At 31.9% G+C, this 185,051-nt stretch carries 182 protein-coding genes, 2 tRNA genes and 1 pseudogene; 145 read left to right on the top strand and 40 right to left on the bottom strand.

Translation table 11 applies throughout. From position 1 onward, the window contains the following. Positions 1 to 177: 177 nt before the first annotated feature. Positions 178 to 3,027 carry an aminomethyl-transferring glycine dehydrogenase gene (gcvP, locus tag KHA90_RS13460; protein WP_213300914.1) on the bottom strand — a complete coding sequence of 950 codons (2,850 nt, stop codon included), beginning with the start codon at positions 3,025 to 3,027 and terminating at the stop codon, positions 178 to 180. A 221-nt stretch (positions 3,028 to 3,248) separates the two neighbouring features. Between gcvP and KHA90_RS13455 the strand changes: the two genes are divergently transcribed. Next, positions 3,249 to 4,055 carry a UbiA prenyltransferase family protein gene (locus tag KHA90_RS13455; RefSeq protein ID WP_213300911.1) on the top strand — a complete coding sequence of 269 codons (807 nt, stop codon included), beginning with the start codon at positions 3,249 to 3,251 and terminating at the stop codon, positions 4,053 to 4,055. Between the two features lie 505 nt (positions 4,056 to 4,560). Here the strand turns inward: KHA90_RS13455 and KHA90_RS13450 are convergent. The 7 genes from KHA90_RS13450 to KHA90_RS13420 form a co-directional block, all read right to left on the bottom strand. Beyond that, a complete protein-coding gene (locus tag KHA90_RS13450; RefSeq protein ID WP_213300909.1) occupies positions 4,561 to 4,959 on the bottom strand; it encodes a DUF1090 family protein in 399 nt (132 codons plus the stop codon). 68 nt (positions 4,960 to 5,027) lie between these two features. Next, positions 5,028 to 5,483 (bottom strand): SRPBCC family protein, encoded by a 456-nt coding sequence (locus KHA90_RS13445; RefSeq protein WP_213300906.1) that lies wholly within the window; start codon positions 5,481 to 5,483, stop codon positions 5,028 to 5,030. A 198-nt stretch (positions 5,484 to 5,681) separates the two neighbouring features. Next, the gene (locus KHA90_RS13440) at positions 5,682 to 6,593 is read right to left on the bottom strand and encodes a TIGR01777 family oxidoreductase (RefSeq protein ID WP_213300903.1); all 912 of its coding nucleotides are present in this window, start codon (positions 6,591 to 6,593) and stop codon (positions 5,682 to 5,684) included. A gap of 66 nt (positions 6,594 to 6,659) precedes the next feature. Then, positions 6,660 to 7,478, bottom strand: coding sequence for a thiol-disulfide oxidoreductase DCC family protein (locus tag KHA90_RS13435; protein WP_213300900.1), 819 nt, complete (start codon positions 7,476 to 7,478; stop codon positions 6,660 to 6,662). A gap of 38 nt (positions 7,479 to 7,516) precedes the next feature. Beyond that, positions 7,517 to 8,257 carry a YqjF family protein gene (locus KHA90_RS13430; RefSeq protein ID WP_213300897.1) on the bottom strand — a complete coding sequence of 247 codons (741 nt, stop codon included), beginning with the start codon at positions 8,255 to 8,257 and terminating at the stop codon, positions 7,517 to 7,519. Further along, the gene (locus tag KHA90_RS13425) at positions 8,254 to 8,592 is read right to left on the bottom strand and encodes a hypothetical protein (RefSeq protein WP_213300894.1); all 339 of its coding nucleotides are present in this window, start codon (positions 8,590 to 8,592) and stop codon (positions 8,254 to 8,256) included. Before KHA90_RS13425 ends, KHA90_RS13430 begins: the two co-directional genes overlap by 4 nt. Before the next feature lie 55 nt (positions 8,593 to 8,647). Continuing rightward, entirely contained in the window at positions 8,648 to 9,151 is a 504-nt protein-coding gene (locus KHA90_RS13420; RefSeq protein WP_213300891.1) for a GbsR/MarR family transcriptional regulator, read from the bottom strand. A 358-nt stretch (positions 9,152 to 9,509) separates the two neighbouring features. On the opposite strand from KHA90_RS13420, the gene KHA90_RS13415 reads away from it, so the two are divergent. Continuing rightward, a complete protein-coding gene (locus tag KHA90_RS13415) occupies positions 9,510 to 9,923 on the top strand; it encodes a DUF1842 domain-containing protein (protein WP_213300888.1) in 414 nt (137 codons plus the stop codon). An 84-nt stretch (positions 9,924 to 10,007) separates the two neighbouring features. Here the strand turns inward: KHA90_RS13415 and KHA90_RS13410 are convergent. Continuing rightward, a pseudogene (locus KHA90_RS13410) lies at positions 10,008 to 10,136 on the bottom strand (IS3 family transposase); the annotation flags it as partial. Between the two features lie 71 nt (positions 10,137 to 10,207). Between KHA90_RS13410 and KHA90_RS13405 the strand changes: the two are divergent. Then, complete coding sequence (locus KHA90_RS13405) at positions 10,208 to 11,470, top strand: cation:proton antiporter (protein WP_213300885.1); 1,263 nt, start codon at positions 10,208 to 10,210, stop codon at positions 11,468 to 11,470. Positions 11,471 to 11,581: 111 nt separating this feature from the next. Here KHA90_RS13405 and KHA90_RS13400 read toward each other — a convergent pair whose 3' ends face one another. Further along, positions 11,582 to 12,130: a SanA/YdcF family protein gene (locus tag KHA90_RS13400; RefSeq protein WP_244860331.1), complete on the bottom strand. Its 549-nt coding sequence runs from the start codon at positions 12,128 to 12,130 to the stop codon at positions 11,582 to 11,584. Between the two features lie 249 nt (positions 12,131 to 12,379). Then, positions 12,380 to 14,407 carry a M3 family metallopeptidase gene (locus KHA90_RS13395; protein WP_213300879.1) on the bottom strand — a complete coding sequence of 676 codons (2,028 nt, stop codon included), beginning with the start codon at positions 14,405 to 14,407 and terminating at the stop codon, positions 12,380 to 12,382. Positions 14,408 to 14,634: 227 nt separating this feature from the next. Between KHA90_RS13395 and KHA90_RS13390 the strand changes: the two genes are divergently transcribed. Beyond that, complete coding sequence (locus KHA90_RS13390) at positions 14,635 to 15,306, top strand: hypothetical protein (RefSeq protein ID WP_244860329.1); 672 nt, start codon at positions 14,635 to 14,637, stop codon at positions 15,304 to 15,306. 66 nt (positions 15,307 to 15,372) lie between these two features. Here the strand turns inward: KHA90_RS13390 and purE are convergent, their stop codons facing one another. Then, complete coding sequence (gene purE, locus KHA90_RS13385; protein ID WP_132036326.1) at positions 15,373 to 15,855, bottom strand: 5-(carboxyamino)imidazole ribonucleotide mutase; 483 nt, start codon at positions 15,853 to 15,855, stop codon at positions 15,373 to 15,375. Positions 15,856 to 15,986: 131 nt separating this feature from the next. Then, the gene (locus tag KHA90_RS13380; RefSeq protein ID WP_213300877.1) at positions 15,987 to 17,141 is read right to left on the bottom strand and encodes a 5-(carboxyamino)imidazole ribonucleotide synthase; all 1,155 of its coding nucleotides are present in this window, start codon (positions 17,139 to 17,141) and stop codon (positions 15,987 to 15,989) included. Between the two features lie 210 nt (positions 17,142 to 17,351). On the opposite strand from KHA90_RS13380, the gene KHA90_RS13375 reads away from it, so the two are divergent. The 5 genes from KHA90_RS13375 to KHA90_RS13355 all read left to right on the top strand — a co-directional run bounded on the left by KHA90_RS13375 (position 17,352) and on the right by KHA90_RS13355 (position 24,705). After that, positions 17,352 to 18,410, top strand: a complete 1,059-nt coding sequence (locus KHA90_RS13375) for a helix-turn-helix domain-containing protein (RefSeq protein WP_213300874.1) — start codon at positions 17,352 to 17,354, stop codon at positions 18,408 to 18,410. A gap of 17 nt (positions 18,411 to 18,427) precedes the next feature. Continuing rightward, complete coding sequence (locus KHA90_RS13370) at positions 18,428 to 19,489, top strand: helix-turn-helix domain-containing protein (protein WP_213300872.1); 1,062 nt, start codon at positions 18,428 to 18,430, stop codon at positions 19,487 to 19,489. A gap of 509 nt (positions 19,490 to 19,998) precedes the next feature. Beyond that, positions 19,999 to 22,314, top strand: coding sequence for a hypothetical protein (locus tag KHA90_RS13365; protein WP_213300869.1), 2,316 nt, complete (start codon positions 19,999 to 20,001; stop codon positions 22,312 to 22,314). 49 nt (positions 22,315 to 22,363) lie between these two features. Continuing rightward, a complete protein-coding gene (locus KHA90_RS13360) occupies positions 22,364 to 23,794 on the top strand; it encodes a gliding motility-associated C-terminal domain-containing protein (protein WP_213300866.1) in 1,431 nt (476 codons plus the stop codon). Positions 23,795 to 23,817: 23 nt separating this feature from the next. Next, positions 23,818 to 24,705, top strand: coding sequence for a PorP/SprF family type IX secretion system membrane protein (locus KHA90_RS13355; protein WP_213300863.1), 888 nt, complete (start codon positions 23,818 to 23,820; stop codon positions 24,703 to 24,705). A gap of 112 nt (positions 24,706 to 24,817) precedes the next feature. Here KHA90_RS13355 and KHA90_RS13350 read toward each other — a convergent pair whose 3' ends face one another. From KHA90_RS13350 to KHA90_RS13340, 3 genes are all read right to left on the bottom strand, one after another. Continuing rightward, positions 24,818 to 25,372: a hypothetical protein gene (locus KHA90_RS13350; protein ID WP_213300860.1), complete on the bottom strand. Its 555-nt coding sequence runs from the start codon at positions 25,370 to 25,372 to the stop codon at positions 24,818 to 24,820. Between the two features lie 22 nt (positions 25,373 to 25,394). After that, positions 25,395 to 27,491 carry a TonB-dependent receptor gene (locus KHA90_RS13345; protein WP_213300857.1) on the bottom strand — a complete coding sequence of 699 codons (2,097 nt, stop codon included), beginning with the start codon at positions 27,489 to 27,491 and terminating at the stop codon, positions 25,395 to 25,397. 216 nt (positions 27,492 to 27,707) lie between these two features. After that, entirely contained in the window at positions 27,708 to 28,979 is a 1,272-nt protein-coding gene (locus tag KHA90_RS13340) for a PQQ-dependent sugar dehydrogenase (RefSeq protein WP_213300855.1), read from the bottom strand. Between the two features lie 183 nt (positions 28,980 to 29,162). Between KHA90_RS13340 and hpt the strand changes: the two genes are divergently transcribed. The 4 genes from hpt to obgE all read left to right on the top strand — a co-directional run bounded on the left by hpt (position 29,163) and on the right by obgE (position 32,976). Then, complete coding sequence (gene hpt, locus KHA90_RS13335) at positions 29,163 to 29,693, top strand: hypoxanthine phosphoribosyltransferase (RefSeq protein WP_213300853.1); 531 nt, start codon at positions 29,163 to 29,165, stop codon at positions 29,691 to 29,693. Between the two features lie 74 nt (positions 29,694 to 29,767). Then, entirely contained in the window at positions 29,768 to 30,340 is a 573-nt protein-coding gene (locus KHA90_RS13330) for an adenylate kinase (protein WP_213300850.1), read from the top strand. Between the two features lie 227 nt (positions 30,341 to 30,567). Continuing rightward, the gene (locus KHA90_RS13325) at positions 30,568 to 31,842 is read left to right on the top strand and encodes a hemolysin family protein (RefSeq protein ID WP_213300847.1); all 1,275 of its coding nucleotides are present in this window, start codon (positions 30,568 to 30,570) and stop codon (positions 31,840 to 31,842) included. Between the two features lie 132 nt (positions 31,843 to 31,974). Further along, positions 31,975 to 32,976: a GTPase ObgE gene (gene obgE, locus KHA90_RS13320; RefSeq protein ID WP_213300844.1), complete on the top strand. Its 1,002-nt coding sequence runs from the start codon at positions 31,975 to 31,977 to the stop codon at positions 32,974 to 32,976. 116 nt (positions 32,977 to 33,092) lie between these two features. On the opposite strand, the gene KHA90_RS13315 is transcribed toward obgE, so the two are convergent. Next, positions 33,093 to 33,623 carry an outer membrane beta-barrel protein gene (locus KHA90_RS13315; RefSeq protein WP_213300842.1) on the bottom strand — a complete coding sequence of 177 codons (531 nt, stop codon included), beginning with the start codon at positions 33,621 to 33,623 and terminating at the stop codon, positions 33,093 to 33,095. A 311-nt stretch (positions 33,624 to 33,934) separates the two neighbouring features. Between KHA90_RS13315 and KHA90_RS13310 the strand changes: the two genes are divergently transcribed. The 3 genes from KHA90_RS13310 to KHA90_RS13300 all read left to right on the top strand — a co-directional run bounded on the left by KHA90_RS13310 (position 33,935) and on the right by KHA90_RS13300 (position 38,267). Then, the gene (locus KHA90_RS13310; RefSeq protein WP_213300839.1) at positions 33,935 to 36,079 is read left to right on the top strand and encodes a S46 family peptidase; all 2,145 of its coding nucleotides are present in this window, start codon (positions 33,935 to 33,937) and stop codon (positions 36,077 to 36,079) included. A gap of 80 nt (positions 36,080 to 36,159) precedes the next feature. Continuing rightward, positions 36,160 to 36,846 (top strand): tetratricopeptide repeat protein, encoded by a 687-nt coding sequence (locus tag KHA90_RS13305; protein WP_213300837.1) that lies wholly within the window; start codon positions 36,160 to 36,162, stop codon positions 36,844 to 36,846. Between the two features lie 65 nt (positions 36,847 to 36,911). Beyond that, positions 36,912 to 38,267 carry a UDP-N-acetylmuramate--L-alanine ligase gene (locus KHA90_RS13300; RefSeq protein ID WP_213300834.1) on the top strand — a complete coding sequence of 452 codons (1,356 nt, stop codon included), beginning with the start codon at positions 36,912 to 36,914 and terminating at the stop codon, positions 38,265 to 38,267. Positions 38,268 to 38,368: 101 nt separating this feature from the next. Here the strand turns inward: KHA90_RS13300 and KHA90_RS13295 are convergent, their stop codons facing one another. Continuing rightward, positions 38,369 to 39,052, bottom strand: a complete 684-nt coding sequence (locus KHA90_RS13295) for a DUF1287 domain-containing protein (protein WP_244860324.1) — start codon at positions 39,050 to 39,052, stop codon at positions 38,369 to 38,371. A gap of 94 nt (positions 39,053 to 39,146) precedes the next feature. Here KHA90_RS13295 and KHA90_RS13290 point away from each other — a divergent pair, with 94 nt between their 5' ends. The 4 genes from KHA90_RS13290 to KHA90_RS13275 are packed head-to-tail and all read left to right on the top strand — an operon-like array spanning position 39,147 to position 41,745. Next, complete coding sequence (locus KHA90_RS13290) at positions 39,147 to 39,614, top strand: GNAT family N-acetyltransferase (protein ID WP_213300831.1); 468 nt, start codon at positions 39,147 to 39,149, stop codon at positions 39,612 to 39,614. 2 nt (positions 39,615 to 39,616) lie between these two features. After that, a complete protein-coding gene (gene radC / locus KHA90_RS13285) occupies positions 39,617 to 40,306 on the top strand; it encodes a RadC family protein (protein ID WP_213300828.1) in 690 nt (229 codons plus the stop codon). A 3-nt stretch (positions 40,307 to 40,309) separates the two neighbouring features. Continuing rightward, on the top strand, positions 40,310 to 40,996 hold the full coding sequence (locus KHA90_RS13280) for a YjjG family noncanonical pyrimidine nucleotidase (protein WP_213300825.1): 687 nt from the start codon (positions 40,310 to 40,312) through the stop codon (positions 40,994 to 40,996). Positions 40,997 to 40,998: 2 nt separating this feature from the next. Beyond that, a complete protein-coding gene (locus tag KHA90_RS13275; protein WP_213300822.1) occupies positions 40,999 to 41,745 on the top strand; it encodes a hypothetical protein in 747 nt (248 codons plus the stop codon). Positions 41,746 to 41,759: 14 nt separating this feature from the next. On the opposite strand, the gene KHA90_RS13270 is transcribed toward KHA90_RS13275, so the two are convergent. Then, the gene (locus KHA90_RS13270) at positions 41,760 to 43,037 is read right to left on the bottom strand and encodes a replication-associated recombination protein A (protein ID WP_213300819.1); all 1,278 of its coding nucleotides are present in this window, start codon (positions 43,035 to 43,037) and stop codon (positions 41,760 to 41,762) included. A gap of 218 nt (positions 43,038 to 43,255) precedes the next feature. Between KHA90_RS13270 and KHA90_RS13265 the strand changes: the two genes are divergently transcribed. Both KHA90_RS13265 and KHA90_RS13260 read left to right on the top strand, forming a co-directional pair. Further along, positions 43,256 to 44,020: a rhomboid family intramembrane serine protease gene (locus KHA90_RS13265; RefSeq protein WP_213300817.1), complete on the top strand. Its 765-nt coding sequence runs from the start codon at positions 43,256 to 43,258 to the stop codon at positions 44,018 to 44,020. A gap of 65 nt (positions 44,021 to 44,085) precedes the next feature. After that, positions 44,086 to 44,592, top strand: coding sequence for a hypothetical protein (locus tag KHA90_RS13260; RefSeq protein ID WP_213300814.1), 507 nt, complete (start codon positions 44,086 to 44,088; stop codon positions 44,590 to 44,592). A 2-nt stretch (positions 44,593 to 44,594) separates the two neighbouring features. On the opposite strand, the gene KHA90_RS13255 is transcribed toward KHA90_RS13260, so the two are convergent. The 7 genes from KHA90_RS13255 to KHA90_RS13225 all read right to left on the bottom strand — a co-directional run bounded on the left by KHA90_RS13255 (position 44,595) and on the right by KHA90_RS13225 (position 57,570). After that, on the bottom strand, positions 44,595 to 45,398 hold the full coding sequence (locus KHA90_RS13255) for a DUF2490 domain-containing protein (protein WP_213300811.1): 804 nt from the start codon (positions 45,396 to 45,398) through the stop codon (positions 44,595 to 44,597). Between the two features lie 46 nt (positions 45,399 to 45,444). Further along, the gene (gene rlmB, locus KHA90_RS13250) at positions 45,445 to 46,179 is read right to left on the bottom strand and encodes a 23S rRNA (guanosine(2251)-2'-O)-methyltransferase RlmB (RefSeq protein WP_213300808.1); all 735 of its coding nucleotides are present in this window, start codon (positions 46,177 to 46,179) and stop codon (positions 45,445 to 45,447) included. A gap of 85 nt (positions 46,180 to 46,264) precedes the next feature. Next, the gene (locus KHA90_RS13245) at positions 46,265 to 47,671 is read right to left on the bottom strand and encodes a SusD/RagB family nutrient-binding outer membrane lipoprotein (RefSeq protein WP_213300805.1); all 1,407 of its coding nucleotides are present in this window, start codon (positions 47,669 to 47,671) and stop codon (positions 46,265 to 46,267) included. A gap of 16 nt (positions 47,672 to 47,687) precedes the next feature. After that, entirely contained in the window at positions 47,688 to 50,750 is a 3,063-nt protein-coding gene (locus KHA90_RS13240; RefSeq protein WP_213300802.1) for a SusC/RagA family TonB-linked outer membrane protein, read from the bottom strand. A gap of 306 nt (positions 50,751 to 51,056) precedes the next feature. Next, a complete protein-coding gene (locus KHA90_RS13235) occupies positions 51,057 to 52,559 on the bottom strand; it encodes a SusD/RagB family nutrient-binding outer membrane lipoprotein (protein WP_213300789.1) in 1,503 nt (500 codons plus the stop codon). 10 nt (positions 52,560 to 52,569) lie between these two features. Continuing rightward, positions 52,570 to 55,785, bottom strand: a complete 3,216-nt coding sequence (locus tag KHA90_RS13230) for a SusC/RagA family TonB-linked outer membrane protein (RefSeq protein WP_213300787.1) — start codon at positions 55,783 to 55,785, stop codon at positions 52,570 to 52,572. An 87-nt stretch (positions 55,786 to 55,872) separates the two neighbouring features. Beyond that, entirely contained in the window at positions 55,873 to 57,570 is a 1,698-nt protein-coding gene (locus tag KHA90_RS13225; protein ID WP_244860322.1) for a BamA/TamA family outer membrane protein, read from the bottom strand. Between the two features lie 182 nt (positions 57,571 to 57,752). On the opposite strand from KHA90_RS13225, the gene rpsL reads away from it, so the two are divergent. The 37 genes from rpsL to ctlX all read left to right on the top strand — a co-directional run bounded on the left by rpsL (position 57,753) and on the right by ctlX (position 81,425). Further along, a complete protein-coding gene (gene rpsL / locus KHA90_RS13220) occupies positions 57,753 to 58,136 on the top strand; it encodes a 30S ribosomal protein S12 (protein WP_007136570.1) in 384 nt (127 codons plus the stop codon). 119 nt (positions 58,137 to 58,255) lie between these two features. After that, positions 58,256 to 58,732, top strand: a complete 477-nt coding sequence (gene rpsG / locus KHA90_RS13215; protein ID WP_007803600.1) for a 30S ribosomal protein S7 — start codon at positions 58,256 to 58,258, stop codon at positions 58,730 to 58,732. Between the two features lie 10 nt (positions 58,733 to 58,742). Further along, positions 58,743 to 60,899 carry an elongation factor G gene (fusA, locus tag KHA90_RS13210; protein ID WP_213300771.1) on the top strand — a complete coding sequence of 719 codons (2,157 nt, stop codon included), beginning with the start codon at positions 58,743 to 58,745 and terminating at the stop codon, positions 60,897 to 60,899. A gap of 11 nt (positions 60,900 to 60,910) precedes the next feature. Then, positions 60,911 to 61,216: a 30S ribosomal protein S10 gene (rpsJ, locus tag KHA90_RS13205; RefSeq protein ID WP_007803605.1), complete on the top strand. Its 306-nt coding sequence runs from the start codon at positions 60,911 to 60,913 to the stop codon at positions 61,214 to 61,216. 394 nt (positions 61,217 to 61,610) lie between these two features. Then, the gene (gene rplC, locus KHA90_RS13200; RefSeq protein WP_213300757.1) at positions 61,611 to 62,228 is read left to right on the top strand and encodes a 50S ribosomal protein L3; all 618 of its coding nucleotides are present in this window, start codon (positions 61,611 to 61,613) and stop codon (positions 62,226 to 62,228) included. Continuing rightward, positions 62,228 to 62,857: a 50S ribosomal protein L4 gene (gene rplD / locus KHA90_RS13195; RefSeq protein WP_213300754.1), complete on the top strand. Its 630-nt coding sequence runs from the start codon at positions 62,228 to 62,230 to the stop codon at positions 62,855 to 62,857. Before rplC ends, rplD begins: the two co-directional genes overlap by 1 nt. A 7-nt stretch (positions 62,858 to 62,864) precedes the next feature. After that, positions 62,865 to 63,155 carry a 50S ribosomal protein L23 gene (rplW, locus tag KHA90_RS13190; RefSeq protein WP_213300751.1) on the top strand — a complete coding sequence of 97 codons (291 nt, stop codon included), beginning with the start codon at positions 62,865 to 62,867 and terminating at the stop codon, positions 63,153 to 63,155. A 9-nt stretch (positions 63,156 to 63,164) separates the two neighbouring features. Next, the gene (gene rplB / locus KHA90_RS13185) at positions 63,165 to 63,989 is read left to right on the top strand and encodes a 50S ribosomal protein L2 (RefSeq protein WP_059114053.1); all 825 of its coding nucleotides are present in this window, start codon (positions 63,165 to 63,167) and stop codon (positions 63,987 to 63,989) included. Between the two features lie 6 nt (positions 63,990 to 63,995). Beyond that, complete coding sequence (gene rpsS, locus KHA90_RS13180; RefSeq protein ID WP_007803626.1) at positions 63,996 to 64,274, top strand: 30S ribosomal protein S19; 279 nt, start codon at positions 63,996 to 63,998, stop codon at positions 64,272 to 64,274. Between the two features lie 6 nt (positions 64,275 to 64,280). After that, entirely contained in the window at positions 64,281 to 64,694 is a 414-nt protein-coding gene (rplV, locus tag KHA90_RS13175; protein WP_007803631.1) for a 50S ribosomal protein L22, read from the top strand. Positions 64,695 to 64,699: 5 nt separating this feature from the next. Beyond that, a complete protein-coding gene (gene rpsC / locus KHA90_RS13170) occupies positions 64,700 to 65,461 on the top strand; it encodes a 30S ribosomal protein S3 (RefSeq protein ID WP_007803635.1) in 762 nt (253 codons plus the stop codon). A gap of 19 nt (positions 65,462 to 65,480) precedes the next feature. Further along, positions 65,481 to 65,906 carry a 50S ribosomal protein L16 gene (rplP, locus tag KHA90_RS13165; RefSeq protein ID WP_007803637.1) on the top strand — a complete coding sequence of 142 codons (426 nt, stop codon included), beginning with the start codon at positions 65,481 to 65,483 and terminating at the stop codon, positions 65,904 to 65,906. A 13-nt stretch (positions 65,907 to 65,919) separates the two neighbouring features. Next, positions 65,920 to 66,111: a 50S ribosomal protein L29 gene (gene rpmC / locus KHA90_RS13160; RefSeq protein ID WP_007803639.1), complete on the top strand. Its 192-nt coding sequence runs from the start codon at positions 65,920 to 65,922 to the stop codon at positions 66,109 to 66,111. Between the two features lie 17 nt (positions 66,112 to 66,128). Beyond that, positions 66,129 to 66,389, top strand: coding sequence for a 30S ribosomal protein S17 (gene rpsQ, locus KHA90_RS13155; RefSeq protein ID WP_007803646.1), 261 nt, complete (start codon positions 66,129 to 66,131; stop codon positions 66,387 to 66,389). 2 nt (positions 66,390 to 66,391) lie between these two features. Further along, complete coding sequence (rplN, locus tag KHA90_RS13150) at positions 66,392 to 66,760, top strand: 50S ribosomal protein L14 (RefSeq protein WP_007803649.1); 369 nt, start codon at positions 66,392 to 66,394, stop codon at positions 66,758 to 66,760. A gap of 11 nt (positions 66,761 to 66,771) precedes the next feature. Then, the gene (gene rplX / locus KHA90_RS13145; RefSeq protein ID WP_007803650.1) at positions 66,772 to 67,086 is read left to right on the top strand and encodes a 50S ribosomal protein L24; all 315 of its coding nucleotides are present in this window, start codon (positions 66,772 to 66,774) and stop codon (positions 67,084 to 67,086) included. A gap of 2 nt (positions 67,087 to 67,088) precedes the next feature. Continuing rightward, positions 67,089 to 67,640: a 50S ribosomal protein L5 gene (gene rplE, locus KHA90_RS13140; RefSeq protein WP_083694052.1), complete on the top strand. Its 552-nt coding sequence runs from the start codon at positions 67,089 to 67,091 to the stop codon at positions 67,638 to 67,640. A gap of 3 nt (positions 67,641 to 67,643) precedes the next feature. Further along, positions 67,644 to 67,913 (top strand): 30S ribosomal protein S14, encoded by a 270-nt coding sequence (gene rpsN / locus KHA90_RS13135; RefSeq protein ID WP_007803655.1) that lies wholly within the window; start codon positions 67,644 to 67,646, stop codon positions 67,911 to 67,913. A gap of 104 nt (positions 67,914 to 68,017) precedes the next feature. Further along, positions 68,018 to 68,416, top strand: a complete 399-nt coding sequence (rpsH, locus tag KHA90_RS13130; protein ID WP_213300748.1) for a 30S ribosomal protein S8 — start codon at positions 68,018 to 68,020, stop codon at positions 68,414 to 68,416. An 18-nt stretch (positions 68,417 to 68,434) separates the two neighbouring features. Then, complete coding sequence (gene rplF, locus KHA90_RS13125) at positions 68,435 to 68,977, top strand: 50S ribosomal protein L6 (RefSeq protein ID WP_213300745.1); 543 nt, start codon at positions 68,435 to 68,437, stop codon at positions 68,975 to 68,977. A gap of 11 nt (positions 68,978 to 68,988) precedes the next feature. Beyond that, positions 68,989 to 69,339, top strand: a complete 351-nt coding sequence (gene rplR, locus KHA90_RS13120; RefSeq protein WP_213300742.1) for a 50S ribosomal protein L18 — start codon at positions 68,989 to 68,991, stop codon at positions 69,337 to 69,339. A gap of 3 nt (positions 69,340 to 69,342) precedes the next feature. Continuing rightward, positions 69,343 to 69,867 carry a 30S ribosomal protein S5 gene (gene rpsE, locus KHA90_RS13115; protein ID WP_140507259.1) on the top strand — a complete coding sequence of 175 codons (525 nt, stop codon included), beginning with the start codon at positions 69,343 to 69,345 and terminating at the stop codon, positions 69,865 to 69,867. Positions 69,868 to 69,879: 12 nt separating this feature from the next. Continuing rightward, positions 69,880 to 70,062, top strand: a complete 183-nt coding sequence (rpmD, locus tag KHA90_RS13110) for a 50S ribosomal protein L30 (protein WP_017495010.1) — start codon at positions 69,880 to 69,882, stop codon at positions 70,060 to 70,062. An 11-nt stretch (positions 70,063 to 70,073) separates the two neighbouring features. Beyond that, positions 70,074 to 70,526 (top strand): 50S ribosomal protein L15, encoded by a 453-nt coding sequence (gene rplO, locus KHA90_RS13105; RefSeq protein WP_110305595.1) that lies wholly within the window; start codon positions 70,074 to 70,076, stop codon positions 70,524 to 70,526. Between the two features lie 13 nt (positions 70,527 to 70,539). Then, positions 70,540 to 71,886, top strand: coding sequence for a preprotein translocase subunit SecY (secY, locus tag KHA90_RS13100; RefSeq protein ID WP_065450858.1), 1,347 nt, complete (start codon positions 70,540 to 70,542; stop codon positions 71,884 to 71,886). A 7-nt stretch (positions 71,887 to 71,893) separates the two neighbouring features. After that, complete coding sequence (gene infA / locus KHA90_RS13095; protein WP_007136545.1) at positions 71,894 to 72,109, top strand: translation initiation factor IF-1; 216 nt, start codon at positions 71,894 to 71,896, stop codon at positions 72,107 to 72,109. Positions 72,110 to 72,121: 12 nt separating this feature from the next. After that, positions 72,122 to 72,238: a type B 50S ribosomal protein L36 gene (gene ykgO, locus KHA90_RS13090; RefSeq protein ID WP_072945378.1), complete on the top strand. Its 117-nt coding sequence runs from the start codon at positions 72,122 to 72,124 to the stop codon at positions 72,236 to 72,238. Positions 72,239 to 72,240: 2 nt separating this feature from the next. Continuing rightward, positions 72,241 to 72,615 carry a 30S ribosomal protein S13 gene (rpsM, locus tag KHA90_RS13085; protein ID WP_056245953.1) on the top strand — a complete coding sequence of 125 codons (375 nt, stop codon included), beginning with the start codon at positions 72,241 to 72,243 and terminating at the stop codon, positions 72,613 to 72,615. A gap of 8 nt (positions 72,616 to 72,623) precedes the next feature. After that, positions 72,624 to 73,007: a 30S ribosomal protein S11 gene (rpsK, locus tag KHA90_RS13080; RefSeq protein WP_007803677.1), complete on the top strand. Its 384-nt coding sequence runs from the start codon at positions 72,624 to 72,626 to the stop codon at positions 73,005 to 73,007. A gap of 95 nt (positions 73,008 to 73,102) precedes the next feature. Beyond that, positions 73,103 to 73,708 (top strand): 30S ribosomal protein S4, encoded by a 606-nt coding sequence (rpsD, locus tag KHA90_RS13075; protein ID WP_026982953.1) that lies wholly within the window; start codon positions 73,103 to 73,105, stop codon positions 73,706 to 73,708. 21 nt (positions 73,709 to 73,729) lie between these two features. Beyond that, positions 73,730 to 74,722 (top strand): DNA-directed RNA polymerase subunit alpha, encoded by a 993-nt coding sequence (locus KHA90_RS13070; protein ID WP_026109818.1) that lies wholly within the window; start codon positions 73,730 to 73,732, stop codon positions 74,720 to 74,722. A gap of 36 nt (positions 74,723 to 74,758) precedes the next feature. Further along, positions 74,759 to 75,247 carry a 50S ribosomal protein L17 gene (rplQ, locus tag KHA90_RS13065; RefSeq protein WP_213300739.1) on the top strand — a complete coding sequence of 163 codons (489 nt, stop codon included), beginning with the start codon at positions 74,759 to 74,761 and terminating at the stop codon, positions 75,245 to 75,247. Between the two features lie 246 nt (positions 75,248 to 75,493). Next, positions 75,494 to 76,612 carry a glutamine-hydrolyzing carbamoyl-phosphate synthase small subunit gene (gene carA / locus KHA90_RS13060; RefSeq protein WP_213300736.1) on the top strand — a complete coding sequence of 373 codons (1,119 nt, stop codon included), beginning with the start codon at positions 75,494 to 75,496 and terminating at the stop codon, positions 76,610 to 76,612. A 102-nt stretch (positions 76,613 to 76,714) separates the two neighbouring features. Next, positions 76,715 to 78,007 (top strand): phosphopyruvate hydratase, encoded by a 1,293-nt coding sequence (gene eno, locus KHA90_RS13055; RefSeq protein ID WP_213300723.1) that lies wholly within the window; start codon positions 76,715 to 76,717, stop codon positions 78,005 to 78,007. Between the two features lie 155 nt (positions 78,008 to 78,162). After that, positions 78,163 to 79,440, top strand: a complete 1,278-nt coding sequence (locus KHA90_RS13050; protein ID WP_213300721.1) for a citrate synthase — start codon at positions 78,163 to 78,165, stop codon at positions 79,438 to 79,440. Positions 79,441 to 79,504: 64 nt separating this feature from the next. Beyond that, on the top strand, positions 79,505 to 80,419 hold the full coding sequence (locus KHA90_RS13045; RefSeq protein ID WP_213300711.1) for a dimethylarginine dimethylaminohydrolase family protein: 915 nt from the start codon (positions 79,505 to 79,507) through the stop codon (positions 80,417 to 80,419). Positions 80,420 to 80,489: 70 nt separating this feature from the next. After that, positions 80,490 to 81,425, top strand: coding sequence for a citrulline utilization hydrolase CtlX (ctlX, locus tag KHA90_RS13040; protein ID WP_213300709.1), 936 nt, complete (start codon positions 80,490 to 80,492; stop codon positions 81,423 to 81,425). Between the two features lie 81 nt (positions 81,426 to 81,506). Here ctlX and KHA90_RS13035 read toward each other — a convergent pair whose 3' ends face one another. Further along, entirely contained in the window at positions 81,507 to 81,911 is a 405-nt protein-coding gene (locus KHA90_RS13035; RefSeq protein ID WP_213300707.1) for a helix-turn-helix domain-containing protein, read from the bottom strand. A gap of 168 nt (positions 81,912 to 82,079) precedes the next feature. Then, positions 82,080 to 82,709 carry a MarC family NAAT transporter gene (locus KHA90_RS13030; protein WP_213300705.1) on the bottom strand — a complete coding sequence of 210 codons (630 nt, stop codon included), beginning with the start codon at positions 82,707 to 82,709 and terminating at the stop codon, positions 82,080 to 82,082. A 152-nt stretch (positions 82,710 to 82,861) separates the two neighbouring features. Between KHA90_RS13030 and KHA90_RS13025 the strand changes: the two genes are divergently transcribed. The 74 genes from KHA90_RS13025 to KHA90_RS12660 all read left to right on the top strand — a co-directional run bounded on the left by KHA90_RS13025 (position 82,862) and on the right by KHA90_RS12660 (position 163,651). Continuing rightward, a complete protein-coding gene (locus tag KHA90_RS13025) occupies positions 82,862 to 83,227 on the top strand; it encodes a CoA-binding protein (RefSeq protein WP_213300691.1) in 366 nt (121 codons plus the stop codon). A 181-nt stretch (positions 83,228 to 83,408) separates the two neighbouring features. Continuing rightward, positions 83,409 to 84,029: a recombination mediator RecR gene (gene recR, locus KHA90_RS13020; protein WP_213300688.1), complete on the top strand. Its 621-nt coding sequence runs from the start codon at positions 83,409 to 83,411 to the stop codon at positions 84,027 to 84,029. A gap of 70 nt (positions 84,030 to 84,099) precedes the next feature. After that, positions 84,100 to 84,888: a polysaccharide biosynthesis/export family protein gene (locus KHA90_RS13015; RefSeq protein ID WP_213300670.1), complete on the top strand. Its 789-nt coding sequence runs from the start codon at positions 84,100 to 84,102 to the stop codon at positions 84,886 to 84,888. 15 nt (positions 84,889 to 84,903) lie between these two features. Next, positions 84,904 to 87,354, top strand: a complete 2,451-nt coding sequence (locus tag KHA90_RS13010) for an exopolysaccharide transport family protein (protein ID WP_213300667.1) — start codon at positions 84,904 to 84,906, stop codon at positions 87,352 to 87,354. Between the two features lie 9 nt (positions 87,355 to 87,363). Next, positions 87,364 to 88,347 carry an SDR family oxidoreductase gene (locus KHA90_RS13005; RefSeq protein ID WP_213300653.1) on the top strand — a complete coding sequence of 328 codons (984 nt, stop codon included), beginning with the start codon at positions 87,364 to 87,366 and terminating at the stop codon, positions 88,345 to 88,347. Positions 88,348 to 88,374: 27 nt separating this feature from the next. Beyond that, positions 88,375 to 89,766 carry a UDP-glucose 6-dehydrogenase gene (locus KHA90_RS13000; RefSeq protein ID WP_213300649.1) on the top strand — a complete coding sequence of 464 codons (1,392 nt, stop codon included), beginning with the start codon at positions 88,375 to 88,377 and terminating at the stop codon, positions 89,764 to 89,766. Between the two features lie 82 nt (positions 89,767 to 89,848). After that, positions 89,849 to 90,316: a UpxY family transcription antiterminator gene (locus tag KHA90_RS12995; protein WP_213300646.1), complete on the top strand. Its 468-nt coding sequence runs from the start codon at positions 89,849 to 89,851 to the stop codon at positions 90,314 to 90,316. A 270-nt stretch (positions 90,317 to 90,586) separates the two neighbouring features. Beyond that, positions 90,587 to 91,900: a nucleotide sugar dehydrogenase gene (locus tag KHA90_RS12990; RefSeq protein ID WP_213300643.1), complete on the top strand. Its 1,314-nt coding sequence runs from the start codon at positions 90,587 to 90,589 to the stop codon at positions 91,898 to 91,900. Positions 91,901 to 91,932: 32 nt separating this feature from the next. Continuing rightward, positions 91,933 to 92,940, top strand: a complete 1,008-nt coding sequence (locus KHA90_RS12985) for a mannose-1-phosphate guanylyltransferase (protein ID WP_213300629.1) — start codon at positions 91,933 to 91,935, stop codon at positions 92,938 to 92,940. Positions 92,941 to 92,948: 8 nt separating this feature from the next. Then, positions 92,949 to 93,995 (top strand): dTDP-glucose 4,6-dehydratase, encoded by a 1,047-nt coding sequence (rfbB, locus tag KHA90_RS12980; RefSeq protein WP_213300626.1) that lies wholly within the window; start codon positions 92,949 to 92,951, stop codon positions 93,993 to 93,995. Positions 93,996 to 94,042: 47 nt separating this feature from the next. Beyond that, positions 94,043 to 96,544, top strand: a complete 2,502-nt coding sequence (locus KHA90_RS12975; protein WP_213300623.1) for an SLBB domain-containing protein — start codon at positions 94,043 to 94,045, stop codon at positions 96,542 to 96,544. A 9-nt stretch (positions 96,545 to 96,553) separates the two neighbouring features. Next, positions 96,554 to 97,630: a Wzz/FepE/Etk N-terminal domain-containing protein gene (locus KHA90_RS12970; protein ID WP_213300606.1), complete on the top strand. Its 1,077-nt coding sequence runs from the start codon at positions 96,554 to 96,556 to the stop codon at positions 97,628 to 97,630. A 28-nt stretch (positions 97,631 to 97,658) separates the two neighbouring features. Next, entirely contained in the window at positions 97,659 to 98,687 is a 1,029-nt protein-coding gene (locus KHA90_RS12965; protein ID WP_213300604.1) for a ferredoxin--NADP reductase, read from the top strand. Between the two features lie 23 nt (positions 98,688 to 98,710). Next, positions 98,711 to 99,487 carry a glucose-1-phosphate cytidylyltransferase gene (gene rfbF / locus KHA90_RS12960; protein WP_213300601.1) on the top strand — a complete coding sequence of 259 codons (777 nt, stop codon included), beginning with the start codon at positions 98,711 to 98,713 and terminating at the stop codon, positions 99,485 to 99,487. Beyond that, the gene (gene rfbG, locus KHA90_RS12955) at positions 99,481 to 100,572 is read left to right on the top strand and encodes a CDP-glucose 4,6-dehydratase (protein ID WP_244860317.1); all 1,092 of its coding nucleotides are present in this window, start codon (positions 99,481 to 99,483) and stop codon (positions 100,570 to 100,572) included. The genes rfbF and rfbG overlap by 7 nt, the downstream gene beginning before the upstream one ends. Further along, positions 100,565 to 101,476: an NAD-dependent epimerase/dehydratase family protein gene (locus KHA90_RS12950; protein ID WP_213300583.1), complete on the top strand. Its 912-nt coding sequence runs from the start codon at positions 100,565 to 100,567 to the stop codon at positions 101,474 to 101,476. The genes rfbG and KHA90_RS12950 overlap by 8 nt, the downstream gene beginning before the upstream one ends. Before the next feature lie 6 nt (positions 101,477 to 101,482). Continuing rightward, the gene (locus tag KHA90_RS12945; RefSeq protein ID WP_213300581.1) at positions 101,483 to 103,201 is read left to right on the top strand and encodes a thiamine pyrophosphate-binding protein; all 1,719 of its coding nucleotides are present in this window, start codon (positions 101,483 to 101,485) and stop codon (positions 103,199 to 103,201) included. A 33-nt stretch (positions 103,202 to 103,234) separates the two neighbouring features. Further along, positions 103,235 to 104,539 carry a lipopolysaccharide biosynthesis protein RfbH gene (rfbH, locus tag KHA90_RS12940; protein ID WP_213300579.1) on the top strand — a complete coding sequence of 435 codons (1,305 nt, stop codon included), beginning with the start codon at positions 103,235 to 103,237 and terminating at the stop codon, positions 104,537 to 104,539. Between the two features lie 19 nt (positions 104,540 to 104,558). After that, a complete protein-coding gene (locus tag KHA90_RS12935; RefSeq protein WP_213300577.1) occupies positions 104,559 to 105,437 on the top strand; it encodes an NAD-dependent epimerase/dehydratase family protein in 879 nt (292 codons plus the stop codon). Continuing rightward, a complete protein-coding gene (locus tag KHA90_RS12930) occupies positions 105,437 to 106,468 on the top strand; it encodes a GDP-mannose 4,6-dehydratase (RefSeq protein ID WP_213300575.1) in 1,032 nt (343 codons plus the stop codon). Before KHA90_RS12935 ends, KHA90_RS12930 begins: the two co-directional genes overlap by 1 nt. A 41-nt stretch (positions 106,469 to 106,509) precedes the next feature. Continuing rightward, positions 106,510 to 108,267, top strand: coding sequence for an ABC transporter ATP-binding protein (locus tag KHA90_RS12925; protein ID WP_213300574.1), 1,758 nt, complete (start codon positions 106,510 to 106,512; stop codon positions 108,265 to 108,267). Between the two features lie 9 nt (positions 108,268 to 108,276). Further along, positions 108,277 to 109,311: a glycosyltransferase family 2 protein gene (locus tag KHA90_RS12920; RefSeq protein ID WP_213300572.1), complete on the top strand. Its 1,035-nt coding sequence runs from the start codon at positions 108,277 to 108,279 to the stop codon at positions 109,309 to 109,311. 27 nt (positions 109,312 to 109,338) lie between these two features. Then, positions 109,339 to 110,229, top strand: a complete 891-nt coding sequence (locus tag KHA90_RS12915) for a glycosyltransferase family 2 protein (protein ID WP_213300570.1) — start codon at positions 109,339 to 109,341, stop codon at positions 110,227 to 110,229. Further along, positions 110,226 to 110,858, top strand: a complete 633-nt coding sequence (locus KHA90_RS12910) for an acyltransferase (RefSeq protein ID WP_213300568.1) — start codon at positions 110,226 to 110,228, stop codon at positions 110,856 to 110,858. Before KHA90_RS12915 ends, KHA90_RS12910 begins: the two co-directional genes overlap by 4 nt. Then, positions 110,858 to 111,940 carry a glycosyltransferase WbsX family protein gene (locus KHA90_RS12905; protein WP_213300566.1) on the top strand — a complete coding sequence of 361 codons (1,083 nt, stop codon included), beginning with the start codon at positions 110,858 to 110,860 and terminating at the stop codon, positions 111,938 to 111,940. Before KHA90_RS12910 ends, KHA90_RS12905 begins: the two co-directional genes overlap by 1 nt. A 43-nt stretch (positions 111,941 to 111,983) precedes the next feature. After that, a complete protein-coding gene (locus KHA90_RS12900; RefSeq protein WP_262899362.1) occupies positions 111,984 to 113,108 on the top strand; it encodes an EpsG family protein in 1,125 nt (374 codons plus the stop codon). Beyond that, on the top strand, positions 113,108 to 114,286 hold the full coding sequence (locus tag KHA90_RS12895) for a hypothetical protein (protein ID WP_213300562.1): 1,179 nt from the start codon (positions 113,108 to 113,110) through the stop codon (positions 114,284 to 114,286). Before KHA90_RS12900 ends, KHA90_RS12895 begins: the two co-directional genes overlap by 1 nt. Next, positions 114,283 to 115,074, top strand: a complete 792-nt coding sequence (locus KHA90_RS12890) for a glycosyltransferase family 2 protein (RefSeq protein WP_213300560.1) — start codon at positions 114,283 to 114,285, stop codon at positions 115,072 to 115,074. Before KHA90_RS12895 ends, KHA90_RS12890 begins: the two co-directional genes overlap by 4 nt. Further along, positions 115,074 to 116,441 carry a hypothetical protein gene (locus KHA90_RS12885; protein WP_213300550.1) on the top strand — a complete coding sequence of 456 codons (1,368 nt, stop codon included), beginning with the start codon at positions 115,074 to 115,076 and terminating at the stop codon, positions 116,439 to 116,441. The genes KHA90_RS12890 and KHA90_RS12885 overlap by 1 nt, the downstream gene beginning before the upstream one ends. A gap of 85 nt (positions 116,442 to 116,526) precedes the next feature. Further along, positions 116,527 to 117,675: a glycosyltransferase family 4 protein gene (locus KHA90_RS12880; protein ID WP_213300547.1), complete on the top strand. Its 1,149-nt coding sequence runs from the start codon at positions 116,527 to 116,529 to the stop codon at positions 117,673 to 117,675. After that, a complete protein-coding gene (locus KHA90_RS12875) occupies positions 117,672 to 118,559 on the top strand; it encodes an NAD-dependent epimerase/dehydratase family protein (protein ID WP_213300544.1) in 888 nt (295 codons plus the stop codon). The genes KHA90_RS12880 and KHA90_RS12875 overlap by 4 nt, the downstream gene beginning before the upstream one ends. A 179-nt stretch (positions 118,560 to 118,738) precedes the next feature. Then, complete coding sequence (locus KHA90_RS12870; RefSeq protein ID WP_213300541.1) at positions 118,739 to 119,812, top strand: EpsG family protein; 1,074 nt, start codon at positions 118,739 to 118,741, stop codon at positions 119,810 to 119,812. Between the two features lie 131 nt (positions 119,813 to 119,943). Continuing rightward, complete coding sequence (locus KHA90_RS12865) at positions 119,944 to 120,909, top strand: MraY family glycosyltransferase (RefSeq protein ID WP_213300538.1); 966 nt, start codon at positions 119,944 to 119,946, stop codon at positions 120,907 to 120,909. Next, entirely contained in the window at positions 120,906 to 121,331 is a 426-nt protein-coding gene (locus KHA90_RS12860) for a WxcM-like domain-containing protein (RefSeq protein ID WP_213300537.1), read from the top strand. The genes KHA90_RS12865 and KHA90_RS12860 overlap by 4 nt, the downstream gene beginning before the upstream one ends. After that, positions 121,324 to 122,463, top strand: a complete 1,140-nt coding sequence (locus KHA90_RS12855; RefSeq protein WP_213300923.1) for a DegT/DnrJ/EryC1/StrS family aminotransferase — start codon at positions 121,324 to 121,326, stop codon at positions 122,461 to 122,463. Before KHA90_RS12860 ends, KHA90_RS12855 begins: the two co-directional genes overlap by 8 nt. Before the next feature lie 30 nt (positions 122,464 to 122,493). Further along, positions 122,494 to 123,042, top strand: coding sequence for a dTDP-4-dehydrorhamnose 3,5-epimerase (rfbC, locus tag KHA90_RS12850; protein ID WP_213300520.1), 549 nt, complete (start codon positions 122,494 to 122,496; stop codon positions 123,040 to 123,042). After that, entirely contained in the window at positions 123,042 to 123,887 is an 846-nt protein-coding gene (gene rfbD, locus KHA90_RS12845; RefSeq protein ID WP_213300517.1) for a dTDP-4-dehydrorhamnose reductase, read from the top strand. Before rfbC ends, rfbD begins: the two co-directional genes overlap by 1 nt. A 69-nt stretch (positions 123,888 to 123,956) precedes the next feature. Then, a complete protein-coding gene (gene rfbA, locus KHA90_RS12840) occupies positions 123,957 to 124,841 on the top strand; it encodes a glucose-1-phosphate thymidylyltransferase RfbA (RefSeq protein ID WP_213300514.1) in 885 nt (294 codons plus the stop codon). An 84-nt stretch (positions 124,842 to 124,925) separates the two neighbouring features. Next, the gene (locus KHA90_RS12835; RefSeq protein WP_213300498.1) at positions 124,926 to 126,893 is read left to right on the top strand and encodes a polysaccharide biosynthesis protein; all 1,968 of its coding nucleotides are present in this window, start codon (positions 124,926 to 124,928) and stop codon (positions 126,891 to 126,893) included. Positions 126,894 to 127,084: 191 nt separating this feature from the next. Next, positions 127,085 to 127,951 carry an ABC transporter permease gene (locus KHA90_RS12830; protein ID WP_213300494.1) on the top strand — a complete coding sequence of 289 codons (867 nt, stop codon included), beginning with the start codon at positions 127,085 to 127,087 and terminating at the stop codon, positions 127,949 to 127,951. 42 nt (positions 127,952 to 127,993) lie between these two features. After that, positions 127,994 to 129,283, top strand: a complete 1,290-nt coding sequence (locus KHA90_RS12825; protein ID WP_244860316.1) for an ABC transporter ATP-binding protein — start codon at positions 127,994 to 127,996, stop codon at positions 129,281 to 129,283. Further along, on the top strand, positions 129,262 to 130,014 hold the full coding sequence (locus KHA90_RS12820) for an FkbM family methyltransferase (RefSeq protein WP_213300491.1): 753 nt from the start codon (positions 129,262 to 129,264) through the stop codon (positions 130,012 to 130,014). Before KHA90_RS12825 ends, KHA90_RS12820 begins: the two co-directional genes overlap by 22 nt. Beyond that, positions 129,990 to 130,937 carry a GDP-L-fucose synthase family protein gene (locus tag KHA90_RS12815; RefSeq protein WP_213300488.1) on the top strand — a complete coding sequence of 316 codons (948 nt, stop codon included), beginning with the start codon at positions 129,990 to 129,992 and terminating at the stop codon, positions 130,935 to 130,937. The genes KHA90_RS12820 and KHA90_RS12815 overlap by 25 nt, the downstream gene beginning before the upstream one ends. After that, positions 130,937 to 132,112: a DegT/DnrJ/EryC1/StrS family aminotransferase gene (locus KHA90_RS12810; protein WP_244860315.1), complete on the top strand. Its 1,176-nt coding sequence runs from the start codon at positions 130,937 to 130,939 to the stop codon at positions 132,110 to 132,112. The genes KHA90_RS12815 and KHA90_RS12810 overlap by 1 nt, the downstream gene beginning before the upstream one ends. Then, positions 132,113 to 132,931: an alpha-1,2-fucosyltransferase gene (locus KHA90_RS12805; protein WP_213300485.1), complete on the top strand. Its 819-nt coding sequence runs from the start codon at positions 132,113 to 132,115 to the stop codon at positions 132,929 to 132,931. A gap of 3 nt (positions 132,932 to 132,934) precedes the next feature. Next, positions 132,935 to 134,008: a GDP-mannose 4,6-dehydratase gene (gene gmd / locus KHA90_RS12800; RefSeq protein ID WP_213300482.1), complete on the top strand. Its 1,074-nt coding sequence runs from the start codon at positions 132,935 to 132,937 to the stop codon at positions 134,006 to 134,008. Continuing rightward, on the top strand, positions 134,008 to 135,039 hold the full coding sequence (locus tag KHA90_RS12795) for a glycosyltransferase family 2 protein (protein ID WP_213300468.1): 1,032 nt from the start codon (positions 134,008 to 134,010) through the stop codon (positions 135,037 to 135,039). The genes gmd and KHA90_RS12795 overlap by 1 nt, the downstream gene beginning before the upstream one ends. A gap of 1 nt (position 135,040) precedes the next feature. Then, the gene (locus KHA90_RS12790) at positions 135,041 to 135,880 is read left to right on the top strand and encodes a glycosyltransferase family protein (protein ID WP_213300465.1); all 840 of its coding nucleotides are present in this window, start codon (positions 135,041 to 135,043) and stop codon (positions 135,878 to 135,880) included. A gap of 92 nt (positions 135,881 to 135,972) precedes the next feature. Beyond that, on the top strand, positions 135,973 to 136,740 hold the full coding sequence (locus KHA90_RS12785) for a hypothetical protein (RefSeq protein ID WP_213300462.1): 768 nt from the start codon (positions 135,973 to 135,975) through the stop codon (positions 136,738 to 136,740). Continuing rightward, the gene (locus tag KHA90_RS12780) at positions 136,737 to 137,603 is read left to right on the top strand and encodes a hypothetical protein (protein ID WP_213300459.1); all 867 of its coding nucleotides are present in this window, start codon (positions 136,737 to 136,739) and stop codon (positions 137,601 to 137,603) included. Before KHA90_RS12785 ends, KHA90_RS12780 begins: the two co-directional genes overlap by 4 nt. A gap of 4 nt (positions 137,604 to 137,607) precedes the next feature. After that, on the top strand, positions 137,608 to 138,534 hold the full coding sequence (locus KHA90_RS12775) for a glycosyltransferase family 2 protein (RefSeq protein ID WP_213300456.1): 927 nt from the start codon (positions 137,608 to 137,610) through the stop codon (positions 138,532 to 138,534). Continuing rightward, positions 138,531 to 139,493 (top strand): glycosyltransferase family 2 protein, encoded by a 963-nt coding sequence (locus tag KHA90_RS12770; RefSeq protein WP_213300454.1) that lies wholly within the window; start codon positions 138,531 to 138,533, stop codon positions 139,491 to 139,493. The genes KHA90_RS12775 and KHA90_RS12770 overlap by 4 nt, the downstream gene beginning before the upstream one ends. Further along, positions 139,490 to 140,335, top strand: a complete 846-nt coding sequence (locus KHA90_RS12765; RefSeq protein ID WP_213300450.1) for a glycosyltransferase family 2 protein — start codon at positions 139,490 to 139,492, stop codon at positions 140,333 to 140,335. Before KHA90_RS12770 ends, KHA90_RS12765 begins: the two co-directional genes overlap by 4 nt. A 22-nt stretch (positions 140,336 to 140,357) precedes the next feature. Beyond that, positions 140,358 to 141,059 carry a Rossmann-fold NAD(P)-binding domain-containing protein gene (locus tag KHA90_RS12760; RefSeq protein ID WP_213300447.1) on the top strand — a complete coding sequence of 234 codons (702 nt, stop codon included), beginning with the start codon at positions 140,358 to 140,360 and terminating at the stop codon, positions 141,057 to 141,059. Then, positions 141,056 to 141,982, top strand: coding sequence for a polysaccharide biosynthesis protein (locus tag KHA90_RS12755; RefSeq protein WP_213300445.1), 927 nt, complete (start codon positions 141,056 to 141,058; stop codon positions 141,980 to 141,982). Before KHA90_RS12760 ends, KHA90_RS12755 begins: the two co-directional genes overlap by 4 nt. Positions 141,983 to 142,017: 35 nt before the next feature. After that, entirely contained in the window at positions 142,018 to 143,028 is a 1,011-nt protein-coding gene (locus KHA90_RS12750; RefSeq protein ID WP_213300442.1) for a glycosyltransferase family A protein, read from the top strand. Continuing rightward, positions 143,029 to 143,955: a glycosyltransferase family 2 protein gene (locus tag KHA90_RS12745; RefSeq protein WP_213300439.1), complete on the top strand. Its 927-nt coding sequence runs from the start codon at positions 143,029 to 143,031 to the stop codon at positions 143,953 to 143,955. It begins immediately after the preceding gene. A 10-nt stretch (positions 143,956 to 143,965) separates the two neighbouring features. Beyond that, on the top strand, positions 143,966 to 144,637 hold the full coding sequence (locus KHA90_RS12740) for an acylneuraminate cytidylyltransferase family protein (RefSeq protein ID WP_213300436.1): 672 nt from the start codon (positions 143,966 to 143,968) through the stop codon (positions 144,635 to 144,637). A 15-nt stretch (positions 144,638 to 144,652) separates the two neighbouring features. After that, a complete protein-coding gene (locus tag KHA90_RS12735; RefSeq protein WP_213300432.1) occupies positions 144,653 to 145,693 on the top strand; it encodes an N-acetylneuraminate synthase family protein in 1,041 nt (346 codons plus the stop codon). A 10-nt stretch (positions 145,694 to 145,703) separates the two neighbouring features. Next, positions 145,704 to 146,825: a UDP-N-acetylglucosamine 2-epimerase gene (gene neuC, locus KHA90_RS12730; protein WP_213300429.1), complete on the top strand. Its 1,122-nt coding sequence runs from the start codon at positions 145,704 to 145,706 to the stop codon at positions 146,823 to 146,825. Then, positions 146,825 to 148,219 carry a UDP-glycosyltransferase gene (locus KHA90_RS12725; protein WP_213300413.1) on the top strand — a complete coding sequence of 465 codons (1,395 nt, stop codon included), beginning with the start codon at positions 146,825 to 146,827 and terminating at the stop codon, positions 148,217 to 148,219. The genes neuC and KHA90_RS12725 overlap by 1 nt, the downstream gene beginning before the upstream one ends. 49 nt (positions 148,220 to 148,268) lie before the next feature. After that, on the top strand, positions 148,269 to 149,702 hold the full coding sequence (locus tag KHA90_RS12720; RefSeq protein ID WP_213300410.1) for an MBOAT family O-acyltransferase: 1,434 nt from the start codon (positions 148,269 to 148,271) through the stop codon (positions 149,700 to 149,702). Further along, entirely contained in the window at positions 149,702 to 150,583 is an 882-nt protein-coding gene (locus tag KHA90_RS12715; protein ID WP_213300407.1) for a hypothetical protein, read from the top strand. Before KHA90_RS12720 ends, KHA90_RS12715 begins: the two co-directional genes overlap by 1 nt. A 462-nt stretch (positions 150,584 to 151,045) precedes the next feature. Further along, positions 151,046 to 151,513 (top strand): hypothetical protein, encoded by a 468-nt coding sequence (locus KHA90_RS25395; protein ID WP_244860314.1) that lies wholly within the window; start codon positions 151,046 to 151,048, stop codon positions 151,511 to 151,513. Position 151,514: 1 nt separating this feature from the next. Then, positions 151,515 to 152,675, top strand: a complete 1,161-nt coding sequence (locus KHA90_RS12705; protein ID WP_213300405.1) for a glycosyltransferase family 4 protein — start codon at positions 151,515 to 151,517, stop codon at positions 152,673 to 152,675. After that, positions 152,675 to 154,216: a glycosyltransferase family 2 protein gene (locus KHA90_RS12700; RefSeq protein ID WP_213300402.1), complete on the top strand. Its 1,542-nt coding sequence runs from the start codon at positions 152,675 to 152,677 to the stop codon at positions 154,214 to 154,216. Before KHA90_RS12705 ends, KHA90_RS12700 begins: the two co-directional genes overlap by 1 nt. A 3-nt stretch (positions 154,217 to 154,219) precedes the next feature. Next, a complete protein-coding gene (locus tag KHA90_RS12695) occupies positions 154,220 to 155,839 on the top strand; it encodes a hypothetical protein (protein ID WP_213300399.1) in 1,620 nt (539 codons plus the stop codon). After that, positions 155,839 to 156,909, top strand: coding sequence for a lipid II:glycine glycyltransferase FemX (locus KHA90_RS12690; RefSeq protein WP_213300396.1), 1,071 nt, complete (start codon positions 155,839 to 155,841; stop codon positions 156,907 to 156,909). The genes KHA90_RS12695 and KHA90_RS12690 overlap by 1 nt, the downstream gene beginning before the upstream one ends. A 7-nt stretch (positions 156,910 to 156,916) precedes the next feature. Further along, the gene (locus KHA90_RS12685; RefSeq protein ID WP_213300382.1) at positions 156,917 to 157,657 is read left to right on the top strand and encodes a class I SAM-dependent methyltransferase; all 741 of its coding nucleotides are present in this window, start codon (positions 156,917 to 156,919) and stop codon (positions 157,655 to 157,657) included. Between the two features lie 3 nt (positions 157,658 to 157,660). After that, on the top strand, positions 157,661 to 158,659 hold the full coding sequence (locus tag KHA90_RS12680) for a glycosyltransferase family 2 protein (RefSeq protein WP_213300379.1): 999 nt from the start codon (positions 157,661 to 157,663) through the stop codon (positions 158,657 to 158,659). Beyond that, complete coding sequence (locus tag KHA90_RS12675; protein ID WP_213300376.1) at positions 158,659 to 159,777, top strand: glycosyltransferase; 1,119 nt, start codon at positions 158,659 to 158,661, stop codon at positions 159,775 to 159,777. Before KHA90_RS12680 ends, KHA90_RS12675 begins: the two co-directional genes overlap by 1 nt. Continuing rightward, entirely contained in the window at positions 159,774 to 160,844 is a 1,071-nt protein-coding gene (locus KHA90_RS12670; RefSeq protein ID WP_213300372.1) for a glycosyltransferase, read from the top strand. Before KHA90_RS12675 ends, KHA90_RS12670 begins: the two co-directional genes overlap by 4 nt. 3 nt (positions 160,845 to 160,847) lie before the next feature. Beyond that, the gene (locus tag KHA90_RS12665; protein WP_213300369.1) at positions 160,848 to 162,197 is read left to right on the top strand and encodes an O-antigen ligase family protein; all 1,350 of its coding nucleotides are present in this window, start codon (positions 160,848 to 160,850) and stop codon (positions 162,195 to 162,197) included. Positions 162,198 to 162,256: 59 nt separating this feature from the next. Continuing rightward, positions 162,257 to 163,651, top strand: coding sequence for a sugar transferase (locus tag KHA90_RS12660; RefSeq protein ID WP_213300352.1), 1,395 nt, complete (start codon positions 162,257 to 162,259; stop codon positions 163,649 to 163,651). 1 nt (position 163,652) lies between these two features. Here the strand turns inward: KHA90_RS12660 and KHA90_RS12655 are convergent, their stop codons facing one another. Both KHA90_RS12655 and KHA90_RS12650 read right to left on the bottom strand, forming a co-directional pair. Further along, on the bottom strand, positions 163,653 to 164,789 hold the full coding sequence (locus tag KHA90_RS12655; RefSeq protein WP_213300349.1) for a lipoprotein N-acyltransferase Lnb domain-containing protein: 1,137 nt from the start codon (positions 164,787 to 164,789) through the stop codon (positions 163,653 to 163,655). Positions 164,790 to 164,825: 36 nt separating this feature from the next. After that, a complete protein-coding gene (locus KHA90_RS12650; protein ID WP_449536186.1) occupies positions 164,826 to 165,893 on the bottom strand; it encodes a putative type IX sorting system protein PorV2 in 1,068 nt (355 codons plus the stop codon). 256 nt (positions 165,894 to 166,149) lie between these two features. Between KHA90_RS12650 and KHA90_RS12645 the strand changes: the two genes are divergently transcribed. Then, positions 166,150 to 166,881 carry a CDP-alcohol phosphatidyltransferase family protein gene (locus KHA90_RS12645; RefSeq protein WP_213300346.1) on the top strand — a complete coding sequence of 244 codons (732 nt, stop codon included), beginning with the start codon at positions 166,150 to 166,152 and terminating at the stop codon, positions 166,879 to 166,881. A gap of 10 nt (positions 166,882 to 166,891) precedes the next feature. Beyond that, on the top strand, positions 166,892 to 167,749 hold the full coding sequence (locus tag KHA90_RS12640; RefSeq protein WP_213300327.1) for a glycoside hydrolase family 25 protein: 858 nt from the start codon (positions 166,892 to 166,894) through the stop codon (positions 167,747 to 167,749). Positions 167,750 to 167,822: 73 nt separating this feature from the next. On the opposite strand, the gene lptB is transcribed toward KHA90_RS12640, so the two are convergent. From lptB to KHA90_RS12620, 4 genes are all read right to left on the bottom strand, one after another. Continuing rightward, positions 167,823 to 168,563, bottom strand: coding sequence for an LPS export ABC transporter ATP-binding protein (gene lptB / locus KHA90_RS12635; protein ID WP_029272155.1), 741 nt, complete (start codon positions 168,561 to 168,563; stop codon positions 167,823 to 167,825). Positions 168,564 to 168,782: 219 nt separating this feature from the next. Further along, positions 168,783 to 169,136, bottom strand: a complete 354-nt coding sequence (locus KHA90_RS12630; RefSeq protein ID WP_213300324.1) for a carboxymuconolactone decarboxylase family protein — start codon at positions 169,134 to 169,136, stop codon at positions 168,783 to 168,785. Beyond that, positions 169,129 to 169,944 carry a twin-arginine translocase subunit TatC gene (gene tatC / locus KHA90_RS12625; protein WP_213300321.1) on the bottom strand — a complete coding sequence of 272 codons (816 nt, stop codon included), beginning with the start codon at positions 169,942 to 169,944 and terminating at the stop codon, positions 169,129 to 169,131. The genes KHA90_RS12630 and tatC overlap by 8 nt, the downstream gene beginning before the upstream one ends. Then, positions 169,944 to 170,909 carry a KpsF/GutQ family sugar-phosphate isomerase gene (locus KHA90_RS12620; protein WP_213300306.1) on the bottom strand — a complete coding sequence of 322 codons (966 nt, stop codon included), beginning with the start codon at positions 170,907 to 170,909 and terminating at the stop codon, positions 169,944 to 169,946. The genes tatC and KHA90_RS12620 overlap by 1 nt, the downstream gene beginning before the upstream one ends. An 87-nt stretch (positions 170,910 to 170,996) precedes the next feature. Here KHA90_RS12620 and recQ point away from each other — a divergent pair, with 87 nt between their 5' ends. Beyond that, positions 170,997 to 173,192 carry a DNA helicase RecQ gene (recQ, locus tag KHA90_RS12615; RefSeq protein ID WP_213300303.1) on the top strand — a complete coding sequence of 732 codons (2,196 nt, stop codon included), beginning with the start codon at positions 170,997 to 170,999 and terminating at the stop codon, positions 173,190 to 173,192. Positions 173,193 to 173,291: 99 nt separating this feature from the next. Here recQ and KHA90_RS12610 read toward each other — a convergent pair whose 3' ends face one another. Continuing rightward, entirely contained in the window at positions 173,292 to 173,528 is a 237-nt protein-coding gene (locus KHA90_RS12610) for a hypothetical protein (protein ID WP_213300300.1), read from the bottom strand. A 306-nt stretch (positions 173,529 to 173,834) separates the two neighbouring features. On the opposite strand from KHA90_RS12610, the gene KHA90_RS12605 reads away from it, so the two are divergent. Together KHA90_RS12605 and KHA90_RS12600 are read left to right on the top strand one after the other, a co-directional pair. Further along, positions 173,835 to 175,394 (top strand): NAD(P)/FAD-dependent oxidoreductase, encoded by a 1,560-nt coding sequence (locus KHA90_RS12605; protein ID WP_213300297.1) that lies wholly within the window; start codon positions 173,835 to 173,837, stop codon positions 175,392 to 175,394. Positions 175,395 to 175,401: 7 nt separating this feature from the next. Beyond that, on the top strand, positions 175,402 to 176,493 hold the full coding sequence (locus tag KHA90_RS12600; RefSeq protein ID WP_213300294.1) for a DUF6630 family protein: 1,092 nt from the start codon (positions 175,402 to 175,404) through the stop codon (positions 176,491 to 176,493). 282 nt (positions 176,494 to 176,775) lie between these two features. Here KHA90_RS12600 and KHA90_RS12595 read toward each other — a convergent pair whose 3' ends face one another. From KHA90_RS12595 to msrB, 5 genes are all read right to left on the bottom strand, one after another. Next, entirely contained in the window at positions 176,776 to 177,735 is a 960-nt protein-coding gene (locus tag KHA90_RS12595; protein ID WP_213300291.1) for a quinone oxidoreductase family protein, read from the bottom strand. Between the two features lie 282 nt (positions 177,736 to 178,017). Next, positions 178,018 to 178,527 (bottom strand): hypothetical protein, encoded by a 510-nt coding sequence (locus tag KHA90_RS12590; RefSeq protein WP_213300288.1) that lies wholly within the window; start codon positions 178,525 to 178,527, stop codon positions 178,018 to 178,020. Between the two features lie 69 nt (positions 178,528 to 178,596). Beyond that, on the bottom strand, positions 178,597 to 180,000 hold the full coding sequence (locus KHA90_RS12585) for an aminopeptidase P N-terminal domain-containing protein (RefSeq protein ID WP_213300285.1): 1,404 nt from the start codon (positions 179,998 to 180,000) through the stop codon (positions 178,597 to 178,599). A 220-nt stretch (positions 180,001 to 180,220) separates the two neighbouring features. Beyond that, positions 180,221 to 180,838: a peptide-methionine (S)-S-oxide reductase MsrA gene (gene msrA, locus KHA90_RS12580; RefSeq protein ID WP_213300268.1), complete on the bottom strand. Its 618-nt coding sequence runs from the start codon at positions 180,836 to 180,838 to the stop codon at positions 180,221 to 180,223. A gap of 16 nt (positions 180,839 to 180,854) precedes the next feature. Beyond that, positions 180,855 to 181,409 carry a peptide-methionine (R)-S-oxide reductase MsrB gene (gene msrB, locus KHA90_RS12575; protein ID WP_213300252.1) on the bottom strand — a complete coding sequence of 185 codons (555 nt, stop codon included), beginning with the start codon at positions 181,407 to 181,409 and terminating at the stop codon, positions 180,855 to 180,857. Positions 181,410 to 181,705: 296 nt separating this feature from the next. Here msrB and idi point away from each other — a divergent pair, with 296 nt between their 5' ends. The 7 genes from idi to KHA90_RS12540 all read left to right on the top strand — a co-directional run bounded on the left by idi (position 181,706) and on the right by KHA90_RS12540 (position 184,811). Then, positions 181,706 to 182,233 (top strand): isopentenyl-diphosphate Delta-isomerase, encoded by a 528-nt coding sequence (gene idi / locus KHA90_RS12570; RefSeq protein WP_213300234.1) that lies wholly within the window; start codon positions 181,706 to 181,708, stop codon positions 182,231 to 182,233. Between the two features lie 23 nt (positions 182,234 to 182,256). After that, positions 182,257 to 182,667 carry a 6-carboxytetrahydropterin synthase gene (locus KHA90_RS12565; protein WP_213300231.1) on the top strand — a complete coding sequence of 137 codons (411 nt, stop codon included), beginning with the start codon at positions 182,257 to 182,259 and terminating at the stop codon, positions 182,665 to 182,667. Between the two features lie 3 nt (positions 182,668 to 182,670). Then, positions 182,671 to 183,129 (top strand): peroxiredoxin, encoded by a 459-nt coding sequence (locus KHA90_RS12560; protein ID WP_213300215.1) that lies wholly within the window; start codon positions 182,671 to 182,673, stop codon positions 183,127 to 183,129. Positions 183,130 to 183,187: 58 nt separating this feature from the next. Continuing rightward, on the top strand, positions 183,188 to 184,156 hold the full coding sequence (locus KHA90_RS12555) for a type I phosphomannose isomerase catalytic subunit (RefSeq protein WP_213300212.1): 969 nt from the start codon (positions 183,188 to 183,190) through the stop codon (positions 184,154 to 184,156). Positions 184,157 to 184,213: 57 nt separating this feature from the next. Beyond that, the gene (locus KHA90_RS12550) at positions 184,214 to 184,480 is read left to right on the top strand and encodes a hypothetical protein (RefSeq protein ID WP_213300209.1); all 267 of its coding nucleotides are present in this window, start codon (positions 184,214 to 184,216) and stop codon (positions 184,478 to 184,480) included. A 78-nt stretch (positions 184,481 to 184,558) separates the two neighbouring features. Beyond that, positions 184,559 to 184,632, top strand: a tRNA-Thr gene (locus tag KHA90_RS12545). A 105-nt stretch (positions 184,633 to 184,737) separates the two neighbouring features. Then, a tRNA-Thr gene (locus KHA90_RS12540) sits at positions 184,738 to 184,811 on the top strand. The last annotated feature ends 240 nt before the right edge of the window (positions 184,812 to 185,051 follow it).

The raw sequence follows: 185,051 nt of genomic DNA, 5'->3' as shown, positions 1-185,051 counted from the left end.
TGAATAAACTGGAATGTTGTTTTTTAAAACTTTATTTATACAGCCAAGCTTAAACTCATAATCATATTTTACTCTTTTTTCCATAAAAATGCCCCCAAATAGTGTCTAACTTTTTGGGGGCAGTTCAAGTTTTAAAATCTGTCGGGTTTGGATATTTTATAAAGAAAATTTTATTTCTTAGTTTTCCATATAAGCTTCAATAGGAGCACAGCTACAAATTAGGTTTCTATCTCCAAAAGCATCATCTGCTCTTCGAACTGAAGGCCAAAATTTGTTATCAGCGATATATTCTAATGGGAAAGCAGCTTGTTCTCTTGTATATGGAAATTCCCAGGTCTCAGCAGTTAACATTGCTAAAGTATGAGGAGAATTTTTCAATACGTTGTTGCTGTCTTCGATTGTTGCAGCTTCAATTTCTTTTCTGATAGAAATCATCGCCTCACAAAAACGATCTAATTCTTCTAAGTTTTCACTTTCAGTTGGTTCGATCATTAAAGTTCCTGCAACCGGAAAAGAAACTGTTGGCGCGTGGAAACCGTAATCCATTAAACGTTTTGCGATATCCGTTACTTCGATTCCTTTTTGTTTGAAAGGGCGACATTCTAAGATCATTTCGTGAGCTGCACGACCCATTTCTCCAGAATATAGAGTATCGTAATGTCCGTTTAATTTTTCTTTGATGTAGTTAGCATTTAAAATCGCGTGTTCAGTAGCACTTTTTAAACCATCGGCACCTAACATACAGATGTATCCGTAAGAAATCAAACAGACTAAAGCAGATCCCCAAGGAGCAGCAGAAATTGCTGTGATTGCCGTTTCTCCTCCTGTTGGAATTACCGGATTTCCTGGTAAAAATGGAACCAATTGTGGCGCCACACAAATTGGGCCAACACCAGGACCTCCACCACCGTGAGGGATTGCGAATGTTTTGTGTAAGTTCAAGTGACAAACGTCAGCGCCAATTGTAGCAGGATTTGTTAACCCAACTTGCGCGTTCATATTTGCACCGTCCATATATACTTGTCCACCATTATCGTGGATTAATTTTGTGATTTCCTGAATTGCACTTTCAAAAACTCCGTGAGTCGATGGATAGGTTACCATCAAACAAGATAAATTGTCTTTGTGAAGAATTGCTTTTTCGCGTAAATCTTCAACGTCGATATTTCCGTTTTCTAAAGTTTTTGTAACCACAACTTTCATTCCTGCCATTGCAGCAGAAGCAGGATTTGTACCGTGAGCCGATGAAGGAATTAAAGCAATGTTTCTGTGATCGTCTCCACGAGATTGATGGTACGCACGAATTACCATAAGTCCTGCATATTCTCCTTGCGCGCCAGAATTTGGCTGCAAAGTAGTTCCGGCAAAACCTGTAATTACGTTTAATTGCTGTTCTAATTTTTTCAACATTTCCTGATATCCCTGAGCTTGGTCAAGCGGAGCAAAAGGGTGAATGTTGTTCCAGTTAGGGTTACTTAATGGTAACATTTCTGCAGCAGCATTCAATTTCATCGTACAAGAACCTAACGAAATCATTGAGTGATTCAATGCTAAATCTTTACGTTCTAACATTTTGATGTAACGCATCAATGCCGTCTCAGAATGGTATTTGTTGAAAACATCATGCGTTAAGAAAGCAGAAGTTCTGTTTACTGAATCAGGATAATGATTTGTTTCTGTAAAATCAGAAATTGTAGTAGGCTGTAACGAAAGAGCTTCAGCAAAAATAGTGATGATATCATTTACATCAGAAATACTTGTAGTTTCGTTTAACGAAATTGAGATCGTATTTTCGTCAACATAATAAAAGTTTACTTCGTTTGCTTCTGCAACCGCTTTTACTTTTTTAGCATCAGCTTTTACTAAAATAGTATCAAAGAAAGCCGAGTTCAATTGTTCTACACCTAAAGTTTTCAATTCGTTTGCTAAAGTTGCAGCAGCAGCGTGTACTTTATTAGCAATATATTGTAAACCTTTTGGTCCGTGATACACCGCATACATTCCAGCCATTACAGATAATAAAACCTGAGCCGTACAAATGTTTGAAGTTGCTTTATCACGCTTGATATGTTGTTCACGAGTTTGCAAAGCCATACGTAAAGCGCGGTTTCCGTTTGTGTCAACAGTTACCCCAATAATACGTCCCGGCATGCTTCGTTTGTATTCGTCTTTTGTAGCAAAATAAGCAGCGTGTGGGCCACCGTAACCTAACGGAATTCCGAAACGTTGAGTTGTTCCTACAACAACTGCAGCTCCCATTTCTCCCGGAGGAGTTAATTTAGCTAAGCTTAAAATATCAGCAGCAACGGCTACTTTAATTTCGCTTGCAGCCGCTTTTTCGATAAAAGCAGTGTAATCGTAAACTTGTCCGTATTTTCCAGGGTATTGTAAAATAGCTCCGAAGAATTCAGTAGAGAAATCAAAAGTTTCATGGTTTCCAATCACTAATTCAACTCCAATAGGTGTTGCACGAGTTTGTAAAACCGAAAGTGTTTGAGGAAGAATTTCTTCTGAAACGAAAAATTTATTTACCTTGTTTTTCTTTTGATCACGAGAACGAACGTCAAGCAACAAAGCCATAGCTTCGGCAGCAGCCGTTCCTTCATCAAGTAAAGAAGCATTTGCAATTTCCATTCCTGTTAACTCGATAACAGTTGTTTGGAAATTCAAAATCGCTTCAAGACGACCTTGAGCAATTTCAGCCTGATAAGGCGTGTAAGCCGTGTACCATCCCGGGTTTTCAAAAACATTACGTTGAATTACAGCAGGAACAATTGCCTGATTGTAACCTAAACCAATATACGTTTTGAAGATTTTATTTTTATTACCCAATTGCTGAATATGGTTCGAAAACTCATATTCTGTCATAGCTGGATCTAAGTTTAAAGGTGCTTTTAAACGAATATCATCCGGAAGCGTTTCGTAAACAAGTTGTTCGATCGATTCAACTCCAATAGTTTGTAACATGTGTTGAAGATCTGTTTCTCTTGGGCCAATGTGTCTTAAAGCAAAAGCATCTGTTTTCATTTGTAGCTATCTAATTTTTTAGGGCAATGTAATTTACAAAGTGTATTTTTTGATCTAATCAAAGTGTTGCACAACGTTAATTACATTTTATAGTAAATGTGTTGTTTTTTTGTGGCGCAAAATTAAGTATTATTAATAATTTAATAGGTATTTTTAACTTCAATTTTTATGAAATTTATAACTAAAGAGTTGATTTGTTAATAATTGATTAGATTTAAGAAATGAAACTATTAAAACATATATTCGATTTTTACCTCAATAGCAGTATTCATGTGGCTTTATCCTGTTATGCTTTGGTTCGGGTTACGTTTCATGTGTTTCATATTCAGTACGATGAACCAATGGCTTTGTTCGTTTTTTTCGGAACAATTGTGGGGTATAATTTTGTTAAATATGACGCATTGGTTCGGGTGAAGAAAAAACCAATAGGAAATCAATTGAAAATTATTGCTGTTTTGAGCTTCGTTTCACTCGTTTTAGTTGGCTATTATTTTTTTCAGCTAAAGCAAATTACGCAAATTGTTTCTTTCGGAATTTTTGCCATAACAGCACTTTATACTTTACCCTTTTTTCCCAACAGAAAAAATGCCCGAAATTGGGCAGGCGTAAAAATATATATCGTAGCCCTTTGTTGGGTAGGAGCGACGTTGGTTTTACCTTATATCAATGCCGAAATTCCGTTTATACCGGACTTTTTTATCAAATGTATTCAGCGATTTGTGTTGGTTTTTGTGCTGATTCTAGTTTTTGAAATTTTAGATTTGGCGAATGACGATCCGCATTTAAAAACCGTTCCGCAAACAATTGGTGTAAAACGCACTAAAATTTTAGGATTTTCACTATTGGTTCCGTTTTGGATTGTTGGTATTTTGACATTCACATTTCATGAACTTTTCATAAATCTTATTATGGTCGTCATGTTAATGTTGTTTATTGCTTTTGCCAATCCCAATCGCTCTAAATATTACACTTCTTTTTGGGTCGAAAGCGTACCAATTTTCTGGTGGCTAATGATTGTCTTTCTATAAATAAAATTCCGATGCCTTTCAACATCGGAATTTTTAAAATTATGTGAAGTTTATGTTTCATGTTTTGGGCGTGTCCCTCCGGGTCGGGCTTCCCGATAATTATCGGGACGCTGCAAGTCCTTGCACTTCTTCCTTCAGGCTGTGGGCTTTTCGCTGCTATCTCCTCTCTTAATCAATAAAAATCTGCTCAATCTGCCACCCGAGCGATCAATGTCATTAAGAAGGGGAAATCTATAAAATTACTTAACAGTTTAATCAAGAAAGTAATTAGAAAAAAATCCGTTTTTATCCGCGTTTTCGCGTTAGCGAATCAGTAAAATCAGCGTTTAATTTTTGACGCGGATAAAACAGATTTACTTCGTAAAAACGCGGATAAAAACGGATTTGATTTGCAACGATTTTATTTTTTAAAAGCTTAACTTATTGACATTGCCCGAGCGATAGCGAACAGGCGAAGCAAATTTGCGGGAGAAAAAGAACTTATTTCTTCAAAAATCTAAAACAATTATTTCGATTTCTGTTCTGCCAATGCTTTTTTCAAATCAGCTTTAGCTTCATCTAATTTCTTTTTTTTCTTGTCGATTTTTTCTTTGCTTTCGTTGTCTTTGATCGCTTTGTTTAGATCAGCAGATTTTTCATTTACTTTTTGCTGTTTTTCTTTTACCTTTTTGTCAAGATCATTATTAACTGTTTTCGTTGTACAGTTTTTCTTAGTTTTAGAAATAGCATCTTCAACACCCTTTATCTGGTTTTGATTACCGGCTTTTTTAGCAGCAGTTAATTTTGTGTTTAATTCACATAATTTTCGTTCACAGCCTTTTAGAGTTGCACAATTAGTTTGTGCAAATCCAATAAAAGAAATGGCGAAAAATGTTATCGATAAAATTTTACTTTTAAAAGTCATAAGTTTAATTTTAAATTATTTACTAACTATCTTTTGAAGATCTGACTTATAAAAGTAAGAAAATTATTTTAATTCTGTTTTTCTGATACTTGTTTCAGGATCCTATTTCTTTCTAAAAGAAATTTCGTTAAATGCTTTTCTAAAAATAAAATATCAAAAAGCTCACCGAATATTCCAAATGGAGTTTCGTATTGCATTTTATCTTTCATAATCGTAACTCCATTTTCTTCTTCAAAAAAATGTTCGTGTTTAAAGAATTTGAATTTTCCTTCTTCCATTTCATCCACAAAATAATTATTGAAGTTCATTGCTGTAATTCTGCTTTTATGAGTGAGATAAAACCCGAAATGTTTTCCTCGCCATGTTACCGTTTCATTTAAATTTATTAATCCAGATGTTACTCCGGCAATTGCAACTTCATTTGATTTACTTGTAGATTGTTGATGAACATCGATATTTCTGGATGCGTCAAAAACGATTTGTTTTGGAGCTTTTATTTTTGTTGTGAGGTTTATTGTTGTCATGAATAAGTAGCATATTTGAAATCCCGAAGGGATGTCATATTTATAGAAATTTTAGTAGTTAAATAGGAAAAAAATATGACGCTCCTCTGGAGCTTAGTGAAAGAGAGAATTATATGTTTTTCTATAAATATTATGCTCCGCTGGAGCTTTATGAAAGAATCAAATTTATCATTAACTATATTTACTTCAAGCTTTAAATCATTTATTTAATAAATTTTTAAAAGCTTCGTCAATATCTCCAAACTTAAATTTGAAACCATTCTCCAAAAGTCGTTTCGGAATCACATTTCTGCTTTTCAAGACTAATTCGGTTTCTGTTCGAATAAAAAAAGATCCAATTTCAAGAAGAAAAGCACTCATCGGAATCCCGAAAGGAGAACCAACCGCTTTTCTAAGTTTTTTCATAAAGTCGAAATTGCGAACTGGTTTTGGAGAAACAATATTAATAACTCCGGTTATTTCCTTTTGAACAATAAAATCTATTGCATTTGCGAAATCTTCTTCATGAATCCAACTGATAAATTGATTTCCTTTTCCTTGTTTTCCTCCAAAACCTATTTTTGCCAAAGTCTTTAACGGAATAAATGCACCGCCATTTTTGCCTAAAACTATAGAAGTTCGTAAAGCAGTTTTTAAAGTATTTGGAGTTTCGGTTTTAAAGAATGCTTTTTCCCAAGATAACGCGACGTTTATAGAAAAATCATTTCCAATTTCACCGTTGATTTCATCCATTTCTTTATCTAATGAAAAGCGATAGATTGTTGAGGTTGATGAATTAAGCCAGTGTTTTGGTGGATTTTCACAATTTAAAACAGCTTTATTTAAAATCTTCGTACTTTCGATTCGGGATAAAAGAATCTCTTTTTTATTTTCTTTAGTATAACGGCAATCAACAGATTTACCTGCGAGATTAATTAAAACCGTTGCGTTTTCCAACTCATTTTCCCAGCCTGAAAAAGTCTTTGCGTTCCAGTTTACATATTTGATTCCTTCAATTATATGAGATTTTCCTCTGGTCAGAATTACAATTTCTTCAAATTTATCTTTGAAATGATTTACTAATACTTGTCCTAAAAATCCTGTTCCGGCTGCGATAATGAGTTTTTTCATGTTTTGATTTTTTAGCCACATTTAAAAATTTGTGGGAATTTGTGTAATCATGGCAAACTTTTTTAATTAGTTTAAAATAAAAAGTAAAGCAAGAATTCGATAGAGGACACAAGTGTAAGATAGATAAAAAGGAAGTTTTAAAATTTTAATTCTTCTAAAATGCTCTTTAAACATTATTAAAACTGTTATGGCAAACCAACCTAAAACTAATGTTTCCGGAACACTAACGAATTGATTCAGAATCAGCATTGGAACTAAAATTAAAGACCCCATTAAAGATACGGTCATTAAATTTCCGGCATAATTCATAATGGCTTTTTTGTCCAATTTCAAAAGAAACAAACTTTGAAAAACTATTTGACCAAAAGCCAAAGCCGCTTCTCTCAGAAAACTAGATTTGGGTAAACCTGGAATTAGATTAGAATATCCAAATAAAACAAAAGTTGTTATCGTTAAAGCAAATCCAATAAAAATAAAACGGTATTTATAATTAAAATCCGGAGTACATTGTAGTTTGTTTTCTTCTTTGATTTCTCCGGGAATAATTACTTTTCGATTATAAGAAACAAAAGAATATAATTTTCTTAAAATTAAATGGACGGGTTTTGTTGTTCCCAATTTCTCTATCAAAGGAAATGAAAACCCGACCACTTTCAATAAACTATCAATGCCGTAGATTACGGTTTTTGTTTTATTATCAATCAAAGCGATTTCGTTTGGCGCACGTTTTAAATCTACAAAATTTTGCTCCTCTTCAGATAATTGACAATATGATTTTCGACCATTTTCGTCTAACATTCCGCTTTTTACAAAGCCAGTTGTATATAAACTGCAAAGCGGACAATCTTCATCATAAAGCAAGGTTTGGTTTTCTAGAGTTTTCATGATTTTTGGTTTTATAGATTCTTAACTGATGCGAAATATTAATTGTATTCTTCTTCTAAAACAAATTCTGATTCCAGTTTTCGTTTGTTTCTAACGCTGATTTTTGAGCCTTTCGTTAAGAAAACCGAAACAGGATTTGCGTTTTGTAAAAACTCAAAATCATTACCGTAAGTTTTTTTGAAATCGATGTCGATATTATACTTTAAAACTTCATATTGCTCCCATCTTGGATGTCTGACTTCATATTCAAAAGTGATGTTTTGATCAATTTTAGTATAACCAAAATAATGTTCGGTAATGAATTCAGCTTCAGAATCGACTAGGATTTCAACAGAATCTTTTTTAGTTTCTACCTGAATCGTATTCCAGTTTTCCTCGTTTTTCCATTGATAAATGAAAGAGTTTGATTTTTTGCTTTCAATGATTTCATGTCGCATTTTTTGAGTTTCATAATGTTCCTGATACAAATTGTTGGCAATAAAAGTGATGGCTTTTTTTGGAACAATTTCTTTGATGAAAACTACACCGCGTTTCCATTCACCATTCTCGAAACGTTTCACATAAAATCTGAGATTTACTTCTTCAAAATCAATATGAAAAGGAACTTTAATGCCTAAAACTTTCGTGTTTTTGAACATAAAACCAACAAGACTCACATAACATTTGTTGTTCCATATATCTATTTCAGTACCAACCGGAACATATTTTTCTAAGATTTCAGCATCAACTTCATAATTGAAAAGTGCTAAATTTTTCCATTCTGCTTTTAAGAAGTTCATAGTTTTGCTTTTTTGTAGAGTATTATTGAAAGATAAATGGCCAAAATGAGAGGCAAACTGAGTAATGTAATTCTCAAACTTTCACTACTGTAAATTTCGATTTGAATAAAACACAAAAGAAAAAACATAATTACCCCTGCAATATAAATTTGAATGTATCTATTATTTGGGTCTTCAAATATTAGCTTGATTCCTAATAGAACTTGAATAAAGCCTGTTATTGCAGTTGAAAGCATGGCGTAAAAAAATGCGCCTTCTTTTACAATTGGATAAGTGAGCAGTATTAAGAGCGGAAGCCCGACGGCAAAAGTATTAAGTTGTAATGTTGTTTTCATAGTTCTTATTTATTTTAAACTTTCAGAAATAAATGAAAGTTTTTATTAAATTTTTTTACTTCATTATTTTTAGAACTAAACGTCCTAACCAGTTTTCATTGAATTCCGTCATTTTGTCTAACATATTATCTGCTTTTAAAACAAAGTCATATAATTTAGAAGTTTGATCTACAAAGTGTTTTTCTTCAGCCGAATTACTAACATCAATTGTTGAAACTTCTTTTAAAATTTTAAGAGCAGGTTTGATTTCTCTTTTGCTTCTTTCTCTGGCAATTTTTACTGCTAATTCGTCTAAATCTTTTTCGGCGGTAAAAAATTCTCTTCTTTCTCCGGCTTTATACTCTTTGTAAACAATTCCCCAATCCATTAAAGCTTTTAGATTCATGCTGGTATTTCCGCGGGAAATTTGCAATTCTTCCATAATGTCTTCCATAGAAACAGGTTCGTTTGAGATCATTAATAAAGCATGGATTTGCGCCATAGTTTTATTAATTCCCCATTGAGAACCTAATGCTCCCCAGGTTTGTACGAACTTATTTTTTGCTTCTTTGAATTCCATGAAACAAATGTAAGTAAAAGTTTTTAAACTTTCAAAAATAAATGAAAGTTTATTTAGGAACTTTTTATTTGCTTCTTTAAAATTATCAAAACAGGTGTTTTTACGTATAAAATTATTTTATGGCGTTCTTTATCTCATTCATGGCCAATAAATTCTGTTCCGTATCATTTTATATAAAACAGTTGTCTATTTGATATAGTTTTGAAATAGAAATAAACCCAATACTATAATTATTTAAGATGTTTTTGGAAAACTTAAATAGTTCATTACAAATTAAATAGGTGGAGCAGAACCCACTAGAAAAAACGAGGCGGTGCCGAAAAGCCTTATGAGTAGGAAAACCCAAAATCAAAAAGTTATGTCAGATTTATTAGCAGGTGCTTATTTAGCACAAGGCACAATTGGAAATGTTGGAACACCAGGCGCTCCAATTGCAAAATTTAGTTTAGTAGTAGTACCGTCTCAACATTCTGTTACAGGTACAGTTGTAATCACTCAGGCAATACAAGGTCCGGATAGTCATATTGTTGTTCAGGTAACAGGAAAAATCTATTCGGCTGGATTAGGTAAAGTTACACAGTTAGTTAGTCTTCAGGGAGAATATGTTCATAGTGTTCCTCCACCGGCAATTGGTTCTTTCTTGGCAAAATTTGATGCTCATTTGGCAATCGATAATGCATGGAACGGAACAGGAGGTTTTTCATATTATCAACATAATATCGAAAACGTACCAGTTGCATCGGCAAAAAGCTTAAAAGAAGAATTGGTATAAAAACAAAATCCTATCTAAAAACAATTTTGATTAAAAAAGCCTGGTCTGTTTGGACTGTACCCAAAAGTTTAGACAAATTTATAATTAAGTTTGATAATAGTGAGCTCGATATTGTATCGGGCTCATTCCTTTTAATTTAAGTTTAATTCTGTCATTATTGTAATAGTCTATATATTCGATAATCTCTTGTTTTAATTGATTACTGGAATTGTAAAGTTATGTTAATTTAGGAAATGAAGTTTTGTATTAGATAATGGAAATTTATTTTTGTAAAAATCACTTTTATGGAATTATATTACACCTTTTCAATACTTATTGTATTAGCCTCTTTCTTCGCCTATTTAAATTTAAGATTTTTAAAACTTCCCGGAACTATTGGAATAATGATTATTGCAATGTTGGTTTCTGTAGGTATTCGTCTATTGGGAGATTCTTATTTTCCGGCTACAACCAGACATTTTTTTGACTTGATAAAAGAATTTGATTTCAACGAAATCCTGATGGGAGCGATGTTGAATTTTCTCTTGTTCGCTGGTGCATTGCATGTAAATATGTCTGATCTTAAAGAACAAAAAGTTCCCATTATAATTTATTCTACTGTTAATGTTGTATTGTCAGCATTAATCATTTCTATGCTGCTATATTATGTAGCGCCCATTTTGGGAATAAAAATTCCTTATATATTTTGTTTGGTTTTTGGAACATTAATTTCTCCAACCGATCCAATTGTGGTATTGGGTGTTTTAAAACAAGCTAAAGTTCCTAAAAGAATAGAAACCAAAATTGTTGGTGAATCTTTGTTTAATGACGGAGTAGCGGTAGTAATGTTTGCTGTTGTCTTAAAAATGGCAACTGATCCCACATTTGATATGAGTTTTGGTTCTATCGCCTGGCTGTTTGCAAAAGAAGGAATTGGCGGACTTTTATTAGGAGCTGTGTTAGGATACACGGCATCGAGGGTTATGAAGAAAATCGACGACTATAAAGTGTCAGTTTTAATAACGCTTTCTATCGTGATGGGAGGATTTTTGATTGCTCAAAGTTTACATGTTTCAAGCCCTTTAGCAATGGTAGTGGCAGGATTGATTATCGGGAATTACGGTAAAAAAGTTGCAATGAGCGAAGAAACCAAAGATTATTTAGGAAAGTTTTGGGAGCTTATAGATGAAATATTAAATGCTATTTTATTCTTGTTTATTGGCTTTGAGTTATTATTGTTACCAGATTTAAACAAACAATTGGTAACAGGTTTTGTAGCAATTTTTATAGTGTTATTCGCCAGGATTGCTTCTATAGTTTTACCATGGAAATTCTTTGATATATTTAAGTTCTTCGGTATTAAATCGGCTTATAATAAGGGGTCTTTAATGGTTCTGGTTTGGGGAGGTATCCGCGGAGGAGTTTCTATTGCATTAGTGCTTTCTATGCCTGAAGGAGAATATAAAAACCTTTTGCTGGAAGTAACGTATATTGTAGTTTTATTTTCGATTGTGGTACAAGGACTGACTGTTGGAAAATTAGCAAAAAAGGTTTTGGAGAAAGATTAAATGACTTAGAAGATAGAATAAAAAAATAGAATAAAGAAAATAGTGAAGAATAAAGACTTTTACTTTTAATTTAATGAAAAAGCCTGCAAAAATATTTTTGCAGGCTTTTTTTTATCGTTTGTCTTCTTTTGAATAATTTGAAGGACCATTTGTATCAATTTGATTTCCTAAAAATTGCGGTTCTCTATTTCTTAAAACATCAAAAAATGATTTAAAAATAGAAAGATATTCCCTCATGGTAACATATGTATATCCCGGATATTCTCCTTTGTTAGCCGAATATCCAACTGATTTTATACCGAGTTTTTGTCCGATATATATCGCTCGGTTCAAATGATATTCCTGAGTGATTAAAGTCGCTCTTTTGATTTTAAAGATATATTTCGCGCGATACATAGTTGAATAAGTATCGAAACCTGCATAATCAATGAATATTTTTGTTGTATCAACCCCGTGATTAAAACAGTAATTTTTCATGACAGTTAGTTCATCATATCCTTGATGACCATTATCACCAGATAGTAAAATTTTATTTATTCGGTTTGCTTTGTACAATAAAATTCCCGCGTCTAATCTGTCTTTTAAAAATTTACCGGGTTGATTTCCAGTAATTCCAGCGCCAAAAATAATTCCGATATCATTTTTCGGAAACTTCTTCATTGAATAATAAATATGTTTTTTTGTTGTAGATTTTACATATGTATGCACAGAGATTATGGCGATCAATCCGATAATAAAGAGATAAAGGATAATTTTAAAATATTTTTTCAAGATGTTTTTGTAAGATTAAGATTTAAAAAGCGAAGATACTTAAAATTCCCGTTAGTCAAATCAAATTAAAAAACCGAAGCATTTCCACTTCGGTTTTTAAAATATCTAATAATCTAAGAAGTCCAAGAATCTAAAGATCTATAAAAGTCCCGCTCTTTTTAATAAAGCTTCCGGTTTTGGTTCCTGACCTCTAAAACGTTTGTACAAAATCATCGGATGTTCTGTTCCTCCTTTTGAAAGTACATTTTCTTTAAATTTTGTGGCTACTTCATGATCAAAAATTCCTTTGTCCTGAAAATATTCAAAAGCATCTGCATCCAGAACCTCAGCCCATTTATAACTGTAATATCCAGAAGAATATCCACCCTGAAAAATATGAGAAAATGCAGTACTCATTGCATTTTCTTTTACATCAGGATACAATTGCGTGTTGGCAAATTGTTCTGTTTCAAAAGTTTTTAAATCGTGAATATTAGTTGGATCTTGTCCGTGCCAAGCCATGTCCAATAATCCAAAACTCAACTGACGCAAAGTGGCCAAACCTTCTTGGAAACTGGCACTTTCCTTAATTTTCTGAACATATTCAATCGGGATAATTTCTCCGGTTTCATAATGATTCGCGAACAAAGCCAAAGCTTCCGGTTCGTAACACCAGTTTTCCATAATCTGACTTGGTAATTCTACGAAATCCCAAAAAACAGAAGTTCCTGATAAACTTGGGTAAACCGTATTCGCCAACATTCCGTGTAAACCGTGACCAAATTCATGGAACAAAGTCGTTACTTCATTAAAAGTCAATAACGATGGTTTTGTTTCTGTTGGTTTCGTAAAATTACAAACGTTCGAAATATGTGGTCTTTCGTTTACGCCGTCTTTTTTATATTGATGTTTGAATGAAGTCATCCAGGCACCGTTTCTTTTTCCTTTTCTTGGGAAGAAATCAGCATAGAAAATTGAAACCAGATTATTTTCAGCGTCTGTTACTTCATAAGTTGTAACTTCTTCGTGGTATTTATCGATATCAAAAACTTCGGTAAATGTTAAGCCGTATAATTTTTTGGCAACTGTAAAAGCACCATTTAGTACTTTTTCTAATTGAAAGTAAGGTTTCAGTTTTTCATCGTCTAAATTAAAAAGCTGTTGTTTTAATTTTTCAGAATAATAAGCGCCGTCCCATTTTTCAAGTTGTTCGATTCCGTCCAGTTCTTTGGCGAAAGCCGTCAATTCTGCAAATTCTTTTTGAGCTGCAGGTTTTGCTTTTGCTAATAAATCATTCAAAAAAGAGAAAACTTTTTCTGGATTTTGAGCCATTCTTTCTTCCAGAACAAAATGAGCGTGCGTTTTATAGCCTAATAAATTGGCTCTTTCAAAACGTAATTTGGCAATCTTTAAAACATTTTCCTGATTGTCAAATTCGTTATTCTGAAAAGATCTTGCTCCAAAAGCAATCGCCATTTTTTTACGCAATTCTCGATTATCTGCATAAGTCAAAAACGGAATATAACTTGGATGATCTAAAGTGAAAATCCATCCTTCTTTTTCTTTGCCTTTTGCTAATAATCTTGCTGCTTCGATAGTTCCTTCAGGTAATCCGGCTAAATGGTTGTAATCTGTCAAATGCAATTCGAAAGCATTGGTTTCTGCCAAAACATTTTCTTCAAAATGTAATTTAAGTTTTGATAATTCCTTATCTATTTCGCGTAATTTGTCTTTTTTATCTTCGGCTAAATTTGCTCCGTTTCTCGAGAAGCTTTTATATTTTTTATCTAAAAGTGTCGTTTGTTCCGGATTTAGATTTAATGTTTCTTTTTGATCGTAAACCGTTTTTATTTTAGCAAATAAAGCAGCGTTTAACGTAATGTCATTTCCAAATTCAGATAATAAAGGCGAAACTTCCTGAGCGATTTTTTGCATTTCGTCATTCGTTTCTGCCGAATTCAAATTGAAGAAAACACTTGAAAGACGATCTAAAATATCACCCGAAAAATCCATAGCGACAACTGTATTTTCAAAAGTTGGTGCTTCGGGATTGTTTACGATTGCATCAATTTCGGCTTTAGCCAAAGTAATTCCCTCCTGAAAAGCAGGTAAATAATCTTCGATTTTGATTTGCGAAAAAGGAGCTGTATTGTGTTTGGTTATGAATTTTGAAAGTAAAACGTTCATTATGATGTAATTTATTTTTATTAATTGAAGTCGATATTTTCGAATTCCAAAGATAGCAATTTATAAAAAATTAGCCACCTAAACAAGATTGATTGTCAGTATAAAAGCCTTACTAAATTGTGTTATATATATGTTATTTATTTCTTTACCGGTTTTAAAAATGGTAAATTGTGAAAAATAGGATTAGAGGTATAAAATGCTAATCATACTAATTGTAAAAAAATAAAATGATGAATTATCAAATTGTAATAAAGAATATCGATACGGTTAATGAAGTTGAAGGATATTGGACTGATGAAGATCTTGTTCAGTTGTTAGAAAAATTCAATTATCCGGATGGAGCAACAGCAGATAAAGCAAGTTTACCGGAATTATTAGAAATGGCCATTTCTGATTACGAACCAAACGAAGCTGCCGAAATAGTCTTGCAATATAAATTGGGTGATCAATTAAACGAAGGGCAAATTGAGCAAATATCGCACAACATGCTAATTGATAAAGTTTGCGAGGAATATCCCGAAATACACATGCAAGGCACTTTATTTCATACAAATCAATTATTATTTAAAGCTTACAACGGAAAATTCCCAAATGCAAAAGCTTCTGTTGTTCATTTTTCAATGACACCAACGGATGGCGAAGCGCAAAAGCTGACGGCTGAAAACGTACTGAAATTATTGAATAGTGGATTGTCTGACAGAAACCTTATCAAAAGATTGTTCGAAACCCAAATTTCCGGAAATACTCCGTTTCCTGAAGCGGAAAGTATTGTTTGGGAATTAACCACAGAAGATAATGTAAATTATGATCTGATTACTTCAGAGAACTGGATAAATAAAGAAGATATAACGGATTCTGAATTTGAAGCTGTTCTGGAGGATATTGAAGAGGAAGCATAATTTTTAGTTTTCAGTCGCAGTTTTCAGTCACAGTTTATACTGAAAACTGCGACTGAAAACTGAAAACTATTTCAAGCCTTCAGCCGCTTTGTTAACAGCTGCTTTCAATTCTTCTTTATAAGAAATAATGGTGTCAAGAACTTTTTTGTCATGACTCCCTATTATTTGTGCAGCTAAAATTCCGGCATTTTTTGCTCCGTTTAGCGCTACAGTTGCAACCGGAACTCCGCCCGGCATTTGCAAAATCGATAAAACCGAATCCCAACCATCAATTGAATTACTTGATTTTACAGGAACTCCAATTACAGGAAGCGGCGACATCGAAGCGACCATTCCGGGTAAATGTGCAGCTCCACCAGCTCCGGCAATAATTACCGAAATTCCGCGAGTATGTGCATTTTTACTAAAATCAAATAATTTTTCCGGCGTTCTGTGTGCCGAAACGATATCAACTTCGGTTTCGATATTAAATTGTTTTAGTATGTCGATGGCATCTTGCATGACTGGCATGTCTGAGATGCTTCCCATTATAATGGCTACTTTGCTCATAGATTTTTTGTTTGAAAACTGTTTGTTTTGTTTCAAGTTTCAGGTTTTTAACTGAGACTGAAAATTGAGACTTATACTAATTTTTTTATTGTTTTTGTTCGGATGCTGAGACTGTAAACCGCGACTGAAAATTATTCACTAATTACCTTAATCGTATTTTTAACTTGTTCGGCAATTTTTCTTGCCTCGCTCATGTCTTCATTTACGATGGTTACGTGACCCATTTTTCTGAACGGGCGAGTTTGTTTCTTTCCGTAAATATGTGGAGTAACGCCATCCCAACCTAAAATGGTTTCGATATTTTCATAAACTACGTCTCCGGAAAAACCTTCGGCACCAACTAAATTTACCATTACTCCGGCAACTTTACTATCCGTATTTCCTAACGGAAGATCTAAAATAGCACGTAAATGATTTTCAAATTGTGATGTGTAACTGGCTTCTATTGAGTAATGACCGGAATTGTGTGGGCGAGGAGCGACTTCGTTTACCAGAATTTCATCTTCATTGGTTTGAAACATTTCAACGGCTAGAAGTCCAACATGATTGAATTTTTCGGAAACATTCAAAGCAATTGCTCTGGCTTTTTCAGCAATTTTTTTATCGATTCTCGCAGGACAAATTACATATTCTACCTGATTTGCTTCGGGATGAAACTCCATTTCAACAACCGGATAGGTTTTAATTTCGCCTGACGGATTTCTGCAGACAATAACTGCCAATTCATTTTTGAACGGCACCATAGTTTCTGCAATACATTCTACATTTGGTAAATCATCCAGATCAGAAATCTGGCGAATCACTTTTACGCCATTTCCGTCGTAACCAAACTCAGTACATTTCCAGACAAACGGAATTGTAATTTCACTATTTCCAACAGATTTTTGCAAATGATCAGGATTGTCAAATCTTAAATAAGCTGCTGTTGGGATATTGTTTTTAATGTAAAAATCTTTTTGAATTCCTTTATTCTGAATTCCCTTTAAGGTTTTTGGAGACGGATATACTTTTACGCCTTCATTTTCAAGTTGCGTTAAAGCTTCAAGATTTACAAGTTCGATTTCGAAAGTCAAAACATCAACCTGTTTTCCAAAATTGTAAACGGTTTCATAATCCATCAAATCACCTTTGAAGAATTTATTGCAGGCAATTTTACTTGGTGCTTCGTCGCTTGGATCTAAAACATAAGTTTGTATGTCAAATTTTCGAGTGTCAGACAAAAGCATTTTACCTAATTGTCCGCCACCTAATATTCCTAATTTAAAATCAGAAGAAAAATAATTCATTGTAGTTGTGTTTCTGCAAAGATAATTGATAAAATAGAAATGCCAATTTATTGTGGGTTGAATTGCTGTTTTTTCATATTAATAGTATTTAAAAAAAGGATCGTTGAAAATGTTAAAATTTTTTAGAATATCTGGTTTCAAAATTTTGTTTTGTGCATATGAATTCCGTACGTTTGACCTGTTTTAACCGCCATAGATTAAGTAAATTACATGACCACAAACGATTGGGCAAAGCATATTCATAAATTTCTTTTTCTTTTAAAAGATGACTTTTTCGAATTACCATACTTGTCTAATTCCCCTCAGGTGATGTTAGACAGTCTTATAAAACTGCCCATAATCAAGCATAATCCTTTAAAGCAATTAATTACCACAAATAATGCTTTCTGGAAAGGTAAAATGCGTTATCAAAAGATGGAAGAAGGTTTCTGGATTCTAGAAACAAATATTGTACTTAAAGAAAATATACTTGCGAAAGCCATATATACAAAGGATCATCTAAAAGATTATTACATTTTGTCGTTTTCTGTTTTCGAATATAAATTTCCTTTTAAAGATTCTGAAGACATAATATTACTGAGTACCTGCTGGACTTTTTACAAACCGGAAACCGAAATTGCAACTTATTTCTATAAAGGAACCGAGGGCAAATTTTTTAATATTGCCATGAATAAAGAATGGGTCGATGAGAATATTAATTCGGGTAAATTTTGCGGAAAAGGTGTTTTGGAAAACTTCTTTAATAATCAAAAAGGCTTTTATACCTGGTTAGATATTGCTCCAAAAGCACACATTTTATCTAAAAAAATATCGAAAATTTTAGAAGCCGAGGACAAAATAAATTTAAATGCACAGGAATTACGTAAGTCTTGTATGAAGTTGATTACAGAGTTTTTTAAAAATTCTTTTGAAGATAGCCGCATCCCGGATAATATTTCACTTAGCAATTTAGATTATTATAATGTGGCTAAAGCCGAGAAAATGATTTTGCACAATTTGCAATCTAATTTTTTGGGAATTGATAAAATAGCATCGGAAGTAAATACATCTCCAACAAAATTAAAAGCTGATTTTAAAATTGTATTCGGATTTTCAATGCTTCAATATCATAAAGAAAAAAATATGCTGCTTGCAAAACAGCTGCTTCAAAATTCTCCGGTCGAAATTCAAATGATTTCTGCCATTACAGGTTATGAAAGTGCCAGTAAATTTACGTCGGCATTCAAGAAAAGATTTGGGATATTACCTTCAGTTTTTAGAGAAAATTAAAATTTGAGCATTATTGTATGAATGTAGGAAAGTGGATTAAATTTATAAAAGACAATATCAACTTTTACAGAGATGGCTTTTTTGAATTGCCCTATTTGTCTAATTCTCCTCAGGTCATTGTACAAAGTATTGTCAATTCTCCATCGGTTAGGCATGATCTCGAAGAACAAGCAGTTTACAGAAACAATCCTTTCTCTCACGGAGTAATGCGTTATCGCGAAATCGAAGAAGGTTTCTGGATTATTGCGACAAGTATTACTTTTAAGAAAAACGTGATGCTGAAAGCGATTTATGATGAAGATTTTCCCATCGATTATTACACGCTGACATTTTCGGTTTTTGAAAGCGAAGTAAAACTCCAGAATACATTTGCAGATAAAACTCCTTTTTCGAGCAAATATTGGGGATTTAAAAAGCCTGGACCTCCGGTTGGGGCTTATTTTTATAAAGGTTCTGAATGCGAATTTTATTTGTATGCTTTTAATAAAGAATGGGCAGAAAGTAATTTTAGTTTTGCAACACTTCCCGAAGACAATCATATTAAGAAATTCCTTAATTCAGATAATGGATTTATTACTTACCAAAATATTGTGCCGAATGCAGCAGAATTATCCAAGGAAATCTTGACTAATTTGGAAAACAACAAACGTGATTTATTTAGTAAATCAATTTTAAAAACACAGGCATTTCAGCTCGTTTCAACTTTTTTTAAAAATGCATTTTTAGATCAGCGGGAAGGAAATTATTTGCCAATTGATACTCCTGATTACAGGAAAATTGCAAAAGCCGAAAAACTAATTGTAGATACCATAACAAATCGCTTTTTAGGAGTAGAATATATTGCCGAAAAAGTGGGGATGTCTCCAACAAAACTTAAATTAACTTTCAAATCTGTACATGGTGTTTCGATGATGCAATATCATAAAGATAAGAAATTACTTCTAGCCATGCAGATGATCCGGAATACTGATATGCAGATCAAAAATATTGCTTTGGCAACAGGATATAAAAGTTCCAGCAAGTTTACGGCAAATTTCAAAAAACGTTTTGGAAAAATGCCTTCCGAAATTCGGATTTAATCGCTGTAAAATTCTTTCTTTTCAGCGCTTTTGCATTCCTTTTTTATATTTTTTTTATGATTTCATTAACATTGTAAAATCACCTATTTGAATATTATCTGATTGTTTGTCAATGTTTTGAATTTGTAAAATTGAGTTTTTATTTCTGCTTATTTTTTTAGAAAAAAGAGTTGGTCGTTTCGGGCTATTGATGTGTCCGAATGGGCTATTCGGCGATTTTATTTCAATATATTTTTGTTTGATAATTTTAAACCAGCCAATATGATGATAAAACTACTTTGCTTCGCGAATGTATTTCGCAGCTTTCAAAAAACTCCTTATTTTAGATTTTCATATTAAATAATGTAAAAGATTATTTCTAGCAGTTTTTAATTTTCCTTCCACTTAAAAAATTGTTTAAAGACGACTAAAATTCCATTGTTACTTACAAATGGAACAGGATATCTATTGATGTTTACAAAATAAATTCGGAGACAATAAAAACCAACTCAAACAAAACATATTTAAGTATGAAAAAAAAGATTTTATTAATAATTATAGTCACAATTCTACAGACTTTTACTTCGTTTGCACAAACGAACGTTTATAACGTACGTCTGTCAGATATTATAAATACAACAACTCCTTGTGGTCCTACAGTAAGATATCAATTTGTAGGGGCTGGGGATTGGGGGTTCCGTTGGACTTCTAGCGAAACAAGTATGGCGAAAAGCATTACAGTACAACTGAATTATGCTATAAATTGCAACAGTAATCCATCTAATAACTCCGTAAAATTAAATGGGGTAAATCAAGCGGTTCAGCCCACTCCGGGACCTTATAATTGTCAATGTGTTCCTCCTGGAGCGTCTCCTACCGTTTGGACTTTAAATCCGTCCGACTATAACAGTGGCGGATTAAATACTGTTCTTTTGAAATCGATTGGTAATTCAGAAGGACTTAATCTTCTTACCGGCTCTACTGATGTTTATGCAAGAGTCACTGTTAAATATAGTGACACCACTATTAAAGGTCTTGCTACTTCTATCCGAAATGGTGATACTACACCAGCGGTGGCTGACGATACTGAATTTGGATCTGTAGCAGAATCAGCTCCACTAAATCATACATTTACTATTGGAAATGCTAGTACAAATAATTTAACTTTAACAGGAACCCCTAGTGTGGCGATAAGTGGCAGTAATGCATTCTCAATTGTGACACAACCCGCGTCAACTACAATTGCAGGAGGAAGTTCTAATACATTTGTGGTTCGTTTTGCGCCAACCTGCGCTACTCTAGGAGTTCAGACAGCCATTGTAAGTGTTGCAACTGATGATCCGGATGCTAGTATTTATAAATTCACTGTTCAAGGAACGGGTATAGATAATGTGAAACCCACAATAGTTACTAATGGGGATAAAAACGTAAATGTAAATCCAGGCGGTTGTGAAGCAACCGTAACTGTGTCCGCAACAGCCACAGATAATTGTAGTGTTGGAACTCCAACGGGAGTACGAAGTGATGCAAAATTACTTTCAGATGTTTATCCTGTTGGAACTACAACAATCACTTGGAATGTAATGGACGTAAATGGAAATCATGGGGCTACTGCGATCCAAAATGTGATAGTAAATGATAATATCTTACCGACTGCAATTTCAAAAAACATCACAGTTCAATTGAACGCAAGTGGAAGCGTAACCGTAAATGCTACTCAACTAAATGATGGAAGTACAGATAATTGCGGTATTAACAATTATAAGTTTGCATATGGAAGTGTAGGTACAGTTTGCAATGTTGTGGGTGAAGGAGCTTTTTTATCACTTACGGCGCCTACAGCAAGTGTTTTTAAAAATATCTTGTATGCGAGTTATGGCAATTCTACAGGAACTTGTGGCAATTTTGTCACTGGTAGTTGTAATGCATCAAACAGTTTAAGTGTAGTATCATCTGCTTTAATTAATAAAAATAGTGGAAGTATTTATTCTAGCAACGATATTTTTGGGGATCCCTGTAACGGAACACAGAAGAGATTAGCAGTACAAGCCCGTTATGCACCTTCAACTACTGAAACTGCCTCGTTGACATTTTCATGTGCTGATGTTGGTACGCATAATGTTGTTTTGTTTGTTACAGATAGTAATGGCAACGTGTCAACAGCAAATGCAACAATTACAGTCAATGATGATACAGTTCCTTTAATTACTTCAAACGGTGATCAAAATCTAAATGCTGATGCAGCTCTTTGCACCACAAATGTATCCGTGTCCGCATCTGCAACTGATAATTGTAGTGTTGGAACTCCAACAGGAGTAAGAAGTGATGCGAAATTACTTTCAGATGTTTACCCTGTAGGAATAACAACAATTGCTTGGAATGTAAAAGATAGTAATGGAAATGATGCAGTTGAAGTTATCCAAACGGTAACAGTGACAGAAAATCAAATTCCAGTTATTAATTCAAACGGTGATCAAAATGTTAATGCTGATGCAGGTCTTTGCGGAGCAATTCTAGTGGTTTCTGCATCTGCAACAGACAATTGCTCAGTTGGAACTCCAACAGGAGTGAGAAATGATGGAAAATTACTTTCAGATGTTTATCCGGTTGGAAGTACAAAAATCAAATGGAATGTAAAAGATAGTAATGGAAATAATGCTGTAGAAGTAATCCAAACAGTAATTGTTACAGATAATATTTTACCAACAGTAATAACTAAAAATATTACTGTTCAACTTGATGCTACAGGAAATGCAACAATTGTTGCTTCTGATGTTGACGATTCTTCATCTGATAATTGTGGTATTGATATTTTAGAATTAGATAACGGCATTTACTTGTGCTAATATCGGACCAAATACTGTTAAGTTAAAAGTTACTGATAAAAGCGGAAATGTGGATATTAAAGATGCAATTGTAACTGTTGAAGATAAAATTGCTTCAACTGTTTTAACAAAAAATATCATAGCTCAACTTGATGCTTCGGGTGTTGTAACAATTCAGGCTGCAGATGTAGATAATGGATCTACAGATATTTGTGGAGCTCTAACTTTGAAAGTTTCTCCAGATACATTTACATGTGCTAATATCGGAAACAATTTAGTTAGACTTACTGCTACAGATGCAAGCGGAAATATTTCTTATCAAACTGCTACAGTAAAAGTTGAAAACAATATTGTACCGAATGTCTTAACTAAAAACATTACAGTTCAGCTTAATGCAACAGGAAATGTTTCTATTGTTCCTGCTGATATTGATAACGGATCAACTTATGCATGCGGAAACCCAACTTTAACGGTTTCACCAAATACATTTACATGTGCTAATGTAGGAGCAAATGTTGTGACACTTACTGCAACAGATGCTTACGGAATTGTTTCAACTAAAACAGCAACGGTAACTATTCAGGATAAAATTGCGGCAACGGCTCTTGCTAAAGATTTAACAGTTCAGCTTGATGCAACTGGAAACGCTACTATTACAGCAGCTCAAATCGATAACGGAAGTACAGATCTTTGCGGAATAGCTTCGGTTACGGTAAGCCCAAATACTTTTAGTTGTAATAATGTTGGACCAAATTTAGTAACTCTTACGGTGACAGATGTAAACGGAAATAAATCTACAGCTACAGCAACTGTAACGGTTCAGGATAATATTCTTCCAATAGCAAAAACTAAAGATTTAACGGTTGAACTTGACGATGCAGGAAATGTATCAATAACCGCAAATCAAATCAATAATGCAAGTTCAGACAATTGTAGTATTGTTACAGTAACTCTTGATAAGCTTACATTTAATTGTACAAATGTGGGTGTAAATACAGTTGTTTTAACTGTAAAAGACAAAGCAGGAAATACTGCTACAGCTACAGCAAAAGTTACAGTTGTGAATAAAGCCGGTGATAATGATAATGACGGAATTCTGGATAATTGTGATAATGATGATGACAATGACGGAGTTTTAGATACATCTGATAATTGCCCAATTACTGCAAATCCACATCAGGAAGATCGCAACAATAATGGTATTGGTGATGCTTGCGATAAAGATCAATTGAACATTTCTCAGGCTTTTACTCCAAACGGAGATGGTATAAATGATACATGGGTAATTTCGAATATCGAAAATCATCCTAATTCAGTTGTGCGTGTTTTCAATCGTTGGGGAGCAGAGGTATTTACTGCAAGAAATTACCAAAATGATTGGGATGGACATTATAAAGGAAATTCCAGCTCTTTACCGGATTCAAGTTCATATTACTATCAAATTGATTTAGATGGTGATGGTTCTATTGACAAAGAAGGTTGGATCTACATTAACAGGTAATTGTAAAAAATAAAATTTTAGAAATGAAAATAATTAAAAATATAATGGCGGGAGCATTACTACTTTTCAGTAGTATGCTTTTTGCCCAACAAGAAAGTCTTTTTACCACATATCGTTACCACATGAATGTTGTGAATCCGGCGTATGCAGGAGTTGATGGAGAAACCGTTTTGATGAGTACAATTCGTCAGCAATGGACAGGAATTAAAGATGCTCCGCAAACACAAGCTGTTTCTTTTGGAACATCTGTAGGAAGTAATCTTGGATTAGGTGTTTCTATGGTTTATGATAAAACATTTATCGAAAAACAAACCCAATTAGGAATTGATTTCTCGTATAAACTTCAGGTGGGAGCACTCACAGATTTGTATTTAGGAATAAAAGCCGGAGGTAATTTCTATAATGTAAATACTTCAGGACTTGAAACCTATTCACAACAATCAGATCCTGCTTTGGCTACCATAAATCAGTTTAATCCAAACGTAGGTATCGGAGCTTTATTAAAGAATGATAAATTTTTTGTATCACTTTCTGTCCCAAGAATGTTAAATACGGAGCGTGCAAAAAATAAAGATGGTTACACGGCTGTTGCTACAGACAAACCTCACGTTTATTTAAGCGGAGGTTATGATTATGATTTTGAAACTGCAACGGCTTTAGTTTTAAAACCTTCATTTATGATGCGTTATGTTAATGGCGCGCCACTTTCGGTTGATATTAATGTGATGCTTCAAATTGAGAAGTTTCTGGAAATTGGCGGAAGCTACAGAGTTGATAAAGCTTATGCAGCAATTGCCGGTTTAAATATTAGCGATCACATGACATTAGGTTATGCATACGAAACCAATATTGGCAGTATAGTTGCAAGTGCGAAAAACTCTAATGAATTTTTTCTTCGCTTTAAATTTTAATAAATCCCCAATTATATAAAATTTAAGCGAAGTTGGTTTTATTTTTTGACTAGTAAAAAAGAGGACATCTGTACAGATGTCCTCTTTTGATTTTATAGGTTTCGGTAATGACCTAGATATTGATCTTTTTCAAAACTTCTTTGGCAACAGCCTTATAAGCTGCCGAATGATGTGCGTAATCTTTTGTCAGGATAATTTGCAATTCAGGATGAATCCAGTTGTAATGATTTCCTAAAACATACAATGTTCGTATCGAGTAGGCTTTTGTTGCCACTTTTACATCATTAATCAGCCAGTCAAAAGAAGCTTCAATACAATCCTGCAGATTTTCTTCAGAAAGTAATATGCAATTTTCGTTTTTCCTATAATGTGATTTTATTAAAAGCTGAATCACTTTTGCAATGGGTCGAATGGAACTTTCATCTTTTAAAACTTTTAAATTCGAACAGAAAAAATCTAGATGAGGTTGTAACCAAATCAATTCTTCATAAGATACAAACTCTAAAATCCAACACGCTTTATGATTGTTTTTATCTGATGGAGAAAAGCAAATCGAAACCAATTCATCAAATAAAGACTGATTTTCCAGAACATCTTGCGCAGCCATGAGTCGGTTTTCTCTGTAGGCATTAACGTAGTTGAGTTTTGTTTGTAAATCAGACACCATTTTCTTCGGTTTTAAGACACATCTAAAATAAATAATTTAAAGAAACTGTTCCGTAATAATTCACGGGAAGTCCCGGATAATAATATCTTGGAGATGAGGTTCCAACTGGCAACGCATTAGGTAAAATCAACGAAGCATATTTTTCATCAGTAACATTATTTATACCAAACGCAAAATTGGTATTTAAATTTTGAAGAATCTCAAAACGATAACCTGTTTTAAAATTGATGATTTTATAAGAATCCGAATAAGCAGAATTAGCATCGTTCAACGGAATTTTATCTGTAAATTGAAAATCGGCAGAAAAATAAAGTCCCAAACTCGTGTTTAAAATTATTCCGGCATTTACTTTATTAGCCGCAACTCCGGTTAATTTATTTCCCGAATAATCGTTTCCGCTATCTACAAAATCTTTGAATTCATATTTTCCTAAAGAAGCACCAATAAAAGAATTCAAGGTGAAAAATTGATTAATGAGCCAATTGTGTTTTGCCAAAATTTCAATTCCTTCATGAAATGTTTTCCCCGCATTAACACCTTCATATTGATCGTCGCCAATTCGTTTTGCAACTAATAAATCTTTTATTTCCATTCGGTAAATCGCAAATTCCGTATACAGATTTTTATTGAAGAAATAGAATTTTCCTCCAACTTCAAAATTATAACCACTTTCAGGTTTTATGTTAGGATTGATATTTCCTGTACTTGTAAGCATTTCTTCTGTTGCCGGTAATGAAAACCCCCGACTTGCCGAAAAGTATAAAGTTCGTTCCTCATTCGGTTTAAACAAAAAAGACAATTGTGGCGAAAATATTCCGTCATAACTATATTTTTCCGTTGAGGTTTTATTCAGAAGAAAGTTCGTTAGCTCAAAATGAGTTTCGTTATAATTTAGTCCGGCTTGTATTTCGAATTCATCAGAAAGTAAAGATCGAATTTGCGTGAAAATATTATAAAAATGCCTTTTCTGATCCGTTTCAGTAATTTGATTTCCTTGTAAACTTCCTTGTCCGTTATTGTTTTTGTATAGATTTTCAAAAGTATTTCCGTTATAATTATCCGTGAAATATTCGATCCCGGCAATAAATTGATTTTCTGTTTTTGCAATTTTAAAATTCCCTGAAAACTGAGTTCTTCCTCCGGTTCCAAAAGTATATTGGCGTAAAACATCAAAAGGGCGTGGTTCATTACTATCCTTGTAATTAACAAAAACCGAAGTAGAATTATTCAGATGATCATTAATTTTAAAATCATAAGCCAATCCTGTTAAAGTCGATTTGTATTCCTTAAATCCTTTTGAAGCCACCCACGTTGGAGCGCCAAGTTTCGGATTATTCTCAAAAACTTCTTTACTAATAGAACTCGGAATAAAAGCTTTTAAATAAGTGTAATTAGAAAAATAAGTAAGCTTATTGTTTTTCTTCCTGAACAATTCTCCGGCAAGCGTGATTCCTTCTCTATTGTACGCACTATTTTCTCGCCATCCATTGGTTTTGAGATTATGATAACTTATATTCAGGCTTGAACTTTTTTCGTTTAAAGAATAATTCAGACTATTTTTTAGTAATCCAAACGAACCAAAAACGCTGCTTACACTAGCATTTTGTCCATTTGCTTTAGAAAGTTGAGGTGAAATCAAAATCGCACCACCTAAACCTGCGCCGTAAATACTCGAAAGCGGACCTTTGATAACTTCGATCTGACCAATATTTTCCAGATCAATATCGTCGATTACCGTTTCGCTGTTTCCCGAAGTCAACGGAATACTGCCATAAAAAGCCCTGATTTTATTAGTTCCATAAGGTGTTCTTGCACCAATACCACGAATCGAAATTCTGGTTGTTGTAAAATTTGAAGATTGCATAAAAACTCCCGGAATCGTATTAATTACCGTTGTAATATCTGTAGCATTATTTTGCAGAAGGTCTTTTTTAGATAAAATTCCTATAGAAGCCGGTGTGTTTTGCAATCTATTATTAATATGAAACGGACTAATAACAACTTCATCCAGTTTCTGGGTTTTTACAGAATCAATACTTTTGCTTTCTCTTTTTTGTGCCTCGATGTTATGGAAACATAAAAACACAAAAAGAAGAAAACAATATTTTTTTAAGATCATAAAAGAGTTTTGATGGGTTTTGTACACAATTAAACACATAGAAACATAGCTTTTGGTGACGTAAAAAAGGCGTTTCACTTAGTGTTAATTCACATAGCTATGTGAAAGAAATGTGTTTCTTTTTAATCGCCTTTTCGCAAAATAAAGCCTATGTTTCTATGTGTTAAAATTATTCACATTGTGTTTTGGAATTTGGAATTTAAAAGAATTGGAATTTTATTTTGCAGTAACCTTCCAAACCGTATTCCCACTATCGTCATTTACAAGCAGCGATCCATCTTTCATAACCGTTACAGCAACCGGACGACCATAAACTTCGGCTTTATCAGCATTTGAAATAAAGCCGGTTAAAAAGTCTTCCGGTTTTCCTGAAGGTTTTCCGTTTGCGAAAGGAACAAAAACTACTTTATAACCTGATATTTTAGCGCGATTCCAGGAACCGTGTTGTCCTACGAAAATTCCGTTTTTGTACTTTGCCGGGAAAGCTTCTTTGTTATAGAAAGCCAACCCTAAAGAAGCAGTGTGAGCACCAACCGGAACATCAGGAACAATAGACTTGGCAGCAAGATCTTTGCGTTCGCCTTTCATTCTTGGGTCAAGATTATTTCCATAATAAGAATATGGCCAGCCGTAAAATCCATCTCTTTTTACACTTGTAACATAATCAGGCACTAATTCATCGCCTAATTCATCACGCTCGTTAACAGCAGTCCAAAGTTCCTTGTTTACAGGATTCCAATCCATTCCAACAGGATTTCTAAGTCCCGCAGCATAAATTTTTTCGCCCGTTCCATCAGGATTAATTTCTAAAATATCCGCACGGCGCACTTCTTTGTCCATTCCATTTTCGCCAACATTACTTCCGGAACCTACAGAAACATATATTTTAGATCCGTCCTGATTCGCGATAATATTTCTCGTCCAGTGATTGTTATATCCGCCAGCGGGAAGTTCAAGGATTTTAGTTCCCTGCGTTTCTAATTTCAAAGGATTGTTTTTATAAGGATATCGGTATAAACCATCCGTATTTGCCACATAAAAAAAGTCTTTTAGAATTAACATTCCAAAAGGTTTATTAAGGTCTTTTAGGAAAACTTCACGAGTTTCAAATTTCCCGTCTTTATCATTATCACGAAAAACAGTAATTTGGTTTTTACTCGTTCTTGTTCCACTTTCAACGACAAAAATATCATTGTTTGGAGCAATATAAGTCCAGCGTGGATTTTCAAGACCGTCAGCAAATTTTGTAACTGTAAATCCTTCTGGTGCTGTAGGCGTTTTTCCTTCCGGCCATTTAATAACCTTACTATTATTTGTTTTAGATTCTGATGCATAAGGTGGAGGCAAAGTCAGATCGCCAATTGCTGTTTTTACAGTAATATTAGGTTGTTTTGCCAGCGCTTCTTTTTCTTCTTTTTTAACCTGTCCGTTACAGGATGTGATTATAGCTAATAAGGATAGTGAAAATATTTGTGCGGTAGTTTTCATTTATGTTTAAGTTAAATATTTATAGAACAACAATTTAGTAAATTCTAAAAACTTATTTAGAAAAAATTTGTAAATATTAAGTGATATTTAACATTCTTAAAAAAATACGTGTCATGGTTATTTTCATACTTACAGTTTGGTTGTAATTCTGTATCTTTGCCCATTATTTTAAACATAAAAATAATGATACAACTTCACGATAAACAATTTGTTCCGTTTATTTCGGCTAAAGAAATTGATTTCGCTTTAACTAAAATGGTTGCACAAGTAGAGGATGATTTTGGAGATGATACTCCAATTTTTATTGGCGTTTTGAATGGGGCATTTATGGTCGTTGCTGATTTTTTGAAAAAATACAAAAGCCCTTGTGAGGTTTCATTTATTAAAATGGCATCTTATGAAGGAACTGAATCAACAAATACTGTAAAAGAATTAATAGGCATTAATCAGGATTTGACAGGCAGAACAGTAGTTATAATTGAAGATATTATTGATACCGGAAATACGCTTGAAGAATTAAAACAAATGTTTAAAGAACAAAATGTAAAACATTTCAAAGTCGCTACTTTGTTTTTTAAACCGGATGCATACAAAAAAGACATTAAAATAGATTATATCGGAATCAGAATTCCAAATAAATTCATTGTTGGTTACGGATTAGACTACGATGGTTTAGGACGAAATTTGCCTGAAGTTTATAAATTAGCAGAATAATACAAACACACACACAACTTATATTCATTTAAAACTTCTTATGAAAAACAGAAGTAACAACACTCACTCATATTATGATTAATATTGTTTTATTTGGAAAGCCGGGAGCAGGAAAAGGAACTCAGGCAGAATTTTTAAAAGAAAAATACAAATTAACTCATCTTTCAACAGGAGATATTTTTCGTTTCAATTTAAAAAATGATACAGATTTAGGTAAAAAAGCAAGGGTTTTTATGGACAATGGAGAGTTGGTTCCTTGCGAAGTTACAACAGCAATGTTAATTGACGAGGTAAACAAACATCCTGATACAAATGGTTTTTTGTTCGATGGTTATCCAAGAACTTTAGATCAGGCAAAAGCTCTGGATAAATTTTTACCAACAATTGGGTCAAGTGTTACAGCAACAATCGCATTAGAAGCTGATGATGAAATTTTAGTAGCGCGTTTGTTAGAAAGAGGAAAAACAAGTGGGAGAGTTGATGATCAGGACGAAGAAAAAATTCGTGTGAGATATCAGGAATACAATGAAAAAACGGCTCCATTAATTGGATATTATAAAGAACAAAATAAGTTTCATGCCGTAAACGGTATCGGAACTATCGAAGAAATTACAGAGCGATTAACGTCAGTTATTGATAATTTGTAGAAGCTTTTTCCAGCTGTACGTGAAATCCCGATAGCTATCGGGACTCGATTAAAAAAACTATTTTTCTATCCATAAAACGAGCTTCCTCCGGTCGCTGTTTTCTGGCAGGAAAAATTAGTTTTTTTAGCTCCGGGCTTTTTTCTTCTCCCGATAGTTATCGGGAGGCTTTAATAAATTGGAATCGCAAATTATATTAACGAACTATTAAATAACGAATAACCCTCAAATTGGAAATACTAATAATATTTTTTCTAATACTATTAAACGGAGTTTTCTCCATGTCTGAAATTGCCCTTATTTCAGCAAGAAAAAACAGACTAGAAACTGCCGCAAAAAAAGGAAATAAAAGTGCGAAAATTGCACTGGACTTAGCTAATTCACCAAACAAGTTTTTATCAACCGTACAAATCGGAATTACTTTAATTGGAATTTTGACAGGTATTTACAGTGGTGATAAAATCACAGTAGATGTAGAAATTTTTGTTAGCGGATTTGCAGTTTTAAAACCATACGCACATTCAGTTGCAGTTGGGATTGTAGTTGTAATTCTAACATTTTTCTCCTTAGTATTAGGAGAATTATTGCCAAAAAGAATTGGTTTAAATTATCCGGAAGCCATTGCAAAAGCGGTTGCATTACCAATGAAAGTTGTTTCGATTATCACCGCACCATTTATTTGGCTGCTTACAACATCAACAGATTTTTTATTGAATGTTTTGCAAATAAAACCTTCGGCAGATGGTAAAGTTACCGAAGAAGAAATTAAGGCGATCATTAAAGAAGGAACCGAAGGCGGAGAAGTTCAGGAAATTGAACAAGACATCGTGGAGCGCGTTTTCCATATTGGCGACAGAAAAGTAAATTCGTTAATGACACACCGTAAATCTGTAGACATGTTGCCTTTTAATGCCGATAAAGCTAAAATAAAAGAACTTGTTTTAATGGATTTGCATACCGTTTATCCGGTTTACAGAGACAATTACGATGATATAGTTGGAATCGTAACCCTGAAAAATATATTTGCAAACATCGAAAGCGATCATTTTGATTTGGGCGCTATAATGATAGAAGCTCCTTATTTAATGGAGCAGACAACAGCTTACAAAGCACTTGAAAATTTCAAGAAAACAGGCATTCATTATGCATTAGTATCTGATGAATATGGCGTTTTTCAGGGAATTATTACATTAAATGATATTCTGGAAGCACTAGTTGGCGATGCATCTGATTTTTATAAAGATGAATTTAAATTAGTAGAAAGAGAAGATGGTTCGTGGCTGGTTGACGGACATTATTCATTACACGATTTCCTAACTTATTTTGAGTTAGACGAACTAACAAATGATTACGAAGTAAACACCGTAAGCGGAATGATTATGACTGAGCTTTCTCATATCCCGAAAGAAGGTGAAAAATTAATCTGGCAAAAATTTGTGTTAGAAGTTATCGATATGGATGGTGTAAAGATTGACAAAGTGCTTGTAAAAGCGCTAAAAGAGTAAAAATAAAATAGTTTTCAGTCTCAGTTTGCACTTAAAAACTGAGATTGAGACAGAATACTAAAAACAATAGAATTTAGTAATACGATTTAGAGCAATCTAAAATCTAAAATCTGAAATCTGAAATTCAAAACAATGACAGAAGGAAATTTTGTAGATTATGTTAAGATATATGTTTCTTCCGGAAAGGGAGGAAAAGGATCTACACATTTACATAGAGAGAAATTTATTGAAAAAGGAGGCCCGGACGGAGGTGATGGTGGTCGCGGTGGACACGTATATTTAGTTGGAAATAAAGGACTTTGGACACTATTTCATTTAAAGTTTGCACGACATATTAAAGCAGGTCACGGTGGTGACGGAGGTGGAGATCGTAGTACAGGTGCTGATGGAGATGATAAATTTATCGAAGTGCCTTTAGGAACTGTTGTAAAAGATAAAGAAACCGGAGAAACTTTATTCGAAATTACTGAAGACGGTGAAAAACAAATTCTTTCAAGAGGAGGAAAAGGTGGATTAGGAAACTGGCACTTTAGAAGTTCAACCAATCAAACACCAAGATACGCACAACCAGGTTTACCGGGAGTAGAGATGGATGTTATTTTGGAATTAAAAGTTTTGGCAGATGTTGGTTTAGTAGGTTTTCCTAATGCTGGAAAATCAACTTTATTATCTGTATTGACTTCGGCAAAACCAAAAATTGCTGATTATCCTTTTACAACCTTAAAACCAAACTTAGGAATTGTTGCTTACAGAGATTTTCAATCTTTTGTAATTGCAGATATTCCGGGTATTATTGAAGGTGCTGCTGAAGGAAAAGGTCTTGGACATTATTTCCTGCGTCATATTGAACGTAACTCAACATTGTTGTTTTTAGTTCCTGTTGATACACCTGACATTAAAGGTGAATATGATATTTTAGTTAACGAGTTAACAAAATACAATCCTGAAATGCTGGATAAAGAACGTTTATTAGTAATCTCAAAATGTGATATGCTGGACGACGAACTTAAAGCCGAATTAAAAGTAGAACTTGATGTTGCTTTCAAGGGTATTCCATATATGTTTATTTCATCAGTTGCCCAACAAGGATTAACTGATCTAAAAGATAAACTTTGGAAAATGCTGAACGATTAGTAAAACAATATTTTCAAAATAGAAAACCCGACAGATTTTAAAATTGTCGGGTTTTTTGTTTTTGTACGCGAAAAAACAAAAAATATTTCAGATTAATCTTCAGTTAAAACTAATTATTATAGTCCGAAATTTTTAGAAACTCCTATGTTCAATGTCTTTCCAAAATCAAATCCTATACGTTCTTGTCTTGGATCATTTTTACCATCAAGATTATCGTAGTTGATTCCTCCTATAGAAAAGTTTAAACCAAATCCTCTTTTCATATTAATGAATAATGCCGGAGTAAGATTTATATACATTCCTTTTGCATGGTTTAGCGAAGTGTTTTGATAACCAGCCCCTAAATCTGTATAAAAGGCAAATGTTTCAGAAAGTGGAGTGGAGTAACGTACAAAACCTCCAATTTTATAATTTTCAGTTTTTTCAAATCCCTTAACGTCTATAGTTCCAATAGCTCCTTCAATTCCAGCCGTCCAGTTGTCTGTGAATTGGTAACCTACTTTTGGAGAAAATTCAAAACTAGTTGATTTCGAATCTCCAATTTTTTCTGAAGCAAATCCAACATTTCCACCTAATAATATCGACCCTTTTTGAGCATTTGTAATAGTTGCAACCAGCAATATTACACCTAGTAATAATTTTTTCATTTCTTTAAATTAAATAATTAAGGCAAACATATATAAAATATTTTGTAAGAAATAATTTATTTTAAAATTTAAATAATGAAAGTTTATTTTTACAATTTAATTGAAATATTAGTAAATATATTGGGTTTTACTTTGAATTTTAAGAGTTCCATAAAGTAAGAAATTGTATATAGTACATATTTTCTTTCTTTTTAAAATTATGAATTTCGCAAAATTGTACTAAAATACGCATCTTGAATTTCGGTATTGCTGTTCTAAGTTGTTTTTTATTGTGAAAATGAATTATATTCGCATCACTTAAACAAAATAACATGAAAAAAGTAGTTTTATTCTTGACCATGTGCCTAATGGCTTTTCCTGTAAAAGCTGATGAAGGAATGTGGTTCTTGATGTTTATCGAAAGATTAAACCATAGAGATATGGAAAAAATGGGCTTGCAATTAACAGCCGAAGAAATTTACAGTATCAACCATCATAGTTTAAAAGATGCAATCGTACAATTTAACGGAGGTTGTACTGCTGAAATCGTTTCAAAAGATGGATTGGTTTTAACAAATCATCATTGTGGATATAATGCAATTGCAGAACTTTCTACAGCAGAAAAAAATTATTTAAAAGATGGTTTTTGGGCAAAAGAAAGAACTGCCGAAATGAAACCAAAATCATTATATGTACGTTTCTTTGTTCGTATGGACGATGTTTCTAAAAGAATTTTATCAAAAGTAAATGATACAATGACTGAAACGGAAAGAAATGCAGTTATTCAGCAAGAAATCAATTTGATTGAAAAAGAAAATAATGAAGGTGGAAAATACACCGTTTCTGTTCGTCCTTTCTTTCAGGGAAATGAATATTACTATTTCGTATATCAGGATTACACAGACGTTCGTTTAGTGGGAACGCCACCTGAAAGTGTTGGTAAATTTGGTGGAGATACAGATAACTGGGAATGGCCTCGTCAAACTGGAGATTTCTCGATGTTTAGAGTTTACGCTGATAAGGCGGGAAATCCTGCAACATATTCTAAAGATAATGTGCCTTTGCAGCCTAAACATTACTTACCTGTAAGTATTAAAGGTGTAAAAGAAAATGATTTTGCGATGATTTTAGGATATCCGGGAAGAACAAACCGTTGGATGCCAGCTGGTGGAATCGAACAAAATATTAAATATGCTTATCCTGCTTGGGTTGAAGGTGCTAAAACCGGAATGGATGTAATGAAAAAGTATATGGATAAAGATGCAACAGTTCGTTTGCAATATGCATCTAAATATGCTTCGACAGCAAATTACTGGAAAAACCGTCAGGGAATGATCGATGCTTTAACAAAAGCAGGAACCGTAGATGTTAAATCTGAACAGGAAGATAAATTCTACGAATGGGCAAATAAACCGGCTAATAAGGAGAAGTATGAAAATGTAATTCCTACTATTAATGATTATTACAGATCGACAAATTTAAAAGCGACTCACGATAATTATCTAAGCCAACTTTTGCGTACTTCGGCATATGCATCCGGAACAGCAAATTTAGGAAATGCATTAATTGCTTATTATAAAGAAAATGATGCTAAAAAAGCAGAAATGTTACCTAAGATCAATGCATTAATTGATAATATTTACGGTGAATTTTATGCTCCGCTTGAAAAAGATGTTTTAACGGCACAATTGAATTTATACGCTGCAAAAGGAGCTGAATATGGTTTAGCTACACAAATTGCTAAAATGAAATCAGCAAATAATGGTGATTTTACTGCAGATGTAACAAAAGCAACAGAAACAAGTTATTTTACGACCAAAGAAAAAGTGTTGGCATTTATGGCTGACCCTAAACCGTTGGCAATTGTTCACGATCCTTTGTATATTATCTCTAATGATTTGACAACAAAATTTCGTTTTAAAACAGATGATCAATTAAAATCTGATGATGGTTTTGCAACTGCTTACCGTGAATTAGTGGAAGGTTTAAGAGAATCAAAATTAAATACTATCAAATATCCGGATGCAAACTCAACGTTGAGATTGACTTACGGAAAAGTTCGTGCTTTGCCTGCTGACACGCGCAATGATGCTAAAATAAACAATTATACAACCATGGAAAGTATGGTGAAAAAGTATAAAGCAGGAGATCAGGAATTTGATTTGCCGGCTCGTTTATTAGAGTTGAACAAAGCGAAAGATTATGGTCAATATGCAGATAAGGATGGTTATATGCCAATCAATTTCTTAACTGACAATGATATTACAGGAGGGAATTCCGGTTCACCCGTTCTTAACGGAAAAGGGGAATTAATAGGAATTGCTTTTGATGGAAATATTGAAGCTATGGCTGGAGATGTTATTTTTGATCCTAAATTACAAAGAACAATTAACGTAGATATTCGTTACGTACTTTGGATTATAGACAAATATGCAGGCGCTAAAAATATTATTGATGAATTGACTATTGTAAAATAATTCAATTTGTATTTATAGTTTAACCCGACAGGTTTTTAAAATCTGTCGGGTTTCTTGTTTTTAATTCTTATTTTTGAGATATGAAAAAGCTGCTGTTTCTGTTTTTATTTGTTCCAATTTGTATTTGGTCACAATCGAATTTTGAAAAAGGCGAAAAATTATTTCATGCAAAAAAGTATGATGAAGCTAAAGTTGTTTTTGAAAATGTTTTAAAAACAAAGCCTTCTGATATAAAAACAATTGAATACTTGGGAGAAATTGCCGCCATACATAAATCATGGGTAAAAGGAGCTGAATATTTCAAAAAGTTAAAAGAATTAAAACCTACCGAAGCTGAATATTTTTATAAATATGGCGGTTGTTTGGGAATGAGAGCCATGGAGGTTAATAAGTTTAAAGCTTTTGGAATGGTTGATGATATGAAACAAGCATTTGAAAAAACGATTGCTTTAAATCCAAAACACATCCAGGCGAGATGGGCTTTGATAGAATTGTATTTATTATTACCCGGAATTTTAGGCGGGAGTGAGTCCAAAGCACTTTCATATTCAAATGAATTAGCACAATTTTCACCCGTTGATGGTTATTTGTCGAAAGGGAGAATTGATGAATATTTTAAAAGATATGCATTGGCAGAAAAAAATTATTTGAAAGCAAACGAAATTGGCAAATCAAAAATCACATTTCAAAAATTATATAATTTATATTTGAACAAATTAAAAGAGCCAAAAAAGGCACAAGAATTGAAAAGAAAGTTTGAAGCTTAATAAATGGCTTCAAAATTGAATTCCTGCAAAAATTGGAATTTGGAACTTAAAAATTGGAATTTTAAATGAAAACACATTTCATCGCCATAGGCGGAAGTGCGATGCACAATTTAGCATTAGCATTACATAACAAAGGATGTCAGGTAACGGGTAGTGATGATGCTATTTTTGAACCATCAAAATCAAGATTAGAAAAAAAAGGAATTTTACCGGCTGAATTAGGTTGGTTTCCTGAAAAGATCACTGCTGATATTGATGCCATAATTTTAGGAATGCATGCAAAAGCTGATAATCCTGAATTGCTGAAAGCGCAGGAATTAGGACTTACCATTTATTCGTATCCGGAATTTTTATACGAACAATCTAAAAACAAAACGCGAGTTGTAATTGGAGGTTCTCACGGAAAAACAACCATCACTTCGATGATTTTGCACGTTATGCATTATCATAATATTGAAGTTGATTATATGGTTGGCGCGCAATTAGAAGGTTTTGATACAATGGTGCATCTTACCGAAGAGAATGATTTTATGGTTCTTGAAGGTGATGAATATTTATCTTCCCCGATAGACAGACGACCGAAATTTCATTTATATCAGCCTAATATTGCTTTAATTTCAGGAATTGCCTGGGATCATATCAATGTGTTTCCAACATATGAAAATTATGTTGAGCAATTTGAAATTTTCATTGCTAAAATTACAAATGGCGGAATCCTGGTTTATAACGAAGATGATGCAGAAGTAAAACGTGTTGCTGAAGCCGCTACAAACCCAATTCGTAAACTGGCATATTCTACTCCTAAATATAGCGTAAGCGATGGAGTAACTTTATTAGAAACTCCGGAAGGTGATATGCCAATCGAAGTTTTTGGTGCACACAATTTAAATAATTTGGCGGGAGCAAAATGGATTTGCCAAAACATGGGCGTTGATGAAGCTGATTTCTACGAAGCAATCGCAAGTTTTAAAGGCGCATCTAAACGATTAGAAAAAATTGCTGAAGGAAAAGGTAAAGTTGCCTACAAAGATTTTGCACATTCGCCAAGTAAAGTTGCTGCAACTACAAAAGCGGTCAAAGAGCAATACCCGAACAGAACTTTAGTGGCTTGTTTAGAATTACACACTTATAGCAGTTTAAATGCCGAATTCCTGAAAGAATACGAAGGAGCGCTCGAATATGCAGATGTTGCCGTAGTATTTTATTCGCCGGATGCTGTAAAAATCAAACAATTGGAAGAAGTTACTTACGAGCAAATAGCTACGGCTTTTAATCGTAAAGACTTAATCATTTACACCAATCCAACGGAATTTAAAGAATATTTATTCAATTTGAATCTTGATAATTCTGCTTTGTTATTGATGAGTTCAGGGAATTACGGAGGCTTAAACTTTGATGAAGTAAAAGGTTTGATTAATTAGTCAATTAGATAATTTGATGATGAGATAATGTGCCAATTGCAGTTTTGTAATTGGCATTTTTTTTAATTTAAATCTTAAAGTTTCAATTGGAATTTGAGTTTTTAAAATTTGGAATTTATTTTGTTGTTATTCCAATATCTATAATGTCCGGTAATTTTATATTCGAATAAACAATCTTGTAAAACTTGTCCGTTGCCAACGTTGTGTACAATTACATTTCGTTTTCCGTCAGAGGATTTTTTGTTTGTAACAATCCCAATGTGTGGAAGTTTATTGTTAATCATCCATGTCACGATTTCTCCTGTTTTGTAATCATTCGGGTTTTGGGTTACTTTTAATTTTTCTCCTTTTCTTTCAAGAAAAACCTCAAGATTTGGCACTCTTCTATGATCGATATTTGTATCAGTTTTTGTCATTCCCCACTTTTCAAAATTTGGATATTGTGAAAAATTTGCAATCATATCTTCATGAACTTCCTTTTGTAAATCAATGCCTAATTTTCGATAAGATCGGATAATTACATCTGTGCAAACACCTTTATTTTTTGGAACATCTCCGTTTGGATATTCGATAGAAAAATAAGCCGGATCATAATCTATAGAAGGATCAATTATAGAAATGGCAGCATTTGAAAGCTTTTCTGCAAAACTGTTTGTTTTTAAAGCAGTGTTTTCAGTAAAAATCTTGTCTTTATCTTTTTGATTGCAAGAAATAAGTAAAAAGAAGATTGCTATTTTATGGATACATTTCATTCTGATAAAGGTATAAGTTTGGTTAATAGTCATTTCGCTTTTTAAAATTAATTAATTATAAAATAGTAACAACTAAATGAGTGATTTTTCTTATTTTTAAATATATTAGCCTTTTAGATAGAGCAAAATGAATTCAAAAATAAAGGTTGTAAAAACGACGAGTGAAAATCCGGATTTTATATCGTTAATAAAAATATTCGATACTTTTTTATGGGAACGTTATCCGGAACTTAAAAAAGAGTATTGGGGGAATAATTTAATAGAATTTAATCCTAATGTTATTCTGATATATTTAGATGAAAAGCCAGTTGCAAGTGGTTGTTTTAAAAAACATAATGAAAGTACGGTCGAATTAAAACGAATGTTTGTTTTGCCGAAAGCACGAGGTCTTGGATTGGCTCAATTAGTAATAAACGAACTTGAAATAGAAGCACAAAATCTAGGTTTTCAATCTATGATTTTAGAAACATTGTACAAACAAACTGAAGCAATAAGTTTATATCAAAAAGTGGGATTTGAAATTATTGACAATTATGAACCTTATGTAGGATTGATAAATAGTATTTGCATGAGCAAAACAATTAATGCTGTATAACAATGGATGCTACATATTTTCCAATTTCTGAGTGGTCAAAAGAAGATCGTCCTCGCGAAAAATTAATGCTAAAAGGCAAGGAGGCTTTGAGTAATGCTGAATTAATTGCTATTTTAATTGGTTCCGGAAGCCGAAATGAGACATCTGTAGCCCTTAGCAGCAGAATTTTGCTTCATGCAAAAAATTTGAATGCTTTAGGAAAAATGTCTATTGTACAATTGACCAAATTTAAAGGAATAGGAGAGGCTAAAGCGATCGCAATTGTAGCAGCTTTAGAATTAGGACGCCGCAGAAGATCAGAAGATGCAGCTAAAATGGAAATGATTACCTCTAGCAAAATAGTTTTTGATATTATGCAGCCCATTATTGGTGAATTGTTGCATGAAGAATTTTGGGTGCTTTTTCTGAATAATTCTAACAAGGTAATTTCAAAATCTCAACTAAGCAAAGGAGGAATTACGGGTACAATTGTCGATGTCCGTCTTGTTTTTAAATTAGCTTTTGAATGTGGCGCTACAAGCTTGATTTTGTGCCATAATCATCCATCAGGAAATTTAGATCCAAGTGATGCTGATAAACAAATTACAAAGAAATTAAAAGTGGCAGGAGATAGTTTAGATGTTAAAGTTTTAGACCATTTGATTATAACTGAAACAAAATATTATAGTTTTGTAGATGAAGGAATTTTTTAACTTATGAATACCACAATAACTGACGTTTTTTTTGATTTAGATCACACGCTTTGGGATTTTGATAAAAACTCAGAAATGGCTTTTGACCGAATTTTTAAAAACAGATTTCCTGAAATTAAAATACAGGATTTTATAACTCATTATGCTCCTATAAATCAGGAATGCTGGAAGTTATATCAACATGATAAAATCACACATGTAGAGTTGCGTTATAACAGATTAAAATTTTCATTTGATGCATTGAATTTTGCAATTTCTGATAAAAATATAAATGAAATTGCAAACGATTATATCGAATACTTAACCGATAATAATTATCTTTTTGATGGAGCAATTGAAGTTTTGGAATATTTAAAACCAAAATACAAATTGCATATCATTACTAATGGTTTTGCAAACGTTCAGGACAAGAAAATAAATAACGCATTATTGTCCGGTTATTTTGATACCATAACAAATTCTGAACTCGCTGGCGTAAAAAAGCCAAATAGTATTATCTTTGATTATGCCGTAAATGTTGCCAAAGCTCAAAAGCACAATAGTATCATGATTGGCGATTGTCTTGATGCAGATGTCAACGGTGCTTTGAATGCCGGTTTAGATGCTATTTTTTTTAATGATAAAAAAGTAGTTGCTCCGGAAAATATAAAACAGATAAACCATTTATTAGAACTTAAAAAATATTTATAATTATGAGAATTAAATTTTTGTTGGTTGCGCTTCTTATTTCAGTTATTGGATTTTCACAAACCGTTAATGATTACAAAGGTGTTATTGTGCCATTAAAATATGATTTCCTGAAATCAGAAAATCAGTATAGAATGTCTACAATGACAAAAGCGAATTTAAACAAAGCCGGATTTCAGGCTTTTTATGGTAATGAGGAACTTCCTGCTGGTTTTGGAGACCGTTGTGATCTTTTATATGTTGACGTAAAAAAAGACAATGGTTTTCTAATCACTAAACTTTTTATAGAATTTAAAGATTGCTACGGTAAAGTAATCTACACATCGGATATTGGGAAAAGCAAAGAAAAAGATTATGAAATTGCTTATAGAGAATCTCTGGATTTAGCATTTGTTTCAGTAAGTGCGTTGCATTATAAATATAATGGTAAAGCCTTAGGAACTGCAAAAGCGTCAACTGCAGCCCAATTATCTCCTCAGGCTCAAGTCGTAACAACTACAGCAATTGCTCCTCCGGTTGCAGACATGAAAGATCCTAATTTATTGTACGCTCAGCCTACAGAAAACGGATATCAGTTAATTGACAAAACGCCAAAAGTTGTCATGAAGTTATTGAAAACATCACGTCCTGATTCTTTTATTGCAATAAAAGATGGTGTTCAGGGATCATTAAATGCAAAAGACAATCAATGGTTTTTTGAATATTATAAAAATGATCAATTAGTTTCTGAGAAAGTTTCAGTAAAATTCTAAAATAAAATAAGGTTTTAATAACCATATTTATCTTTCCAACGGTTCTTTAAAAATTCGCGGTTGCTGTTCTCTCTTGAATTGCTTCCCGGATTATAAAGAACCGTTTCTTTTATGGCATCAGGCAAGAATTCCTGCTCTGCAAAGTTATTCGCATAATCGTGCGAATATTTATACTCGTCGCCATAACCTAATTCTTTCATCAGTTTTGTTGGAGCATTTCTTAAATGAATAGGAACAGGCAAATCGCCGGTTTGTTTTACCAATTGTTGCGCGTTTCCAATTGCCATATATGATGCATTACTTTTTGGCGAAGTTGCCAGATAAATGGCGCATTGGCTCAATATTATTCGGCTCTCAGGATAACCAATAGTGGTTACCGCCTGAAACGTATTATTTGCCATTATAAATGCCGTAGGATTTGCATTTCCTATATCTTCACTGGATAAAATAAGCATTCTTCGTGCGATAAATTTCACATCTTCGCCGCCTTCAATCATTCTTGCCAGCCAATAAACAGCACCATTAGGATCACTGCCACGAATTGATTTTATAAATGCCGAAACAATATCATAATGCTGTTCACCACTTTTGTCATACAAAACAGTATTTTGCTGCACTAATTCAAAAACACGATCATTTGTAATTATTACTTCATCACCCGCCGAAGCGTTTACAACAAGTTCAAAAATATTCAATAGTTTTCTCCCATCTCCGCCCGAAAGTCTCAATAAAGCTTCCGTTTCCTTTAGTGTAATGTTTTTTGATGCTAAAAAGCTGTCTTTTTTCATTGCACGATGAAGCAAAGCTTCAAGATCTGCTTTTGTAAAAGCATTTAGAATATAAACCTGGCAACGTGACAATAATGCAGGAATAACTTCAAAACTTGGATTCTCTGTAGTTGCTCCAATAAGTGTAATCCAGCCTTTTTCAACAGCAGCAAGAAGTGAATCCTGTTGCGATTTGCTAAACCTGTGGATCTCATCAATAAATAAAATAGGATTTTTAGCCGTAAACAATCCGCCGCTTTGTTTGGCTTTGTCAATTACATCACGAATATCTTTGACACCTGAATTAATTGCGCTCAAAATATAAAACGGACGTTTAGATTCCTGAGCAATAATCTGGGCTAAAGTTGTTTTTCCAGTTCCCGGAGGTCCCCAAAATATTAGTGAAGGAATAAGTCCTTTTGAAATTTGTTGCGTCAACGAACCGTTTGGTCCAACCAAATGACTTTGACTAATGTAGTCTTCTAATTGCTGTGGGCGAATACGCTCGGCTAAAGGTGCTTCCATTTTGTAAAATTACTATTTTTCAATTTATATATCCATTATTAGGAGCTATTTCCTGCTATCCGCTATATCTTTTTCTGTCTGAAAAAGCCAGAAAAAGGATACCGCTTCTATCAGGGCTATAATTGTGTACATGAATATTCAGGTTAGCTGACAAATTATCAGTAAATTGTAATTGGATAGTTTTTTGATATTGTCTTTTTAACTTTATTTCAAAAACAATGAATGATAACCACTTTAAATTTTCGAATGCCGTTATTGGTCTTCCCGTTTTTTTTGTTCTTTTTTTGTGGATTATTTATTGGGTTCAAATTCGCTTTGACTTTGATTTCTATCAAAACGGTATTTATCCGCGAGACTTTTCAGGTTTGCAAGGCGTTTTATTCAGTCCTTTTATTCATGAAAATTTAGACCATCTATATAATAACTCCATTCCGCTTTTAGTATTATTGGCAGCAATGCAATTTTTTTATCCAAAACAAACTTTTGCTGTAATTGCTTTCGGTATTTTGTTTTCGGGGTTAATAACCTGGATCATTGGGCGTGAAAATTATCATATTGGCGCCAGCGGATTAATATATGTTTTAGTGAGTTTTATCTTTTTTAAAGGAATTCAAACCAGATATTATCGTTTAGTAGCGCTCTCATTATCTGTAATTTTATTATATGGTGGAATGATTTGGTATGTTTTTCCAGACGTAGATAAAACCATTTCCTGGGAAGGGCATTTAGCTGGTTTCATCACAGGATTTGGAATGTCATTATTTTACAAAACTCCGGAATATGCAAAACCAATTGTTTACGAATGGCAAAAACCAGATTTCAATCCGGATCAGGATGCGTTTATGAAACATTTTGATGAAAGTGGAAACTTTGTAAATACAGAAGTCGAGGAAGAGGAATTGGAAGTTTTATCAAGTTATTACAATTCAAATTTCTCAGTTAATTATACTGTAACAAAAAGAGAATCAGATGATGAAATTTAACTCAGGAATATTGATTGATTTAAAAACACTACTTTTGTTTGTGTTGTAATTTCAATCAATGTGTTATGAGAAAAATAAACTTACTTATTGTTGTTTTATCATTCGCTTTCATTTCAAAAATAGAAGCTCAATGCGAGATTAAAAATAGGGTACAGGCAGATGGTACAATGATGTACTATTTTGAACCAGCCGATTTTTATATCACAAAATCAAAATCACTAAAAATTAATATTGTAACAGACAAAGAGCATTATTTTGTGGCTTTGCAGCCTTCACCATTTCCTTCTAAAAAAGAAGGTAAAAAAATCAACGATGATTTAATTATCCACTTATCGAATAAGCAAGAATATAAGCTGACACACTACGATACACAATACAGGAATAATGATTCGATAATGCAGGTGCTTTATTTAATGGATCAAAAAGATATTGATGCTTTTTCTAAGTTTGAAGCGGTAGTTGCCGAAATTAATATGAAAGGAACAGAATTTGTTCGCGATTATAATTTCAAATTACATAAGGATGCTATAATGGAACAGCTGGAATGTTTTCTAAAAAAGGAGGAAAATTAATTTTAATCCTCAGCTTTTGGATTATTATGAAGATGTGATAATTTTTTTTCAATATTCTTAAAAAGATTATTAAAAGTAATAGTGAGAGACGCGGCATTCACAATCTGATTTTGTTCGTCTCTTGGCAAATATTCGTTTGCATAAGTTAACTCCACCTGAATATCATCTGTAAATAAATAACCTGCACCAACGTTAAGTTTATTGCGGTCAAAAAAACTAAGACCTGTTACTTTGGTTCCCGATTTAAAATATAATTCATCTGATGCAATCGCATAAACCACGCCTTCCCGAAGTATTTTACTATTGATAGGTTTTATATACTTTATTTGCTGACGATAACGAAGAACATTTTCATAATCATCTTCTCCGTTTCTCATATGTCGCAATTCCATTCTCATTCTTGTGCTTAAAGTATAGCCAGTTTTATGAAAATAGTATATTCCCTGTAAAGCAAATCTCCATTCCGGAGATTTAAACTGACCAATTTCCGGCACATCTTTATTGTCATAGTAAGCAACAAAAGTCGAAAGTTTCCATCGGGGAGATAAATAATAATGTCCCCAGCCTCTAAACGATTTTTGAATATTGGACTGAAAAATATCCGAAGAAGTTGCAGTACTGCTGTAAGATGAGCCGAGATCTAATTCAGCAGACCATTTTTCATTTAATGTTCTGCTAAATTGAATTTCATTCCAGAATTGCCCGTAGGTTGTGGCTTGTCCATAGCTTAAATTTGTAATTAATAAAATTACAATTAAACAAAAAGTTTTATATAAGAATATATTATGAGTTAACTTTAAAGACATTCATGATAGATTTATTTGTCATGCGTAATCTCATTCTCAATACTATTTAACTTCTTTGGCGAACAGCTTCATATAGAAAAGCTCCACAAGCTACAGAAACGTTTAAAGATCCTATTGTTCCAAACATTGGTAATTTTGCTTTTTCGTCAACAATTTTAAGTACTGAAGGGTTTATTCCTCTGTCCTCAGATCCCATAATTATAGCTACAGGTTCGTTTAATGCTACGTCATAAATATTCTGTTCAGTTTTTTCAGTTGCAGCAACTGTTTTAATTCCTGATCCCTGAAGATAAAAAATAGCATCCTTAATATGCTCAACTTTACAAATAGGCACATTAAATACTGCTCCCGCAGAAGTTTTAACTGTATCGCCATTTACTGGCGCTGATCCTGCCTTTTGAACAATGATTCCGTTTACACCGGTACATTCTGCTGTTCTTATGATCGCTCCAAAATTTCGCGCATCAGAAATCTGATCTAGTATTAAAAATAATGGTTTTGTACCAGATGCAAGAGTCGATTCAACTAAATGTTCTAAATCTATAAATCCAATAGGAGAGATGGATGCAACTGCTCCCTGGTGATTATTTGGTGTTAACCGATTTAATTTTTCAACAGGTACATAAGAGAAATTAATGTTAGCGCGTTTCATCACTTTCATTAAATCTTTCATTAATTCTCCAGAAATTTCCTTTTGTATAAATACTTTATCAACTTCTTTACCTGCTTGAATTGCTTCTATAATGGCTCTAATTCCAAAAATTTGATGTTCTTTTTCCATGTGACAAATATAGGTATAATGTTTATATAAAAAAAAACCACTCTGAATGAACAGAGTGGTTTAATATATTTATTCTAGAATAAAATTAGTCTTTATCCCACCAAACTTTAGTTGTTACATTACTAACCACAGTTGCGTTAGTGTTGTATTGTCTTTCGTCCGATGGAGTTGGTAGTCTTACCGGAATAAGTTTCGTGTTTGAATTTTTATTAGGAGTTAAAGCTGGAAATCCAGTTCTTCTGTAATCATTATACGGCTCCATAGTTAAGAAAAGAGCAAGATATTTTTGTTGGATAATATTTGCAACATCAAAAGTTGCTGTAGCAGTTCCTAGGAAGGTAGCTGAGGGTGCTGAACCAGTAATTTTTGTTACAGAAGCTGTTACAGCTTCTTGTAATGCTACTTGAGCACTTGGTTGACCTAATCTAGCTTTTGCTTCAGCTTCAATGAATTTAGCTTCGGCAAAAGTTACTATTCCAATTGAAGAGTTTGCACTTGCATATTTTGGTCCTATGTAAGAAGTTCCAGTAGATGCTTGATCTTCCGCACTATTTCCAATATAAATAGCTGGTGCAGTAGAACCTTTAGGTGGTATGTTTTTAGCGATCATAAAACTTAATCTAGGATCGTTATTGTTTTGTAGATAATCTACGAAATATTTACCAACTTTTAGATAATTTGCACGACTCACATTAAATGCGTACCATTGGTTAAAGCTGTTAGCTGTACCAGGGAAATATGTGTTTGCATCATCTGAATTAGCAGTCATGTCAGCTTTAGTAATATAATCTAATGCTTTTTGTGCTGCTACAGTACTACCTTCAACATTTGTTAATCTTAAAGCAAATCTTGCTTTTAAAACATAAGCAACTTTTGTCCATTTTTCTGTGTCTCCATTAAAAATGAAATCAGCATCTTCAGGAATCTCTTCGTTGCTATCTTCTGGTTGAGATAAGTTTACAATAGCTTTATCTAGAAGAGTTTGAATTCTTTCATAGATTTCTTGTTGTGTATTGTATTTAGGATTTTTATTTCCTTCAGCTGCAAGAAAAGCTTCATCGTAAGGAATATCTCCCCACATATCTGTAGCATAGCCTAAGTTTAATGCAGTTAATACTTGTCCGATTCCATTGTACCAAGGGTAGTCTTTAGCGAAATCTCTGTTTAAAATATGACCATTCATCAAAGTAGTTTGATAAAGAGTATTCCATTCGTTGTTTACATCTTGCTCAGTTACAATGTAACGTGCAATTTCTCCCATTTGACCAACATTCGTACCAGCTAAATGTTGAGTGAAAATACCTGCATTTCTTGTTAGTCCACTAGTGTGAGTTTGAAAAGTAGATACTTCCATAGCAGCCACTAATAAGGATGGATTGCTTGTTGAAGGGTTATTTGGATTGTCATTAAAGTCGTCTAATTCTGTCTGACAGCCAGTTAGTAAACTAATACTAAACGCCGCAAGAATTATGCTTTTTATATATTTTTTCATTTTTATTTGTTTTAAATTAGAAGCTTACACGTAGACTCATTATGAATGATTTGCTACCTGGATTGTTGAAATAATCTAATCCATTAATTCTAGAACCTGCTCCTGTTAAACTTGTTTCAGGATCTACACCTTTATAGTTAGTATTTAACCATAAGTTTCTACCTGTAAGTGAAAGCTGTGCAGCTGAGAAGAAAGGAAATTGTTTTACATTAAAATCATAGCTTATAGTTGCATCACGAAGTCTAACCCAGTTTACAGTTTCTACTGCTTCTTCTGCAGCCCCACCACCATCGCCGACAACTTGTCTGTAGTATTGTTGTGCAGTTATAGGTGTTGTATTTGGTGTACCGTCAGCTTTAACTCCTTCTACAATATATGTTTTCTCTCTGTCAGCAGAAGCTTCAGAGATACCGATGCTGTTTAATCTTGCTAAAGTACCATTATAAACTTCTCCTCCGTATCTAATATCTAACAACGCTGATAAAGTTACTCTTTTGTAAGAGAATGTGTTTCTGATTCCTCCAGTCCATTTAGGAGCTGAATTACCAAGGTTTCCTGTTTCTCCATCAAGTAATGGAATTCCATTAGCTCCAATAATTTTTTGACCGTTAGCATCACGTTGCCATTTAGTTCCGTAAAAACTTCCTAATGGTTGTCCTTTAACTGCATAATATCCAATTGAAGCAAAAGCACTTTCGATAGAAATTTCACTTAAACCACCAGAAATGTCAGTAACTTCATTTTCGTTTTTAGCCCAGTTTGCGTTGATGTTCCATTGAAATGGGTTACTTTTTTTGAAAATGTCATATCCAACTTCAAGTTCAATACCTTTATTTACTAATTCAGCAGCATTTTTGTACTGTGAAGAATAGCCTGATGATTGAGCTAAAGGAACGTCAATTAATAAATCTTTTGATGTCTTGTAGTAAAGACTTAAATCAATAGATAAACGATTATCAAAAAATTTAGTGCTTAAACCTAAATCGTGACCTAATACTCTTTCTGGTTTTAAGTCTGGGTTTCCTAAACGTCCACCAAGTGCCATACCATTAACTCCATCGTAAGGGAAGGTTAATCCATCAGTATAACCATCAGTCATGCTAGGTTGTCCAAATATACTAACTGTACGATATGGAGCAGGAGCAATACCTACTTCTCCGTATCCGTAGTTTACCTTTACGAAATTTTGCCATCCAAAAGTGTTTGAAAGGATCCAAGAAGCAGTTCCTGAAGGGAATATTGCGCTTTGTACATTGTCACCATATGTAGATGACCATTCTTTTCTAATTGTTCCTGCTAAGAAAACCTGATCTTTAATGTCAAAATCTAATTGAGCAAATATAGCTCTTGATATAGTGTTTTCTTCGTAGTTAGAAGCGTACAATTCTGTAGTGTTTCCTAAATTATAAAGTCCTCTAACAGATAATCCTTTACCTCTTGAGAATATATCTAAATATTGTGTAGAACGTAAGTTAAGACCTGCAGTATAGTTGATTTTTAACCATTCAGATTTTAAAGGAAGTAAACCAGTTGCAATAAAATCTCCGTAGTAATCTTTATTAGTGATGCTGTTAAAAGCTACTTCACCAATTCCTCCCAATCCATCTCCATTTGAAGAAACAGCATAGATCTGTTTACGAGCATCAGAATATGTATCAATACCTGCTTTAGCAGTTAATGATAGCCATTCTGCATGACTATAAGTTAAAAAGATATTTCCTAGCGCGCGATTAACATCACTGGTTGCAGGATTTTCGTTTACAGTAAAATATGGATTGTCATATGAAGCGAAATAGTTTGTATTGTTTCCAAACTCGTCTTTATAATTTCTCAAATCATAATTGATAGGGGAACGCATTAAACTTAACATAACTCCAGAAGTATTACTTCCATTTTGAGCTAAAGTATTAGTTGTATGTGTGTATTGCATACTAGCTCCAGCTTTCCATTTTTCGCTTAGTTTTAAGTCTCCGGCAAGTCTGATTGTATTTCTTTTTAGACCTGTTTCTGGAATCATACCAGTTTGAGTAACATTACCATACGAAGCTCTGAAAGTTGCTTTTTCGTCTCCTCCGTAGAATGAAATGTTGTTTGTGTTTGTGATTCCTTCTTGGAAAAAGTTGCCTGGTTGATCAAATGTTTTCATCCCTAAAGAAGCTGCAGATGGTCCCCAGCTTTGAGGAGTGTTTACTGCGTACGTTGGTACACCAGTTAAATTGTAATCACCTTGAACATATTTTCCTTGTCTTGCAGGTAATTGGCTTACTTTGTCAATAGATAATGATGTACTGAAATCGATACCTAAACCTTTACCATTTTTACCTTTTTTAGTTGTGTAGATAATAACCCCATTACCAGCTCTCGCTCCATATAAAGCTGCTGCCGCAGGTCCTTTAAGAATGGTAACGCTTTCAATATCATTAGGGTTGATGTCTAATGCTCTGTTTGAATTGTTGATTCCTGATAAGTTAGCATTAAAAGGATTGTCTCCAGCAGCAGTTTGAGTTGTGCTGTTGTCAATCGGAATACCGTCAACTACGATCAAAGGGTCTGTAGATCCTGTAATAGTATTTGCACCTCTAATAATAATTTTACTTGATGCACCAGGAGTACCTCCAGAACCAATAATTTGTACACCTGCAGCTTTTCCTGCTAATGCCTGAAGAACGTTTTGTTCTCCAGATTTAGTAATTTCATCTGAAGTTACTTTAGATACTGCGTAACCAAGTTTTTTCTCGTCTTTTTTAATACCCAATGCAGTTACAACTACACCTTCCAATTCAACTGAATCGTCTTTTAATTTAATATTAAGTGAAGTTGAACTTGCAGCTACTTCTTGAGTTTTCATCCCAATGTAGCTAAATACCAAAACTTGACTTGAAGATGCTTTGATAGAAAATTTACCATCAAAGTCTGTTTGCGTTCCTGTTTTAGTTCCTTTAACTAATACACCAACACCTGGTAGAGGCATTCCTGTATTGTCAGAAACTGTTCCAGTAACAGCTCTTTCTTGCGCGAAAGTAAGTTGCGCAACTAGTACTAATAAAAGTACTAAGAATCCATTGAACTTTAGTTTCATTTTTAAATATTTTGAATTAGTTTGACAAAATTCTTAATAATTTGTTAATCTACCTAATATAAGGCGCTTTTTTTTTAGTTAAATTATGATTTTACCGCTGTATATTGTTTTTTTATAGTTAAAAAGCCGATGTAAATAATAATTTCTCATTTTTTTGATTAAAATTTAATAATAATTAAATTTTTGATGTTGCTAGAGTTGTTAAATTTTGACAAATTTGAATTACTTTTTCTTTTTTTATAACTTTTATACAAAAAAGCCACTCTATACTAGAGTGGCTTTATGTTAAATTATGTTAGTGATTTTTTATTTATCCCAAAATATTTTTGTGCTTAATTTGTCTCCTCCAATTGAGGTAGCGGCAGCATTATAATTTGTAGCATTTAATGTTTGCTCTCTAATAGGGTAAGCCATTCTTGACGGAACTTGACCTCCTGCAGCTGCATCAGCATTTGCCGGCGGTGTAAGAACAGGAAAGTTTAATCTTCTTGTAGATGTCCACCCTTCAAATCCTCTATTGAATAAAGCGTACCATGCTTGCTCTCCAACTTTTTGTTGCCATGTTCCTGTAGCTGTAGCATAAGCAACAGTAGGTTGAAGTAAATATGCTTCAGCATCTGCTGGGGCTATACCCCAATCTTGCATCGATGCTCTAATTGCTGCTTCATAATGTGTGGCGATATCACCGCTTACTGCAACTCCTCTTCCGGCAGCTTCGGCAAGTAAAAATTCTACTTCAGCATAATCTAATAAAGTTCCGCTAAAGTCTGGTGCTTTTATCTTGTCGCTCGCATGTGTAAATCTAGATTGGCTATTTTTAGATCCAACTATTCCTCCTTTGTAACCTGTAATTGTAACTAAATCACCATCTGAATTAGTATCCTTATAAGTTGGTCTGAAATAGGCAGTTTTTCTTGGGTCATTTAGAGTAACTAAAGCGTCAACAAATGGTTTTGCAACAACAAAATCATTTCTTCCTGAAAATACCATATCCACGTAAAGCGGATTTGTATTAGGAAGATTTACCATGTATGGTAATTTAGCATTATCTGCATTAGATGTAAATGCACCTGTAGAACCAGATATAATTGCAGCATCAGCAATTGCAGATTCTAAACCAGATGCTTTCAGGTTTACTCCTAATTTTAATTTGATACTGTTTGCAAATTTAACCCAGGCGTCTAAATCATCTTGGTAAATAACATCGGCAGCGCCAAATGCAGGTTTTGAAACATCTATATTAGCAATGCTGGCATTTAAACGAACAATAAGGTCTTTGTATATATCAACTGCTTTGTCATATTTAGGAAGGTAATTTCCTGATCCTTTCAAGGCTTCTGAATATGGTACATCGCCATATGTATCAACTAATATTTGATATGTGTAAACCGATAAGATATCAATAAGTATCAATTGGTTTTTTTTGATAATGGTTTTTTGTGCAAATTCAGGATCTGTAGATATGATTACCTCTTTATCAATAAAATCTTTTGCTTGAGAAAGTTCGGCTAAACTTCCAGCATACAATCTGTCCCAGTGATTGTCAGAAATTTTACGAGTTACCCAGTTGTAAGTAGATTCGTCCAGATATGTAGTCTCTGTCCATTGCTGGTTTACTAATCTAAATATGTTTTTATTTACATTGGTATTAACAAGTTGTTCTGTTAATCCTTTTTCTGCATTAGTGAATAATGTGCTTGCTGGTACTACAGAAGGGTTTTTTACATCTACATTTAAGTCTGTTAGGCTATTATCATCACATGAAATTGTGAGGATCATAATTCCTAAAGCATATATTAATTTTTTCATTTTTTCTGTATTAAAATTTGAATGTTAAGTTAAATCCAATATCTCTAGTTGTTGGTAATGAACCAACTGAATAACCTCTAGAGCTATTTCCTGAAGATAATCCGCTTTCTGGATCTGCGTAAGGTAGATTTTTACTGATTATCCATAAGTTCGATCCTACAAGGCTTGCAGAGGCAGAGCTTAAGAATGTATTGTCGAACATCTTTTTAGGGAAGTTGTAAGTAATAGATACCTCTCTTAATTTTACAAAAGAAGCGTCGTAAATGAAAGTTTTGTTTGGTGCAGCTTGATATCCTAAACTATTTGCTATTGAGCCTCCTTTTGTTTTAACAGTGTTTGGACTTCCGTCTGGTGCTACTCCTGCATTTAATGTTCCATTTTCTCTAATGTCGCCTACAGCAGTTTCTTTGTATAATCCTGATGCAAGACCATAATACATATCTAATGAGTAAATATCTCCACCTTTTTGAGTGTCAATTAAAAATCCAAAAGTTAAATTTTTATAGCTAAATTTATTTCTAACACCACCAATCCAATCTGGAGTTATGTTTCCAATTGTATTGCTTGAGTTTGTTGATATTAGATATTTTCCTGTAGCTTGATCTACAGTTGGCTGTCCATTTGTGTACACGTAATCGGTTCCTTTTAATGCTCCATAAGCTTCTCCAGGAGCTGCGTTAACTGTAACACCTCCTTGGAAAGATCCTAATTGAAGATTGTCTAAACCGTTCGGTAAAGAGATAACTTTACTTTTGTTATTAGACCAGTTTACAATAATTTCCCAGCTAAAATCTTTCGTTTTAATTGGAGTTCCGCTTAATTGTAGCTCTAAACCTGTGTTTTCGATATTTCCACCGTTAACTAATCCTGCAGTGTATCCAGATGCAGATGAAACTGCTGCTGAAACGATTTGATCAACTGAATTTGTTTTGTAGTAAGTAATGTCAAATCCTAATCTTCTGTCTAGTAAACTTGTTTCTAAACCAACTTCGAAAGATTTTGTTCTCTCAGGTTTTAGGTTTGGATCTTTGTTGATACTACGAAATGGAAGTAGTAATGAGTTTGTATAAAGAGGTTGTCCTTGAAAGTTTGAAACTCTTGTATATGTATTATTCAATTGTAAAGCATCTGCGTCATTTCCAACTTCAGCATAATTCACTCTGAATTTTCCAAGGTTCAACCAGTTTGCTTTTACAAGGTTTGAGAATAAGAAAGATCCTGAAACTGCAGGATAAACATATGAATTGTTGTCGTCTGGTAATGTAGATGAAACGTCTCTTCTTACAGATGCGTCCAAGAAGTAAGTGTCTAAGAATCCGATAGAACCTTGAGCATAAATACCATTAACACCTGAAGATATTTTTGCTTCTTTTGGGAATGGTAAGTCTAAACGGGAATTTGACAGAGCATATATTCCAGGTACTACCAATCCACCAACAGTTGAAGCTAATACGCTTTCTCTGTCATTTCTTCTGATGTTTGTTCCAATAACTCCATTTACGCTAATGTCGTCGCCAAATTTTTTATTGAAATTTAACATGAAATCATAATTAATCTCTTGAAAGTTGATATCATTTCTTTGGTAACCTGATGATTCATCAACAGGAGAAAGACCAAATCCTGAAGCAATAGATCCTATAGCTCTTCTTTCTTCTTGAAGTTGTTTGTAGGTATCTAGGGAAACTCTTCCTAATGCGCTTAACCAAGGAGTGATGTCATAGTTAAGAGATGCATAGCTAAATAAACGTGTTCTGTCATCTGAAGAGTAATTTTGATAACGAGTAAAGTAAGGGTTGTCCCAATATGCAGGTACTAAACCTGATGGATCAGTTGGATCAGCCCAGTTCCAAGTTACGTTTTGTCCTCCTGATGCAAAGTAAACGTCTTTTAAAGCTCGAACGTCAGTATTTGTTTGCCACCATTGTCTAAAGTTACTCATGATATTGTCATTGTATCCAGTTGAGTTTCTACCCACTGTACTTTGCAATGTAACCGCAGCATATGCGTTAGCGGTAAGCTTGTCGGTAACTTTTTGACTAAATCTTGCGCTTATCTGGTTTTTCTTCAGTTCGCTATTTGGTAAAATACCTGTTTGGTTTGTATTTACATAACTCATCGATAAGCTAGATCTGTCTGTAGATTTTTCTAACGATATGCTATTAACAAATGTATGAGCATCATTGAAGAATTTTGACGGACCATTTTTTGCAGCTGCCCATGGCGTAGCCTTACCGTAATTTGGTGAAAATGGTGTAAAAGCATCCCATTGGTAAACTGGCTGATTGTCGAATGCGTCTCCATCAGAGGCATCATTTGATGTGTCTACTGTGTCAGGCGTTCCGGTTCCTAAAAATGAAGATCCAAAACCGTAACCAGATCCATATTTGTTTTGATATTCAGGAAATGTCTTTTTGTCGATACTTCCATTTGTAAATCCGCTTGAAAATGAAAAACCAATTTTGTTATCATTTGATTTTCCTTTTTTTGTTGTTACCATTACAACACCATTTGCGGCTCTTGAGCCATAAAGTGCTGTTGCGGCTGCTCCTTTAAGGATGTTGATGCTTTCAATGTCTTCTTGGTTGATATCTGATGCATTATTTCCATAATCGTAACCTCCACCACCAACTTGTTGAGAAGATGCGTTTGAATTCGAGTTGTCAATTGGTACCCCGTCAATTACCCAAAGTGCTTGGTTGTTTCCTGTAAGTGACTTATTTCCTCTAATTACAACATTTGTAGATCCTCCAAAGTTATTATTTCTTTGAACTTCAACACCGGCAGCTTTACCAGATAAAAGGTTGGCAACGTTAGCATTTCCTGCTCCGCCATTAATATCTTTTCCTGCAATTTGTTGAGAGGCATACCCTAAAGATTTTTTTTCTCTTTTAATCCCCATCGCAGTAGTTACTACTACTCCTTCAAGTTGTTGGGCATCTCCGGATAATTTAGTGTTCACTTGTGATGAGCTCGCTGTAATTTCTTGCGATTTCATTCCAATGTAGCTAAATACTAAAACTTGACTTGTTGTTGCTTTAATGGAGTATTTACCATCAAAATCAGTTTGTGTGCCAGTTTTTGTTCCCTTAATTAATACACTTACGCCAGGTAAAGGCATTCCTGCATCATCGGTTACAGTCCCCGAGACAGCTCTTTCTTGCGCAAAGGTTAATTGCGCGAATAGCACTAATAATAGTACTAAAAATCCATTGAACTTTGGTTTCATTTTCTCAATTATTTTGAATTAGTGATGCAATATTCATAATAATTTGTTAATAATCCTAACGTTGTCTTAATGAATTTTTGATGAAAGTTAAAATTTAACATTATAACATATGTTAACGATAGTGTTAAATAACTGAATTTCTTGAAGCTTTCCCGCGCCATTGGTAAGATTAATTCTTAGAAGACCGTTTGCGGTTTGGATAGTTGTGCCGATTCCAATGCCGGTTAAATTCTCTATTTTATTTCGATTTTGAGTATTAGTTAAATCCTGATAAATGGCATAATCCAGAATTGAATTGATGTAGAGATTTTTTGAAACAACAAATCTGTACTCGGTAAGGAGCATCGCTGTAAAGTTGGCCTGAAGGCTATTTTCTAAAAAACCTCTTATTGAATTCGTGCCTCCAAATCTAAATAGTTCATTGGTGATATAATCTTTGCTTTTCAGGTAAAAATTTTGGGAATTTATATTGATGTAGTTTTTTGCGTTTAGTTCAAAATTGTATGAAAAGTTTGTATTTATGTAAAATTGTCGGGTTGATTGTGCTGTTTGAGGATCATTGTTAGTGTCTCTTTTTCCGTACCCGGCAATGAAATTTATGTATACCTTTTTTGGAAACAGATTATGGATGTAATCTGTTTTTTTATAATCAAAAGTTGATGTTATGTAGGAGTTTTTATAATCGCTGATAATTGAGTTGTTAGTGTTTTGAATATCACTGGATTCAGTTGATTGGTACCCTAAGTAAATTTTAGAATTATAGTTTAAATAATACCCTAAATCAATGGAAGTTTTTGTGTTTTGGAAAGTGCTGTCTTGTTTAAAAATATTCAATTGTGCTTTTAATCCTAGCGCTGATTGAAATATATATGGTATTTCTATTTTTGTATTAAATGTTTTTTGTTGGTTGCCGTCACTTTTCCAATACAATGAAAATTGTTCGCCTGAATGAAGGGTATTGAGTAAGGTTATATCTAGATATCCGTTTAGTGTTGTTTTTTTGTTTTCATCATTTGAAAATCCTATGTATCCATCAAAAGTATTTGCTTTTCTTTTTTCTATGTATGTGTAGATTTTGGTTGAGTCACTTGTGAATAATATTTGAGGATATTTTGTTTGAGTTGCAAATTCAAAGCTGTTAATGTCATCGTAAAGTTCTTTTATTATTTCCTGGTTAAAGGTTTTATTGATGTATTTTTTATTAAGCTGTTTTAAATGTCCTTTAGGGAAATAATTGTTTTTATTGATGTTTTCTTGAGTAAGAATAATGGAATTTATGTTGCGTTTTTTTTCGGATTTAAAAGTTAAATCAGCATAAATTATTAAATCCTTTCTACGGATGTTTTCAAGTTTGATTTTGCTAAGTGCAAAACCAAGTTTTTCTGCACTAATAATTTTTTGATTCAGAAAATTTTCTATCTCATTATACTTTAAAATTAAAGTATCGTTTTTTGTTTCAAAAGACGTAGAAAAAGCATTATTTCTACCTATATATATATGTATTGTTTTTGTTTGTTTTTTTAAGTTAAATATAGAGAGATAAGTGCTATCATTTACTTTGGTAATTACTGTAGTGTTGTCTAAAAAACCTTTTTCAGATAATTTTTTTGTTGTGTTTTTTATTTCGTCAAAAATAGATTTTACATTTTTGTGGTTTGTTGAGTAGTTTAGAGAATCAATTATTTTATTTTCGACTTCATTTGACCCATTTATTTTTAAATAAAAATTTTGCCCATAACTGGAGATTCCGAAAAAGAAGATGAATATGTAAATAAGGTTTTTCAAAACTAATTATTTGGTTTCTAAAAGTATTGCAAATATCAATTGTTTGTTTGTAAAAACATAAGCTTAAATAATGTTATTGAAAATTAATGGATTAACGTTTGTAAACTTAAAAATATTTTATACATTTGCAACCCCGTAAAAAGCGGGAATTTAATATACATAATAAATTTTTAGTATTAATTATGCCAACAATTCAACAATTAGTAAGAACAGGAAGAACTCAGATCACTAAGAAGAGTAAATCGGTTGCTTTAGATTCTTGTCCTCAAAGAAGAGGGGTTTGTACGCGTGTTTACACTACTACACCAAAAAAACCAAACTCTGCAATGCGTAAAGTTGCGCGTGTACGTTTGACAAATGGTAATGAAGTGAATGCTTACATCCCTGGAGAAGGACACAATCTACAAGAGCACTCGATAGTATTAGTGCGAGGTGGAAGGGTAAAAGATTTACCAGGTGTTAGATATCATATCGTTCGTGGAGCGCTTGACACGTCAGGAGTTGCAGGAAGAACGCAAAGAAGATCTAAGTACGGTGCTAAACGCCCAAAAGAAGCAAAAAAGTAATTTAAAACGTTAAGAGTTGGAGGTTAGGAGTTGAGAGTTGGAGATTGAAAATGAAAGTTTTAAATTTTTGACACATAACGTTTAACGGATAACCTATAACTTTTTATTAAAAAAAAGACATGAGAAAAAGAGCGGCAAAGAAAAGACCACTTTTACCAGATCCAAGGTTTAACGACCAATTGGTAACACGTTTTGTGAACAACTTAATGTGGGATGGTAAGAAATCTACAGCTTTCAAGGTATTTTATGATGCAATTGACATCATTGAGTCTAAAAAGCAAGATTCAGAAAAATCTTCATTAGAAATTTGGAAAGATGCTTTAACAAACGTTATGCCTCACGTAGAAGTACGTAGTCGTAGAGTAGGTGGAGCTACATTTCAAATTCCAATGCAAATTAGACCAGACAGAAAAATTTCTATGGCAATGAAGTGGTTAATACTTTATTCTAGAAGAAGAAATGAAAAATCTATGGCACAACGTTTAGCATCAGAATGTTTAGCTGCTGCTAAAGAAGAAGGTGCTGCGGTTAAGAAAAGAATGGATACTCACAAGATGGCAGAAGCTAATAAAGCTTTCTCTCACTTTAGATTTTAATTCGTAAGAAATGGCTAGAGATTTAAAATATACAAGAAATATTGGGATTGCTGCTCACATTGATGCTGGTAAAACAACAACAACTGAGCGTATTCTTTTTTATACTGGAAAGTCACATAAAATTGGTGAAGTACACGATGGTGCTGCGACAATGGACTGGATGGCTCAAGAGCAAGAAAGAGGTATTACAATTACTTCAGCTGCAACAACTTGTGAGTGGAATTTTCCAACTGAGCAAGGTAAAATTTTGCCTGAATCTTTGCCGTATCACTTTAATATTATTGATACTCCCGGACACGTTGATTTTACTGTAGAGGTGAATCGTTCTTTACGTGTGCTTGATGGTTTAGTTTTCTTGTTTAGTGCTGTTGATGGTGTTGAGCCACAATCAGAAACTAACTGGAGACTTGCAGATCAATATAGAGTTCCACGTATGGGATTTGTAAATAAAATGGACCGTCAAGGATCTAACTTTTTGGCTGTTTGTCAACAAGTTCGTGATATGTTAAAGTCAAATGCTGTTGCGATTACTTTGCCAATTGGTGAAGAAAATGATTTCAGAGGTGTTGTGGATTTAGTAAAAAACCAAGCTATCATCTGGCATGATGCTACTCAAGGGGCAACTTTTGATATTGTGCCTATTCCAGAGGATATGTTAGCTGAAGTTAAAGAATATAGATCTATTCTTATTGAAGCGGTTGCTGATTATGATGAAAATCTATTGGAAAAATTCATGGAAGACGAAAACTCTATTACAGAGGAAGAAATCAACGTAGCTCTTAGAGCTGCAACTATGGATATGGCTATCATTCCTATGATTGCTGGTTCTTCTTTCAAAAACAAAGGAGTTCAATTCATGTTAGATGCGGTATGTAAATACTTGCCATCTCCAATGGATAAAGAAGGTATCTGGGGAATTGATCCTGATGATGCTGAATTATTAGAAGAAGATCAAACTAAAATCTTGCGTAAGCCAGATGTAAAAGAGCCGTTCGCTGCTTTAGCATTTAAAATTGCTACTGACCCATTCGTTGGTCGTTTAGCTTTCTTCCGTGCTTATTCAGGACGTCTAGATGCTGGGTCTTATGTTTTGAATACTCGTTCAGGTAATAAAGAAAGAATTTCTCGTATCTACCAAATGCATGCTAACAAACAAAATCCAATCGATTATATCGAGGCTGGAGATATTGGAGCTGCTGTTGGATTTAAAGATATTAAAACTGGAGATACCTTGTGTGATGAAAAACACCCAATCATTCTTGAGTCTATGAAATTCCCTGCGCCGGTAATTGGTATTGCAATTGAGCCTAAAACTAAAGCTGACGTTGATAAAATGGGTATGGCTTTGGCTAAATTAGCTGAAGAAGATCCAACATTTACTGTTAGAACAGATGAAGCTTCAGGGCAAACTATTATCTCAGGTATGGGTGAGCTTCACTTAGATATCTTGGTTGATCGTATGAAACGTGAATTTAAAGTTGAAGTAAACCAAGGTGAGCCTCAAGTTGAATATAAAGAAGCGTTTACAAAAACTGCAACACACAGAGAAACTTACAAGAAACAATCTGGAGGTCGTGGTAAATTCGGTGATATCGTATTTACACTTGAACCTGCTGATGAAGTTGATGGTAAAGTTCCGAAAGGATTACAGTTTATTAATGCAGTAAAAGGTGGTAACGTTCCTAAGGAATATATCCCTTCTGTAGAAAAAGGTTTCCGTGAAGCTATGAAAACTGGTCCTTTGGCTGGTTATCAAGTGGATAGTTTGAAAGTAACTTTGACAGATGGATCTTTCCACCCTGTCGATTCTGATGCTCTTTCTTTTGAGTTAGCAGCTAGAATGGGTTATAGAGAAGTAGCGAAAGCTGCTGGAGCAATTGTTCTTGAGCCAATCATGAAAATGGAAGTTATTACTCCTGAAGAAAACATGGGGGATATCGTAGGTGATATCAACCGTCGTAGAGGTCAGGTTAATGACATGGGTGATAGAAACGGTGCTAAAACTATTAAAGCTGATGTGCCTTTGTCAGAAATGTTTGGATATGTAACAACATTAAGAACATTGTCTTCTGGTAGAGCTACTTCAACAATGGAGTTTTCTCACTATGCAGAAACACCTTCTAATATTTCAGAAGCTGTAATTAAAAAAGCAAAAGGTAACGCTTAATTCTTAAGAAAATGAGTCAAAAAATCAGAATAAAACTAAAATCTTACGATCACATGTTGGTAGATAAGTCTGCTGAAAAGATCGTAAAAACAGTAAAAACTACTGGAGCAGTTGTAACAGGTCCAATTCCGTTGCCAACTCACAAAAAACTTTTCACTGTATTACGTTCTCCGCACGTTAATAAAAAAGCGAGAGAGCAATTTGAAGTAATGTCATACAAGAGATTGATTGATATTTATTCATCTTCATCTAAAACTATTGATGCTTTAATGAAACTTGAATTGCCAAGTGGGGTTGAAGTTGAAATAAAAGTATAATTTTTTATTATATTTTATATATAAAAAGCGAGACAGAAATGTCTCGCTTTTTTTGTGGTTAAAAGTTTGCTGTGTAAATTTTTTTAGATGTGTGTTGTTATTTTGTTTTAATTTAAATGCCTTTTGTTTAGTGTATTACGGCATTTTTTTTCTTTTGGAGATTATGTAATTGTTAAGGGAGTTGTTGTTGTGGATTAAGATGGCTACAATTAATTTTTTGAAGAAATGTAACGTTGATGGTGGTGAGATTGATGCTTTGATTTTGATTATGAGCTATTTAATTTTTCTAACTGTTTGGTATATTCAATTTTAATGTATACTTTTGCACTCCCTGTTTGGAAATTTATGTTATTTTCAAATTGAAGGGAATTTTAGTAATTAATAATTAATATTTATGTCTGGGTTAATTGGTAAAAAAATCGGCATGACTAGTATTTTCGATGAAAATGGGAAAAACATTCCTTGTACAGTAATCGAAGCTGGTCCGTGTGTTGTTACCCAAGTCAGAACCAAAGGTGTTGACGGGTACGAAGCGTTGCAACTTGGTTTCGATGACAAAAACGAGAAACATTCCACTAAAGCGGCTTTAGGTCACTTTCAAAAAGCTGGAACTGTTGCTAAGAAAAAAGTCGTTGAATTTCAAGATTTTGCAACTGAACAAAAATTAGGAGATCTTATTGATGTTTCTATTTTTGCTGAAGGAGAATTTGTAGATGTACAAGGTGTGTCTAAAGGTAAAGGTTTTCAAGGGGTTGTTAAACGTCACGGATTTGGTGGTGTTGGACAAGCAACTCACGGTCAACACAACCGTTTAAGAGCGCCAGGTTCTGTGGGAGCTTCTTCTTATCCATCTAGAGTATTCAAAGGAATGCGTATGGCTGGAAGAATGGGAGGAGATAATGTAAAAGTTCAAAACCTTAGAGTTTTAAAAGTAGTTGCTGAAAAGAACCTACTTGTTATTAAAGGATGTATTCCTGGACATAAAAACTCTTATGTAATCATTCAGAAGTAATGGAAGTAAAAGTATTAGATTTCAACGGAAAAGATACTGGAAGAAAAGTTCAACTTTCTGATTCAGTATTCGCAATTGAACCAAACAATCACGCTGTATACCTTGATGTGAAGCAATATCTTGCTAATCAAAGACAAGGAACTCACAAGGCTAAAGAAAGAGCTGAAGTAACAGGAAGTACGCGTAAGATTAAAAAACAAAAAGGAACAGGTACTGCTCGTGCGGGAAGTATTAAAAATCCATTGTTTAAAGGTGGGGGAACAATTTTTGGGCCAAGACCAAGAAGTTATTCATTTAAATTGAATAAAGGCTTGAAAAGATTGGCGAGAAAATCAGCTTTTTCAATCAAAGCAAAGGAGTCAAATATTATCGTTCTTGAGGACTTTAAATTTGAAACTCCAAACACTAAAAATTTCATTAACGTTTTGAAAGCTTTAGGGTTAGAAAATAAAAAATCTCTATTTGTGTTGGGAGAGTCAAATAAAAATGTATATTTGTCGTCACGCAATTTAAAGGCCTCTAGCGTTGTAAGTAGCTCTGAATTAAGCACTTATGCTATTTTAAACACTAATAATTTGGTGCTTTTAGAAGGTTCTTTGGAGTTAATCGAAGAAAATTTAAGCAAATAATAGGAATATGAGTATCATAATTAGACCTATAGTAACAGAAAAAGTAACCAAAGAAAGTGAAGTTTTAAACCGCTTCGGATTCGTTGTTGACAAAAAAGCAAACAAAGTTCAAATTAAGAAAGCTATTGAAGCTGCTTATGGAGTAACAATAGTTTCAGTTAACACGATGAACGTAAGACCGGATAGAACTACAAAATACACTAAAAGTGGTTTGATCAGTGGAAAGACAAATGCAATTAAGAAAGCGATTGTTCAAGTACAACAAGGAGAAACAATTGATTTTTACAACAATATCTAAGATAGAAAAATGTCAGTAAGAAAATTAAAACCTATTACCCCAGGTCAGCGATTTAGAGTTGTGAATGGTTATGACGCCATTACAACTGATAAGCCGGAACGCTCTTTGATAGCGCCGATAAAAAACTCTGGAGGTAGAAATAGTCAAGGAAAGATGACCATGCGTTATACGGGTGGTGGTCACAAGCAGAGATATCGTATCATTGATTTCAAACGTACAAAAGAAGGAATTCCAGCTACAGTGAAATCAATTGAATATGATCCAAATCGTACTGCATTTATCGCTTTGTTAGCTTACGCTGATGGAGAGAAAACATATGTTATTGCTCAAAACGGATTGAAAGTTGGTCAGAAATTAGTTTCTGGTCCAGAATCTCAGCCTGAAATTGGTAATACATTACCTTTAAGCAGAATTCCTTTAGGAACTGTAATCTCTTGTATTGAGTTACGTCCAGGTCAAGGAGCGGTAATCGCTCGTTCAGCTGGTACATTTGCTCAATTAATGGCAAGAGATGGAAAATATGCTACAATTAAAATGCCATCTGGGGAAACAAGATTAATCTTGTTAACTTGTTCGGCTACAATTGGAGCTGTTTCTAATTCAGACCACCAATTAGTTGTATCTGGTAAAGCAGGTAGAACAAGATGGTTAGGAAGAAGACCTAGAACAAGACCTGTTGCAATGAACCCTGTTGATCACCCAATGGGTGGTGGAGAAGGACGTTCTTCTGGTGGACATCCACGTTCAAGAAATGGAATACCAGCAAAAGGTTATAGAACTCGTTCTAAGAAAAACCCGAGTAACAAGTATATCGTAGAACGTAGAAAGAAATAATAAGATATGGCACGTTCATTAAAAAAAGGACCTTTCGTTCATTATAAGTTAGACAAGAAAGTTCAGGAAAACATTGAAAATGGTAATAAAGGAGTGGTAAAGACTTGGTCTAGAGCTTCTATGATTACTCCGGACTTTGTTGGACAAACTATCGCAGTTCATAACGGTCGTCAATTTGTACCAGTTTACGTAACAGAAAACATGGTAGGTCACAAATTAGGAGAGTTTTCACCAACTAGATCTTTTAGAGGTCATGCTGGAGCAAAAAATAAAGGTAAAAAATAAGAAGCAATGGGAGTTCGTAAAAGAGAAACAGCAGATGCGAGAAAAGAGGCTAATAAGTCTATTGCTTTCGCAAAATTGAATAACTGCCCTACTTCACCTAGAAAAATGCGCTTAGTAGCGGACTTGGTAAGAGGTCAGAAGGTAGAAAGAGCACTTAACATCTTAAGATTCAGTTCTAAAGAGGCTTCAAGAAAATTAGAGAAACTATTATTATCTGCAATCAACAACTGGGAGCAAAAAAATAGTGAAGGTAATTTAGAAGAAGCTGGATTATTTGTTAAGGAGATCAGAGTAGATGGTGGAATGATGTTGAAAAGACTTCGTCCAGCTCCACAAGGTCGTGCACACAGAATAAGAAAGCGTTCTAATCACGTAACAATCGTGCTTGGGGCTATCAATAACACACAAAGCAATTCTTAAGCAGCATGGGACAAAAGACAAATCCAATTGGAAATAGACTTGGTATCATCAGGGGGTGGGACTCAAACTGGTATGGTGGAAATGATTACGGTGATAAACTTGCCGAGGATCACAAAATCAGAAAGTATATCCACGCTCGTTTATCAAAAGCTAGTGTATCAAAAGTAATCATCGAGAGAACTTTAAAACTTGTAACCGTTACTATCACTACTGCTAGACCTGGTATCATTATCGGAAAAGGTGGACAAGAGGTAGACAAGTTAAAAGAAGAACTTAAGAAAGTTACTGACAAAGAGGTTCAAATCAACATCTTTGAAATCAAAAGACCTGAATTAGATGCTTATCTTGTGGCGACAAGCATCGCTCGTCAAATCGAAAGCCGTATTTCTTACAGACGTGCAATCAAAATGGCTATTGCTGCTTCTATGCGTATGAACGCTGAGGGTATCAAAGTTTTGATTTCTGGTCGTTTGAATGGTGCAGAGATGGCACGTTCAGAAGGTTTCAAAGAAGGTAGAATTCCTCTATCAACTTTCAGAGCTGATATTGATTATGCTTTGGCTGAAGCTCACACTACTTATGGTAGAATGGGTATCAAAGTATGGATCATGAAAGGTGAAGTTTATGGAAAGAGAGATCTTTCTCCGCTTGCAGGAATGGATAAAAAACAATCTGGAACTGGTGGTGGTAAAGGTGGCGATTCTCCGAGAGGAGATAGAAAGCCTTTTAATAAAGGTGGAAAACCAGACGCTCGTAAAAGAAAGTAAATTTTTAAACTAAAGAAAAATGTTACAGCCTAAAAGAACAAAATACCGTAAGGTACAAAAGGGTAAAATGAAAGGTAACTCTCAAAGAGGGCATGAACTTTCTAATGGAATGTTTGGTATTAAATCTGTACATGAAGATGGAATGTTCTTAACTTCTCGTCAAATCGAAGCTGCGCGTATTGCTGCAACTCGTTTTATGAAGAGAGAAGGACAATTATGGATCAAAATATTTCCAGACAAACCAATTACTAAGAAACCTCTTGAGGTACGTATGGGTAAAGGTAAAGGTGCCGTTGAATATTGGGCTGCCGTTGTTAAACCCGGAAGAATTATGTTTGAAGTTGGAGGAGTTCCTTTATCAGTTGCAAAAGAGGCTTTACGTCTTGCAGCTCAAAAGCTTCCAGTAAAAACTAAATTCGTCGTTGCTAGAGATTTCGAAGCATAATTTATATTATATTATGAAACAATCAGAAATAAAAGATCTTTCTGCAGCGGAGTTGCAAGAAAAACTTAGTCAAACTAAGAAGATATATGCTGACCTAAAAATGGCCCACGCTATTTCTCCAATTGAGAATCCACTTCAAATTAGAAGTGTAAGAAGAACAGTTGCAAGATTGGCTACAGAGCTAACTAAAAGAGAGTTACAATAATTGTATTCTGCTGAAAGATGGAAGAAAAAAGAAATTTAAGAAAAGAAAGAATAGGTGTTGTTACTTCAAATAAAATGGATAAGTCTATTGTTATTGCTGAAGTAAGAAAAGTAAAACACCCATTATACGGTAAGTTCGTGTTGAAAACAAAGAAATACGTTGCACACGACGAAACAAACGACTGTAACATTGGAGATACTGTAAGAATTAGCGAAACGCGTCCTTTAAGTAAAACAAAATGTTGGAGATTAGTTGAAATCTTAGAAAGAGCTAAATAATTATGGTACAACAGGAATCAAGACTAAAAGTAGCAGATAACACGGGAGCAAAAGAAGTTTTAACTATCCGTGTTTTAGGAGGTACCAAAAGAAGGTATGCCTCTGTTGGTGACAAGATTGTAGTATCTATTAAAGATGCAACTCCTAACGGTAACGTTAAAAAAGGAGCTGTTTCAACTGCAGTTGTTGTACGTACCAAAAAAGAAGTGAGAAGAGCTGATGGTTCTTATATCCGTTTCGATGATAATGCATGTGTTCTTTTGAACGCTGCAGGGGAAATGAGAGGAACACGTGTTTTTGGTCCGGTAGCAAGAGAACTTCGTGAAAAACAATTCATGAAAATTGTATCATTAGCACCAGAAGTGCTTTAATTCGTTTTAAGATGATAAAGCTAAAAATAAAATCAGGAGATATCGTAAGAGTTATTGCTGGAGACCATAAAGGTGCTGAAGGTAAAGTTTTACGTGTTTACCGTGAGAAAAATAAAGCGATAGTTGAAGGTGTAAACATGGTTTCGAAACATACAAAACCAAGTGCTAAAAACCCTCAAGGTGGTATCGTTAAGAAAGAAGCTTCTATACAAATATCTAACATTTCACTAATTGATCCTAAAACTAAGGAAACAACTAGAGTTGGTATTAGAGTAGAGGGAGATAAGAAAGTAAGATTTTCAAAAAAATCTAATCAAGTACTATAGTAATGGCATATACACCTAGACTAAAAGAAGAATATAAGAGTAGAGTAATCTCTGCTCTTAAAGAGGAATTCGGATATACAAACGTAATGCAAGTTCCAAAACTTGAAAAAATCGTTTTGAGCCGTGGAGTTGGTGCAGCTGTATCTGATAAAAAACTTATTGACTATGCAGTTGATGAGTTAACAAAGATCACTGGACAAAAAGCAGTATCTACAATTTCAAAGAAAGACGTTGCGTCATTCAAATTGAGAAAAGGGATGCCTATTGGAGCAAAAGTTACTTTACGTGGTGAAAGAATGTATGAGTTTTTAGATAGACTTATTACTTCTGCTTTACCACGCGTTAGAGATTTTAGTGGTATCAAAGCTACTGGTTTCGACGGAAGAGGTAATTACAACCTTGGAGTTTTAGAGCAAATCATTTTCCCAGAAATTGATATTGATAAAGTAAACAAAATTTCAGGAATGGATATTACATTTGTTACTACTGCTCAAACAGATAAGGAAGCAAAGTCATTATTGACTGAATTAGGATTACCTTTTAAAAAGAATTAAGACATGGCTAAAGAATCAATGAAAGCCCGTGAGGTGAAAAGAGAGAAAACGGTAGCTAAGTATGCTGAGAAAAGAAAAGCTTTGAAAGAAGCTGGAGATTTTGAAGGTTTACAAAAATTACCTAAAAATGCTTCGCCAGTTCGTTTACACAATCGTTGTAAATTAACAGGTAGACCAAGAGGTTATATTCGTCAATTTGGTATTTCACGTGTAACTTTCCGTGAGATGGCTAATAATGGATTAATTCCCGGAGTTAAAAAAGCGTCTTGGTAATCTCGCAATAAGTTACTACTTTTGCAAACCAAAAAATAATTTTAATTGATTAAAGGTTCGGGAGGCGAGTGCCTCCCGAAAACCATAATCGCAATCAAATAAATATGTATACAGATCCTATTGCAGATTATTTGACTAGAGTTCGTAATGCTGTGGCTGCAAACCACAAAGTTGTTGAAATTCCAGCTTCTAATCTAAAAAAAGAAATAACTAAGATCTTATTTGATCAAGGTTATATCTTGAGTTACAAATTTGAAGACAACTCTGTTCAGGGTTCGATCAAAATTGCTTTAAAGTATGATAAAGATACTAAAGAGCCTGTAATTAAAGATATCCAAAGAATTAGTAAACCTGGTTTACGTAAATATGCAGGTGCTGCCAAATTACCAAGAATCCTTAACGGATTAGGAATTGCTATTGTTTCAACTTCAAAAGGTCTTATGACTGGAAAACAAGCGAGACAATTAAATGTAGGTGGTGAAGTAATTTGTTACGTATACTAATTTTAAAGACTAAATAAGATGTCAAGAATAGGTAAAAGCCCAGTTGTAATCGTTGCGGGAGTAACTGTTGAAGTTAAGGACGGTATCGTTACAGTAAAAGGAAAAAAAGGTCAACTAACTCAGGAGTTTTCGGACATTACTGTAAAAGTTGAAGGCGATCAAGTTTTATTAGAAAGATCGTCTGATCATAAAGACCAAAGAGCAAAACACGGATTATACAGATCATTAATCAATAACATGATTATTGGTGTATCTGAAGGTTTTACAAAAGAACTTGAATTAGTTGGAGTTGGTTATAGAGCTTCAAACCAAGGTCAAAAGCTAGATTTAGCTCTTGGATATTCTCACAATATTGTTTTAGAAATTGCTCCAGAAGTAGCTTTAGAAACAATATCTGAAAAAGGTAAAAACCCTATCGTAAAATTAACATCATTTGACAAACAACTTTTAGGACAGGTTGCTGCGAAAATCAGAGGTTTCCGTAAGCCAGAGCCGTACAAAGGAAAAGGTGTTAAATTTGTGGGTGAAGTATTAAGAAGAAAAGCAGGTAAATCAGCTTAAAAAATAAGATTATGTCATTAACAAAATCTGATAGAAGACAGAGAATTAGATTCAGAATTAGAAAATCGATTAGTGGTACTACTGCTAACCCAAGACTATCTGTATTTAGAAGTAACAAGGAAATTTATGCTCAACTTATTGATGACGTAAACGGAGTTACTATTTTAGCTGCATCTTCAAGAGAAAAAGAAATAGGAAAAGGTACTAACGTTGAAGTCGCTGCTGCTGTTGGAAAATTAGTTGCAGAGAAAGCGTTAAAAGCTGGGATTGATACCATCACTTTTGACAGAGGTGGATATTTGTATCACGGTCGTATTAAATCATTAGCAGAAGGCGCAAGAGCGGCTGGACTTAAATTCTAATATATTATGTCTAAATACAAAAATGTAGAATTGGTAAAACCAAGTGGTCTTGAACTTAAAGATCGTCTGGTAAGTGTTAATCGTGTTACTAAAGTTACAAAAGGTGGTAGAGCTTTCGGTTTTTCTGCTATTGTAGTTGTAGGTGATGAAAACGGAGTAGTTGGTCATGGATTAGGAAAATCTAAAGACGTTTCTGAAGCAATTGCGAAAGCGGTAGAAGATGCTAAGAAAAATTTAGTAAAAATTCCTTTGAATGGACAGTCTGTTCCTCACGAACAAAAAGGTAAATTTGGTGGTGCGCGTGTATATTTAATTCCTGCCTCTCATGGTACAGGAGTTATTGCTGGTGGAGCTGTTCGTTCAGTTCTTGAATCAGTAGGTATTCATGATGTATTATCTAAATCTCAAGGATCATCAAATCCTCATAACGTGGTAAAAGCAACTTTTGATGCTTTATTACAAATGAGAAGCGCTTATACTGTTGCAAAACAAAGAGGTGTTTCTTTAGAAAAAGTTTTTAAAGGTTAATTCAAGGAAATTATGGCTAAATTATTAGTAAAACAAGTAAGAAGCAAAATCAACTGTCCTCTTTCTCAAAAGAGAGGTTTGGAAGCTTTAGGTCTACGTAAAATGGGACAAGTTGTAGAGCATGATTCGAATCCTGCTATCCTTGGGATGATAAACAAAGTTAAACACTTAGTTTCTGTCGAAGAAGCTAAATAACAAATACTGTTATGAATTTAAGTAACTTACAACCAGCTGAAGGGTCAACACACAATCAAAATAAAAGATTAGGTAGAGGAGAAGGTTCAGGAAAAGGTGGTACTTCTGCAAGAGGTCACAAAGGAGCAAAATCTCGTTCTGGTTATTCTAAAAAGATTGGTTTTGAAGGAGGGCAAATGCCACTTCAAAGACGTGTACCTAAGTTTGGTTTCACAAACATCAATCGTAAAGAATACGAAGGTGTTAATTTAGATACGCTTCAATTATTAGTAGACAATGGTGTGATTACTGATTCTGTTTCTATGACAGATTTCGTGTCAAATCGTCTAGCTACCAAAAATGAAATCGTTAAGATTTTAGGTAGAGGAGAGTTGAAAGCAAAATTAAAAGTAACTGCCCACAAATTTACTGCTACTGCAAAAGCTGCTATTGAAGCTGCTGGAGGAGAAGCTGTAACTATATAACTTATCTACTAAGATGAAGAAATTTATTGAATCAATAAGTAATGTTTGGAAAATCGAAGAACTGAAAAATAGAATCTTAATTACATTAGGATTGCTTTTAGTATATCGTTTTGGTGCACACGTAACGCTGCCTGGAATTGACGCAACTCAATTAACAGGTTTAGCGGGACAAACTAAAAATGGTTTAGGATCTATCCTAGACATGTTTACAGGGGGTGCTTTCTCTAAAGCTTCAGTTTTTGCTTTAGGTATTATGCCTTATATTTCTGCATCTATTGTTGTTCAGTTAATGGGAATTGCGATTCCTTATTTGCAAAAACTTCAAAACGATGGAGAGAGTGGTAGAAAAAAGATTAATCAAATCACTCGTTGGTTGACTATAGCTATTACACTGGTTCAAGGTCCAACTTATATCTATAATTTATACAGAACGTTACCTGGAAGTGCATTCTTACTAGGCTTTAATTCACCTGAATTTTTGTTTTCGTCTGTTATTATCTTAGTTACTGGTACTATTTTTGCTATGTGGCTTGGAGAAAAAATTACAGATAAAGGTATTGGAAATGGAATTTCATTATTGATTATGGTTGGTATTTTGGCGCGTTTACCGCAAGCTTTTATTCAAGAGTTTACAACCAGAGTTACCAATAACAATGGTGGTCCAATGTTGTTAGTTATTGAAATTATTGTTTGGTTATTAGTAATTATTTCTTGTGTATTGCTTACAATGGCAGTACGTAGAATTCCTGTTCAATACGCTCGTCGTACGACAAGCGGGGATTATGAGCAAGATTTGGCAGGTGGTAATAGACAATGGATTCCTCTTAAGCTTAATGCTTCTGGGGTTATGCCAATCATTTTTGCTCAGGCAATTATGTTTATACCTGCAGCTGTAGCTGGATTGTCTAAATCAGACACATCACAATCTATTGTTGGCGCTTTTAGTAATATGTTTGGATTTTGGTATAACTTTGTATTTGCAACTTTAATTATTGTATTTACATTTTTCTATACTGCGATTACAGTTCCTACTAACAAAATGGCTGATGATTTGAAAAGAAGTGGTGGTTTTATTCCTGGCGTTCGTCCGGGAGCTGAAACCTCAGAATTTCTTGATAAAGTGATGTCTTTAATAACTTTCCCAGGATCTTTATTCCTTGCTTTGATTGCTGTGTTCCCAGCTATTGTTGTAAGTATTATGGATGTACAACAATCTTGGGCAATGTTTTTTGGAGGTACCTCGTTAATAATTATGGTTGGAGTTGCAATAGATACTATTCAACAAATCAATTCATACTTGTTAAACAAACATTATGATGGTTTAATGAAGACTGGTAAAAATAGAAAAGCAGTAGCTTAATTTTTATATGGCAAAACAATCAGCAATAGAACAAGACGGATCAATCATCGAAGCATTATCAAATGCGATGTTCCGTGTAGAGTTAGAAAATGGACATATCGTAATTGCTCATATTTCTGGAAAAATGCGTATGCATTACATCAAGTTATTACCTGGTGATAAAGTGAAACTAGAAATGAGTCCTTATGATTTGTCAAAAGCAAGAATTACTTATCGATATTAAAGGATATTCACTATGAAAGTTAGAGCATCAGTAAAAAAGAGAAGTCCCGAGTGCATCATTGTGCGTAGAAAAGGGAGATTGTACGTAATAAACAAAAAGAATCCTAGATTTAAACAAAGACAAGGATAATTATGGCAAGAATAGCAGGGGTAGATATCCCAAAAAATAAAAGAGGTGTTATAGCACTTACCTATATCTTTGGATTAGGAAGAAGTAGAGCTATTGAGATTTTAGAGAAAGCTCAAGTTAGCCAAGACAAAAAAGTTCAAGATTGGAATGATGACGAGATCGGAGCAATTCGTGAAGCTGTTGGAGCATTCAAAATTGAAGGAGAATTACGTTCTGAAGTTTCTTTAAACATCAAACGTTTAATGGATATTGGTTGTTACAGAGGTATCCGTCATAGATCTGGTCTTCCGTTAAGAGGACAAAGAACTAAAAACAACTCTAGAACAAGAAAAGGTAAAAGAAAAACTGTTGCTAACAAGAAAAAAGCAACTAAATAATAAGTAATATGGCTAAAGCAACTGCAAAAAAACGTAAAGTTATCGTTGAATCAACGGGAGAAGCTCATATTTCTGCTACCTTCAATAACATCATTATTTCTTTGACTAACAAAAAAGGTGAAGTTATTTCTTGGTCTTCAGCTGGTAAAATGGGTTTTAGAGGTTCTAAAAAGAACACTCCATACGCAGCCCAAATGGCAGCAGAAGATTGTAGTAAAGTAGCTCTTGAAGCTGGACTTAAAAAAGTAAAAGTTTATGTAAAAGGACCAGGAAACGGACGTGAGTCTGCTATTCGTTCTATTCATAACGGTGGAATTGAAGTTACAGAGATTATCGATGTTACTCCAATGCCTCACAACGGATGTCGTCCTCCAAAAAGACGTAGAGTTTAATTTTATTTATTCATAGTATAAACAAGGTAGAATATAGATTATCGAAGGATTTGACCTGAATTCATAATCTCTACCTTAAATTTAATTTTTTAGAAATGGCAAGATATACTGGTCCAAAAACTAGAATTGCTCGTAAATTTGGCGAAGCAATCTTCGGAGATGATAAATCTTTCGAAAAAAGAAATTACCCACCTGGACAACACGGGATGGCTAAAAAAAGAGGAAAAAAATCTGAGTACGCTGTTCAGTTAATGGAAAAGCAAAAAGCTAAATATTCTTATGGAATTTTAGAAAAACAATTCAGAAATTTATTCAAAAAGGCATCAGCTACTAAAGGTGTTACTGGTGAAGTTCTTTTACAATTATGTGAAGCAAGATTAGATAACGTTGTTTTTAGAATGGGTATTGCTCCTTCTAGAAGAGGCGCTAGACAATTAGTTTCTCACAGACACGTTACTGTTAATGGTGAAGTTGTAAATATTGCTTCTTACCACCTTAAACCTGGTGATAAAGTTGCAGTTCGTGAAAAATCTAAATCTTTAGAAGCTATCGAAAGATCTTTATCAAATTCAAGTCATGTTTATGAATGGATTACTTGGAACAACGATCTTAAAGAAGGAACTTTTGTTTCTGTGCCTGCAAGACTTCAAATTCCAGAAAACATTAAAGAACAATTAATCGTAGAGTTGTACAACAAATAATAATTGACTTAGTCGAAATTTATGGCAATATTTAATTTTCAAAAGCCCGATAAAGTTATCATGATCGATTCAACCGATTTTGAAGGTAAATTCGAATTTAGACCTTTAGAACCTGGTTATGGATTGACAGTTGGTAATGCACTTAGAAGAGTTTTGCTTTCAGCATTAGAAGGTTATGCAATTACATCTGTTCGTATCGAAGGTGTAGATCATGAGTTTTCTACTATTTCAGGTGTTGTTGAAGATGTTACCGAAATTATCCTTAATCTAAAACAAGTACGTTTCAAACGTCAAATTGAAGATATCGATAATGAAGCAGTTACAATTTCTGTTTCTGGTAAAGATCAATTAACAGCAGGTGATTTTCAAAAATTTATTTCAGGTTTCCAAGTTTTGAATCCAGACCTTGTTATCTGTAATTTAGATTCTAAAATCAAATTGAACTTCGATTTAACAATCGAAAAAGGTAGAGGATATGTTCCTGCTGAGGAGAACAAAAAACAGAATGCTGCGATTGGTACCATTTTTACAGACTCTATTTTTACTCCGGTAAAAAATGTAAAATATGCAATTGAAAACTTCCGTGTTGAGCAAAAAACAGATTACGAAAAATTAGTTTTTGAAATAAAAACTGATGGATCTATTAATCCAAAAGACGCTCTTACTGAAGCTGCAAAAGTTTTAATTCACCACTTCATGTTATTTTCTGACGAAAGAATTACACTCGAGGCTGACGAAATTGCACAAACAGAATCGTATGATGAAGAGTCATTGCATATGAGACAATTGCTTAAAACTAAGCTTGTTGATATGGATTTATCTGTGAGAGCATTAAATTGCTTGAAAGCGGCTGAAGTTGATACACTTGGTGATTTAGTATCGTTCAATAAAAATGACCTAATGAAATTCCGTAATTTTGGTAAAAAATCTTTAACTGAGCTAGATGAACTTGTAGCTGTTAAAAATTTAACTTTCGGAATGGACTTAGCTAAATACAAATTAGATAAAGAATAATTCAATCCGCCATGGCGGATTAAATTTAAAATAGCAATGAGACACGGAAAAAAATTCAATCACTTAAGCAGACAGACTGGACATAGAAAAGCTATGTTAGCTAATATGGCTTGTTCTCTTATTGAGCACAAACGTATTAACACTACTGTTGCTAAGGCTAAAGCGCTTAAACAATTCGTTGAGCCTTTAATCACAAAATCAAAAGAAGATACGACTCACAATCGTCGTATTGTTTTTGCTTACTTACGTAGTAAATATGCGGTAACTGACTTGTTCAGAGACGTAGCTGCTAAAGTTGGAGACCGTCCAGGTGGATACACTCGTATCATTAAAGTTGGAAATCGTCTGGGAGATAATGCTGATATGGCAATGATCGAACTTGTAGATTTCAATGAACTTTACAATGGAGGTAAAAAAGAAGTTAAAAAAGCTAAAAGCCGTCGTGGTGGTAAAGCAAAAAAAGCTGATGAGACTTCTGAGGCTCCAGCTGCTGAATCAGAATCGACTACTGAAGCTTCTGAATAATTATGAAAGTAATGATTCTATAGAAATCAAGGATAAGCTAATTTTTAGTTTATCCTTTTTTTTTGGTTTTTTTTAAAATATTAAAATTTAACTTATTTAAATGATAAGGTTTTATTTTTATGAATGAAATTTTTAAAAAATCTTGGAAGCACTCTTTTAAAGAAGTAAATTTGCAAAATATCTAATTACAAATGTAAATGAGCATCGGGAGTTTCATGAACAATTAAAAACAATACAAATTATATAATGAAATACACTACACGACAAAGCGCCATTTTATTACTAAGTGATGGAACTATTTTTCACGGAAAATCGATCGGAATTAGCGGTAAAACTTTTGGTGAAGTTTGTTTTAATACAGGGATGACCGGTTATCAGGAGATTTTTACAGATCCTTCTTATTTTGGTCAAATTATGGTTGCGACTAATCCGCATATTGGGAATTATGGTGTTAATGATTTAGAAGTTGAATCTGATAGTATCAAAATTGCTGGATTAGTTTGTAAAAACTTTAGTTTTAATTATTCTAGAGAAGATTCTTCCGGAAGTTTGGAGGATTATTTTATTAAGCAAAATTTGATCTGTATATCTGACGTTGATACGAGAGCGTTGGTGAGCTATATTCGTGACAATGGAGCTATGAATGCAGTTATTTGCACGGATGGTACTTCAGTCGAAGATTTGAAAAAAGAATTGGCGAATGTGCCAAATATGGAAGGTTTAGAGTTGGCATCAAAAGTTTCAACCACTGAGCCTTATTTTTTTGGGGATGAAAATGCTACTTATAAAATATCTGCTTTAGATTTAGGGATTAAGAAAAATATCTTAAGAAATCTTGCTAAGAGAGATTGTTATATTAAAGTTTTTCCATACGACTCAACTTACAAAGATTTAGCTGAATTTAATCCGGATGGATATTTTCTTTCAAATGGACCTGGGGATCCAGATCCGCTTTTTGGAGCTATTGAAGTTGCAAAAGGAATTATTGCAGATGATAAGCCATTGTTCGGAATTTGTTTAGGACATCAAATAATTGCTTTGGCAAATGGAGTTAAAACATATAAAATGTTTGGTGGACACAGAGGAATTAATCATCCTGTAAAGAACCTGCTGACTGGTAAAGGTGAAATTACTTCGCAAAATCACGGTTTTGCTGTGAAAAGAGAAGCTTTAAACGGTCATCCGGAATTAGAACTTACGCATATACATTTAAATGATGATACTGTGGCTGGAATGCGTATGAAAAATAAGAATTGTTTTTCAGTACAATATCATCCTGAAGCAAGTCCCGGACCACATGACTCTTCTTATTTATTCGATCAATTTGTTGAGAATATAAAAGGAGCTTCTGCTAAAACGATGTAGTTAATAAAATAAAGGTATTTAATTGTTAAATGTGGTATTTAATATTAAATATTTTTATAATTTCGAAAAATATTTATAATTTATTAATAAAAAACAAAAATAATGAGTATTATAATAAAAGTTCACGCAAGACAAATTTTTGATTCCAGAGGTAATCCTACTATTGAAGTAGATGTAATTACTGAAAACGGAGTTTTAGGTAGAGCTGCTGTTCCATCTGGAGCATCAACCGGAGAACATGAGGCTGTTGAATTACGTGACGGTGGAAAAGCTTTCTTAGGAAAAGGAGTTTTGAATGCAGTGAACAATGTAAATACTGTTATTGCTGAAGAATTAGTTGGAACTTCTGTTTTTGAACAAAATACGATTGATCAATTGATGATCGATTTAGACGGAACTCCAAATAAATCTAAATTAGGAGCTAATGCTATTTTAGGTGTTTCTTTGGCTGCTGCAAAAGCTGCTGCAAACGAACTTGGATTACCTTTATACAGATATGTTGGTGGAGTTTCTGCTAATACATTACCTGTGCCAATGATGAATATCATCAATGGAGGTTCTCACTCTGATGCTCCTATTGCATTTCAAGAGTTTATGATTTTTCCTGTAAAAGCAACTTCTTTTTCTCATGCTATGCAAATGGGAACTGAAATTTTTCACAGTTTGAAAAAAGTATTGCACGATAGAGGTTTAAGTACAGCTGTTGGTGACGAAGGTGGATTTGCTCCAAACTTGGCTGGTGGTACTGAAGATGCTTTGGATACTGTCAAAAAAGCAGTTGAGAGTGCTGGTTATACTTTTGGTGACGAAATTATGATTGCTCTAGATTGTGCTTCTGCTGAATTTTATGTAAATGGAAAATACGATTACTCTAAATTTGAAGGAGAAACAGGTAAAATTAGATCTTCTGCTGAACAAGTTGAATATTTGGCTGAATTAGTAGCTAAATACCCAATTATCTCGATTGAAGATGGAATGGATGAAAATGACTGGGATGGATGGAAACTTTTAACTGAAAAAATCGGGCATAAAGTTCAATTAGTAGGTGATGATTTATTCGTTACAAATGTTGAGCGTCTTTCAACTGGAATTGAAAAAGGTATTGCTAATTCAATTTTAGTAAAAGTGAACCAAATTGGTACTTTGACAGAAACTATTGCAGCTGTAAATATGGCTAAAAATGCAGGATATACTTCAGTAATGTCTCACCGTTCAGGAGAAACAGAAGATAATACTATTGCTGACTTAGCTGTAGCTTTAAATTGTGGTCAAATTAAAACAGGTTCTGCTTCTCGATCTGATCGTATGGCAAAATACAATCAATTATTAAGAATCGAAGAAGAGCTGGGAAGCACTGCTTATTTCCCTGGATTAAACGCTTTCAAGATCAAATAATTGTAAGAGTTATATATTAAATTTAAACCATTCGTTTATGCGAATGGTTTTTTTTTGGAGTTTTAACAAATTCATAGCAGGATTCTTTTTTTAATTAGTCTTAAATTCCTTAGATTTGATAAATTATTATTTTAAAGATTTATTTCCGATATATTATGTCAAAAATAGCTACATTAGAAGTAGATGGTCAAAAAATTGAACTTCCGGTAATAACGGGGAGCGAAAATGAGTCAGCTATCGATATTAACAAATTACGTGATTTAACTGGTATTATTACTATTGATCCTGGATATAAGAATTCTGGATCATGTAAAAGTGAAATCACCTTCTTAGACGGAGAATTAGGAATTTTACGTTACAGAGGATATTCAATAGAAGATTTAGCTGAAAAAGCGAACTTCTTAGAAGTATCTTACCTTTTGATTTTTGGTGAATTGCCAACGGCTGAAGAATTAGAGCAATTCGAAAATGGTATTAAAAAACATACTTTGGTAAACGAAGAAATGAAAAATATCATTGACGGATTCCCGAAAACGGCTCACCCAATGGGAGTTTTGTCAGCTTTGACAAGTGCTCTAACTGCGTTTAATCCTAAAGCAGTAAACGTTGAAAATGAAAAAGAAATGTACGAGGCCATTTGTAAAACAATGGGTAAATTTCTTGTAATTGCAACTTGGACTTATAGAAAATCTATGGGCTATCCGTTAAATTATTACGACAACACAACAGGTTATGTAGATAACTTTATGCAGTTAATGTTTAAATTGCCTACAGGACCTTATTCAGCAAATCCGGTTATTGTAGATGCATTAGATAAATTATTTATTCTTCATGCAGATCATGAGCAAAACTGTTCTACATCTACTGTAAGAATGGTTGGTTCATCTCATGCTGGTTTATTCGCTTCAATTTCTGCAGGGGTTTCTGCTCTTTGGGGACCACTTCATGGAGGTGCAAATCAAGCTGTACTTGAAATGTTAGAAGAAATTAATAAAGACGGTGGAGATACAGATAAATTTTTGGCTAAGGCCAAGGATAAAAATGATCCTTTCCGTTTAATGGGATTTGGTCATAGAGTTTATAAAAACTTTGATCCAAGAGCAAGAATAATCAAAAAAGCGGCTAAAGAAGTATTAGAGACTTTAGGAGTTGAAGATCCTATTTTGGAAATTGCTAAAAAATTAGAAACAGCAGCTTTAGAAGATGATTATTTCAAATCCAGAAACTTATATCCAAACGTAGATTTCTATTCTGGAATCATTTACAGAGCATTAGGAATCCCTACAGATATGTTTACAGTGATGTTTGCTATTGGAAGATTACCAGGCTGGATTGCGCAATGGAAAGAAATGCGTGAGAACAAAGAACCAATTGGTCGACCAAGACAAATTTATACTGGGCATCCGCTGAGAGAATTTAAGTCGAACAAATAAAATATTTTAAAGCTTCACATAACTGTGAAGCTTTTTTTATCTTTGGCCAAAATATAATAAAGTTATGTTGCAATTAAATATAAAGAACGAAACGTCAAGATTACGTGCAGTAGTTTTGGGTTCTGCGGTTCATAATGGTCCAACTCCATCTGTAGATGAAGCTTATGATCCTAAATCATTGGAACATATTAAAGCAGGAACATATCCAATCGAAAAAGATATGGTTGCTGAAATGGATGCTTTTAATATTGTTTTTAAAAAACATGATGTAAAAGTGTATCGTCCTGAAATGATTGAAAATTACAATCAGATTTTTGCGAGAGATATTGGATTTGTAATTGATGATACTTTCATTAAATCAAATATTCTTCCGGACAGAGAACGTGAATTAGATGCAATTCAATATATACTCGATCAAATTGATCCTTTGAAAGTGGTTCGTCCGCCAGAAGAAGTTCATATTGAAGGAGGAGATGTTATGCTTTGGAATGATCATATTTTCATTGGAACATACAAAGGGAGTGATTATAAAGATTACATTACAGCAAGAACAAATATGCATGGTGTAAATTATATTAAAGAATTGTTTCCGAATAAAATTGTAAAAGAGTTTGATTTGGTTAAATCTAAAATCGAAGCTCGTGATAATGCTTTACACTTAGACTGTTGTTTTCAGCCTGTAGGCAAAGATAAAGGGATTATTTATAAAAGAGGTTTTCGTGAGGAAGCCGATTATATGTATTTAGTGAATCTTTTTGGAAAAGAAAATTTATTCCATATCGAAAGAAATGAAATGTATAATATGTTTTCTAATGTGTTTTCTATTGATGAAAATGTAGTAGTTTCAGAGAAAAACTTTACAAGGCTTAACAATTGGTTACGTTCCAAAGGTTTTACTGTTGAGGAAATACCTTATGCAGAAATTGCGAAACAAGAAGGCTTATTACGATGTTCAACACTTCCGTTAATTAGAGATTAAAAAGTTTCAAGTTTCACATTTTTGTAATATGAAACATGAAACATGAAATCTGAAACAAAAAATAAAGATTATGAAACAAACGACAAATGCAATTGTAATGATTCGACCAGTTGCTTTTAGAATGAATGAGCAAACGGCAGTAAATAATTATTACCAAAAAGTATTAGATGGTCTTTTGCCAAGTACGGTAAATGCAGAAGCACAACAAGAATTCGATGTTTTTGTAGAAAAATTAAGAGCAGTTGGGGTCGATGTTACGGTTATTGATGATACTTTGGAAACAGATACTCCGGACAGTATTTTTCCAAACAACTGGGTTTCATTCCACGAAAATGGAGATGTGGCTCTTTATCCAATGTTTGCAGAAAATCGTCGTCAGGAACGTCGCGAAGATATTTTAGATGCTCTTGAAGACAAAGGTTTCGAAATTTCGAATATAATGGATTATACATCTGCAGAAGAAGATGGTTTTTTTCTTGAAGGAACCGGAAGTTTGCTTTTAGATCGTGCTAATGCAAAAGCGTACTGCGCATTGTCGCCACGTGCCGATGAAGAATTATTTATCGAATTCTGTGAAGATTTTGATTATGCTCCTGTTATTTTTGAAGCTTTCCAGACAGTTAATGGAGAGCGTAAATTAATATATCATACAAACGTAATGATGTGTTTAGCTGAAACTTTTGCAGTTATCTGTGCAGATTGTATAGATGATAAAAAAGAGCGCAAAATGGTTCTAGATAATTTAAAAGCAGATAAAAAAGAGATCATTTTGATTACCGAAGCTCAGGTTAATAATTTTGCGGGCAATATGCTTGAAGTTCGAGGAACAAATGATAAAAAATATATAGTGATGAGTGCGTCTGCACATCAGAGTTTAACTCAAAAACAAATTACTCAAATAGAAAATCATGCTGAAATTTTGAGTTCAAGTCTTGATACAATTGAAGCTTGTGGAGGAGGAAGCGCCAGATGTATGATGGCAGAAGTATTTTTGCCAAGAAGTTAAGTTGTTTTATAACTAGTAAAATTTAATATAAAAAAGGCTCAACCATTTGGTTGAGCCTTTTTTACTATGAATAAAAGTTTCTTATCTATTTATTAATTTTTCAAGCCTTGTCATCATTTCATCTTTTTCTTTCAACATGCGCTCATACAAAGCAATTTTTTCTTCGTGAAGTTTTTTAATTTCCTCAATCGGATTGTTATTGAAAACTTCAATTCTATTATTGAACATTGCATTATCAGAGAAATTACACGAAATTAAATTTACCGCCTGCTCTTCATCAAAGTTTTGAAACGCTTCAACAGGAATTTTCAATGAATTAGAAATTCGACTAAGTATATTATCCTCAATTACATCTTTTTGCTCAAGCACAGAAATTTTCTTTTGATTCCAGTCATTTCCCAAATCAAAAGCCAATGACTCCTGTTTGATGCCAAGCATTTCTCTGAAACGTTTTACGTTTCTTCCCTGATGTATTTTCTGTTCCATAATAAATATAAATTTTCTAAAGGCTCAAAGATAACGCCATTTGGTTTAAGAATTCTGAGTTTTAAAGATAAAAAATATCATGTAAATGTCCATTTTGACAGATATTATAATCATATTCGAATGATTGTTGTTTTAAAAATGGAGACATTTTTATGATAAAAAAAATCTCTACATCAAATTTCCCTTTACAATATTTATGATTGAGCTTACAATATATTGTATTCCGATAGAAATAACAATGAAACCCACAATTCTTGAAATAGCTACAATTCCCGAAGCTCCTAGTATTCGGGCTAAATAGTGTGCGCTTTTTAGAATGGCAAAAATTGCAACCGCAATAGCTAAAATTGCTAAAGACGATATAATTATTTCTTCCATTCCGTGGTGTTCCTGATGAAAAGCAATCAGCAAAGAAATTGATCCCGGACCTGCTAACATTGGGATTGCTAATGGCGTTAGAGCGATATCGTTACGTTGTTGTGCATCGGTTTCAACCTTTTTGTTGATTCCTCGTTTTTTATTTATTTTTCCCGAAAGTAATGAAAATCCGGAATTTACAATTACAATTCCTCCTGCAATCCTAAGGGCATCAATACTTATTCCGAAAAATGACAAAACATATTGACCAATAAAAAAGGATACAATCAAAATGATAAAAACGTTTATGGCAGTCCAAAGAGAAATTCTGGAACGTTCTTCTTGAGAATCATGTTGCGTTAATCCAACAAAAATCGGAACTGTTCCGATAGGGTTTAATACGGAGAAAAGTGCCGCAAATAAATAAATGAATAAATCCATGCTGTTTTAGTTAATGTAGTAAAAATAGTTAATTTTTGATACTTCAGAGCAAATTCAAGTTAGTATATTATTTTTAATGTTATTATTTCTAAATCAATAACCTAAACTAACCTCATTCTTTTTGATTACTTTTGTAACATATTTGAAAAATAATGAAAAATAAGAAAACTTTAGTTCTGGGTGCTACCACAAAACCAGATCGTTACGCTTTTAGAGCCATAAACATGTTAGTTGATAAAGGACACACTGTTTTAGCAATTGGTCAAAATACAGGAGAAGTTGCGGGTGTAAAAATCCATACAAAAGCTATTCCGGTTAAAAATATAGATACAGTCACTTTATATTTAAATCCTACTCGCCAACGTGATTATTATAATTACATCATCGAGGCTCAGCCTAAAAGAGTAGTTTTTAATCCTGGGACAGAAAATCCTGAATTGTATCAATTATTAGAGTTGAATAATATTAAGTCAGAAGTTGCTTGTACTTTGGTTTTATTGGCTACTAATCAATATTAATTTTTTTGGAGCTTTTTCCAGCTATCCACTATATCTTTTCCTGGCTAAAGAAGCCAGAAAAAGGATATCGTTGCTATCTGGGCTACAAAGAACTTTTTGTAGTTATAATTAGTATCTCGATAAAACTGAATTTAGTTGCCTCAGAGCCTACTAAACCATTAAAAGTATTACTTTTGTCGTCATGGAATTTTCATCAAAATTAATAGAAAAAGCAGTCAACGAAATGTCGCAATTGCCTGGAATTGGTAAGCGTACGGCATTGCGATTAGTACTTCATTTATTAAAACAACCAAAAGAACAAACCGGATTTTTATCTCAGGCATTATTGAATATGCGTGCAGATATAAAATTTTGCGAAAGTTGTCATAATATTTCAGATACTAAAGTTTGTGAAATCTGTGCAAATTTAGCAAGAAATCATCAGACTATTTGTGTTGTTGAAGACATTCGGGACGTTATGGCTATAGAAAATACTGGACAATATAAAGGGATTTATCATGTTCTTGGTGGTAAAATTTCTCCAATAGAAGGAGTTGGTCCAAGTCAGTTGAATATTTCAACTCTGGTTGAAAAAGTAAAATCAGGAAAAGTAATTGAGATTATTTTTGCGTTAAGTTCTACAATGGAAGGAGATACAACAAATTTTTATATCTATAAACAAATTGCCGAATCTGAAATTATAATTTCTACAATTGCCAGAGGTATTTCTGTTGGAGATGAATTAGAATATGCAGATGAAATCACTCTTGGAAGAAGTATTTTACATCGTGTTCCGTTCGAAAAAACCTTCAAAAATAATTAAATAAACCCTAAATAAACTTAGATTTTCTGAAGATTAAAGGAAAAGCTATATTTGCGATAAAATTTTAATAATGACAAAGAACGGCTTTTATATATTACTATTAATTGGGGCTTTATTTACATCGTGTATTCCTGTAAAAGATTTGGTGTATTTGCAGGATAAAAATAATTCTGGCGAACAAAATAATATTGCTGCAGTAGAATCAAAACCTTATAGATTACAGGTAAATGATGTTTTAAGTGTTGATATAAAAGCAATTGATCCTAAACTGGTGTCAATTTTTAATACCACTCAAAATGCTTCGGCAGGTAAATCTGAATCCGATTTATATTTTAATGGTTTTACAGTTGATGATCACGGGAACATAAGAATGCCAATATTGGGTGAGATAAATGTTATAGGATATACTCTTGAAGAAGTTCGAGTTATAATTGAAAAAAAGTTGCTTGAGGAATATTTTAAAAGTGAGGCTAATATTTTTATTACTGTAAAACTAGCTGGGTTTAAATATACTATAAACGGTGAAGTTGGAAGTACGGGTACAAAAACATTGTTTCAGGAACATGTAAATATTATGGAAGCTGTTGCAAATGCCGGAGATATAACTATTACAGGAAATAGAAAAGCCGTAACTGTAATTCGTCAATCACCAACAGGAATGCAAATGCATGACTTAGATTTAACAGATGTTAATGTAATGAAATCTCCATATTATTACTTACAGCCAAACGATTATATATATGTAAAGCCTCTTAAACAAAAAACATGGGGAACTGGTAAAACAGGTATAGAATCTATTAGTACAATTGTTACCATTTTGTCATTAGCTACAACCGTATTTTTGTTGCTTAAAAATTAAAACCAAATTCAAAATATGTTAGATATAAAAGATTTTTCCATTTTTGAAAATCATTCGAATTTTGATTTTAAGGGATTTCTATTAAAAATTTTAAGTTACTGGAAATGGTTTCTGGCTAGTTTGATAATTGCATTTACAATTGCTTATCAAGTCAATATTCGTAAAGAAAAAATTTACGGAATGCAGACTATGATTTCTATCAAAGAAGAAAGTAATCCTTTTTTTACATCAAATACAAGTTTAGTTTTTAACTGGGGAGGGATTTCTGATCAGGTAAACGGAATTTCTACAATATTGCAATCAAGATCTCATAATGAATTAGTTGTGAGTAAGTTGCAATTCTATATTGATTATTTTACACAAGGAAAATACAATTTAATTGATGCCTATGGCGCTGTTCCTTTTTATGTGGATATTGATAAATCAAAAGGGCAGCTCGCAAATACATTAATAGGGATTAAATTCGTGAGCGAAAATGAATATCAAATTCGAATTCCTTTCGAAAACAATTCAGTTTCCTTGATAACATATTCTACAAATTCGTATAGTAATACTGCAGTTCAACCTACAGACTTATTTGTTAAGAAATATAAGGTTGGAGAACAGGTTTCGTTGCCATTTCTAAACTGGAAGTTGCAAATAAATGACAATCCTGGTTTGTACAATGGTAATGAATATTTTGTGAAATTCAATGATTTTGACGGAACGGTTGCGGGTTATAGAGGTATCACTGTTGGTTCTGATGATAAAGGAGGATCCATATTAACTTTAGGAATGCAAGGAACGAATAAAGCCAGAATGGTTGATTATTTGAATTCCACTGTAAAAATGTTAATTAAAATTCAGCTAGACGGAAAAAATCAATTTGCAACTAATACCATCAGGTTTATTGACAGCACTCTTGTTGCAATGGAATCTCAATTAAAACAAACTGGCGGTGAATTGAAATCTTTTAGAAAGGATAAAAACATTTATGAAATTGAAGGTGGAGGAGCTGTAGTTTCTGGTAAATTGATGGACTTTGATGTTAAGAAAGATGAAGTCACAAGAAAAATAGCTTATTATAATTCTTTAAAATCTTACTTAAACAATAGTGTCGATTATTCAAGATTGCCTGCGCCATCTGTTGCGGGAATTGAAGATCCCAATGTTGTCGTGAATGTGTCAAAACTTATTGCGCTTTCTACCCAGAGATCAGAAATGGCTTATGCGGTTAAGAGCGATAAGATTTTTAAAGATTTTGACAATCAAATGAGGGCTGTCAAAGATGTTTTGCTGGAAAATATTGTTACGGCAAAATCTTCTTTAATGTATGATTTGTCAATGGTAAATGCTAAAATAGGTGAGGCAGAAAGTACCGTAAAAAGACTTCCTGAAGAGCAACAGGAACTACTGAAGATTCAAAGAAAATATGACTTAAGTGATAATATTTATACTGAATTTCTTAAAAAGAGAAATGAGGCAGAGATTGTAAAAGCATCTAATTTATCCGATATTCATTTTATAGATTCTGCAAAAGATATTGGTGGAGGATTAATAGGTCCAAAAACTTCTGTAAATTATATATTAGCTTTATTTCTTGGAACACTTGTGCCATTATTGTTTGTTTTTGGAATATTCTTTATCAATAATTCGATTCAAAGTGCCGATGATATTAGTAAATTAACTCAAATCCCATTAATTGGTGTAATTGGAGTTAATAAAAATTCATTGAATTTAGCAGTTTTCGATAAACCAAAATCTGCGCTTTCTGAAGCTTTTAGAACAATTCGTTCTTCATTGCAGTTTTTGTATAAAAAACAACAATTAAGTGGGTCAAAGACTTTAATGATTACTTCATCAATAAGTGGCGAGGGAAAAACATTTTGCTCTATAAATATTGCTACAGTTTTCGCTTTAAGCGAAAAGAAAACTGTTATCATAGGTTTGGATTTGAGAAAACCGAGATTGGCAGATGAGTTTAATTTGAAAAATCAAATAGGAGTTGTGAATTATTTAATTAAACAAAATAGTTTAGCTGAAATTACCAACTCAACACAAATTCCTAATCTCGACGTTATACTTTCAGGGCCCATACCTCCAAATCCATCAGAGTTAATTTTGAGTGATGCAATGAATGAGTTAATTTTCGAGCTGAAAGACAAATATGACTATATTATTCTGGATACTCCGCCGGTAGGATTAGTGTCAGATGCGTTAGAACTAGCCCAATATGCTGATGTTACTCTTTATATAGTAAGACAGAATTATACCAAAAAAGATATGATTACATTGCTTAATACAAGGGTAAAAAGAGGTGAATTATCGAATGCAAGTATTGTTTTAAATGGGTATGAGAATAAAGCAAAATACGGCACGGCTTATGGTTATGGATATGGTTATGGAGCTTATTCAAATGGATATCATGAAGAAGAGGAAAAGTCAAATTTCTGGAATGGGATTTTAAATAAATTCAAGAAAAAATAATTTGGAATAATGGAATTATCAAATCAAAATACAATTTTAATTACTGGTGGAGCTGGCTTTATTGGTTCAAACTTATCTGAATATTTTTTAGGTTTAGGGCACAAAGTAATCTGTTTGGATAATTTTTCAACAGGACATCATCATAACTTAAAAAATTTTGTAGATAATCCTAATTTTAAATTAATTGAAGGAGATATTCGAAATATTGAAGATTGTGTTTTAGCAGTTCAGGGTGCTGATTATGTTTTGCATCAGGCTGCTTTAGGTTCTGTTCCAAGATCTATAAACGATCCGATTACAACAAATGATGTAAATGTTTCTGGTTTTCTCAATATGTTAGTAGCTGCTCGCGATGCAAAAATAAAACGCTTTATTTATGCTGCCAGTTCTTCAACATATGGAGATTCAGAAGGATTGCCAAAGGTAGAAGATATAATTGGTAAACCGTTATCTCCGTATGCGATTACGAAATATGTAAATGAATTATATGCTGAAATTTTCAGTAGAACATATAGATTAGAAACAATAGGGTTGCGTTATTTTAATGTCTTTGGAAGAAAGCAAGATCCTAATGGAGCTTATGCTGCTGTGATTCCAAAATTTGTAATGCAATTAATGAATTATGAAAGTCCGGTAATTAATGGTGATGGAAATTATTCCAGGGATTTTACATACATAGACAATGTGATTCAGATGAATCAGTTGGCAATGACAAGTCAAAATCCTGAAGCAATAAATACAGTTTATAATACAGCATTTGGTGATCGAAATACGTTAAACGATTTGGTTCGATATTTAAAAGAATATTTAGCGCAATTTGATTCGAAAATTGCTGATGTTGAAATTGTTTATGGAGCAAATAGAGCTGGAGATATTCCTCATTCATTAGCAAGTATTGACAAAGCAAAAACAATGTTAGGATATAATCCTAAATATTCTTTGCAAGAAGGATTAAAAGAAGCTGTAAGTTGGTATTGGAACAATTTGAAATAAAATAAGGATCAAGATAATAGTAAATAAATGAAAATTACAAAAATTTGTTGCATTGGTGCAGGTTATGTTGGAGGTCCAACTATGGCGGTAATTGCTCAAAAATGTCCACATATTCAAGTGACTGTAGTCGATTTGAATGAACAAAGAATTAAAGATTGGAATGATCCCAATACAGATAATATTCCTATTTATGAACCAGGACTTTCAGAAATAGTAGCAGAGGCGAGAGGAAGAAATCTTTTTTTTTCAACAGAAGTAGAGAAAGCAATTGATGAAGCGCAGGTCATTTTTATATCGGTAAATACACCAACCAAAACCTATGGTAAAGGGAAAGGGATGGCTGCTGATTTAAAATATATTGAACTTTGTGCGCGTCAAATAGCAAAAGTTGCCAAACAAAATAAAATTGTTGTTGAAAAATCAACTTTGCCGGTAAGAACAGCCGAAGCAATAAAAAGCATTCTTGATAATACAGGAAATGGAGTTCAGTTTCAAATTTTATCAAATCCTGAATTTTTAGCAGAAGGAACGGCGGTTACAGATCTATTAAATCCAGATCGAATTTTAATTGGAGGTGATACAACGCCTGAAGGTGAAATTGCAATAAAAGCTTTAGTTGATGTTTATGCGAATTGGGTAAGTGAAGATAAAATTTTAACAACAAATGTTTGGTCTTCAGAATTGTCTAAACTAACAGCAAATGCTTTTTTAGCGCAGCGAATTTCATCAATAAATGCAATGTCTGAATTATGCGAAAAAACAGGTGCTGATGTAAGTGAAGTAGCAAAAGCTATTGGAATGGATAGTAGGATTGGTCCAAAATTTTTAAAAGCTTCGGTTGGCTTCGGAGGTTCTTGTTTTCAAAAGGACATTTTAAATTTAGTTTATATAGCAAAATCATATGGACTAAATGAAGTTGCAGATTATTGGGAACAGGTAATCATAATGAATGATCATCAAAAAAGAAGATTTTCCAATAAAATTGTACAAACATTATATAATACAGTTGCTGATAAAAAAATCACATTTTTAGGCTGGGCGTTCAAAAAAGATACCAATGACACTCGTGAATCTGCTGCAATATATGTAGCTGATGATTTGATTAATGAACAGGCTAAAATTTCCGTTTATGATCCAAAGGTTTCAAGAAATAAAATGTTAAGCGATTTAGATTATTTAGAAACCAGAACTGCTGAACAAAATAGTAAATCATTAGCTATATTTGATGATCCTTATGAGGCATGTAGAGGGTCGCATGCAATTGCAATTCTAACGGAGTGGGATGAGTTTACAACATATGAGTGGAAAAAAATTTATGATTCAATGCACAAGCCTGCATTTCTTTTTGATGGAAGAAATATATTAAATGCAAAAGAGTTAGAATCAATTGGCTTTATCTATAAAGGAATAGGTTCGTAGGTAAAAAAGATATTGAGGTAAAATTTAATATGAAAATGATTAGTGAAAGATTGGTTTAAGTTTTATTTCAATAAAAAGGAAAATGAAAAATTGGTATGTAGTTTATACAAAACCCAAATGGGAAAAAAAAGTTGCAGAAAAGCTTAGTGAAATAGGAATTGAGTGTTATTGTCCATTAATAACTCAGATTAAACAATGGTCAGATAGAAAAAAGAAAGTTGAAGTACCACTTTTTAACTCGTATGTCTTTGTTCAGTTAGAAGACATCGATCGAAATTCTGTTTTTCAAATATCGGGTGTAATTCGATATTTATTTTGGTTGGGAAAACCTGCTATTGTAAAAGATAGTGAAATTGATATTATAAAAACTAGTCTTAAAGCACCAAATATTAGTGATATTTCAGTAACTTCAGTTCAGATTGGTGATAGAATAAAGTTAGAATCGGGAGCATTTAATAATCAAAATGCAATTGTTCAGGAGATATCTAACACACATTGTATTTTAGTGCTTGAATCTTTAGGGTGTGTACTTAAAATAAAATACAAATAATTTAGTTTAGTATCTTACTATTGTGGTTAAGGCGGAAGCGAAATTTCTCTAATTAGGGATTTTAGCTTCTGTTTTTTATATAATATGTTTTTTTTATATACTGATTAATAATGTGTTGGTGTATATTATTATTGTTTAATTGATTGTTTTCGCACTAATACGGGAAACCGTATTGAATAGATTGACTTAAAATGTTATATTTGCCGAAAATGATTTTAGAATATCTGTGTCAAATATTTGTGACTCAGAGTGGCGAAGCCGTGAATTGTTATGACTGAAATAGATAAAAAAGATTACAAATTGAATGAAAACATAAAAATAGCCATTATTGGTTTAGGTTATGTTGGTTTGCCTTTGGCCAGACTATTTGCTACTAAATATTCAGTTATTGGTTTTGATATAAATGAAGCACGAGTATCGTCTTTAAAATCAGGTACAGATACAACATTAGAAGTCGATGATGCCACTTTGCAAAAAGTTTTAGTTAATAATTCTAATTCCAAAGTTGGTTTATATTGCACAACTTCTTTAGATGATTTATCTGATTGTAATTATTTCATAATAACTGTTCCCACTCCAGTCGACAAAAATAATCGACCAGACTTAACTCCTTTATATAAATCAAGTGAATCAGTTGGTAAAATATTAAAAAAAAGAGATATAGTAATTTATGAATCGACTGTGTATCCAGGTGTTACAGAAGAACAATGTGTACCAGTTTTAGAAAGAATTTCTGGTTTAAAATTTAACGAAGATTTTTATGCAGGTTATTCTCCTGAAAGAATAAATCCGGGAGATAAAGAGCATACAGTTGAAAAGATTTTAAAAGTAACTTCAGGATCAACTCCAGAAATTGGGATAAAAGTTGATAATCTTTATAAGTCAGTCATTACTGCTGGAACTCATTTAGCGCCTTCTATAAAAGTAGCAGAAGCTGCTAAAGTCATAGAAAATTCACAACGAGATATAAATATTGCTTTTGTAAATGAACTGGCTAAAATATTCAATTTAATGAATATTGATACTCAGGAAGTATTAGAAGCAGCGTCTACAAAATGGAACTTCTTACCCTTTAAGCCCGGTTTAGTTGGCGGACATTGTATAGGTGTAGACCCATATTATTTAGCACAGAGAGCCCAAGAGTTTGGATATCATCCTGAGATAATACTAGCAGGAAGACGTTTAAATGATAGTATGGGGGAATATGTAGCTTCGCAAATAGTAAAATTGATGATTAAAAAAGGAATTTCAGTTAATGGAGCAAATCTTCTAATGCTTGGGATTACCTTTAAAGAGAATTGTCCGGATGTTCGTAATACAAAAATTGTAGATGTCGTAAAAGCATTAAAGGACTATGGAATTGAAGTAACAATATTTGATCCTATAGCTAATGCAGATGATGTAAAAAAAGAATATAATTTAGTAACATTAAACGCTCTTCCAAATAATAGATTTGATGCAATTGTTCTAGGAGTCTCTCATTCTGGATTTTTAGAATTAAATTTTAATCAGATGAAAAAAGATAATAGTTTAATATACGACGTAAAAGGAGTTTTAGGTTCTATAGCTGATAACAGACTGTAGTAAATAAAAGTCTTTTTATTTTAAAGAAAGAAATGGAAACAAACAATTCAATCATACATGTAATTTTGACAGGAGGAGTGGGAAGCAGATTGTGGCCACTATCAAGAAAAAGTCAACCTAAACAATATCTTGAGATATTTGAAAATAAATCTTTATTTGAGATGACAGTTGACCGTAACAGTCATTTAGCAAATAAAGTCATGGTAGTTGGAAATGTAGATAATCATCACTTAAGTGGTAAAGTTATGGATAAAACCAAAACTTCTTATGTGAATATAGTAGAAGCTACGCCTAGAAATACTGCCGCTGCAATTGCATTTGCTGCATTTGCATCAGATCCCAGCGATATTTTAATTGTAACTCCTTCTGACCATATTATAGATAAAATGGAGGACTACAATAAGGCTATAAATGAGGCTGTTTTAAAAGCACAAGATGGTTTTATTGTCACATTTGGGATTATTCCAACAAAACCGGAAACGGGTTATGGCTATATCGAATCAAAAGGAGATAAAGTAATTTCATTTAGAGAAAAACCAAATGAAACAACAGCAAAGGAATTTATTGCAAAAGGAAATTTTTTATGGAATAGTGGGATGTTTTGTTTCAAGGCTAGTGTTCTTTTAGATGAACTAAAACAATTTCAACCAGATGTTTATGAAAAATCTAAGGCTGTTTGGGAATCAAGTAAAGAAGGGTTCTTAGATTTGGATTTGTCTTTAGAAATTCCATCAATTAGTATTGATTATGCTGTAATGGAACGCAGTAAGAAAATAAAAGTTGTACCAGCTGCTTTTTCGTGGTCGGATTTGGGATCATTTGAATCTGTTTATGATTATTTAGTATCAAAAAAACATCCAATTGATAAAAATGGGAATATGGTAATAGGCTCTGGTAAGCATACTACCTTTCTAGGTTTAAAGAATACTATTTTTGTCTACACAAGTACTGCTAATCTAATTTTGCAAAAAGAAAACTCACAAGATGTAAAGGATATTTATAGCGAGTTGGAAAAAATAAATTCAGATTTATTAAATTAAATTTTAAAATGAAAAAAATTCTTATAACTGGTGGTGCTGGTTTTATTGGATCTCATGTTGTGAGACGTTTTGTAAATAAACATCCTGAATACCAAATATTTAACTTAGATGCGTTAACTTATGCGGGAAATTTAGAAAACATTAAAGATATTGAAAATCAACCAAATTATACTTTTATAAAAGGTGATATTGTTGATGAGTCTTTTATAAATGAACTTTTCTCATTGCATAATTTTGAAGGTATTTTACATCTAGCAGCTGAGTCCCATGTTGACCGTTCAATTGAAGATCCATTAGCATTTGTTAAAACAAATGTAATTGGAACTATGAATTTATTAAATGCAGCAAAAAATCAATGGAAAAATAATTTTGAAGACAAACGTTTCTATCATATAAGTACTGATGAAGTTTATGGTTCGCTTGGAACGGAAGGACTTTTTACAGAGACTACATCCTATGATCCAAATTCACCTTATTCAGCTTCTAAAGCCAGTTCTGATCATTTTGTTAGGGCTTATGGTGAAACTTATGGTTTACCATATGTTTTAACGAATTGTTCAAATAATTATGGTTCTTACCACTTCCCCGAAAAGCTGATTCCTCTTTTTATTAACAATATCATTAATAACAAACCATTACCGGTTTATGGAGATGGAAATTATACTCGTGATTGGCTTTTTGTTGAAGATCATGCTATTGCAATTGATTTGGTTTTTCATGAAGGAAAAAATCATGAAACCTATAACATCGGTGGGTTTAATGAATGGAAAAATATTGACTTAGTAAAATTATTATGCCAAATTATGGATCAAAAATTAGGAAGAGATGAAGGTGTTTCTGAAAAGTTGATAACCTACGTTAAAAATAGGCCTGGTCACGATTTACGTTATGCAATAGATGCTTCAAAAATCAATAAAGAATTGGGATGGAAACCTTCTGTGACTTTTGAAGAAGGGTTAGAAAAAACAATTAATTGGTATTTGGATAATGAAGAATGGCTAGAAAATGTTACTTCAGGTTCTTATAAAGATTATTATCAAAAACAATATTCATAAATAAAGAAGTTTTTTTAAAACTAACGTTAAGGTTAATTAACTCCAATATGAAAAAAATAATATACGTACTTTCTTTATTTTTTACTTTGCTAATGTCTTTTAATGCCAATGCTCAGGATATAATAAAGTCTAAAGATTTAAGTACTGTAAAAGTTGATTATTTGTCAGATGACGAAATTTCTAAAATTATTAGTCAGTTAAAAAGTAATAAGGCAACTATTGATGATGTCGAATCTATGGTTTTATCAAAAGGTATGAGTCAGGCAGAATTTGATAAATTAAAAGCTCGAATTACAGAATATGAAAAAAAATATTCAAAAGATAAAGATAAGGACAAAGATAAAGACAAAGATAAAGACAAAGAGGATAAATTAAAAAAGACAGATAAAGAATCTGAATTTAAAAGAAAACAAGACAAAATTAAAAATGAAAAAATAAAGGATTCATTAAATGCCTTGATTTTTGGATCTGAATTATTTGATAATCCTACCTTGAATTTTGAACCGGATTTAAAAATGGCAACTCCAATAAATTATATTTTGGGACCGGGTGATAAATTGGAGGTGAGTGTTTATGGTATTCAGCAATTTGATGATACCGTTCCTGTAAATTTCGAAGGCAAAATTGCGATTCAGAATGTGGGGCAAATTGCAGTTGCAGGAATGTCAATTGAAGCAGCTACACAAAAAATAAAAGCAGCGATAGCAAGAGTATATAGTACAGTTAGGACTGGACAGTCGCAAGTTAGTGTTAGTCTAGGTGATATCAGAACAATTAAAGTAACAATCGTTGGAGGAAAACAGCCAGGTAATTATTCTATTTCATCTCTCGCGTCTGTTTACAATGCATTGCATTTAGCCGGTGGTCCCGGTAAAAATGGAAGTTATAGAAATATTGAATTAATTCGTAATAACAAGGTTTATAAAAACGTAGATATTTATAAGTTTTTAGTTAAGGGTGATCAGTCAGATAACGTGAATTTAAGAGATAATGATGTTATTAGAATTCCAGCATATAGTCAAAGAGTAGTGGTTGAAGGCGAAGTAAAACGTCCAGGTATTTTTGAAATGAAAAACGGAGAAACATTTTCAGATTTATTATCTTTTGCTTCGGGATTTAATGAATTTGCCTATACTTCATCTGTAAACGTAATGCAAAAAACTGGAAAAGAGTTTAAAATACATGATATAAATGAAAGTGAATATAATTCCTATTTGCCGCAATCTGGAGATGTTTTTAGAGTTACTAAAATTTTAAATAGATTTGAAAATCGTATAAAAATAGAAGGAGCCGTTTTCAGACCAGATTATTATTCTTATAGCGAAGGAATGAGAATTTCAGATCTTATAACAAGATCTGAAGGACTTAAAGAAGATGCTTACACAAAAAGAGCAAGAATTATTCGTTTAAAAACAGATTTGACGACAGAAATTGTAAATGTTGATTTAAGTGCTGCTTTATCAGGGGATTTAAATTCTGATGTAGAATTAAGAAGAGAAGATATTGTTACGGTTTATTCTATTCTGGAATTCAGAGAGGAGTATAAAGTAACAATTGATGGTGAAGTTAAAAATCCTGGAGAATATGAATATTTCGAGAATTTAACTTTAAATGATTTGGTCGTTCAAGTTGGTGGGTTAACAGGTTCAGCATCTAAAAGGGTTGAAATTGCAAGAATGGTAAAGTCTGATATGATTGATGACTCTGATCCAAAACGTATTGAATTGGTTGAGCTTGAAATTACTGCAGACAATAATGAACAAATTAAAAATTTTGTGCTAAAACCTTTTGATGTTATTAATATACGAAAAATGGCAGTTTATGAAAAACCAGAAATGGTTAAAGTAAGTGGTGCTGTGAGCTACCCTGGTAAATATGTTTTAGCTAACAAAAAAGAAACAGTTTATAATGTGGTGATGAGAGCAGGAGGATTAACGTCCATTGCCAACTTAGATGGTATGAAAATAAAGAGACCAATTAAAGAGGAGCAGATTGAGCAGTTAGAAAGTATCAACCTTAACCTGGATAAAAAACTAACAACAGAAGAAGAAGGGCTTAACCTAAAACAAAAAGACACACTTAATTCTAAATTATCTAAAAAGCTTAGAGATGAATTAAAGTATGCTACAATCCCTGTAAATTGGGAAAAAATTGTAAAAGATAAAAACCATTATTCAAATGTTACTTTATTTCCAGGCGATGAAATTGAAGTAGCAGTTTATAATGAAGGAGTAAAAGTAACTGGAAACGTATTGCTTACATCTGAAATTCCTTATAGAGCGGGAAAAGGATTTAAGTATTATATAAATGCTGTTGGAGGTGTAGATTATAAAGGATGGAAGAAAAAGGCATATATTATTTATCCAAACGGTAAAGCTTCTGTAACAGGATCATTTTTGTTTTTCAGGTCTTATCCAAAAGTAACTCCAGATTCTCAAATAGTGGTGCCGGAAAAACCTGAAATGAAGAGAATGAGTGCGGGAGAATGGGCAGGCATTGGAAGTGTTCTTGCTAGTTTAGCATTGTTAATTGTTACTGCTTTTAAATAAATAATTTTGATGGAGAATATACCACTGGAAAACGATGAAATCTCGTTAAAAGAATTGTTGAAAAAAATACAAGAATGGTTTAGGTTTTTATTATCAAAATGGAAAATTATTGTATTGTCAGGAATATTAGGGGCTGCTTTGGGATTAACTTATTCCCTTATGCAAAAACCAACTTATACAGCAACTTTGTCATTTGTATTAGAAGATGATAAATCAGGTGGGGGTGGCTTAGGAGGAGCTTTAGGACTAGCAAGTTCCCTTGGGTTAGATTTGGGAGGAAGTGGTGGCAATATATTTAGTGGCTCTAATTTAACAGAACTGTTCAAATCTCGCAGAATGGTTGAACAGACACTTCTAAACCCAGTTAACTATAATGGTAAAAGTATTTCTTTGGCAGAAATGTATCTTGATATTAATAAAATGAGGGAAGGATGGAAAGAAAATCCCAAACTCAGTAATATTAATTTTCTTCCCGGCGCTAATCGTAATAATTTTACTCGTGTGCATGACAGTATTTTAGGTGTATTATATGATGCATTATCTAAAGGAGGACTAACAGTTGGTCAAAAAGATAAAAAAGTTGCAATTATTAGTATTGATATGGTTTCTGGAAACGAGTTATTTGCAAAGTATTTTTGCGAAGCTTTGGCTAAAGAAGTTGGTAGGTTTTACGTTGAAACTAAAAGTAAAAAAGCCAGAATTAATATGGCAATATTAGACCGTCAGGTAGACTCAATCCGAGGAGAGTTAAATGGATCTATTACAGGAGTGGCAGTAGCAAATGATAATACCTTTAATTTGAATCCAGCAATGAATGTTCGTAGGGCACCTTCAGCTAGAAAGCAAGTAGATGTGCAGGCAAATACTGCGATATTAACTGAACTGGTTAAACAATCAGAACTTGCAAAAGTTACTCTAAGAAAAGAAACTCCTTTAATTCAGGTAATAGATAGACCTATTCTTCCTTTACATAAAGAACGTTTTAGTAAAGCAAAAGGTATCTTAATTGGAGGTTTTTTAGCAGGTTTTTTAGTGACTGTTATTATTATTTTAAGACGCATTATCAGTCAGATCATGACATGGTAATAATAAGCGTATTTTTTATATCGTTTAAATGAAAAGTTATACTTTAAAAGTTCAGGAAGTTCGAATCGAGACAGATGATACTGTAACAATATGTTTTAAACAGCCAGGATTAAAAAAAATCAAATATTTAGCTGGCCAATATCTTACACTTCAATTCAGAATTAATGGAAGAAGATATATCAGACCGTATTCTTTTTCTTCAAATCCTTTAGTTAATTCAACGCTAGATGTTACAATAAAAAGAGTGCCTGAAGGTATTGTCTCAAATTACATAAATGATAATGTTAAAGTTGATGATGTTATCGAGGTACAAGAACCTTTAGGAGATTTTGTTTTTGAACCAGATGAATCGATAAAGTCTGCTGTATTTTGGGGTGTAGGTAGTGGGATTACACCATTGTTTTCTATGATTAAAGGGTTATTAGAAACCCAGCCTTTAATTAATATATATTTAGTTTATGGAAATAAATCTAATTCATCTGTAATATTTAAAGACCAATTAGAGAAGTTAAAAGAAATTTATTCTGAACGTTTTAAGATTTATAGTTTTTATTCTAAAGAAGAATTCTTTGATGAGGATTCGCATAATTATCGTGGCAGGATTGATTCTAATTTTGTACAGAAATTAGTAAGTAATATTGAGTCTCCTTTTAGAAATTATATATGTGGTCCCGTTGGGCTTAAAAATACAGTAAGAGAATCATTACTTAGCTTAGGGGAAAGTATTGAAAATGTCTTTTCTGAAGACTTTGAATTAGTTAAAAACCCAGAAGATTTTAAAGAGATAATAGATCAGGAAATATTTTTAAATTTTAAAGGAGTAAATAATAAAATCTTTATAACTAGTGGTAATTCTATTTTAGAAGAAGCTTTGGAAGCTGGTTTAGAATTACCTTATTCATGCCAAACAGGGAATTGTAGTACTTGCAAAGGTACCGTTATATCAGGTAAGGTAAAAATGATAGGTTTAGATAAACCTAGGACTGATTTAAAAGATAATGAATTCTTACTCTGTTGCAGTTACCCATTGACTGATGATATTAGCATAGAAATATAAAAGAATATAAAAAAATATAAATAATGAAAGTAGTAATTTTTGCAGGTGGTTTCGGTACTCGCCTTATGGAAGAAACAGAGGCTAGACCTAAGCCAATGGTCGAAATTGGAGGTAAGCCTATACTATGGCATATACTTAAAATGTTTGAGCAACATGGTTATGATGAATTTATAATTTGTTTAGGATATAAAGCGACTTTTATTAAAGAGTATTTTTACAATTATTATTTGCATAATTCTGATGTGACTATAGAATTAGCGAATAATAATATCAATGTACACTATTCAGAGACAGAATCATTTAAAGTGACGTTGATTGATACGGGGCTTTATACGAATACTGCAGGTAGGCTGAAACGTATTCAAAAATATGTAAAAGACGAAACCTTTATGTTGACATATGGTGATGGTGTTGCTGATGTAGATTTATCAGCATTACTTAAATTTCATAAATCACATGGTAGATTAGCCACTTTAACAAGTGTACAGGTTCCAGGACGTTTTGGTAATCTTGAGATTAATTCACAAGGTGAAGTTGATAGTTTTGTAGAAAAACCTGCAGGTGATGGCATGTGGATAAATGGTGGTTTTTTTGTTTTAGAGCCAGGAATATTTAAATATCTTGAAGGAGATGTAGAAGATGTACAATGGGAGAAAGAGCCTTTAGGAGCTATTGCTCAGGATCAACAATTGGCAGCTTATAAACATGAAGGATTCTGGAAGTGTATGGATGCTTTAAGAGATAGAGTTGAATTAGAAGCAATGTGGAGTTCCGGAAATGCAAAATGGAAAACATGGTAGATTCATTATTTCAACAATTAAAGCACACTTATAGTGGGAAAAAAGTTTTTCTTACAGGTCATACCGGTTTTAAGGGATCCTGGATGCTAAAAACCTTATCTTTACTCGGTGCAGAAATCAAAGGCTATGCGTTAGAACCAAACACAAAAGATGATTTATTTCATTTAATAAATGGAAATTCTATTTGTAATTCTGTTATAGCTGATCTCAGGGATAAAAAAAGGTTAGAGAAAGAAATTATTGATTTTCAACCTGATTTCGTTTTTCATTTGGCAGCCCAACCTTTAGTTCGATTATCCTATGATATTCCTGCTGAAACATTCGAAGTGAATGTTATTGGGACTGCAAATGTTCTTGATGGAGTTCGTTTATTAAAAAATAAATGTGATGTGGTACTTATTACAACAGATAAAGTTTATCATAATAATGAATGGATCTATCCTTATCGTGAAAATGATAGGTTAGGTGGTTATGACCCTTACAGCGCCAGTAAAGCCTGTGCAGAATTATTAATTGACTCATATCGTAATTCTTTTTTTAATAATAAAACTTATGACACTCACAATAAGTCTATTGCTGTCGCAAGAGCAGGGAATGTAATTGGTGGAGGAGATTGGTCTAAAGATCGTTTAATACCGGACGTAGCAAAAGCATTTGCAAGTGAAAAACCTGTAATTATTCGAAATCCAAATTCAGTAAGACCTTGGCAACATGTTTTAGAGCCAGTTGTTGGATACTTATTATTAGGTGCTAATTTAGCTGAAAAACCTTTAGAATTTAATCAAGCATACAATTTTGGACCTCATTTATCTGATGCATTACCAGTTGAAGACATGCTAAAATTAACAATTAAAAGTTGGGGTAAAGGTGAATACATTATTGAAAAGGATGAAACTCAGCCACATGAAGCCGGACTATTGAAATTAGATATAAGCAAAACAATTTCTGAGTTGAAATGGCAGCCTAAAATGAATGCTGAAAAAGCTGTAAGTATCACTATGGATTGGTATAGTCAATTTAATAATAATCTTATTAATATTAATTCATTTACAGAATCTCAAATTATTAATTTTATTAATGCATAAAGTTTTAATAACTGGTGTTACAGGTTTTTTAGGTTCTCATATAGCTGAGCATCTTATAGCGAATAATATTGGTGTAGTAGGGTTGAAACGTAAGAGCTCTGATATTTGGAGATGTAATGAATTTAAGGAAAACATAGAATGGGTTGATATTGATGATGAAGGAATGTTTGTCAATCAATTAAAAAAACATTCATTTGATACAATTGTTCATGGAGCCTGGATAGGTGTTGAGTCGCATACAAGAAATAACTGGGGCGAACAATCGAAAAATATATCTTTTTTTGTTACCTTATTAGAGATAGCAAAAGAACTAGACGTAAAAAAAATCGTTTTTTTAGGTTCACAAGCGGAATATGGGCTTATTAACGAAAAAGTTAATGAAGATTATCCTGTAAATGCTTTAAATGCTTATGCATCAACGAAGTTAGCTTGTTTGCAAATCATGGAAACATTCTGTTCTCTCAATAATATTGATTGGGTTTGGTTGCGATTATTTTCATTATTTGGAGAAAAAGAAAACTCAAATTGGTTAATTCCTTCTTTAATAAATTCAATGTTGAATGAGAAAGAAATGGATTTTACTTCAGGAGAGCAAAAATATGCATATTTATATGTAAAGGATTATGCAGAGATAATGAGAAAAATAGTAACTATGAAAATAGATTCGGGGATTTATAACATTTCTTCAAATCAAACCATAACAATCAAATCATTAATTGAGAATATCAAAAATCATATTAATCCAAAATTTATTTTAAACTTTGGAGCTTTAAATTATAGAGCAGGGCAATCAATGCATATGGAAGGGGATATTAAAAAAATTAGTTCTCAAATTGGTGAAATTGAATTTTCAAATTTTGAAATTGCTTTGCAGAATACTTTAAAACATTATTTAAAAAAATAAATTATCATGAAAGCTTCTGATTTTATTGCTGAATTTTTGATGAAAAAAGGAATTAAAAGTGTTTTTGAGTTATCAGGAGGAATGATAACACATATACTTGATTCATTAAATCAAAAAACTGATATTAATATTATCACAATGCATCACGAGCAAGGTGCTGCTTTTGCTGCTGAGGGATATGCCAGAGTTACAGGTTTACCGGGGATAGCACTAGCTACATCCGGACCAGGCGCAACAAATCTATTAACAGGAATAGGAAGTTGTTATTTTGATTCTACACCTGCTATTTTTATTACGGGTCAAGTTAATAGACATGAACTAAAAGGGGATAGAGAAATTAGACAATTAGGTTTTCAGGAAACAGATATTGTTACAATGGCTAAACCAATAACTAAAGCCTGTTTTCATGTAAATGATGCAAATGATTTACCAAATATATTTGAAAGCGCTTTTAAAATTGCATTAGAAGGAAGACCGGGACCTGTTCTTATTGATATTCCTATGGATATCCAGCGTATTCAAATTGAAGATAATTCTCTTATTGATAATAACATTAAATATTTAGAAATTGATTCTACTATTTTAGAAGATTTAATTGAAGATATTAAAAAAGCTAAAAAACCTCTTATATTATCAGGAAGAGGTATAAAGGCTAGTAAAAGCCAAGAACAATTTGTCGCTTTTATTGAAAAAACTAAAATCCCAGTTATTACAACATTATTAGGTTTAGATACAATAGCTTATGATAATTTACAACGTGTTGGATTTATCGGAAGTTATGGTAATAGATGGGCTAATATTGCTTTTGGGGAATGTGACTTACTCATTGTTTTAGGAAGTAGGCTAGATATTAGGCAAACTGGAGCAGATACTAAATTTATTGAAAATAGAAAAATATATCATATTGATTGTGAAAAAGGGGAAGTGAATAATCGAGTTAAGGGTTGCGAAGCAATTATAACTGATTTGAAGTTTTTCTTTAATGAATTTGAAAAAGCGGGGTTCAACACTTCTTTTAGATCAAAAAAAGAGTGGAATGAGCGTATCAATGATTTAAAAAATAAATGGCCAGATATTAAAGAGCTTGATGCAAAAGGAATCAATCCAAATGTATTTATGCATTTGCTTTCTAATAAATCGAAAAAAGCTAAAGTTTATTTAGCAGATGTTGGAAGCCATCAAATGTGGGCAGCACAATCGTTAGAAATTTATAAAGATCAGCAATTTTTAACTTCAGGCGGAATGGGTGCCATGGGATTTTCATTACCAGCTGGAATTGGAGCAAGCATTGCATTAAATAAAGAACCGGTAGTTGTTCTTGTAGGAGATGGTTGCATGCAAATTAATATTCAAGAATTACAAACGATTGTTCGAAATAAACTTCCAATAAAAATTATCGTTTTGAATAATAGAACTCTGGGGATGATAAGACAATTTCAAGATAGTTATTTTGAATCTCGTTATCAATCAACCTATTGGGGTTATGATGCGCCTGATTTTGCTAAAGTGGCTATAGCCTATGGAATAGATTCAAAAACAATCGAAAATCAGAAGGAAATTGAAAATGCAGTTAATTGGCTATGGGATGTTGAAAATGAAAACAAACCGCAATTACTACAAGTTATGATAAATCCTCACACAAATACATATCCCAAAATTGCTTTTGGAAGACCAATTACAGAAATGGAACCATTTGCTAAGCCAATAGCAATGGAAGCAACATAAAATAAATAAAATTACTGTTAAAGATAAATTATTATGTTACAAAACTTAAAAGAAGATTCGCTATTAAATAGTTTAAGAGAAATAGCAAGAAAGAAGTCTACCCAAGTTATTATTGCGGGAGAAAATTACATACCAGTTACTGGTAAAGTATTAGATGAAGAGGATATTTTAATGGGAGTAGATGCTGCTCTTGATGGTTGGTTAACTGCAGGTCGTTTTGCGAATAAATTTGAAGCTGATTTTGCGGATTATTTTGGGGCACATCGATCATTATTAGTTAATTCAGGATCCTCTGCTAATTTGGTGGCATTTTATGCTTTGACATCTCCGAAATTAGGTGATAGAGCTATTAAACCAGGTGATGAAGTGATTACTGTAGCAGCAGGTTTTCCTACTACTGTAAATCCAATAATCCAATTTGGTGCCATCCCCGTATTTATTGATGTAGATATTGCTACACATAACGTAAAAACAGATATGCTTGAAGCTGCTGTTACTCCAAAAACTAAGGCGATAATGATTGCACATTCTTTAGGGAATCCATTTGATTTGGATGAAGTAATGCGTGTTGCTAAAAAATATAATCTTTGGGTAGTTGAAGACGATTGTGATTCGCTTGGAGCAACTTATAAAGGTAAAAAAACAGGAACATTTGGTGATATTGCAACGTTCTCATTTTATCCGGCACATCATATTACCATGGGTGAAGGTGGAGCAGTTTTAATAAATAACCCAGTTTTATCAAAATTAGCAGAAAGCTTCCGTGACTGGGGTCGTGATTGTTATTGCGAACCAGGAAAAGATGATACTTGTGGTTGCCGTTTTGGACAACAATTAGGGACATTACCTTACGGATATGATCATAAATATACCTATTCGCATATTGGGTTTAATCTTAAAGTAACTGATATGCAAGCTGCTTTTGGGGTTTCACAAATAAAAAAAATAGATCAGTTCGTACAAAGACGAAAAGAAAATTATGCTGCGTTATATGAGCGTATGAAGGAGTTTGAAGAAGTATTTATACTTCCAGAGCCAACTCCAAATTCAGAGCCATCTTGGTTTGGATTTTTATTGACACTTAGAGAAGGTGATGCAAATGACCGTCATATGTTAGTACAGCATTTAGAAAAAAATAAAATTGGCACACGATTGTTATTTGGAGGTAATTTATTAAGACAACCTGCATATGCAAATATCGAACACCGTGTTGTTGGCGATTTAACAAATACGGATACCATTATGAATCAATCTTTTTGGTTAGGGGTGTGGCCGGGATTAAATGAAACTCACTATGATTATATTGCAAATGTAATTCGCGAATACTTAAATTCTTAAATAAAGAGAAATATTCTTAATGAATACTAAAACAATTTTAATTACAGGAGTTACTGGTTTTTTAGGAAGTAATCTAGCTATAGAATTAGTTAGTCAGGGTTATAAAGTTGTAGCCTTAAAAAGAAAATCTTCTTCATTAAAAAGAATTGAAACAATTTTACCTAAAATATATCTTTATGATATAGAAAATATTGATTTCTTGACTTTTTTTCAAGATATCCATAAAATAGATGTTGTAATTCATACCGCCACAAGTTACGGAAGAAATAATGAAACACCTTGGGAAATTTTTGATGCAAATACAAGTTTTCCGTTAAAATTACTTGATGGTGCAAGTGTTGCAAATGTGAGTAAATTTATTAATACAGATACTATTCTTGACAAGTTTCTTAATTTATATTCGCTTTCAAAAAACCATCTTCTTGATTGGGGTAAGTTTTATTCCATGAGAAATAGAATTGAATTCATAAATATGCGGTTAGAACATTTTTATGGTCCAGGTGATGATGATTCTAAATTTACATCATATGTCATTAATAATTGCATTTCAAATACGACATCACTTAAATTGACACTTGGTGAACAAAGTAGAGACTTTATCTATATAGATGACGTCGTTTCAGCATATATAGCAGTACTAAATCGAGAGAAGCTTGTTGATGAATATTTCTCACAATATGATGTGGGAAGCGGTAAATCTGTTACTATTAGAAAATTTGTAGAAACGGTTCATAAAATTACAGAATCAAATATTAATCTAGAATTTGGAGCTGTGCCATATCGAGTAGGAGAAGTAATGAAATCAAAGGCTAATATTACTGCCTTGAAAGAATTAGGATGGTACTGTAAATTTAGTTTAGAAGAGGGATTAATTTTAACAATTAAAGATCAAAAATAATGAAATTACTAATTACTGGAGGTTGTGGATTTTTAGGCAGCAATTTAGCTTCAGATGCAATATTGAGAGGGGATGAAGTCTTTTTGTTTGATAATCTGTACAGGGAAGGGTCTCGTTTAAATTTGACATGGCTTCAGAGTCAGGGTAAATTTAAATTTGAACACGGTGATATTAGAAATCAAAATGATATTACTCGTGTAATACAATCTTTTCAGCCAGATGCCATTTTTCATTTAGCTGGACAAGTTGCTATGAAAACATCTATTGCAAATGTTAGAATGGATTTTGAAATCAACGTACTAGGAACAGTTAATTTGTTGGAAGCTGTTAGATTGTATGCAAAAGATGCTATAGTAGTATATTCGTCAACAAATAAAGTATATGGAGATTTAGAGCAATATTCATATAATGAAACAGATTATAGATTTGAATGCATTGAAAAGCCAAATGGATTCGATGAAAAGACACAACTTGATTTTCACTCTCCTTATGGATGCTCTAAAGGTGCTGCTGATCAATATATGCTAGATTATGCTAGAATTTTTGATTTAAACACTGTTGTGTTTAGACATTCATCTATGTATGGTGGTCGTCAATTTGCTACTTATGATCAAGGTTGGATTGGATGGTTTTGTCAAAAAGCTTTTGAGGCTAAGAATTTACTTAATGCGGAACCATTTACTATTTCTGGAAGTGGGAAGCAAGTTCGAGATGTACTTCATGCTGATGATATGAAAAGACTTTATTTAGCAGCTATAACAAATATAGACAAAGCAAAAGGACAAGCATTTAATGTTGGTGGAGGTGCGAACAATAGTCTCTCATTGTTAGAATTATTTACGATGCTTGAAAGTATTTCGCAAACGAAATTAGATTATACTAAATTGCCCGTACGTGAAAGTGATCAACGTGTTTTTGTAGCTGACGTAGAAAAAGCTAAAAACATATTAAACTGGAAACCTGAAGTATCTTCATTGGAAGGAATAGAAAGAATGTTTAATTGGATTGTTAAAAGCAATAAAGCCATATAGTATATTTTATTCAGCAATAAACAATTTAAGATTTATAAACAATGACAGATTCTATATTTAAAAATATTAAAAAACTTTGGCAGTATATTGGTAAAACAAGACGATTGCATTTTATATTTTTAATTATCTTAATGATACTTGCATCATTTGCAGAAATTTTAAGTATTGGAGCAGTATTCCCTTTCTTTGGTGTGCTTATGGATCCGAATAAGATTCTTGATGTACCATTTATTTTACCTTTCTTGAAAACATTCAATATTACTGCTACAGATCAGATAATTGCTGCTGTTACTATTTTTTTCTGCTTAGCTGTAATTCTTGCAGGGGCAATGAGGATAATGTCTACTTGGGTTTCCGTACGCTTGTCTTTTGCACTCGGTAGGGATCTGAGTAATGATATTTATAAACGTACTTTATATCAGCCTTATTCGATTCATGTTTCTCGTAATAGTAGTGATGTAATTAATGGGATATGGGTTAAAGTAAGTGAGGTTATTTTTTATATTCTGATGCCTGTATTTAATTTGATAAGTTCAACAATACTTTGTATTACATTAGTTGTAACACTCTTGGTAGTTACGCCAAATGTTGCTTTAATGGCTATAGGTGGTTTAATTATTGTTTATGGTGTAATTATTAAGTTGACTAAAGAAAAATTAAAAATTAATAGTGTAACTATTGCGCGTGAATCAAATAATATTATTAAAAATTTACAAGAAGGCTTAAGTGGTATAAGGGATGTTCTAATTGATAATAGTCAGGAAAATTTTTGTACAACATATAATAATACAAACTCAGTTTTACGTCGAGCTCAGGGAACTAATCAAATTATTGGTCAAATACCAAATTTTATTTTGGTTTCTTTAGGAATGGTACTTATTGCATTTGTTTCTTATACTCTTACAATATCAGGAGGTTTTGCAAAAGCGATGCCGAGTTTAGCAGCTTTAACACTTGGTTTACAACGATTGCTGCCAAATGCGCAACAATTGTATGCTGCATGGTCTACAATAACTGGTTCACAAGCATCATTGAAAGATGTGATAGATTTGCTAGAACAACCTTATCCGGAAAATATAGATGAAGCAGTGTCTCTACCTGTTCCGTTCAAGAGGGATATAACAGTTAATAACGTTTCATTTCGTTATAATGAAAACACACCTTTAATTTTGAAAAATATTGATTTAAAAATTACTAAGGGTGCTCGCATTGGATTTATTGGAACAACAGGTTGTGGAAAAAGTACTTTGCTTGATATTGTAATGGGGCTATTAAATCCATCTGAAGGAAATATTAAAGTTGATGGACAGTTAATAACAGAATCTAATTGTCGTTCATGGCAAGCCCATATTGCGCACGTACCCCAAATAGTTTTTCTTGCTGATAATACAATTGAAAGTAATATAGCTTTCGGGATCCCTACTGAGTTAATAGACAAAAATCGAGTTAGACGTGCAGCAGAACAAGCACAGCTTGCAGAAATTATCGATAGTTGGCCACTAAAATATGACACAAGAGTAGGCGAAAGAGGAGTACAATTATCAGGAGGACAATGTCAACGTATTGGTATTGCTAGGGCTTTATATAAAGAAGCAAGCTTGATTATTTTAGATGAAGCTACGAGTGCACTAGATAGTAAAACAGAAAAGGAAGTTTTAGATTCTATAGAGAATTTAAGTAAAGACATTACTATATTGGTAATCGCTCATCGATTAAATACACTTGGTTTTTGTACAGAAGTGATTGAGCTAGACAAAGGAGGTATAATTAAGTCTTCATTAAACAATATACTTCATTAGAATTTATTTATGAATAACATACAAATTAGTTTTTGCATTCCAACTTATAATAATGCAAAGAGTGTTCATAGGCTTGTAACAAGTATTTTAGAAAATGATGATCAAAATATTGAAGTTGTAGTTTTAGACAATGGCTCTACAGACGAAACTTTAAGTATTTTGCAAAATATAGATGATACAAGACTTTCTTTGCATTCCAACGGAGTAAATAAAGGAGCCTTATTTAATATGATGAATGTTTTGGATAAAGGTAGAGGTGAGTATTTAGTCTATTCTACTGATCATGATCATATTGATAGGCAAAAAATAGATAAATTTAAAACATTTCTTAGAGAAAATTCAGCAGTATCTTTTGGTTATTGTGAATTTAATTTAGATTCTAAAATATTATTTGAAACTTTTCCATCTGGAATTAAGGCATTAAATAAATTAGGTTATATCACAAGGCATCCAACAGGTTATTTTTTTAGAAATAATGATTGGAAAGCAATAGATGCTGTTAAAAGATTTTCGGATTATGAGTTTGTTGATTTATTTCCACTTGAATTTGTCTTTGCAGAATTAAGTTTGCTAGGAGATGGAGCTGTATATTATGATTCAATATTTTCTCCTGAAAGAGGTGTGGAAAGAATCACTAAACATAAATCAGCAACTACTAAAGGAAATTCTAAAAAAGCTTTTTTTTCTCCGGAATCTAGATTAAAATTAGCAATAAATTTTGAGAGTCATATTCAATCATTATCAATTTCTGAATTAGAAAAAAGAAAATTAATAATAAAATCTTTTTTTCGAGAATTAAACTTGGCTACATTCGAATTTAAAAATATAATGAGCAATAATGAATTATGCATTCACTATTATATGGATCCAAAAAATATTTCTAAAAAAGAATTATTACAGATTGGATTATCATTTTATAATGGATATTCTAATAAAGTTATAAATGTTAGGTTTAAAACATTTTTAGAACGTTTAGGATTTAAGGTTTTATTGGTCTCAGAGTTTATAAAAAAGGTGCTAAAAGATTTTTTTAAGTCAATTTAATTATAATTACAGCGTAATCTTTTTATTATGAATAATGATATTTTATTATCTCTATGTATTCCTACTTATAATAGAGCCGAAGTTTTAGATAATACCCTAAAATCACTTTTCTCTAATCCAGATTTTGATGCTGATCTAATAGAAGTGATAGTATCGGATAATTGCTCCACGGATAACACAATGGAAGTTGTTGGGAAATATCCCTTAGTAAAATATTATCGAAATGAGGTAAATGTGAGAGATGTAAATTTTTCTATTGCATTAAGTTATGCTACAGGAGCTTATGTGAGATTGTTTAACGATACCCTTTCTTTTAAGAAAAATTGCTTACAGACAATAATTAATAAAATTGCAGAACATTTACAAGATAAAAAAAATATTTTTTTCTATTCAAATATGTTTCTTAATTCAAATTGCGTTAGAGAAGTTAGTTCAAAAGAAGCATATATTGCACAGGCAAGTTTTGGGAGTACTTGGATAGCAAATTTTGGTGTTTGGCGTGAGGATTTTGTTAAAATTGAAAATAAGGAACGTTACGCACATTTGCAATTTACGCAAGTAGATTGGACATATCAAATAGTAAATAATAAAAAGCCAACTGTAATTTATTTTGAAGATTTATTTGATGTTGCAATTCCAAATAAAAAAGGGGGATATAATGTATTTGATATTTTTGTTAATAAATATTTGTTTATAATCAAACAGGAGAAATTATCCTTTTTTAATTATGAATTAGAGAAATATCGATTATGCCGCTATTTTGTTTATCCATGGTTTGTTACATTAACAATTGCAAAGAAAGAAAACTTTGATTTTGAGATTAAGGGAGTCTTTAAAATCATTTTTAAAAAATATTGGTATGAACCATATTTTTATCCAATGTTATTATTGTTCTTTTTTAGAAAATTGATAAAATGAAGAGAATATTAAAAAAAATAATTAGAAACATTGTTATAATTTTCTCTTATATTTTCACAAAAAAAATGTCAATCACTATTGATATTTTTTTTAATTTACTATATACCTTTTGGCATACCAGAGAATTTAGAAATATAGGCGAAAGTGTTTCTTTTGCTTATCCACTATATTTGAAGGGTGGAAAGTATATTTCCGTCGGAACAAATGTAGGAGCTGATCAACGTTTGCGTTTAGATGCGATTGATGAATTTTTAGGCGATAAATTTACTCCTGAAATTATTATAGGTGATAATGTTTCTATTCAAAAGGATTGTCATATAGGAGCTATAGATAGGATAAGCATAGGAAATAATGTTTTGCTTGCTAGTAAGGTCTATATAAGTGATCATTTTCACGGAGAAATAACAAAAGAGGCTTTATTATTGCCTCCGGCACAAAGAAAATTATATAGTAAAGGACCAATTATTATTGAAGATAATGTTTGGCTAGGTGAAGGAGTTGTTGTTTTGCCTGGTGTAACCATTGGTAAAAATTCAATAGTTGGCGCAAATGCGGTCGTAACAAAATCAATTCCAAAAAACTGTGTGGCAGGTGGAAATCCTGCTCGAATAATAAGAGAAATTAAGTAATGAAAACTAAAGCAAGGGTAATAGCATTTTACTTACCACAATATCATCCAATACCAGAAAATGATAAATGGTGGGGAAAAGGTTTTACAGAATGGACTAATGTAGGCAAAGCTAAACCACTTTTTAAAGGGCATTATCAACCTAGAGTACCAGGGCATTTAGGTTATTATGATTTACGTGTGTCAGAAACTCGAAAAGCTCAGGCGGAGATGGCTAGCGAATATGGAGTAGAAGGGTTTTGTTATTGGCATTACTGGTTTGGTAATGGGAAAAGACTTATAGAACGTCCATTTAATGAAGTTTTAGCTTCAGGGGATCCTGATTTTCCTTTTTGTTTAGCTTGGGCTAATGAAACTTGGAAAGGTTTTGATCATGGTTTGGTAAATCGTAATATTTTAATAGAACAGCTATATCCGGGGATTGAAGATTATACAGCTCATTTTTATGAAGTTTTACCTGCATTCAAAGATAAGCGTTATATAACGGTTGATGGAAAGCCATTATTTATGATTTATAAGCCATTGGCAAATCCTGAGGTAATCGCCTTCATGAAGACTTGGAGGGAATTAGCCTTAGTAAATAATTTAAAAGGCATTCATTTTGTTGGGCACAATAATGATATGAATGACAGTGTTCAGGATATATTGTCAACGGGTCTTGATGCTGTAAACACAACAAGATTAAATAGATACGTTGTGCAAAATAGATCGTTTATTGCAAAAGTGTCTGGTAAATTAAATAAATTATTTAGAAATATACCCAATGCATATTCTTATGAGACTATGTCTAAGTGGTTTATCATACCTGAAATTGACAAACAACAAAAAGTTTATCCTAGTATAATCCCAGGATGGGATCACACACCTAGAAGTGGACGTGATGGTCTTGTTATGACTAATTCTACGCCTGAAATATTTGAAAGACATGTTAAGGATGTGGTTAAACTTGTAGAAGATAAACCTGATGAACATAAAATTATTTTTATTAAATCTTGGAACGAGTGGGCTGAGGGTAATTATATGGAACCAGATTTACGCTGGGGTATAAGATTCCTCGAAGCTTTAAAGAAGCAATTACTATAATTTAATGCATTATGCTTTAAATATAAATCAGATTTAATAGATATTGATAACATATATAGTTTTATTTTTCTTCTTCGCAGCTTTAAGTTTTACAGATTATATACGGACACCAGTATTATACAGAAAAATTTACTTATTTCTTGGTAGTATATCTGTATTTGTAATTTTGTGGATGTTTGCAGGCTTAAGATGGAAAACCGGTACTGATTGGGAATCTTATTTTGACTCTTTCTATTATTTTTCAGAGGATTATGCAGTTAATTTTGAGCCTGGTTTTGTTGTTTTTCTAGCTACTATTAGAGACTTTACATCAGAGTATACAGTTTTTTTATTAATACTTTCTTTTTTATGTATTTCATTAAAATTTATCTTTTTTTTGAAATATCATAAGGAGACTTTCTTCACATTAGTTTTTCTATATCTATGCTATTATTTTGCCGACATTTTTGCAGTTCGTCAAAATTTAGCTATTTCTCTAACGCTTTTTAGTACTTGGTTTATAATAACTAAAAAGCCTGTTTTATTTTTATTATTTGTAGGATTAGCTGCAAGTATTCACACTTCATCATTATTATACTTTTTTGCATATTATATTTATTGGAAGAAATTTACTGATAAGTCATTTTATTATATTATTTTCTTTAGTATTTTCTTAGGATTAATAGGATTTGGTAATATAGTTTTAGATTTACTACTCAAAGCTTTAGGTTTGGAAGGTTTTGTGGGAGAGAAGATTAATAATTATTTAAGCAATGATAGTGAAGGATTAAATACCAACAGTAATCTTCTTGTTTTGTATATAATGGGAATTGTAAAAAGGTTAATTTTAATTCCTTTGTTTTTATATGTAAAAAATAAATCACAAGGGAGGTTTGTTTATTTTCAAGGTTACTTAAATCTTTATATAGTAGGAAATATTATATACTTTTTGTTTGCAAAAGATTTAGCAATATTTGCAAGAGCGTCAGTTCCTTTTTTAATATTTGAGATTTTTTTAATTAGCTACGTTTTATTATATTATAAGGCACATAAAAAAAAGATGATTTTTGCTTTTGTATTAATGACCCTTTTTTCATGGGCAAGATTTAGTGCTTTAATTAATTCATATTATGATCTTTATGTCCCTTATAATTCAATTTTTGATAAAAAAATAGAAAGAAATGTTTAATGAATGATGTTATAATAATTAGTGAAGTTACCCATACAGGAGAAGTTCATTTTCAGGTAAATAGTTGTTTTGTTGAAATGATTTCTGGATTGTATCCCTCTCAAAAAATAATATTTTATGCTGAAACAAATCATAATAATGCAGTAAAAGAGAGCTTAAGTAATAAGCAGCTTAATAATCTTGAATTTTTACCTTTTGAAGGGTATTATGATGAAAAAAAATTTAAATGGACATCGAAGATTATTGGTGAATGCATTCAAATCGTTAAGATACTTCGTAAAGGCAAACTTCTTAAAAGTGAGTTGTTTGTATGGACATGTCTGTTTCCAACCGGACATTTTTTTTTAAATTTTCTACTATTATTTCAAAAGAAATCAAAACATATAATTATTCTACATGGAGAGTTAGAGTTCTTGAAAATTAGTGGGAAACGTAAATCCGAAGTGTTTTTAGGAATTATTCTTAAAGCAGGAATTTATTTAAGCTCGAAAAAAACTAAATATATTGTACTAGGAGAAAATATTAAAAAAAGTTTAAAAAAAATTGTAAGTCATCGTATCTTAAAAAGAACTCATTCTATATTGCATCCATATAATTTTTCTGTTGATTATTATTTGAAGGATTTAAACAATAGTAATGATCAATTATTAAATATAGGTGCCATAGGAACACAGATGTTATCTAAAAATTCTAATTATATATATTCTTTGGCAGAATATTATAAAGCGGATATCATTCAAGACAAAATTAATTTTATTACTATAGGAAAAATATTGCCTGAACTTCATCCTTTTGAAACGGATTTAGTTAAAAAGCTTTATTCAGACTCTTTCGTTTCACAAAAAAATTTTGAAATTGAAATTTCAAAATTAAATTTCATTATTTTTTTTTATGACAATACCGCTTATGAACTTTGTGCAAGTGGAGCTATTTTTGAAGCTATTAGGTTAGATGTTCCAATAATATCAATAAAAAACGATTTTTTTCAATGGTTGTTTGATAGTTATGGCGAGATGGGTTTTCTATGCAATAATTTAGATGATATTAAACTTATTATTGATGGATTAAAAAGAGATGGATTTAACGAAAAATTAGTGAATTTTAGAAAAAATATCGCAAAATTCAAAAATGATAATGATTTAACAAGCTTGGCTATAAAATTGAAAACTATTATATGAATTCAGGAGTAACTATTTCAGCAATAATTCCTTGTTATAATTCTGAAAAAACGATTAAGGTATGTCTTGAATCTATACTAACTCAGACAGAAACTGTAAATGAAGTAATTGTTGTAGATGATGGTAGTACAGATGAATCTGTAAATATCATTAGAGATTTTTTTAAAAATTCCAGTAAACAAATCAAGTTCATTCTGTCTGAACAAAAAAACCAAGGACCATCTGCAGCACGAAATAATGGAGTTCTCTTGGCTACCTCTAGCCATATAGCTTTTCTTGATAGTGATGATCAATGGTTTTCGGATCATATTCGAATTTCAAAAGAGTTTTTAGATAATAATAGTGAATATAAAATTACGGCGACAAAATATTTGGCTATTCCAAATAATTTTAGTGGGGAAGTTTCATTTAAAAAACTACTTATACGAAATTATTTATCTACACCTTGTGTTGTTTTGGATAGAGATTGCTTTTGGGCTAATGGAGGATTTAACGAAAAAATGAAATATTCAGAAGATTATTATTTGTGGTTGAGTATTGTTTTTAAGAATAGGTTCTACAAGCTGGATTATGTTGGAGCAAAAAACATTGATTTCAAACGTCCTTTTGGAGATAAGGGGTTATCATCAAATTTATTGCAGATGCATTATGGAGTTTTAAAGTGTTATGATAATTTATATTTCAATAAAATGATTGATTTTAAGACTTATTTTAAAATTAAAGCAATTGAAAAATTAAAGCATTTAAGAAGATTAATATTAACGTATTTACATAAATATAAAAAATAATGAAGATTAAATTAATAATATTACTAAGCTTTATTAGTTTTTCATTTTCTAGTTTTGGTATAAATAATACTGTAATAAAAAAAAGCGGAAACCCTATTTCTGTTTTAGAATTTGGCGCGATTGGTAATGGAATTATTGATGATTCAGAGGCCTTTCAAAAAGCGATTATATATTCTATAAAAAATAAACAAACACTTTATGTGCCTAAAACAAGCAAAAGCTACAACTTGAATAAAAGTATAAGGGTAAGTTTGTCGCGAGGCGAGAAAATTAATATTATCTCAAATGGTGCAACCATTACGCCAAAAATTAACGATGTTGCTACAGCCTATAAATTAACATCTTTTAAAGAGCATGTTTTTATATCTATAGGTAGAGAATTCAATTCTATAAATACACTTGAAAATCCAGAAGAAAATTATGATACAGCAATTGCTATTTCAGGTCTGATATTTGACGGTATAAATCAGAAAAGCACAGAAGTAATTACTTCTTATGATAATGATATTTATATAGGAGGACAGTTTATTGCTGAAAAAGTAGCTATTGAAAATTGTATATTTAAGAATATACTGGGTTACGGTATTAGAATTCATGAAGTTTCGGAAAGTAAAATCAAACAATGTAAATTTATAAATGTAGGTGGTAGAGGTCTGACGCCATTTGCAAATAAGTCAGATTTAGATGCATTTGGAGATGCAATTTTTCATGCAAAAATAAATGCTAACGCCAATATTGTAATTGAAGATTGTTCTTTTTATGGAAAAAAAAGCAATAATCGAAGAAGTAGATCAGCATTGACATTTGAGTTTTCTTTGTTTCCATATAAAGTATATTTAAAAAAATTGAATATAGAAGGATACGCAAAATGTCTTCATATTGAAGAAAAGGCAACCACTTTTTTTCAATTAGAGAATGTAAAAATGAGAGATTTTAATTTTGGAATTGTAAATGCACTAAATGATGGAACAGAAGTTCATTTAAACAATTGTACTGTTAATGTTGGTTTAAATGATGGTAATGACAGTGGAGATGCGCTCGCATTCTTAAATTATAATAGTTCAGCAAAAATATATGTGAATAATTCGTCACTGGATTTTAATGGAAAGCCATCTGCTTATCAAAGCGCAGTTGGACTAGTTAAAGTTGAAAATTCTACTATTAATGGAAATAATACAAATTTTTTCTTTGCAGATGGTAATACAGTTTTTTTGAATTGTAAATTTGTGAATTTTGGAGGACCAGGGATGTCTTTTTTTTCAAATAATCCAAAAAATTCATATCAAATCAAAAATTCAACATTTAAAGGGAGTTCGATTTCGAGTGTAAAAGCAAGTAACGTAGAACTGGATATTAAAAATAATTAATATTTTAAAGTCTGAATATGAATTAAAATTATTTTAGTGCTTTAATATTAGCGAAATAATATAATTCTAAAAATTAAAATTAAAAATGCAAAGAAATGTTTTACATGTTGTTTCAGTGTCTTTTTCTTTACCATATTTTGTAGGTGAACAATTTCTTTATTTTAAGAAAAATAATTCTGAATATAATTTTTTTGTAGCTTGTTCTCCATCAGAAAACCTTACTAAATTATCAAATAGCTTAGAATTTAAAAAAATCCCCTTAATTATAAATCGTTCGATATCACCAATTCAGGATATAAAATCTATTTTTAAACTTAGAAAAATTATACTTGAAAATAAAATTGATGTAGTAATTGGGCACACTCCAAAAGGAGGAATGATTGCTATGATAGCGTCATATTTAGCCAGGATACAAAATAGGGTTTATTTCAGGCATGGAATCATGTTTGAAACATCAACTGGGTTTAAGAGGTTTCTTCTAAAAAATATTGAAAGAATTACAGGATCTTTAGCAAATAAAGTGGTATGTGTTAGTAACGAAATAAAATTAATAAGCGAGAAAGAAAAACTTAATAGTAAAACAAAAAACATTATTCTGGGAAGAGGAACTTGTAATGGAGTTGATTGTTATGGAAAATATAATCGTAATAATAAAGAACAATTATTCAGTGATTTAAGAAAAAAAAACGGAATAAATGAAAAAGATTTCGTAATTGGATATGTCGGCAGATTAGTAAAAGATAAAGGAATTAATGATCTTATAGAGGCATGGGAACTTATCATTAAAAAGTATTCAAATGTTAAGTTATTACTTGTAGGTCCTTTTGAAGATCGAGATAAAGTTAATGATTTGGTCCATAATAAAATAATAGAGTATGATTCTATTATTCATACGGATTATGTTGAAGATACGTCGAATTATTATTATATAATGGATGCATTTATTTTGCCAAGTTACAGAGAAGGATTTCCTACCGTTGTTTTAGAAGCATCTTCAATGGAATTACCAATACTGACAACTAGAGCAACAGGTTGTTCAGAGTCAATAATTGAAAATGTAACTGGAATTTTTTTTGATATTGAAAAAAATAAAATTGCGGATGCTATAAGTTCTATTATTGAAAATCCTATTCATGCCAAGAAAATGGGTATAAAAGGTAGGGAGTTTGTAATAAGTAATTTCGAGCAAAAAGAGATTTGGGATATAATCGAAAAAGAAATTTTGACTGCATGATATTATTAACAGGAGCGAACGGTTTTTTAGGTAAAATTATTTTACAAAATATTAATGAAAAAATTTATACGCTTGGTAGGTCAGGTGATTTAGATATTTCCGCAGATCTTTCTAAAGATATTCCAATTTTACCTAAAGTAAATTTAGTTATTCATTCAGCAGGTAAAGCTCACAGTATCCCTAAAACTGATTCTGAAAAAAAAGAGTTTCATGAAGTTAACGTTTTGGGAACATCTAATCTATTAAAAGGATTAGAAAAATCCGGTTTGCCTAAACAATTTGTTTTTATAAGTTCGGTTTCAGTATATGGACAAGAAACAGGTAATAATATTTGCGAAGAACATGCATTATTAGCTACGGATCCATATGGAATAAGTAAAATTGAAGCAGAAAAATTAGTTGAAAATTGGTGTAATAAGAATCAAGTAATATGTAGTATATTAAGATTACCATTATTAGTTGGAAAAAAACCACCAGGTAATTTAGGGGCTATGATAAAAGCTATTAATAAAGGTTATTATTTTAATATTGGAGGAGGTATAGCTAAAAAAAGTATGGTTTTAGCTAAAGATGTAGCTTCTTTTATTTTAACAGTTGCTCCCATTGGAGGAATCTTTAACCTTACAGACGGACTTCATCCTAATTTTAGGGAACTAAGTTTAGCAATTTCCAAAAATAAAAAACAACAATTTAGTTTATCAATTTATGCTGCAAAAGTTATGGGATTAGCGGGTGATCTTTTAGGTGACAGAGCGCCAATTAATTCCTTTAAAATAAAAAAAATAACCTCAGATTTAACTTTTGATGATTCTAAAGCTAGAAAATTATTGAATTGGAAACCTCAATCAATTTTGGAATACTTAAAGAAAGAAGATTTAGAGTAATGATTTTAGAAAATAAAACAAACTTCCGAAGTAGATATTAGAAATGATACAAAACTTATAAATAGTAATAAACAAAAAGGATATGGATCTCTAGATTAAGTACTTTATAGTATTGATGATTTATAACTTATTAAAAGTTTACTAAAAAAATATCACGATATTATAAACAGACAGTTAGTATGATTTTTTATGTTTTTTTAATGTTTATAATACTAGCTCTTTTTTTTATTAGCTATAGATATCCAACTTCAGAAAAAGTTATTAGCGTAATTTTTTTAGGGCTTTTAATTTTAATTGGAGGTTTTAGAGACAGAATAGGTTGGGACTATAATAGTTATATACATTGGTATGAGACCGGTACAAGAGATAAGGATTTTGAATTAGGTTTTTTAACTATGATGAATATCTTTAGATATTTAAATCTAGATTACAAATTTCTTTTTTTCTTTTTCTCTTTTTTTACTTATCTGTTTGCGTATCTGGGTGTCAGAAACTATACACAAAAAAGTAGCCTCCCTTTGACACTTTATTTTTTTGTTCCAGTTTTGTTTTTGTATTCATTTAGCTATGTTAGACAATATTTATCCATTACGATTGCCTTTTATGCTTTTACATTTTTATTAAAGAAGAAATATTTTAATTATATGTTCTGGATGATTATAGGAACTTCATTCCATTACAGTTGCTTGGTTCCTTTTGTACTTTTTTTTGTAATATATAGGTTTGCTGATTTTATAAAAATTCACCATTTGTATTTGCTGATGGTATTTTCATTTATTATTTCACGAATTGGTATTATTTATTGGATAAGTTTATTCCTTAAAGGCTCTCATTATTTATATTATTTCTCCAGTAAATTTGCGGTTGCAGTTCCATTATTAAAATTATTGGTAATGAATTCAATGGGTTTTTTAGTGATAAGATATTTTGATAAAAAGGGATTTCAGTATGACTACCAAAAATATTTGGTGATACTTTATATTTGTTCTATTTTTTTTCTAAATATATTTTCGGAATCAACAGAATTGACCAGGGTTTATATTTATTTTAGAATTTTTGAAATTATTCTTGTTGCAGATATTATACGTTATGCTTTATCAAAAAAGCAGTTTTTGCTTATTGGATTTATGTGTTGCTTTTATTTACTTCCTTATTTTAGATCTATTAAGCTTGATAGCGAGAGTTCGCTAAAAGATGAGTTTAAATTTATTCCTTATAAGTCTTTATTATTTAAAAGTTCAAAATTTAATTAGTTTGCTGGACAGTTAAATAGTAACTGTTGAAATTGGTAAAGAATATGGCGATTGTTCATTAATAGGGAATTACAATTACTTATGACGTGATAACAAAATTAAAAATTAATAAAAAAGTTTATAAATAAACAATGCAATACACAATACTTGGAATTCTTTTAATGATTATGATGCTGCTTTATTTTAAAGTAGCAGATCGTTTTAACATTGTAGACAAACCTAACGAAAGAAGTTCTCACAGTGAAGTTACATTAAGAGGTGGAGGAATCATATTTTGGTTTGCCGCTTTATTATATTTTGTGCAGCATATTGAGAGCAATTATTTTTTCTTTACCGGAATTACATTAGTTAGTTTAGTTAGTTTTTGGGATGATATTCAAAGTTTATCAAATAAAATTAGAATCTCAATTCACTTTTTATCAATTTCTTTGATTTTTTATGATTTAGGAGTGTTTAATTTTATGCCACTATATGGAGTCATTATCAGTTACATACTGGCAATAGGGTTAATTAATGCTTATAACTTCATGGATGGTATTAACGGAATAACGGGCTTGTACACTCTGGTAGTAATGGGCTCACTATTATATGTTAATAAAAATATTCAATTTTTTATTGATGCTGTTTTTATTAAATATGCAATGATTGCAAGTTTGGTTTTCTTGTTTTTTAACTATAGAAAAAGAGCAAAATGTTTTGCCGGAGATATAGGTAGTATTGCCATTGCCTTTTGGGTTATTTATTTAGTTTTAAATCTTATTATAAAGACAAATTCAGTTATCTGGCTTTTATTTTTAGCTGTATATGGAGTTGATGCAATTTGTACCATTATTCATCGTCTGTATTTAAAACAAAATATTTTTCAGGCACATCGTCTGCATTTATATCAGGTTTTAAGTAACGAATATAAAATTCAGCATAGATTAGTATCCTTATATTATGCAATAATTCAAATATTAGTTTCAGTTTTAGTTGTGTTTTTATATCATAAAGTCCAAGACGTTTGGTTATTTGTAATTGTAATAACACCATTACTTTTGATATATTCTATTAAGTTTTATTTGTTAGAAAAAAGCAATTTAAAAGTAAATTCATGATTCCTAAAATAATCAATGGAGGAATTTTTTCAGATCATCGCGGAACTATTTCATTTGTAAATGATTTTAGTTTTAAGGATATTGAAAGGTTTTACATTATAAGTAATTCTGATGAAAACCCAATTCGTGCCTGGCAAGGACATAAGCTGGATGCTAAAAATTTTTATTGTTTAAACGGATCATTCAAAATTCATTTTGTTCAAATTGATAATTGGGATAATCCTTCTAAAGATTTAATTATTGAGACTATAATTATTTCTGCGAATGATAGTAAAATACTCCATATTCCGGCTGGTTATGCTAATGCAGTTGAGTCTTTGGAAAGTAATTCAAAACTAATTTCATTTTCTACTTTGCCATTATCAAATGTTGAAGATGATGACGTACGTTATGCATCAGATTATTGGAAAATCAATGCCTAATAAACCTATTTATTTATCACTTTCTCAACAAAGCGGTTTCGAACATGAATATGTTCAACGGGCTTTAGAAACAAATTGGATAACTTCTGGAGGACCAAATGTAAATGAGTTTGAAAATGTTTTAGAAAATTATCTTAGCGAGCAATCATTTGTTACGGCTTTAAATTCAGGTACATCAGCGATTCATTTAGCCTTAATCTTATTAGGTGTAGAAGCAGAAGATGAAGTTATTTGTCAAAGTTTGACTTTCTCAGCATCAGCAAATCCTATTTTATATCAGGGAGCAATTCCTGTTTTTGTAGATAGTGAACTGGATACTTGGAATATTTGTCCCCAACAATTAGAAATCGCGATTAAAGATCGAATTGAAAAAGGTAAAAAACCCAAAGCGATAATTACAGTTCATCTATATGGAAATCCATACAAAATTGATGAAATACATTCGATAGCCGATAAATATAATATTCCAATTATAGAGGACAGTGCTGAAGCTCTTGGCAGTTCGTATAAAGGAAAAAAATGCGGAACATTTGGAACATTTGGAATTCTTTCATTTAATGGGAATAAAATAATTACCACATCTAGTGGAGGTGCACTAATTACGACTTCTAAAAAAATAAAAGAAAAAGCTATTTTTTATGCTACTCAATCAAAAGACGAAGCGATTCATTACCAACATAGTGAAGTCGGTTACAATTATAGAATGAGTAATATTTGTGCAGGAGTAGGTCTGGGACAGATTCAAATTTTAGAAAAAAATGTACTTGCCCGTAGAGAAAATCATTCTTTTTATAAAGAAGTTTTTAAGGAAATAAAAAGCGTAAAGCTTTTCGAAGTTTTGAATGAAGATTATTATTCAAATTATTGGTTAAATACTATTTTGATAGAACCAAATAGAGAAAAAGAGATTGATTGCGAAAGTCTAAGAATAGCATTTAAAAATCAAAATATCGAAACTCGCCCACTCTGGAAACCCATGCATCTACAGCCTGTTTTTGAAAAACATCCATATTATGGAAATCAAATAGCTCAAGATATATTTGAAAAAGGATTATGTTTGCCATCAGGTTCCAATCTAACAATTGAAGATAAAAATAGAATTAAGGAAGTAATCAAAACCTTCTTTAACTAAGATAAAAATAAATAAGAGTTATATTTTAATATGAAAATTGAAGAAACATTTATAAAAGATTTAGTAGTTATCGAGCCTACAGTTTTTGGAGATGAAAGAGGTTATTTTTTTGAATCATACAGCAAAACTAAATTTGAAGATTTAGGAATTAATATAGATTTCGTTCAGGATAATCAATCTTTTTCTAAAAAAGGAACTTTGAGAGGTTTGCATTATCAAAACCCTCCTTTTGCTCAGACAAAATTGGTACGTGTTTTAGAAGGTGAGATTATTGATGTTGCAGTTGATTTAAGAAAAGATTCACCTACTTACGGGAAATCCTTTAGTGTTTTATTATCAGCAGAAAATAAAAAACAATTATTAGTGCCGCAAGGATTTGCGCATGGGTTTTCGGTTATTAGTGAAACCGCTTCTGTGATGTATAAATGTGATCAGTTTTATAACAAAGAAGCTGAAGGAGGAATTAAATTTGATGATCCATCTCTTAATATCGACTGGGGAATGGATTTAAAAGAAGCAATTGTTTCAGAAAAAGATCAAGTACTTCCTTTTATTGATAATTGTAATAGTTTATTTTAATGGAAAGAATTCTTGTAACAGGAGCAAACGGACAATTAGGATCTGAACTTGCCACTTTATCATCAAATTATCCACAATATGAATGGATTTTTGCTGATAGAACTAAAATTACATTAGATGATTTAGATACACTTCAAAGTCAATTAGAAGATATTAAGCCAAATATAATTTTTAATTGTGGTGCATATACAGCAGTTGATAAAGCTGAAAATGAAAGAGAATTAGCTTTTACAGTAAATCATGTGGCAGTAGAATTAATTGCAAAGTATACTTTTAAGAATAATGCAAAATTAATTCATATATCTACAGACTACGTTTTTGACGGATCATCTTCAATCGCTTTAAATGAAGATGAAGAAACGAATCCAATAAATATTTATGGAGCCAGTAAAAGAGCTGGTGAAATCGCTTGTTTGAAAGAAAATCCAAATTCAATTGTCATAAGAACTTCTTGGGTATATAGTAAATTTGGAAATAATTTCGTTAAAACTATGCAACGTCTGATGCAGGAAAAAGATAGTATAAATGTAGTAAATGATCAAATTGGTTCACCAACTTATGCTGCTGATTTAGCTCATGGAATGATTAGTGTTTTAGAATCATCCAGTTGGATTCCGGGGATTTACAATTATTCAAATGAAGGAGAAATAAGTTGGTATGAATTTGCGTTGAGTATAAAGGAAATAGGAGGGTATAATTGCAATGTTGGCGGAATACCATCAGCATCATATCCAACTCCTGCAAAGCGACCTGAGTTTTCGTTACTAGATAAAAAAAAAATAAAGACTATATATAATTTGGATATTCCAAATTATAAAGAGAGTTTGAAAAAAATGTTTATATAATTAAAGATAATTTAGCTTTAGTATTTCACGAATATGAAATCTAAAAGTTAAAATCTAAAATAAAAGTTTATGAAAGGAATTATTTTAGCTGGAGGTTCGGGCACCCGTTTACATCCTTTAACGCTTGCTATGAGTAAGCAAATGATGCCAGTGTATGATAAACCTATGATTTATTATCCGTTATCTACTTTGATGATGTCAGGAATAAGCGAAATATTAATTATCTCGACACCTCATGACTTGCCAAATTTTAAAAAATTATTAGGTGACGGTTCAACTTTGGGTTGTAAATTCAGTTATGCTGAACAAGCAATTCCTAATGGGCTAGCACAGGCATTTGTTATTGGAGAAAAATTTATTGGTGATGATGATGTAGCTTTAATATTAGGAGATAACATATTTTTTGGTTCTAATATGCAAGAGCTTTTAAAATCAAATACAAAACCGGTTGGCGGAGTTGTCTTTGCTTATCATGTTTCTGATCCTGAACGATATGGCGTTGTTGAATTTGATGAAAATTATAAAGCAATTTCTATTGAAGAAAAGCCAATTGAACCTAAATCAAGTTATGCTGTTCCGGGTTTATATTTTTACGATAATTCTGTTGTTGAGATCGCCAAAAATATTAAACCAAGTGCCCGTGGGGAATATGAAATAACTGATGTCAATAAAGTTTATCTTGAAAAAGAAGCCTTAAAAGTGGGTATTTTAAGCAGAGGAACAGCGTGGCTGGATACAGGAACTTTTAATAGTTTAATGCAAGCTGGACAATTTGTACAGGTTCTTGAAGAAAGACAAGGCTTAAAAGTAGGCTGTATTGAAGAAATTGCCTGGAGACAAGGTTTTATAAATGACTCTCAACTTGAAGAACTTGCCTTGCCTTTGGTGAAATCAGGTTATGGAGCCTATTTGATAGAATTTCTAAATCAAAAGAAAAAAGGTGTTAAAATCTAATTTACTTCAAGAAATAATTTTTTAAAACCTTTAATTTGTACTTTTGTAAGTCATGTAGGCTTTGAAAAATCAAACTAAACCAAATTGGATACAGATAAACAAACTAAAATAGTCTCTTTGTTGCATAATTTTTTCTCTCCAAGGAATCTAAGAAGCAGTATTAATAACCTTAGCTATTTGCCTAGGTGGATCATTATTGCGATAGATGTAATGGTTCTGATTTTTTCATTCACATTTACTTATATGTTGTTTGAAGGAACAGCACTAGGTTATATAATTACGTCACATCAGTTTTATTTTGTTTCAAGTTTAATCATTATAAATGTATTTTTCTTTTGGCTTTTCAGAACTTATTCAGGAATTATTCGCCACTCATCTTATATTGATGCTATAAAACTGTTATTTTCTCAAATGTCGGTTTTAGTATTTTTTCTATTTTTCAATTTAGTTTTTGAATTATATACCGGGCATAAAGCATTTTTAAATACAGCACTTTTTATTAATTTAGTTTTATCGTTTTGCGGTTTGTTTTTGTATCGCGTTGTAGTAAAACAAACTTTCGAATTATATTTTTCAGAAAAAACGAATTCTAAGTTAATCAGAACCGTAATTTACGGAACAGATGCTAATGCAATTTCTGTGGCAAATGCATTGAAATTTGAAACTCCTTCCCGATTTAAAATTGTTGGGTTTGTAGATAAAAATAATCAAAATGCGTCTAAACGAATGTTAGATTTGCCAATTTTGATTTTGCGAAAAAAATTGCCGGCTTTAATGCGTTCTGTAGCAGCAGAAGGTGTTATTATAGCTGATAAAAGTTTATCTAAAGAAGAGCAATTGATCATTGTTGACCAATGTTTAGAATTCAATTATAGAGTATATACGGTTCCTTTGATCTCGGATTGGGAAAATCAAAAAGAAATTTCTCAAAAAGTAAAAAATATTCAAATTGAAGATTTATTAGAAAGAAAACCTATTGTTCTCGACAGTAAATCAATTTCAAAACAATTAAAAGATAAAACAATTCTTATTACCGGTGCAGCCGGATCAATAGGAAGCGAAATAGTAAGGCAGGTTTTAGGATTTAATCCTAAAATGGTGATTATACTAGACCATGCCGAAACACCTCTTCATAATTTGTGTTTAGAGACTTTAACTTTAAATTCAGAATCAAAAATTGTAGCTGTTATTGCAGATGTAAGAAGTAAAAAAGCATTAGAGAAAGTTTTTAAAAATTACAGTCCACATGTTGTCTTTCATGCGGCGGCTTATAAACACGTCCCTTTGATGGAAGAAAATCCATCGCAAGCAATTCAGACAAATATTAAAGGCACTAAAAATTTAGCTGACTTATCTTGTAAGTATCATGTCAAAAAATTTGTTATGGTATCTACTGATAAAGCGGTTAATCCTAGTAATGTAATGGGAGCCAGCAAACGAATTGCAGAGAAATATGTACAATCTTTATTTTTGAAAAATCAGAGAGCAAATATTGAAGGCGCTACAAAATTTATTACAACCCGTTTTGGAAATGTTTTAGGTTCTAACGGTTCTGTTGTTCCTTTGTTCACTAAGCAAATTGCCGAAGGAGGACCTGTTACTATAACGCATCAGGATATTATTCGTTATTTTATGACCATTCCTGAGGCTTGTCAGTTAGTTCTTGAAGCTGGTGCAATGGGTAATGGAGGGGAAATTTATATTTTTGATATGGGTAAGCCAGTAAAAATAATTGACCTTGCCAAAAAAATGATTAAGTTAGCAGGGTTTATTCCTGATAAGGAGATAAAAATAAAAATTGTTGGATTAAGACCAGGTGAAAAATTATACGAAGAATTATTAAATGATACTTCTAAAACGTTGCCGACCCATCATAATAAAATCATGATCGCTCAGGAAATCCAGGATGAATATGAAAATTTGCACATCGAAATTGATGAGCTTATTGGTATCGCTGATTTCTATGAAAATGATGATATTGTAACTAAAATGAAAAAAATTGTCCCGGAATTTAAAAGTATGAATTCTACTTTTGAAATTTTAGATAAGTAGTTTCTTATGATAAATTGAACGTTGATTTCAAATAATATTAAAAAGGTGTTTTTTTATAAAACGCCTTTTTGCTTTTTAAATATTTTTTAAACGATTAAAAATCTTGTTAATAAAAACGAGAAGCTATGTAATAAATGGCAAAATCTAATTTTAAGAATAAATCATTACAAGTACATTGTAATTAATACAAAATGAACGACAACAATAGCCCCAATGATTGGTTGTTTGAAATAACACCTAAAAATAAATTCTTCTCATTAAATTTAAAGGAAGTTTGGCAATATCGAGATTTACTACTTCTTTTTGTAAAACGAGATGTTATTACAGTTTACAAGCAAACAGTTTTAGGTCCGCTTTGGTATCTAATTCAGCCTTTATTTACTTCTGTAACTTTTACTATCATATTTAATAACGTTGCAGGAATTGATACAGGAACAGTTCCTCCATTTTTATTCAATCTGGCAGGAATTACAGTTTGGAATTACTTCACAGCATGTTTAACCGGAACATCAGATACTTTTAAAGCCAATGCGGCTATTTTTGGAAAAGTTTACTTTCCCAGAATTATCACACCACTTTCAGTAGTAATTTCTAATCTGATAAAATTCGGAATTCAATTTTTAATTTTTGTCTCATTTTATATTTTCTATTATTTAACAGGTAGTAATTTAACTTTAAATGCTTCACTAATTTTCTTTCCCGTTTTAATTGCCTTTATGGGGATTTTAGGTTTGGGATTAGGAATGTTTATTTCTTCACTAGTAACTAAATATCGTGATTTTACCTATTTAGTTGGTTTTGGTATCCAGCTATTAATGTATTTATCAGCAGTTATGTACCCAATGGAACTGATCAAAAAAAAGTTGCCTGAATTTGGTTGGTTAGTAGAATATAATCCTCTTGCTTATATTATAGAAACTGCCAGATATATGCTTTTAAATGTTGGAGAAATTTCTATTTTAGGATTAAGTTACACTTTGGCAATAACAATCGCAGTATTTTTTATTGGTCTTCTAATATTTAATAAAACCGAAAAGAGTTTTATAGATACTGTTTAGAAACGCTAATTATTTTAAATAATCATAATTTACAATTCATAATTGAAAAAGGATATAATATTAAAAGCTGAAAATATCTCTAAACAATATCGTTTAGGTCAAGTAGGTACAGGAACATTGATCCATGATTTAAATCGTTGGTGGCATCAAGTACGTGGCAAAGAAAATCCATATTTAAAAATAGGTGACACAAACGATCGTTCTACTAAAGGAAATTCAGATTATGTTTGGGCTTTGCAGGATATAAATTTTGAGGTCGAAAGTGGTGAGGTTCTCGGAATTATAGGAAAAAATGGAGCAGGAAAATCAACTTTATTAAAGATACTTTCAAAAGTTACAGCTCCAACTACAGGAAGCATAAAATCCCGTGGTCGAATTGCTTCACTTCTTGAGGTGGGTACAGGATTTAATGGAGAAATGACCGGAAGGGAAAATGTCTTCCTGAATGGTGCAATCCTTGGAATGACAAAAAAAGAAATTACTTCGAAACTTGATGAAATTATTGAATTTTCAGGTTGCGAGAGATATATCGATACTCCTGTAAAAAGATATAGTTCAGGAATGACAGTTCGTTTAGCCTTCGCTGTAGCAGCTTTTTTAGAACCGGAAATTTTGGTTATTGATGAGGTTCTTGCTGTTGGGGATGCTGAATTTCAAAAGAAAGCCATAGGAAAAATGCAGGATATTTCTCGTGAAGGTGGAAGGACTGTTTTATTTGTAAGTCATAATATGGCAGCGGTAAAGAGTTTATGTACTAGAGGAATTGTTCTTGAAAATGGTACTATTAAGTTTAATGGTGATATTGACCAAGCTTTAGATGTTTATTTAAGCAATGATAATGATACAGAGCATTCAATTGTTTTTGATGAAAATACAAAGAGAGAAGGAAGTCGAAATCTGGAGTTTGTTTCACTAGAAATAAGGAATCAGAATAATAAATTAAGTCAGGAATTTTCTATTGGAGATGATTTGAATATTAAATTTAAATTAAAGAATAATTCGAACGAAAGCAGATCCGAAGTAGCCATCCAGATAAAATCTTCGGATGAGATGCCTATTTTTCATATTATGGCAAGAGATTCTAATTATGAATTGAAACATACTTATAATGAAGAAGAATATAATGTTGTCCTTAAAGACTTAAGATTATTTCCTGGATTTTATAACATAACATTAATAAGTGCCAATACAACGGGGCATGAAATATACGATAATATTGAAAATGCATTATCCTTTCAAGTGGTTGATGGTGGTAAATATACGATAAGAAGTTTACCAAGATCTGTAGGACTTATGTTTTTAAATCCTGAATGGCAAAAAACAAATTCTTAATATTATTTTCAACTAACTATTTATTACATATTTTCAAAAATAAAAAAATGATCTCAAGAATAAAAAAAGCAATAAAAGTTCTCATTAATTATGATAATAAAAAGGCTGTAATTCATCCTAATGATTTGTTACAACATAATAGAGTTCAGCCTTGGTTTGCTATAAAAGGAGATCAAACACTCAGGTTAGATTATGATTTAAATTCGGATTCCGTAGTTTTTGATGTTGGAGGCTATAAAGGAGAATTTGCCACAGATATATTATGTAAATATGATTCAAATATTTTTGTTTTTGAACCGATTAAAGATTTTTTCGGAATTATAAAAAATAAATTTATAAAGAATAAAAAGATTCATGCCTTCAATTTTGGATTGGCTGGTGCCGATGCTGATTTACAAATTAGTCTTTCAGATAATTCGTCATCTGTTTATTTAAAGACTGAAACCACTGAGACAATCAAATTAAAATCAATAGTTCAATTTCTAAAGGAAAATAATATTAAGGAAGTGGATTTAATCAAAATTAATATAGAAGGTGGTGAATATGAGCTTTTAGAATCTCTAATAAATAATGATTGTATTACTGTTTTTAAAAATATTCAGGTTCAATTTCATGACTTTTTATTTGAAAATGCACAAGATAGAATGAATCAAATTCAAAATAATCTTTTGAAGACTCACAAGTTAACATATCAATACGAATTTGTATGGGAGAATTGGGAAAGAATATAAATAAAAACGCCAAAATATATATTACAGGTCATACAGGAATGTTAGGCAGTATAACTTTGAATTTTTTTAAAGAAAATGGTTATTCTAATATCTTAACTACTACTCATAAAACCTTAGATTTAATCAATCAGCAAGAAGTTGATGATTTTTTTAATAGAGAAAAACCAGAATATGTAATTCATATTGCTGCAAAAGTTGGTGGTATTAAAGCAAATATTGATAATCCTGCAATTTTTTTGTATGATAACCTGATGATGCAATCTAATATCATAAATTCTTCGTATAAGCATGGTGTAAAAAAGTTTGTATTTATTGCAAGTTCCTGCATATATCCCGCAGCTTCGCCACAACCTATGAAAGAGGAATATCTTTTAGACGGAAAACCGGAGCCAACAAACGAAGGATATGCGATTGCAAAAATTACAGGAATTAAATTATTAGAAAGCTATAATAAACAATATGGTTTTAACGGAATTAGTTTAATTCCTAGTAATTTATATGGACCTAATGATACTTTTGATCTCAATCATGCGCATGTTTTGTCATCATTAGTTAAAAGATTTGTAGATGCTAAAAATGAGAATGCAGCATCCCTGACTTTATGGGGAACAGGAATTGCCAGAAGAGAATTTTTGCACGTAGAAGATTTTTCTAAAGCAATTTTATATTTTTTTGAAAATTATAATTCTCCGGATTTTATTAATGTTGGTCCGGGAACTGATATTAGTATAAAAGAATTAGCCGAGTTGATTTTGTCTAAGGTAGAATATTCAGGCGAAATTTCGTGGGATGAAACTAAACCCAATGGTATGCTCAAAAAATGCATGGACGTATCAAATATGCTAAATGAAGGATTTAAACCAAATAAAGCATTAGAAACAGGAATTGAAGAGGTAATAAAAAGTTATAAAAATAAGCAGTAATGAAAATACCCTTAATGCGAAAAGCATTTCTTAAAGAAGAAGAAACAAAAAAAGCCTTGGCTGATTTTATTCTTAATGCAGATAGATTAAGTATGGACATTGAGTGTGAAAAATTTGAAAACAAATTTGCTCAGTATCAAAAATGCAAGCATGCTGTATTATTTAATAGCGGAGGGAGCGCAAATTTGGCAATGCTACAGGCATTAAAAAATTTAGGAAAACTAAAAGATGGTGATAAAGTAGCATTTTCAGCATTAACATGGTCGACTAATACAATGCCTATTATTCAGTTAGGCATGGTTCCCGTAGCACTTGATTGCGAGCCGGACACATTAAATACTATGTCTTACCATCTTATTGAAAGATTAAAAACTACAGATTTACAGGCGCTATTTATAACAAATATTTTAGGTTTTACAGGAGATATTGATGTTATAAAACAAATTTGTAATAAAAAAAATATTATTCTAATTGAAGATAATTGTGAATCATTAGGAACTGAATTACCTGATGGAGTTACAGGAAATTTTGGAATAGGAGGAAGTTTTTCTTTTTTTGTTGCACATCATATGTCGACAATCGAAGGAGGAATGGTTTGCACCAGTGATGATGATTTTGCCGAAATGCTTAGAATTGTAAGAGCAAACGGCTGGGATAGAAATCTGGATGCTGAACAACAGCAAAAATGGAGATCAAAATTTGGGATTGAATCTGAATTTCAGGCAAAATACACCTTTTATGATTTAGGTTATAATTTTAGACCTACAGAAATTACTGGTTTTCTAGGTCAATATCAAATGCAATTTTTAGAAGAAAATATCAGTAAACGAGAACAAAATTATTTAAGAATAGAAAATGTTCTAAAAGATAATTCGGATTTTGTACATCTTAAACACGATCATATTAACAGATTGTCAACATTTGCTTTTCCATTCGTATGCCAAACTCCGGAATTAAGAAAACATTACTTAGATAAGTTTATTAATGCAGGAGTAGAAATTAGACCTATGATAGCCGGAAATATGCAGGAACAGCCTTTTTATAAAAAGTATGTAACAGAATTATATGAAATGCCCGGAGCAGATATGATGCATGCAAATGGTTTTTATTGCGGAAATTATCCTGAACTTCTTGAAGAAGATTTAGTACTTATCGAAAATTTACTAAAAAAATAGATGATTGTAGTACAGTTAATTGGAGGTTTAGGAAATCAGTTATTTCAATATGCTGTAGCTAGATCTTTGGCTATAGAAACAAAGCAGCAGCTATTTATTGATGTGTCGCAATTTAAAACTTATCAACTGCATAATTATGCATTGCATCATTTTAATATTATTTCTAAAGTTTATAAACAGGAAAATAAATATTTAAGAAAAATAAAGAGTTTCTATAAAAAAAATAATTTCTATAAAGAAGTTGATTTTGGATATAATCCAAATATAGCCACATTAAAAGGAAATATATTTTTAGAAGGATATTTTCAATCCGAAAAATATTTTTTAAAGTATCAGGAAGAAGTCCGAAATGATTTTGAATTACTTACCCCATTAAAAAAAATAACTGAAGACACCATTAGAAAAATTGAATTAGTAAATTCTGTTTCAATTCATATTCGAAGAGGAGATTATTTAAACAATCCTTTACACAATACAAGCAAAGAAGAATATTATAAAGAGGCCTTAGAAATTATCGAAAGTAAAGTCAAAGATCCCGTTTTTTTTGTTTTTTCTGATGATATTGATTGGGTGAAATTGAATTTTTCGACCAATAGAGAAACAGTTTACATTGATTTTAATGATGCTTTAACGAATTTTGAGGACTTAAAGTTAATGTCTTCCTGTAAACATAATATTATTGCAAACAGCAGCTTTAGTTGGTGGGGCGCATGGCTTAATAAAAATCCCGATAAAATTGTTGTTGCTCCAAAACTTTGGTTTAACGACGATTCGATAAATACTACTGATATAATCCCGACAAATTGGGTTAAAATATAAAAAATGAAAAAGGCATTAATAACTGGAGTGACTGGACAAGATGGTGCTTATTTAGCAGAATTCTTATTAGAGAAAGGTTACGAAGTACACGGTATAAAAAGAAGAGCATCATCATTCAATACACAACGTATCGATCATTTATTTAGAGATCTTCATGAAGATAATGTAAGATTCATTCTTCATTACGGAGATTTGTCAGATGCCACAAATTTAATAAGGATTATACAAGAAGTACAGCCGGACGAGATATATAATTTAGGAGCGATGTCACATGTCAAAGTAAGTTTTGATACCCCTGAATATGTTGCAAATGTTGATGGTTTGGGCGCAATGAGATTATTAGAAGCCGTAAGAATTTTAGGTCTTGCAGAAAAAACAAGAATTTATCAGGCATCAACTTCAGAGCTTTATGGTTTAGTGCAGGAAGTACCGCAAAACGAAAAAACACCATTTTATCCCCGTTCACCATATGGCGTAGCAAAAATTTATGCCTATTGGATCACAGTAAATTACCGCGAAGCATATAATATGTTTGCCTGTAACGGAATTTTATTTAATCATGAGTCACCTTTAAGAGGAGAAACATTTGTTACCCGAAAAATCACAATGGCTGTTGCCAAAATAGCGTTAGGTTTACAAGATGTTTTATACATAGGAAATTTAAATTCTCAGAGAGATTGGGGACATGCAAAAGATTATATTGAAGCAATGTGGTTAATCTTGCAACAAGATAATCCGGAAGATTTTGTAATTTCTACTGGTAAAACAACTCATGTTAGAGAATTTGTTCGAATGGCATTTTTAGAGTGTGGTATTGAACTAGATTTTGTGGGAGAAAATGAAAATGAAATTGCAAAAATTAAATGTTGTTCTAATCCTGAATATCAAATTGAAATAGGAAAAGAAGTTGTAAAAGTTGACCCAACATATTACAGACCCACAGAGGTTGATTTATTAATAGGAGATTCTACTAAAGCAAGAACAGTTTTAGGATGGAAACCCAAATTTGATTTAGCTGATATAGTAAAACAAATGGTTGCAGCAGACGTAGAATTATTTGAAAACGAAAAAAAATAATGTCTTCCATTCCTAAAATAACAGTTTTAATGCCTGTCTACAATTGCGAACTTTATATAAAAGAAGCAGTAGACAGTATTTTAAATCAAACCTTTTCAGATTTTGAGTTTATAATAATTGACGATGCTTCATCAGACGCAACAGTATCAATTATAAAGGCATATGATGATCCAAGAATACAATTAATACAAAAACCTCAAAATTCAGGTTACACTAATAGTTTAAATCATGGATTGACTATTGCTAAAGGAGAATATATTGCTAGGATGGATGGTGATGATATAAGTTTACCGGAACGTTTTGCAAAACAAGTAGATTTTTTAGATACAAATCTTGATGTAGTTTTATGTGGGACATTATATCAGGTAATTGGAGAAAAAAAAGTTTGCGATCATCCGTTAATACATGATGAAATTAAAGTAAAGCTAATTTCAGGATGTTATATTGCACATCCTACAATTATGTTTGTAAAGGCTAAATTTGATGAGCATAAGCTTGCATATGATTCTGAGATGGAGCCTGCAGAAGATTATGAATTATGGTCACGTTTGGTTTTTTTGGAAAAAACTGCAAATATAGGGCAAGTTTTGCTTTATTATAGAGTTCATAATCAACAAGTTTCAAGGATTAGAAATGAAAAGCAAATTAAAGTTGCACATCAAGTTAGAATTACAATGCTACAAAAAGTAATTCCACAATTAGATAAAGAACTTTATTTTTTTGATATACAAAAACAGGGATTAAATTTGGAGTTTATTCTGAAAAAACTAAAGAGAAAAGTAAATTTATTGGATTCTCTAATTTTAATAAATGGTAAAAAGGGTATTTACGAACATAGAATGTTTTTGCAATTTATAAATAATGAAAAGAAAAGGTTGTACAAACTTTATCAAGAAAGGGATGACGTATACTCTTTTACAAATGTTTGTCAGATTTTGATTATATTTCCTCTTTTTTTTAAAAAAGTAGGCTTAAAAAAGACAGGTAAATTTGTAATAAAATCTATCTTTTATAAAAAAAATAAAAAGTAGAATGAAAAAATATTTGGTAAAGCTTTTTGATTTTCTTAGGATAGAATCAACCTTAAAAAAATATTATAAATGGACTAAGTTTAGGTTCGTCCAATTTTTAAATAATACTTTCAATGTAAATGTAATTAAGCAAAATTTTGATTATAAGTTGATTCCTATAATAATTATAAGTTTTAATCAGCTTTTTTATCTAAAAAAGTTGATAAATTTTTTAAAGGTACACAATTATAAAAATATTGTTATAATTGATAATAACTCAAGCTATCAACCTTTAATTAAGTATTTCAATGAAATTGAATCCACCGTAACGATTCATCGCTTGAAGCAAAATTATGGTCATTTAGTTTTTTGGAAAGTTAAAGAATTGTTTGAACAGTATTCAAATGGCTATTATGCTATAACAGATGCTGATATTAATCCAATAGAAGAATGTCCTGAAGATTTTTTATTGTATTTTAAAAAAGTCCTAAATAAAAACATGAATATAACCAAAGTAGGGTATAGTTTGAAAATCGATGACATTCCAGACACTAATTTTAATAAAGAAAAGATAGTAAAATGGGAAAGTCAGTTTTGGAGATCAAAAACTAACGAAGGAGATTTTAAGGCAGGTATTGATACCACTTTTGCTTTGTATAGACCAAAATACATTCATGATGAGGGTTCGTTTTTAAGGGGTTGTAGAACAAATTTTCCTTACAGTGCAAGGCATGGAGGTTGGTACATTAATAATAATGAATTAACAGACGAGCAGATATTTTATTTTAAGAGTTGTAATGATTCAAGTTCTTGGAGAGTGGATAAAAATGGCGATTTAATTAATCAAGATTATAATATTTAAATAATAATAAAAGAGTGTTTATAAATTGCTCAGAATTATTTTGTAAGATTTAGATATTTTAAGTGTACTTCGGTATAGAAATTAAAAACATTATGAAAGTTACATTTGAGATAAAAGTATATGAGAATGATTGGGAATATATATTGTACGGTGATTATTTGACTAAATTAATTAATAATTGTAATCATGATTTTTTTTGTAAGCAATTGATAATTAATAATGTTAAAGATATAGCAAAAGTCGTTAAATATGCAAAAAATAAAATAAAAGAGGGAGTTATTGATAAAATAATTATCGTAAATGAGCACGAATCGATTGTTCTCGATTATTTTAATTTAAATAAAGATTCATTTAAAGGAGGCTTTAATTATTCGATTGCTGAATTGACGGGAATATACTTTTGCCAAACTGAATATTTATTACATTTTTCAAGTGATTCCTTTGTAAAAAAGATTGGTTTTGATTGGATAAAAAAAGCTATTGAAGCCTTAGAAAAAGATAGTAAATTTATTGTTGCAAACCCTATATGGAATAATAGAATAGAAGAGGCTAAGGGTGAATCTAATTATGATATAGATGATTTTTTTGTAGGCTTTGGATTTTCAGACCAATGTTATTTAATAAAAACAAAATGCTTTAAGTCGGATATTTACAGTGAAACAAATGTTAAATCCGACCGTTATCCAAAATATGGAGGAGAGTTATTTGAAAAAAGAGTAGACGCTTTTATGAGAAATTCAGGTCATTTAAGAATTACCTTTAAAAATATAACTTATTTTCATGTCAATTTTCCAAAGAAATCATTTTGGAACAATTTTAAGCTTTATAATTATTATGTTGCAAAAAAAAGATTAAAATGAAAATAGAAGTTGGGTACATTCTATCTTACGATTACAGTATGTTTTTGACATCAGTAAAACAGTTATATGAGTATGTTGATAAAATCGTAGTTGGGATTGATGTTGATTTTAAAACATGGAGTGGGAATTCTTTTGAAATCCCGGATTCTTTTTTTGATGAAGTTAAAATTTTTGATAGAAGAAATATTATAGAATTTTATTTTGACAGTTTTTACATTCCTACTTTAAGTCCGATGGAATGTGAATCAAGAGAAAGAAATTTGGTTCTTAAGAAATTAGGAAGAGGATGGAAAATTCAATTGGATGTGGATGAATATATTTATGACTTTAAAGAAGTAGCCAAATATTTAAATAAGTATTGGTATTTAAATATTTTACCAAATAAAACTCCGGTTTGTATAAAAGGTAAGTTAATTACATTATATAGAGAGCTTCATGACGGATATCTTTTTATAGATAATAATGAGCAATTTCCTTTTATAACTAATCAAACATTTAATACGCATACTAGAAGAAATGATAACATAAAGAATTATTTTTCGAATATAAAAGTAATACATCAGTCATGGGCAAGAAAGGAAGAAGAAATAATGTTGAAAATTAATAATTGGGGACATAGAGATGATTTTGATACCCAAACTTATTTTCTGTTTTGGAAGTCATTAACCAGTTCGAACTATCAGGAATATAAAAACATTCATCCATTAATACCAAAAGTTTGGAATGAACTTTATTTTTTACCATCTAAATCAATAGATGATTTTATTTGTAAATTTTCGAATAACAACAATCAAAGTCTTATTGATTTGCCATTAATTCAAATTATAAAAGGAATAATCAAAAAAATGATTGGTAGAATATAATAATATGAATAAAACTGTGCAAATAGCTTCCTTAGTTTCAATAATAATCCCCACTTTTAATAGAGAAAATCTAATAAAAGAAACTTTAGAATCAATTTTGTTTCAAAGCTATACTAATTGGGAATGCATTATTGTAGATGATGGATCTACTGATAACACAGTTGAGGTTGTTAGAGAATTTATTAAAAATGATAGCCGTTTCTCGTTTTATAATTTAGAACATAAAGGTGTTAGTTATGCACGTAATCATGCATTAAGTAAAATAAAGGGAGAGTTTGTTCAGTTTCTGGATTCAGATGATTTATTGCATGAAAATAAAATAAAAGAGTCACTGTCGGTTTTAGCGTCAATACACCATTTAAAGCATAAAATCGTCATTTCAAATTTCATGATGTTTAGAGATGATTTAGTCAATCTCGAACAACCTTTTTGTAAACTTTCTCCGGAACAATTTACCTTCGAAAAAGTATTATACGATTGGGATTTTCAATTTAATATTCCAATTCATTGTGGTTTTTTCCATAAAAGCAATTTTGAAAATTTTCGGTTTCAGTCTGAATTAGGCGCAAAAGAAGATTGGATCATGTGGCTGAAGATTTTTAAAAACAATCCGGAAGTTATTTTTGTTGATTTACCATTGGCATATTATAGATACCATGAAAAAAATATGACTAAAGATTTTGACCACATGAAAAGCAACTTCTTTTATTCATTTCCTATTTTAAAAACAATGTTATCGCAAAATGAATTCGAAGCATTTTTAATTTTTTTAATCGAAAAGTATTATCAGCAATCAAGAGAAAATGCACTTCAATTAAAAAAATATAAGCATTCAACATCCTATAAAACAGGAAATAAAATCAAGCAGATCCTTTCAAAACTACATTTACTGGGATTAGGAAAATGGATACTAAAAAAAGTGAAAAAATGATAGCTATAGTAATACCTTATTACAAACTGGAGTTTTTTGAAGCAACTCTACAATCCTTAAAAACTCAAACAGATAAAAGATTTAAAGTTTACATAGGAAACGATGCAAGTCCGGAAAATCCAATATCATTGCTGGATAAATTTAAAGATGCTTTTGAATATAGTTATCATTATTTTGATTCAAATCTTGGAGGAATATCACTAGTTAAACAATGGGAGCGATGTATTGAGCTTACAGACAATGAGGAATGGATTATGATTCTTGGTGATGATGATGTATTAAGTAATAATGTAATCGAACAATTTTATAATAATCAAGAAGAAATAACAAACCAAAATATAAATGTAGTTCGTTTTTCTACCAAGGTAATAAATGAAAAAGGCGAAGTCTTTTCGGATAAATTTGAACATCCTGTTTTAGAAACAGGACAAGATTTTCTGGCCAGAAAATTTTCTAAAAAAACCAGAAGTTCCTTGAGTGAATATTTATTTAAAAAAGAAATAGTAAAACAAAAAAACTTTAGACATTTACCTCTTGCCTGGCATTCTGATGATTTGGCTGTATTAGAATTTTCTATGCCCAATTTTATTTATTCAATAAATGATGCCCAACTTTTAATTCGGGTTTCAAATTTAAGTATAACAGGAGATTCAAGCAGCAATGGACTTAAAAATCAGGCTACATTTGATTTTGTTAAAATACTTTTCACAGAATATAGTACCGTCTTAAATAAATTTCAAAGCAAAGCCATTTTAAATAAGCTAGAGGTTGCTTTTTTTAATATCCCATCATTTTATAATTATAAAACAATACTTAATTATCATTTTAAGCAAATAGGTTTTGGGTCGGCAATAAATTTTCAGTTGCGATTAATAAAATATCGTATAATTTTGATTCTGAAAAAACTTAATATTTTCCCAACTGTTTATACAGTGTACGCTAAAATATTCAATAAATGAAAAACTTTTTTTTAGTTATTCCAACACGAGATCGATTAGAATGTTTATCTAATTTGTTATTAGATTTAAACGCTTTCGAACAATACATTTCGCAAGTTATTATTGTCGATCAAAGTCAGGTTGATATAGAATCAGATCTTAACAAATTAGCACTGAACTTCAGTTTTATTTTCGTGAAAAACGGAAGAGATAAATCGGTAAATCATTCCAGAAACCAAGCTTTAAAACATTATAAAAATGAAGAATGGCTGTTTTTTTTAGATGATGATTTAAGAATTCCAAATATAGCATTTGAACACATAATAGAAATTTTAAAACCCAATATTATCGATGTTTTAATTCCCGGAATTCAGTTTGAAGGAATGGAAACAGCAGAATTTAAATATCAAACCATTTTAGATACTATTGCAAAACCACATAATTTTTCAAAACCAAGATTTAGACTGCAAGTATGCTCCGGTTTAAATATTGTAAAAAAAGAGATTTTTAAAGATGCAGGATTTCTGTTTGATGAAAATTTTTCAATATGGGGAGATGACTGGGACTACGGAATGCGTTTGCTTCAGGCTGGAGCAAATATTTATTTTCAGCCTAAAATTCTAGTCGAACATTTACAAGTACCCGTTGGCGGGCAAAGAGATAAAGGAAAATCAATTAATGTTGAATTAGAAAAGCAAAAGCTATATTTCTACTTTTACAAAAAACATTTTTCTAAAACTGTTTTAAAACAACAATTTTATCTGGGTGTAATCGAAGGAATTAAAATAGTGCTACAAACAGGCAAGATTTCAAAATTAAGAAATTGTATCAAAGGATATCGATTAATGAAATTAATCAAATAATAATATCTGTTAATTCTAATAAATGAAGATAGCAATTACAGGAGAAAAAGGTTTTATAGGGATACATCTAACCCAGTATTTTAGAAATATTCTTAAATATGAAGTGATTGAACTTGGAAGAGATTATCTAGGTCAGCTTTCAAAAGTGAAAGAATTAGATTGGCTTATTCATGGTGCTTTTATTCAACGACATAAAGATCCCGATACTTTAACCGCATTAAATAGAAAACTTACCAGCGACACAATAAAATGTTTAACAGATAATGATCTTAAATGTAATATTGCTTTTTTGTCATCCTTACAAGAGGATTTAGATAATCCATACGGACAATCTAAAAAAGAAGCAAAAATTGCATTAAATGAGTATTGTATCTCCGTTGGTACAGCGTTTATATCCTTTAAACTTCCTAATTCTTTTGGAATTTATGCAGTTCCCAACAAAACATCTTTTGTAGCAACATTTTGCTATAATCTGCATAATGATTTGCCAATAGAATTTAATAAAAACAAAGTAAACCTAGTTAGTATTAATGATGTATTGCCAATCATTGGAAATCTAAAACAAAGCGAAATTTTGTATCAGGAAACTTCAGTTGATGAAATTTACAGACTTTTACAACATTTTCATGAAATTAACCAAAGTCATAAATTTCCGGAATTGAAGACAAAATTTGAATTAGATTTGTATCAAACTTATTTGAGCTATATTAATTATAAAATATGAGATTATTTATCACGGGTGGAGCTGGTTATCTTGGAAGAGAAATAGTAAAAAGTTTTTATGACAAAGCCGAAATAACAATTTATAGCAGAGACGAGGCTAAACATTATTATTTAAAGAAACAATTCCCAAAAATTAACTGTGTAATTGGCGATGTCTCAGATTTTAAGTTAATGAATAAAGCTGCTAAAAATCATGATCACGGTATTTTTGCAGCATCCTTAAAACAAATTGAAGCCGTTGATCAAAATGTTGAAGTAGCACTTAGAACCATTGTTAACGGAGCAATTAATTCTCGCAATGTTGCCGAAGAAAATGATTTTAAAGCCGCATGTTTTATCTCTTCGGATAAAAGCAGGGCAGCAACAACATTATACGGAGCAATGAAGTTTATTGGCGGAGAATCTTTTATAGTAGATGCCGAAAAATCAAATGTTAATCTTACTACAGCAATTTACGGTAACGTATTAAATTCAACCGGAAGTATTATACCGTTAATATTAGATTCTATTAAAAATAAATACGAGCTAAAATTATATTCGCCGGAAATGACCCGTTTCATGATCGATGTTGAAGAAGCAGTTGGATTAATACACAATTCATTTCAATTTACAGGATTTAATATTATCCCAAATATTCCAAGCTTTCGGGTTTTAGATCTTTTTGAAATTTATAAAGAAGAATTTGGACTGAAATTTTCATTAGGAGTACCAAGAATTTCAGAAAAAATACATGAAATTATGATCGCTAAAGAAGAAACTCCAAGAACTTACCTGGATGAAAAACTAAATTTATATATGATGCATTATAAAAACATTTATGAAAATTCAAATGTGAGTTTTGATGAATTTTCAAGCCATAATGTATCCGTATCAAAAGAGGAATTATATAAAAAGCTGAAGGAAAATAATTTTTTCAGCATTTAAATATTCATCGCTCCCAGTTTTAAAATAAGCATTTTATGAGAATAGGTAACAATCCTAATAAAGAAATTAGTCAAGAACAATCCTTCTTTATACATCAAATAATAGTTCCTGTTTACATACCTAATGAAGAAGGATATTTTTTAGATGGACTGAAAATATTAAAAATATGTCTGGATTCTTTATTCAATACAATTCATGACAGAACTTTTATTACGATTGTCAATAATGGCAGTTGTAGCAATGTGGTAGAATACCTTAATGATCTTTTTGAACAAAAAAAAATAAAAGAATTAATTCATACGGATAACATCGGGAAAATTAATGCTGTTTTTAAAGGGCTTTCAGGAAACAATATAGAACTTGTAACTGTTACAGATGCAGATGTTATGTTTCTTTCGGATTGGCAAACCGAGACAATAAAAGTTTTTTCTACAATTCCAAAAGCCGGAGTTGTCGGGATTGTTCCGCAATTTAATATGTTTAAAAGATATTGTGGAAATGTTATTTTTGATAATTTTTTCAATAAAGATTTAAAATTTCTTCCTGTAAAAAATCAGCAAGCCATGATTCATTTTTATGATAGTATAGGATGGGACCGAAATTATAATCAGGACTATTTAAAATTTGCATTAGGTTTAAATTATGGAGATGTGAAATGTTTTGTAGGTTCAGGACATTTTGTTGCCACTTATAAAAAAGATGTTTTTGAAGAATTACTCTCTTTCATAGGAGGTAAAAAAGCAGCTGGAATTGGCGAAGATTATATTGATAATAAACCTTTAAAAAAAGGATATTGGAGGCTGACAACTTATGATAATTACGCATTTCATATGGGTAATATTTATGAAGACTGGATGCAAAAGATACCAAATAAAATACCAGCCGTTAATTATTCAAACCTGAATTTTATAAAACGTAAAAATGTAAGTGGTATCAGTTATTTTGTTAGGAATAAACTTTTTACCAAATTAATCGCTGTAAATTGGGTTTCAAGAAGTTTTATGAAGTGGAAAAAATTACCAAAACAAATGGTAAAAAAATATTAAATGAGCTTAAATCAAATGACTTTTTCAATTTTAATAGCCACAAAAAATCGTAAAGAAGATTTGGCTGTTACATTGTCTAAAATAAATTATTTATTAGAAGCCAAAGATGTTGAATGCGTTATTATTGATGACGGATCTACTGATGGAACTTTTGAAAGAATAAAAAAAGATTTTCCCCGAGTTAAAATTTATCGTAATGAAGTATCAAAAGGATATCTTTACTGTCGGAATAAAATGCTTAATGAAACAAAGGCAAACTTTGCCATTTCATTAGATGATGATGCACATTTTATTACTCGAAATCCATTACAGCTTATTCAGAATCATTTTGATACAAATAAAAATTGCGGTTTAATAGCGCTTCGCATTTTTTGGGGATTAGAAGGACCAGCTGAATTTACATCTACAGAAAAAACACAAAGAGTAAAAGGATTTGTAGGTTGCGGACATGTCTGGAGAATGAGCGCATGGAAAGATATTCCTAATTATCCGGAATGGTTTGAGTTTTATGGAGAAGAAGATTTTGCTTCAATGCAATTATTTAAAAAAAATCTGGAAGTTCATTATTTTCCCAAAGTTTTAGTAAATCACAGAGTGAATATTAAAGCAAGGAAAAAAAATACCGATTATAGTATTAGATTACAAAGATCATTAAGAGCTGGATGGTATTTGTATTTTTTATTTTTACCAGTAAAATTAATTCCAAAAAAAATGCTCTATTCTGTTTGGATGCAGCTAAAACTAAAAGTTTTTAAAGGTGATTTTAAAGCGCTTAAAGCACTGGTTTTTGCAGGGTTTAATTTAATTGTTTCCATGCCTAAAATCATTAAAAATAAAAACAGATTTTCAGATCAGGAATTTTCGGAATTTCAAGAACTTGAAAATACTAAAATTTATTGGCAGCCAGAAGAAACCATCATTTCTTAATTTTATTTGAATGAAAAATATTGCTATAATTCCAGCTCGTGGCGGATCTAAAAGACTGCCGGAAAAAAACATAAAATTAATAGATGGTTTTCCATTACTGGCATTTAGTATATTGTATGCACAGGCAAATAGCGAAATTATAGATGAAGTTTATGTTTCAACAGACGATCAGGAAATAAAAAAAATAGCATTGCAATATGGTGCAAAAGTTATTGACAGACCTGAAAATCTTTCGGGTGATTTTGAACCAACAGTTTCCGCCTTAAAACATGTTTTGCAAAATATTGATCATGCAAATGTTGCAAATGTTATTTTGCTGCAGGCAACCAACCCGTTTCGTCCTGAAAATTTATTAAAAGAAACATTGGGCATCTATCAAAAACAAAATTTTAATAGTTTGTTTACTGTTTCAGGAAATCACAAAAAATTCGGAAAGATAACAGACAAAAAATTTATTCCATACAATTACAAAATTGGTCAGAGAAGTCAGGATTTAGAACCCCTTTTTTATGAAAACGGATTACTATACATCACAAAAGCAGCATTAATTATGAACGATATAATTATTGCTGAAGATGCATTTCCTTTTGAAACAGATCATATTTTTGCCAATATTGATATTGATACACAAGAAGACTTTGATTACGCCCAATATTTATACAATAAACACATAAAACCTTAATTCAGAACCTACTTTATGAATCCATTTATAGAAATAGCAGGAAGAAAAATCGGGCAGGATTTTCCACCTTTAGTAATAGCCGAAATAGGAATTAATCACGAAGGCTCTTTAGAAGTTGCAAAAGAAATGGTTGATGCAGCGTATCGCGCAGGTGTTGAGGTTGTAAAACATCAAACCCATATTGTAGAAGATGAAATGAGTGGCGCTGCTAAAAAAGTAATTCCCGGCAATGCCGATGTTTCTATTTATGAAATCATGGAACGCTGTTCATTGAATGAAGCCGATGAATTAGAACTTAAAAACTATGTTGAAAGTAAAGGCATGATCTTTATTTCTACTCCGTTTTCAAGAGCTGCGGCAGAACGTTTAAAGAAATTTGATATTCCCGCCTATAAAATTGGTTCCGGCGAATGCAATAATTACCCGTTATTAGAACATATTGCTTCTTTTGGCAAACCGGTTATTTTAAGCACAGGTATGAATACAATCGAAAGCGTTCAAAAAGCAGTTGCTATTTTTGACAAACATAATATTCCGGTGGCACTTTTGCATACTACGAATTTATATCCTACGCCCATTCATTTAGTGCGCTTTGGTGCAATGGTAGAATTGCACGAAGCTTTTCTCGATAAAGTTTTTGGTTTAAGCGATCATACTTTAAATAATAATGCTTGTTTAGGAGCCGTTGCATTAGGCGCAAGTATTTTAGAAAGACATTTTACAGATCATATGCAGCGAACTGGCCCTGACATTATTTGCAGTATGGATGAAAAAGCATGTCAGAAATTAATCGTTTCATCTGCAGAAATAGCTTTAATGAGAGGTGGAACTAAAAAACCGGCTTTAGAAGAACAAGTAACAATTGATTTTGCATTTGCTACAGTTTGCGCTATCGCTCCAATAAAAAAAGGAGAGGTTTTATCTAAAGAAAATATCTGGGTGAAACGTCCTGGAACAGGAAAAATTTTAGCAGAACATTTTAATGATTTAATTGGAAAAACGGCAACAAGAAACATTGGAAACGATGAACAATTAGATTTTTCTGATTTTGAATAAATCAATTTAAATGAAAAAAATTCTATTTCTTACCGGTACACGCGCTGATTTTGGCAAAATAAAATCATTAATACAAACGCTGGAAAAACAAGATGATTTTGAAGTCTTTGTTTTTGTAACCGGCATGCATTTACAAGAAGTTTATGGTTATACGTTGATAGAAATTGAGCGATGTAATTTTAAAAATGTTTTTACATTCGAAAATCACACGCACGAAACCACAATGGATTTAACCCTGGCAAAAACCATCGAAGGATTATCAAATTATTGTAAAACGATCAATCCGGATATGATAGTTGTGCATGGGGATCGTGTAGAAACACTTGCAGGAGCTATTGTAGGTTCACTAAATAATATTTTGGTATCACATATAGAAGGAGGAGAAATCTCCGGAACTGTTGATGAATTAATTCGCCATAGCGTGAGTAAATTAAGCCATATTCATTTTGTTTCAAATAAGCAGGCAGCAAAACGATTGATTCAAATGGGCGAAATCGAAGAATCTGTTTTTACAATAGGTTCACCGGATATTGACATCATGTTTTCAGATCAATTACCGGATTTACAAACTGCCAAAGAATATTATAAAATTCCATTTGATGATTTTGCAATCGTAATGTTTCATCCGGTTACAACCGAATTTTCAAAGATGAAAGAATATGCAGAAACATTTGTTGAGTCATTATTAAACGACTCTCATAATTACATTGTAATTTTTCCGAATAATGATTTAGGAAGTCAATTTATACTTGATGCATACAAAAAGCTAAAAGAAAATTCAAGATTCAGAATTTTTCCATCGCTTAGATTTGAATATTTTCTGACTTTATTAAAAAATAGTCAATTTATAATAGGCAATAGCAGTGCAGGAATAAGAGAAGCTCCCTATTATGGAATTCCAATTATAAACATTGGAACAAGACAGCAAAACAGAGCAGTTCATGCAGATATCATCAACACAGATTATTCATCGAATGGTATAAAAGAAGCATTATCGATAATTGATACGCATCAGGTTCAGGGATCAATCGCCGATTTTGGTGAAGGAAATAGTAATGAATTATTTCTTCAGTCTCTTCAAAAATCGGATATTTGGCACCTCAATCATCAAAAACAATTTAGAGACAGTTAATGCAAAATAAAAAAATATTCATTTTATTGCCAGATGGAGTAGGACTTAGGAATTTTGCTTTTTCTAATTTTTTCCAATTCGGATTAAAGCAAAATTTTCAAATCATATATTGGAATAATACTCCTTTTGATTTAACGACTTTAGGTTTTGATGCTATAAATATCAGGAATGCAAAAACAAATCTTTTAACGGATAGTTACAAAAACGCTCGAAAACACATTGAACTTAATTTAAGTATTCAGGCTGAGAAAGATTTGGTTTATGATACATATCGTTTTCCTTTTTTATATAAAAAATTAAAACCAGCCGTAAAAAATTTAATCTCTCAGTTTTTAATCGCGACACATTCTTCAAATAAAGGTTTGGAGAAGATTTCTCAAAAAATTAAAAGTTTAGAACAAAAAGGCGACTATTACAAACATTGTTTAGCAACCTTGAAAACAGAAAAACCTGATATGGTTTTTTGTACAAATCAGCGTCCGGTTTTGGCAATTGCGCCTTTATTAGCAGCACAAAAACTTGGAATCCCAACAGCGACTTTTATTTTTTCATGGGATAATTTGCCAAAAGCAACAATGGTCGTTGAGACTGATTTTTATTTTGTCTGGAGCGAACACATGAAAAATGAATTACTACATTATTATCCAAATATAAAAGGAACTCAGATTTTTATTACCGGAACACCACAATTCGAAAGTCATTTTGATACGACCAAAATAGTTTCAAAGGATGAATTTTTCGAAAAACATCAGCTTGATTCAAACAAAAAATATGTTTGTTATTCCGGCGATGATTTTACAACTTGTCCAGATGATCCACAATATTTATCTGATGTTGCAGATGCGGTTAGGGAATTGAATAATGAAGGAAATTCGTTAGGAATTATTTTTAGACGCTGTCCCGTAGATTTCTCTAATAGATATGATCAAGTTCTTGAAAAAAATAAAGATATAATCAAACCAATTGCACCTTTATGGCAAAAAGTTGGAGAAGACTGGGATACTATTTTGCCAACAAAAGAAGATCTTGAATTACAAATGAATACAATTAAACATACTGAAATGGTACTAAATTTAGGATCATCAATGGTATTTGATTATGTTGCGCATCAAAAAGCTTGTGCATTTATAAATTATGATGTTCAAAATAAAATAGATAAAAACTGGTCAGTTTCAAAAATTTACAAATATGTTCATTTTCGTTCCATGCCCAATAAAAATGCTGTTTTGTGGTTGAATTCACCTCAGGATATAAAGGATAAAATCAAACTTGGTTTAGTTCAGCAATCTGAAACTATTGCAAATGCCCAAAAATGGTTTGAGATAATTAATCAGCATCCGCCGCAGAATGTTTCAGAAAGAATTTGGAAAGCTATAGAAACCATACTTAACTAATTTCGAATTTTATTTTTAAATAAATTTTTTACCAAATTTTCAAAATAATATGTTTTTTAACTCTTTAGCATTTGCGATCTTTTTACCAATAGTTTTTTTTCTGTATTGGTTTGTTTTTAATAAAACAAAAAGCACACAAAATGCTTTATTAATTATAGCTAGTTATTATTTCTATTCCTGCTGGGATTGGAGATTCTTGTTTTTATTGGTTTTCTCGACATTTCTGGATTATTACACCGGAATTCAAATTGAAAAAGGAAAATCAGAACGAAGTCGAAAATTTTGGTTTTGGCTTAGTATTTTAGTCAATTTAGGATTTTTAGGGATATTCAAATATTACAACTTTTTTGCCTCTTCATTTGCAGATTTATTAAATTCCACAGGATTAAAAGCAAGTCCAATTTTACTAAACGTAATTCTTCCCGTAGGAATTTCATTTTACACTTTTCACGGACTTTCTTATGTAATTGATATTTATTACAAACGAATCAAAGCCGAATATAACTTTGTAGATTATTCCTTATTTGTTAGCTATTTTCCGCTTTTAGTCGCAGGGCCAATAGAAAGAGCAACACATTTATTACCCCAGGTAAAAGTAAAGCGTGAGTTTGATTTTGAAAAAGCCAAAGAAGGTATTTGCCAGATAGTTTGGGGTTTAGTCAAAAAAGTAGTGATCGCAGATACTTGTGCGACTTATGCAAATGCTATTTTTGACAACTATACCGGAATGAATTCCTTTTCATTAATTCTGGGAGCAATTTATTTCGCATTTCAAATTTATGGAGACTTCTCAGGCTATTCGGATATTGCATTGGGAGTGTCAAAATTATTTGGATTGGACTTATTACGAAACTTCAATTATCCTTATTTTTCAAGAGATATAGCCGAGTTTTGGCGTCGTTGGCATATTTCGCTTTCATCATGGTTTCGCGATTATCTGTACATTCCGTTAGGCGGAAGCAAAGGCGGAATCTGGATGAAAATCAGAAATACATTCATCATTTTTGTAGTAAGCGGATTTTGGCATGGTGCAAACTGGACTTATATTGTTTGGGGATTCATAAATGCAGTTTACTTTCTGCCATTATTACTGTCCGATAGTAACAGAAAAAATATGGACGCCATTGTATTAAAATGGAATTTTGACTCTGCAAAAGTACTGTTGAGCATTTTATATACGTTTTTATTGACTTGTGTGGCTTGGGTATTTTTTAGAGCCCGAACCATAACAGATGCAGTTTTATATTTAAAAAGAATTTTCACGAACAGAGAATTCAATTTTCAATATCTGCAAAACGAACGTTATAATTATGAATTACTCCTTATGATAGGGGTTTTTGTTTTAGTCGAATGGAATAATCGTAACAAAGTAGAACCTTTGTCAGGAAAAAGAAATATGCTCAAACTTGCTTTGGCAATAACAGCAATAATAGCATTTGGAACTTTCTCCGATTATAAAGAATTTATATATTTTCAATTTTAATGAAGCGTTTTTTAATTTATACAATCAAAATTATTGTTGTAGCCATTTTCATTGCCGTTGCTTTGGATGGCATATATACGGCCATTTTTATGCAGTCTAAAAACAGAGGGAAAATTGAAACTGTTTTTAACTCTAAAGCCAAAAACTATGATGTTGTCATTTTAGGTTCATCAAGAGCAAATAATCATTTTGTTTCGCAAATGTTTGAAGACAAAGGATTAAAAACATTTAATTATGGTATGAGTGGCGGTCATTTATTCGAAGCATCATTGATGTTGAAATTAATGATTGAAAGAAAATACGATATCAAAAATGTAATTCTTGAGTCTGATTTGAATCTTTCAAGCGATCATGAAGCCGAAGGAATTGCAGCTTTGTTCTTGCCGTATATTCATAATTCCGGAGTGATTAAAAAGCACTTTTCTAATCAGGAAAATTTCAATGAATTGTATTATATTCCATTCTATCGATATATAAAATATGATGCTAAAATTGGAATAAGAGAAACTTTTTTTACAACAATTCATAAAAAAACGACAGCGTTAGATAATTTAGGATATTATCCGTTAGAGAAACATAAAAATGGTAATATGAAAAACAATATTACTAATTTAAATCCTTTGAAACACAACAAATATTACGAAGAAATTAAAAACATCTGTAAAGCAAATCATATCAATTTTATTCCCATCATGACGCCCATGTGTGAGAATGTTGTGGGGATGAATTATTTTGATAAAGTAAAAAAGACATATCCTGAAATTCATAATTATGAAAACGTAGTTGTCGAAAATAAGTATTTTTCGTCTTGCGGACATATGACAGATCAGGGAGCTAAAATATTTACAGCCAGAATAATTAAAGATTTTTTTAAGAAATAGATGAAGTTAAGAATCCAGTATAAAATCTTTTTTAAAGAGCAAATCACTTTATTTAAATGAGAAAGTTTTTGTTCTACTCATTAAAGATATTTGTTTTAATTCTTATGCTTTCAATAATAATGGATAAGGAATATTCATATATTTTCCTTCAATCAAATCAAAGAGATAAAATAGGATATATTTACAATACGGACCCAAAAATTATCATGTCGTTATATTAGGATTATCAAGAGCAAATAATCATTTTGTAACCCAAATGTTTACGGATAAAGGTTTAAAAGCTTTTAACTTTGGAATGCAGGGTGCTAAATTATTTGAATCTGATTTGGTTTTAAAATTGTTGCTTTAAAAAAAAATACAATTAAAAACGTTATAATCGATGTCGATGTAACATTAAAATCAGAACAAAAATCAGAAGGTGCGTTTATTCATTTTTTACCATATTTACATGGTTCAGATGTTGTGAAAAGCCAATTTGAAGGTTTAGATGATTTTAAAAGTTTTTATTATATCCCGTTTTACAGATATTTAAAATATGATGCTAAAATTGGTTTTAGAGAAATGTTTTTTTATGGCTTAAATAAAAAAAGTAAAGAACTTGATAACGGAGGATTTGATGGTTTAAAATCTAATGTAGGGAAGCTAAATGAAGAAAATTTAAATTTCGAGCCAAAAACAAATCGTTATTATGAAGAGATAAAAAAGATTTGCAAAATAAACCATATTAATCTTATTGCTATAATGACGCCAATGTGCGAAAATGTTATAGGAAAAGATTACTTTCAAAAAGTTAATAAATTATATCCTGAAATTCATAACTATGAAAATGCAGTTATTGAAGATCAATATTTTTCATCTTGCGGACATATGAATGATGAAGGCGCGAGAATTTTTACCGCACGAATTATAAAAGATTTTTTTAAGAAATAAAATGCATATAGCTTTTCTAACATCAGAATATCCACATGAGAAAGTTGCTCAGGCAGCAGGAATTGGTACGAGCATAAAAAATCTGGCTACTGCATTAATAAATGATGGAGAGGAAATTACAGTTTTTGTTTTTGGGCAAAAAGATCAGGAAATTATTGTTGAAAATGGTATCAGAATTCATCTTATTAAAAATAAATCATATCAATTTTTCGGATGGTTTTTTCATAGAAAGTACATTCAAAACTATTGCAATTCAGTAATTAAAAACGAGCGAATTTCTATTCTAGAAGCTCCGGATTGGACTGGAATTACTGCGTTCATGAAATTTCAAATTCCGTTAGTAATTCGCTTTCACGGAAGTGATACTTATTTTTGTCATTTAGAAAATCGAAAGCAGAAAAAGAAAAACTTCTGGTTTGAAAAATTAGCTTTACAAAACGCGAATGCATTTATAGCTCCAACTGATTTTGCCGGAAAATTGACAAATTCCCTTTTTAAGATTAAAAATAAAAAAACCAAAGTAATTCATAATGGGTTAAATCTTGAGACGTTTCAAAATTTTTTTCCGACTGAATATCAAAAAGGATTGATTCTTTACATTGGTACTTTGATTAGAAAAAAAGGAGTTTTAGAATTACCCGAAATTTTCAACAAAGTTCGCAAAGATAATCCTGATGCAAAATTGGTTTTAATAGGCAGCGATTCTTATGACATTAAAACAAAGTCAGCGTCAACATGGGAACTGATGAAAGAACAATTCAGGAATGACGATTTGAAAAACGTTATTTATTTAGGAAAAATACCTTACAGCGAAGTACAAGCTTATATAAAAAAGGCAAATGTGTGCGTGTTTCCAACTTTTGCAGAAACGCAGGGAATGGTAACAATCGAGTCGATGGCGATGCAAAAAGCAGTAGTAAATAGTAATATTGGCTGGTCGCAAGAACTTATTACCGATCAGGAAAGTGGTTTTTTAGTACATCCTGAAAATCATGAATTGTATGCTCAAAGAATTAATGAGATTTTAAATAATGAATTGCTTAGTCTTAAAATAGGTAAACAAGCACGACAAAAAGTAGAAGAGAAGTTTGATATCAAGAAATTATCTAAAGATAATATTGAGTTTTATCAGGAAATAATCAAACAATATAAAAAGAAATAATGATTGTTATTTATCATAAAAAAAATAAAGTTGTTGAGGTTAAAAATGGTGAAGAAAATGTTGTTTTTTCAGGACATAATATTGCAAAAACTCTATTTGAATTAGCATTAACATTTCCGGATAAGTTAATAGCTTGGTGTCATTATGATTTAAAATCAAATCTAAATATAGCTGAATTTTCTTTTATATTTCATCATAATAAAATCATGGCTTCGTATAATCCGTTTGAAAAAGAATATTTATCAAATGCCATTGGTTATGTCGAAGAATCTCCATTTATTAAAATAAATAAAAAAGTAAGTTATCCAACCTGGCAAATGAGCAGCAATGTTGGAGGAATTCAAGCTTCGGTTTTGGCAGCTTTAAAACATCAAATAAATGCAATTAATAATTTTGATTATTTTTTAAATTCTTTAGCAAAACTTGCAATGCCAAATGGAGTTTTATGTTACTCTGAACCTACACTTTTAAAAGATTTTTTAGACACAGAAAAAAAGCAAAGAAGTAGTGATTTTGTTTTATTTCGATTTGTAAAGCAGCATTATAAAACACGTTGGACATTTTTATTATTTTTAAATCTGTTTTTATACGAAAGAAGAATAGCATTTTTGCCACTGTTTTTCAGCATGTTTTATTCAAAAAGAAAATTGAAAAATGATTCTATAATTGAAGCAATTCAAGTTGAATCAAAAAAGGAAGTAATTAGCAACGGAACAATCGACATCATAATCCCAACAATTGGCAGAAAACAATATTTGTATGATGTTTTAAAGGATTTGTCAAAACAAACTTATTTGCCAATAAATGTCGTTATTGTAGAACAAAATCCATTGCCGTACAGTATTTCAGAACTTGATTATATTTTAGGGGAAAACTGGCCCTTTGTAATAAAGCATATTTTCACGCATCAAACCGGAGCGTGTAATGCAAGGAATTTAGCTTTGGCAGAAGTTAAAAGTGAATGGGTTTTTCTAAATGACGATGATAATAGATTTGATGAAAATTTACTGAAAGATGTATTTACTAATATCAAAAAGTATGGAGTAAAAGCCATTTCAACATCTTATTTGCAACTCAATGAAATAAAAACTGATATTTTTATTAATCAATCCTCAATATTTGGTTCCGGAAATAGTTTTATACATTCGGGTTTATTACAGAAAGTTAAATTCAATAAAATGTTTGAATTTGGTTATGGTGAAGATTCAGATTTTGGAATGCAGCTTCGTAATGAAGGTGTGGATATTATTTATTTTCCAAAACTTGAAATTTTACATTTAAAAGCACCAATGGGAGGTTTTAGAACAAAACCGGTTTTAGAATGGCATAAAGATTTGATCCCGCCTAAACCATCGCCAACTATTATGCTGTATAAAATTTTGCATGTAAGAAAAGAGCAAATAAACGGATACAAAACGATTTTATTTTTTAAATTTTATAAAGCACAGACAATAAAAAATCCAATTCGTTACTTTTCGAGTTTTAAAAAGCAATGGAAACAAAGTCAATATTGGGCAAATGAATTAAAAACCAAAGCATAAATTTTGATAGAATCAATAGTAATTATAACATCTTCAGGAAGTCAAAAAGTTGAGTTTGATACAAATCATCATTCAAAATGTGCTATAGATTTAAATTTGTTAAATCTTTCAGATTATAAATCTTTCGATATAAAAATTACCTTTTCTGAGCCAATTGCTAAATTTCGTGATCATGATTACACTTGGCAAAAATGTAAAAAAAATTATATTGCAAACCCATTTAGCCCAAAAATTGTTAAACTGCAAAACGCGCAGATTGTACAGTCTAATATAACTAGCGGAATTTGGGAAATTGATTATAAAAATCCAACAGTTTTACTATGGCGCTTTAATCCTGAATTTTCTTCTCCACTTACCAGTTATTTAGGAAACGAAAATAGAAAATCAATTGTTTTAGCAGAACAAAAACTAAATTTCATTGCAAATCCAACACTGTTATTTCCTAAGAATGAAGCAATTGAAATAAGCAGATCAAAGAAACCGTTTGTTGCAATCGCTTGTTTTACGGATCATTGTGATTTTGATACTGCCGAAAATCTTGTTTTGCAAAGAATTTTTTTTAAGGAACATCAGATAAAAATAACTAAGGGTTTTTTTCTGAATCATTTTTCAAAGCGAGAAGATAACGCATCATTTCAAAACCAGCAAGAAGAACTGTTACAATGGAATAATGATGGGCATGAGTTATGTTATCATTCACTTTCACAATCTATAAAATCGAATGAAGATAGTTTTGCAGATTTTGAGCAATTTGTTCCTCCATTAAATGATATTAAAGTTTGGATCGATCATGGATTTCAACCTTATAATTTTTCTCTTTTAAAAAATAGTGATATCAGCGAGAAAAAGTTTGAAGGAATTTTACAAGATAAAAATATCCATACACTCTGGAATTATATTGATTCCGGAACCGCAACTAATGGAGTCATAAATCAGTTTAATACACAGCATTTTACATTGTCTAATTTTTTAAAAGGAAATAAAAATTTAGGTTTTATAAAGAAAATGCAACTAATAATCAAAAACATTATTTTTCATTATTATAATGAAGAGGATTTAATTTTAAAATATAAATACAGTGCTTCGCGTTTTAAAAAAGTGTTTTTTCAAAGAGATTTAAAATCGTTTTTTCCGTTTATAAAAGACGTATCAAAACTTGGAAGTTCTATTTTTTCGGTTTTACTATTTTGGAATAAGAAAAAAAACATCCCTTATAAATTAGCAAAATATTCTCCAATTGTGTTTAAACATACAATCACAGATAAAGAGTTTTATATTTTTCAGACCTTAGAAATGCTTGATTTTAAGAAATCATTATCTCACGAAAATATAAATGCTTTAACAAATGAAAAAGGTGTTTTTATCGCACACACTTATTTTTCTGTGCCAATGAAATATCATACAGGGAAATTATTTTCAACTCCAACAACAATAGACAAAAAAGTGGCTGAGAATTTTAAATATTTAGGAAACAAAATTGTAAATAACGAAATTTGGAATCCAACTCTTATTGAATTAATTGAATATTGGGCACGTTTTGAAAAAGTATTTTTTGATATTGATTTCGAAGGGAATATATTTGAAAGAAATAATTCAGGATTAATTTTTAGAAAATTTTCTTAATGAAAGTATTTTTTACAAAAGAAAAGCAATGGCTGGAGAAATGGGACGATTTTGTTAGTGAAAACGACAGAGGAAGTCATTTAATACTTTCAGATTGGTTACAGTCGTATCAATCATACGGGTTTGATTTTGAAATAGGCTTATTCCTGGAAAACGAAAAAATAGTTGGAGGATATGGCGCGGTAATTGCAAAAATGGCTTTCTTTAAATTTTATATTGTTCCTCATGGTCCAATATTTCGAGATAATTTTGAGGAAAATATTTCTTTTGGCATCAGCGAATTATATTTAAGAGCTAAGAAACTTAAATGCTGTTATGCTCAATATAGTATTCCTTTTTCTATCAATAAGCTTATAAAAGCTAATTCGTATAATACGAATATAAGAAGTAAGATAAAAAATTTAGGAACAGAAGGAAGTTTGTTCAAGCATATTTATAGTTCCTACGGAATAAATTGGCTGGGTTTTAATACCGCGTCAAATCCGGAAGAATTGCTACAGCAATTTGCCTTACAGCCCAGGCGTAATATTAATTTAGCATATAGAAATCATATTGAAATTACTTATCCGGAAATTGAAGAAGATTGTAAATTAGCCTATAGTATTATAGAAGATAACGCAAAGTTTGGTAATTATTCCGTTCGTGCTTTTGAAGATTTTAAAAATACGATGCTAAATTTAATAGCTAAAAAAAGAGCTTTTTTATTGACTGTCAATTTTGCAGGCGAAATTAAAGGTGCTGCGTTTGTTGTAGATTGTGGCAATTATTTAACCTATATTTCGGGAGGTACAAAAAAAGAAAAACCGGATTTAAATATTGGCTACGTTATACATTGGGAAATAATTAAAAAGGCCTACGGACTTGGATATAAAGGATATAATATATCTATGGGAGGTTCAAAAGGAGTTCAGGATTTTAAATCAAAATTTATGGCTCAATCAATTTTGTTTGACACGCCACATTATCATATGGTTTTAAAACCAAATATTTTTAAGATCTACTTATTTTTGAATACGTATTTCAAGAAAAATAAAGAAAGAATATCTGTTATTTTAAAAAAAATCAAATAATATTTAAATGAAAATTGACAATAAGAATTTTTGGGAGAGAAAAGAAATAATAGAGACACAAGAGGTTTTAAAATCAGTTTCGAATTTTGAACAATTTATGTTCGAAACAAGTTTAAAGCGTTATGAAAAAACTGGGAAAATAGAAAGCATCAAGGTTTTTGGTTGTGGTACAGGAAGGGAATTAGAAGGAATTGCAAAATATTTTCAGCCAACTAAAATTGTTGCTTCAGATATTTCTGAGAACATGATTGAAAAATGTCAGGTAAACTTAAAAGTTTGGAATATTGATACAATAACATCAACCGTTGTTGGCGATGCAAAAGACTTTAATAAAGTTACAGAGGATTTCGAATTAGTTACAATCCTAAATAGTATGCTGACTTATGTCCCTCTTAGACAAGATCGCTTAACGATTTTTAAGAATGCTCATCAAATTCTTGTTCCTAAAGGTATATTAATAGGAACGGTTCATAATCAGGTAGGAACATTCAATAAAACACTTTATTTTAAATTAAGAAGCTTATTTTCTGTTTTTTTAGGAGAAAAAGTAGGAAATAGATATACCGGATTTAAAGGATTTGAAGTTCCGGGTTATTACTATAATAAAAAAGGATTAATAAAAGATTTAAAAGTAGCTGGATTTAATGATATAGAAGTTTATTCTATAGAAGACTATTACGCGCTTGATGGTAGAAAATATGATAGAAAAAAAGGATATAATAATTTGTTTTTTATAGCCTCTAAATAATTTATGCAATTATCCCTAGTTATTTGTACTTATATGCGCTCAGAACCTTTGCTAAAACTATTGCAATCAGTTCAGAAGCAAACCTTATATCCGGATGAAATTTTAATAATTGACGGTTCTACAAATAAAGAGACAGAAACAATTCTAAATGATAATAAGTTTGAGAAATTAAAATATTTTCTCGTTTCAAATGAAGAAAGAGGATTGACCAAACAGCGAAATTTTGGGATTGCAAAAGTAAATTCGGATATTAATATCGTTTGTTTTCTTGATGACGATACCATTCTCGAAGAAAATTATTTTGAAGAATTAATTAAAACATATATTATTTACCCACAGGCATTAGGAGTTGGAGGTTATATCACCAACGAAACAAAATGGGAAAAAGTAGGGAATGATTATAAGGCTTCAATAAATGAGTTTTATTTTGACGGATGGAAACGCAAAGAAGGAAGTAGATTTATTTTACGAAAAAAACTCCATTTAGATAGTGATTGTCCCCCTGGTTTTTTACCCTTATTTTCGCATGGCAGAAGTGTTAGTTTTTTACCACCAACAAATAAAATATATGAAGTAGAACAATTAATGGGAGGAGTTTCTTCGTTTAGAAAATCAGTTTTTGAAAAACTTTCATTTTCAACTTATTTTGAAGGTTATGGCTTGTACGAAGATGCTGATTTTACTTTAAGAGTTTCAAAAACGGGAAGTTTATATATAAATACAGCCGCAAAATTAGGCCATTTTCATGATGAATCAGGAAGACCTAATCAATGCTATTATGGTAAAATGGTGGTAAGAAATGGTTGGTATGTGTGGAGAATTAAAAATCCTAATCCCGTTTTAAAAGATAGAATAAAATGGAACTTGATAACCCTTTTATTGCTTTTAATTAGGTTTACAAATATTTTATCAGAAAAAAATAAAAAAACAGCCTTTACAGAAACATTAGGAAGAAGTGTAGGCTTTTTAAGTTTATTGGTTAATAAACCAAAAATAAAATAATGAAATTCGCCATAATAACCCACGTTTCACATATTGACGAGACTAATCAGTATTTTGCTTATGCACCTTATGTTCGGGAAATGAATATTTGGTTTAAATATGTTGATGAGGTAATTGTTGTTGCTCCATTAAAAAATGGCGAATCAACGGCAATAGATATTTCTTATCAACACAGTAAAATTGATTTTAGAAAAGTCCCGGATTTTAATTTTATCAGTTTTAGAAATACTATCATTTCAGGTTTTAAATTACCAATTATTTTCTGGAAAATGTTTTTGACCATGAAAAATGCTGACCATATACATTTACGTTGTCCGGGAAATGTGGGGTTAATAGGATGTTTTGCTCAGATTTTATTTCCGCATAAAACTAAAACAGCAAAATATGCAGGTAATTGGGATCCAAAAAGTAATCAGCCATATACATATAAAATCCAAAAATGGATTTTAAGTAATACTTTTTTAACCCGTAATATGAAAGTTTTGGTTTATGGTGATTGGGAAAATCAGACAAAAAACATCAAGCCATTTTTTACCGCTACTTATGCAGAATCTGAAAAAGAAATTATCCAAAAGCCTGATTTCTCTCATTCAATAGAATTCATATTTGTTGGAAGTTTAGTTTCAGGTAAAAATCCTATGTATGCTGTAAAATTAGTACATGAGTTAAGAAGTAAAAAATGTAAAGCGTCATTAAGCGTATACGGCGAAGGTTTTGAAAGAAGTCAATTAGAAGATTATATTAAAACTAATGATCTTGAAAATTATATTGTTTTACACGGAAATCAAAATAATGAAACATTAAAAAAAGCCTATCAAAAAAGTCATTTCGTTATCTTACCTTCAAAAAGTGAAGGCTGGCCAAAAGCAATTGCAGAAGGAATGTTTTGGGGTTGTGTTCCAATTGCCAGTAAAGTTTCATGCATTCCTTTTATGTTAGATTATGAAAATAGAGGTATTTTACTAGAAATGAATTTAGATAAAGATGTAAATCAAATAATTGAAATTCTTAATGATGAAACCAGTTTTCTTAGCAAAAGCAAATTAGCGATTGAATGGTCGCAAAATTATACCACTGAGATATTTGAAGCCCAAATTAAAAAGCTATTAACTAAATGAGAGTTGTACAAATAATAGACTCACTAAATGCCGGCGGTGCAGAACGAATGGCTGTTAATTATGCCAATGCTTTATCTAAGAAAATTGAATTTTCAGGTTTAATTGCAACCAGAGCAGAAGGAAGTTTGAAGAAACAAATCAATGCAGCAGTATCTTATTTATTTTTAGAAAAGAAAAAGCGCGTCGATTTTCAGTCAATTTTTCGGTTACGAAAATATATAATTCAGAATAAAATTGAGATAATTCATGCACATAGTTCCTCTTTTTTTATTGCAGTATTGGTTAAATTGACTTTGCCCGGAATCAGAATTATTTGGCACGATCATTATGGAAGCCGAGTAAAAGAAACCAAAAAAGAGAATAGAGTTTTGGTTTTTTTATCTCTTTTTTTTTCTTCGATTTTTGTTGTGAACCGTCAATTAGAAGATTGGAGTAAGAAAAACATGAAATGCCCCAACGTAATTTTTATTCCTAATTTTACAACTTCTCAAACTAATGATGAGAAGATAACCTCATTAAAAGGGAAAATAGGTAAAAGGATTGTTTTTTTAGCAAATTTAAAAAATCCTAAGAATCATATTTTAGTTTTGAAAGCGTTTCAGGAGTTAAAATTAAATGAATCCGACTGGAGTCTTCACTTAATAGGAAAAGACTATTTAGATTCATATTCAGCCGTTTTAAAAGAATTTGTAAAATTACATTCGCTACAGAATTCTGTACATTTGTATGGAGAAAAAAGCGATATCAGATATATTTTAGCACAAGCTTCTATTGGAGTTTTGGCATCAACTGATGAAGGATTTCCGGTAACACTTATTGAATATGCTTTAGAGAATTTGGCAGTTATTTCAACAAATGTAGGTTACTGTTCCGTTATTATTCAAGATAACAATAATGGTTTGTTGTTTGATCCGTCTTCTATTTCTCAAGTAAAAAAGCAATTATTAAAATTAATTGAAGACGAATCGTTGAGAAAAAAAATAGGAGATAATTTTAATCAATCAGTTCTGGAGAACTATTCAGAAGAAATTGTAATCGAAAAATTAATTTCGGCTTATAAAAAGTAATTAATGAAAAAACTTTCTTTATCATATAATCTTCTGCTTTTAATTCATGCAATTATTGCAATAGTAATATTTGCTGCACCTTTTTTGTCTCGGATATATGCTTTGGCAATTATAATTATTGGTTTTTTTATCGTCTATAAATCTAAAAATAAAAATAATGAGGTTATATTGATTTCGGCTTATTTAGTTGGTGTTGAGGTTTTTTTGCGAATGACTGGAGGTAATTTTAATAATGAGTTTGTCAAAACAAGTGTTATTTTTTTTATGTTATTAGGCATGATCTATAGTAATTTCTCGACAAATGCATTTATATATTGGTTCTTTTTAATTTTATTAATACCGGGAATTTTAATAACTTCTACGGTAATTAATTATGATGTAGATATAAAAAAATCATTAGTTTTTAATTTATCAGGACCAGTATGTTTGGCGATCTCATCAATTTACATGTTCAAAAGAAGAATTTTATTTTCTGATTTGCAAAATATAGTAGTCGCAATGGGATTGCCAATTGTTAGTACAACTATTTATTTGTTTTTATTTAATCCCAGTGTAAAAGATGTCGTAACCGGAACACAATCTAATTTTGAAACTTCGGGAGGATTTGGTCCTAATCAGGTTTCTACGGCTCTTGGTTTAGGAATGTTTGTTTTTTTTACGCAACTAATATTATTCTCAAAAACAAAAAAAGTAATCTTAATAAATGGAGCTCTATTAATTTTTATCACCTATAGAGGAATTGTAACTTTTTCAAGAGGAGGGGTTATAACCGCTGTAGTGATGATTGTTTGTTTATTATCGTTATTGTATCTTTTTTCAAATGCCAAAGGCAAAAGTAAGTTTGTATGGGTTTTTATTCTAACAGCCTTAATGGGAATTGGTGTTTGGACGTATTCTTCTTTACAAACTAACGGACTTATAGAAAAACGATATGCAAATCAGGATGCTGCCGGAAGAACGAAGAAAGATCGTTTAGGTGGTAGAGAAGAAATAATGGGAGAAGAGCTTACTATTTTTTTGGATAATCCAATTTTAGGAATTGGAGCCGGAATGGGAAAACAAATCCGAAAAGAAACATTTGGTGAAGAGGCTGCTTCACATAATGAAGTTACACGTATGTTAAGTGAACATGGTTTATTTGGGATTTTTGGTCTTATAATACTTTTTATAACTCCTTTTGTTGTCTACATCAATAATAAACAACATTTATATTTTCTGTCCTTTTTTGTCTTTTGGATGTTGACTATAAATCACGCTGCAATGCGAACTGCCGCCCCAGCTTTCGTCTATGCATTATCTCTTCTTTTAGTACAAGTTAAAATTCCTGAAAAAGAAAAAAATTCTGTAGACTAAGTCTTATTTTTTATAATACATTTGCCTCAAGTTTAAGCCCCCTAAACCAATTGAATAAAATGTTTTCTAACAACAAAATGCACTTCGAAATTTCGGAAAGAAGAATATTGCTTCTTGTTTTTGATGCTGTTTTTATTTTATCAGCTTTATATATATTAAGTTTAATATTCGATTATAATTACTTTGTTTTTGATTCAGGTAATTTTTTAAGTATCGTTTTGCTTCTCAGTTATGTATATATTTTTGGCGTTATATTTGAAATGTATAATTTACAGGTTGCAAGTAATCAGCTTCAAATACTTCAAAGTGTAATGTTTACAACTACAGCTACAAGTTTAGCGTATTTGTTTACTCCCATTTTATCTCCTGAGTTGCCCAAACAAAGACTAATTATCTTTATATTCTACTTTACTATTCTTGGTACATTATTGATTTGGCGTTTGTTTTATGTTTACTTTCTGGCGTCACATCGTTTTTCTCAAAATGTTGTTTTGATATGCGACCAAAATCAAGTTGAAGAATTAGTTTTAGGATTAGAAAGTGTTGATCCGCATTATAAAATAATTGGTTTTGTAAATTCAGATTCAGTTTCTGAAGAAGATCTGGATTTTCATTATGTAAAAGAAATTAAAAAGAATGATTTTGAAGATTTTGTAATCAAAAATCAGGTTTCTGAAATTGTGATTGCTTCTCAAAAAACAGATGGAATTACAGCCGATTTATACCAGCAATTACTTCACTTATTAGAATCCGGAAATGTCATTCGTGAATATACCCAGGTTTATGAAAGTAAAACCCAGCGGATTCCGGTACAATATATTGCGAGAGATTTTTATCGATTTTTTCCCTTTAGCAGAAGTAATAGCAATAGACTTTACCTCTTTTTAGTGCGGTCTATGGAGTTTTTCTTTTCGGTTACAGGTTTATTAATTTGCGCAGTTTTTATTCCTTTAATTTTTATTGCAAACATTTTTGCCAATAAAGGAACATTGTTTTACACTCAGGAACGTGTTGGCAAAAACGGAATCATTTTCAAAATATATAAGTTTAGAACAATGATTGAAAACTCAGAAGTTAACGGCGCTGTTTTTGCAACTTCAAATGACAGGCGAATAACTCCTTTTGGAAAAATGATGCGTAAATCCAGAATCGATGAATTACCGCAGTTTTTCAATGTTTTAATAGGAGATATGGCAGTCATTGGACCAAGACCAGAAAGACCATTTTTTGTTGAAGAAATAGCCCGTGTAATGCCTTTTTATGAAACAAGGCATGTTATTAGACCAGGACTTACTGGTTGGGCGCAGGTTAATTATTCGTATGGAGAATCTATTGAAGAGAGTTTGATAAAATTGCAATACGATTTATATTACATCAAACACCGAAGCATATTTCTGGATTTGAGTATTACTTTTAAAACCATTACTACCGTTTTATTTTACCGCGGACAATAATTTAGATAATAATTGGAATACGTTTTTTATTTCGAATTGCTACTCTTACTAAAACAAATCCGCTTGTTATGATCATGGGCAGCACAATAAAAAAGTGCACTTTATTAATCATAAAAATTCCGTAAACTATCAGGAAAAGCAAATGTAAAACGGCAAAACGATATGTCCATCTTTTGTTTTTTATTATAGATAGAAAAATCAAAATCAATAATAAAGGACTAAATAATAATACATTATAATTCATTGCCAGTTCTTGGTGAAACGAATAAAATCCCATCAAAACAAAAAATAAACCTATTAAAGACAAAATCAAAAGATAGATTTTGTCCACTATTTTGTTGTGTGCCAAAACAACAAATCCAAGAATAAATAAATAAGTATAAATGTTATTCCACCATGAACCTGGTGTTTCTTTTTCAAAGCTGAGTAATGTTTTAGTTTTGTCAACTAAAGGATGATTTTGATAAGTGATTTTTTCTAAGCTGTTCTTTAATTCAAACGGCAGGAAAATTTTGGTTCCTAATTGATCTACTTTTGTTCCAAAAATAATACTTGTTCCCAGTTGATCATAAAAATGTCCATCAAAATAAGGGAATAAAATAGAGCGGTAAGTTTTATCTGTTTCTCCTTTTTTTACAATTACGTTTTCTTCTAAACTAAAATTAATGACATTTACTACCATCGAAGTACAGTTTTTATCAATAAATTTATAAGTGTAAGATCGGTTTTCCGGAAGTAGAGAAGTATTTAAATTATCAAAAAGCTTTTGTTTCGAATCTTGAGAAATAATTAATTCCTGTTCAAAAACACTTCTTTTGTCGTAGTTATAATCGTTTATAAAATCAGAAAAAGAGCTTACAACTGCAAAATAATCTAAATCTCCTTTAGCAAATTTGGCAACAAAGTTTGGAGTCCTAAAATCAAAATTTCCATAATTATATACGACATCAATATTATTTGCAGGATCAGCAACCCTAATTGCAGTGTGACCAAAATAAGAATAGGTTTCATTACCTAATCCGCAAGTAATAACGCTTATTTTTGCTTCTTTAGATAAAGGCAAACTTTGGCTAAAGCCCATAAAACTTAGTAAGAATAGTAAACTAAAAAGTGTTTTTTTGAAAATGACATTTTTCATAATTTAAAATTTTAAAAAGTTTATGATGTTATAATTTTATCTAAAGATACCTAAATCCACTTTCAAAGAGAATATATTGGAATATAAAGCAGTACTTTGATTTCCTAAATCTGTTAAAGCGTAGTCAACCTGAACACCTTTGTATTTAAAACCAAGACCAATATTAGGTTGGAAATTAACTTTTTCAGTGTTATCTAATTGCGTAACATTTTGGAAATTTCCCGCTCCTGCTCTTAAAAATACAAGATCAGTATATCCAAATTCAAATCCTACAGCAGGATCAATACTAACCGCTTTTGTAGAAATAATATCGTTAGTTTGTTCAAAACGCATATTCAGGTTAGTAGCCACTAAAAGACTGTAATCATTATGAAATTCAAATTTTCTTGATACTCCTAATTGTGCTTTTGGTAACGTTATTTCGGTACTTTCAGGCAATTCATTATTTTCTCCAGGAATGGCATTCGCAATTTTCGCATATTCTTCTTCATCGATATTCCAGACATTATAAGTGGTCGTAATATCGCGAAGCATTAATCCGAATTTCCAATTGTTCCTTTCAAACTGAAGTCCAACATCAAAACCAAATCCCCATGAATTTGCAAATTTCCCAATAATTCTTCTGATTATTTTTGCGTTTACGCCATATTGAAGTCCTTCAACAGGTAATTTTCTGGCGTATGAAAAAGTAAAACCATAATCAGCGGTCGAGAATAAACTGATTCTGTTGTAATCAATATTTCCCTGATTATCGATTAATTGTGTCGTATCAAGAATGTCATCAACACCAAAACGGATCATCGAAATTCCCCACGCACTTCTGTCATCGATCGGGCTTGCATATCCTATATAATCATATTGTGCAATATTCGCAAAATAATTCGCGTGCATCAATGATATCTGATGATCTTCGAGATTGGTCAAACCAGCCGGATTCCAGTAAACAGAATTGACATCATTTGTAGAAGCAACAACGGCACTCGACATTCCTAATGCGGCAGCGTCGACGCCAATATTCATAAATTCATTCGAATATTTCCGAACGGTTTGCGCATACTGTAACGTACAACTCCATAATAATAAAAGCACAAAGATTTTCTTCAACGGATATTTTTTAGCAAACCGAAGTCTGTTTTAATTTTTACCAAAAATATAATATTTTACTCAGCAAATTTATTCCTTTTGATAAATAATGCAAAAGTCAGAATTTCAGATAAAAAACTCTTTTAAAGACGTTTTAGTAATTTCCGTTTTAGTATGGTAATCATTTTTTACGTTTTGGTAATAATTTTTATTACTAATAGTAATAATTGTCAGTTATTATGCGAAATTTGTCGTTGCAAAAATAAAACTATAAAACATGAATATTAAAAAGCACATCCCTAATTTAATCACATTAATCAATTTATTTTGTGGTTGTATCGCAGTTGTTTTTATTTCTAAAGCTTTAGAAACTGGTGATTCTTCTAATTACGAATTCGCTTTTTACTTTGTTTGTTTAGGAATCTTTTTTGATTTTTTTGATGGTTTTTTTGCCCGATTATTTAAAGTATCAAGTCCGCTTGGTTTGCAGTTAGATTCTTTGGCAGATATGGTAACCAGCGGTGTCGCGCCAGGTTTTGTTATGTATAGTTTGTTTCTAAACAGTGCACATGAATTAGGAACAAATCCTGCTATTCCGTTTTTAGGATTTATAGTGACTTTGGGTTCTTGTTATCGATTGGCAAATTTTAATATTGATACACGTCAAACCGACTCATTTATTGGATTACCAACTCCTGCAAATGCACTTTTTATTTTAAGTTTACCTCTGGTGTTGAAATTTTCAGATTCTTTATTGATGCTCGAAATTTTAACGAATCAATGGGTTTTACTACTAATTACTTTATGTAGTGCTTACATTCTAAATGCCGAAATTCCATTATTTGCATTAAAAGTCAAGAAATTCACGGTAAAGGATAACGTACTTCAAATAGTATTTTTATTGATTTCGTTACTTTTGGTAATCACTCTTCAATACTTAGCGATCCCATTAATCATAATTTTTTATGTACTATTATCGGTTGTGAATAATATGTTTTTGAAAAAGTAGTTTTATCCGAATGGCAAAAAAAACGACGCGGCGAACTTCTTATTCCCGCAAATCTCAACCAATCCGATCTGTTTTCAGTAAGATGATTCGCTTTATTGTATTCTCTTTTTTGTTATTGATTTTATTCGCAGCAGTTTATCATTATCGTAATGGACTGGCATATTATCTTGGCTTTAAATCAAGTAAAGTATTAGATGAAGATGCGGTTGATAAACACCTTTCGGATGTTCGAAATATTCAGGTTCTTGAAAATCATAAAGGAAAAGTAATTGGAATTGATGTATCTGAATTTCAGGGAAAAGTAGAATGGGACGAAGTTGAAATTTTAGAAGAAAAATATCCGGTTCAATTTGTTTTTGTTCGCGCCACAGCGGGAAATGATCGTGTTGACAAACAATTTAAAAAAAATTGGGAAGGCGCAAAAGAACATAAAATAATACGCGGAGCTTATCATTATTATCGTCCGAATGAGAATTCTATTGAGCAGGCAAATCTTTTTATTAAAACGGTTAAATTGCAAAAAGGCGATTTGCCACCCGTTTTAGATATCGAAAGATTGCCTAAAAACCAACCTTTGGATAGTTTAAAAAAAGGATTAAAACGCTGGCTTACTAAAGTTGAAGCACATTATCAGGTTCGTCCAATAATTTATACCGGCGAACGTTATTATGCTGATTTCTTGAAAGAAGAATTTGGAGAATATTTATTTTGGATAGCCAACTACAACTTCTATAGAGAAAAAATTGAAGATGATTGGCTTTTTTGGCAATTTACAGAAAAAGCGTCTTTGCCGGGAATCAAACATAGAGTTGATGTCAATATTTATAACGGAGATATAGAGCAATTGCAATTTATAACCGTCGACTAGTCTTTAGTCGCGGTTTACAGTCTCAGTTTGAAAACTGAAAACTGTAAACTGCGACTGTAAACTGTATACTTTCTTAAAATTCAAGTTTCTTTTTACGAAGTTCAAAGTTTTGACCTAAATAAACTCTACGCACCATTTCATCCTCTACTAATTCTTCAGGAACTCCGGCTTTCAGAATTCCTCCTTCAAACATCAAGTATGTTTTATCGGTAATTGCTAAAGTTTCCTGAACGTTGTGGTCCGTAATCAAAATCCCGATATTTTTATTTTTTAACTGAGCAACAATTCTCTGAATATCCTCAACCGCAACAGGGTCAACTCCCGCAAAAGGCTCATCTAATAAAATAAATTTTGGATCTGTTGCTAATGCACGCGCAATTTCGGTACGACGGCGTTCTCCTCCGGAAAGTAAATCTCCTCGGTTTGTGCGAATATGTTCTAAGCTGAATTCTTCAATTAAACTTTCCATTTTTGCAATCTGTTCTTCTTTTGAAAGTTTAGTCAATTGCAAAACGCTTAAGATATTATCTTCAATACTTAATTTTCTAAAAACAGAAGCTTCTTGTGCTAAATAACCAATTCCTTGTTGAGCACGTTTATACATTGGATAATCTGTAATATTCAAATCATCCAAATAGATATTACCTTGATTTGGTTTTACCAATCCTACAATCATATAGAATGAAGTCGTTTTTCCGGCACCATTTGGTCCCAAAAGCCCAACAATTTCCCCTTGATTTACTTCAACAGAAATTCCTTTTACAACGCTGCGACCTTTATAGGTTTTGATTAAATTATCGGCTCTTAGCTTCATTTGTTCAATTAGATAATGTGAAAATTAGATAATGAGATAATTAAAAAATTCCTCACTTCAATTTATAATGGATTAGAAGGGACAAATTAAAAGTAAAATAATCAATCAGATAAATGAATTAACATATTATTGCATTTTCAAAATCATCTAATTGAATATGCGTAAAATAATAATTAGAGCATTTCAAGAAATTATCTGATTATCAAATTGGCACATTTTCTAATTTGCAGCTTCTTCTTCAAGAGCTTCCCAGAATTCATAAGCTCTGCGTAAATGCGGTACTACAATTGTTCCTCCAACAAGAGTTGCGATTCCCATTGCTTCCATCATTTCTTCTTTAGTAACACCTTCTTTATGGCTTGTTTCTAAGTGGTATTTTACGCAGTCATCACAACGTAAAACTGCCGAAGCAACTAATCCTAAAAGTTCTTTGGTTTTTACATCAAGAGCTCCCGCTGCATAAGCATTCGTGTCAAGATTAAAAATTCGCTTTACAATTTTGTTATTATCAGCGAGTAATTTTTCGTTCATTTTAGAACGATAGTCATTAAATTCTTGTATGATATCAGACATTTTCTTTTAATTTATTTTTATAAACAATCCTTGAAATCAGGATACTTATTTCGTAGATAATCAACATTGGTATTGCAACAATAGTTTGGCTCACAACGTCTGGAGGTGTTACAATGGCTGCGATAATTAAAATAATTACGACAGCATATTTCCAGTATTTTCTTAAAAAACCAGGAGTTACAAGTCCTAATTTAGTTAAGAAATAAATAATAATAGGCAATTCAAAAAATAATCCACTAGCGAGAATACTTGTTTTTACCATGCCCATATAAGATTCTATTGTAAATTGATTTACCACCATTTCACTAATCGAGAAGGTAGCCACGAAATTTACCGACATTGGAATTACAATATAATATCCAAATACAACGCCACAGAAGAAAAGTAGAGAAGAAGTGAAGATGAATAGCTTAGCATTTTTTCTTTCTTTTTCATATAAAGCCGGACTGATAAATTTCCAAAGTTCATATAAAATATAAGGAAAACTCAGGATAAAACCAGCCAGAATACACATCCATACAAAGATGTTTACCTGACCTTCCATTTCGGTATTCTGAATAATGAAATTCAATTTAGTGATACAAATACTATCAGCAAAACCTAGCTGATGTGATAAGTCGCAAAACCATACATAGGTAAAAAAAGAGGGTCTTGTTGGGCCCAAAATAATTTCATCAAATAAATAATCACTTATAAAATAAGTAACAAATGCCATAATACATATTGCAATTGTACTTCTAACTAATAACCATCTTAATTCTTCAAGATGGTCTAAAAATGACATCTCGCCAAGGTTTTTCTTTGCCATTATACGATTCCTTCTTTTAAAATGTCATGTAAATGTAGTACTCCTTTGTACTCGCCGTTGTCTGCAACAATCAGTTGCGTAATCGAAAAATCTTCTAAAATATTTAAGGCGTCAACCGCCATAGTTTCCGAAGACACTAATTTAGGATTTCTTGACATAATATCCTTCGCAGTTAAGTCAGCAATAGTATCTACGTCATTTAGCATTCTTCGGATGTCTCCATCGGTAATAATTCCAATTATTTTATCATCTTCAATTACAGCTGTAACGCCCAAACGTTTTTCTGAGATTTCAAAAATAACTTTTTTAACCGAAGTATCCGGAGCCACCATTGGTTTTAACGAATGTTCAATCATATCTTTTACGCGAAGTAATAATTTTTTTCCAAGAGCTCCGCCTGGATGATATACGGCAAAATCTTCGGGTTTAAAATCACGCATTTCCATTAGACAAACCGCAAGAGCGTCACCCATAACAAGTTGTGCCGTTGTGCTATTTGTTGGTGCTAAATTTATCGGGCAGGCTTCCATTTCAACCGTTGTGTTCAGGACATAGTCAGAACCTTTCGCTAAAGACGAAGTTATATTTCCGGTAATGGCAATTAAAATGTTTCCGAAGCGTTTTAATAATGGTACCAAAACTTTTATTTCAGGACTGTTTCCGCTTTTCGAAATGCAAATAATGATATCCTCTTTTTGGATCATTCCCAAGTCGCCATGAATGGCTTCTGAAGCATGAAGAAACATAGAAGGCGTTCCTGTAGAGTTAAAAGTGGCGACCATTTTTTGAGCGATAATAGCGCTTTTTCCGATGCCTGTAACGATCAAACGACCTTTGGTTTCGTAAATGCGTTGCGTTGCTTCGTAAAAATTTTCGTCTAAAAAATCAATTAGCTTTGTAATTGCTTCACTTTCAGAGAGTATGGTTTTTTTGGCGATCGCCAATATATTTTCTTTTGTGATCAAAACAGAATATTTAAAATTTGTATGTATAAAAGAAAGTTGTATCTTTATGTGTTGCAAATTTATACAAAATATCCATTAATATAAAGAATGAATTCAAACGAAATTGAAATACACAAGGAATTAAAGAAGTATTTCGGCTTTAGCCAATTTAAGGGTTTGCAGGAGCAAGTCATTACGAGTATTTTAGGTCAGACAAATACATTCGTAATCATGCCTACTGGCGGTGGAAAGTCCCTTTGTTATCAATTACCCGCTTTAATTCAGGAGGGAACAGCTATCGTTGTTTCTCCTTTGATTGCTCTAATGAAAAATCAGGTAGATGCGATCAGAAGCCTTTCTTCGGAAAACGGAATTGCACATGTCTTAAATTCCTCTCTTACCAAAACGGAAATTGCACAAGTTAAAAAAGATATTACTTCCGGATTAACCAAACTTTTATATGTTGCTCCAGAATCTTTAACAAAAGAAGAATATGTAGCTTTTTTACAAAGTGTGCCTATTTCGTTTGTTGCAATTGATGAAGCGCATTGTATTTCAGAATGGGGTCATGATTTTAGGCCGGAATATAGAAATCTGAAAAATATTATAAAACAATTAGGTCAGGTGCCAATTATTGGACTTACCGCAACTGCAACTCCAAAAGTTCAGGAAGATATTCTTAAAAACCTGGACATGTCTGATGCAAATACTTTCAAAGCATCATTCAACAGACCGAATCTATACTACGAAGTTCGTACAAAAACTAAAAACATAGAATCGGATATTATTCGATTTATCAAACAACATAAAGGCAAATCCGGAATTATTTACTGCTTAAGCCGTAAAAAAGTAGAATCGATTGCCGAAGTTTTACAAGTAAACGGAATCAGCGCCGTTCCTTATCATGCAGGTTTAGATGCAAAAACACGCGCCAAACATCAGGATATGTTTCTGATGGAAGATGTAGATGTAGTTGTTGCAACAATTGCCTTCGGGATGGGAATCGATAAACCAGATGTTCGTTTTGTAATTCATCATGATATTCCAAAATCATTAGAAAGTTATTATCAGGAAACTGGTCGCGCCGGACGTGATGGAGGCGAAGGACATTGTTTGGCTTATTACTCCTATAAAGATGTAGAAAAGCTGGAAAAATTCATGTCAGGAAAACCAGTTGCAGAACAAGAAATTGGTTTTGCCCTTTTGCAGGAAGTTGTAGCTTACGCCGAAACCTCAATGTCACGCAGAAAATTTTTATTGCATTATTTTGGTGAAGAATTTGACGGTGAAACCGGAGAAGGTGCAGATATGGACGACAACGTTCGTAATCCTAAAAGTAAAGTTGAAGCGAAAGATCAGGCGGTTAAATTACTGGAAATTGTTCGCGATACAAAACATATTTATAAGTCAAAAGAAATTGTATTTACTTTAATAGGTAGAATAAATGCAGTAATTAAAGCACATAAAACTGATATACAATCGTTTTTTGGATCAGGCTCCAGTCATGACGAAAAATATTGGATGGCATTATTGCGACAAGTTTTAGTTGCAGGTTATTTATCAAAAGATATTGAAACCTATGGCGTGGTAAAAATTACCAAAGAAGGTTTGGACTTTATTGAAAATCCAGTTTCGTTTATGATGTCTGAAGATCATGAATACAATGAATCTGAAGACGAAGCAATCGTAACCGCCGCAAAATCATCAGGAACTGCCGATGAAGTTTTAATGGGAATGTTGCGTGAACTACGTAAAAAAGTAGCCAAAAAACTTGGAGTTCCTCCGTTTGTTGTTTTTCAGGATCCTTCTCTTGAAGATATGGCTTTGAAATATCCAATCACTTTAACTGAATTATTCAATATTCATGGAGTTGGTGAAGGAAAAGCTAAAAAATACGGAGCAGATTTTGTGACCTTAATTAATCGTTATGTTGAAGATAATGATATCGTTCGACCAGACGATTTAGTGGTAAAATCTACAGGAGTAAATTCTGCCAATAAACTATATATCATTCAAAATATAGATCGAAAATTATCACTCAAAGATATTGCTTCTGCAAAAGGTCTTTCGATGGATGCTTTGATCAAAGAAATGGAAATGATTGTTTATGCCGGTACAAAGCTAAATATCAAATATTGGGTCGATGATATGCTAGATGAAGATCAGCAGGAAGAAATTCACGATTACTTCATGGAATCAGAATCTGATAAAATCGAAGACGCTCTTAAAGAATTCGATGGCGATTATGATATCGACGAATTGCGCTTAATGCGAATCAAGTTTATTAGTGAAGTTGCGAATTAAAAAAGTTTACAGTCTCGGTTTACAGTTTTTACTGAGACTGAAAACTGAGACTTATAAGATAATTAATGGTCACTGTAAACTGTAAACTGCGACTGAAAACTACTCAAAAACTTCCCCACGATGCGGTTTTAAAACATCTCTTACCTGAATCATATTTTCATCAGTGACAACCATAAAAGCGGTTGCATGCATTTCGTTTATGATTTTAAAACCAGTAATATTTAGCGGAAGCTTTTCAATAGCGATATATTCTTTCAGATGGATTTCATGATGTTCAGCCGTTTTTTCAGAAGCCGGACCACGAAAATCCCAAATCAATTTTATTTTTCTAGACATTTTTTTTGAGGTACAAAGGTTGAGAGGTACAAAGGTACAAAGTCTTTCTTAGCAAGATTAATAACTTACTGTAGAATTAAGCACAATTTTTTTTTAAAAGTTGGTGTTTAATATACACACAAAGTTTTTATTTTCTTTGCGCCTTAGCGACGTTGCCCGATTAAAAAAATAAAGCTTTGCGAACTTTGCTTATATCTTTATAAATCTGTGTGCAAATTTTACAGTAAACATAAAATCTCATTTCAAAATAGTATTTTTGCATCTTCTTTTCACAAATAGAAAAGCTAATAGAATAAATAAAACACAATGCCAAGAGAACTTTTACTTCAGGTAACTCCAGAAATAGCAGCAGACGAATTGTTGCTAAAAGACTATTTGTCTAAACAAATAAAGGTTTCTCCTAAGGAAATTCAACATATTACTATTTTAAAACGATCAATTGATGCACGCCAAAAAGCGATAAAAATCAATTTGAAAGTAATCATCTATTTACAAGGCGAGCCTTTTCAGGAAAATAAAATCGAGCTACCTATATATAAAGACGTTTCTTCGGCTCAGGAAGTGATTGTTGTTGGAGCAGGTCCAGCCGGACTTTTTGCTGCTTTGCAATTAATTGAATTGGGCTTAAAGCCAATTGTAGTTGAACGCGGAAAAGATGTTCGTGGTCGCCGTCGTGATTTAAAAGCAATAAACGTAGATCATTTAGTAAACGAAGATTCTAATTATTGTTTTGGCGAAGGCGGAGCAGGAACATATTCTGATGGAAAATTATATACGCGTTCTAAAAAACGTGGTGATGTAACCAGAATCTTAGAACTTCTGGTAGCTTTTGGTGCTTCCGAAGATATTTTGGTGGAAGCTCATCCACATATTGGAACTAATAAACTACCTAAAATCATAGAAGATATTAGAAATAAAATCATCGAATTTGGTGGTCAGGTTTTATTTGATACACGAGTAACCGACATTTTGGTAAAAAATAATGAAGTTGAGGGAATTGTAACCCAAAACGGAGACAAGATTCTTTCTAGTAAATTGATTTTGGCAACCGGACATTCAGCGCGGGATATTTTTGAATTACTGGATAAAAAGAAAATTTTTATCGAAGCCAAACCTTTTGCTTTAGGCGTTCGAGCAGAACATTCACAAGAATTAATAGATAGTATTCAATACAGCTGTGATTATCGCGGCGAACATTTGCCACCGGCACCATATTCTATTGTAAAACAAGTTAACGGTCGCGGAATGTATTCATTCTGTATGTGTCCGGGAGGGGTAATTGCACCTTGTGCGACAAGTCCAGGCGAAGTGGTTACAAACGGTTGGTCACCATCAAAACGTGATCAGGTTACGGCAAATTCAGGAATTGTAATCGAATTAAAATTAGAAGATTTTAAACCTTTTGCAAAATTTGGAGCTTTAGCAGGAATGGAATTCCAAAAAAGTATCGAACAAAAAGCATGGCATTTGGCGGGAGAAACTCAAAAAGTTCCGGCACAAAGAATGGTCGATTTTACCCAAAATAAAGTTTCTGCAGATATTCCGAAAACATCCTATGTTCCCGGAACAACTTCGGTAGAAATGGGACAAGTTTTTCCCGGTTTTCTATCGCAGATTTTACGCGAGGGTTTTATGGAATTCGGAAAATCAATGCGTGGTTATTTGACAAATGAAGCAATTTTACATGCGCCGGAAAGCAGAACTTCGTCTCCGGTTAGAATTCCGAGAGATCCAATAAGTTACGAACACTTGCAAATAAAAGGTTTATATCCTTGTGGGGAAGGAGCAGGTTATGCCGGCGGAATTATATCAGCAGCGATTGATGGTGAAAAATGTGCCTTAATGATCGCAGAAACTTTAAAATAAGATATTCATGAAAGATTTCTTTTCTAATTTATTTGGCAGAAATAATGATCCAAAATCTATAGTTTCTTTTGATGTTATGGATGCTATATACACAAAACTGTATAATGAGATAAATAATTTTGAATTTAAAATTCAGGGAATTCATGATACGGTTTTGGTTAATTTGTATTCATTTCCAGGTTCATTTGATTATAAAGAAGCGCAAGATGAAATTAAGAATTCAGGTTTAAAAAATGCTTATGGAGTTTTAAATGAATTGTATAAAAAAATAGATATTGGACCAGTTACTGAAGAGCAAATGCTTCAGGAATTAGAATTCGATTATATTCATATTCAGTTTTACACAGAGCCGACTCCCGAAGTAAAAAAATACCTGAAACATGTTTTGCATAATTTCGTTATCTTTTTTTGTTGCACGAATAGTTTAGAAACAAATGATTTCAAAATATTATATAGCGGCGGTCATTTTATAAATTACACCAAAGGAATATTAGAAACGCAATCAATTGATATAAAAGATCCAAAAACTGATATTCAGAAAATAGGTTTTAAAGAGTTCGAGAAAGTCTTACAGGGAATTTGTGAATACTTAAATATTGAATTACCTGAAAGTATTCAACTTCCGTCGCAGGGAAAATTAATTCCGGAAGAAGTTGAAGTTACTCAGGAAACTTTTGAGGAGTTTATTCAATTAGTTTCAAGAGGAAATGTAGAAGAAAAACTGATTAAAAAACAATCAAAAAAGCTTTTAAAGAATTTTAAAAAAGAGAATAAAGAATATCACGAAATAATTCAGGGTCAATGGGATTTTTTTGAAAGTATCGATTGCTGGAACAGCGATTGGAAATTTGATCCCGAAGATGCAGAATATTTCATCTCAGAAATGATTGGCGAAGATCTTAATTTCAACTATCCGGAAGAAACCTATAGTCATGATTTGTTTCCTTACATACAAACGGCTTTAGAAAAAAGGAATCTTGAATTAATGACTTATGATACGCAAGGAGATAATTATTTGTTTTTTGTAGCAAATAAAGAAGATGTTGGCAGGATTTTACAATTATCTGAATTGACAAAAATTGAAGTGAATCAGTTGTAGGGTTGGATTGAATTTTTAACGAAGCGAGATTGTGGATAAGTACGCGGATGAAACTGATTCGCTAAAGCGAAAACGCGGATAAAAACAGATTTTTATGCTTATTGTTTGTCAAAATAAAAATCTGCTCAATCTGCTCAATCTGCTCAATCTGCAAAATCTGCGAGAGATAAAAAAAAATACCCTATCAAAAATATTTGTTTTATCATGGAAAACAGAATGACAAGATCGCGGGAAAACTGAGACTGACAACTGCGACTGAAATTTTACAACCAGATTTATTCTCTACGGAATCAAAATAATTTTCCCAGTACTTTTTCGGCTTTCCAGATAGTCATGCGCTAATTTACCTTCGGATAATTTGAAGGAAGTTGGTGTTGAAAGTGTAATTTTTCCTTCGATAGTCCACTGGAATAACTCACTGGATCTTTTAATTCTTTCTTCTTTAGAATTTAAATAACTCCATAAATCTCCTCCGGTTAAAGTTTTGGATGTATCCATTAACATTCTCGGATCTACAGGTTCAGGATCTCCACCCGCCATTCCGAAGAAAACGACTTGACCGCATTCTTTGGTGACTTTGAAGCTATCTGTTAGAGTACTTCCGATACTGTCATAAACGACATCAACGCCTTTTGGAATTACCTTGAAAATATCTGATTTCCAATCTTCATTATATAGAAATACGTGATCTGCACCTTGTTCAATGGCAACTTTTGCTTTGTCAGGCGATGAGGTTAAACCAATAACATTTGCGCCTAAAAGTTTGCTGATTTGAGTTAGAAATTGTCCAACTCCGCCAGCAACTGCATGAATTAATACGGTTTCGTCTTTGGCAGTTTTATGACTGTCAGTCGCTAAATAATGTGCTGTTAAACCTTGTAGTAAAATAGAAGCTGCGGTCTCAAAAGAAATAGCTTCTGGCAAAGGAAGAACATGATTTATATTCACGGCAACCAACTCTGCGTTTGCAAAAGGAACATCGGCGAAAGCCACACGGTCGCCAATTTTATATTCAGGGTGATTATTTGCGTCTACTACAATTCCGGCACCTTCATAACCGGCAATAAATGGCGGATTTCCTTTCAGGTGATAATTTCCTTTTCGTCTGTAAACATCAGCAAAATTTAATCCGATGGCTTTCATCTCGACTAAAATTTCATCGCTTTTTAATTCCGGATTAGGGATTTCTATATATTCTAAAACATCAGAATTCCCGAAAGAAGAGAAGGTAAGTGCTTTCATTTTTAAATTGAATTATGGAATACAAAGTACGGGAAAATTAAAAATTATGTTTGTCAGCTGGTATTGGATTAGGTTTTAAGATGCAATCTTATTTTTGATCTCATTTAGGGCTAAGAGTTATTTTCAACATAAAAGCCACCACAAAGTAAAATAATTCAATTTTCCATCTTTAAAATAAAATAGAAAAGCATCGTCATTTAATTCTTTTAAATAAAATCTAAATCTTACCACGTTTGGATTTTCTGTAGTTTCCATTTTTGAATTCGGAAATTTACTTCTAAATTAATTTAATGTGGTATTTTTGTTCAGTATTATATTGTGTGAAATAATTTTAAAAGAATTATTATCAGCAAAACCGGTATCAAATAATACGATATGGTTATTGGTGGCAAACTCAATATTTTTACTATATATTGTTGTTATTTCTCCATTAAATTTATCAAATACCCCTGTTTCTCGATCTTTCTCTCCGTAAGTTTTAGTCATCCATTCTCTGTCTATCCAATCAAACGGACTTCCACATTCCCAAATCCGTGTTTTTGTAGAATCAATGTGAGTATAAATCGATTCAAATTCTACTTTAGACAATATTACTCTATGATCATTGATTAAGACGTTTTTGATCGTAATAAATTTTAAATCATAAATAGACTTATTGCCAAATTTTGTTTTTGCTATTGATGGGCTGACGCTCTCTTTATTAATTGATTTTTTAAACTCTTTTTCTTCTTTATTATGGTTATTACAAGCTGTTAATATTGTGAAAAGGAATAAAAATAAATATTTTTTCATTTGTTTAATGATTTTTTTTTTTTTTTTTTTTGGTTTTTGAACATAGAGGTTCGCCGGACAATATCTACATTATATTTTAGGAAATTTCATTTCATTAAAAGTACTTTTTTGCGTTGCCAATTTTTCAACATCCTGCCATTTTCTTGGAGACTCTACAGATAAATTTTCATATGAATCTTTTGTGATCGCGATATCATCTTCGATACGAACGCCAATATTCCACCATTTTTTATCGCATTTGCTATTTGCCGGAATGTAGATTCCAGGTTCAACAGTCAGGATCATGTTTTCTTTTAGATTGCCCATATAATTTCCTTTGTCATGAACATCTAAACCAAGAAAATGCGAACATCCATGTGGATAATAAATTCTAACATCTTTGGGATCTGTAATAATACCGAGTTTGATTAGACCTTCAGCGACAACTTCTTTTGATTTTTGGGTCAAATTCTGGATTGGAGTTCCGGGTTTGCAAATTTTAAAAACTTCTTCCTGCGCTTCATAAACTAGTTGATAAATGGCTTTTTGCTCTTCGGTAAATTTTCCGTTTGCTGGAATTGTTCTCGTAACATCAGCGGAATAACCGTGATATTCTGATCCTACATCCATCAATAATAACTGATTGTCGATTTTTGTGGAGTTGTTTTCTCCATAATGTAAAATGCATCCATTTGCTCCGGCACCTACAATTGGCGGATAACCTTCACCTTCGGCACCATAATGTCTGTGAATGTAGGCGTGAATTCCATCAGCTTCGTTTTCGCTCATATCTGGTCCAACTGCTTTCATGACTTCGTTGTGAGCAATGCAGGAAAGTTTGACTGTTTTACGCATTAAATCCATTTCTTCGGGAGTTTTTATTTCTCGAAGTGAGTTTGTAATATTTGTAAATAAATCTATTGAAGTTTTATCTTCATTTGTAATTCCGGCTTTGGTTTTAAAGGTTTCTAATAATCCATAAAGATCAAATCCGCTTTTATCGTTGCCGATATCGGTTGGGATTTTATCATAAATTATTTTGTCGAATTTTTTTAAATCAATTGCAAAATCTTTAAAGTCTTTTCCGTTATAAACAGTAGTAATTCCTAGTTTAGATTTTCCGCCATCAACTCCTAAACGTCTTCCTGTCCACATTTCGCGAGAAGCATTTTTTTCTCGGACAAAAAGAATTTCGTTGTATTTTTCGGTTCCTTGTGCTTCTTTAAAAACAAATAAAACCGCATCCGGTTCTTTGTATCCTGATAAATAATACATATCAGGATTTTGGTGGAAATTATAGTTGATGTCTTTTGAAAAAACTCTTTCGGGATAAGAAAAAATTACGGCAACTGAATTTGTGGGCATTAAACTTCTAAAAGCTTCTCTGCGACCTTTATGAAATTCTTTAGAGAGATAATCTGTGGGTAAATTTTCCTGAGAATGAATTTGTGAATTTGAAATTAATAAGGCAAAGAATAATAATAATTGCTTCATTTGTTGGTTTTTGATGATTGATTTTTATTTTTTAGTCGATGCAAATTACAAAAAATATGAATTGAATTTAGGAAAGAGTTTGCCACGAATTACGCGAATTATCACGAATCATTTTTTAAACTTTTTGCAAAAAGAAATTAGTGTAATTCGTGGCAAAAAAACACAAAAAAACCGTTCATTTTCATGAACGGCAACTATTATTAACCAATATAAAAGTCTGTTATTTCTTTTTTAGTTTGTCTTTAAAGACTTTTTCGAATTTTTCAATTTTTGGCTGAATTACCATTTTGCAATACGGCTGATTTTTATTGTTTGCATAATAATTCTGATGATAATCTTCGGCTTTATAAAAAGTTTTAAAAGGTTCTACTTTTGTCACAATAGGACTGCTGTAGACTTTTGCTTTGTTTAATTCGGCAATAATACTTGTAGCAGCATTTTTCTGTTCGGCATTTTTGTAGAAAATCACAGAACGATATTGCGTTCCCACATCAGCACCTTGTCGGTTTAAAGTTGTAGGATCGTGAACGGTAAAGAAAACCTTGAATATTTCATTAAGATCGGTTTTTGTTTTGTCGTAAGTAATCTGAACTACTTCGGCGTGACCGGTTGTTCCTGTGCACACTTCTTCATAAGTTGGGTTGGCAACTTTTCCTCCGGCAAAACCGGAAACTACAGATTTTACTCCGTCTAGATTTTCATAAACAGCTTCAACACACCAATAACAACCTCCGCCAAGCGTAATAGTTTCAAAGTTTGAAGTGTTTTTTGCTGTAGCACTTTGTGCAAATCCGTTTAGGGAGAATGCTAAAATGCAAATCAGAAATATATTTTTCATTTTCTTATTGTCTTAATTATTTAGTGTCAGGAACAAAGTCAAGTGCAATCGAATTCATGCAATAACGTTTTCCGGTTGGTTCAGGGCCATCATCAAATAAATGTCCTAAATGTCCGCCGCAACGGCCGCATAAAGCTTCGATTCTTTCCATTCCAAGAGTATTGTCATTTTTATATACTACGCTTTTTTTGTTGTCTTGTTCAAAAAAGCTTGGCCATCCGCAGCTGCTTGCAAATTTAGCGCCGGATCTAAAAAGTTTATTGCCGCATGAAGCGCAATAGTAAGTTCCTTTTTCGTCTGTATTCCAGTATTTTCCTGTAAAAGGTCTTTCGGTATCTGCGTTACGCATTACGTCATAAACATCTTCCGGTAATACTTTTTTCCATTCGGCATCAGTAACGTTTAATTTTGTTGTATCAGTATTTGAATAATAAGGATTCCCTGGTTTCGTGATTTTGTTTTCCATGACAACTGTTTTGGTATTTTGTTTTTTTGCATTTTGTCCGCATGCCTGCAATATAAAAAGCGGAATTAAAAAGCAAAGGCTGAAGATTTGGGTTTTTGTTTTCATTTGTTTTTGAGTGCTTTAATTCTGTGATTCAAAGATACGACTAGAATTCGCCTTGAAATGTCGTGTACTTTACAATTGAGATTTTTTTAAGTATGTTTTAACTTTTCTTTATTTACGTAAAACAAAAGGTTATAGTTTTTAAGGCTTAATTTTTAAGGTTTTTTGAATCTCTTTATTTTGTATTTTGCTGCTAATCAAAATTTTGTAAAATGCAACGCTCGTTAAACTTTTCACAATCTCGCTTAGGATTTTCAAGCCATTTCTTTTTTCGTATTTTTGTTTGATCAATAATACCTATGATAGAAGAAAACGTAATATTAGTAAACCAAAACGACGAGCAAATTGGCTTAATGCCAAAATTAGAAGCACATGAAAAAGCAGTTTTACATCGCGCTTTTTCGGTTTTCATTTTAAATGATAAAAACGAAATCATGCTACAGCAGCGTGCTCACCACAAATATCATTCGCCTTTATTATGGACTAATACATGTTGCAGCCATCAGCGAGAAGGAGAAACAAATGTTGATGCCGGAAGCAGAAGATTGTTTGAGGAAATGGGTTTTAAAGCTGAATTGAAGGAACTTTTTCATTTTATTTATAAAGCGCCATTTGATAACGGTTTAACTGAGCATGAATTAGACCACGTTATGATAGGATATTACAATGATAATCCTGCCATAAATCCTGAAGAAGTTGAGGATTGGAAATGGATGACAATTGAAGATGTAAAAGCAGATATTGAAAAACAACCCGAAATTTATACCGTTTGGTTTAAAATAATTTTTGATGAATTTGATCATTATTTAGAAGACCATAAAATTTAAACCCAGACTAACCAACAGCCAAAATGAAAGTAACCATATCAAGAAAAGCGCATTTTAATGCTGCACATCGATTGCACAGAAAAGATTGGACATCTGAAAAGAACAATGCTGTTTTTGGAAAATGCAATAATCCCAATTTTCATGGTCATAATTATGGTTTAACAGTAAGTGTTACAGGAAAAGTTGACCCTGAAACTGGTTTTGTTCTCGATGTGAAAGTATTAGCGGATATTATACTAGAAGAAGTAGAGATTCCGTTTGATCACAAAAACCTGAATCTGGATGTTCCGGAATTTCAGGATTTGAATCCAACTGCTGAAAATATAGCCGTTGTGATATGGAATAAAATTAGAAAAAGAATTCAACCCGATTTTGATCTGGAAATCGTTTTGAATGAAACGGACCGCAATTTTGTAACTTATAAAGGAGAATAATAAATGTCATTAAAAATAGGAGATATAGTTCCGAATTTTACTGCGAAAGATAGTCATGGAGAGGTTTTTGAAAGCCAAAATTTTTTGGGGCGAAAACCGCTAGTGATTTATTTTTATCCAAAAGATAATACACCAGGGTGTACAACCGAAGCTTGTAGTTTTAGAGATCAATACGAAGATTTTAAAGATTTAGGTGCGGAGGTTATTGGTATTAGCAGCGATAGTGTGAAATCGCATCATAAATTTGCTAATAAGCATCAATTGCCTTTTATCCTTTTATCTGATCAGGATAAAAAATTACGACACCTTTTTGGGGTTCGCGATAGTTTATTTGGTCTTTTACCGGGAAGAGTAACCTACGTAATTGACAGAAATGGTGTTGTTATTTTAATTTTTGACAGCATGAATGCCGGAAAACACATTCCGAAGGCGCTTGCCACAGTGAAAGAATTAGTATTGTAGAAGTAAAAAATAGTATCAGATTGATATTAGATTATTAAAGATATTAGCACGAAAAAACATGAATCCAAAATCATATCCTTTACAATTTGAACCTATCTTAAAAGATAGAATCTGGGGCGGCGAAAAATTAAAAACGTTGCTTAACAAACCAATTTCATCTAAGATAACCGGTGAAAGCTGGGAATTATCTACCGTTGATGGCGATGTAAGTGTTGTAGCAAACGGAGTTTTGAAAGGGAAATCATTGATGGAACTTATTGATGAAACACCAAACGAAATTCTGGGAACTAAAGTTTATAGTCGTTTTGGAAAACAATTTCCGTTGCTTTTTAAATATCTGGATGCACGAGAAGATCTTTCGATACAAGTACATCCAAATGATAAATTAGCAAAAGAGCGCCATAATTCTTTTGGTAAAACCGAAATGTGGTATGTAATGCAGGCGGATCCCGATTCCAGAATTATTGTAGGTTTTAAGGAAAATTCAAGTAAAGAAGAATATCTGAAACATTTAAATGATAAAACATTAGTTTCGATTTTAGATGATGTAAAAGCAAAAGCCGGTGATGTTTTCTTTCTGGAAACCGGAACTGTTCACGCTATTGGCGCAGGATTAGTTGTTGCCGAAATTCAGCAAACATCAGACATTACATATCGTTTGTATGACTTTGACAGAAAAGATGCTCAGGGAAATACCAGAGAATTGCATGTTGATTTAGCGCTTGATGCCATTAATTATAATAAGGTAGAAACTCAGAAAAAATATGAGACAAAACCGAATACTTCAAACGAAGTTGTGGATTGTCCTTATTTTACAACGAATTTTATTCCGTTGCAGGATAAAGTTGAAGTTGAAAAATCAGGAGAAACTTTTACGGTTTATATGTGTATCGACGGAAGTTTTGAAATTGAATATGACGGTTTCAAACAATCCTATATAAAAGGAGATACGGTTTTAGTTCCGGCTGAGATAAATGCATTTATTTTGAGCGGAAAAGCTTCTATTTTAGAAATTTACATTTCATAGCGCTTAATAAAAAGATTATATGTACTTTTGCAGTCGCAAATTAAAATTAAAAAGAAAATGGCAAACGTTAAGAATTTAAAGAAAGACATCAACTTCGTATTAGGAGATATTATAGAGGCAATTTACTTATTTGAAATGTCTACAACAGGAAATCCTACTCCGGAAACGAACACTTTGATCGATGAAGCTATCGCTGCTTTTGATACTTTGATCACAAAAGTGAATGCTAAAAACGTTGAAAACAAAAAAGCACACTTCAAACAAATCAATGTTGAATTGGAAGAAACTGCTAATCAATTGATTGCTAAAATCAACGAATTGTAAGCAAAAAAAAGTATAAAAAAGTGCAAATATATTTTGGTAAAACGAAAAACCGCTTTATATTTGCACCCGTAATGAGTCGCCAGCGTAGCTCAGTTGGCTAGAGCAGCTGATTTGTAATCAGCAGGTCGTGGGTTCGAGTCCCTCCGCCGGCTCAACATAAAACCATCACTTTTTAGTGGTGGTTTTTTAATAAAATTAAACGCAAATTTATTTTGGAAATTCAAAAAACCACTTTATATTTGCACCCGTAATGAGTCGCCAGCGTAGCTCAGTTGGCTAGAGCAGCTGATTTGTAATCAGCAGGTCGTGGGTTCGAGTCCCTCCGCCGGCTCAACGTAAAACCATCACTTTTTAGTGATGGTTTTTTTTTTTGGAATAAAGTCAAAAATAAATTCCAACTTTTTAAATTCCAAATTCCAATCTTGACGCAAAGGAGATTTTGTTGGATCAAGAACAAAACCTGGGGAGGAATGTCAAAATAAAATCAGAAATTTGCAATCTAAGAATTTGATATGACTCCTATAGATCTTTTAAAATTTATGCTTCCTGATTTTTTAGTAGAACATTTTGA

The sequence above is a fragment of the Flavobacterium psychroterrae genome, assembly GCF_018380615.1.
Taxonomy (GTDB): domain Bacteria; phylum Bacteroidota; class Bacteroidia; order Flavobacteriales; family Flavobacteriaceae; genus Flavobacterium; species Flavobacterium psychroterrae.
The sequence above is the reverse complement of the archived record's forward strand: the minus strand, read 5'-3'. Positions and strand labels throughout refer to the sequence as shown.

Coding starts and splice junctions, on each gene's coding strand:
- gcvP (WP_213300914.1), bottom strand. CDS start 3,027: ATGAAAACAGATGCTTTTGCTTTAAGACACATTGGCCCAAGAGAAACA.
- KHA90_RS13455 (WP_213300911.1), top strand. CDS start 3,249: ATGAAACTATTAAAACATATATTCGATTTTTACCTCAATAGCAGTATT.
- KHA90_RS13450 (WP_213300909.1), bottom strand. CDS start 4,959: ATGACTTTTAAAAGTAAAATTTTATCGATAACATTTTTCGCCATTTCT.
- KHA90_RS13445 (WP_213300906.1), bottom strand. CDS start 5,483: ATGACAACAATAAACCTCACAACAAAAATAAAAGCTCCAAAACAAATC.
- KHA90_RS13440 (WP_213300903.1), bottom strand. CDS start 6,593: ATGAAAAAACTCATTATCGCAGCCGGAACAGGATTTTTAGGACAAGTA.
- KHA90_RS13435 (WP_213300900.1), bottom strand. CDS start 7,478: ATGAAAACTCTAGAAAACCAAACCTTGCTTTATGATGAAGATTGTCCG.
- KHA90_RS13430 (WP_213300897.1), bottom strand. CDS start 8,257: ATGAACTTCTTAAAAGCAGAATGGAAAAATTTAGCACTTTTCAATTAT.
- KHA90_RS13425 (WP_213300894.1), bottom strand. CDS start 8,592: ATGAAAACAACATTACAACTTAATACTTTTGCCGTCGGGCTTCCGCTC.
- KHA90_RS13420 (WP_213300891.1), bottom strand. CDS start 9,151: ATGGAATTCAAAGAAGCAAAAAATAAGTTCGTACAAACCTGGGGAGCA.
- KHA90_RS13415 (WP_213300888.1), top strand. CDS start 9,510: ATGTCAGATTTATTAGCAGGTGCTTATTTAGCACAAGGCACAATTGGA.
- KHA90_RS13405 (WP_213300885.1), top strand. CDS start 10,208: ATGGAATTATATTACACCTTTTCAATACTTATTGTATTAGCCTCTTTC.
- KHA90_RS13400 (WP_244860331.1), bottom strand. CDS start 12,130: ATGAAGAAGTTTCCGAAAAATGATATCGGAATTATTTTTGGCGCTGGA.
- KHA90_RS13395 (WP_213300879.1), bottom strand. CDS start 14,407: ATGAACGTTTTACTTTCAAAATTCATAACCAAACACAATACAGCTCCT.
- KHA90_RS13390 (WP_244860329.1), top strand. CDS start 14,635: ATGATGAATTATCAAATTGTAATAAAGAATATCGATACGGTTAATGAA.
- purE (WP_132036326.1), bottom strand. CDS start 15,855: ATGAGCAAAGTAGCCATTATAATGGGAAGCATCTCAGACATGCCAGTC.
- KHA90_RS13380 (WP_213300877.1), bottom strand. CDS start 17,141: ATGAATTATTTTTCTTCTGATTTTAAATTAGGAATATTAGGTGGCGGA.
- KHA90_RS13375 (WP_213300874.1), top strand. CDS start 17,352: ATGACCACAAACGATTGGGCAAAGCATATTCATAAATTTCTTTTTCTT.
- KHA90_RS13370 (WP_213300872.1), top strand. CDS start 18,428: ATGAATGTAGGAAAGTGGATTAAATTTATAAAAGACAATATCAACTTT.
- KHA90_RS13365 (WP_213300869.1), top strand. CDS start 19,999: ATGAAAAAAAAGATTTTATTAATAATTATAGTCACAATTCTACAGACT.
- KHA90_RS13355 (WP_213300863.1), top strand. CDS start 23,818: ATGAAAATAATTAAAAATATAATGGCGGGAGCATTACTACTTTTCAGT.
- KHA90_RS13350 (WP_213300860.1), bottom strand. CDS start 25,372: ATGGTGTCTGATTTACAAACAAAACTCAACTACGTTAATGCCTACAGA.
- KHA90_RS13345 (WP_213300857.1), bottom strand. CDS start 27,491: ATGATCTTAAAAAAATATTGTTTTCTTCTTTTTGTGTTTTTATGTTTC.
- KHA90_RS13340 (WP_213300855.1), bottom strand. CDS start 28,979: ATGAAAACTACCGCACAAATATTTTCACTATCCTTATTAGCTATAATC.
- hpt (WP_213300853.1), top strand. CDS start 29,163: ATGATACAACTTCACGATAAACAATTTGTTCCGTTTATTTCGGCTAAA.
- KHA90_RS13330 (WP_213300850.1), top strand. CDS start 29,768: ATGATTAATATTGTTTTATTTGGAAAGCCGGGAGCAGGAAAAGGAACT.
- obgE (WP_213300844.1), top strand. CDS start 31,975: ATGACAGAAGGAAATTTTGTAGATTATGTTAAGATATATGTTTCTTCC.
- KHA90_RS13315 (WP_213300842.1), bottom strand. CDS start 33,623: ATGAAAAAATTATTACTAGGTGTAATATTGCTGGTTGCAACTATTACA.
- KHA90_RS13310 (WP_213300839.1), top strand. CDS start 33,935: ATGAAAAAAGTAGTTTTATTCTTGACCATGTGCCTAATGGCTTTTCCT.
- KHA90_RS13305 (WP_213300837.1), top strand. CDS start 36,160: ATGAAAAAGCTGCTGTTTCTGTTTTTATTTGTTCCAATTTGTATTTGG.
- KHA90_RS13300 (WP_213300834.1), top strand. CDS start 36,912: ATGAAAACACATTTCATCGCCATAGGCGGAAGTGCGATGCACAATTTA.
- KHA90_RS13295 (WP_244860324.1), bottom strand. CDS start 39,052: ATGACTATTAACCAAACTTATACCTTTATCAGAATGAAATGTATCCAT.
- KHA90_RS13290 (WP_213300831.1), top strand. CDS start 39,147: ATGAATTCAAAAATAAAGGTTGTAAAAACGACGAGTGAAAATCCGGAT.
- radC (WP_213300828.1), top strand. CDS start 39,617: ATGGATGCTACATATTTTCCAATTTCTGAGTGGTCAAAAGAAGATCGT.
- KHA90_RS13280 (WP_213300825.1), top strand. CDS start 40,310: ATGAATACCACAATAACTGACGTTTTTTTTGATTTAGATCACACGCTT.
- KHA90_RS13275 (WP_213300822.1), top strand. CDS start 40,999: ATGAGAATTAAATTTTTGTTGGTTGCGCTTCTTATTTCAGTTATTGGA.
- KHA90_RS13270 (WP_213300819.1), bottom strand. CDS start 43,037: ATGGAAGCACCTTTAGCCGAGCGTATTCGCCCACAGCAATTAGAAGAC.
- KHA90_RS13265 (WP_213300817.1), top strand. CDS start 43,256: ATGAATGATAACCACTTTAAATTTTCGAATGCCGTTATTGGTCTTCCC.
- KHA90_RS13260 (WP_213300814.1), top strand. CDS start 44,086: ATGAGAAAAATAAACTTACTTATTGTTGTTTTATCATTCGCTTTCATT.
- KHA90_RS13255 (WP_213300811.1), bottom strand. CDS start 45,398: ATGTCTTTAAAGTTAACTCATAATATATTCTTATATAAAACTTTTTGT.
- rlmB (WP_213300808.1), bottom strand. CDS start 46,179: ATGGAAAAAGAACATCAAATTTTTGGAATTAGAGCCATTATAGAAGCA.
- KHA90_RS13245 (WP_213300805.1), bottom strand. CDS start 47,671: ATGAAAAAATATATAAAAAGCATAATTCTTGCGGCGTTTAGTATTAGT.
- KHA90_RS13240 (WP_213300802.1), bottom strand. CDS start 50,750: ATGAAACTAAAGTTCAATGGATTCTTAGTACTTTTATTAGTACTAGTT.
- KHA90_RS13235 (WP_213300789.1), bottom strand. CDS start 52,559: ATGAAAAAATTAATATATGCTTTAGGAATTATGATCCTCACAATTTCA.
- KHA90_RS13230 (WP_213300787.1), bottom strand. CDS start 55,785: ATGAAACCAAAGTTCAATGGATTTTTAGTACTATTATTAGTGCTATTC.
- rpsL (WP_007136570.1), top strand. CDS start 57,753: ATGCCAACAATTCAACAATTAGTAAGAACAGGAAGAACTCAGATCACT.
- rpsG (WP_007803600.1), top strand. CDS start 58,256: ATGAGAAAAAGAGCGGCAAAGAAAAGACCACTTTTACCAGATCCAAGG.
- fusA (WP_213300771.1), top strand. CDS start 58,743: ATGGCTAGAGATTTAAAATATACAAGAAATATTGGGATTGCTGCTCAC.
- rpsJ (WP_007803605.1), top strand. CDS start 60,911: ATGAGTCAAAAAATCAGAATAAAACTAAAATCTTACGATCACATGTTG.
- rplC (WP_213300757.1), top strand. CDS start 61,611: ATGTCTGGGTTAATTGGTAAAAAAATCGGCATGACTAGTATTTTCGAT.
- rplD (WP_213300754.1), top strand. CDS start 62,228: ATGGAAGTAAAAGTATTAGATTTCAACGGAAAAGATACTGGAAGAAAA.
- rplW (WP_213300751.1), top strand. CDS start 62,865: ATGAGTATCATAATTAGACCTATAGTAACAGAAAAAGTAACCAAAGAA.
- rplB (WP_059114053.1), top strand. CDS start 63,165: ATGTCAGTAAGAAAATTAAAACCTATTACCCCAGGTCAGCGATTTAGA.
- rpsS (WP_007803626.1), top strand. CDS start 63,996: ATGGCACGTTCATTAAAAAAAGGACCTTTCGTTCATTATAAGTTAGAC.
- rplV (WP_007803631.1), top strand. CDS start 64,281: ATGGGAGTTCGTAAAAGAGAAACAGCAGATGCGAGAAAAGAGGCTAAT.
- rpsC (WP_007803635.1), top strand. CDS start 64,700: ATGGGACAAAAGACAAATCCAATTGGAAATAGACTTGGTATCATCAGG.
- rplP (WP_007803637.1), top strand. CDS start 65,481: ATGTTACAGCCTAAAAGAACAAAATACCGTAAGGTACAAAAGGGTAAA.
- rpmC (WP_007803639.1), top strand. CDS start 65,920: ATGAAACAATCAGAAATAAAAGATCTTTCTGCAGCGGAGTTGCAAGAA.
- rpsQ (WP_007803646.1), top strand. CDS start 66,129: ATGGAAGAAAAAAGAAATTTAAGAAAAGAAAGAATAGGTGTTGTTACT.
- rplN (WP_007803649.1), top strand. CDS start 66,392: ATGGTACAACAGGAATCAAGACTAAAAGTAGCAGATAACACGGGAGCA.
- rplX (WP_007803650.1), top strand. CDS start 66,772: ATGATAAAGCTAAAAATAAAATCAGGAGATATCGTAAGAGTTATTGCT.
- rplE (WP_083694052.1), top strand. CDS start 67,089: ATGGCATATACACCTAGACTAAAAGAAGAATATAAGAGTAGAGTAATC.
- rpsN (WP_007803655.1), top strand. CDS start 67,644: ATGGCTAAAGAATCAATGAAAGCCCGTGAGGTGAAAAGAGAGAAAACG.
- rpsH (WP_213300748.1), top strand. CDS start 68,018: ATGTATACAGATCCTATTGCAGATTATTTGACTAGAGTTCGTAATGCT.
- rplF (WP_213300745.1), top strand. CDS start 68,435: ATGTCAAGAATAGGTAAAAGCCCAGTTGTAATCGTTGCGGGAGTAACT.
- rplR (WP_213300742.1), top strand. CDS start 68,989: ATGTCATTAACAAAATCTGATAGAAGACAGAGAATTAGATTCAGAATT.
- rpmD (WP_017495010.1), top strand. CDS start 69,880: ATGGCTAAATTATTAGTAAAACAAGTAAGAAGCAAAATCAACTGTCCT.
- rplO (WP_110305595.1), top strand. CDS start 70,074: ATGAATTTAAGTAACTTACAACCAGCTGAAGGGTCAACACACAATCAA.
- secY (WP_065450858.1), top strand. CDS start 70,540: ATGAAGAAATTTATTGAATCAATAAGTAATGTTTGGAAAATCGAAGAA.
- infA (WP_007136545.1), top strand. CDS start 71,894: ATGGCAAAACAATCAGCAATAGAACAAGACGGATCAATCATCGAAGCA.
- ykgO (WP_072945378.1), top strand. CDS start 72,122: ATGAAAGTTAGAGCATCAGTAAAAAAGAGAAGTCCCGAGTGCATCATT.
- rpsM (WP_056245953.1), top strand. CDS start 72,241: ATGGCAAGAATAGCAGGGGTAGATATCCCAAAAAATAAAAGAGGTGTT.
- rpsK (WP_007803677.1), top strand. CDS start 72,624: ATGGCTAAAGCAACTGCAAAAAAACGTAAAGTTATCGTTGAATCAACG.
- rpsD (WP_026982953.1), top strand. CDS start 73,103: ATGGCAAGATATACTGGTCCAAAAACTAGAATTGCTCGTAAATTTGGC.
- KHA90_RS13070 (WP_026109818.1), top strand. CDS start 73,730: ATGGCAATATTTAATTTTCAAAAGCCCGATAAAGTTATCATGATCGAT.
- rplQ (WP_213300739.1), top strand. CDS start 74,759: ATGAGACACGGAAAAAAATTCAATCACTTAAGCAGACAGACTGGACAT.
- carA (WP_213300736.1), top strand. CDS start 75,494: ATGAAATACACTACACGACAAAGCGCCATTTTATTACTAAGTGATGGA.
- eno (WP_213300723.1), top strand. CDS start 76,715: ATGAGTATTATAATAAAAGTTCACGCAAGACAAATTTTTGATTCCAGA.
- KHA90_RS13050 (WP_213300721.1), top strand. CDS start 78,163: ATGTCAAAAATAGCTACATTAGAAGTAGATGGTCAAAAAATTGAACTT.
- KHA90_RS13045 (WP_213300711.1), top strand. CDS start 79,505: ATGTTGCAATTAAATATAAAGAACGAAACGTCAAGATTACGTGCAGTA.
- ctlX (WP_213300709.1), top strand. CDS start 80,490: ATGAAACAAACGACAAATGCAATTGTAATGATTCGACCAGTTGCTTTT.
- KHA90_RS13035 (WP_213300707.1), bottom strand. CDS start 81,911: ATGGAACAGAAAATACATCAGGGAAGAAACGTAAAACGTTTCAGAGAA.
- KHA90_RS13030 (WP_213300705.1), bottom strand. CDS start 82,709: ATGGATTTATTCATTTATTTATTTGCGGCACTTTTCTCCGTATTAAAC.
- KHA90_RS13025 (WP_213300691.1), top strand. CDS start 82,862: ATGAAAAATAAGAAAACTTTAGTTCTGGGTGCTACCACAAAACCAGAT.
- recR (WP_213300688.1), top strand. CDS start 83,409: ATGGAATTTTCATCAAAATTAATAGAAAAAGCAGTCAACGAAATGTCG.
- KHA90_RS13015 (WP_213300670.1), top strand. CDS start 84,100: ATGACAAAGAACGGCTTTTATATATTACTATTAATTGGGGCTTTATTT.
- KHA90_RS13010 (WP_213300667.1), top strand. CDS start 84,904: ATGTTAGATATAAAAGATTTTTCCATTTTTGAAAATCATTCGAATTTT.
- KHA90_RS13005 (WP_213300653.1), top strand. CDS start 87,364: ATGGAATTATCAAATCAAAATACAATTTTAATTACTGGTGGAGCTGGC.
- KHA90_RS13000 (WP_213300649.1), top strand. CDS start 88,375: ATGAAAATTACAAAAATTTGTTGCATTGGTGCAGGTTATGTTGGAGGT.
- KHA90_RS12995 (WP_213300646.1), top strand. CDS start 89,849: ATGAAAAATTGGTATGTAGTTTATACAAAACCCAAATGGGAAAAAAAA.
- KHA90_RS12990 (WP_213300643.1), top strand. CDS start 90,587: ATGACTGAAATAGATAAAAAAGATTACAAATTGAATGAAAACATAAAA.
- KHA90_RS12985 (WP_213300629.1), top strand. CDS start 91,933: ATGGAAACAAACAATTCAATCATACATGTAATTTTGACAGGAGGAGTG.
- rfbB (WP_213300626.1), top strand. CDS start 92,949: ATGAAAAAAATTCTTATAACTGGTGGTGCTGGTTTTATTGGATCTCAT.
- KHA90_RS12975 (WP_213300623.1), top strand. CDS start 94,043: ATGAAAAAAATAATATACGTACTTTCTTTATTTTTTACTTTGCTAATG.
- KHA90_RS12970 (WP_213300606.1), top strand. CDS start 96,554: ATGGAGAATATACCACTGGAAAACGATGAAATCTCGTTAAAAGAATTG.
- KHA90_RS12965 (WP_213300604.1), top strand. CDS start 97,659: ATGAAAAGTTATACTTTAAAAGTTCAGGAAGTTCGAATCGAGACAGAT.
- rfbF (WP_213300601.1), top strand. CDS start 98,711: ATGAAAGTAGTAATTTTTGCAGGTGGTTTCGGTACTCGCCTTATGGAA.
- rfbG (WP_244860317.1), top strand. CDS start 99,481: ATGGTAGATTCATTATTTCAACAATTAAAGCACACTTATAGTGGGAAA.
- KHA90_RS12950 (WP_213300583.1), top strand. CDS start 100,565: ATGCATAAAGTTTTAATAACTGGTGTTACAGGTTTTTTAGGTTCTCAT.
- KHA90_RS12945 (WP_213300581.1), top strand. CDS start 101,483: ATGAAAGCTTCTGATTTTATTGCTGAATTTTTGATGAAAAAAGGAATT.
- rfbH (WP_213300579.1), top strand. CDS start 103,235: ATGTTACAAAACTTAAAAGAAGATTCGCTATTAAATAGTTTAAGAGAA.
- KHA90_RS12935 (WP_213300577.1), top strand. CDS start 104,559: ATGAATACTAAAACAATTTTAATTACAGGAGTTACTGGTTTTTTAGGA.
- KHA90_RS12930 (WP_213300575.1), top strand. CDS start 105,437: ATGAAATTACTAATTACTGGAGGTTGTGGATTTTTAGGCAGCAATTTA.
- KHA90_RS12925 (WP_213300574.1), top strand. CDS start 106,510: ATGACAGATTCTATATTTAAAAATATTAAAAAACTTTGGCAGTATATT.
- KHA90_RS12920 (WP_213300572.1), top strand. CDS start 108,277: ATGAATAACATACAAATTAGTTTTTGCATTCCAACTTATAATAATGCA.
- KHA90_RS12915 (WP_213300570.1), top strand. CDS start 109,339: ATGAATAATGATATTTTATTATCTCTATGTATTCCTACTTATAATAGA.
- KHA90_RS12910 (WP_213300568.1), top strand. CDS start 110,226: ATGAAGAGAATATTAAAAAAAATAATTAGAAACATTGTTATAATTTTC.
- KHA90_RS12905 (WP_213300566.1), top strand. CDS start 110,858: ATGAAAACTAAAGCAAGGGTAATAGCATTTTACTTACCACAATATCAT.
- KHA90_RS12895 (WP_213300562.1), top strand. CDS start 113,108: ATGAATGATGTTATAATAATTAGTGAAGTTACCCATACAGGAGAAGTT.
- KHA90_RS12890 (WP_213300560.1), top strand. CDS start 114,283: ATGAATTCAGGAGTAACTATTTCAGCAATAATTCCTTGTTATAATTCT.
- KHA90_RS12885 (WP_213300550.1), top strand. CDS start 115,074: ATGAAGATTAAATTAATAATATTACTAAGCTTTATTAGTTTTTCATTT.
- KHA90_RS12880 (WP_213300547.1), top strand. CDS start 116,527: ATGCAAAGAAATGTTTTACATGTTGTTTCAGTGTCTTTTTCTTTACCA.
- KHA90_RS12875 (WP_213300544.1), top strand. CDS start 117,672: ATGATATTATTAACAGGAGCGAACGGTTTTTTAGGTAAAATTATTTTA.
- KHA90_RS12870 (WP_213300541.1), top strand. CDS start 118,739: ATGATTTTTTATGTTTTTTTAATGTTTATAATACTAGCTCTTTTTTTT.
- KHA90_RS12865 (WP_213300538.1), top strand. CDS start 119,944: ATGCAATACACAATACTTGGAATTCTTTTAATGATTATGATGCTGCTT.
- KHA90_RS12860 (WP_213300537.1), top strand. CDS start 120,906: ATGATTCCTAAAATAATCAATGGAGGAATTTTTTCAGATCATCGCGGA.
- KHA90_RS12855 (WP_213300923.1), top strand. CDS start 121,324: ATGCCTAATAAACCTATTTATTTATCACTTTCTCAACAAAGCGGTTTC.
- rfbC (WP_213300520.1), top strand. CDS start 122,494: ATGAAAATTGAAGAAACATTTATAAAAGATTTAGTAGTTATCGAGCCT.
- rfbD (WP_213300517.1), top strand. CDS start 123,042: ATGGAAAGAATTCTTGTAACAGGAGCAAACGGACAATTAGGATCTGAA.
- rfbA (WP_213300514.1), top strand. CDS start 123,957: ATGAAAGGAATTATTTTAGCTGGAGGTTCGGGCACCCGTTTACATCCT.
- KHA90_RS12830 (WP_213300494.1), top strand. CDS start 127,085: ATGAACGACAACAATAGCCCCAATGATTGGTTGTTTGAAATAACACCT.
- KHA90_RS12820 (WP_213300491.1), top strand. CDS start 129,262: ATGGCAAAAAACAAATTCTTAATATTATTTTCAACTAACTATTTATTA.
- KHA90_RS12815 (WP_213300488.1), top strand. CDS start 129,990: ATGGGAGAATTGGGAAAGAATATAAATAAAAACGCCAAAATATATATT.
- KHA90_RS12810 (WP_244860315.1), top strand. CDS start 130,937: ATGAAAATACCCTTAATGCGAAAAGCATTTCTTAAAGAAGAAGAAACA.
- KHA90_RS12805 (WP_213300485.1), top strand. CDS start 132,113: ATGATTGTAGTACAGTTAATTGGAGGTTTAGGAAATCAGTTATTTCAA.
- gmd (WP_213300482.1), top strand. CDS start 132,935: ATGAAAAAGGCATTAATAACTGGAGTGACTGGACAAGATGGTGCTTAT.
- KHA90_RS12795 (WP_213300468.1), top strand. CDS start 134,008: ATGTCTTCCATTCCTAAAATAACAGTTTTAATGCCTGTCTACAATTGC.
- KHA90_RS12790 (WP_213300465.1), top strand. CDS start 135,041: ATGAAAAAATATTTGGTAAAGCTTTTTGATTTTCTTAGGATAGAATCA.
- KHA90_RS12785 (WP_213300462.1), top strand. CDS start 135,973: ATGAAAGTTACATTTGAGATAAAAGTATATGAGAATGATTGGGAATAT.
- KHA90_RS12780 (WP_213300459.1), top strand. CDS start 136,737: ATGAAAATAGAAGTTGGGTACATTCTATCTTACGATTACAGTATGTTT.
- KHA90_RS12775 (WP_213300456.1), top strand. CDS start 137,608: ATGAATAAAACTGTGCAAATAGCTTCCTTAGTTTCAATAATAATCCCC.
- KHA90_RS12770 (WP_213300454.1), top strand. CDS start 138,531: ATGATAGCTATAGTAATACCTTATTACAAACTGGAGTTTTTTGAAGCA.
- KHA90_RS12765 (WP_213300450.1), top strand. CDS start 139,490: ATGAAAAACTTTTTTTTAGTTATTCCAACACGAGATCGATTAGAATGT.
- KHA90_RS12760 (WP_213300447.1), top strand. CDS start 140,358: ATGAAGATAGCAATTACAGGAGAAAAAGGTTTTATAGGGATACATCTA.
- KHA90_RS12755 (WP_213300445.1), top strand. CDS start 141,056: ATGAGATTATTTATCACGGGTGGAGCTGGTTATCTTGGAAGAGAAATA.
- KHA90_RS12750 (WP_213300442.1), top strand. CDS start 142,018: ATGAGAATAGGTAACAATCCTAATAAAGAAATTAGTCAAGAACAATCC.
- KHA90_RS12745 (WP_213300439.1), top strand. CDS start 143,029: ATGAGCTTAAATCAAATGACTTTTTCAATTTTAATAGCCACAAAAAAT.
- KHA90_RS12740 (WP_213300436.1), top strand. CDS start 143,966: ATGAAAAATATTGCTATAATTCCAGCTCGTGGCGGATCTAAAAGACTG.
- KHA90_RS12735 (WP_213300432.1), top strand. CDS start 144,653: ATGAATCCATTTATAGAAATAGCAGGAAGAAAAATCGGGCAGGATTTT.
- neuC (WP_213300429.1), top strand. CDS start 145,704: ATGAAAAAAATTCTATTTCTTACCGGTACACGCGCTGATTTTGGCAAA.
- KHA90_RS12725 (WP_213300413.1), top strand. CDS start 146,825: ATGCAAAATAAAAAAATATTCATTTTATTGCCAGATGGAGTAGGACTT.
- KHA90_RS12720 (WP_213300410.1), top strand. CDS start 148,269: ATGTTTTTTAACTCTTTAGCATTTGCGATCTTTTTACCAATAGTTTTT.
- KHA90_RS12715 (WP_213300407.1), top strand. CDS start 149,702: ATGAAGCGTTTTTTAATTTATACAATCAAAATTATTGTTGTAGCCATT.
- KHA90_RS12705 (WP_213300405.1), top strand. CDS start 151,515: ATGCATATAGCTTTTCTAACATCAGAATATCCACATGAGAAAGTTGCT.
- KHA90_RS12700 (WP_213300402.1), top strand. CDS start 152,675: ATGATTGTTATTTATCATAAAAAAAATAAAGTTGTTGAGGTTAAAAAT.
- KHA90_RS12690 (WP_213300396.1), top strand. CDS start 155,839: ATGAAAGTATTTTTTACAAAAGAAAAGCAATGGCTGGAGAAATGGGAC.
- KHA90_RS12685 (WP_213300382.1), top strand. CDS start 156,917: ATGAAAATTGACAATAAGAATTTTTGGGAGAGAAAAGAAATAATAGAG.
- KHA90_RS12680 (WP_213300379.1), top strand. CDS start 157,661: ATGCAATTATCCCTAGTTATTTGTACTTATATGCGCTCAGAACCTTTG.
- KHA90_RS12675 (WP_213300376.1), top strand. CDS start 158,659: ATGAAATTCGCCATAATAACCCACGTTTCACATATTGACGAGACTAAT.
- KHA90_RS12670 (WP_213300372.1), top strand. CDS start 159,774: ATGAGAGTTGTACAAATAATAGACTCACTAAATGCCGGCGGTGCAGAA.
- KHA90_RS12665 (WP_213300369.1), top strand. CDS start 160,848: ATGAAAAAACTTTCTTTATCATATAATCTTCTGCTTTTAATTCATGCA.
- KHA90_RS12660 (WP_213300352.1), top strand. CDS start 162,257: ATGTTTTCTAACAACAAAATGCACTTCGAAATTTCGGAAAGAAGAATA.
- KHA90_RS12655 (WP_213300349.1), bottom strand. CDS start 164,789: ATGAAAAATGTCATTTTCAAAAAAACACTTTTTAGTTTACTATTCTTA.
- KHA90_RS12645 (WP_213300346.1), top strand. CDS start 166,150: ATGAATATTAAAAAGCACATCCCTAATTTAATCACATTAATCAATTTA.
- KHA90_RS12640 (WP_213300327.1), top strand. CDS start 166,892: ATGGCAAAAAAAACGACGCGGCGAACTTCTTATTCCCGCAAATCTCAA.
- lptB (WP_029272155.1), bottom strand. CDS start 168,563: ATGAAGCTAAGAGCCGATAATTTAATCAAAACCTATAAAGGTCGCAGC.
- KHA90_RS12630 (WP_213300324.1), bottom strand. CDS start 169,136: ATGTCTGATATCATACAAGAATTTAATGACTATCGTTCTAAAATGAAC.
- tatC (WP_213300321.1), bottom strand. CDS start 169,944: ATGGCAAAGAAAAACCTTGGCGAGATGTCATTTTTAGACCATCTTGAA.
- recQ (WP_213300303.1), top strand. CDS start 170,997: ATGAATTCAAACGAAATTGAAATACACAAGGAATTAAAGAAGTATTTC.
- KHA90_RS12610 (WP_213300300.1), bottom strand. CDS start 173,528: ATGTCTAGAAAAATAAAATTGATTTGGGATTTTCGTGGTCCGGCTTCT.
- KHA90_RS12605 (WP_213300297.1), top strand. CDS start 173,835: ATGCCAAGAGAACTTTTACTTCAGGTAACTCCAGAAATAGCAGCAGAC.
- KHA90_RS12600 (WP_213300294.1), top strand. CDS start 175,402: ATGAAAGATTTCTTTTCTAATTTATTTGGCAGAAATAATGATCCAAAA.
- KHA90_RS12595 (WP_213300291.1), bottom strand. CDS start 177,735: ATGAAAGCACTTACCTTCTCTTCTTTCGGGAATTCTGATGTTTTAGAA.
- KHA90_RS12590 (WP_213300288.1), bottom strand. CDS start 178,527: ATGAAAAAATATTTATTTTTATTCCTTTTCACAATATTAACAGCTTGT.
- KHA90_RS12585 (WP_213300285.1), bottom strand. CDS start 180,000: ATGAAGCAATTATTATTATTCTTTGCCTTATTAATTTCAAATTCACAA.
- msrA (WP_213300268.1), bottom strand. CDS start 180,838: ATGAAAAATATATTTCTGATTTGCATTTTAGCATTCTCCCTAAACGGA.
- msrB (WP_213300252.1), bottom strand. CDS start 181,409: ATGAAAACAAAAACCCAAATCTTCAGCCTTTGCTTTTTAATTCCGCTT.
- idi (WP_213300234.1), top strand. CDS start 181,706: ATGATAGAAGAAAACGTAATATTAGTAAACCAAAACGACGAGCAAATT.
- KHA90_RS12565 (WP_213300231.1), top strand. CDS start 182,257: ATGAAAGTAACCATATCAAGAAAAGCGCATTTTAATGCTGCACATCGA.
- KHA90_RS12560 (WP_213300215.1), top strand. CDS start 182,671: ATGTCATTAAAAATAGGAGATATAGTTCCGAATTTTACTGCGAAAGAT.
- KHA90_RS12555 (WP_213300212.1), top strand. CDS start 183,188: ATGAATCCAAAATCATATCCTTTACAATTTGAACCTATCTTAAAAGAT.
- KHA90_RS12550 (WP_213300209.1), top strand. CDS start 184,214: ATGGCAAACGTTAAGAATTTAAAGAAAGACATCAACTTCGTATTAGGA.